The sequence below is a fragment of the Luteibacter sp. HA06 genome (assembly GCF_054061215.1).
The window spans coordinates 56,790-287,475 of record NZ_JBSSDZ010000001.1; the positions used below are offsets into that span (position 1 = coordinate 56,790).

At 64.0% G+C, this 230,686-nt stretch carries 191 protein-coding genes and 1 pseudogene (2 of these 192 only partly in view); 123 read left to right on the plus strand and 69 right to left on the minus strand.

Features of this window, described 5'->3' with window-relative positions:
* From ACVWWJ_RS00255 to ACVWWJ_RS00285, 7 genes are all read left to right on the plus strand, one after another.
* Nucleotides 1-981 carry the final stretch of a TonB-dependent receptor gene (locus ACVWWJ_RS00255; protein WP_456966338.1) on the plus strand. The gene continues 2,067 nt to the left of window position 1, outside the view, so only the last 981 of its 3,048 coding nucleotides appear in the window; its start codon lies beyond the left edge, outside the window; it ends in the stop codon at nucleotides 979-981.
* A gap of 105 nt (nucleotides 982-1,086) precedes the next feature.
* The gene (locus tag ACVWWJ_RS00260) at nucleotides 1,087-2,616 is read left to right on the plus strand and encodes a tryptophan halogenase family protein (protein ID WP_456966339.1); all 1,530 of its coding nucleotides are present in this window, start codon (nucleotides 1,087-1,089) and stop codon (nucleotides 2,614-2,616) included.
* A 161-nt stretch (nucleotides 2,617-2,777) separates the two neighbouring features.
* The gene (locus ACVWWJ_RS00265) at nucleotides 2,778-4,259 is read left to right on the plus strand and encodes a glucoamylase family protein (protein WP_159890209.1); all 1,482 of its coding nucleotides are present in this window, start codon (nucleotides 2,778-2,780) and stop codon (nucleotides 4,257-4,259) included.
* Nucleotides 4,256-5,545, plus strand: a complete 1,290-nt coding sequence (locus tag ACVWWJ_RS00270; RefSeq protein WP_456966340.1) for a sugar ABC transporter substrate-binding protein — start codon at nucleotides 4,256-4,258, stop codon at nucleotides 5,543-5,545. The genes ACVWWJ_RS00265 and ACVWWJ_RS00270 overlap by 4 nt, the downstream gene beginning before the upstream one ends.
* Entirely contained in the window at nucleotides 5,542-6,420 is an 879-nt protein-coding gene (locus ACVWWJ_RS00275; RefSeq protein WP_159890205.1) for a carbohydrate ABC transporter permease, read from the plus strand. Before ACVWWJ_RS00270 ends, ACVWWJ_RS00275 begins: the two co-directional genes overlap by 4 nt.
* Nucleotides 6,417-7,238, plus strand: a complete 822-nt coding sequence (locus ACVWWJ_RS00280) for a carbohydrate ABC transporter permease (protein WP_159890203.1) — start codon at nucleotides 6,417-6,419, stop codon at nucleotides 7,236-7,238. Before ACVWWJ_RS00275 ends, ACVWWJ_RS00280 begins: the two co-directional genes overlap by 4 nt.
* Nucleotides 7,239-7,244: 6 nt before the next feature.
* Nucleotides 7,245-9,986, plus strand: a complete 2,742-nt coding sequence (locus tag ACVWWJ_RS00285; RefSeq protein WP_456966341.1) for a discoidin domain-containing protein — start codon at nucleotides 7,245-7,247, stop codon at nucleotides 9,984-9,986.
* Between the two features lie 138 nt (nucleotides 9,987-10,124).
* On the opposite strand, the gene ACVWWJ_RS00290 is transcribed toward ACVWWJ_RS00285, so the two are convergent.
* The 8 genes from ACVWWJ_RS00290 to ACVWWJ_RS00325 form a co-directional block, all read right to left on the minus strand.
* Nucleotides 10,125-10,484, minus strand: a complete 360-nt coding sequence (locus ACVWWJ_RS00290; RefSeq protein WP_159890201.1) for a hypothetical protein — start codon at nucleotides 10,482-10,484, stop codon at nucleotides 10,125-10,127.
* Between the two features lie 236 nt (nucleotides 10,485-10,720).
* Nucleotides 10,721-11,551, minus strand: a complete 831-nt coding sequence (locus tag ACVWWJ_RS00295; RefSeq protein WP_456966342.1) for a pirin family protein — start codon at nucleotides 11,549-11,551, stop codon at nucleotides 10,721-10,723.
* A gap of 221 nt (nucleotides 11,552-11,772) precedes the next feature.
* Nucleotides 11,773-12,444, minus strand: coding sequence for a YecA/YgfB family protein (locus tag ACVWWJ_RS00300; protein WP_159890197.1), 672 nt, complete (start codon nucleotides 12,442-12,444; stop codon nucleotides 11,773-11,775).
* On the minus strand, nucleotides 12,441-13,208 hold the full coding sequence (gene xth / locus ACVWWJ_RS00305; protein ID WP_159890195.1) for an exodeoxyribonuclease III: 768 nt from the start codon (nucleotides 13,206-13,208) through the stop codon (nucleotides 12,441-12,443). Before xth ends, ACVWWJ_RS00300 begins: the two co-directional genes overlap by 4 nt.
* Nucleotides 13,209-13,257: 49 nt before the next feature.
* Nucleotides 13,258-15,306, minus strand: a complete 2,049-nt coding sequence (locus tag ACVWWJ_RS00310) for a M3 family metallopeptidase (protein WP_456966343.1) — start codon at nucleotides 15,304-15,306, stop codon at nucleotides 13,258-13,260.
* Between the two features lie 48 nt (nucleotides 15,307-15,354).
* Complete coding sequence (locus ACVWWJ_RS00315) at nucleotides 15,355-15,888, minus strand: gamma carbonic anhydrase family protein (RefSeq protein ID WP_159890191.1); 534 nt, start codon at nucleotides 15,886-15,888, stop codon at nucleotides 15,355-15,357.
* 40 nt (nucleotides 15,889-15,928) lie between these two features.
* Entirely contained in the window at nucleotides 15,929-16,237 is a 309-nt protein-coding gene (locus ACVWWJ_RS00320; RefSeq protein ID WP_456966344.1) for a hypothetical protein, read from the minus strand.
* 104 nt (nucleotides 16,238-16,341) lie between these two features.
* On the minus strand, nucleotides 16,342-16,875 hold the full coding sequence (locus ACVWWJ_RS00325; RefSeq protein WP_456966346.1) for an energy transducer TonB: 534 nt from the start codon (nucleotides 16,873-16,875) through the stop codon (nucleotides 16,342-16,344).
* A 187-nt stretch (nucleotides 16,876-17,062) separates the two neighbouring features.
* Here ACVWWJ_RS00325 and ACVWWJ_RS00330 point away from each other — a divergent pair, with 187 nt between their 5' ends.
* The gene (locus ACVWWJ_RS00330) at nucleotides 17,063-17,521 is read left to right on the plus strand and encodes a DUF4126 family protein (RefSeq protein WP_456966348.1); all 459 of its coding nucleotides are present in this window, start codon (nucleotides 17,063-17,065) and stop codon (nucleotides 17,519-17,521) included.
* A 20-nt stretch (nucleotides 17,522-17,541) separates the two neighbouring features.
* Here the strand turns inward: ACVWWJ_RS00330 and ACVWWJ_RS00335 are convergent, their stop codons facing one another.
* Nucleotides 17,542-19,839 carry a TonB-dependent receptor gene (locus ACVWWJ_RS00335; protein WP_456966349.1) on the minus strand — a complete coding sequence of 766 codons (2,298 nt, stop codon included), beginning with the start codon at nucleotides 19,837-19,839 and terminating at the stop codon, nucleotides 17,542-17,544.
* Nucleotides 19,840-20,080: 241 nt separating this feature from the next.
* Between ACVWWJ_RS00335 and ACVWWJ_RS00340 the strand changes: the two genes are divergently transcribed.
* Nucleotides 20,081-20,398 carry a hypothetical protein gene (locus tag ACVWWJ_RS00340; protein WP_456966350.1) on the plus strand — a complete coding sequence of 106 codons (318 nt, stop codon included), beginning with the start codon at nucleotides 20,081-20,083 and terminating at the stop codon, nucleotides 20,396-20,398.
* Between the two features lie 24 nt (nucleotides 20,399-20,422).
* Here ACVWWJ_RS00340 and ACVWWJ_RS00345 read toward each other — a convergent pair whose 3' ends face one another.
* Genes ACVWWJ_RS00345 through ACVWWJ_RS00355 form a run of 3 tightly spaced genes read right to left on the minus strand, consistent with a single transcriptional unit; the run spans nucleotide 20,423 to nucleotide 22,141 of the window.
* Nucleotides 20,423-20,686, minus strand: coding sequence for a YkgJ family cysteine cluster protein (locus ACVWWJ_RS00345; protein ID WP_456966351.1), 264 nt, complete (start codon nucleotides 20,684-20,686; stop codon nucleotides 20,423-20,425).
* Between the two features lie 18 nt (nucleotides 20,687-20,704).
* On the minus strand, nucleotides 20,705-21,535 hold the full coding sequence (gene aroE, locus ACVWWJ_RS00350) for a shikimate dehydrogenase (protein ID WP_159890181.1): 831 nt from the start codon (nucleotides 21,533-21,535) through the stop codon (nucleotides 20,705-20,707).
* 57 nt (nucleotides 21,536-21,592) lie between these two features.
* Nucleotides 21,593-22,141 (minus strand): lipocalin family protein, encoded by a 549-nt coding sequence (locus ACVWWJ_RS00355; RefSeq protein WP_456966352.1) that lies wholly within the window; start codon nucleotides 22,139-22,141, stop codon nucleotides 21,593-21,595.
* A 110-nt stretch (nucleotides 22,142-22,251) separates the two neighbouring features.
* On the opposite strand from ACVWWJ_RS00355, the gene ACVWWJ_RS00360 reads away from it, so the two are divergent.
* On the plus strand, nucleotides 22,252-22,470 hold the full coding sequence (locus ACVWWJ_RS00360; RefSeq protein WP_159890177.1) for a hypothetical protein: 219 nt from the start codon (nucleotides 22,252-22,254) through the stop codon (nucleotides 22,468-22,470).
* Nucleotides 22,471-22,519: 49 nt separating this feature from the next.
* Here the strand turns inward: ACVWWJ_RS00360 and ACVWWJ_RS00365 are convergent, their stop codons facing one another.
* Nucleotides 22,520-24,004: a RimK family protein gene (locus tag ACVWWJ_RS00365; RefSeq protein WP_159890175.1), complete on the minus strand. Its 1,485-nt coding sequence runs from the start codon at nucleotides 24,002-24,004 to the stop codon at nucleotides 22,520-22,522.
* 242 nt (nucleotides 24,005-24,246) lie between these two features.
* On the opposite strand from ACVWWJ_RS00365, the gene ACVWWJ_RS00370 reads away from it, so the two are divergent.
* The 14 genes from ACVWWJ_RS00370 (at nucleotide 24,247) to rbsB (ending at nucleotide 35,319) form a co-directional block, all read left to right on the plus strand.
* On the plus strand, nucleotides 24,247-24,717 hold the full coding sequence (locus ACVWWJ_RS00370) for a GNAT family N-acetyltransferase (RefSeq protein WP_159890173.1): 471 nt from the start codon (nucleotides 24,247-24,249) through the stop codon (nucleotides 24,715-24,717).
* A gap of 43 nt (nucleotides 24,718-24,760) precedes the next feature.
* Entirely contained in the window at nucleotides 24,761-24,967 is a 207-nt protein-coding gene (gene lptM / locus ACVWWJ_RS00375; RefSeq protein WP_456966353.1) for an LPS translocon maturation chaperone LptM, read from the plus strand.
* Between the two features lie 5 nt (nucleotides 24,968-24,972).
* Complete coding sequence (gene dapF, locus ACVWWJ_RS00380) at nucleotides 24,973-25,803, plus strand: diaminopimelate epimerase (RefSeq protein ID WP_456966354.1); 831 nt, start codon at nucleotides 24,973-24,975, stop codon at nucleotides 25,801-25,803.
* 49 nt (nucleotides 25,804-25,852) lie between these two features.
* Entirely contained in the window at nucleotides 25,853-26,539 is a 687-nt protein-coding gene (locus ACVWWJ_RS00385; RefSeq protein WP_159890167.1) for a DUF484 family protein, read from the plus strand.
* Nucleotides 26,536-27,414, plus strand: a complete 879-nt coding sequence (locus ACVWWJ_RS00390; RefSeq protein ID WP_456966355.1) for a tyrosine recombinase XerC — start codon at nucleotides 26,536-26,538, stop codon at nucleotides 27,412-27,414. Before ACVWWJ_RS00385 ends, ACVWWJ_RS00390 begins: the two co-directional genes overlap by 4 nt.
* A 108-nt stretch (nucleotides 27,415-27,522) precedes the next feature.
* The gene (hslV, locus tag ACVWWJ_RS00395) at nucleotides 27,523-28,056 is read left to right on the plus strand and encodes an ATP-dependent protease subunit HslV (RefSeq protein ID WP_456966356.1); all 534 of its coding nucleotides are present in this window, start codon (nucleotides 27,523-27,525) and stop codon (nucleotides 28,054-28,056) included.
* 4 nt (nucleotides 28,057-28,060) lie between these two features.
* Entirely contained in the window at nucleotides 28,061-29,401 is a 1,341-nt protein-coding gene (hslU, locus tag ACVWWJ_RS00400) for an ATP-dependent protease ATPase subunit HslU (RefSeq protein WP_456966357.1), read from the plus strand.
* 39 nt (nucleotides 29,402-29,440) lie between these two features.
* A complete protein-coding gene (locus tag ACVWWJ_RS00405) occupies nucleotides 29,441-30,061 on the plus strand; it encodes a hypothetical protein (RefSeq protein WP_159890159.1) in 621 nt (206 codons plus the stop codon).
* A 109-nt stretch (nucleotides 30,062-30,170) separates the two neighbouring features.
* The gene (locus ACVWWJ_RS00410; RefSeq protein ID WP_159896373.1) at nucleotides 30,171-30,524 is read left to right on the plus strand and encodes a gamma-butyrobetaine hydroxylase-like domain-containing protein; all 354 of its coding nucleotides are present in this window, start codon (nucleotides 30,171-30,173) and stop codon (nucleotides 30,522-30,524) included.
* A gap of 115 nt (nucleotides 30,525-30,639) precedes the next feature.
* Nucleotides 30,640-31,536, plus strand: a complete 897-nt coding sequence (rbsK, locus tag ACVWWJ_RS00415; protein WP_456966358.1) for a ribokinase — start codon at nucleotides 30,640-30,642, stop codon at nucleotides 31,534-31,536.
* Complete coding sequence (gene rbsD / locus ACVWWJ_RS00420; protein WP_159896369.1) at nucleotides 31,533-31,931, plus strand: D-ribose pyranase; 399 nt, start codon at nucleotides 31,533-31,535, stop codon at nucleotides 31,929-31,931. The genes rbsK and rbsD overlap by 4 nt, the downstream gene beginning before the upstream one ends.
* Nucleotides 31,931-33,412 (plus strand): sugar ABC transporter ATP-binding protein, encoded by a 1,482-nt coding sequence (locus tag ACVWWJ_RS00425; RefSeq protein ID WP_159896367.1) that lies wholly within the window; start codon nucleotides 31,931-31,933, stop codon nucleotides 33,410-33,412. The genes rbsD and ACVWWJ_RS00425 overlap by 1 nt, the downstream gene beginning before the upstream one ends.
* A 1-nt stretch (nucleotide 33,413) precedes the next feature.
* Nucleotides 33,414-34,358 carry an ABC transporter permease subunit gene (locus tag ACVWWJ_RS00430; RefSeq protein ID WP_159896365.1) on the plus strand — a complete coding sequence of 315 codons (945 nt, stop codon included), beginning with the start codon at nucleotides 33,414-33,416 and terminating at the stop codon, nucleotides 34,356-34,358.
* 25 nt (nucleotides 34,359-34,383) lie between these two features.
* On the plus strand, nucleotides 34,384-35,319 hold the full coding sequence (gene rbsB, locus ACVWWJ_RS00435) for a ribose ABC transporter substrate-binding protein RbsB (RefSeq protein ID WP_456966359.1): 936 nt from the start codon (nucleotides 34,384-34,386) through the stop codon (nucleotides 35,317-35,319).
* Nucleotides 35,320-35,417: 98 nt separating this feature from the next.
* Here rbsB and ACVWWJ_RS00440 read toward each other — a convergent pair whose 3' ends face one another.
* Entirely contained in the window at nucleotides 35,418-38,018 is a 2,601-nt protein-coding gene (locus ACVWWJ_RS00440) for a DNA translocase FtsK 4TM domain-containing protein (protein WP_456966360.1), read from the minus strand.
* A 149-nt stretch (nucleotides 38,019-38,167) separates the two neighbouring features.
* On the minus strand, nucleotides 38,168-38,962 hold the full coding sequence (locus ACVWWJ_RS00445) for an SDR family NAD(P)-dependent oxidoreductase (protein WP_159896359.1): 795 nt from the start codon (nucleotides 38,960-38,962) through the stop codon (nucleotides 38,168-38,170).
* Between the two features lie 79 nt (nucleotides 38,963-39,041).
* Between ACVWWJ_RS00445 and ACVWWJ_RS00450 the strand changes: the two genes are divergently transcribed.
* The gene (locus ACVWWJ_RS00450; protein WP_159896357.1) at nucleotides 39,042-39,482 is read left to right on the plus strand and encodes a winged helix-turn-helix transcriptional regulator; all 441 of its coding nucleotides are present in this window, start codon (nucleotides 39,042-39,044) and stop codon (nucleotides 39,480-39,482) included.
* A 13-nt stretch (nucleotides 39,483-39,495) separates the two neighbouring features.
* Here ACVWWJ_RS00450 and rtcA read toward each other — a convergent pair whose 3' ends face one another.
* From rtcA to ACVWWJ_RS00465, 3 genes are all read right to left on the minus strand, one after another.
* Nucleotides 39,496-40,509: an RNA 3'-terminal phosphate cyclase gene (gene rtcA / locus ACVWWJ_RS00455; RefSeq protein WP_456966361.1), complete on the minus strand. Its 1,014-nt coding sequence runs from the start codon at nucleotides 40,507-40,509 to the stop codon at nucleotides 39,496-39,498.
* A gap of 46 nt (nucleotides 40,510-40,555) precedes the next feature.
* Entirely contained in the window at nucleotides 40,556-41,776 is a 1,221-nt protein-coding gene (locus tag ACVWWJ_RS00460) for an RtcB family protein (protein ID WP_456966362.1), read from the minus strand.
* 285 nt (nucleotides 41,777-42,061) lie between these two features.
* A complete protein-coding gene (locus tag ACVWWJ_RS00465; protein ID WP_456966363.1) occupies nucleotides 42,062-43,618 on the minus strand; it encodes an RNA-binding protein in 1,557 nt (518 codons plus the stop codon).
* A 173-nt stretch (nucleotides 43,619-43,791) separates the two neighbouring features.
* Here ACVWWJ_RS00465 and rtcR point away from each other — a divergent pair, with 173 nt between their 5' ends.
* On the plus strand, nucleotides 43,792-45,381 hold the full coding sequence (gene rtcR / locus ACVWWJ_RS00470; protein WP_456966364.1) for an RNA repair transcriptional activator RtcR: 1,590 nt from the start codon (nucleotides 43,792-43,794) through the stop codon (nucleotides 45,379-45,381).
* A gap of 9 nt (nucleotides 45,382-45,390) precedes the next feature.
* On the opposite strand, the gene ACVWWJ_RS00475 is transcribed toward rtcR, so the two are convergent.
* The 3 genes from ACVWWJ_RS00475 to ACVWWJ_RS00485 form a co-directional block, all read right to left on the minus strand.
* Nucleotides 45,391-46,110 (minus strand): DUF6624 domain-containing protein, encoded by a 720-nt coding sequence (locus ACVWWJ_RS00475; RefSeq protein WP_456966365.1) that lies wholly within the window; start codon nucleotides 46,108-46,110, stop codon nucleotides 45,391-45,393.
* Nucleotides 46,111-46,132: 22 nt separating this feature from the next.
* Complete coding sequence (locus tag ACVWWJ_RS00480) at nucleotides 46,133-47,314, minus strand: MBL fold metallo-hydrolase (protein WP_456966366.1); 1,182 nt, start codon at nucleotides 47,312-47,314, stop codon at nucleotides 46,133-46,135.
* 145 nt (nucleotides 47,315-47,459) lie between these two features.
* On the minus strand, nucleotides 47,460-48,509 hold the full coding sequence (locus tag ACVWWJ_RS00485; RefSeq protein ID WP_456966367.1) for an NAD(P)-dependent alcohol dehydrogenase: 1,050 nt from the start codon (nucleotides 48,507-48,509) through the stop codon (nucleotides 47,460-47,462).
* A gap of 113 nt (nucleotides 48,510-48,622) precedes the next feature.
* Here ACVWWJ_RS00485 and ACVWWJ_RS00490 point away from each other — a divergent pair, with 113 nt between their 5' ends.
* The 4 genes from ACVWWJ_RS00490 (at nucleotide 48,623) to ACVWWJ_RS00505 (ending at nucleotide 52,385) form a co-directional block, all read left to right on the plus strand.
* Entirely contained in the window at nucleotides 48,623-49,519 is an 897-nt protein-coding gene (locus ACVWWJ_RS00490) for a LysR substrate-binding domain-containing protein (RefSeq protein ID WP_456966368.1), read from the plus strand.
* A gap of 98 nt (nucleotides 49,520-49,617) precedes the next feature.
* Entirely contained in the window at nucleotides 49,618-50,844 is a 1,227-nt protein-coding gene (locus tag ACVWWJ_RS00495) for an MFS transporter (protein WP_456966370.1), read from the plus strand.
* A 31-nt stretch (nucleotides 50,845-50,875) separates the two neighbouring features.
* A complete protein-coding gene (locus ACVWWJ_RS00500; RefSeq protein ID WP_456966371.1) occupies nucleotides 50,876-51,415 on the plus strand; it encodes a GNAT family N-acetyltransferase in 540 nt (179 codons plus the stop codon).
* Nucleotides 51,416-51,476: 61 nt separating this feature from the next.
* Complete coding sequence (locus ACVWWJ_RS00505; RefSeq protein WP_456966372.1) at nucleotides 51,477-52,385, plus strand: LysR family transcriptional regulator; 909 nt, start codon at nucleotides 51,477-51,479, stop codon at nucleotides 52,383-52,385.
* 18 nt (nucleotides 52,386-52,403) lie between these two features.
* Here the strand turns inward: ACVWWJ_RS00505 and ACVWWJ_RS00510 are convergent, their stop codons facing one another.
* On the minus strand, nucleotides 52,404-53,162 hold the full coding sequence (locus ACVWWJ_RS00510) for an SDR family oxidoreductase (protein WP_456966373.1): 759 nt from the start codon (nucleotides 53,160-53,162) through the stop codon (nucleotides 52,404-52,406).
* Nucleotides 53,163-53,509: 347 nt separating this feature from the next.
* On the opposite strand from ACVWWJ_RS00510, the gene ACVWWJ_RS00515 reads away from it, so the two are divergent.
* Both ACVWWJ_RS00515 and ACVWWJ_RS00520 read left to right on the plus strand, forming a co-directional pair.
* Nucleotides 53,510-53,758 carry a FitA-like ribbon-helix-helix domain-containing protein gene (locus ACVWWJ_RS00515; protein ID WP_159888863.1) on the plus strand — a complete coding sequence of 83 codons (249 nt, stop codon included), beginning with the start codon at nucleotides 53,510-53,512 and terminating at the stop codon, nucleotides 53,756-53,758.
* Nucleotides 53,755-54,165 (plus strand): PIN domain-containing protein, encoded by a 411-nt coding sequence (locus ACVWWJ_RS00520; protein ID WP_456966374.1) that lies wholly within the window; start codon nucleotides 53,755-53,757, stop codon nucleotides 54,163-54,165. The genes ACVWWJ_RS00515 and ACVWWJ_RS00520 overlap by 4 nt, the downstream gene beginning before the upstream one ends.
* A 22-nt stretch (nucleotides 54,166-54,187) precedes the next feature.
* On the opposite strand, the gene mnmE is transcribed toward ACVWWJ_RS00520, so the two are convergent.
* The 4 genes from mnmE to rpmH form a co-directional block, all read right to left on the minus strand.
* The gene (gene mnmE / locus ACVWWJ_RS00525) at nucleotides 54,188-55,531 is read right to left on the minus strand and encodes a tRNA uridine-5-carboxymethylaminomethyl(34) synthesis GTPase MnmE (RefSeq protein WP_456966375.1); all 1,344 of its coding nucleotides are present in this window, start codon (nucleotides 55,529-55,531) and stop codon (nucleotides 54,188-54,190) included.
* 52 nt (nucleotides 55,532-55,583) lie between these two features.
* Entirely contained in the window at nucleotides 55,584-57,278 is a 1,695-nt protein-coding gene (gene yidC / locus ACVWWJ_RS00530) for a membrane protein insertase YidC (RefSeq protein ID WP_456966376.1), read from the minus strand.
* Between the two features lie 73 nt (nucleotides 57,279-57,351).
* Nucleotides 57,352-57,717, minus strand: a complete 366-nt coding sequence (rnpA, locus tag ACVWWJ_RS00535; RefSeq protein WP_063571929.1) for a ribonuclease P protein component — start codon at nucleotides 57,715-57,717, stop codon at nucleotides 57,352-57,354.
* Nucleotides 57,718-57,746: 29 nt separating this feature from the next.
* On the minus strand, nucleotides 57,747-57,881 hold the full coding sequence (gene rpmH, locus ACVWWJ_RS00540; RefSeq protein ID WP_007082494.1) for a 50S ribosomal protein L34: 135 nt from the start codon (nucleotides 57,879-57,881) through the stop codon (nucleotides 57,747-57,749).
* Nucleotides 57,882-58,070: 189 nt separating this feature from the next.
* On the opposite strand from rpmH, the gene dnaA reads away from it, so the two are divergent.
* The 9 genes from dnaA (at nucleotide 58,071) to ACVWWJ_RS00585 (ending at nucleotide 68,561) form a co-directional block, all read left to right on the plus strand.
* The gene (gene dnaA / locus ACVWWJ_RS00545; protein ID WP_159888871.1) at nucleotides 58,071-59,420 is read left to right on the plus strand and encodes a chromosomal replication initiator protein DnaA; all 1,350 of its coding nucleotides are present in this window, start codon (nucleotides 58,071-58,073) and stop codon (nucleotides 59,418-59,420) included.
* A gap of 210 nt (nucleotides 59,421-59,630) precedes the next feature.
* Nucleotides 59,631-60,731: a DNA polymerase III subunit beta gene (gene dnaN, locus ACVWWJ_RS00550; RefSeq protein ID WP_159888873.1), complete on the plus strand. Its 1,101-nt coding sequence runs from the start codon at nucleotides 59,631-59,633 to the stop codon at nucleotides 60,729-60,731.
* An 88-nt stretch (nucleotides 60,732-60,819) separates the two neighbouring features.
* Nucleotides 60,820-61,902 carry a DNA replication/repair protein RecF gene (gene recF, locus ACVWWJ_RS00555; RefSeq protein ID WP_456966377.1) on the plus strand — a complete coding sequence of 361 codons (1,083 nt, stop codon included), beginning with the start codon at nucleotides 60,820-60,822 and terminating at the stop codon, nucleotides 61,900-61,902.
* Between the two features lie 66 nt (nucleotides 61,903-61,968).
* Nucleotides 61,969-64,410, plus strand: coding sequence for a DNA topoisomerase (ATP-hydrolyzing) subunit B (gene gyrB / locus ACVWWJ_RS00560; protein WP_159888877.1), 2,442 nt, complete (start codon nucleotides 61,969-61,971; stop codon nucleotides 64,408-64,410).
* A 323-nt stretch (nucleotides 64,411-64,733) separates the two neighbouring features.
* On the plus strand, nucleotides 64,734-66,047 hold the full coding sequence (locus tag ACVWWJ_RS00565; RefSeq protein WP_200851439.1) for a tetratricopeptide repeat protein: 1,314 nt from the start codon (nucleotides 64,734-64,736) through the stop codon (nucleotides 66,045-66,047).
* 248 nt (nucleotides 66,048-66,295) lie between these two features.
* Nucleotides 66,296-66,898, plus strand: a complete 603-nt coding sequence (locus ACVWWJ_RS00570; RefSeq protein WP_456966378.1) for an energy transducer TonB — start codon at nucleotides 66,296-66,298, stop codon at nucleotides 66,896-66,898.
* A gap of 54 nt (nucleotides 66,899-66,952) precedes the next feature.
* Nucleotides 66,953-67,723 carry a MotA/TolQ/ExbB proton channel family protein gene (locus ACVWWJ_RS00575; protein ID WP_063571453.1) on the plus strand — a complete coding sequence of 257 codons (771 nt, stop codon included), beginning with the start codon at nucleotides 66,953-66,955 and terminating at the stop codon, nucleotides 67,721-67,723.
* Nucleotides 67,724-67,734: 11 nt separating this feature from the next.
* Nucleotides 67,735-68,148, plus strand: coding sequence for an ExbD/TolR family protein (locus ACVWWJ_RS00580; protein ID WP_159888881.1), 414 nt, complete (start codon nucleotides 67,735-67,737; stop codon nucleotides 68,146-68,148).
* 5 nt (nucleotides 68,149-68,153) lie between these two features.
* The gene (locus tag ACVWWJ_RS00585) at nucleotides 68,154-68,561 is read left to right on the plus strand and encodes an ExbD/TolR family protein (RefSeq protein WP_046969084.1); all 408 of its coding nucleotides are present in this window, start codon (nucleotides 68,154-68,156) and stop codon (nucleotides 68,559-68,561) included.
* A gap of 179 nt (nucleotides 68,562-68,740) precedes the next feature.
* Here ACVWWJ_RS00585 and ACVWWJ_RS00590 read toward each other — a convergent pair whose 3' ends face one another.
* Nucleotides 68,741-69,484 carry a pyridoxine 5'-phosphate synthase gene (locus ACVWWJ_RS00590; RefSeq protein ID WP_456966379.1) on the minus strand — a complete coding sequence of 248 codons (744 nt, stop codon included), beginning with the start codon at nucleotides 69,482-69,484 and terminating at the stop codon, nucleotides 68,741-68,743.
* 145 nt (nucleotides 69,485-69,629) lie between these two features.
* The gene (locus ACVWWJ_RS00595; RefSeq protein WP_456966380.1) at nucleotides 69,630-70,259 is read right to left on the minus strand and encodes a 4'-phosphopantetheinyl transferase family protein; all 630 of its coding nucleotides are present in this window, start codon (nucleotides 70,257-70,259) and stop codon (nucleotides 69,630-69,632) included.
* 102 nt (nucleotides 70,260-70,361) lie between these two features.
* Between ACVWWJ_RS00595 and ACVWWJ_RS00600 the strand changes: the two genes are divergently transcribed.
* The gene (locus ACVWWJ_RS00600; RefSeq protein WP_456966381.1) at nucleotides 70,362-73,847 is read left to right on the plus strand and encodes a hybrid sensor histidine kinase/response regulator; all 3,486 of its coding nucleotides are present in this window, start codon (nucleotides 70,362-70,364) and stop codon (nucleotides 73,845-73,847) included.
* Between the two features lie 17 nt (nucleotides 73,848-73,864).
* On the opposite strand, the gene ACVWWJ_RS00605 is transcribed toward ACVWWJ_RS00600, so the two are convergent.
* Both ACVWWJ_RS00605 and acs read right to left on the minus strand, forming a co-directional pair.
* Entirely contained in the window at nucleotides 73,865-74,533 is a 669-nt protein-coding gene (locus tag ACVWWJ_RS00605) for a response regulator transcription factor (protein ID WP_456966382.1), read from the minus strand.
* Between the two features lie 6 nt (nucleotides 74,534-74,539).
* A complete protein-coding gene (gene acs, locus ACVWWJ_RS00610) occupies nucleotides 74,540-76,480 on the minus strand; it encodes an acetate--CoA ligase (protein ID WP_159888890.1) in 1,941 nt (646 codons plus the stop codon).
* A gap of 164 nt (nucleotides 76,481-76,644) precedes the next feature.
* On the opposite strand from acs, the gene ACVWWJ_RS00615 reads away from it, so the two are divergent.
* Both ACVWWJ_RS00615 and ACVWWJ_RS00620 read left to right on the plus strand, forming a co-directional pair.
* On the plus strand, nucleotides 76,645-78,138 hold the full coding sequence (locus ACVWWJ_RS00615; protein WP_456966383.1) for a hypothetical protein: 1,494 nt from the start codon (nucleotides 76,645-76,647) through the stop codon (nucleotides 78,136-78,138).
* 12 nt (nucleotides 78,139-78,150) lie between these two features.
* Nucleotides 78,151-79,815, plus strand: a complete 1,665-nt coding sequence (locus ACVWWJ_RS00620; RefSeq protein ID WP_456966384.1) for an MFS transporter — start codon at nucleotides 78,151-78,153, stop codon at nucleotides 79,813-79,815.
* Nucleotides 79,816-79,861: 46 nt separating this feature from the next.
* Here the strand turns inward: ACVWWJ_RS00620 and mug are convergent, their stop codons facing one another.
* Both mug and ACVWWJ_RS00630 read right to left on the minus strand, forming a co-directional pair.
* Complete coding sequence (mug, locus tag ACVWWJ_RS00625) at nucleotides 79,862-80,377, minus strand: G/U mismatch-specific DNA glycosylase (protein WP_159888896.1); 516 nt, start codon at nucleotides 80,375-80,377, stop codon at nucleotides 79,862-79,864.
* Complete coding sequence (locus tag ACVWWJ_RS00630; protein WP_456966385.1) at nucleotides 80,374-80,985, minus strand: TetR/AcrR family transcriptional regulator; 612 nt, start codon at nucleotides 80,983-80,985, stop codon at nucleotides 80,374-80,376. Before ACVWWJ_RS00630 ends, mug begins: the two co-directional genes overlap by 4 nt.
* A 105-nt stretch (nucleotides 80,986-81,090) precedes the next feature.
* Here ACVWWJ_RS00630 and ACVWWJ_RS00635 point away from each other — a divergent pair, with 105 nt between their 5' ends.
* The 8 genes from ACVWWJ_RS00635 to ACVWWJ_RS00670 all read left to right on the plus strand — a co-directional run bounded on the left by ACVWWJ_RS00635 (nucleotide 81,091) and on the right by ACVWWJ_RS00670 (nucleotide 89,024).
* The gene (locus tag ACVWWJ_RS00635) at nucleotides 81,091-82,110 is read left to right on the plus strand and encodes an HlyD family secretion protein (RefSeq protein ID WP_456966386.1); all 1,020 of its coding nucleotides are present in this window, start codon (nucleotides 81,091-81,093) and stop codon (nucleotides 82,108-82,110) included.
* The gene (locus tag ACVWWJ_RS00640; protein WP_456966387.1) at nucleotides 82,107-83,603 is read left to right on the plus strand and encodes a DHA2 family efflux MFS transporter permease subunit; all 1,497 of its coding nucleotides are present in this window, start codon (nucleotides 82,107-82,109) and stop codon (nucleotides 83,601-83,603) included. Before ACVWWJ_RS00635 ends, ACVWWJ_RS00640 begins: the two co-directional genes overlap by 4 nt.
* Before the next feature lie 15 nt (nucleotides 83,604-83,618).
* On the plus strand, nucleotides 83,619-85,085 hold the full coding sequence (locus ACVWWJ_RS00645) for an efflux transporter outer membrane subunit (protein WP_456966388.1): 1,467 nt from the start codon (nucleotides 83,619-83,621) through the stop codon (nucleotides 85,083-85,085).
* On the plus strand, nucleotides 85,082-86,029 hold the full coding sequence (locus ACVWWJ_RS00650; protein ID WP_456966389.1) for an aldo/keto reductase: 948 nt from the start codon (nucleotides 85,082-85,084) through the stop codon (nucleotides 86,027-86,029). Before ACVWWJ_RS00645 ends, ACVWWJ_RS00650 begins: the two co-directional genes overlap by 4 nt.
* A gap of 238 nt (nucleotides 86,030-86,267) precedes the next feature.
* On the plus strand, nucleotides 86,268-86,465 hold the full coding sequence (locus ACVWWJ_RS00655; RefSeq protein WP_456966390.1) for a hypothetical protein: 198 nt from the start codon (nucleotides 86,268-86,270) through the stop codon (nucleotides 86,463-86,465).
* Nucleotides 86,462-87,997: a PepSY-associated TM helix domain-containing protein gene (locus tag ACVWWJ_RS00660; protein WP_456966391.1), complete on the plus strand. Its 1,536-nt coding sequence runs from the start codon at nucleotides 86,462-86,464 to the stop codon at nucleotides 87,995-87,997. Before ACVWWJ_RS00655 ends, ACVWWJ_RS00660 begins: the two co-directional genes overlap by 4 nt.
* Nucleotides 87,994-88,266, plus strand: a complete 273-nt coding sequence (locus tag ACVWWJ_RS00665) for a DUF3325 family protein (protein WP_456966392.1) — start codon at nucleotides 87,994-87,996, stop codon at nucleotides 88,264-88,266. Before ACVWWJ_RS00660 ends, ACVWWJ_RS00665 begins: the two co-directional genes overlap by 4 nt.
* A gap of 56 nt (nucleotides 88,267-88,322) precedes the next feature.
* A complete protein-coding gene (locus ACVWWJ_RS00670; protein WP_456966393.1) occupies nucleotides 88,323-89,024 on the plus strand; it encodes an MgtC/SapB family protein in 702 nt (233 codons plus the stop codon).
* A 12-nt stretch (nucleotides 89,025-89,036) separates the two neighbouring features.
* Here the strand turns inward: ACVWWJ_RS00670 and ACVWWJ_RS00675 are convergent, their stop codons facing one another.
* Nucleotides 89,037-89,273 carry a hypothetical protein gene (locus tag ACVWWJ_RS00675; protein WP_456966394.1) on the minus strand — a complete coding sequence of 79 codons (237 nt, stop codon included), beginning with the start codon at nucleotides 89,271-89,273 and terminating at the stop codon, nucleotides 89,037-89,039.
* A gap of 239 nt (nucleotides 89,274-89,512) precedes the next feature.
* Here ACVWWJ_RS00675 and pilV point away from each other — a divergent pair, with 239 nt between their 5' ends.
* From pilV to ACVWWJ_RS00715, 8 genes are all read left to right on the plus strand, one after another.
* Nucleotides 89,513-90,031: a type IV pilus modification protein PilV gene (gene pilV / locus ACVWWJ_RS00680; RefSeq protein ID WP_456966395.1), complete on the plus strand. Its 519-nt coding sequence runs from the start codon at nucleotides 89,513-89,515 to the stop codon at nucleotides 90,029-90,031.
* Nucleotides 90,028-91,323 carry a PilW family protein gene (locus tag ACVWWJ_RS00685; protein WP_456966396.1) on the plus strand — a complete coding sequence of 432 codons (1,296 nt, stop codon included), beginning with the start codon at nucleotides 90,028-90,030 and terminating at the stop codon, nucleotides 91,321-91,323. Before pilV ends, ACVWWJ_RS00685 begins: the two co-directional genes overlap by 4 nt.
* Nucleotides 91,320-91,907: a pilus assembly PilX family protein gene (locus ACVWWJ_RS00690; RefSeq protein ID WP_456966397.1), complete on the plus strand. Its 588-nt coding sequence runs from the start codon at nucleotides 91,320-91,322 to the stop codon at nucleotides 91,905-91,907. The genes ACVWWJ_RS00685 and ACVWWJ_RS00690 overlap by 4 nt, the downstream gene beginning before the upstream one ends.
* Before the next feature lie 11 nt (nucleotides 91,908-91,918).
* Nucleotides 91,919-95,854 carry a pilus assembly protein gene (locus tag ACVWWJ_RS00695; protein ID WP_456966398.1) on the plus strand — a complete coding sequence of 1,312 codons (3,936 nt, stop codon included), beginning with the start codon at nucleotides 91,919-91,921 and terminating at the stop codon, nucleotides 95,852-95,854.
* Nucleotide 95,855: 1 nt separating this feature from the next.
* Nucleotides 95,856-96,293, plus strand: coding sequence for a type IV pilin protein (locus ACVWWJ_RS00700; protein ID WP_456966399.1), 438 nt, complete (start codon nucleotides 95,856-95,858; stop codon nucleotides 96,291-96,293).
* The gene (locus ACVWWJ_RS00705; RefSeq protein ID WP_456966400.1) at nucleotides 96,284-96,910 is read left to right on the plus strand and encodes a GspH/FimT family pseudopilin; all 627 of its coding nucleotides are present in this window, start codon (nucleotides 96,284-96,286) and stop codon (nucleotides 96,908-96,910) included. The genes ACVWWJ_RS00700 and ACVWWJ_RS00705 overlap by 10 nt, the downstream gene beginning before the upstream one ends.
* Nucleotides 96,911-96,974: 64 nt before the next feature.
* Nucleotides 96,975-98,057 carry a PA0069 family radical SAM protein gene (locus tag ACVWWJ_RS00710; RefSeq protein ID WP_456966401.1) on the plus strand — a complete coding sequence of 361 codons (1,083 nt, stop codon included), beginning with the start codon at nucleotides 96,975-96,977 and terminating at the stop codon, nucleotides 98,055-98,057.
* Between the two features lie 255 nt (nucleotides 98,058-98,312).
* Nucleotides 98,313-98,984: a hypothetical protein gene (locus ACVWWJ_RS00715; RefSeq protein WP_456966402.1), complete on the plus strand. Its 672-nt coding sequence runs from the start codon at nucleotides 98,313-98,315 to the stop codon at nucleotides 98,982-98,984.
* A 99-nt stretch (nucleotides 98,985-99,083) separates the two neighbouring features.
* On the opposite strand, the gene ACVWWJ_RS00720 is transcribed toward ACVWWJ_RS00715, so the two are convergent.
* Nucleotides 99,084-100,232 (minus strand): acyltransferase family protein, encoded by a 1,149-nt coding sequence (locus tag ACVWWJ_RS00720; protein ID WP_456966403.1) that lies wholly within the window; start codon nucleotides 100,230-100,232, stop codon nucleotides 99,084-99,086.
* 393 nt (nucleotides 100,233-100,625) lie between these two features.
* Between ACVWWJ_RS00720 and ACVWWJ_RS00725 the strand changes: the two genes are divergently transcribed.
* From ACVWWJ_RS00725 to ACVWWJ_RS00765, 9 genes are all read left to right on the plus strand, one after another.
* A complete protein-coding gene (locus tag ACVWWJ_RS00725) occupies nucleotides 100,626-100,946 on the plus strand; it encodes a metalloregulator ArsR/SmtB family transcription factor (RefSeq protein ID WP_216164394.1) in 321 nt (106 codons plus the stop codon).
* A 28-nt stretch (nucleotides 100,947-100,974) separates the two neighbouring features.
* Nucleotides 100,975-102,393 (plus strand): DUF2867 domain-containing protein, encoded by a 1,419-nt coding sequence (locus ACVWWJ_RS00730; protein ID WP_456966404.1) that lies wholly within the window; start codon nucleotides 100,975-100,977, stop codon nucleotides 102,391-102,393.
* Between the two features lie 484 nt (nucleotides 102,394-102,877).
* Nucleotides 102,878-105,940 carry a TonB-dependent receptor gene (locus tag ACVWWJ_RS00735; protein WP_456966405.1) on the plus strand — a complete coding sequence of 1,021 codons (3,063 nt, stop codon included), beginning with the start codon at nucleotides 102,878-102,880 and terminating at the stop codon, nucleotides 105,938-105,940.
* Between the two features lie 240 nt (nucleotides 105,941-106,180).
* Entirely contained in the window at nucleotides 106,181-107,179 is a 999-nt protein-coding gene (locus tag ACVWWJ_RS00740) for a YVTN family beta-propeller repeat protein (protein ID WP_456966406.1), read from the plus strand.
* Between the two features lie 132 nt (nucleotides 107,180-107,311).
* Nucleotides 107,312-107,956 carry an aldehyde dehydrogenase iron-sulfur subunit PaoA gene (gene paoA / locus ACVWWJ_RS00745; RefSeq protein ID WP_456966407.1) on the plus strand — a complete coding sequence of 215 codons (645 nt, stop codon included), beginning with the start codon at nucleotides 107,312-107,314 and terminating at the stop codon, nucleotides 107,954-107,956.
* Nucleotides 107,953-108,912, plus strand: coding sequence for an FAD binding domain-containing protein (locus tag ACVWWJ_RS00750; protein WP_456966408.1), 960 nt, complete (start codon nucleotides 107,953-107,955; stop codon nucleotides 108,910-108,912). Before paoA ends, ACVWWJ_RS00750 begins: the two co-directional genes overlap by 4 nt.
* On the plus strand, nucleotides 108,909-111,107 hold the full coding sequence (gene paoC, locus ACVWWJ_RS00755) for an aldehyde oxidoreductase molybdenum-binding subunit PaoC (protein WP_456966409.1): 2,199 nt from the start codon (nucleotides 108,909-108,911) through the stop codon (nucleotides 111,105-111,107). The genes ACVWWJ_RS00750 and paoC overlap by 4 nt, the downstream gene beginning before the upstream one ends.
* Before the next feature lie 114 nt (nucleotides 111,108-111,221).
* Nucleotides 111,222-111,956 carry an SDR family oxidoreductase gene (locus tag ACVWWJ_RS00760; RefSeq protein ID WP_456966410.1) on the plus strand — a complete coding sequence of 245 codons (735 nt, stop codon included), beginning with the start codon at nucleotides 111,222-111,224 and terminating at the stop codon, nucleotides 111,954-111,956.
* 32 nt (nucleotides 111,957-111,988) lie between these two features.
* On the plus strand, nucleotides 111,989-112,276 hold the full coding sequence (locus ACVWWJ_RS00765) for a DUF1330 domain-containing protein (protein ID WP_159888949.1): 288 nt from the start codon (nucleotides 111,989-111,991) through the stop codon (nucleotides 112,274-112,276).
* A gap of 61 nt (nucleotides 112,277-112,337) precedes the next feature.
* Here the strand turns inward: ACVWWJ_RS00765 and cynS are convergent, their stop codons facing one another.
* Nucleotides 112,338-112,808: a cyanase gene (cynS, locus tag ACVWWJ_RS00770; protein WP_456966411.1), complete on the minus strand. Its 471-nt coding sequence runs from the start codon at nucleotides 112,806-112,808 to the stop codon at nucleotides 112,338-112,340.
* 33 nt (nucleotides 112,809-112,841) lie between these two features.
* Nucleotides 112,842-113,486, minus strand: coding sequence for a carbonic anhydrase (locus ACVWWJ_RS00775; RefSeq protein ID WP_456966412.1), 645 nt, complete (start codon nucleotides 113,484-113,486; stop codon nucleotides 112,842-112,844).
* A 106-nt stretch (nucleotides 113,487-113,592) separates the two neighbouring features.
* On the opposite strand from ACVWWJ_RS00775, the gene cynR reads away from it, so the two are divergent.
* The gene (gene cynR / locus ACVWWJ_RS00780; RefSeq protein ID WP_456966413.1) at nucleotides 113,593-114,495 is read left to right on the plus strand and encodes a transcriptional regulator CynR; all 903 of its coding nucleotides are present in this window, start codon (nucleotides 113,593-113,595) and stop codon (nucleotides 114,493-114,495) included.
* A 3-nt stretch (nucleotides 114,496-114,498) separates the two neighbouring features.
* Here cynR and ACVWWJ_RS00785 read toward each other — a convergent pair whose 3' ends face one another.
* Complete coding sequence (locus ACVWWJ_RS00785; protein WP_456966414.1) at nucleotides 114,499-115,092, minus strand: ATP-dependent Clp protease proteolytic subunit; 594 nt, start codon at nucleotides 115,090-115,092, stop codon at nucleotides 114,499-114,501.
* Between the two features lie 56 nt (nucleotides 115,093-115,148).
* Between ACVWWJ_RS00785 and ACVWWJ_RS00790 the strand changes: the two genes are divergently transcribed.
* Nucleotides 115,149-115,940: an RNA polymerase sigma factor gene (locus tag ACVWWJ_RS00790; RefSeq protein ID WP_456966415.1), complete on the plus strand. Its 792-nt coding sequence runs from the start codon at nucleotides 115,149-115,151 to the stop codon at nucleotides 115,938-115,940.
* Between the two features lie 13 nt (nucleotides 115,941-115,953).
* On the opposite strand, the gene ACVWWJ_RS00795 is transcribed toward ACVWWJ_RS00790, so the two are convergent.
* On the minus strand, nucleotides 115,954-116,973 hold the full coding sequence (locus tag ACVWWJ_RS00795; RefSeq protein WP_456966416.1) for a LacI family DNA-binding transcriptional regulator: 1,020 nt from the start codon (nucleotides 116,971-116,973) through the stop codon (nucleotides 115,954-115,956).
* A 149-nt stretch (nucleotides 116,974-117,122) separates the two neighbouring features.
* Here ACVWWJ_RS00795 and ACVWWJ_RS00800 point away from each other — a divergent pair, with 149 nt between their 5' ends.
* A complete protein-coding gene (locus ACVWWJ_RS00800; protein ID WP_456966417.1) occupies nucleotides 117,123-119,555 on the plus strand; it encodes a membrane-bound PQQ-dependent dehydrogenase, glucose/quinate/shikimate family in 2,433 nt (810 codons plus the stop codon).
* Nucleotides 119,556-119,644: 89 nt separating this feature from the next.
* On the opposite strand, the gene ACVWWJ_RS00805 is transcribed toward ACVWWJ_RS00800, so the two are convergent.
* On the minus strand, nucleotides 119,645-120,277 hold the full coding sequence (locus ACVWWJ_RS00805) for a hypothetical protein (protein ID WP_456966418.1): 633 nt from the start codon (nucleotides 120,275-120,277) through the stop codon (nucleotides 119,645-119,647).
* 348 nt (nucleotides 120,278-120,625) lie between these two features.
* On the opposite strand from ACVWWJ_RS00805, the gene ACVWWJ_RS00810 reads away from it, so the two are divergent.
* The gene (locus ACVWWJ_RS00810; RefSeq protein ID WP_456966419.1) at nucleotides 120,626-121,123 is read left to right on the plus strand and encodes a hypothetical protein; all 498 of its coding nucleotides are present in this window, start codon (nucleotides 120,626-120,628) and stop codon (nucleotides 121,121-121,123) included.
* A gap of 289 nt (nucleotides 121,124-121,412) precedes the next feature.
* Nucleotides 121,413-122,765, plus strand: coding sequence for a TolC family outer membrane protein (locus ACVWWJ_RS00815; RefSeq protein WP_456966420.1), 1,353 nt, complete (start codon nucleotides 121,413-121,415; stop codon nucleotides 122,763-122,765).
* 105 nt (nucleotides 122,766-122,870) lie between these two features.
* Here ACVWWJ_RS00815 and ACVWWJ_RS00820 read toward each other — a convergent pair whose 3' ends face one another.
* A complete protein-coding gene (locus tag ACVWWJ_RS00820; RefSeq protein ID WP_456966421.1) occupies nucleotides 122,871-123,611 on the minus strand; it encodes an SDR family NAD(P)-dependent oxidoreductase in 741 nt (246 codons plus the stop codon).
* Nucleotides 123,612-123,732: 121 nt separating this feature from the next.
* Here ACVWWJ_RS00820 and ACVWWJ_RS00825 point away from each other — a divergent pair, with 121 nt between their 5' ends.
* Together ACVWWJ_RS00825 and ACVWWJ_RS00830 are read left to right on the plus strand one after the other, a co-directional pair.
* On the plus strand, nucleotides 123,733-124,623 hold the full coding sequence (locus ACVWWJ_RS00825) for a LysR family transcriptional regulator (RefSeq protein WP_456966422.1): 891 nt from the start codon (nucleotides 123,733-123,735) through the stop codon (nucleotides 124,621-124,623).
* A 462-nt stretch (nucleotides 124,624-125,085) separates the two neighbouring features.
* On the plus strand, nucleotides 125,086-134,340 hold the full coding sequence (locus ACVWWJ_RS00830) for an autotransporter-associated beta strand repeat-containing protein (RefSeq protein WP_456966423.1): 9,255 nt from the start codon (nucleotides 125,086-125,088) through the stop codon (nucleotides 134,338-134,340).
* Nucleotides 134,341-134,428: 88 nt separating this feature from the next.
* On the opposite strand, the gene ACVWWJ_RS00835 is transcribed toward ACVWWJ_RS00830, so the two are convergent.
* Entirely contained in the window at nucleotides 134,429-135,745 is a 1,317-nt protein-coding gene (locus ACVWWJ_RS00835; protein ID WP_456966424.1) for an epoxide hydrolase family protein, read from the minus strand.
* A gap of 273 nt (nucleotides 135,746-136,018) precedes the next feature.
* Between ACVWWJ_RS00835 and ACVWWJ_RS00840 the strand changes: the two genes are divergently transcribed.
* Nucleotides 136,019-139,018 (plus strand): two-component regulator propeller domain-containing protein, encoded by a 3,000-nt coding sequence (locus ACVWWJ_RS00840; protein ID WP_456966425.1) that lies wholly within the window; start codon nucleotides 136,019-136,021, stop codon nucleotides 139,016-139,018.
* A 9-nt stretch (nucleotides 139,019-139,027) separates the two neighbouring features.
* On the opposite strand, the gene ACVWWJ_RS00845 is transcribed toward ACVWWJ_RS00840, so the two are convergent.
* A complete protein-coding gene (locus tag ACVWWJ_RS00845) occupies nucleotides 139,028-139,669 on the minus strand; it encodes a response regulator transcription factor (RefSeq protein ID WP_200851443.1) in 642 nt (213 codons plus the stop codon).
* 239 nt (nucleotides 139,670-139,908) lie between these two features.
* Here ACVWWJ_RS00845 and ACVWWJ_RS00850 point away from each other — a divergent pair, with 239 nt between their 5' ends.
* Nucleotides 139,909-140,406 (plus strand): helix-turn-helix transcriptional regulator, encoded by a 498-nt coding sequence (locus tag ACVWWJ_RS00850; RefSeq protein ID WP_456966426.1) that lies wholly within the window; start codon nucleotides 139,909-139,911, stop codon nucleotides 140,404-140,406.
* Here the strand turns inward: ACVWWJ_RS00850 and ACVWWJ_RS00855 are convergent.
* The 4 genes from ACVWWJ_RS00855 to ACVWWJ_RS00870 all read right to left on the minus strand — a co-directional run bounded on the left by ACVWWJ_RS00855 (nucleotide 140,403) and on the right by ACVWWJ_RS00870 (nucleotide 147,236).
* The gene (locus ACVWWJ_RS00855) at nucleotides 140,403-142,649 is read right to left on the minus strand and encodes an alpha-galactosidase (RefSeq protein ID WP_456966427.1); all 2,247 of its coding nucleotides are present in this window, start codon (nucleotides 142,647-142,649) and stop codon (nucleotides 140,403-140,405) included. The genes ACVWWJ_RS00850 and ACVWWJ_RS00855 overlap by 4 nt on opposite strands.
* A gap of 30 nt (nucleotides 142,650-142,679) precedes the next feature.
* Nucleotides 142,680-143,540, minus strand: a complete 861-nt coding sequence (locus ACVWWJ_RS00860; protein ID WP_456966428.1) for an aldose 1-epimerase — start codon at nucleotides 143,538-143,540, stop codon at nucleotides 142,680-142,682.
* A 26-nt stretch (nucleotides 143,541-143,566) separates the two neighbouring features.
* Nucleotides 143,567-146,362, minus strand: coding sequence for a TonB-dependent receptor (locus ACVWWJ_RS00865; RefSeq protein WP_456966429.1), 2,796 nt, complete (start codon nucleotides 146,360-146,362; stop codon nucleotides 143,567-143,569).
* Between the two features lie 163 nt (nucleotides 146,363-146,525).
* Complete coding sequence (locus ACVWWJ_RS00870; RefSeq protein ID WP_159888983.1) at nucleotides 146,526-147,236, minus strand: FadR/GntR family transcriptional regulator; 711 nt, start codon at nucleotides 147,234-147,236, stop codon at nucleotides 146,526-146,528.
* 216 nt (nucleotides 147,237-147,452) lie between these two features.
* Between ACVWWJ_RS00870 and ACVWWJ_RS00875 the strand changes: the two are divergent.
* The 9 genes and pseudogenes from ACVWWJ_RS00875 (at nucleotide 147,453) to ACVWWJ_RS00915 (ending at nucleotide 159,312) form a co-directional block, all read left to right on the plus strand.
* A pseudogene (locus ACVWWJ_RS00875) lies at nucleotides 147,453-148,443 on the plus strand (NAD(P)H-dependent flavin oxidoreductase).
* Between the two features lie 267 nt (nucleotides 148,444-148,710).
* Complete coding sequence (locus ACVWWJ_RS00880; protein ID WP_456966430.1) at nucleotides 148,711-149,724, plus strand: HlyD family secretion protein; 1,014 nt, start codon at nucleotides 148,711-148,713, stop codon at nucleotides 149,722-149,724.
* Complete coding sequence (locus ACVWWJ_RS00885; RefSeq protein WP_456966431.1) at nucleotides 149,721-151,256, plus strand: DHA2 family efflux MFS transporter permease subunit; 1,536 nt, start codon at nucleotides 149,721-149,723, stop codon at nucleotides 151,254-151,256. Before ACVWWJ_RS00880 ends, ACVWWJ_RS00885 begins: the two co-directional genes overlap by 4 nt.
* Nucleotides 151,246-152,703, plus strand: coding sequence for an efflux transporter outer membrane subunit (locus ACVWWJ_RS00890; protein WP_456966432.1), 1,458 nt, complete (start codon nucleotides 151,246-151,248; stop codon nucleotides 152,701-152,703). Before ACVWWJ_RS00885 ends, ACVWWJ_RS00890 begins: the two co-directional genes overlap by 11 nt.
* A 3-nt stretch (nucleotides 152,704-152,706) precedes the next feature.
* The gene (locus ACVWWJ_RS00895) at nucleotides 152,707-153,288 is read left to right on the plus strand and encodes a TetR/AcrR family transcriptional regulator (RefSeq protein ID WP_456966433.1); all 582 of its coding nucleotides are present in this window, start codon (nucleotides 152,707-152,709) and stop codon (nucleotides 153,286-153,288) included.
* Between the two features lie 30 nt (nucleotides 153,289-153,318).
* On the plus strand, nucleotides 153,319-153,978 hold the full coding sequence (locus ACVWWJ_RS00900; protein WP_456966434.1) for a M24 family metallopeptidase: 660 nt from the start codon (nucleotides 153,319-153,321) through the stop codon (nucleotides 153,976-153,978).
* Between the two features lie 153 nt (nucleotides 153,979-154,131).
* Nucleotides 154,132-155,019, plus strand: coding sequence for an alpha/beta hydrolase (locus ACVWWJ_RS00905; RefSeq protein ID WP_456966435.1), 888 nt, complete (start codon nucleotides 154,132-154,134; stop codon nucleotides 155,017-155,019).
* Nucleotides 155,020-156,185: 1,166 nt separating this feature from the next.
* Nucleotides 156,186-158,276, plus strand: a complete 2,091-nt coding sequence (locus ACVWWJ_RS00910) for a TonB-dependent siderophore receptor (protein WP_456966436.1) — start codon at nucleotides 156,186-156,188, stop codon at nucleotides 158,274-158,276.
* A 46-nt stretch (nucleotides 158,277-158,322) separates the two neighbouring features.
* On the plus strand, nucleotides 158,323-159,312 hold the full coding sequence (locus ACVWWJ_RS00915) for a glycoside hydrolase family 43 protein (protein ID WP_456966437.1): 990 nt from the start codon (nucleotides 158,323-158,325) through the stop codon (nucleotides 159,310-159,312).
* A gap of 4 nt (nucleotides 159,313-159,316) precedes the next feature.
* Here ACVWWJ_RS00915 and ACVWWJ_RS00920 read toward each other — a convergent pair whose 3' ends face one another.
* The gene (locus tag ACVWWJ_RS00920; RefSeq protein WP_456966438.1) at nucleotides 159,317-160,321 is read right to left on the minus strand and encodes a zinc-dependent alcohol dehydrogenase family protein; all 1,005 of its coding nucleotides are present in this window, start codon (nucleotides 160,319-160,321) and stop codon (nucleotides 159,317-159,319) included.
* A 98-nt stretch (nucleotides 160,322-160,419) separates the two neighbouring features.
* On the opposite strand from ACVWWJ_RS00920, the gene ACVWWJ_RS00925 reads away from it, so the two are divergent.
* Nucleotides 160,420-161,268: a LysR family transcriptional regulator gene (locus tag ACVWWJ_RS00925; RefSeq protein ID WP_456966439.1), complete on the plus strand. Its 849-nt coding sequence runs from the start codon at nucleotides 160,420-160,422 to the stop codon at nucleotides 161,266-161,268.
* 146 nt (nucleotides 161,269-161,414) lie between these two features.
* Here the strand turns inward: ACVWWJ_RS00925 and ACVWWJ_RS00930 are convergent, their stop codons facing one another.
* On the minus strand, nucleotides 161,415-162,839 hold the full coding sequence (locus ACVWWJ_RS00930; protein ID WP_456966440.1) for a glycoside hydrolase family 19 protein: 1,425 nt from the start codon (nucleotides 162,837-162,839) through the stop codon (nucleotides 161,415-161,417).
* A 280-nt stretch (nucleotides 162,840-163,119) separates the two neighbouring features.
* Between ACVWWJ_RS00930 and ACVWWJ_RS00935 the strand changes: the two genes are divergently transcribed.
* From ACVWWJ_RS00935 to ACVWWJ_RS00950, 4 genes are all read left to right on the plus strand, one after another.
* Complete coding sequence (locus tag ACVWWJ_RS00935; RefSeq protein ID WP_159889006.1) at nucleotides 163,120-163,704, plus strand: TetR/AcrR family transcriptional regulator; 585 nt, start codon at nucleotides 163,120-163,122, stop codon at nucleotides 163,702-163,704.
* Nucleotides 163,705-163,907: 203 nt separating this feature from the next.
* Nucleotides 163,908-164,402 carry a (2Fe-2S)-binding protein gene (locus ACVWWJ_RS00940; protein WP_456966441.1) on the plus strand — a complete coding sequence of 165 codons (495 nt, stop codon included), beginning with the start codon at nucleotides 163,908-163,910 and terminating at the stop codon, nucleotides 164,400-164,402.
* Nucleotides 164,399-166,672 carry a molybdopterin cofactor-binding domain-containing protein gene (locus ACVWWJ_RS00945; protein ID WP_456966442.1) on the plus strand — a complete coding sequence of 758 codons (2,274 nt, stop codon included), beginning with the start codon at nucleotides 164,399-164,401 and terminating at the stop codon, nucleotides 166,670-166,672. The genes ACVWWJ_RS00940 and ACVWWJ_RS00945 overlap by 4 nt, the downstream gene beginning before the upstream one ends.
* Nucleotides 166,669-167,973 (plus strand): c-type cytochrome, encoded by a 1,305-nt coding sequence (locus tag ACVWWJ_RS00950; RefSeq protein ID WP_456966443.1) that lies wholly within the window; start codon nucleotides 166,669-166,671, stop codon nucleotides 167,971-167,973. The genes ACVWWJ_RS00945 and ACVWWJ_RS00950 overlap by 4 nt, the downstream gene beginning before the upstream one ends.
* 30 nt (nucleotides 167,974-168,003) lie before the next feature.
* On the opposite strand, the gene ACVWWJ_RS00955 is transcribed toward ACVWWJ_RS00950, so the two are convergent.
* Together ACVWWJ_RS00955 and ACVWWJ_RS00960 are read right to left on the minus strand one after the other, a co-directional pair.
* Nucleotides 168,004-168,927 (minus strand): patatin-like phospholipase family protein, encoded by a 924-nt coding sequence (locus tag ACVWWJ_RS00955; RefSeq protein ID WP_456966444.1) that lies wholly within the window; start codon nucleotides 168,925-168,927, stop codon nucleotides 168,004-168,006.
* A gap of 107 nt (nucleotides 168,928-169,034) precedes the next feature.
* Nucleotides 169,035-170,060, minus strand: a complete 1,026-nt coding sequence (locus tag ACVWWJ_RS00960; protein ID WP_200851449.1) for a class 1 fructose-bisphosphatase — start codon at nucleotides 170,058-170,060, stop codon at nucleotides 169,035-169,037.
* Between the two features lie 135 nt (nucleotides 170,061-170,195).
* Between ACVWWJ_RS00960 and ACVWWJ_RS00965 the strand changes: the two genes are divergently transcribed.
* The 7 genes from ACVWWJ_RS00965 (at nucleotide 170,196) to ACVWWJ_RS00995 (ending at nucleotide 175,517) form a co-directional block, all read left to right on the plus strand.
* The gene (locus ACVWWJ_RS00965) at nucleotides 170,196-170,381 is read left to right on the plus strand and encodes a hypothetical protein (protein WP_159889018.1); all 186 of its coding nucleotides are present in this window, start codon (nucleotides 170,196-170,198) and stop codon (nucleotides 170,379-170,381) included.
* A complete protein-coding gene (locus ACVWWJ_RS00970; RefSeq protein WP_159889020.1) occupies nucleotides 170,378-171,016 on the plus strand; it encodes a glutathione S-transferase family protein in 639 nt (212 codons plus the stop codon). Before ACVWWJ_RS00965 ends, ACVWWJ_RS00970 begins: the two co-directional genes overlap by 4 nt.
* Nucleotides 171,017-171,085: 69 nt before the next feature.
* Nucleotides 171,086-171,790 carry a helix-turn-helix transcriptional regulator gene (locus ACVWWJ_RS00975; RefSeq protein ID WP_159889022.1) on the plus strand — a complete coding sequence of 235 codons (705 nt, stop codon included), beginning with the start codon at nucleotides 171,086-171,088 and terminating at the stop codon, nucleotides 171,788-171,790.
* A 45-nt stretch (nucleotides 171,791-171,835) separates the two neighbouring features.
* Nucleotides 171,836-173,572 carry a DUF885 domain-containing protein gene (locus ACVWWJ_RS00980; protein ID WP_456966445.1) on the plus strand — a complete coding sequence of 579 codons (1,737 nt, stop codon included), beginning with the start codon at nucleotides 171,836-171,838 and terminating at the stop codon, nucleotides 173,570-173,572.
* 74 nt (nucleotides 173,573-173,646) lie between these two features.
* Nucleotides 173,647-174,048: an MbcA/ParS/Xre antitoxin family protein gene (locus ACVWWJ_RS00985; protein WP_159889026.1), complete on the plus strand. Its 402-nt coding sequence runs from the start codon at nucleotides 173,647-173,649 to the stop codon at nucleotides 174,046-174,048.
* On the plus strand, nucleotides 174,045-174,791 hold the full coding sequence (locus ACVWWJ_RS00990) for an RES family NAD+ phosphorylase (RefSeq protein WP_456966446.1): 747 nt from the start codon (nucleotides 174,045-174,047) through the stop codon (nucleotides 174,789-174,791). Before ACVWWJ_RS00985 ends, ACVWWJ_RS00990 begins: the two co-directional genes overlap by 4 nt.
* Before the next feature lie 18 nt (nucleotides 174,792-174,809).
* Nucleotides 174,810-175,517: an SGNH/GDSL hydrolase family protein gene (locus ACVWWJ_RS00995; protein WP_456966447.1), complete on the plus strand. Its 708-nt coding sequence runs from the start codon at nucleotides 174,810-174,812 to the stop codon at nucleotides 175,515-175,517.
* A gap of 329 nt (nucleotides 175,518-175,846) precedes the next feature.
* Here the strand turns inward: ACVWWJ_RS00995 and ACVWWJ_RS01000 are convergent, their stop codons facing one another.
* Together ACVWWJ_RS01000 and phhA are read right to left on the minus strand one after the other, a co-directional pair.
* Nucleotides 175,847-176,104, minus strand: a complete 258-nt coding sequence (locus tag ACVWWJ_RS01000) for a hypothetical protein (protein ID WP_456966448.1) — start codon at nucleotides 176,102-176,104, stop codon at nucleotides 175,847-175,849.
* Nucleotides 176,105-176,165: 61 nt separating this feature from the next.
* Nucleotides 176,166-177,053 carry a phenylalanine 4-monooxygenase gene (phhA, locus tag ACVWWJ_RS01005; protein ID WP_456966449.1) on the minus strand — a complete coding sequence of 296 codons (888 nt, stop codon included), beginning with the start codon at nucleotides 177,051-177,053 and terminating at the stop codon, nucleotides 176,166-176,168.
* Nucleotides 177,054-177,192: 139 nt separating this feature from the next.
* Here phhA and ACVWWJ_RS01010 point away from each other — a divergent pair, with 139 nt between their 5' ends.
* The 9 genes from ACVWWJ_RS01010 (at nucleotide 177,193) to ACVWWJ_RS01050 (ending at nucleotide 183,105) form a co-directional block, all read left to right on the plus strand.
* Nucleotides 177,193-177,672 carry an Lrp/AsnC family transcriptional regulator gene (locus ACVWWJ_RS01010; RefSeq protein ID WP_456966450.1) on the plus strand — a complete coding sequence of 160 codons (480 nt, stop codon included), beginning with the start codon at nucleotides 177,193-177,195 and terminating at the stop codon, nucleotides 177,670-177,672.
* Nucleotides 177,673-177,755: 83 nt separating this feature from the next.
* On the plus strand, nucleotides 177,756-178,556 hold the full coding sequence (locus ACVWWJ_RS01015; protein ID WP_159889038.1) for a lysophospholipid acyltransferase family protein: 801 nt from the start codon (nucleotides 177,756-177,758) through the stop codon (nucleotides 178,554-178,556).
* Complete coding sequence (locus tag ACVWWJ_RS01020; RefSeq protein WP_159889040.1) at nucleotides 178,553-179,554, plus strand: alpha/beta fold hydrolase; 1,002 nt, start codon at nucleotides 178,553-178,555, stop codon at nucleotides 179,552-179,554. The genes ACVWWJ_RS01015 and ACVWWJ_RS01020 overlap by 4 nt, the downstream gene beginning before the upstream one ends.
* Nucleotides 179,555-179,606: 52 nt before the next feature.
* Entirely contained in the window at nucleotides 179,607-180,230 is a 624-nt protein-coding gene (locus ACVWWJ_RS01025) for a YbhB/YbcL family Raf kinase inhibitor-like protein (protein ID WP_456966451.1), read from the plus strand.
* Between the two features lie 119 nt (nucleotides 180,231-180,349).
* Nucleotides 180,350-180,508 carry a DUF1328 domain-containing protein gene (locus ACVWWJ_RS01030; RefSeq protein WP_046965775.1) on the plus strand — a complete coding sequence of 53 codons (159 nt, stop codon included), beginning with the start codon at nucleotides 180,350-180,352 and terminating at the stop codon, nucleotides 180,506-180,508.
* 199 nt (nucleotides 180,509-180,707) lie between these two features.
* Nucleotides 180,708-181,097, plus strand: coding sequence for a hypothetical protein (locus ACVWWJ_RS01035; protein ID WP_200851450.1), 390 nt, complete (start codon nucleotides 180,708-180,710; stop codon nucleotides 181,095-181,097).
* A 26-nt stretch (nucleotides 181,098-181,123) separates the two neighbouring features.
* The gene (locus ACVWWJ_RS01040; protein ID WP_159889044.1) at nucleotides 181,124-181,609 is read left to right on the plus strand and encodes an ABC transporter ATP-binding protein; all 486 of its coding nucleotides are present in this window, start codon (nucleotides 181,124-181,126) and stop codon (nucleotides 181,607-181,609) included.
* A gap of 3 nt (nucleotides 181,610-181,612) precedes the next feature.
* The gene (locus tag ACVWWJ_RS01045; RefSeq protein WP_159889046.1) at nucleotides 181,613-181,942 is read left to right on the plus strand and encodes a hypothetical protein; all 330 of its coding nucleotides are present in this window, start codon (nucleotides 181,613-181,615) and stop codon (nucleotides 181,940-181,942) included.
* Nucleotides 181,939-183,105 carry an AI-2E family transporter gene (locus tag ACVWWJ_RS01050; protein WP_456966452.1) on the plus strand — a complete coding sequence of 389 codons (1,167 nt, stop codon included), beginning with the start codon at nucleotides 181,939-181,941 and terminating at the stop codon, nucleotides 183,103-183,105. The genes ACVWWJ_RS01045 and ACVWWJ_RS01050 overlap by 4 nt, the downstream gene beginning before the upstream one ends.
* A 132-nt stretch (nucleotides 183,106-183,237) precedes the next feature.
* Here the strand turns inward: ACVWWJ_RS01050 and ACVWWJ_RS01055 are convergent, their stop codons facing one another.
* Genes ACVWWJ_RS01055 through ACVWWJ_RS01070 form a run of 4 tightly spaced genes read right to left on the minus strand, consistent with a single transcriptional unit; the run spans nucleotide 183,238 to nucleotide 189,849 of the window.
* Nucleotides 183,238-184,011: an SDR family NAD(P)-dependent oxidoreductase gene (locus ACVWWJ_RS01055; RefSeq protein WP_159889048.1), complete on the minus strand. Its 774-nt coding sequence runs from the start codon at nucleotides 184,009-184,011 to the stop codon at nucleotides 183,238-183,240.
* Nucleotides 184,008-185,441, minus strand: coding sequence for an efflux transporter outer membrane subunit (locus ACVWWJ_RS01060; RefSeq protein WP_456966453.1), 1,434 nt, complete (start codon nucleotides 185,439-185,441; stop codon nucleotides 184,008-184,010). The genes ACVWWJ_RS01055 and ACVWWJ_RS01060 overlap by 4 nt, the downstream gene beginning before the upstream one ends.
* 2 nt (nucleotides 185,442-185,443) lie before the next feature.
* Nucleotides 185,444-188,635, minus strand: a complete 3,192-nt coding sequence (locus ACVWWJ_RS01065) for an efflux RND transporter permease subunit (protein ID WP_456966454.1) — start codon at nucleotides 188,633-188,635, stop codon at nucleotides 185,444-185,446.
* A gap of 5 nt (nucleotides 188,636-188,640) precedes the next feature.
* On the minus strand, nucleotides 188,641-189,849 hold the full coding sequence (locus ACVWWJ_RS01070) for an efflux RND transporter periplasmic adaptor subunit (protein ID WP_456966455.1): 1,209 nt from the start codon (nucleotides 189,847-189,849) through the stop codon (nucleotides 188,641-188,643).
* A gap of 193 nt (nucleotides 189,850-190,042) precedes the next feature.
* Here ACVWWJ_RS01070 and ACVWWJ_RS01075 point away from each other — a divergent pair, with 193 nt between their 5' ends.
* Together ACVWWJ_RS01075 and ACVWWJ_RS01080 are read left to right on the plus strand one after the other, a co-directional pair.
* Nucleotides 190,043-191,026 (plus strand): LysR family transcriptional regulator, encoded by a 984-nt coding sequence (locus ACVWWJ_RS01075; protein ID WP_159889056.1) that lies wholly within the window; start codon nucleotides 190,043-190,045, stop codon nucleotides 191,024-191,026.
* An 86-nt stretch (nucleotides 191,027-191,112) separates the two neighbouring features.
* A complete protein-coding gene (locus ACVWWJ_RS01080) occupies nucleotides 191,113-192,219 on the plus strand; it encodes a serine hydrolase domain-containing protein (RefSeq protein WP_456966456.1) in 1,107 nt (368 codons plus the stop codon).
* Here the strand turns inward: ACVWWJ_RS01080 and ACVWWJ_RS01085 are convergent.
* Together ACVWWJ_RS01085 and ACVWWJ_RS01090 are read right to left on the minus strand one after the other, a co-directional pair.
* Nucleotides 192,192-193,784 carry a winged helix-turn-helix domain-containing protein gene (locus ACVWWJ_RS01085; protein ID WP_456966457.1) on the minus strand — a complete coding sequence of 531 codons (1,593 nt, stop codon included), beginning with the start codon at nucleotides 193,782-193,784 and terminating at the stop codon, nucleotides 192,192-192,194. The two genes, ACVWWJ_RS01080 and ACVWWJ_RS01085, sit on opposite strands and share 28 nt — an antisense overlap.
* Nucleotides 193,785-193,794: 10 nt before the next feature.
* A complete protein-coding gene (locus ACVWWJ_RS01090; protein ID WP_456966458.1) occupies nucleotides 193,795-194,589 on the minus strand; it encodes an undecaprenyl-diphosphate phosphatase in 795 nt (264 codons plus the stop codon).
* A gap of 122 nt (nucleotides 194,590-194,711) precedes the next feature.
* On the opposite strand from ACVWWJ_RS01090, the gene ACVWWJ_RS01095 reads away from it, so the two are divergent.
* The 3 genes from ACVWWJ_RS01095 to ACVWWJ_RS01105 are packed head-to-tail and all read left to right on the plus strand — an operon-like array spanning nucleotide 194,712 to nucleotide 199,222.
* A complete protein-coding gene (locus tag ACVWWJ_RS01095) occupies nucleotides 194,712-196,229 on the plus strand; it encodes an efflux transporter outer membrane subunit (RefSeq protein WP_456966459.1) in 1,518 nt (505 codons plus the stop codon).
* Complete coding sequence (locus ACVWWJ_RS01100) at nucleotides 196,226-197,668, plus strand: HlyD family secretion protein (protein WP_456966460.1); 1,443 nt, start codon at nucleotides 196,226-196,228, stop codon at nucleotides 197,666-197,668. The genes ACVWWJ_RS01095 and ACVWWJ_RS01100 overlap by 4 nt, the downstream gene beginning before the upstream one ends.
* A gap of 3 nt (nucleotides 197,669-197,671) precedes the next feature.
* Nucleotides 197,672-199,222, plus strand: a complete 1,551-nt coding sequence (locus tag ACVWWJ_RS01105; protein WP_456966461.1) for a DHA2 family efflux MFS transporter permease subunit — start codon at nucleotides 197,672-197,674, stop codon at nucleotides 199,220-199,222.
* 109 nt (nucleotides 199,223-199,331) lie between these two features.
* Here ACVWWJ_RS01105 and acpA read toward each other — a convergent pair whose 3' ends face one another.
* Nucleotides 199,332-201,014, minus strand: a complete 1,683-nt coding sequence (gene acpA, locus ACVWWJ_RS01110) for an acid phosphatase (RefSeq protein WP_456966462.1) — start codon at nucleotides 201,012-201,014, stop codon at nucleotides 199,332-199,334.
* Nucleotides 201,015-201,128: 114 nt separating this feature from the next.
* On the minus strand, nucleotides 201,129-202,700 hold the full coding sequence (locus tag ACVWWJ_RS01115) for a hypothetical protein (RefSeq protein WP_456966463.1): 1,572 nt from the start codon (nucleotides 202,698-202,700) through the stop codon (nucleotides 201,129-201,131).
* 99 nt (nucleotides 202,701-202,799) lie between these two features.
* Here ACVWWJ_RS01115 and ACVWWJ_RS01120 point away from each other — a divergent pair, with 99 nt between their 5' ends.
* The 3 genes from ACVWWJ_RS01120 to ACVWWJ_RS01130 all read left to right on the plus strand — a co-directional run bounded on the left by ACVWWJ_RS01120 (nucleotide 202,800) and on the right by ACVWWJ_RS01130 (nucleotide 207,043).
* Nucleotides 202,800-203,609, plus strand: a complete 810-nt coding sequence (locus ACVWWJ_RS01120) for a hypothetical protein (protein ID WP_456966464.1) — start codon at nucleotides 202,800-202,802, stop codon at nucleotides 203,607-203,609.
* A 176-nt stretch (nucleotides 203,610-203,785) separates the two neighbouring features.
* The gene (gene glnA, locus ACVWWJ_RS01125) at nucleotides 203,786-205,198 is read left to right on the plus strand and encodes a type I glutamate--ammonia ligase (protein ID WP_046965754.1); all 1,413 of its coding nucleotides are present in this window, start codon (nucleotides 203,786-203,788) and stop codon (nucleotides 205,196-205,198) included.
* Nucleotides 205,199-205,855: 657 nt separating this feature from the next.
* Nucleotides 205,856-207,043: an OprO/OprP family phosphate-selective porin gene (locus tag ACVWWJ_RS01130; protein WP_456966465.1), complete on the plus strand. Its 1,188-nt coding sequence runs from the start codon at nucleotides 205,856-205,858 to the stop codon at nucleotides 207,041-207,043.
* Nucleotides 207,044-207,060: 17 nt separating this feature from the next.
* Here ACVWWJ_RS01130 and ACVWWJ_RS01135 read toward each other — a convergent pair whose 3' ends face one another.
* The 6 genes from ACVWWJ_RS01135 to bglX all read right to left on the minus strand — a co-directional run bounded on the left by ACVWWJ_RS01135 (nucleotide 207,061) and on the right by bglX (nucleotide 216,983).
* Complete coding sequence (locus ACVWWJ_RS01135) at nucleotides 207,061-208,716, minus strand: alpha/beta fold hydrolase (RefSeq protein ID WP_456966466.1); 1,656 nt, start codon at nucleotides 208,714-208,716, stop codon at nucleotides 207,061-207,063.
* A gap of 39 nt (nucleotides 208,717-208,755) precedes the next feature.
* Nucleotides 208,756-210,333, minus strand: a complete 1,578-nt coding sequence (locus ACVWWJ_RS01140) for an alpha/beta fold hydrolase (protein WP_456966467.1) — start codon at nucleotides 210,331-210,333, stop codon at nucleotides 208,756-208,758.
* Entirely contained in the window at nucleotides 210,333-212,033 is a 1,701-nt protein-coding gene (locus tag ACVWWJ_RS01145) for an alpha/beta fold hydrolase (RefSeq protein WP_456966468.1), read from the minus strand. The genes ACVWWJ_RS01140 and ACVWWJ_RS01145 overlap by 1 nt, the downstream gene beginning before the upstream one ends.
* Nucleotides 212,034-212,140: 107 nt before the next feature.
* Nucleotides 212,141-213,826: an alpha/beta fold hydrolase gene (locus ACVWWJ_RS01150; RefSeq protein ID WP_456966469.1), complete on the minus strand. Its 1,686-nt coding sequence runs from the start codon at nucleotides 213,824-213,826 to the stop codon at nucleotides 212,141-212,143.
* A gap of 141 nt (nucleotides 213,827-213,967) precedes the next feature.
* Nucleotides 213,968-214,744 (minus strand): 3-hydroxybutyrate dehydrogenase, encoded by a 777-nt coding sequence (locus tag ACVWWJ_RS01155; protein WP_456966470.1) that lies wholly within the window; start codon nucleotides 214,742-214,744, stop codon nucleotides 213,968-213,970.
* A 64-nt stretch (nucleotides 214,745-214,808) separates the two neighbouring features.
* A complete protein-coding gene (bglX, locus tag ACVWWJ_RS01160) occupies nucleotides 214,809-216,983 on the minus strand; it encodes a beta-glucosidase BglX (protein ID WP_456969640.1) in 2,175 nt (724 codons plus the stop codon).
* A 334-nt stretch (nucleotides 216,984-217,317) separates the two neighbouring features.
* Between bglX and ACVWWJ_RS01165 the strand changes: the two genes are divergently transcribed.
* From ACVWWJ_RS01165 to ACVWWJ_RS01195, 7 genes are all read left to right on the plus strand, one after another.
* Complete coding sequence (locus ACVWWJ_RS01165) at nucleotides 217,318-218,049, plus strand: ABC transporter ATP-binding protein (RefSeq protein WP_456969641.1); 732 nt, start codon at nucleotides 217,318-217,320, stop codon at nucleotides 218,047-218,049.
* Nucleotides 218,050-218,114: 65 nt separating this feature from the next.
* Nucleotides 218,115-220,487 (plus strand): ABC transporter permease, encoded by a 2,373-nt coding sequence (locus ACVWWJ_RS01170; RefSeq protein ID WP_456966471.1) that lies wholly within the window; start codon nucleotides 218,115-218,117, stop codon nucleotides 220,485-220,487.
* Nucleotides 220,481-221,857: a sigma-54-dependent transcriptional regulator gene (locus ACVWWJ_RS01175; protein WP_456966472.1), complete on the plus strand. Its 1,377-nt coding sequence runs from the start codon at nucleotides 220,481-220,483 to the stop codon at nucleotides 221,855-221,857. The genes ACVWWJ_RS01170 and ACVWWJ_RS01175 overlap by 7 nt, the downstream gene beginning before the upstream one ends.
* A 10-nt stretch (nucleotides 221,858-221,867) precedes the next feature.
* Nucleotides 221,868-223,286 (plus strand): sensor histidine kinase, encoded by a 1,419-nt coding sequence (locus ACVWWJ_RS01180; protein WP_456966473.1) that lies wholly within the window; start codon nucleotides 221,868-221,870, stop codon nucleotides 223,284-223,286.
* A 139-nt stretch (nucleotides 223,287-223,425) separates the two neighbouring features.
* Entirely contained in the window at nucleotides 223,426-223,557 is a 132-nt protein-coding gene (locus ACVWWJ_RS01185) for a hypothetical protein (protein ID WP_456966474.1), read from the plus strand.
* A gap of 85 nt (nucleotides 223,558-223,642) precedes the next feature.
* Nucleotides 223,643-224,305: a class III lanthionine synthetase LanKC N-terminal domain-containing protein gene (locus ACVWWJ_RS01190; RefSeq protein WP_456966475.1), complete on the plus strand. Its 663-nt coding sequence runs from the start codon at nucleotides 223,643-223,645 to the stop codon at nucleotides 224,303-224,305.
* A 31-nt stretch (nucleotides 224,306-224,336) separates the two neighbouring features.
* Nucleotides 224,337-226,334, plus strand: a complete 1,998-nt coding sequence (locus ACVWWJ_RS01195; protein WP_456966476.1) for a lanthionine synthetase LanC family protein — start codon at nucleotides 224,337-224,339, stop codon at nucleotides 226,332-226,334.
* Here the strand turns inward: ACVWWJ_RS01195 and ACVWWJ_RS01200 are convergent.
* From ACVWWJ_RS01200 to ACVWWJ_RS01210, 3 genes are all read right to left on the minus strand, one after another.
* Entirely contained in the window at nucleotides 226,304-228,601 is a 2,298-nt protein-coding gene (locus tag ACVWWJ_RS01200) for a TonB-dependent receptor (protein ID WP_456966477.1), read from the minus strand. The two genes, ACVWWJ_RS01195 and ACVWWJ_RS01200, sit on opposite strands and share 31 nt — an antisense overlap.
* Before the next feature lie 46 nt (nucleotides 228,602-228,647).
* On the minus strand, nucleotides 228,648-229,031 hold the full coding sequence (locus ACVWWJ_RS01205) for a DUF2946 domain-containing protein (protein ID WP_456966478.1): 384 nt from the start codon (nucleotides 229,029-229,031) through the stop codon (nucleotides 228,648-228,650).
* An 82-nt stretch (nucleotides 229,032-229,113) separates the two neighbouring features.
* Nucleotides 229,114-230,686 carry the 3' portion of an MFS transporter gene (locus ACVWWJ_RS01210; protein ID WP_456966479.1) on the minus strand. It continues 32 nt past the right edge of the window, so 1,573 of the gene's 1,605 nt are visible here — the last part of the coding sequence; the start codon falls outside the window, past its right edge; it ends in the stop codon at nucleotides 229,114-229,116.

Here is a 230,686-nt window from a genome sequence, read left to right on the forward strand (position 1 = left end):
CGCCCGTGCACGGCTGGTCCGAACACGAACTGCGTGGAATGGAATCCGGCCTACCTCAACGGCTTGCAGAATCTGCAGGCACTCGTCGCTGGCTCGAACAAGGGCCAGGAAGTCGACATGTTGAACAACAACCTGAAGGCGCCGTACTCCGACCAGTTCAGCATCGGCATGTCCAACAAGCTCGGCGACTGGCAGACCGACCTGACCGTCGCCCGCGTGCTGTCGTATGACGGCTTCGCGTTCACCCTTGGCAACCGCTTCCCGAATGGCGCTTTCTTCCAGAACGGTAGCCAGCCCTGGAACAACGGTATCCCGGGCTTCGGCAGCATGATCATTGGCAACAACGGCATCCGTACGCGCACGACCCAGGTACTAGTGTCGGTCGACAAGCCGTACACGCGTGAATCCGGGTGGAGTGCCAATTTCTCGTATACGTACAGCCACGCCAAGCAGAACCGCGACATCAACGAGCACTACTCGTTCGACGAAGAGTCGATCAACAACTACCCGTTCCTTCTCTCCAACTCCGTGGCCAAACATCGCTTTGTCGGCACGGGCTCGATCGACGGTCCGTGGGGCATCACGATGTCGGCCAAGCTGACCATCGCAACACCGCTGCCGTACAACGGCGTGCAGGGTGTGGGTAACGGCGTCGTCTACAGCTACGGCGAGGGCTCGCGCCCGGTGGACGGTGTACCCGGCGGCTCGAAATTCCTCGTCGGCGGCAAGATCTGGGGCTATCGCGACATCGATTTCCAGGCCACGAAAGACTTCGTGATCAGTGAGAACGACCAGACCAAGTTCTACATCCGTTTCGACATCCTCAACGTGTTCAACTGGAAGAACTACGCCGACTACACTCCGAACTTCGGTTCGAGCGGTGTCGATAACACGACGTCGAACCCGGTTGCCTTCAACAAGACCGGTAACATCATGTTCGTTCCGCGCACCGCCCGCTTCACCGCAGGCTTCAAGTTCTAAACCGCTCCACAGGCGCATCCGGATGGCTTTGCCGGATGCGTCTTTCTTTGGCGCCCGTGTGTCTCCCCGCGGGCGCGTTTCTTTTCGTGGCATGCGTGGATAGCGATGGCCAACGGCATCACCAATATCGTCATCGTCGGTGGCGGCACGGCTGGCTGGATGGCTGCGGCTGCCTTGATCCGCGTACTGAACAAGCAGGTCACCGTGCGGCTGGTGGAATCCGAGGAGATCGGAACCGTCGGCGTCGGCGAGGCCACTGTTCCACACATCAAGCTGTTCAATAACCTGCTGGGCCTCAACGAAGCCGACTTCGTCGCGCGCACGCAGGGCACGTTCAAGCTGGGCATCCAGTTCCGGGACTGGGGCAAGCTGGGCGATTCCTATATTCACGGGTTCGGCGTGATGGGCCATGACATCGGCCTGACGCCGTTCCATCAGTACTGGCTGAAGGGCAAGCTCTCGGGCGTGCTTCCGCCGCATGACGACCTCCACGACTATTCGGTCAACACCGTCGCCGCGACGCGTGGCAGGTTCATGCCTGCACCTACGGACGTGCCGGCGAACTCTCCCCTCGGTGGGATCGGCTACGCCTACCATTTCGACGCCTCGCTCTACGCGCGTTACCTGCGCCAATACAGCGAGGCCCGGGGCGTGCGCCGCACTGAAGGAAAGGTCCGCAACGTCGACCTGAACCCTCAGAATGGGCATGTTGCCGCCATCGTCATGGAGAGCGGTGAGCGCATCGAAGGCGATCTCTTCATCGACTGCTCCGGCTTCCGTGGACTGCTCATCGAAGGTGCGCTGCAATCCGGTTATGAGGACTGGAGCCACTGGCTACCGTGCGACCGCGCACTTGCCGTGCCCTGCGAGCGCGTCGAGGCACCCACGCCATACACGCGTTCCACCGCACGCGAAGCCGGCTGGCAATGGCGTATCCCGCTGCAGCACCGCACCGGCAACGGCTATGTTTACTCGAGCCAGTTCATCAGCGAGGACGAAGCTGCGGCGAAGCTGATGGCCAACCTCGACGGTAAGGCGCTTGGTCAGCCGCGCCCGCTGCGCTTCGTCACCGGCATGCGCAAGAAGACCTGGAACAGGAATGTCGTGGCCCTGGGCCTGGCGAGTGGCTTCATGGAGCCGCTGGAGTCGACCAGCATCCACATGGTCCAGGCCGGTATCTCCAAACTTCTGGAACTGTTTCCCAGCGACGGCGTCATGGATCCGCTGCTCATCGACCGTTTCAACGACCGCACACGATTCGAGTCCGAGCGCATCCGCGATTTCCTCGTCCTGCATTACAACGCCACGACGCGCGACGACACGCCGTTCTGGAACTACTGCCGGACGATGTCGATCCCCGATTCGCTCAAGACCAACATTGACCTGTTCCGCCACAGCGGACGTTTCTTCCGCAATGCCGACGAGATGTTCGCTGCCGTCAGCTGGGTCCAGGTGATGATCGGCCAGGGCATCATGCCCACCGGTTACAACCCGCTGGTGGACCAGATGCCTGATGCCGACCTGCCCAAGTTCCTGGCCAGCATCCGCGACGTGATTTCGAAGAATGTCGATCTCATGCCGACCCATCAGCAGTTCATCGAGCGCGAGTGCCGTGCACCGTCTGGGGTGATCTGATGAGACCAATGATTGCCAGAGGGAGGCTCGGAACGTATGGTTCCAGACTCAACCAAGGCCCTTCGGGGCCTTTCTCCGACCTCTCGACGTAAACGTTTACGCGCCAGCCATGTCCCCACGTCGCTGGCGCCAGTCCCGAATAGTCCGAAGGAATGCGCGCCATGAAGTCCAGTACGATTAAACGCCTCTCACTAGCACTCGGTATCATGCTCGCCAGTACTGCCCCCCTCGCTCTCGCGCAGAAAGAACCCGCGAAGGCGAAGCACACCTCAGCCATTACGCTCAAAGACCTCCACGCCGTCCCACCGATGGTCGTCGACCTGGAAAAACGCACCTTCCAGTGGTTCTGGGACAGCGGCAACCCGACCAATGGCCTCATTCCGGATCACTACCCGAGTCCCTCCTTCGCTTCGATCGCCTCGGTCGGCTTCGGCCTGACGGCGTACGGCGTGGGCGTGGAGCGCGGTTACATCACGCGTGACCAGGCTGCCGAGCGCACGCTGGCCACCCTGCGTTTCTTCCACGATGCCCCGCAGAACGATTCCGAAGACGGCGCCACCGGGTACAAGGGCTTCTTCTATCACTTCCTGAACATGCAGACCGGTCAGCGTGAAGCACGCTGGACGGAAGTCTCTACCGTGGACACCACGCTCCTGCTTGGCGGCATCCTGTTCGCGCAGAGCTACTTCGACCATGACAACCCACAGGAAGCCCAGATTCGACAGCTCGCCGACGACATTTACCGTCGGGTCGAGTGGACCTGGGCGCAGAACCACGGTGCGTTGATCAGCATGGGCTGGACGCCGGGCGGCAAGATGATTCCGCACGACTGGGCCGGCTATAACGAAGGCATGCTGGTCTACATCCTGGCGCTCGGCTCACCGACGCATCCGGTGGGCGACGATGCCTGGCAGGCCTGGACCGCAACGTACGACAAGACCTGGGGCGAGTTCCACGGCCAGACCTTCCTCAACTTCGCCCCGCTGTTCGGCCACCAGTACAGCCACACCTGGGTGGATTTCCGCGGCATCCGCGACGCCTGGGGCCGCGACCACGGCATGGACTACTTCGAGAACAGCCGCCGTGCGGCGTACTCGCAGCAGGCCTATGCCGTGGCCAACCCCGGTGGCTGGAAGGGCTACGGCAAGAACATCTGGGGCCTCACCGCGAGCAATGGCCCCGGCGGCCTGATCGTCAAGCAGGGTGACAAGGAACGCACCTTCGCCGGGTACACGGCGCGTGGTGCGGGCCTGGATTACATTTCGGACGACGGCACCATCGTGCCGACCGCGGCGGGCGGCTCGATCGCCTTCGCGCCGGAGATCGCGATCCCCGCGCTCGAAGAGATGAAGAAGAAGTACGGCCAGAACATCTACACGAAGTATGGTTTCGTCGATGCGTTCAACCTGACCTTCGACACCCAGACCGAACTGCGTACGGGCAAGCTGGTGCCGGGCTTTGGCTGGGCTGACACCGTGCACCTGGGTATCGACCAAGGCCCGATCGTGTTGATGATCGAGAACTACCGCAGCGATTTCGTCTGGTCGGTGATGAAGAAGAATCCGTATATCCGCAAGGGTCTGCAGCGCGCCGGCTTTACCGGCGGCTGGCTCGATGCCGACACGGCCGCCAACCTGTGGTGAGTCGCTTCACCCGTGCGTTCCGGATCACTGTGGCGTTGGCGCTAGCCGGCGCCACGGTAGCCGGCTGTGCGAAACAGGAAGAGGGCACCCGGACCCTGCAGTTCTGGACCATCGGTCGCGAAGGCGAGGCGGTGGAGAAGTTATTGCCGGAATTCGAGCGCGAGCATCCGGGGCTGCATGTCTCCGTGCAGCAGCTGCCGCTCACCGCCGCGCACCAGAAGCTGCTCACCGCGTACGCCGGTGACTCCACGCCCGATATCACCCAGCTGGGTAACACCTGGGTGCCTGAGCTCGTGGCACTGGATGCGATCGAGCCGCTCGATGCGCTCGTGGCATCGTCGAAGGTGGTCGACCGCAACGATTACTTCCCGGCCATCTGGTCCACCAACGTCATCGACGGCAAGCTCTACGGCGTGCCCTGGTACGTCGATACGCGTCTGCTGTTTTATCGCAAGGATCTCCTCGCGAAGGTGGGCTACGACCATCCGCCGCGTGACTGGCCCGAGTGGCAGGAAATGATGGCGAAGTTGTCACAGCCGCCCGGCAAGACCTATGGCGTGCTGCTGCCGACGAATGAGTTCGAACAGTTGCTCGCGCTTTCGCTGCAGCAGGACGAACCCCTGCTCCGCGACGACGGGCGCTACGGCAACTTCCGTAGCGCGGGCTTCAAGAAAGCGCTGACCTTCTACGTTTCGCTGTTCAAGAACCAGCAGGCGCCGATGATGACCAACGTCGGTGTCGGTAACCCGTGGGCCGCCTTCGGCCAGGGGTTTTATACGTTCTACCTGTCCGGTCCGTGGAACATCGGCGAGTTCCGCAAACGCCTGCCCCCCGAGCAGCAGGGTGATTGGGCAACCACGCCGTTGCCCGGCCCGAATGGCCCCGGGGCATCGAATGCCGGCGGCTCCAGCCTGGTGATCTTCCGCGCGTCCAAGCACAAGGACGACGCCTGGGCGCTCATCGAGTTCCTCTCGCGCCCGGCTATCCAGGAACGCTTCTACCAGATCCTCGGCGACATGCCGCCGCGCCGCTCGTCGTGGGAGGCCCCGGCGTTGCGCGATGACGACAAGGCGACCGCATTCCGTGAGCAGCTCGAGCGCGTCAAGCCGACGCCGCCGGTCGCGGAGTGGGAACGTATCGTCACGGAGATGCAGCTGGTCGCCGCACAGGCGGCGCATGGCGACATCTCCATCGACGACGCAGCAGCCGAGATAGATCGCCGCGCCGATCGCCTGCTCGAAAAACGTCGCTGGATGCTCGACCACGGCCGTAAGGCATCGCCATGAATACGTCTCGCGCCGCCTGGCTGTTTATTACGCCCGCGCTGATCATCCTCGGCCTGTTCTTCCTGCTGCCCGTGATCGCCGCCCTGATCCTCTCGGTCACGGACTACGATCTGTATGCCCTGGCGGATATCCGCAACCTGCGCTTCGTCGCCCTGCAGAATTACTGGCAGTTGCTGCAGCGTCCGTTGTTCTGGTCGGCGCTCGGGCACACGGTGTATTTCGTCGTGGTCGGCGTGCCCCTGTCGCTGATTGCATCGCTCGGTGCGGCGATGCTGCTCAATTCGCCCCTCGCACGGTTCAAACCGTTCTTCCGGACGGCGCTGTTCGCGCCCGTGGTGACGACCGTGGTCGCGGTGGCCGTGATCTGGCGCTACCTCTTCAACACCAAGTACGGCCTGATCAACTATGCACTTGATTCGATCGGCATGCCGACCGTGGACTGGCTGGGCGATCCGCACTGGGCAATGCCGACGATCATCCTGTTCGCGGTGTGGAAGAACTTCGGCTACAACATGATCATCTTCATGGCGGGCCTGCAGGCGATCCCCGGCGACCTCTACGAGGCGGCGCGCATCGATGGTGCCTCGGCCTTCGCGCAGTTCCGCCATATCACCCTGCCGATGCTCAGGCCGACCCTGCTTATGGTGAGCATCCTCACCGTTTCCGGTTACTTTCAGCTGTTCGCCGAGCCGTACGTCATGACCGAAGGCGGCCCGCTGCAGAGCACGACCTCCGTGCTTTACCTGATGTACGAAGAAGGCTTCAAGTGGTGGAACCTGGGCTCGGCCTCCGCCGTGGCCTTCATCCTGTTCGTCATCATGTTCGCGGTCACCGCGACGATGCTGCGCCTGTCGCGGCAGGGAGAAAAGGCATGAGCCCACGCCTGGCCAAGGCCCTGATCAACGGCCTGCTGATCGGTGCCGCCGCGATCGCCATCGCGCCACTGCTGTACATGGTGTCGGTGTCGTTCATGCCACAGGGTGAGGCAAGCGGGCTGCCGCCACCGATCCTGCCGACACATCCGACCCTCGCCAACTATCGCCAGCTGTTCCTCAACGCTGGCATGGGCCGCTATCTGGTGAACAGCCTGCTGGTTTCTACGGCGATCACCGTGGTCTCGCTCGCGTTCAATCTCATGGCCGGTTATGCCTTTGCCAAACTGGAGTTCAAGGGGCGCCAGCGGATCTTCCAGATGTTGCTCGGCGCGCTGGTGATCCCGGCGCAGGTCGCGATGTTGCCGCTGTTCCTGTTACTGAAGTACATGGGCCTGGTGAATACCTATGGCGCGGTGATCGTGCCAGCGCTGGCGACCATCTTCGGCATCTTCCTTGTGCGCCAGTATGCCAGCGGCATCCCGGACGACCTGATGGAAGCCGCGCGCATCGACGGTGCCGGCGAGTTCCGTATCTTCGCCACGATCGTCATGCCGCTGCTGAAGCCGATCATGGTCACGCTGGCGATCTTCACCTTTCTCGCCGCGTGGAACGATTTCATGTGGCCGCTGATCGCGCTGACCGGCCAGGAACACTACACGCTGCCCATTGCGCTGGCTTCGCTATCGCGCGAACACGTGCAGGACAGCGAGCTGATGATGGCCGGTTCGGTGGTGACGATCCTGCCCGTGCTCGTGCTTTTCCTCGCCCTGCAGCGTTACTACCTCGAAGGCCTGCTGATGGGCAGCGTCAAGGGATAAACCCGTATGTCGCGTTTCGCATCGTTCGCGCTTGCCGTCGTGGCTTGCCTGGTTGCCGTGCCCACGTTCGCCGCGGACAAGGCACGCGTGCTAGATAGCTTTGACACGTCGACGGGGTGGTTGGCGACGCACACCGACGATGTATCGGCCACGCTACGCACGGTGCCCGGCCGCACCGGGCAGGCGCTTTGCCTCGCCTACGATTTCAATGGCGTCTCGGGCGCGGCCTCGATCCGCAAGACGCTTCCTGTCGATTTCCCGGAAGGCTTTGCGCTGAGCTTCGATGTGCGCGGCAGCATGCCGCCGAACACGCTGCAGCTGAAGCTGATCGACGACAGCGGCGACAACGTCTGGTGGTTCCAGCAGGCGCACTTCGTGCCCGGCACTACGTGGAAGACCATCGAAGCGACGAGCCGCCAGGTCGAGTTCGCCTGGGGACCCGTGAAGGACCGCACACTTCGACATACGCGTGAGCTCGAGTTCGTGGTCTACGCGGAGGCGCAGCCTTCTGGCGCGGCGAACCGTGGTGAGGTGTGCTTCGACAATCTCCGCCTCACGGCACGAGAGCCGGAAGCCGTGGCTGTGCCACCGCCCACGGTGAACGCCGTATTCGAGTCGCGTGCGAAACAGGTACGTCGCGGACTCTACCCGCGGGGATTCTCGGGTGAGCAGTCGTACTGGACGATCGTCGGTGTCGACGGCGGAGGTCGCGATTCGGCGCTCATCTCGGAAGACGGTGCGGTGGAGATCGTGCGCGGCGGATTTTCCATCGAGCCCTTCCTGATCGATCGCGGCAAGCTGATTACCTGGGCCGATGTCACGACGATACAGTCGCTGCGCGACCGTTACCTGCCAATGCCTTCGGTGCGATGGGTTGCCAATGGGCTTTCCCTCGAGACCACTGCGTTTGCCCAAGGGCCTGCGGGCGCCTCGCAACTGGTGATGAGCTACCGCGTTTCTAACGATAGTGATGCAGCCCGGGACGTCACGCTGGCTCTTGCAGCACGTCCGTTCCAGGTCAATCCACCCACGCAGTTCCTCAACGCGCCCGGCGGCACGAGCCCCATCAACGATCTCGCCTGGGATGGTCACGCGCTGACCGTGAACGGCACACACAAGGTCGTACCGTTGCAGCCGACGACGACCTTCGTCGCCAGCAATAATCAACCGAAAACCCTCAGCGAGCGGCTGGACGGCGGCGAGCGTCCATCCGTTAAAACCCTGCACGACGATGCCGGCTTCGCACAGGGCGCCTTGATGTACGACCTGCGTGTGCCCGCACACGGTCATGTCGATCTTGGCCTTGTCGTTCCGGTGAAGCAGGACGACGTGGTTGCGTTGCCGCCGGATGCGGGAACCTGGCTCGAGGCACACGCACAAGCCGTAGCCTCCGAGTGGCGCGACAAGCTCGATCGCGTCGACATCACGGTGCCAGCCTCAGCGCAGCCGATCATCGACACGATGAAGAGTGGCGTCGGGCAGATCCTCATGTCCCGCGATGGTCCTGCACTGCAGCCTGGCACGCGGTCGTACTCACGCACCTGGGTGCGCGATGGCGCGATGATGCTCGAGGGATTGCTACGGACGGGCCACGAAGACGTAGCCTCGTCCTTTATCCGCTGGTATGCGCCGCATCAGTTCTCCAACGGCAAGGTGCCTTGTTGCGTCGACGCGCGCGGTTCCGATCCGGTGCCCGAGAATGACAGCCAGGGCGAACTGATCTTCAGCGTGGCCGAGCTTTGGCGCTATACGCATGACCGCGCGACGGTCGAGACGCTGTGGCCGCATGTCGTGAAGGCCGTGACGTACATGGACGCGCTACGCGCCAGCGAGCGCCAGCCAACGCGTCTGCAGGGCGCGGGTCGCGCGCTTTACGGATTGATGCCGGCGTCGATCAGCCACGAAGGCTATTCGACCAAGCCGATGCATTCGTACTGGGACGACTTCTGGGCGCTCAAGGGCTACGACGACGCCGTCGAACTCGCTTCGGTGCTCGGGCGCGCAGACGACGTCATTGCATACACGGCCTCACGCGACCAGTTCCGCGGCGACCTGCATGCATCGATCGACGCCGCCGTGAAAGCGCGTGGCATCGACTTCATCCCGGGCTCGGCCGAGCTAGGCGATTTCGACGCGACCTCGACGACCATCGCACTGTCTCCCGGCGGCGAACAGGCACGCCTGCCGAAGGCGCTCGTCGAACGGACCTTCGAGAAGTACTGGCAGGGTTTCGTTGCGCGCCGCGATGGCAGCGTCGCGTGGGAGGATTACACCCCTTACGAAGTCCGTACGATTGCCACGTTCGTCCGGCTCGGCTGGCGGGATCGCGTCGGCGACCTGATCGCCTTCTTTTTCGCCGACCGCCGACCGGCGGCGTGGAACCAGTGGGCTGAAGTAGTCGGTCACGATGCGCGCAAGCCACGCTTCGTCGGCGACATGCCGCACGCATGGATCGCGTCGGACTTCGTGCGTTCGGCACTCGACCTGTTCGCCTACGACCGTGAAGCGGACAAGAGCATGGTGCTGGCTGCCGGCGTGCAGGCGAGCTGGCTCGAAGGCGAGGGCATCGCGATCCGTGATCTGCGCACGCCTTTCGGGCGCCTCGGATATACGCTCAAGGCCAAGGGCAAGCAGGTCACGCTTACCATCACTCAGCCGATCCAGCCGCCGGGCGGCCTGATTCTCTCGCTGCCTTCGGGCGAGCTTAAAGTCCCGGCGGACGTCAGGGTTTTCAACGCGGGCCTATAGGCGCTGCCGAGGGGCGGTGCCCTCTTGGGACGGCTCTTGTGGGAGCCGATTCATCGGCGAAAAGCCAACGGAGCGATGACGCTGCAATACCTCATCGCCGATGAATCGGCTCCCACAAAGACGCGCGCGTCGGACGTCCTAGTGCGTCGCGACCCGCGTGCGCAGCAACGCATCCACCGCCTGCTGCCACTCCGCCGAACCCGGCTTCGCCTGCGGCGCTTCCTCGCCCAGCTTCGTATTCACGGCCTGATCCCAGGCCGGCGTATCGGGCCTTGGGCCGTGGCCGTCGTCGCTGATGGCGAGGGTCTTGTCGACCCAGGCCATCCATTCGGGTGAGCCCAGCGCGGGGTTGGCAGGTGCCGTCTTGCCGGGAGCAGGCGCGGACGCCGTCGAGGCTTCGCTGACCGGCGCAGCCGTTGGTGCCGGCGGCTGGGACGGCGAGCAGGCGGCGAAGATGAGAACCGCAGATATGGGGATGACCGTGAGCAGGAAGCGCATGGGCAACGAATTCCTCGCGAATGCCGATGCGCCGATGCTAAGGGTCGGTGCCCGTCCGGGACTTAAATGCGGTGGGGAACTTCTGCGGGCCGTTCAGGTAGCTGGCCCGCTGCCGCGGGATCGCCGATGAATCGGCTCCCACAAAAAGCGCTGGCGCCGCGTCATCGTGGGAGCCGCGTCATTGTGGGAGCCGCTTCAGCGGCGAAGGGTGCTCGCCGCGCGCCGGCCACATCTTCTTAAAACTTACCTGCCCGGAAATCGGCAATCGCTTCATGAATCTGCGCTGGCGTGTTCATGACAAACGGGCCATAGCGCGCGACCGGCTCCTTCAACGGGCGGCCTGCAACAAGAAGCACGCGCGCAGGTTCATCGGCAGCGAAGCTCACCTTGTCGCCTTGGGACAGCACGGCAAGCTCACTGCGTGCCAGCGATTCACCCGCCACCGTCGCGTTCTTCCCATCGAAAACATACGCGAACGCGCTGTGCCCCTCAGGCAAAGCGAGCTCGAAGCGCGCGCCAGCATCCAGCGAGATATCGAGATAAACCGGCTCAGTCGCCACCGCCGACACCGGACCCTTCTCGCCGGCGAGTTCGCCCGCGACCACACGCACGGTCACGCCATCGGCCGGGCGCACGACGGGGATGTCCCCCGGTGGGATGTCCTGGTAACGCGGCTCGACCATCTTGTCCGTCGCCGGCAGGTTCACCCAGAGCTGGAAGCCCCACATCAGGCCTTCTTCCTGCTGCGGCATCTCCGAATGCAGGATGCCGCGCCCGGCGGTCATCCACTGCACGCTGCCCGGGCCGAGGTCGCCGCGGTTGCCGTGGTTGTCGCCGTGCTGCATCCGACCGGCGAGCATGTACGTCACGGTTTCGAAGCCGCGATGGGGATGCTCGGGGAAGCCTTCGATGTAGTCGCCGGGCTGGTCGGAACGGAATTCGTCGAGCAGCAGGAAGGGATCCAGCATGTCGAGGGCAGGCTGGCCGATCACGCGCTTGAGCTTCACGCCGGCGCCGTCGGCGGTATCCATGCCGCTGACGCGGCGGACGATGCTTCGTTGGGTCATGACGGGTCTCCGGTAGCTGATGCGACCAAGATGACGCCAAACCGCGGGCGGGCCAAGACGCATGGGGTGAACAATGCGTTCTGTGGGAGCCGATTCATCGGCGAATAGGGAAATGTGGGAGCCGATTCATCGGCGAAAAGCCAACGGAGCGGTGTCGCCGTAGCCCCCCTATCGCCGCTGAAGCGGCTCCCACAGGGAGCACAGGTCCACCAGCGCTGCTCTTAGTGAACCCAATGCCCGGAGCGCTGCCTCGGCGGGCCTTCTTCACCGTCGACGCGGGGGCGCGTCATCGCGGCCAGCTCCTCTTCGGTCGGCGCGTTTTCACGCCAGTACTCGCCGACGGCGTTGAGCACGTCGGGCAGTTGGCCCAGGCACTCGTCGTATTCCTCGTCGGTGAGCTTTTCGAACTCGGCATCGGCCTGAAGCACGCCTTCATCGACGGCCAGGGCCATGATCGGACCGAGCAGCTGCATCAGGTTCGGATCTTCCGCCAGACGCGTTTCCCAGAGGGTGGCGCGCATGTCGATGCCCCGGCTGAAACCCTCGCACCAGCCGGCGGCGGAAAGCATGGGACCTTCTTCGGTGTCGATCTCGCCGAGGATCGGCTCGTAGGCGTCCACATCCAGCTCGGCGCTGATGGAATCGTTGAGCTTGGCCAATAGCGCGAGCAGCCGGTTGCCCTCGTCCTCATCCTCGAAGGCATCGTGCAGCACCTCGTGCAGCCACTCTTCCGGCTTCACTTCGAGCGGACCGATCGCGATCGCCGACAGCAGGCCATGGAGGCCATCGAGCATCAGGTCGCCGTCGCCACCGTGCACGCGCAGGTACGTATCGAGGACTTCGAGCTCGGCGTCGTCCAGCGAGCTGGGCCATTCGGACTTGGGTGTGTTCAAAGGTTCAACTCCAGCGCGACGGGCGCGTGGTCGGACGGTTGCTCCCACTTGCGCGGGGCCTTGTCGATGATCGACGAGGTTACCGACGATTTGAGCGCATCACTGATCAAGATGAGGTCGATCCGCAGGCCCATGTTGCGACGGAACCCCGCCTGGCGGTAGTCCCACCAACTGAAGAGACCAGCCTCTTCGTTGAACATGCGGAAGCTGTCATGAAGGCCGACATCCAACAGGGCCTGGAGCGCGGCGCGCTCCGGCGGCGAACAGAAGATGTCCTCGCCCCAGGCCACCGGGTCGTATACGTCGCGATCGTCACGGCAGATGTTGAAGTCGCCGAGAACGACGAGCTTCGGATACTTCGCGATCTGCTGCTCGAGGAAGTCGCGGACCTTCGCCAGCCAGTGCAGCTTGTAGGTGTACTTCTCGTCACCCAGCGCCTTGCCGTTAACCACATACAGGTTCACGACACGGATGTCGCCGACGGTCGCAGCAAGGATGCGGCGCTGCGGATCGTCGAGCCCGTCGATATCGGTGACGACATCCGTCAACTCGTCGCGCGCGAGGATGGCGACGCCGTTATAGGTCTTCTGGCCGGAAAAGACCGACCGGTATCCCATGGCGGTGATTTCGTCCGCGGGAAACTTGTCGTCGGTGAGCTTGGTTTCCTGCAGCGCGATGATGTCCGGCCGCACCTCGCCCATCCATTGCTGGAGGTGGGGCAGGCGGACCTTAAGGGAATTGACGTTCCACGACGCGATCTTCATGGCGATATTGTAAAGGAACGGCCGCGCGACGACCCGCGCGGCCGTTCCCTCAGGCCACCAGTCCGTAGCTCTTCAGCAGTGCATCCGGCCTCGGCTCGCGGCCGCGGAAGGCCTTGAACGACTCCAGCGCCGGGCGGGTCGCACCCACGGCCAGAACCTGCTCGCGGAAGCGCTGCCCCGTCGCACGGTCCAGCACGCCCGCTTCTTCGAACGGCTCGAAGGCGTCCGCCGAGAGCACCTCGGCCCACAGATAGCTGTAGTAACCGGCCGAATAACCGCCGGCGAAGACGTGGGTAAAGGCGTGCGGGAAGCGCTGCCATGCCGGCGGGTGCATGACTGCGACTTCGTGGCGTACCTGCTCCAGCACGTCGAGAGGACGGGCACCCTTCGCCGGGTCGTATTCGAGGTGCAGGCGGAAATCGAACAGGGCGAATTCCAGCTGGCGAACGAGGAACAGGCCGGCGTGGAAGTGGCGCGCGTCGAGCATGCGCTGGTAGAGGTCGTCGGGCAGAGGCTCGCCGGTCTCGTAGTGCTTCGCGAACAGGCGCAACGCCTCGCGATCCCAGGCGAAGTTCTCCATGAACTGGCTCGGCAGTTCCACCGCGTCCCACTCCACGCCGTCGATGCCACCGACGGACGGAATGTCGACCTCGGTCAGCATGTGGTGCAGCCCGTGGCCGAATTCGTGGAAGAGGGTGAGCACGTCGTCGTGCGTCAGCAGGGCCGGCGCGCCATCGGTCGGCGGCGGGAAGTTGCAGGTCAGGAAGGCGATCGGAAGCTGCAGGTGGTCGCCATCGCGGAAGCGCGACTCGCACACGTCCATCCAGGCACCGCCGCGCTTGCCCGAACGGGCATACATGTCCAGGTAGGCCCCGGCGAAGATGCTGCCGTCCGCATTCATCACGTCGTAGTAGCGGACATCCTTGTGCCAGGTGTCGACGTCGTCACGTGCGGCGAAGCGGACCCCGTAGAGGCGCTCGACGACGGCGAACAGGCCGTCGATGGCACCGGATGCCGGGAAGTAGGGCTTGATCTGTTCCTCGTCCAGCGCATAACGCTGCTGGCGGAGTCGCTCGGATGCGAAACCGACGTCCCAGGGCTCGAGGTTGTCCAGCTTCAGCTCGTCCGCGGCGAAGCGGCGGAGCTCGTCCAGTTCCTTCTTGGCCACGGGTTTGGCGCGGGCAGCCAGGTCGCGAAGGAAGGCGAGAACAGCGTCGGGCGAGGTGGCCATCTTCGTCGCCAGCGATTCCTCGGCGGCGTTGGCGAAGCCGAGCAGCTGGGCGGCCTCGTGGCGCAGGGCCACGATCTTTTCGATGCGCTCGGAATTGTCGAACTTGCCCTTGTCCGGACCCTGGTCGGAAGCGCGGGTCTGGTAAGCGTAGTAAACGGCTTCGCGCAGGTCGCGATTCTCCGCATAGGTCAGCACGGCCTGCACGCTGGGTTGCTTGAGGGTAACCAGGAAGCCGTCCAGCGATTCCTCGCGGGCATACTCACGTAGCACGGCGCGCCCGGAAGCCGGGATGCCGGCCAGGTCGCGCTCGTCCGTTATGTGCTTGCGCCAGGCTTCGCTGGCGTCCAGCACCGCGTTCGAGAACTCCGTGGTCAGCCTGGACAGCTCGACCCCGATCTCGCGGAAGCGGCTGCGGGCCGGCTCTTCCAGGGCCACCCCGGAGAGACGGAAGTCGCGCAGGGCGTGTTCCACGGCGGCGCGGGAGGCCACGGGCAGGCCGGCAAAGTCGCCGCGGTCGGCAACGGCCTGGACGGCCGCGTACAGATCGCGGTTCTGGCCAACCTCAATTCCATGATCGGTAAGCTTTTCTTCCGCCGAGCCGTGCGCCTTGCGCAGGGCTTCGGAGTCGGCCACCGAGTGCAGGTGGCTGACCGGCGACCATGCCCGGGAGAGCACCTGGTCCAGGCGCTCCTGCGCGAGCATCACGTGGTTGAAGTCCCGCGCGGCACCGTCGGCGGCGATCTGGTCGATCGCCGCGCGCTGCTGGGCGATCAGGCTGTCGATGGCCGGCTCGATGTGTTCCGGACGGATCGCCGAGAAGGCCGGCAGGCCATTCGGGTCCAGAAGGGGGTTCGTTGTACTGTCCATCGAAGATCTCCTGTCAGGCGTCCAGCGTGGTGCTGCGGCCCGGCCAAATCAAGCCAGATAGTCGTCTTTCAGGCGCACGTAGTTAGCCGCCGAGTAGTACAGCTGGGCCACCTGGGCGTCACTGAGCACCCGGACCATCTTCGCGGGGTTACCCAGCCACAGCTCACGCTCGCCAACGATCTTCCCCGGCGGGACCACCGCGCCGGCGCCGACGAAGCCGTTCTTTCGGATCACGGCGCCGTCGAGCACCGTGGCGTGCATGCCGATGAGGCAGCCGTCCTCGATGGTGCAGGCGTGGATCACCGCGCCGTGGCCGATGGTCACGTCGTCGCCGATGATCGTCGGGAAGCCGCCCGGCGTGTACGGGCCATCGTGGGTCACGTGGATGATCGCGCCATCCTGAAGGTTGCTGCGGGCGCCGATACGAATGTGATGGACATCGCCGCGGGCGACGGCGCCGGGCCAGATGGAGGCGTCGTCGCCGAGTTCGACGTCACCGATGACGGTGGCGGCGGGATCGACGTAAACGCGCTCGCCGAGGCGGGGAAGGATGCCCTTGAAGGGTCGGATCGAGGTAGACATGGCCCGATTCTAATGGCTCGGGCCATGCCTGCCGTGGGCATTACATGAACGAGCCGCCCACGATATGGCCCGTGGCGTCCATCTTCGGGAAGTAGCGGCTGTTGTTCTGGCGCATCTCCCGGGTGGTCATCATGTCCGGGGTGACCAGCATGACGTCCGGATAGGCGGCGTGGAACTGCTCGGGCGTCGGCTTCGTGGCGATGAAGGCGTCGAAGGTCTTCATGTCCGTGACGAAGCCGGCTACCGGTTTCGGCGCAGCGGCCGGCGCCGCCTGCGGTGCGGTCTGGCAGGCCACGAGGGCGGCGCCGCCGAGCACGGCGGTGAAAAAGAGGATGGCGAGACGATGCATGGGAGGCTCCTTGCCCTTGGGATGCCCCGATTATGGCGCGGCAGATGCCGCCCGACCATGAGCACGGTCTCGGAGCGGGCGGCTGTCGCCTGGGCCGCCTTGCTCTAGCCGTTTCGCCTACGAATCGACTCAGCCTTCGCCTCATCTTCGGCCGTCACGACCTGCTGCTGCGCATCGAGCTTCGCGCCAAGAATGATGAGCGTGTAGTTGGTCGGATCGTAGTCGCGCAGCAGCGAGATCTCGCGCCGTGCCTCCTCGAGCTCGCGGCGGTTGATCTGGCGTTCGATTTCCTGCGACGCGAACGGCAGCGTTTCGCGCAAGGCATCCTGTGCCGTCGCGTTTTTCGGATCGAGTTGGCTGACGCTGAGGTAGTACTCGTACGCATTGTTGCCCTGGGGAGCTACCAGGCGACCTTCCTTCGTGGCGTCGCGGGCAAGGCCGAGAAGAATGTCGATTTCCGGCGACGAGCCGGACGACGAGCTCGTCTCCGCGACTGTCGTACCGGAAGCATCGGTGGACGTGCTGGCCTGATGGCCGCGAAAAACAACGAGACCGACGACGACCGCAAGCGCGGCCACACCGACGGCAATGGCGATAACCGTGCGTCGGGGAAACGCGGCGGTAAGTGTCTGGGACATGGGGGTGGTTCCGTGGCGCACCCGCAACCAGGCCGTCCCCCTGTTGGACGACCCCAGCGGGCTTGTCATCTTGGCGACCCATTGTTGCAGCCATGTTGCGATGCACACCCGCCACGCTCAATTCAGGCAAGCCACGCCCCGCCGGCCACGCTTGAATGACCGCACCGCCCAGGAAAGGTAATCCGTCATGATCTTCGTCCTCGCTCTGCTCATCGGCGTCGTCGCCGGCCTCCGCGCGATGATGGCGCCCGCCGCCGTCTCGTTCGCCGCCCGGTTCGGCGGTCTCGCGTTGACGGGTACTCCGCTGGCGTTCATGGGCTACGCATGGACGCCCTGGATTCTGGGCATCGCTGCATTGGGCGAACTGGTCACCGACCAGCTGCCCTCCACCCCGAGCCGCAAGATTCCCGTGCAATTCGGCACCCGTATCGTCACGGGCGCCCTCTCCGGGGCCTGCATCGGCGCCGCACACGACAGCCTGCTGGTGGGACTGGTCGCTGGCGCCATCGGTGCCGTCCTTGGCACCCTGGGCGGCTCCGCTGCCCGCACGAAGATGGCCGCCGCCTTCCACAGCGACCGACCTGCCGCCATCATCGAAGACGTCGTTGCGATTGCCCTCGCGTTCCTTGTTGTCTTCTTTGCCTGAGTCCTGCCCGGACGCCGCGATCAGAACTTCGCGTTGACGTTTACGAAGTACTGGCGCGGTGCACCGGCCATCAGGGTCTGGTTGTAGCCGTCCGGATCCGATGCGACATAGCCGTTCGTACCGGTCGAGGCGAAGTAGCGCTTGTCGAACAGGTTGGTCACGTTGAAGCCGATGCTCAGCTCCTTCAGCACCGAAAGGTTGCCGATGTCGTAGGCGAGGCCCGCGTCGACCACCCAGTACGACGGTACGGAGGAGTCATCGGTATAGGTGATGTAGCGACGCCCCGTGTACTTGCCCTCGACGTTCGCGCGCCAGCCGTCGATCTCGTAGCTCACCGAGCTGGAGAACATCGTCTTCGGCACGCCGACGACGTACTTGCCCGCGGTGTGCACGGTGCCCGAGTTCTGGTAATCGTCCTGGTACTTCGAGTTGTTGTACGAGAACGAGTTAAGCCAGCTCAGGCCCTGCACCGGCTTCCAGAGGAAGGCGACGTCGGCGCCACGGCTCTTCACGTCGCCGACGTTGTTCAACGAGGCCGCGCAGGTGACGACCGCGGGACACGGCGTCGTCGCCAGCAGGCGGTTCTCGAAGCGCGTGTAGAACAGGCCCAACGAGGCCTCGAAGGTTTCTCCGTGAGCGCGATAACCGGTCTGCCAGGTTTGTGATTCTTCCGGTTTCAGATGCTCCTTCGCTGCGTCGAACGCCGCCTGCGACGTGCTGAAAGGCGTGATGCCGAACGCAGCGATGTTCTTCGCATAGGAGGCGTAGATGTCCTGGTTGGCGTCGAGCTTGTAGTCGACACCGGCCTGCGGCAGGAACCCCTTCTTCGCGCGCATCTGTCCCTGCGCGAACGCCGTGGTCGGCACCAGTGACGTGGCATCCGTGGTTACGCGCAACGACTTCGCACCGAAGTTGATCGTCAGCTGGTCGTCGAGGAGGTGGATGGTGTCCTCGGCGTAGCCCATGCGGGTCTTGGTTTCGTAATGCTGCAGGAAGGCGCGCAGGAACGGATCCTGGTCGTTGTAGACCGTATACAGCGACGTGTACTGGCCACTGAGCGTGAAGTAATTTCGCTCCTGGTTGGTATGGGAGTCCTCGCCCCAGATGCCAAGCTCGATATCGTTGTTACCCACGGTGAACTTGAGCGCCGAGGTGATGCCGTAACGATCAAGGCCGTAATCCGTGGTGCGCATCGAAATTGGCACGGTCGGGGAGGAGGCCTGGTACGGCGTGGCCCACTGACCCTCGCCGCGATCGGCATGGTAGTAACCCGTGGTGTCGAGCGTCGCGCCGCCAAGATTGAACGAGCCCGACAGGCCGGTCAGCGTGTCACGACGAATGCCACCACCGGCGTAGTAGGTCGCGTCGCCCTTGTCGTAATCGGCAGGCAAGCCGTTGAGCGACGCCGGGTACTGCCCCTTGCCGTTCAACGCGTTGGCAATCTGTACGGCGGAGTTCCAGTCCGGCTGCAGGTAGTCCCAGTTCCAGCCCAGCGCACGCTGGCTGGTAAGGGACAGGTCCATGTAGTCGTATTCCTTGCGCTTGCTGCTGTCGACAAACAGGCTGATGCGGTTGCCATCGCCCCACTGGTACAGGGCCTTCAGGTTCGCCTGGTTCGACTTCTGGTCGCCGAAGCCTTTCCACTTGTCCGTGTCCGCGTTGGCGAACGACACGTACATGGAAAAGCCGTGGTAATCGCCTGAATCGACGCGGGCGAACGTGCGGTGGGTCGAATCCGAACCCAGCACCTGGTTCAGGCGCACGCCCGGTTTCATATCCGGATCGGCGGAGTAGAACTGCACCGTGCCGCCGAGGTTCGTGTTCGACGCGGTACCCAGCGCGCCGGCGCCCTGAGCGAGTTCGACCGTTGCGAGGTTTTCGGTGGTGATGGCACGCGTCACCTGCAGGCCGTCGGTGACGCCATAGCCCATGGTGCCCAGCGGGATGCCGTCGAGCGTGAAGCCAAGGCGCGACTGGTCAAACCCGTGGAGCGTGATCTGCGTCGACCACTCGTACGCACCCCAGGGGTCGGCGGACTGGAACTGCACGCCCGGCAGTTTATCGAGCGCTTTCAAAGCGCTGGTACCCGGCGTCTGTTGTTTCGTGATCTCGTCGACACCGATGCTCTGGATCTGCCGCGTTTCACCCGGTGCGATGACCGAGACAGCCTCGAGTTGCTTTGCGTCCCTGGTCGTCGCCGCGGCATCTGCGGCAGGCGCGGCCTTGTCGTCGGCGGCGTGGACGAAACCGGCATGCAGTGTGAGTGCAAGCGCAGTGGCGAGGGCGGTGCGACGGAGCGAAGCACGTGCGAACGTCATCGGGTCGATCCCCTGGAGGTGTAAAACCGGGAAGACTCGGGGTTGCGCATGTACCGCGCTTTACTTGCAGATGACGGCTGGTTGACGATTCAGACATCCGGACGTCCGTAACCACTGACGGTATTCTTCTGTGGGAGCCGATTCATCGGCGATGCCTCTCCCCCCAAAACGCGCTAAAGTCGAACTTCACCCACCGACTTCACTCATCAAACCTAGGCTGAGGCAAGAGCAGGAGTTTGTTATGGACGTCGCTTATCGTCTCGTGTGGTCCACCATCGCGCTGATGGCGCTGGCAGGATGTGCCACCGCGCCCAGCGCACCGACAAATGTCGCGATCACGCCGGCCGCGCCGATCGCCGTGTCCTGCCAGACCGATGCGATCACCGACCAACCCTGCATCGCCATGGCACGCAAACGTTGCGGCTCGCCCAATGTCGATACCATCCGCCTGGTGCTTGCGAAGCAGGTGCCCGCGGATGCGCAGAACACCCCGAAAACCGTCTACGAATACCAGGCGACTTACACCTGCCCGGGGCAGCGTGTCGCCGACGCGCCGTGAGCGCTGCCACCCGGTAGCTGAGGGTCAGTGTGCAGCGGTGGCCCGCTCCAGCGCCTCGATCCACGACATGGCGTGATCGCGATCAGCGCCACACATCTCCGCTTCCGGCCTGAGCCCACCGCAAACCTTCGGCCGCTCCGGCAGCCCGAAGATCGCGCACCGGTTGTCGTCGGTCAGCTGCACGCAGCGCACGCCGGCGGGCTTGCCATGAGGCATGCCGGGGATAGGCGAGCTGATGGAGGGCGCGATGCAGCAGGCACCGCAGCCCATGCGGCAGGACAGGGACATCGAGGCGTCCGGGAGACGTCAGTAACGCTGGCGCAGGAGGTTGTAGACAGGATCCGTATCCGGCCGCTGGCCATGCCAGCGCTCGAACGCGTCGGCAGCCTGCTCGACCAGCATGCCCAGACCGTCACGGAAGTAACGCGTGCCGGCTGCGGTGGCCCAGCCCTTGAAGTCAGCCGCGGCGGCGCCGTAGCAGAGGTCGTAGCAGGTGCTGTGGTCCTGCAGGATCGACATCGGCAGATCGAACGTGCCACCGATGACGCCGATCGAGGTGGCGTTAACGACGAGGTCGAAGCACTTGCCTTCCATGTCGTTCCAGTAGCGGGTGTGGCAGCGCGCCGGTTCGCCGATGGCGTCAGCCAGCTCGTCGGCGCGCTCGGGGCTGCGATTGACGATGGTCAGCGTCTGCACGCCAGCGTCCATCAGCGCCCAGGCAACGGCACGTGCCGCGCCGCCGGCACCGAGGAGGAGGGCATCGTGGCCGCGCAGGTCGAGGGAGTGGCGTTCCGTGATGTCGCGTACGAAGCCGCTGCCGTCGGTGTTATGTGCCTGTAGCTTGCCGCCGACGAGGGGCGTGAGGGTGTTGGCCGCTCCGGCGCGAAGGGCGGATTCCGAGCGTTCCTGCGCGATTTCCAGCGCGGCGAGCTTGTGCGGCATGGTCACGTTGGCACCAAGACCGCCTTCGGCGAAAAAGCGATGCACGGCCGGCTCGAACGCGTCCGGCGCGGCGTCGATGGTCTCGTAGCTCAGGCGGATGCCGAGTTGTTCGGCAAAGGCCTGGTGGATCTGCGGGGACAGCGAATGCGCGATCGGGTGACCGAACACGGCAAAACGGTGCGCTTCAGCGCTCATGGACACTCCTGGATCGACGCCGGACCGAACCTGCCCGGTAGGGCAATTCTAACGCCGCTACTGGTAGCCGAGCTTGCCCACGTCCTCAGGCGACTGCGGAACACGACGCATCTGTTCGACCGGGAAGCCTTGCTGGCGGGCGACATCGAGAAGGCGCTGGTAGACCGCATCGTCCATGGTCCGGTCCTTTGACATGATCCACAGCAGCTTGCGCGAAGGCAGGCCGACCATGCTGACGCGGTAGTCGTCGGACAGCGCGAGGATCATGTAGTCGGAGCGGAAGGGCCAGAGCAGTTGTACCTTCCAGCGGCTGGCGTCCTTCGGGTCGGGCAACCAGGCCTTGCCGTGCCATGTCTTCGCTGGCTGATCGAAGCCCTTGCGGTAATGGTAGATGTTGTCGATCTGGCCGTCGGGCCGCAGCGAGTACTCGTCCGCCGTGGCCACCTTCCCGCGTTCGGCGAAGTTGGGAATGTTGCCCATGACGTACCAGGTGCCCATGTAGCGGGGCAGCTGCACCTGGCCGACCGTCTTGAGCGGAGCATCGGCGGCGCAGCCGGCGGTAGCCATGCTGGCGGCGAGGAGGAAACCCAGGGGAAGTCGGCTCATGAGGTCAGGGTGGCCGGCCGGGCGTCACGGTGGGGTCAACGGGTCGCGATCCCTGAGACGGGGGATGCCTAGCCTTCAATTCCACGACATCGAGCTACCGGAGTTTGGCCATGAACGACACGCTCTCGCCCCGCCGCGTCCGCGCGCTGATTGCCCTGGCCTGGCTGGCCGTGGGCACGCTGCTGCTCCTGGTCACCCCGCTTTCCGGTCACAGCGACGCACTGGGCTGGACCCCGGTGTTCTGGCTGATGCTGGCCCCGGCCAGCGTGCTGGTGGCGATGAAGCCGGCGCTGCCGCTGTCGCTGTTGGCGTCCCTCTTCCGCCGCTGAAGCGGCTCCCACAAGGGCCTGGCTCCTACAGGGGGGCGGCGGCGTTGCTTCAGGTCTTGATGCCGAGGCGTTTGAGTTCCAGGCGACGGAGGAACTCCTGCATGATGCGCAGGTAGAGGTCTTCGCCCAGGTAACCATCTTCGACGCCCGCGTCGATCGATGGGTTGTCGTTGACTTCGATCACCACGGGCTTGTCGCCGACCTGCTTGAGGTCGACACCGTACAGGCCATCGCCGATCGTCTGCGTGGCCTTCAGCGCCAGCTTCACGACCTCGCTCGGCGCCTCGCGCACGGGCACCGTGCGGAAGCCACCCGATTTGGCCGTTCCTTTCGCGCCATGGTTGTAGATCTGCCAGTGCCCGCGCGACATGTAGTACTGGCAGGCGTAAAGCGGCTCGTGGTTGAGTACACCGATACGCCAGTCGAACTCGGTATAGAGGTATTCCTGCGCGATCAGCAACGCACTATGCGAGAACAGCTCGGCCGCTGCTTTCTCCAGTGCCTCTCGCGTTTCCACTTTCACCACGCCGCGTGAGAACGAGCCATCCGGAATCTTCAGCACGATGGGCAGGCCAAGACGATCGGGCAGGTCGCGTACGCGACGCGGGTCGTCGCGGTAGATGATCTCCGTGATCGGCGTGGCCAGCTTGCGCGCGACCATCAGGTCGTTAAGGAAGATCTTGTTCGTGCAGCGCAGGATCGAGGTGGGATCGTCCATGACCACCATGCCTTCCTTCTCCGCGCGATGCGCGAAGCGGTAGGTGTGGTTGTCGCTGGCCGTGGTTTCGCGAATGAACAGGCCGTCGTATTCGGCCAGGCGCTGGTAGTCGTTCTTGCCGATCGGGTCGACTTCGATGCCGAGATGCTTGCCCGCCTCGATGAATTGCTTCAGCGCCTTCTTGTTCGAGGGCGGCATGCTCTCGTTCGGATCGACCAGCATGGCGATATCGTAACGGAAGCGACGCCGCGCCTTGGGCTTGCGCCAGAGTTTCTTCGAGAACTTGTCCAGCGCCTGGGCGAAGGCGTCTTCCTGGGCGTCGTCCAGGGTGTGCAGGCCCACCGGCTTGATCGACGATACCTGCCAGACGCGATCGCGCTCGAACTCGATGCGCATCAGCGGGCAGGGGAACATCTCGAAGATCTGCCTCGCAAGATCCTGCAGGTCGTCGTAGGCGGTCTCGCCGAAGTAGACGAGGACACCGAAGTCGGTGGTGTCGCGGCCACCCGCCGGCAGGAAATTGGCCAGCTTCTGGTTGAGGTCGTCGATGTCCAGGCCGTAGAGCGAACGGCGGCGCAGGTCGTTCACCGTGCGCACCGACGGAATGACCTTGTGTCCGCGCGCTTCCGCCAGCAACGACACGTAGTAACCGGTGCCCAGGTATTTGTAGCTGCGGCACAGGTTGATGACGTGCGTGCGCTCGTCGTCCGTACCGACGGGCTCACGGAGGTAGTCCATGGCGCTGACGACATCGGCGGATGGGTAGTACGAGCCCCAATCGGAGGCTTTTTCCACGACGATGACGAGCCGGCTCATGAGACCTCGACAGACGACGAATACCTGCAATGCGACCCCACCGGGGATCGTTGGTTTCGTCGGTGGCGCAGTGTGGTCCTCCGGTGGCGCGCCGCACAAGCGCCAGCGCTGAAGCCTGTTTAAACGAATTCATGAAAAAGTCATTGATCGACCCGGGCACGAGGTCTACAGTGCCGCGCTTGCCGATTCTCCCCGTCCGGCTCCGCAGCCGTCACCCCCTCGCGCCGGAGTTCCCAAAGCGCATGCGTCCACCCCCGGTTACCGCTGCCGTTCGCGTTCGTCGCGCCGAAGTCAGCGATCTCGACGATCTGGTCGCCCTCGAGGAATCGAGCTTCGCGCAGGACCGCCTGAGCCGTGCCCAGTACCGCAAACATCTCGATAGCGAAAGCGCCCTGGTGCTCGTCGCCAGCGCGAACCATCGCCGCTTCCTCGGCACCGCCGTGGTCTTCTTCCGCAAGGGGAGCACGGTAGCCCGCCTGTATTCCATCGCCACCACGCCGCAAGCCCAGGGCAAGGGCGTGGGCTCCGCGCTGGTCGAGGCCTCCGAAGACACGGCACGCTCGCGCGGTTGCCGGGCACTCCGACTCGAAGTCCGCAAGGACAACGCCGTGGCCATCCGGCTGTACGAGCGCCTCGGTTACCACCGCATCGGTGAGTACACCCGGTACTACGCCGACGGCGCCGACGCCCTGCGCTTCGAGAAGCCGCTCTGAGCGTCGCGGGGCTATACTGGCCGCCGTTTACGGGGAATCGCCCATGCGCCGACTGATCCTGCCGTTCGCCATCGCTGTTACCGCGCTTTCCGGCTGCGGGCAAAAGGGTGACCTGTTCATGCCGCCCCCGCCGGGCGCCGGTACGACAGCTACCCCGCATGGCGCGCATCCGGCCAGCGCCTCGACGGTTGAGGGTCCTGCGAGGGCCAGCACCACCATCACCCCGTTCAACTCCGTCATTCACCAGTAACGACGATGCCGAACCGCTTCACCAAGATGCATGGGATCGGCAACGACTTCGTCATCGTGGACTGGCGCGAGGACGCGGGGCGGATACCGAACGCCGCCAGGATCGCCTCGCTCGCCGACCGTCACACCGGTGTCGGCTTCGACCAGCTGATCAGCATCGAGCCGGCGCGCGATCCCACCTGCGAGTTCTACTACGGCATCTGGAATGCGGACGGCTCGCCGTCGGGGCAGTGCGGTAATGGCGTTCGTTGCGTCGCCGCCTGGCTCTACCGCGACGGCGTGATCGAGCGCGACACCGACGTCCGACTGGAAAGCCCCTCGGGGCCGGTCACCGTGCGCGTGTTGGACGAGCATCGCGTCGTCGTCGACATGGGCGAGCCGGACTTCGCACCGGCCTCCCTTCCTTTCGATGCGACCTCGCCGGCCGCCACCTATACGCTGGAAGTCGCCGGCGAGCGGATCACGTTCGGCGCGGTGTCGATGGGCAACCCGCACGCCGTTATTTTCGACGACGACCTCGCGGATCCGCGCATCGACCTGCTCGGCCCGGCGCTCACGGCGCATCCGGCCTTCCCGCAGGGCGTCAATGTCGGTTTTGCGCAGCGTCTGGGCCCCGATCGCATCCGCCTGCGCGTGCACGAACGTGGCAGCGGCTGGACCCGCGCCTGCGGTACCGGTGCCTGCGCGGCGGCCGCGGTAGCCCAGTCCCTGGGCATGGCCGCGCCCATAGTGAACATCGAACTGCCCGGTGGCACGCTGACCATCGAATGGCACGGCCCTGGCCACACGCTATGGATGACCGGCCCGGCCGCCTTTGTTTTCGAAGGCGAAGTGTGACGTTCACGCACGAACGGGGCACACTGGCCATCAATGAGGAATACACCCGATGACTGACACCGCGATCGACGGCGACATCAAGCCAGCCACCGTGGCGTCCTACCTGCGGCGACACCCTGATTTCCTCGCCGACTACCCCGAAATCGCCAACGCGCTCACGCTGCCCAGCAGCAACGGTCCGGCCGCCTCGCTTGCCGTGCATCAGCTTCGCGCCCTGCGTGACAAGAATGCCGAGCTTGAAACGCGCCTGAAGGACCTGTCGTCGATCGCTGGCGACAATGAGAAGCTGATGCGCCGCGTGCATGGCCTGATGCTGGCCCTGCTCAGCGCCAAGGACATCGAGGAAACGGTACGCAGCGTGGTCCGCCGCCTGACCGAAGACTTCCAGTCCGAGCGGATCCGCCTGGTCTTCTTTGGCGACCTGGCTGGTCTTCCCGACGAGCCCTGGCTGCTGCGCGAGCCCCGCGGAACGTCCGGCCTGCCGGAGTTCGCCTCGTTCCTGGAGCACGCGGACCCCGTCGCCGGCCGCCTCGCGCCGGACAAGCTGCACCGCCTGTTCGGCGACGAAGCTCCGGATGTCCGGTCGGCCGCGCTTATGCGCGTGGGGCCGGATGCCCTGCTGGCCATTGGCAGCGCCGATGCGGATCGCTTCCACCCCGGCATGGGCACGCTGTTCCTGGACATGATTTCAACCACCGTCGGCTCGGCGATCGAACGGGCGCGGAAGGCCGCGTGAGCCCGCGCGAGGCCGTCGAGGCCTTCCTGCGGCACTTCGCGGCCGAGCGTGCGCCATCCGTCCACACCCTTTCGGCCTACCGGCGTGATCTGGAGAAACTGCTCGGCTTCATGGAAGCCGAGGGGATGGCGAGCTTCGACGTGCTCAGCCCCGATCGCCTGCGCGGCATGATTGCCCGCGAACACCGCGGTGGCCTCCAGCCCAACAGCATCCAACGCCTCCTTTCCGCCTGTCGCACGTTGTTTCGCTACCTCACGCGCGAGGGGCAGCTCGCCCACGACCCGGCGGCCGCTGTTCGCGGCCCCAAGGTGCGCCGCAAACTGCCCCAGGTTCTGGATGCCGACGAGGCCAAGGAGCTCGTCGAGACCAACCTTGGCGGCACGCTGGCACCGCGGGACTCGGCGATGATGGAGCTGTTCTACTCCAGCGGCCTGCGTCTTTCCGAGCTGACCCAACTGCGTTGGGGCGACCTCGACCTCGAAGACGGCCAGGTACGTGTGCTCGGCAAGGGCAGCAAGACGCGCATCCTTCCGGTCGGCCGCTTTGCCATCACGGCATTGAGAGGGCTGGCCACGCTGGGCGGAGCCGGCCCGGAACAGCCTGTCTTCAAGGGCCGTGGTGGGGCGCCGATCAGCGCCCGCGCCGTGCAGATGCGGCTGGCCAAGCTCTCCAGCGGGCAAACCAAGCGGGTTCATCCGCACATGCTCCGGCATACCTTCGCCAGCCACATGCTGGAATCCTCAGGCGACCTGCGTTCGGTGCAGGAGCTGCTCGGACACGCCGACATCGCCACGACGCAGATCTACACGCACCTCGACTTCCAGCACCTGGCCAAGGTCTACGACGCCGCGCATCCAAGAGCAAAGCGAAAATAGATAAATGTGGGAGCGGCGGACCCTGATAGGGGTCTCCGGCACAGCACCGAGCCTTGCTACCCCTGCCTTCGGCCCCCACGTCTAGCCGACTCCCCGAAGGAACCCGCTATGGAACCGATGCACGCTACGACCATCGTCTGCGTCCGCCGGGACGACAAGGTCGTCATCGGCAGCGACGGTCAGGTCACCCTTGGCAATACCGTCATGAAAGCCAACGCCCGCAAGGTGCGCCGCCTCGGCAAGAGCGATGTCCTGGCCGGGTTCGCTGGCGCCACCGCGGACGCTTTCACCCTGTTCGAGCTGTTCGAAGAGAAGCTGGTCAAGCACGGCGGCAACCTCACCCGCGCCGCTGTGGAAATGGCCAAGGAATGGCGGACCGACCGCCGCCTGGGTCGCCTCGAGGCCATGCTGGCCGTCGCCGACAAGGAGGCCTCGCTGCTCATTTCCGGTAATGGCGACGTCCTCGAACCCGAGCACGGCCTGATCGCGATCGGCTCCGGCGGTCCCTACGCCCAGTCCGCAGCTCTCGCGCTGATGGAGAATACCGAGCTCGATGCGCGCACGATCGTAGAGAAAGCGCTCAAGATCGCCGGTGATATCTGCATCTACACCAACCACAACGTCTCCATTGAGGAGCTCTGAGCCGATGTCCGAACTCACTCCCCGCGAGATCGTCAACGAACTCGACCGCTACATCATCGGCCAACAGGACGCCAAGCGCGCTGTGGCCATCGCGCTGCGTAACCGCTGGCGCCGCATGCAGCTGGAACCGGGCATGCGTGAGGAAGTCACCCCGAAGAACATCCTGATGATCGGCCCGACGGGCGTCGGCAAGACGGAAATCGCCCGTCGCCTGGCCACCCTGGCCAACGCGCCGTTCGTGAAGGTCGAAGCGACCAAGTTCACCGAAGTGGGCTACGTCGGCAAGGATGTGGAGTCGATCATCCGCGATCTCGCCGATGTGTCGTACAAGCTCGTGCGCGACCAGGCGAAGGGCCGCGTGCGCAGCCAGGCCGAAGATGCCGCCGAGGATCGCCTGCTGGACGCACTCCTTCCTCGGCGCCAGCAGGCGACCGGATGGGACGACACCGGCTCATCGGCGCCCGCGATCGACAGTGATACGCGGCAGAAGCTGCGCAAGCAGCTGCGCGAGGGCGCCCTGGACGATCGCGAGATCGAACTGGACTTCGCGACCAACGTCGGCGTCGAGATCATGACCCCGCCGGGTATGGAAGAGATGAGCCAGCAGCTGGGCAAGATGTTCCAGAACCTGGGTGGCTCGAAGTCGCAGAAGCGCAAGATGACGATCCGCCAAGCGCGCCCGCTGCTCATCGAAGAAGAAGCCGGCAAGTTGCTCAACGACGACGACCTGCGCAGCCGCGCCGTGGACATCGCCGAGCAGAACGGCATCGTCTTCATCGACGAGATCGACAAGGTGGCCCAGCGTTCCGAGTGGGGCGGGGCCGGCGTGAGCCGCGAAGGCGTGCAGCGCGATCTGCTGCCGCTGGTGGAAGGCTCCACGGTGTCGACCAAGTACGGCGCCATCAAGACCGACCACATCCTGTTCATTGCTTCAGGCGCGTTCTCGCTCGCCAAGCCGTCGGACCTGATTCCCGAACTGCAGGGTCGCCTTCCTATCCGCGTGGAGCTGAGCGCGCTTTCCGTCGACGACTTCAAGCGCATCCTGCGCGAGCCGCACAACGCGCTGACCAAGCAATATGTTGCACTGCTCAATACGGAGGGCGTGGAACTGGAGTTCACCGAGTCCGGGATCGACCGCCTGGCCGAGGTCGCGTTTCAGGTCAACGAGCGCACCGAGAACATCGGCGCGCGCCGCCTGCACACGGTGATGGAGCGCCTGCTGGAGCGCATTTCCTTCGAAGCAGCGGACAAGTCCGGCGAAAAGCATGCGATCGACGCCGAATATGTCGACAAAACCCTGTCTTCGCTCGTCAAGGACGAGGATCTGAGCCGTTACATCCTCTGAACAATGAGGGGTCCCCCCTCTGGTAAACTATTGACGTATATGGGCAAGGTTATTCAACTCAAAACCAACGGCCAGCGTGCGAGCCTGCGTGAAGCGCAGGATAGCCAGCAGCTGGTACGTCTGTGGCGCGACGAACTCGAACACGGCAGCTTCTGCGGCTACGTGGGCGGAGTTGGCCGTGAATTTTTCCTGCTGTGGGTCATCGGCGACGGCGTCAGCTATGACGGCATGTACATCATGCGGCATCGCGACATCTCCGAATTCGAAGCACCCGACAAACACAGCACCTTCCTCGAGAAGGCACTCGCGCTGAAGGGCATCCGCCCGACGCCGCCGGCCGACTTCCCGCTGGACGATATCCAGCAGGTGGTGAAAGCAGCCGCCGCGCATGCGCCGGTCATCGGTGTGCATGTGGACAGCGAAGACGAAGCCGAGGTCTGCTACATCGGCCGACTCGTCAGCGTGGAAGAAGAAGGCTTCAACATGCAGGAAATCACCCCCGACGCGGAATGGCTGAGCGAGCCGTCGTTCTTCTCGTGGGACGAGATCTCCACCATCAGCATGGAAGATGCCTACGCCACGTCGCTGCTAGCCGTGGCCGGCGTACCGCCGCCGCTCGAGAAGGGCGACACCGGCGGCGGCTTCGGCAGCGCGCACTAAGCAAGAGCGCTAGCCGTTTCGTGTGGGAGCCGCTTCAGCGGCTCCCACAGAGAGCGATAGCCCGCAGTGTCCGCTTTCATTTGTTCTGAACCACCAAGGCCACCGGCCCATGTCCCGCCCGCGCCCCCTCGATATCGTCCTGCATTCGGCCTCGCGCATCCTCGAGGTCAGTTTCGACAACGACGAACGCTTCCGACTTCCCTGTGAATACCTCCGGGTGAACTCACCCAGCGCCGAAGTGCAGGGCCATGGCCCCGGGCAGAAAGTGCTCGTTGCCGGCAAGCGCAACGTGGGCATCACCGCACTTGAACCCACCGGCCATTACGGCGTGCTGATCCGCTTCGACGACGGCCACGCGAGCGGCATCTTCGGTTGGGACACGCTGTACGACCTTGGCCGCGCCTACGACTCGGCATGGCCTGCTTACCTCGCGGAACTCGAGGCCAAGGGACTCTCCCGGTAATGGAAAGCACGCGCAGCAAAGCATCCTGCGCGTGCAAGGCGTATATTTGCGCGCCATCCCCATCACACCGGCGAACAACGGACGTTCCGAAGTCTTTACCGCGGAGCTACATGGCATGACGCGAATCGTCGTTGTCGGCAGCATCAATATGGATCTGGTCACGCTCGCGCCGCGCTTTGCCGGCCCCGGCGAAACGTTGACCGGTGATCGTTTCCTCACCATTCCCGGCGGCAAGGGCGCGAACCAGGCAGTCGCTGCCGCGCGGCTCGGCGCCTCCGTGTCCATGGTCGGCTGCGTCGGCGACGATGCCTTCGGCAAGCAGCTCTACGACGGCCTCGTGGCCGAAGGTGTCGACGTGACCCACGTGACACGGGTTGACGGCATCGGCAGCGGCACGGCCTCGATCACGGTCGCCGGTGGTGAAAACAGCATCGTCGTAGTGCCCGCCGCCAACGGCCGCGTGACGCCCGCCCAGGTCGAAGCCGCCCGCGAACTCATTCGCGGCGCCGACGTCGTGCTGGTCCAGCTGGAGATTCCCCTCGACGCCGTCGACGCCACGTTGCGCATCGCGCAGGAGGAAGGCGCTCCGGTGATTCTCAATCCCGCCCCTGCACAGTTGCTGCCGGTCGAGTGGCTGTCTCGCGTGCGCTTCCTCACGCCGAACCAGCACGAACTCGCCACGGTCCTGGGTGCGGATGGCGAAACCGATTTCCGCGAGCTCATGCGTCGCGCTCCCTGCCCGGTCGTACTGACCCGTGGCGAGGACGGTGCCTGGTTCCGCGACAAGGACGACGAGCCGCGGCACCAGAGCGGCTTCAAGGTCGACGCGGTGGACAGCACCGGCGCCGGTGACACTTTCAATGCCGCGCTCGCGGTGTTCCTCGCCGAAGGCCTCGACGTGGCGGTGCGCAAAGCGTGCGCGACCGCGGCGATCGCCGTCTCGCGCCTGGGCGCCCAGGGCGGCATGCCGCGTGCCGATGAGGTCACGGCGTTCCTGGAGACACATCGATGAAACGTAGCGGGCTGCTCCATGCGGAACTCAACCGCGTGATCGCCGCCATGGGCCATACCGACACGCTGGTCATCGGCGATGTCGGTCTGCCGGTGCCACCCGGCGTTCCCTGTATCGACCTGGCGGTACTGCCCGGCACGCCGGATTTCGCGACGGTGTTCGAAGCCGTGTACGCGGAACTCGCCGTTGAAAGCGTGACGGTTGCCAGCGAAATCCACGCACGCAATCCCGCTCTGGTATCACTCGCCGCGCGGTTGGGCAAGGACGGCCTGGCCGTTACCGAGGTTTCGCATGAAGACCTGAAGCGGCTCAGCGCGCGTGCCGTCGCCGTAGTGCGTACCGGCGAGACCTCGCCTTACGCGAACGTGATCCTGCACGCGGGCGTGACCTTCTGATGGCCACGACCCTCGTCACCATGAAGGACATTCACAAAGCCTTCGGCCCGGTAAAGGTGCTCGAAGGTGTGGACTTCGAACTGGTCGCCGGCGAAGTGCACGCGCTGATGGGTGAGAACGGCGCTGGCAAGTCCACCCTCATGAAGATCCTCACGGGGATCTACGCGCCGGATTCGGGCACGATCGAAGTCGATGGCAAGGCCGTTTCGATCACCACGCCGGCCGATGCCGAGAAATACGGCATCGCGATCATCCATCAGGAACTGAACCTGATCCCGGCGCTCAGCATCGCGGACAACCTGTTCCTTGGCCGCGAGATCCAGCGCTTCGGCCTGCTCGATCGCAAGGCGATGACGAAGAAGGCGATGGAGTGGCTCGCCCAGGTCGGCATGGAGCGGCTCGATCCGGATACGCGCGTCGAGCGCCTTTCCGTCGGCACGCAGCAGATGGTCGAGATCGCCCGTGCGCTCGGCCAGAACGCGCGCGTGCTGATCATGGACGAGCCCACCGCGGCGTTGACCGAACACGAGACAACGACGCTGTTCAAGCTGATCCGCGCGCTTCGCGAGAAGGGCACCGGCATCGTGTACGTGTCGCATCGCATGGAAGAGATCTTCGCGATCTGCGACCGCATCTCGATCCTGCGCGACGGCAAGTTCGTCGGCACGCGTCCCGTCCCGGGGCTGGCCTTCGACGAAGTGGTCAAGATGATGGTCGGCCGCACGCTGGAAGCACGCTTCCCGGTGCGCACCTCCACGCCGGGCAAGGTACGCCTGCAGGTGGAACATATCTCCGGCGGCATGGTGAAAGACGTGAGCTTCGACCTGCGTTCGGGTGAAGTGCTTGGCGTCGCCGGCCTGCTGGGCGCGGGTCGCACCGAACTGGCACGCCTGCTCTTTGGCCTCGATAAGCCTTCGGAAGGCCGCGTGCTGCTGGATGGCGAAGTGGTCACCGCGACCAATCCCAACCAGGCGATCAACGCCGGTTTCGGTTTCCTTACCGAAGACCGCAAGGCGCAGGGCCTCGTACTCGACCTGAGCCTGCGCGAGAACATCAGCCTGCCACGCGTTCCCGCGCACATCGGCCTGGTCGATCGCGGCGGCGAGAAAACCCAGACACGCGGGCTGATCGAAGCGCTGAAGATCCGCACGCGCGACATGGAGCTCAGCGTGAGCGCGTTGTCGGGCGGCAACCAACAGAAAGTCGTGCTGGCCAAATGGCTGGCACTGAAACCGCGCGTCCTCATCCTCGACGAACCCACGCGCGGCGTCGACGTCGGCGGCAAGGCCGAGATCTATCACATCATCAATCAACTCGCGGAGCAGGGCGTGGCCATTCTCATGATTTCCTCGGAACTGCCGGAGGTGCTCGCCATGAGCGATCGCATCCTGGTGATGCACGAGGGGCATGCAACGGCCCTGCTCGAAGCCCACGGTGCCACCCAGGAAACCGTGATGACTGCCGCGACCGGAGGCCACTGACATGACGCTTCAACTCAACTGGAGCCAGGCCAAGACGCTGTTCCAGCGCCTCGGCTCGGTGATCGGACTCCTGCTTCTCTTCATCGTCCTGTCGGTGCTGAGCCCGGACTTCCTGACCACGGGCAACCTGCTCACGGTGCTGCGCCAGGTGTCGATCAATGCCTTGATCGCCTTCGGCATGACCTTCGTGATCCTGTCCGGCGGCATCGACCTTTCCGTCGGCGCGATCCTCGCCTTCACCGGTGCGATCACCGCGGGCCTCATGGCCGCGGGCCATGGCATGGTGCTCTCGGTCGGTGCGGGCCTCGCGCTGGGTCTCGTGCTCGGCATGATCAACGGCGTACTGGTCTCGTGGGGCAAGGTGGCACCGTTCATTGCCACGCTGGGCACGGTCACGCTGCTGCGCGGCCTCACGCTGTCGTATACGCAAGGCAGCCCGATTCCCGTGACGAACCCCGGCTTCGCCATGCTTGGCGGCGGCTATATCGCCAACCTGATCCCGCTGCCGGTGATCTGGATGGCGGTGGCCTTCATCCTCTGCGGCTTCCTTCTGCGCGGTACGGTTTTCGGCCGTCACGTGGTGGCGATCGGCGGCAACGAAGAAGCGGCCCGCCTTTCCGGTGTGCGCGTCTCGCCGATGAAGCTGGGTATCTACGGTCTTTCCGGCCTTCTCTCCGCATTCGCGGGTGTCGTGCTTACCTCACGCCTGTATTCCGCGCAGGCCACCGCCGGTGCAGGCTACGAGCTGGACGCGATCGCCGCGGTCGTGCTCGGCGGCACCAGCCTGGCCGGCGGCCGCGGCTGGCTCTTCGGCACGCTGATCGGCGCGTTGCTGATCGGCTTCCTGAATAATGGTCTCAATCTGCTCGGCGTAAGCTCTTTCTACCAGCAGGTGGTGAAGGGCATCGTCATCCTGATCGCCGTCCTGCTCGACAGGCGGCAGTAAAAAAACAAAACGAGGGAAATACACCATGCGTAAAGTCACATTCCTCGCCGCTGCGGCGGCAACGCTGCTCGCGGCCTGCTCGCAGCAGGGCCCGGGCGAATCCACGCCGGCCGCCGCTTCCACCGCTGGCGGCGCGGCCGCTTCCGGCACGCCGGTGATCGGCCTCGCCCTGTCGACGCAGAACAACCCGTTCTTCGTCGAGCTCAAGGACGGTGCCCAGAAGGCCGCCAAGGACGCCGGCTTGCAGCTGGTCGTCGTCGATGCGCAGGACGATCCGGCTCGCCAGATCTCCAGCGTCGAAGACCTGATCCAGAAGCGCGTCTCGGTCATCCTGCTCAACCCGACCGACTCCTCGGCCCTGGCCGGCGCCGTGCAGTCCGCGCAGCGCGCGAACATCCCGGTGATCACGCTCGATCGCGGCGTCGACGGTGCCGAAGTCGCTTCGCACATCGCCTCCGACAACATCGCCGGCGGCAAGATGGCGGCGGACTTCCTTGCCAAGCAGCTCAACGGCAAGGGCAACATCATCGAACTGCAGGGCGTCGCCGGTACCTCGGCGGCACGTGAGCGCGGCAAGGGCTTCGACGATCAGATCGCCACGACCGGCATGAAGGTCGTCGCGCAGCAGCCGGCGAACTTCGATCGTGCACAGGGCCTCTCGGTAAGCGAGAACCTGCTTCAGGGCAATAACGACGTGCAGGCCATCTTCGCCCAGAACGACGAAATGGCACTCGGCGCGGTGCAGGCCCTGGCCGGTAAGAACAAGAAGATCCTGGTCGTCGGCTTCGACGGCACGCCCGACGGCAAGACGGCCGTGCAGAGCGGCGCCATGGCCGCCACGGTCGCCCAGCAGCCGGAAGAAATTGGCAAGCTCGGCGTCGAGACCGCGAAGAAGCTGATCGACAAGCAGCCGGTGGACAAGTCCATCGCCGTGCCGCTGAAGCTCCTGACCAAGGAATAAGCGTCGCTCGATGCGTCTGTTGTGAAAAGCCGGGCCGTCTCACGACGGCCCGGCTTTTTTGTACCTGCTTCCTGTGGGAGCCGTTCTCACCAAAGGGCTTAGTCCGACGGCCCCGGCGCGATCACTTCGCGTTGCCCGTTGATGCCCATCGACGACACCAGCCCCGCCGCTTCCATCGCTTCGACCAGGCGCGCCGCGCGGTTGTAGCCAATCCGGAACTGCCTCTGCACGAATGAGATCGACGCGCGACGCGAACGCAGCACGAACGCAGCTGCTTCGTCGTACAGCGGATCGAGTTCGGCATCGATACCGTCTTCGCCCGGCTCGCCGTCGACAGTGTCACTCGGCGGTCCGGCAAGAATCTCGTCCTTGTAATCGGGCTCGCCGAACTGCTTCAGCCACGCAACGATGCGATGCACTTCCTCGTCGGCAACGAACGCACCGTGGATGCGCTGCGGATAACCCGTACCCGGCGGAAGAAACAGCATGTCGCCCTGACCGAGCAGGCTCTCCGCACCCATCTGATCGAGGATGGTCCGTGAGTCGATCTTCGACGACACCTGGAAGGCGACGCGCGTCGGGATGTTCGCCTTGATCAGGCCGGTGATGACGTCGACCGAAGGACGCTGCGTCGCAAGAATCAGATGGATACCCGCGGCACGCGCCTTCTGCGCGAGCCGCGCGATCAGCTCCTCGATCTTCTTCCCGGCGACCATCATCAGGTCGGCCAGCTCGTCGATGATGACGACGATCATCGGCAAGGTGTCGAGATGTTCGGGCACTTCGGGATGCGCCGGGAACGGATTGAACAGCGGCTTGCCCGCCGCACGCGCCTCGCGCACCTTCTGGTTGAAACCAGCAAGATTGCGCACGCGCAGATCGGACATCACGCGGTAGCGGTTTTCCATCTCCGCAACACACCAGTTCAAGGCGTTGGCGGCCAGCTTCATGTCGGTGACTACCGGCGCCAGCAGGTGCGGAATGCCCTCGTAGACGGAGAGCTCCAGCATCTTCGGGTCGATCATGATCATGCGGACGTCTTCAGGCGTCGCCTTGTAGAGCATCGACAGGATCATCGCGTTCACCGCCACCGACTTGCCCGAGCCGGTCGTGCCAGCGACGAGCATGTGCGGCGCCTTGGCGAGGTCGGCAACCACCGGCTCGCCGGTGATGCCTTTCCCCATCGCGAGAGTTAGCAGTGAATCGGACTCGCGGTACTCGGCGGAGTCGAGGATCTCGGACAGCGCGATCATCTGACGTTGTTCGTTCGGCAGCTCGAGACCCATGCAGGTCTTTCCCGGAATGGTCTCGACTACGCGGATGGTGGTGCGCCCGAGTCCGCGCGCCAGGTCTTTCATAAGCGCGACGATCTGGTTGCCACGCACGCCCACGGCGGGCTCGACTTCGTATCGCGTAATTACCGGGCCCGCCGACGCACCGACAACCTGCACCGGCACCTTGAACTCGCGCAGGCGTTGCTCGATCAGTTCGCCGGTGTCGCGAAGATCCTGTTCGGAGATGGCGAGTGCGGCGTTCGAGCTCGGCGATGCAGGAGCGAGCAAGGTCAAAGGCGGGAGGCCGATGGCGCTGACGCCACCACCATTGCGAAGCGGCCGCACAGGCGTAAGTGTCATCGTGCGAATCGGTTCAACAGGCACTTCATCGTTAGCGGCAACCGCGAAACGGGAGACCGGCGCGATGGGTGGCGAGACGACGACGGGAAGCGGTGCGGGTTCTTCAGGGATTGCTGTCGTCGGCAGTTCGATGGGTACTCGCTCTTCTTCGGCACGACGCAGGGCACTGTAAGAATGTTCCTCGGCGCGGGCGGGGCCGGAGGTCACGGCCGCAGGACGGTCGTACGTTCGGTAAGAGGTGGTGACCGACGATGTCTCGCTGATGTGTTCGACCTCGGGCCGCTCGGCTTCGACTTCCCGCGATGACGATGACGATGACGATGGCCATGGCGACGGCGACGGCGACGGCGACGGCGGCGACGCGAGCCCACGCGGCGCCAACCAGGGTTCGCGGATCACGGTATCGGGCTTCGCACGGTGGCGCGGTGGCACGGGCGTCGAAACCGACGGCCGTACGGCATCGGCAAGCGCTGCGTCGTTGCGCAGGGCGTCGCGTCGGGCGGTTGCGCTGGAAACGGGCTGAGCGGTCAGCGAGGGCTTGGAGGAAACCGCCGGCGAGGCCTTCGCGCGACGGCGCGCGGCAGGCGCACGGTCGGCGCGGCGCACGGCGGAAGCAGGGCGACGGCCCGTCGCGCGGGACGAGGTACGCGTCACGAGGCGGCGCGTGCCTTCGATGGCCAGGGCACCCATCGGTTCGAGAATGCGGTTCAGGCCAACGATGGCCGACGACCACGAAACGCCGAGATACCAGGGAAGAGCGACCAGGATGATCCCGACGGCGACCAGCGACGTGATGGCGGCACCGGGAAAGTCGCCGAATGCCGAGCCGAGCCAGCGACAAACCACACCGCCTACCGCAGGGTCATCCGTGTAGTGCGAAATAACGATGCCCTCGAGCGTTGTGCTCGCGAGCACGACCAGGGCAAACCCTGACCAGAATCGGATCGCGCCCGGGCCGACCGTGGGCGGAGAACGCCGACGGACCAGCGCGGCGCCGATGCGCCAGAGGAGGGGAAGTAGCCAGAGCGTGGACAGCCCGAAGGCGCCGAAAACGAATGAGGGCATGCCGAACCGCAAGAGAATCGAGCGAGCCCCGTAGTTTAGCGCGCATTCGTGCGGGTCGATGTGTAAAGGTGGGATAAGCCGCTGTTCACACACGGAAGCATTGCCAACCGCGCCGCAAGGGCGACGCGGTTGACGGGGAATGCCAGCGGTTACGCGCGGTAGCGCGGAGCCACTTCCTTGCGCGACAGGTTGGGGGCCATCGCCAGGCGGGCAGCGTCATAGGCCAGGTACTGACCTTCGTCTGCGAGCGGCGGGATGGTGACCACTTCGCCACGGTCGAAGCCGAGCAGGCCGGCGTCAACGAGGTCGGCGGTTTCCATGACCATGCCCGGCAGCAGGACGTCGACGTCCTTGCCCGACTTCTCCCAGATCTCGGAGCGGGTGGCGCCCGGCAGCACGGCCTGCGCACGCACGTTCGTGCCCTTCAGCTGGGATGCAAGGCCGAGGGTGATGTTGACGACGTGGGCCTTGGAGCCGCTGTAGATGCCATCGAACATGTCCGGGGCAAAGGCCAGCACGGAAGCGATATTGATGATGCCGCCCTTGTCGCGCGCCTTGAACACCTTGGCCGCGGCAGCCGAGAGGACGGTCGGCGCGGTGATGTTGATCGCGATCAGCTGCTCGATGGCGGCCGTGTCGTTCTCGAGGATGCTGCCCTCGAGCGAGATGCCGGCGTTATTGACCAGCAGGGTGATCGAGGCGTCTTCCTTCAGGCGCTTCTCGACCAGGGCGACGTCCGCCTTCTGGGTCAGGTCGGCCTTGAGGGCTTCGACCTTGCGGCCGGTCTTTTCACCGATCTTCTTGACCAGGGCTTCCAGGCGATCGAGACGACGGGCGACCAGGATCAAATCGTAGCCGCGGGCGGCCAGGCGCTCCGCGTAGACCTCGCCGATGCCCGAGGAAGCGCCTGTAACGATGGCCGTACCTTTGTTTTCGGTGCTCATGGTGTCTCTCCGCATAGGTTAGTTGCAAAAGGATAGTAACTAGGTTGCCATACGATAGTGACATCGCTATCATAATGCAATGGACATCGACAAACTTTCTTCGGGTACCTGCGCGATCTCCCGTGGCCTCGCCCTCGTGGGCGACACCTGGAGCGTGCTTATCCTTCGGGATGCCAGCCGGGGCATGTCCCAGTTCGACCAGTTCAGGACCAGCCTCGGTATTGCGCCGAACATCCTGTCCCGTCGATTGAAGACGCTGACTGAGGCCGGCGTCCTGGAAAAGCGTCGCTACAGCGAACGGCCGCCGCGCGACGAATACGTCCTCACCCAGGCGGGGCGGGATTTCATTCCGATCATGGCGGCGATGGGCGAATGGGGCCGCACCTATAACGGTGGCGGCCCGCCCACCAGCCATCTGGCCAGCAACGAGACGGGGCAGCCCATCAAGGCGGTCGTGATCGACCAGTGCACCGGCAAGCCGTTGAGCGAGACGCCGATGCATCTGGTCATGCCTGGTTGAATCAAGCGGGACGCTAGCGCGACACCTCGACGAGCCAGCGGCCACCGCCTTCGTCGTGGAACGCGAATTCGACCGGCAGGAATTTCTCGATCAAAGCCGCGTTGCTGCGCGTGTGATCTGAAGGCAGCGTCGTACTGAAACTTCCCTCTCCCGCGAGTGCCATCGGCAAAAGCAGTTGATCCGCGAGATGCTCGTCGACTGCGACGCCGGTGGCCAGCCATGCCAGCGCCGCCTTGCTGGCACCTTCGGCCACGTGTTCCGCCGTCACGCGCTTGATGCCGAAACCGGTGAACACGGCCGTGCTGTGTTCCGCGCGCAGACGGATGCTCAGCGCGTTACCAGGACCCGTCGACGGTTTGACCTGGCGCACGGAGACTTCGTCGTCGCGCAGTCTAAGACGACGGCGGGTGACGTCGAGCTCACGCTGGCCTATGCCATGCGGTATAGCGGAAAGAATCGCGCGCGCGTGGCGCTCGACAATGTCGCCGCGGTGAGGCAGGTGCAGGGCCGACGGTTTCGCACTGGCGCGCAGGTCGAAGGCAATGCTGCCGCCACCGGCCGGATAGAAGCCATGCCCACCCATGCTGAAGTCACCGTCGAGACCCATCCGTGCCATCAGCGGCAGGAAGGCTTCGTCGATGAAATCGGCAGTCGGCGCCTGCGGGTTGTGTGTACCGCCTTCGATCGTCAGCCTGGCCGCCACGCCGTGCATCCACAAGGCGGGCAACACGGTCTGAAGCACCAGTGTGGTCGATCCCGCGGTTCCGATCGTCCAGCGGTGATCGCCGGCACGGATGCCGACGGGACTGAAGCGCAATTCAGTGGAGCCGGTCGTGGCGCCTTCGACCGCGGCGTCGCCCACGGAACGTGCGGCCTCGACCGCCGTCAGATGCTGACGCAGCAGGCCCGGGCGCTCACGTTGCGCACGAATGCCCGTCATGGCGAACGCCTCGCCGGTGCATAAGCTGAGTGCCAGCGCCGTGCGGAGCAATTGTCCGCCGCCGGCCTGACCGTCTAGTTCGATCATGTCCTTTTCCTGTCCGTTGCCCCGCCCTAAGGCGGGGCTTACTCCTTCAACCCTTCACGCAGACGACCTGGCGCAAGGTATGGACAATCTCGACGAGGTCCTCCTGCGCCGCCATCACCGCCTCGATGGACTTGTATGCCGCCGGGGACTCATCGATGACATCCGCATCCTTGCGGCACTCTACGTGCGCCGTTGCCTTGCGGTGCTCCTCGAGCGTGATCTGCTTCTTCGCCTGTGTACGGCTCATGACACGACCTGCACCGTGACTGCAGCTGTGGAAGCTTTCGTCGTTGCCGAGGCCACGCACGATGAAGCTCTTCGCGCCCATGCTGCCTGGAATGATGCCCAGTTCACCCTTCTTCGCGCTCACCGCACCCTTGCGGGTAACGAGGACATCCTTGCCCAGGTGGCGCTCGCGGCTGACGTAGTTGTGATGACAGTTCACCGCCTCCGACCATGCGTCAAACGGCTTCGTGATGATCTTGCGCGCCGCCTCGATCACATGACGCATCATGATGGCGCGGTTGATCCTGGCGAAGCGCTGTGCCCAGTCGACTGCGAAGACGTAGTCGCCGAAGTGCTCGCTGCCTTCCGGAAGGTACGCGAGATCCTGGTCCGGCAGGTTGATCATCCAGCGACGCATGTCCTGCTTTGCCAGCTCGATGAAGTGATTGCCGATGGCATTGCCAACGCCACGAGATCCGGAGTGCAGCATGAACCACACGCGCTGCTCCTCATCCAGACAGATCTCGACGAAGTGGTTGCCCGTGCCGAGCGTACCGAGGTGATGCAGGTTGTTGGTACGCCCCAGCTTCGAATACTTCGCCGTTATCACCGCGAAGTCCTGCACGAGTTCGCTCCAGCCATCCTCGGTCGCCTTCGGCGGCGTGGCCCAGGCACCCTTGTCGCGCTTGCCGAGCGTACGGCCGTGCGGCACCGCTGCCTCGATCGCATGACGCAGGTCGCGCAGGTCGTCCGGAAGGTCGGACGCGGTCAGCGTCGTACGCGTGGCGATCATGCCGCAGCCGATGTCGACGCCGACGGCCGCGGGGACGATCGCACCGATCGTCGGCACGACGGAACCGACTGTTGCGCCCTTGCCCAGGTGAACGTCGGGCATGACGGCGAGCCATCCATGAATGAAGGGCAGCTTCGCGATGTTGATCAGCTGCTGGCGTGCCTCGGCTTCCAGCGGCACCCCGCGTGTCCACAGCTTGATCGGCGCGGCGCCAGGCTCGTTGATGACTTCGTAGGCGGTGGTACTCATGACTTGCTTCCTTGTGAATTCGTATCGTGCATCAAGCGGCAATAAAGATGAAACGGCTGCTCTACCACTGAGCTACGGCCGGGTGGCCGGCGGGAATCGAACCCGCGACATGTAGTTCCATATGCATCCGCTGGTTATGAAAAGGTGCGGCGACAAAGGTGGTGAAGCGCTTGAGGGACTCGAACCCTCTCGCCCGAAGGCTTTGTCAGTCAGTAGCTCCGCCGGCATTCGCCGCAGGTTGAAACCTGGCCCCGACGGGCCCATTCCCGCCGGGGATTACCTTGCTCAGAGCGGTGTGGTTTCGATCCGCTCGATCCATTGACCGGCTGTATCGCCGCGCGCCGCGCCGGCCAGCACCTCGAAGACCGCATCGCTGAAACCGCCGACGTGCGTGACACCTGCCTTGCCTTCGACGGTCTGGCTCGTGGCATACGGCTGCAGGTCGATGCAGACCAGGCGCGCGCCCGGGTTTGCGGCGCGTACGGCTTGCCACTGACGCATGGTTTCCGTGCCACCGCGTCCGGCGCGCATGTCGACCCAACTCTGGTTGTCCGAGACGATCACCACCAGATCGACCTTCGCTTTCTCCTTCACCAGCTTCGCGATCGGCGCACTGACCGCGGTGCCGCCACCGATCATGCCCGCCAGCGTTTTCGCCTGTGTCATGACACTGTCCCGCCGGTTGAGCTTCACCTCACGCACCTCGGTATCGAACGGCATCACACGGATCGCGGGGTTCGACCGACGCAGTGAGGCGACGATCAGTGCCGCGACATCAACGCACCGGACCACGGTGGTGGCGCCCTTCTGGTAACCCGTCACAGGCGATGCCATCGAACCGGACACGTCGACCGCCACGACCACGTTGCCTTGCAGCTTCGGTACCGAACGGGTCGCGATCTCCATCGCATCCTGCAAGGCATCCGCGATCCGCTCCGGCATGTCTGCCGAGGCGTTCATGTACGCGACCATCAGCTGGTAAGGCAGGACGCGTGCATTCGCGATCGCCTCCGGATCGCGCAAGCGCTTCGCCACTACGCCCACGACTTCCTTGTCGGAAAACAGTCCATGCCGCGCAAATGTGTTGAGGCTCATTCTTGTTGCCTGCCAGGAGCCGCGCAGGGCGATCGTCTTCCATTGCGGCTTCGTCAATGGCAACGACGTGAGGTACTGGAACGGTACGTCCGGCAGATCGCCCCGCGGATCGCTCTTGAACACTTCGTAGGCGCGCACGCTCTCCGGCAACGCTGCCGGCGCATACGGACGGCCTATGAGCCAGCCGTACAAAGCCTCCCGCGTCGCATCGCCGGGACGCGGGTGAACCATGCGCACGATGTCCGCGAGCGACGGGTTGCCACCGATTGCCGCACCGAGCACACGGTCGGTCGAGGCCGACGTAAGCCACTCACGGACCAGACGCTTCGGACGCGAGCCCAGTGACTTGCGGCCGGTGACGCCGCTGCGGACGATCTGCACGAAGTTGCGCAACATGCGGCCGTTGTCCACGACCCGACCGAACGCCTTTTCGAGCACATCGCCGTCGCGGTTGGCGAGGTGGGCGAGAAGAAGCGCCGGCATGTCCTTCATATGCGACTGCTGACGAGCGTAGATCGCCACCTGGGCGACGAACTCCGCCGTGACCGACTCGCACAAGGCGAGCGTCTGGGCAAGTTGCGTCGTCGCCTCGGCGTAGAACGTACCGTTGAGGCAACCCGTCACCGCATATAAGGCGAGCGCTGCGCGCGGGTCGCGGACGTAAGCGTTGCCGCCGGCCTCGTTCACCGTGTTTGCCGCCGGCGCTTGGGCGCCGCGGGAGCTCATGAAAAGTTGAAGGTTAGCCATCGTGGCGATCTCCTGGGAATGATCGAGGCAGAGCAGGAGACGTGCCAATGTGGCCTGTTTTCTTTTAAGTTCTTGATATAGCTTCGCTTAATTATTCATGGCCGTATCGCGGACACACTTCGTTTTGATCGATTACGATATAGATGTATCGTTTTTTATCATCAGGGATAGCCATGAAGACCAAGGTCGTGATCGGATTCGTCGGCACGCAGTTGGATGCCGGCGACGGCCCGGGCCGCTGGGAGCGCTGGCGTCCCACCGTCTCGCTGAGTCTGCACGAGGACTTCCTGATCGGACGGATGGAATTGCTTGTGGACGAGCGCCGCAACGCGAAGACCAGCCGCCTGCTCTGCGAAGACCTCGCCCAGGTGTCGCCGGAAACCGAGGTCCGTATCCACGACACCTACATTGCGAACCCCTGGGACTTCGAATCGGTCTACGAGACGCTATACGCGTTCGCGCGGCGCTACCCATTCGACCCGGACAACGAGGACTACTACGTCCACATCACCACCGGCACCCACGTAGCCCAGATCTGCCTGTTCCTTCTCACCGAGAGCCGGCACCTGCCGGGCCGGCTGCTTCAGGCTTCACCACCTCGGAAGCAGGGCGTGCCGGCCAGCGTAGGTGAGTTGAGCGTCATCGACCTGGACCTGTCACGTTACGACCGGCTGGCACAGCGCTTTGAGGGCGAACAGCAGGAAGACCGCAGCCACTTGAAGAGTGGTATCGCGACACGCAACGCCGCGTTCAATCGGATGATCGAGCAGATCGAGACGGTGGGTAGCCGCTCGGTCGCCCCGATCCTCCTGATGGGGCCAACCGGCGCGGGCAAGAGCCAGCTGGCCCGACGCCTGTTCGAACTGAAACAGGGACGCCGTGAGGTCACGGGCCGCTTCGTTGAAGTGAACTGCGCCACGTTGCGCGGCGATGGCGCGATGAGCGCCCTGTTCGGCCACGTCAAAGGCGCCTACACCGGCGCGGTCGGCGAGCGTGCCGGCCTGCTGCGTAGCGCTGACAAGGGACTACTGTTCCTCGACGAAATCGGCGAACTCGGTCCCGACGAGCAGGCAATGCTGTTGCGTGCGCTCGAGGACAAACGCTTCCTGCCCGTTGGCAGTGATCGCGAGGTGGCCAGCGACTTCCAGCTTATCGCCGGCACCAATCGGGATCTCGGCAAACGCGTGGCCGAAGGGCGATTCCGCGACGACCTCTATGCGCGACTCAATATCTGGTCGTTCCACCTGCCCGGCCTTGCGGAGCGCATGGAAGACATCGAGCCTAATCTCGACTACGAGTTGGAACGCTACGCGCGCGACGAGAATCGTCGCGTCACCTTCAACAAGGAGGCCCGCGAGGCGTACGTTGCCTTCGCGACCTCGACCGATGCGACATGGACCGGCAACTTCCGCGACCTGGGTGCCTCGGTCACGCGTATGGCCACGCTGGCGCCTGCGGGACGTATCAACCGCGAGTGCGTGGACGAAGAGATGGGCCGCCTTCGACGACTGTGGCGACAGGAAGGCGAGGGCGATGTGCTTCGCGAGCTTCTCGGCGAAGCCCTCGATGACCTGGATCTTTTTGATCGCCTTCAGCTTCGCGAGGTTATTGCCGTATGCCGTCGCTGCCGGAGCCTCTCGGATGCGGGTCGACAACTTTTCGCCGCGTCACGGAGTAAGCGGGCCAGCACTAACGACGCCGATCGCCTGCGCAAATATCTGGCTCGCTACGAACTCAGCTGGGACGTCATCGCGCGGCGATGAAAGGTGGCGTCAGGGCGTTGCCTTCGCTGGCGTGTAGACCACCTTCATGACGCATGTCCAGTCCTCGCTGGGCATCAGGTCCATCGAGGCGCGACGTTTGTCCAGGTTCGGCATGTCGTTCGTCGGCTCCAGGCGAAGGTCTGGGTTATCGATGGTGCTCAGGTACTGAGTGCCGTAAATCTGCGGCTTGCCTTCGTACCGGAGGATGCGGTCGGTCAGCATGGCGACATCGGCCTTCGGCACAAGATTCTGTTTAGCGAGGTCCGTCAGCGCGGGCAGCATCGCCTTCTGAAACGCGCTGTCCTCCGGGTTGTGCTGGACGAGATAGAAGGCCTCGTCCACGCCGCGCTCGCCGACCTCGGCGACGGTTGGAAACCCTTGCCTGGTGAAGATCGGCTTGAACCATGCCTGGTTATCCGTGTCCACTTTGCGCATGGGGGCCGACGCTTCCGGCGTCAGTCCCTTGGCCGTCCACGCATCGCGCGCCGCCTGATCGGCAAGGAAACGCCGATGCATTTCGTCGCGATATGCGGGGGCGGTGAAGGTTCGAACCTCATCGCGATGCTCGCGTGCCTCGGCAGTCCGATCGGGATGAGCCCTTTGCATACGAAGCTTCCATGCCGCTGCATTCGGGCATGTCGCGGCGATGGCGTCTTCCTGTGTGTCCGCCATCGTTGCGGTCGAAGCCAGCACAAGCACGACGGCGGCGAGTCCAGAAAATCGAAACATGCATTCTCCCCTGAGTCTTTAATTACGGGCAGGTTGGAATCTCAAACTTCTGCGCGGGATCGCCGTGCGTCGAGGCGACAATCGGCTTTTCCTGCGCCGTGGCCGTGCGTTGCTCCGGCCACCAGCGAGCGACCACCGGGTGGAGCGAAGGTTCCACCGCCTGCCCCGGCTCCGGCACGAGCACATCGGCGTGGCTGCATTTCGCCGCGGCCAGGATACGCTCCGGCGGTTCGGTCCACGCATGATGCGCAAGCTTGATCAGCCCCCAGTGCACCGGGATGAGCACCCTGCCGCGAACCTCCTCGTGCACCTTCATCGCCTGCTCGGGACCGAGATGCCAGTCGGGCCATTGCGCGTCGTACTGTCCCGACTCGATGAGGCTCACATCGAACGGGCCGTACTTCGTGCCGACATCAGCGAAGGTGTCGTTGAAACCGGTATCACCGGAATAGAACACGCGGTGTTGCTTGCCGATCAATGCATAGCCGGTCCAGAGCGTTACATCGCTGCGTGCGGAAAGACGGCCAGACGCGTGTCGTGAGGGTGTCGACACAATGGTCAGGTTGCCTACCTTCGCGTCCTGCCACCAGTCGAGTTCGGTAATGCGATCGGGCGGCACGCCCCAACCGCGAAGGTGGGAGCCCACGCCTAGCGGCACGATAAAGCGGACGCCGAGAGCATTGAATGCCTGGATGGAAGCGCGGTCGAGGTGATCGTAGTGGTCATGCGACACGATGACCGCATCCACATGTGGCAGGTGATCGATGGGCACCGGTGGTTCGTACCAGCGCTTCGGGCCCAGCCACGAGAACGGCGACGCGCGCTCGCTCCACAGCGGGTCGACGACGATGTTGGTGCCGTCGATTTCGAGAAGCATCGAAGAGTGGCCGAACCAGGTAACGCGCAGGCCGGAAGCCGGCGGCGTCTTGTACAACGCAGACGAGTCCATCGTCGGCACGGGCGCGTCGGGCTCTTCGCCTGGCGCCGACTTCAGCATCTGCAGTACGCCGCCTTTGACGTTGGTGTACATCGGCAGCGGGTTTTCGAATTTGCCGTCGCGCCATTCTGGCGACTTTGCGTCCTTCGCAGTTTGCGCGGCGTCGGGGAGCGTGCCGATGTTCGACCAGGCGCTGATGGCGACGAACACCAGGAAGGCGGCGAGGAGGGCGACGAGGATGAGGGTGTAGCGGAGGAAGCGCTTCAAGCCGTGTCCTTTTGAGAGCGTTGCCGATCAATCGGCGCGCACCGGGCAAGAGCATCGCCGGCATAGCCGGCTCCCACAGGGTTACGGCGACCTTGTGGGAGCCGGCTCTGTGTGGGAGCCGGCTATGCCGGCGATGGGTGTTACATCACGCCGGCATCGTCGCCATGTCGATCACGAAACGATAGCGCACGTCGTTCTTCGCAAGGCGCACATACGTCTCATTGATCGACGCCATGTCGACCACTTCGATATCCGACACGATGTTGTGCTCGGCGCAGAAGTCCATCATTTCCTGGGTCTCGGCCATGCCGCCGATAGCCGAGCCGGCGATCGTGCGACGCGGGAGCATCAGGCTGCCGCCGACCACACCGTCGAGCGGGGTGAGCGCGCCGACCAGCACCATGGTGCCGTCGAGCTTGAGCAGGTTGGTGTACGGGTTGATGTCGTGCGACACCGGCACCGTGTTGAGCAGGAAGTTGAAGCTGGCGGCGGCCGCCTTCATGGCTTCGGCATCGGTGGAGAGCAGCACGGCATCCGCACCGAGACGCTTGGCGTCTTCGCCCTTCGAGGCGGAGGTGGTGATCATGGTGACGTGGGCACCCATGGCCTTGGCGAACTTCACGCCCATGTGGCCAAGACCGCCGAGACCGATCACGCCGACCTTCTGGCCCTTGCCGACTTTCCAGTGGCGCAGCGGCGAGTAGGTGGTGATGCCGGCGCACAGCAGCGGAGCGGTGGCCTTGAGGTCGAGCTTCTCGGAGATCTTCACCACGAAGCGCTCGGCGGCGACGATCTCGGTGGAGTAGCCGCCCTGGGTCGGCGTGGTCTTGTCCTGCTCGGTGCCGTTATAGGTGAAGCTGGTGTGGGTCAGGCAGTACTGCTCGAGATCCTGCTTGCAGGATTCGCAGGTACGGCAGGAGTCGACCATGCAGCCCACGCCGGCAAAATCGCCGACCTTGAACTTCTTCACGGCCGAACCGACGGCAACGACGCGACCGACGATCTCGTGGCCCGGCACCATCGGAAAGGTGGAGTTACCCCAGTCGCCCTTGGCCTGGTGCAGGTCGGAATGGCAGACGCCGCTGTAAAGGATCTCGATACGGACGTCGTGCTCGCCCGGCTCGCGCCGCTGGAACTTGAACGGGGCGAGCGGCGTGGTGGCGCTGGTGGCGGCAAATCCGCGGACATCGATCATGGGAGTCGTCCTTATCGTTGTGGGTTTAATCTGTAGTCCACAACAATACGAGCCCGTGAATGGCGCCGCCAGCGGGGATTCCGGGATGAACCGTTGAGGTATCCTGCACAATCATGCGTCCCGACAACCTTTCCCATCTCGCCGCCTTCGCCTCCGTGGCGCGCCATGCCAGCTTCCGCAAAGCGGGAGCGGAGCTGACGTTGTCGACCTCGGCCGTCAGCTACGCCATTCGTGGCCTCGAAGAGCGCCTCGGCGTGATGCTCTTTCACCGGACCACGCGGAGCGTGTCGTTGACCGAAGCGGGCCAGCGATTGCTCGAGAGGCTGGAACCCGCCCTGCGCGATGTCGGCGACGCGCTGGAGGAGATGAATGACTTCCGCGCCGCGCCCTCGGGCACGCTGAGGATCAACATGCCCAGGATCACCGCCCAGCTGATCCTGCCGCCGCTGCTGCCCCGTTTCCTGGCCGCCTACCCGGATGTGCGCTTCGAGGCCGTGGATAACGACGGCCTGATCGATATCGTGGCGTCGGGCTTCGACGCGGGAATCCGCTTCCTCGAGCAGGTGCCCGAGGACATGATCGCCGTGCCGATCGGCGGTCCCCACCGGAGTGTCTGCGTCGCGACCCCCGGCTATCTCGCCGCGCACGGGATGCCGCTTCATCCCAACGACCTGCTGCGCCACGAGTGCATTCGCTTCCGGTTTCCCAGCGGGCGTATCTATAAGTGGGAGTTCGAGCAGAACGGCCGCAAGCTGGATGTGGATGTTCCCGGCCGGCTGACCTTCGCCGACTTCCGGCTTTCGCTGGACCTGGCGCTGACGGGCGTGGGCCTGACCTTCGTGCTCGAAGAGCAGGTTACCGACATGATCGCGGAGGGCAGGTTGGTGCGTGTCCTGGAGGACTGGTGCCCGTCGTATCCCGGCTTCATGCTTTATTACCCGCGACAGCGTCGGGTGACCTCGGCGTTGCGGGCCTTTATCGACCTCATCCGGGATGACGGCACCACCTGAAACACCTGGGGCGCGCTTGGTGCAAGCGCATGCAGGGCGTATCCTAGACGCATGCTGCGTCGCACCACGCGCTGTGGCCCCACCTCCCCGAGTCCCCCATGTCCGCTTCCGCACCCGCTCTCGATCCGGGTAACCCGCCCGTCCGCGCGCCGCACGTCGGCCTGGTGATCCTCGCGCTCGCCGTCGGCGGCTTCGCCATCGGTACAACCGAATTCGCCTCGATGAGCATGCTGCCCCTGTTCGCGCAGGGCCTGGGCATCGACGCACCGACCGCGGGCCATACGATCAGCGCCTATGCGCTGGGCGTGGTCGTCGGCGCGCCGGTAATGACGGTACTTGGCGCGCGCGTGCCGCGCCGCCGGCTGCTGCTCATCCTCATGGCCATGTTCACGGTGTTCAACGGCCTGACCGGTCTGTCGCCGAACTATCACTGGATGCTGGTATTCCGCTTCCTCGCCGGGCTGCCCCATGGCGCGTACTTCGGCGTCGCGGCACTGGTCGCCTCTTCGCTGGTACCGGCGAACCGCCGCACGCGCGCTGTGGGACAGATGTTCCTCGGCCTCACCGTGGCGACAATCGTCGGCGTACCACTGGCAAGCTGGCTGGGCCAGGCCGTGGGCTGGCGTTGGGCGTTCGCCCTGGTCGCCGTGCTCGGCATGCTTACGATCACGGCCGTCGCCATCTTCGCGCCGGACACGCCGGCCGATGCCAAGGCCAGCCCGTTGCGCGAGCTCAGCGCGCTGAAGCGGTCGCAGGTCTGGTACACCCTGGCCATCGGCGCGATCGGTTTCGGTGGCATGTTCGCTGTTTACACCTACCTTGCGGACATCCTTATAAGCGTCACGAAGATGCCGCTCTCGTCCGTGCCCTGGGTAATGGGCGTGTTCGGCGTCGGCATGACGATCGGCAACATGGTGGTGCCGGTGTTCGCCGATCGCGCGCTGATGCGTACCGCCGGCGTACTGCTGGTGTGGAGCATGGTGATCCTGGCGATCTTCCCGTTCACCGCCGGCAACATCTGGCTGCTGAGCCTGGATGTGTTCTGCATCGGTATCGGCGGTGCGCTGGGCACCGTATTGCAGACGCGACTCATGGATGTCGCGGGCGATGCGCAGGGCCTTGCGGCATCGCTGAATCATTCGGCATTCAATACCGCGAACGCACTCGGTCCCTTCCTGGGCGGACTGGCTATCGCCGGCGGTTACGGCTGGACCTCGCCCGGTTGGGTCGGCAGCCTGCTGGCCGTCGCCGGCCTCGGCATCTGGGCGGCCTCGGTTGCCGCGGAAAAGCGGACTCTGTCTGGTGCCGCGGCGGAAGCCTGCTGACTGACCTGGCGTGCCGTTGTAAATTGCCTTCATGACAACGCGCGATCTGATGCCGCCTACCTTCGAACTTCACAGCGCCACCGCCGCACATGCGGCGGCGCTCGCCGATGTGATGGAGCGAACGTTTCGCGCCACCTTCGACGGGTCGACCACTCGGGAGCAGATGGCCGAGCATTGCCGGACCAACTACGGCGAATCCATACAGCGCGCCGAGATCGCCGATCCGGACATCACGACCCTGCTCTGCACCGATGGCGCATCGCTTGCCGGCTTCACGCAGGTCCGCTCGGGCGAGCATTCGAGTTGTGTTTCCGCTTCGGAGCCGATCGAAATTCATCGCATCTATGTCGATGCGCCATGGCACGGCCGAGGCGTCGCCGCTTCTCTCATGCAGGCGGCCCTGGACGAAGCGGCGAACCGAGGCGCCGATGGCGTGTGGCTCGGCGTCTGGGAGGGAAATGCGAGGGCCTTACGCTTCTATGCGAAGTTCGGCTTTGTCGAAGTAGGTGAACATGTCTTTCATGTCGGCAGCGACGCGCAGCGCGACCTGCTCTTGTTCCGGACGCTGTAGCCACCGGATTCCGCTATCTTCCATGTGGTCGATACATCAATCCGCAGGTTCCGGATCCCGCATGAAAGACATCTTTGCGCTCAAGCTTTATACGCGTGTCGCGCGACTCGGCAGCTTCTCCGCCGCCGCGCGTGAGTGCGGACTGTCGCAATCGCAGGCGTCGCGGATCATCGCTGACCTCGAATCCGATCTCGGCGTACGTCTGCTTTCAAGAACCACGCGGGCCGTGGTGCCGACCGAAACCGGCTCGGAGTTCCTGGCGCGCATGGAGCCGATCCTTCTCGCACTGGACGACGCGGAACATAGCGTGCGCGACGGCGGCGAGCTTCGCGGCTTGTTGCGCATGAGCATGCCGACAAGCTTCGGCATGCGTGAAATCATTCCACGCCTTGCATCGTTCGCGGCGAAGCATCCGCGAGTCGAGTTGCAGTTATTGCTGGAGGATCGTCGCCAGGATTTGGTCCGTGACGCTGTCGATGTCGCCATCCGTGCTGGCTCCCAGCCGGATCCGAGTGGCACGGCGAAAACGCTCGTCGTGATTGACCGGATGATAGTCGCCTCGCCCGCGTACCTGGCTGAAGCGGGCACGCCCACATCTCCGGAGGAACTGGTCGGCCACCGTATCGTCTCGGGTCCGGCGTCCGTCGTGTCGAGTGGGTGGCAGTTCGAGCGCGGCGGCGAGTGGACAACGATCGAGGTGGAATCACACTTCAGCACGAACGAGAACGAGGGCGCCATGGCTGCTGTCGTAGCTGGCATGGGCATCACGTCCACCACCAGTTGGGCCTGCCGGCGAGAACTGGCAGACGGTTCGCTCGTTCGCCTGCTGGCCGACTGGAACACCGTGGATATCCCGGTTTACGCCTACTTCCCCTTGGGACGCGCAACGCGCGCCGCAGCGCGCGCCGTCGTCGAGCATCTCGTGACCGAGTTGGCCATCGATGCCGGACTGGGTCGCCTGCCTTACTGACAGGCGACCGCGTCGCAATCAGCCACCGCCGAAGATGGCGGAGACCTGGGTGTTGAAACCGTTAACGAACGCGTGCTCGGCAGGACCGGCGTTGTCGCGCATCGGGCGCGCAGCGTCGACCAGGATTTCGTCCGCTTCCGTCTCCAGTACCGCCATCGTCTCGGCGATGAACTGGTCGAGCGGCATGGCGAGCTCGGCCTCCTGGCTGTTCATCAGTTCGGTACGAACCCACGGCGGTGCGATCTCGAGCACCTTGACGCCGTCTTCCTTGAGCAGGAAGCGCTGCGACAGTACGTACGAGTGCAAGGCAGCCTTCGTCGCGGAATAGACGGCCGTAAAGGCGAGCGGCACGAAAGCAAGCACCGAACTGTTGTAGACGACGGTGGGATCCGGCTGTGTCTTGATGTGATCGATCAGCGCAGAGGTAAGGCGCAGCGGGCCGATCAGGTTGGTGGTGATCGTCGAGACCAACTGCTTGTCGTCGAGGCGACCCACGGCATGATCGAGCTCCATGATGCCGGCGTTGTTGATCAGGACATTCAGCGTCGGGAAGTCCTTGATGAGCTCAGCAGCTGCTCGCTCGACGTCCGCGACATCCGAGACGTCGATCTGCACCGCGCTCATGCCGGGGTTCGCGGCGACAACCGCATCCAGGTGGGTGCGACGACGACCACCGATGATGACCTTGTTGCCCTTGGCGTGAAGTGCCTCGGCCAGACCGCGACCGATGCCCGAGCCGCCGCCCGTGATGAAGATGGTATTGCCGCTGATTTTCATGATGTGTCCTCGGTGAGTTAGCCACCGCCTCGATGGAGGCCAGCAGCGCGTTTCGTTGAGGACAAGGTACCGATGACCACGGAACCGCAGTAGCCATCCATTTCCGCTTTGACTTATGTACGACCCACATCAATGCCCGGCACCCGGTGCTGTGTCCTCGCTCTTGTGGGAGCCGATTCATCGGCGAAGCTCTCACATCAGCGCAGAACCCGTTCCCACGGCGCCGATTCTTGAGGAATTTCTTTCTAACTAAATCCGTATTGAGGTATCCCTGACTCTTCGAAGGCATTTTCTTGCCGCGATTCCAGTCGATGACTAATATGAAGCCGTCGATGGAGGGACATACCATGTCGATCATGATGATTCGCAATATTGACCCATGGCTCGAGGCCCAACTCCGCAAGCAGGCCGCCATCCACGGCCGCTCCATGGAGGACGAAGTGCGAGAGATTCTTCGCGCTGCACTCCCGGTGGAAATCTGTGACTCGGTGGAGATGATCAGGTCCATTCGCCGCCGCGTGGATGCGCTCGGTGGCGTCGACATCGAACTCCCGCCGCGCGAGCCGATGCGCGACCCGCCCGGCTTTGATATGTGATCGTGCTAGACACCAATGTTCTGTCCGAGATGCTGCGGCCTCAGCCCGATCCGGGCGTCATGGATTGGATTGACAGCATCACTCACTCGATGATTGTTACCACATCGGTTACTCGTGCCGAGCTCATGTACGGCATTGAGATCATGCCTTCCGGAAAGCGGCGCGATCTGCTTCGGTGCCTTGCCCATGACGTTTTCGAGATCGATCTACGGGGACGGCTGTTAGGCTTTGACCGTGACGCGGCAGACGCGTACGCCGTCATCGGATCAATTCGACGCTCGATGGGACAACCCGTGGGACATGCGGACACGATGATCGCTTCCATCGTGCATTCGCGCGGAGCAGTCCTGGCGACGAGGAATATTCGTGACTTTGTAGGTTGCGGAGTTTCGGTCGTCAAACCTTAGGGACACTGACGGTTGGCGTGCCCTACTTACCGATGCAGAACGAACTGAAAATGGCACCTAGCAGATCGTCGGACGAGTAGGTGCCGGTGATCTCGCCCAGCGCTTGCTGGGCCTGACGAAGTTCTTCCGCAGCCAGCTCGCCGGCATGCGATCCATGCAGCGCATCGGCTGTGCCGGAAAGATGCTCGCGGACCACCTCCAGCGCCACGACGTGTCGACGTCGTGCACTGAATGCGCCGTCGCCCGCGCCGGCCGTCGCCAGGTCTTTCAACATGGCGCGAAGTGCGTCGAGTCCGTCGCCTGTCAACGCAGACAACCAGAGTGTCTCGTGGCCTTCGTGGGATTCTCGGTGTGCCGGCGCTTGCGCCAGGTCGATCTTGTTGACGATAACAACGCGTGACGCGTGCGTCGGCGTGCCTTCGAAGAATGCGAGATCCGAAGCGGCGTGGTCAGCGTCAGTGACGAGCAGAGCAACATCGCATCGCTCCAACTGCGCGCGCGCGCGGCGAATCCCTTCCCGTTCGACGATATCCACCGAGTCGCGCAAGCCAGCGGTGTCGGCCAGCTCGAGCGTCACGCCATCGATACTGATCGACTCACGCAACACGTCGCGCGTCGTACCAGCGATGTCCGTGACGATGGCCCGCTCCTGTCCCGCAAGCGCATTCATCAGACTCGACTTGCCCGCGTTCGGACGACCGACGATGGCTACCGTGATCCCGTCATTGAGTCGAACACCACGGCGGGTCTCCGCGAGCAGCGTATCGAGATTCGCGCGCAACGACGTCAACTGCTCGCCAATGACGGGATCGGCGAGGAAGTCGATCTCCTCTTCGGGAAAATCGATGGCGGCTTCGATATGGACGCGAAGCGCAATCATCTCTGCAAGTAAGGCGTCGACACGCGCCGAGAACACGCCTTCCATCGAACGAAGCGCCGCACGTGCACCCGCTTCCGACGTCGCGGCAACGACATCGGCAACGGCTTCCGCCTGGGCCAGGTCGAGCTTCCCGTTAAGGAACGCACGTTCGGTGAATTCACCCGGTCGCGCCAGACGCGCGCCGAGTTCGACGCAACGACGAAGCAGGGCATCGAGGAGCACGGCGCTGCCATGCCCCTGCAGCTCGAGGACGTGTTCGCCGGTGTAAGACGCCGGCCCGGGGAAGTGCAGAAGGATGCCGCGATCGATCAGTTCACGGTTGCCGTCGCGGAAGGCCGCGAAGTGCGCATGCCTCGGCTCCGGTTCGCGGCCGAGAAATGCCCTGGCGATCACCGGAGCCAACGGCCCGGAAACACGAACGGCGCCGACCCCAGCCGCGCCGGCGCCAGTAGCGATGGCCGCGATGGTGTCGTCGCCGTGATTCATTTCCTTACCTTCGATAGCGAAGCGGCGCGTCTTTCGACGCGCCGCTCGTGGGTTATGCGGTCTTGGCCTTGAGGTCGGCCTGATCGATGCTGCGGTTGATCCACCACTGCTGGAGCAGGCTGGTCGCACCGTTGATCGTCCAGTAGAGCACCAGGCCCGAGGGGAAGAAGGCGAAGAAGACACCGAAGATCAGCGGCATCACCTTCATCATCTTGGCCTGTGTCGGATCCATGCCTGCCGTCGGCATCATGCGCTGCGTGAGCAGGGTCACGATGAAGTACAGCACCGGCAACACGTAGAAGGGATCCGGCGCGGACAGATCGTGGATCCAGCCGAAGAACGGCGCGTGACGCAGCTCGATGGATTCCGACAACACGCGGAGCAGGCCGATGAAGATCGGGAAGGTGATCAGGATGGGCAGGCAGCCGGCCATCGGGTTGACCTTCTCCTTCTTGTACAGCTCCATCATCGCCTGCTGCATCTTGACGCGATCGTCGCCGTAACGCTCCTTGAGCGCGGCGACACGCGGCTGCAGCTTGCGCATGCGCGCACCCGAACGGAACTGCGCGTCGGTGAGCTTGAACAGCGCGGCCTTGATCAGCAGCACGAGCAGGATGATCGCGACGCCCCAGTTACCGCTGATCGCGTGCAACTGCGAGAGCAGCCAGTGCAGTGGCTGGGCAATGATGGTGAACCAGCCGTAGTTGCTGGTCAGCTCGAGGCCCGGCGCGATGACGTCCAGCGTGCCCTGCAGCTTCGGACCGATATACAGACGCGCGACGCTGTCGGCGGCCTGACCCGGAGCAACCTGGATCGCCGGGCCGAAGGCGCGGACGAGGTAGCGCGGCGTGGCGGTATTCGGGTTGACAATATTGCTGCTATAGGTCACCGCTTCGTTGGCCGGCGGAATCCAGGCCACGAAGAAGTAATGCTGGAGCATGCTTACCCAACCACCGGTAATCTGGCGGTTGAGCGGCTTCTTGGTGAAGTCGACGAAGGGCAGTGACTCGAACTTGCTTTCCGGGCTGTACCAGGCCGCGCCGAAGAAGCTGTGCTGCGCCGGATCGGTGTAGGCCTTGAACCAGTTGACCTTCTCGGCCGGGATCCGCTGCAGCTGGTGATAGGCATTGCCGTTCCACACCGCGGACGAACCGTTCTCGATGCGCTGGTCGAGGTCGACCACGTAGTCGGTACGCTTCAGGGTGTAACGCTTGATGACCTTCACGCCGGACGGATCCGTCCAGGTCAGGTCGATGCTGACCGCCTTCTGGCCATCGGCGAGGATGCTTTCGGTCTTCTCGGCATGGAACAGCGCGCGATGGTCCGGCGCGGCGCCGGTGTTGCTGACCAGGCCATCCTGGGCGGCGAAGAAATGCGCGCCTTCGTCGTCGAGCAGGCGAACCGGCGGGGAGGTCGGATTCTTCTTCGTCTCCGGCTCGGTCGGGTAGGCGAGCAGTTCGGAACGAACGATGCTGCCGCCGCGGGTATCGATGGTCAGGCGCAGCAGGTCATTGGAAAGCGTGACCAGCTCGGCCTTGCCTTCCGCCGGAGCGCCGGATTCGTTCGGGACGCCAGCCGGGCTGGTCGCGCCAGGAACAGCAGCGTCAGCGCCTGCTTGTCCAGCCGTGGTCTGGCCGGTGGGCGCAGGGGGAGCCGGCGGAGTGACGTAGTCCTTCTCCCACTCGGTCCACAAGAGATACGCCACGAACATGAGCGCGAAGAAGAGGAGCGTGCGCGTTTGATTCATTGCAGGGCCAGATCCGGATGACGCCTTGGCCTGGTGGTGTCCAGGAAAGGCGGGGACGACGGTGAGAAGAAGGTCAACGCGCGATTGTGCCGTCGGCGCCTTCGCGCTTCAACGGCCGGACCTTGCGCAGGAGCATGTCGAGCTCGGCCAGCAGGGCTTCGCCGGTCTCTTTGACCGCGCTGTCGCGCGCCATGACCAGGATGTCGACGTGGGGTAGGGCAATGCGCGCGCGGCGAAACGCCTCACGCGCCAGGCGCTTGATCCGGTTACGGTCGACCGCGCGCTTGGAACAGCGCTTGGAGATGGCCAGGCCAAGCCGGGCCGTGTCGACATCGTTGTTTCCGAAGCGCAAAAGAAAACAGCGGCCGCCGAGGCGTCCGCTGACTGTTCGCAAGGCTGCGAAGTCGGCGGCGCGGCGGAGCCGCGCTTCGCGCGGCATGGCTGCGGCACGCACGACAGGCGAACCGATTACGGGATCAGGCGCTTGCGACCCTTCGCGCGGCGGGCATTGATGATCTTGCGACCATCGGCCGTCGCCATGCGGGCGCGGAAGCCGTGGGTGCGGGCGCGCTTGAGCTTGCTGGGCTGGAAAGTCCGCTTCATGACTCTTAATCCGGGTGAAGAATGAATATGGCCGGAAAGTATGGCCGACAATCCGTTGAAGTGTCAACCGCTTGGCCACGCAAGAACAGCGGAGTGCCCGTTAGGCGAACCCCGAGGTACGGGCGGAACGCTGGTAGACTTCGGTGTCCACCCCGCGCGCAAGCGCCCTTTCTGTGGCAAGAATACCCGATGAGTGATCTTTGGAGGCGCTGTCTCGAGCGTCTTGAAGGCGAATTGAGCGCCGAGGACGTCCAGACCTGGTTAATGCCGTTGCAGGCCAGGGAAGACGCCAGCGGGCTGCATCTGTTCGCCCCGAATCCGTACTCGCTGGACACCGTCCGCGACGAATACCTGAAACAGATCCAGACGATCTCCGAACACCTGCTCGGGCATCCGGTGCCGGTGAGCCTGGAAGTGGGCTCGTCTGCCTTGAAGCCGACGCCCCAGCGTCCCGTGGCATCGTCCCCGGCGGCGGCGCCTCCGCGCCCCGCCCGGGAAGCGGCGCCCGAAGCGCCCCACGTGCACAACCTCGACCCCCATTACACGTTCGATACCTTCGTTGAAGGCAAGTCGAACCAGTTGGGCAAGGCCGCGGCCATGCAGGTAGCGATGAATCCCGGCCGAGCCTATAACCCGTTGTTGCTTTACGGCGGCACGGGCCTGGGTAAGACCCATCTCATGCATGCCGCCGGGAACCTGCTGATGCAGAACAATCCCGATGCAAAGGTGCTCTACCTACGCTCGGAGCAGTTCGTCAGCGGCATGGTGAAAGCCCTGCAGCAGAAGAACATGGACGAGTTCAAGCGCCGCTTCCGTACGGTGGACGCGCTGCTGATCGACGATATCCAGTTCTTCGCCGGCAAGGACACGACGCAGGAAGAGTTCTTCCACACCTTCAACGCGTTGTTCGAGGCGAAGCAGCAGATCATCCTCACGTGCGACCGCTATCCGAAGGAGCTCGACAAGCTCGAGCCGCGGTTGAAGTCTCGCCTGGGCTGGGGTTTGTCGGTCGCGATCGAGCCACCGGACTTCGAGACGCGTGCGGCGATCCTGCTTTCCAAGGCCGCCGACAAGGGCATGGAAGTGTCCGAGGACGTCGCGATGCTGCTGGCCAAGCGCATCCGCTCCAACGTGCGCGACCTCGAGGGCGCGCTCAACACGCTAGCGGCTCGTGCCAACTTCTACCGTAAGCCGATCACGACGGACTTCGCGGAGGAGACCCTGCGCGACCTGCTGAACACGCATGCGCAGGCGGTCACGGTTCCCAATATTCAGAAGATGGTCGCTGACTACTACCAGGTACGCCTGTCCGACCTGCTGTCCAAACGCCGTGTGCGCTCCCTGGCACGTCCCCGGCAGGTGGCCATGGCGCTATCCAAGGAATTGACCGACCACAGCCTCCCGGAGATCGGGGAAGCCTTTGGTGGCCGTGACCACACGACGGTGCTCCATGCCTGCCGCACCATCCGAGGTTTCTGCGAAAAGGACGTGCGTATGCGACAGGACTGGGAACAACTCATCCGCATATTGACGGGCTGAGAACCTGTGGATAATAGGTGGATGGACGGAGGATGAATTTGACCCTCGAAGTTATCCACAAGCTGCACACATGGCACCGCCTCTTGGGCACAGTCGATATCAAAAAGTAAGTTACTGAAATATATTAGGAATTCAGGCTTCTCCAGATATCCACCGGCCCTACTACAACCACTATAAAATCTTAAAACTTAAAAGCAGGAGAAGGGGCGCATGCAATTCAGCATCCAGAGGGAGGTTCTGCTCAAACCTCTGCAGCAAGTGGTAGGTGTCGTAGAACGTCGTCAGACCCTGCCCGTACTGGCCAACCTTCTGGTTCGCGCCTCCGGTAGCGAAGTCTCGTTCACCGGCACGGACCTCGAAGTCGAAATGGTCGCCACCACCGCCGCTGACGCGGTCCAGGATGGCGAGATCACGATTCCGGCCCGCAAGCTGTTCGATATCGTTCGTGCGCTTCCCGATGGCGCCAAAATCGATATCAAGCTCAACGGCGAACGCATCGCGCTCAACGCAGGCCGTAGCCGCTTTACGCTCGCTACGCTTCCGGCGACCGAGTTCCCGGTTGTCGACGAGATCGAACTGGTCGAGCGCGTCTCGCTTCCCGAAGAAGTCCTGCGCGACCTGATGGACCGCACGGCCTTCGCCATGGCGAACCAGGACGTCCGCTACTACCTCAACGGCATGCTGCTGGATCTCCAGGAGCACACGCTGCGGTGCGTCGCTACCGACGGCCACCGTCTGGCACTGAAAGAAACCAAGCTGGAAAGCTCGGTGACCGCACGTCGCCAGATCATCATTCCCCGCAAGGGCGTCAATGAGCTGATTGGACTACTCGAATCGGGCGAAGGCACGGTAGAACTGGAGTTTGGCCGTAACCACCTGCGCGTTCGTCGCGGTGGCGTGGTCTTTACCTCCAAGCTCATCGACGGGCGCTTCCCGGACTACGAGGCGGTCATTCCGCTCGGCGCTGACAAGTCGGCCACGATCGAGCGCGATGTGCTCAAGAGTGCCCTGCAGCGCGCAGCCATCCTTTCGAACGAGAAGTACCGCGGTGTAAAGCTCGAGCTGACGCCAGGTCGTATCAAGATCGTTGCGCATAATCCCGAGCAGGAAGAGGCCCAGGAAGAAGTCGAAGCGGAGACCGTTGTCGACGATCTCGCGGTTGGTTTCAACGTCGGCTACCTGCTGGACGCACTCAGTGCGCTGCGCGGTGACAAGGTTCGCATCAATCTCCGCGATGCCCAGTCGAGCTGCCTCCTGCAGGAGGAGGGCAACGACGAAGCGCGCCACGTGGTGATGCCGCTTCGCCTCTGACGGTCAGGCAGGCTAGAGTTCGGCCCACGACGCCGGGGATGTCTTCGACACCCCGGCGTCGTTCGTTTTGGATGGGGACTGGTTTGGCATGAAGTTCGAGTCGCTGAGAATCGCTGGCCTGCGTTGCCTGGAAGGAGTGACCCTGTCGCCAGCTGCGGGGATCAACGTATTCGTCGGAGCCAACGGCGCTGGCAAGACCAGCGTCCTCGAGGCGGCCTATCTGCTTTCGCACGGCCGCTCATTCCGGGCGGGGTCTCGCGATGTGCTCCTCAAGCGTGGAGCGGCTGCTTTGTCCGTCTTTGCCGAAGTTCATTCGGATGACGGCAGGATCAGGCGTCTGGGCCTCGGCCGGGAAGGGGGGCGATGGATTGCCCGCGTGGATGGCGACGCCGCGGCTTCGTTAGGCTCGCTGGTGCAGGAGTGCGCCGTGGTCTGCTTTGAACCCGGGTCACATGACCTGATCGCAGGCGCCTCCGATGAGCGCCGCCGTTTCCTGGATTGGGGTCTGTTCCACGTGGAACATTCCTTCGTTGGGCAATGGCGGCGTTACCAACGTGCCCTAAAGCAGCGGAACGCCTTGCTTCGAAACGGTGGCATGATCGAGTCCAGTCTCATTGAACCCTGGGAATCGGAACTCGCCGGGGCAGGAGAGGCCATCACTAGCTTCAGGCGCGATTACATCGCACGCCTGCTGCCGCATATCCAGGGTTTCACGACCAACGTCTTGCCCGAGCTCGGCGAGTTCACCCTGCGCTACAAGCCCGGGTGGGATGAGGGCTCGGATCTCCTTTCGACGCTGGCCGAGCGGCGGCAACGTGACCTGGGGCGCGGACACACCACCGTCGGACCTCACCGCGCTGACTTTACCGTCATCTTCGAGCACGCGCCGCTGCGCGAGCATCTGTCTCGCGGTCAGGAAAAGTTGTGTGCCCTGGCGTGCCTTCTTGGCCAGGCATCCCTGCACGCCGAAATCCGTGGAGAATGGCCTGTCGTCTGCCTTGACGACCTTGCATCCGAGCTTGATCGTACCCATCAAGAGTGGGTAGTTGCGCAGCTTCTTGGCCGCGACGTCCAGGTATTCGTGACGGGAACCGAGATCCCGTCCGCCCTCATCGATCAGCCGGTCACTGTGTTCCACGTGGAACAGGGTCTCGTCTCGGCTTTGCTATAATCGACCGACTGTCCCGAGCTCTCCGCGCCGTTCGGGGCCGAAACCTGCGCCATCACCAGGCATCGCATGAACGAACCTCTCGATCCGACCAATTCGAACGCCTACGACTCCGGCAGCATCAAGGTCCTCAAGGGACTGGATGCCGTCCGTAAGCGCCCCGGCATGTACATCGGCGATACCGACGATGGCACCGGTCTGCATCACATGGTCTTCGAAGTCGTCGATAACGCCATCGACGAGGCGCTGGCCGGTTACTGCGACTACGTCACGGTCATCATCCACCAGGACGGTTCGGTCAGCGTGGCCGACAACGGCCGTGGTATCCCCGTGGAGACACATCCGGAAGAGGGCAGGTCGACGGCCGAAGTCGTCATGACGGTCCTGCATGCCGGCGGTAAGTTCGACGCGAACTCGTACAAAGTCTCCGGCGGCCTCCACGGCGTCGGCGTCTCCGTGGTCAACGCCCTGAGCGAGAAGCTCTGGCTGACGATCTGGCGTGATGGCAAGGAAAACCGTCAGGAATACGCCCACGGCGACCCGGTGGCCCCGATTTCCGTGTTCGGCGATACCAATCGCCGAGGCACGATGGTTCGCTTCCTGCCGAGCCCCGCCACGTTTACCAACAACATCGAATTCCACTACGACATCCTGGCGAAGCGCCTGCGCGAGCTCGCGTTCCTCAACTCCGGCGTCACGATCGAGCTGGTGGATGAGCGTAACGAGCGCAAGGACATCTTCGCCTACGAGGGCGGCATCAAGTCTTTCGTGCAGCATCTATCCCTGCTGAAGAACCCGTTGCACCCGAACGTGATCAGCTTCAGCTCCGAAAGCGAAGGCATCACGGTCGAAGTGGCCATGCAGTGGACGGACGCGTACCAGGAAACGATGTTCTGCTTCACCAACAACATCCCGCAGCGCGATGGTGGTACCCATCTCACCGGCTTCCGCGCTGCCCTGACGCGTACGCTGCAGAACTACATCGAGAAGGAAGGCCTGGCCAAGAACGCCAAGGTCGCCCTGTCCGGCGACGACATGCGCGAAGGCATGATCGCCGTGCTGTCCGTGAAGGTGCCTGACCCGAAGTTCTCCTCGCAGACGAAAGACAAGCTCGTCTCCAGCGAAGTGAAAACCGCGGTCGAGCAGGTCATCAACGACAAGTTTGCGACGTTCCTCCTCGAGCACCCGGGCGAGAGCAAAGCTATTGCCGGCAAGGCCGTGGACGCCGCCCGCGCTCGCGATGCCGCTCGCAAGGCTCGCGAGATGACCCGCCGCAAGGGTGCGCTGGATATCGCCGGCCTGCCGGGCAAGCTCGCTGATTGCCAGGAAAAGGATCCGGCGCTGTCCGAACTGTTCCTGGTCGAGGGTGACTCCGCAGGCGGCTCGGCCAAGCAGGGCCGCAATCGTCGTACCCAGGCCGTGCTTCCGTTGAAGGGCAAGATCCTCAACGTGGAGAAGGCTCGCTTCGACAAGATGATTTCGTCCGCCGAAGTCGGCACGCTGATCACGGCGCTTGGCACGGGCATCGGCAAGGACGAGTACAACCCGGACAAGCTGCGCTACCACCGCATCATCATCATGACCGATGCGGACGTGGACGGATCTCACATCCGTACGCTCCTGCTGACCTTCTTCTACCGCCAGATGCCCGAGCTGATCCAGCGCGGCCATGTCTACATCGGCCTGCCGCCGCTGTACAAGGTGAAGCAGGGCAAGCAGGAGATGTACATCAAGGACGACGCCGTCCTCAACGATTACCTGATCTCCAGCGCCGTCGACAACGCGTCGCTGTTCCCGGAAGAGGCCGCGCCGGCTATCGGCGGCGAGGCACTCGAGAAGCTACTGCACGACTACCAGACCGCGCTCGACCAGATCGCGCGCCTGAGCCACCGCTTCGACGTTGCCTCGCTCACGGCCATGCTCGAGCACGCCCCGATGGCCGAGGCAGTCTGGACGGATCCGGCGCTCATGCAGACCTGGCTGGACGGCCTGGCCAAGCGCCTCAGCGCCAGCGGCCTGGGCAAGCCGACCTACACGCTGCGTTTCCGCCCGGCACTGAACGAGCAGGGCGCGGCGATCGAAGTCGAGCGCATGCAGCACGGCCTCAGCCATATCTGGATCATGCCGCAGTCGTTCTTCGGCGGCGTCGAGTTCCGGGCCATCCTGTCGATCGCGCAGCAGCTGGCGGAGCTGAAGCTTCAGCCGGGTGCCGTGGTTCGCCGCGGCAACGCGTCGCGCGGCGTATTGAGCTTCGCCGACATCCGTACCTGGCTGCTTGACGAAGCGAAGAAGGGTCGCACCATCCAGCGCTTCAAGGGCCTGGGCGAAATGAATCCGGAGCAGTTGTGGGAGACCACGGTGAATCCGGAAACGCGTCGCATGCTCCAGGTCGGTGTCGAAGACGCCGTGGCCGCCGATCAGATGTTCTCGATGCTGATGGGCGAGGCGGTGGAACCGCGCCGCGAGTTCATTGAATCGAACGCGCTGAAGGTTGCTAACCTCGACGTGTAAAGTCGCGGTCGCCACATCGTTCGTTCGCGCAAGAAAAAACGTCCGGTCGCAGAGATGCCCGGGCGTTTTTTTGCTCCATACGCCCGCGAATTGTAAGTTTAATTCGCCAGACCCAACCTCCTATCAGGTGGGCTGAAAATGGCGTTTTCAAGGGCCGAAAGTTGGTCTAATTTCGTAAGCGCCAACATTCATATAACAAGTCATTGTTTTGACTCCACATTTTTGTGGCACTGCGACTTGTTCTTAGGAATAGAATCAGGTTAACCTCTGTAGTCCCCCGGCGCACATAACTGTGCGGCGACTCCTTCAACCGAGGTCAGTCAATGAAACAGGGTTCCTTGATCAAGATGGTGCTCGCTAGTGCGATCGCCCTTTCTCTTGCCAGTGGTGCCGTCGTCGCGAAAGACGCCGCTCCCAAGGATAAGAAAGAAGCGCTGTACCCGAACGCCACCCGGACGGAACCCAAGCTCGACCTGAAGAGCGACAAGGATCAGAAGGCGCTGAACGAAGGCCTCGACGCCGCCAACAACGGCGACAAGGAAAAGGCGCAGCAGATCCTGCAGCCGCTCGCCGATGGCTCGGCCACCAGCAGCAAGTACGCCCAGGCGCTCGCCCTCCAGGGCCTCGCCAACATGAAATACAACGACGGCGACATCAAGGGCGCGATCACCACGCTCAAGCAGGCGCTGGATATCGGCGTCATGCCGAACGACACGTACTTCCAGCTCAAGTACATGTACACCCAGTTCCTCGTTGCCGATGAGCAGTACGCTCCGGCCCTGCAGTCGCTGCACGAATGGCGCGACCAGGGTAAGAAGGAAACCGCCGACTCGTACGGTCTTGAAGGCAATATCGACTACCGCCTCGAGAAGTACCCGGAAGCCATCGCCGCGATCACCAAGGCGCAGTCCATGCCGGACGCGAAGCCGCAGGCGTCCTGGAGCCAGATCCTGGCTGCCAGCTATGCCGAAACCGGCCAGGGCGACAAGGCGGCTGATCTCGCGGCTGCCGAACTGGCAAAGAACCCGAACGATCCGACCGTGATGCAGAACGCTGCTTCCTCGCTGATCCAGGCGCAGAAGTATCCGGAAGCCATTGCGTTGCTCGAGAAGGGCCGCGCCAGTGGCGCGTTCCACGCCGACGAGAATGGCGGCAAGCTCTACGTGAACCTTGCCAAGGTCTACCTGATCGACGGCCAGGAACACAGCGAGCGCCAGGAAGCCAACGCGAAGAAGGCCGAGGCCGTGCTCGCCGACGGTATTGCCAAGGGCGCCGTCAAGCCCTCCGCCGAGGTCTACAAGCTCCAGGGCGATGCCGCCATCACCGGTGGCGACGAGAGCGGTGCTCTCGCTGCTTACCAGAAGGCAGCTCCGCTCGCGACGGATGGTTCCGTTGCGCTGAGCGTTGCTCGCCTCCAGCTCCAGAAGAATCAATACGCCGCCGCCGAGAAGTCGGTGACGGATGCCATCAGCAAGGGCGTTCAACATAAAGGCCAGGCCTATATGGTGCGCGCGGAAGCCAAGCGTGGTCAGAAGAACAAGCAGGGTGCTATCGCGGACATGAAGCTCGCGGCGCAGGATCCTGAAACGTCTGCCAAGGCAAACGCCTGGTTGAAAAATGCAGAGAACACCAAGTAAGTGTTTGTAAAGTGCCCGAAGGGACGGTCATGAAACGGCCCTTCAGGCGCTATACAAACGCCATATGCTGGTGTAACTTGCATATCTTTCCGCTTGCAGAATCCAGCGTTTTCGGCAATGAAAAATCGCCGAACGCCGGGACAGCAGTGCGGGCTCACTTCCGCTTGATTAGCTCTTGATAGTGACTGATGGCCTCAAGTAACGAATCAACCGGCCAAGCGCCGTTTAGTTGGGGGCGCACCAGCGCGTTGGCAGTTGCCATCGCTCTGCACTCGTTCGCCTTCCTGCTGCTGGTAGCGCCTATGGCGCCGCCTAAGTCGCAGGAAAAGCAGAAAGAGAAGGTAGTTCAGGTCGATTTCATCGAACCGCCGCCGCCGCCCCCGCCCCCCCCGCCGCCGCCTCCGGAGCCCCCGAAGCAGCCGCCGCCGAAAATTATTCAGCAGGTGAAACCGCCACCGACACCGCCGCCGCCGGCTCCGCCGCCGCCGGCAGTAGACGAGGCGTCTTCGAATCCTGTTCCGGCACCGCCGCCGGCGCCTCCCGCGCCGCCAGCACCGCCGGCGGATATCGCGCCTAGCGAAAATCTGTCGTACCGTCAGCGTAATCCGCCAAAGTATCCGCCGCAGGCGGTTCGTCAGCGGCATGAAGGTACGGTGGTACTTCTGGTCCTCGTAGGTGTCGACGGTTCGCCGAAGGACATCAAGGTTGACCAGTCGAGCGGTTTCCGCGAATTGGACAAGGCAGCAGAAGACGCGGCCAGGAATTGGAAATTCAACCCGGGCAAGCGAGGCGGTGCTGCCGTCGAAGGCTATGCACGTGTCCCCGTTACGTTCAACCTAAACCAGCTGTAAGCCCCCACCGCTTACATCTATTAAGTTCACGCTTGACTTCCCAAGGGTAGCGTTATGTTGCAAGACACCTCCGCTCAGCCTGCTAATCCAGGTCAAAACTCCAACGCCGACGCCCTCAAGCAGATGGGCTTCGACCACCTGATCCACAACTTCGACTTCCTCGGTTGGATTGTGTTCGTGGTGCTGGTCGCGATGTCCGTGCTCTCGTGGTACTTCATCGTCGCCAACTTCATCCGTAACAGCATGGTGCGTTCGCGCGCTGACAAGGTCATCCAGGGTTTCTGGAATACCGCGTCGACGCAGGAAGCCATTCGCGTGCTCGAAGAGCAGCCGAAGGGCGAACCGTTCTCGAAGATCGCACTCGACGCCGCTTCGGCCGTTGCGCATCACCAGGCAGCTGCCGGTGGTCGTCTCGCCGAGACCCTGTCGCGTTCGGAATTCATCGATCGCGCCCTGCGCCAGGCCGTTGCTCGCGAGAGCCTGCGTCTGGAAGGCGGCCTGACCCTGCTCGCCACGGTCGGTTCGTCGGCACCGTTCATCGGTCTTCTCGGTACGGTGTGGGGTATTTACCACGCTCTTATCGGTATCGCCGCCTCCGGCTCCGCATCCATGGATAAGGTCGCTGGCCCCGTCGGTGAAGCTCTGATCATGACCGCGTTCGGTCTGTTCACCGCTATCCCGGCCGTGCTTGCGTACAACTTCTTCATGCGCTCGAACCGCCTGACCTACGCCCAGTTCGACGAATTCGCGCACGACCTGCACGACTTCTTCGCCACGGGTGCCCGCGTCGAAGGCTCGGGTCCGGTCGTCTCCGTCAAGAAGTGAGGAATTGACCCATGGCTATGAGTAGCGGGGGCAACAGCGGCGGTCCGATGTCGGAAATCAACGTCACGCCGCTCGTCGACGTGATGCTGGTTCTGCTGATCATCTTCATGATCACGGCTCCCCTGATGTCCCATAAGGTCCAGATCGATCTGCCGAAGGCTAATCCGAACGTTAAGGATGACGCCCCGGTCGATCCGATGGATCTCGCAATCAAGCCGGACGGTACGTACTTCCTCAATGACGGCGAAGTCAGCGAGGCTGAGCTGAAGGCACAGTTCGCGGTTGCGGCGGCGAAGTCGCCGCAGCCGGAGCTCCAGATCCGTGCAGACCGCACCACGGAATACAAAGTGGTGAAGAAGGTCCTTGGCGACGCCAAGGATGCCGGCATGGTCCACGTCGGCTTCATGTCGACCGGTAAGGAGTAAACGAGATGGCTTTTAGCTCAGGTAACTCTGGTGGTCCCATGGCGGACATCAACGTCACGCCGCTCGTCGACGTGATGCTGGTGCTCCTGATCATCTTCATGATCACGGCTCCGATGCTGTCGCATAAGATCAAGATCGATCTGCCGCAGCCGAATCCGAATGTCGTCAACCCAGAGAATCCGCCGGATCCCGTCCGTTTGCAGATTCGCCAGGATGGCTCGCTCTATTGGAACGATACGCCGGTTGACGAGTTGGGCCTCAAGGCTCAGATCGCGGTTATCGCCCAGCAGTCGAACCAGCCGGAACTGCAGATCGACGCCGATGACGCGGCTCAGTACGAGGTCGTGGCTCGCGTGCTTTCCGACGCAAAGGGCCAGGGCCTGACCAAGATCGGTTTCGTTAACTCGAACTGATCGCGGTCGTCCGGTAAGACTGAAAAACCCCGCCTCGGCGGGGTTTTTTTTCGTGTGGGAGCCGATTCATCGGCGAATGGGTGCTTGCCTTACGCCTGGCCCGCTGCCGCGGGATCGCCGCTGAAGCGGCTCCCACAAAAGTGGCTCCCACAAAACTGGCTCCCACAACAGTGGTTTCTTTACGACAGGATGGAGAGGTAGTTCTTCACCGTCCGCGCCAAACCTTCGTACAGCGCCTCGCCGATCAGCGCATGGCCGATCGAGACTTCCGCGAGGCCGGGAATCGCCGACTTGAACGTGCCCAGGTTTGCCTGGCTCAGGTCGTGCCCGGCATTCACGGCGAGCCCGGCTTTCTGCGCGCGTTGCGCGGTGTCGGCAAACCACGCGAGCTCCTTCCGCGCATCGCCTTCGGCGAACGCTTCCGCGTAGGGCCCGGTGTAAAGCTCGATACGCTGCACGCCGATGGCAGCGGCCTCGGCGAAGCCCTCGCCTCCTGCATCGACGAAAACGCTCACGCGGCAGCCCAGCTCGCGGAACGCCGCGACGACCGGCTTGAGCGTCTCGATGTCCTTGGTGAGATCGAAGCCGTGATCCGAGGTGATCTGACCATCGCCGTCCGGAACGAGGGTGACCTGGGTCGGTCGCACCTCGCGAGCCAGTTCAATGAGGCCCGGATACGCGCCGCGCGCGCCGGCGAAGGGATTGCCTTCGATGTTGTATTCAACGCGACCGCGCAGCAGGCCAGCCAGGGTGCGTACGTCCCCAGGTGTGACATGACGCATATCGGGACGCGGATGCACGGTGAGCCCGCCGCAACCTGCATCGATGCACGTGTTCGCTGCGGTGGCGATATCCGGTTCGTTGCCGCCGCGCGAGTTGCGCAGAACGGCGATCTTGTTCAGGTTTACGCTGAGTAGGGTCATCGTTTATCCATAAAAAAACGCACGTCGCCATTGCGACGTGCGTAATGACTGTCGTCCCAGCATAACGCGCCAACTCCCTATGGCGCACGGCTCACACTCACACGCGCACTCACAGAACATCAGACACATCTCGTTGAGAAAAGGTTCAAATCGGATATGTGAAGACGCGCACCGTGCGTTCGCTGCCCCGCCAGGCGAGGGCAGCGATGGCCGCTTCGCCCACGTCCAATGCCTCGACGCGCCAGGTTGATGCGGGAGCGATCTCACCATCGAAAGCGACCGGAGTCGCCCTGGAGCCTTCGAGAAGAAACGACACACGCTCCAACCCGTACGAAAGGCCTCCCCCGTTCGCCTTGAGCACCGCCTCCTTGGCAGTCCATAGCCTCAGGAAGCCGTCGAGCAGTTCGCCTTCCGGCAAGGCGGCCAACATGGTCGCCTCCTCGGGTGCGAAGAAGCGCCTGGCCAGCTCCAGTGCGCGCGGCCGCGGCCGTATCCGCTCGATATCAACACCTACCTCGAAGCCGCTTCCACCACGGCCGATGGCGAACAGTGCCCGGTCGCCGCTGTGCGACCAGTTGAATCCGAGCGTATCGAACGGCGCCGGAAAATGCGGCTTGCCATGCTCGCCGCGCACGAACGCAGGCGCGCCATGACCGGCATACGCCGCCAATAGCGACACGAAGGACAACTCCCCCTCGCCAGGCGTCCAGCGGGTTTGCCAGACGTGGATATCGTCGTCAGCGAGCGTGGGAATGGCAGGAACGGTCGAAGTCATCCTCTTATGCTGCGTCGCCGTGCAGATTCAGGCAAGCGTGGCCCAGCAACTATTTGCGCTAGGCCCTAGAATCGGAAGCGTGCAGAACGGGGAGCACTGAATGTGATTGCAGGCTGGCTTCTGCTCTTGGTAGCACTTGCTTACGTCGGCATGTTGTTCGCCATTGCCTACGTGGGCGACCGTCGTCCGCTTTACCCCCGCCAACCCCGGTTGCGACCGTTGGTCTACAGCCTGGCGCTGGCCGTCTACTGTTCGTCGTGGACCTTCTACGGCGCCGTCGGCACAGCGGCACGGTCGGGCCTTGCGTACCTGCCGATCTATCTCGGCCCCCTGCTGCTGTTCGTCTTCGGCTTCGGTCTGCTCGAGCGCCTGGTGCTGGTGGCACGCCAACGCAACATCACCTCGATCGCCGATTTCATCGCCGCGCGTTTTGGCAAGTCGCATGGGCTGGCGGCCCTGGTCGCGATCATTGCGGTGGTCGCCATCATTCCGTACATCGCCCTGCAGTTCAAAGCTGTCGCGATGTCGTTCGCCGTGCTCGGCGCGGGCAACTCGGCGTGGTGGTTTGGAGACACCGCGCTGTGGTGCGCGGCCTTGCTGGCTGTGTTTGCGATCCTGTTCGGTACGCGCAACATCGACGCGACAGAACATCACCACGGCCTGATGCTGGCCGTGGCTGTCGAGTCCCTGGTGAAGCTGCTCGCCTTCGTCGCCATCGGCGTGTACGCCTACCTGCATGGTCCCGGGCTTGCTCAGACCCTGCACGCGCCGGTGCTGCAGATCGAAAAAGGCAGCATGCCGCCGGGCTTCGTCGCGCAGACCCTGCTCGCCTTCTGCGCGATGTTCTGCCTCCCCAGGCAATTCCAGATCGGCGTGGTGGAGTGCGAAGATCCGCGCGACCTGCGCAAGGCACGCTGGTTGTTCCCGCTGTACATGGTGTTGATCTCCGCCGCGGTGTTGCCGATTGTCAGCGCGGGACTCGGCTTGCCGCAGGTGACCAATGGCCACGTCGACGCATGGGTACTGAACCTCCCGATCGCGCTGGGCGATAGCGGAATCGCCCTCCTCGCCTTCGTCGGCGGGTTCTCCGCAGCCACCGGCATGGTCATCGTCGCCGCTGTCGCCCTGGCGACGATGATCAGCAACGACCTGGTCATGCCCGCGCTGTTGCGTATTCGTCGACTCGATCTCGAACGACGTGGCGATCTTTCCGGCATCGTGTTGCTCGTACGCCGCATATCCATCGTCGTCCTCGCTGCGCTCGCCTACGTCTACTACCGCATCATCGCGAACGCCGAGAACCTCGCTGCCACGGGGCTCTTGTCTTTCGCGGCGGTGGCGCAGTTTGCACCGGCTATCGTCTCCGCCCTCTACTGGCGGGGTGCGAGTCGCGTCGGCGTGTATGTCGGACTCCTCGCCGGGTTTGCCGTCTGGGCTTACACCCTCCTCCTTCCTGCCATGACACGCGCCGGCTGGATGAGTAGTGGCTGGGTCGACAACGGACCCTTCGGCATGGGCTGGCTGAAACCGAACGAGCTGTTCCATCTCAATGGCTGGGAACCCGTAACGCACGGTACGTTCTGGTCACTGCTGTTCAACGTGGCCTGCCTGATCTTCATCTCGCTGCGTTTCCGTCCCAGTGTCGCCGAACGTCTCCACGCCGCCTTGTTCGTCGACCCCTATGTACGCAGTGCAACGGGCGCCGGCGACTGGAAAGGACGCGTGACCGTGCGAGACCTCGGCACGATCGCCGGCCGCATCGTCGGCGAACGCGTCACCGCACGTGCCTTTAACGAGTACGGTGAGCGTCATGGCGTGACGCTTACCCAGACGGACTCCGCCGACCGCCCGCTGATCCAGTTCACCGAGCGCCTGCTCGCCAGTGCTGTCGGTGCCGCAAGCGCGCGGCGCATTCTCATGGGTGCGCTCTCGGGTACCGGCCTCGACATCGCCGAAGCGATGGCACTGATGGACGAAGCATCCCAGGAGCTCCGCTTCAACCGCGAGCTGCTGTCGACCACGCTCGAGAACGTGTCGCAGGGTATCAGCGTCGTCGACGGCGAGATGCGACTCGTCGCCTGGAATCGCCGCTATGTCGAACTGTTCGATTACCCCGAAGGCATGGTTTACGTCGGCCTTCCCGTTGCCGACCTGATTCGCTGGAACGCCGAACATGGCGAGTGCGGCCCGGGTGAAGTCGATGAGCACGTCGGCAAACGTATTCGCTACATGCGTGCGGGCTCGCCGCACGTCTTCCAACGCATCCGTCCGGATGGCACCGTTATCGAAATGCGTGGGCGCGCGCTTCCTGGTGGTGGCTTCGTCACGACGTTCACCGACGTCACCGCATACAAATCCGTCGAGCAGGCACTCATCGATGCGAATGAAACACTCGAGCAGCGCGTCGAGGTACGTACGGCAGAGCTGTCCGAAGCACTCACGGCAACCGCCATCGCCCGACGCGAAGCCGAAGCCGCGAACGCATCGAAGACACGCTTCCTCGCGGCAGCCAGTCATGACCTCCTGCAGCCACTGAATGCCGCGCGCCTTTTCACCTCGGCGCTGCGTCAGCACCCGGGACTGGATACCGAAGCTGCCCAGCTCGCCGAGCGTATCGATGCGTCGTTCCGTGCGGCGGAAGATCTTCTGGATGCGCTGCTCGATGTGTCACGGCTGGATGCCGGCAGCTACCGGCCGGAAGTGGCACCGTTCGCGCTAGCCGACCTGTTCGACTCCTTACGTCAGCAATTCGCCGTGGTAGCTGAGCAACGAGGTCTGTCGCTACATGTCGTACCGACGACACTCTCCGTTCGTTCCGATGCACAATTGCTCCGCCGCATCGTCGCCAATTTCCTGTCGAACGCACTGCGCTACACCCGCTCTGGTGGCGTGCTTCTTGGCGCACGCCGACACGGCGACGAGATACGTCTCGAAGTGTGGGACACCGGGCCAGGTATCGCGGACGAACAGCAGGCACGCGTCTTCGGCGAGTTCCAACGACTGGACCGTCCCTCGCCATGGGGCGAAAAAGGACTGGGTCTCGGCCTTTCCATCTGCGATCGCCTTGCGGGCATTCTTCATCATCGACTGGCACTGCGGTCGCGCGTCGGACGGGGAAGTTGCTTCAGCATTTCAGTTCCGCGCACAGCGGCGGTTTCGCGTAAACGGGCGCCGGCGATGGCACGTCCCGGCGGCGGCGAACAGCTTCCGCTGACTGTGCTCTGCATCGATAACGACGAAACGATCCTCGATGGCATGAAGGCGTTGCTCGGACGCTGGGGCGTGGACTGCCGCGTCGCGGTCGACGTGGGCGACGCGCTCCACACGCTATCGACGACGCACGTGGATCTGATCCTCGCGGACTACCACCTGAGCGACGACATGGATGGTCTGGAAGCACTGCGCTTCCTCGGCGAAACCCTCGGCACGATCCCGCCTGCGGCGATGGTGACGGCCGATGGAAGCACGGAGTTGAAGCAACGGGCGCGTGCGTTGGGCTATCCCCTGCTGCACAAGCCGGTACGTCCCGCCGCGCTGCGCGCGTTGTTGGTAGCCCTGGCCAAACGCGCTGGCACCCACGCCGCGTAACAGCAAAGATCGCGTCCTCAGCTGTCTTGCGAGCTGGTTGGGAAGGCTTCGCGATCTACGTCGAGGTGGCTTGCCGCCAGCGCGACCTGTGTGCGATTGGACACACCGAGTTTGCGCATGATGGCGGTCATATGCGCCTTGACGGTCGCTTCCGACACCGTGAGTTCGTAGGCGATCTGCTTGTTCAGAAGACCTTCGGCAATCATGTTGAGCACGCGGAACTGCTGCGGTGTCAGCGACGCCACGCGCGCCGCGACATCGGCTTCGTCGGGCTTCAACTCGACATTGCCACCGACGAGCTTATGGGGAAGCCATACGTCGCCATCGAGCACCGCACGGACCGCTTCGACGATATCGTCCACCGCCGCCGATTTCGGAATGTACGCGGACGCGCCATGCGCGAGTGCGCGCCTGGCCACCTGCGCTTCCTCGTGGCCGGAGACCACGATGGTGGGCAACCCTGGATACTGCCCGCGAATATGCGCAAGGGCCGAGTAGCCGCGCGCACCCGGCATGTGCAGGTCCATCAACAGCAGGTCGGCATCCGGTAGCGACTCGATCAGCGCGAACAGCGCAGGCACGCTGTCCGCCGTGTGCACGGTAGCGTCGGGCAAGGCCGCGAGTACCGCGCGCTGCAAAGCGTCGCGGAACAGCGGATGGTCATCGGCGATCAGGACATCGGACATGGCGTACTACTTGATCAGTCGTTCTTCCACCAGGCTCTTCACCACCGAAGGATCGGCAAGCGTCGAGATATCGCCCAGCTGGTCTGGCTGGTTCTCGGCAATCTTCCGCAGGATGCGACGCATGATCTTGCCCGAACGTGTCTTCGGCAATCCGGGCGCCCACTGCAGGAAATCCGGCGCGGCGATCGGCCCGATTTCCTTGCGGACGCCGGCGATCAGTTCCTTGCGAAGTTCGTCGCTGCCGTTCTCGCCAGCGACCAGCGTCACGTAGGCATAGATGCCCTGGCCCTTGATGTCGTGATGGCAGCCCACCACCGCGGCTTCGGCCACCTTGTGATTGGCCACCAGCGCACTCTCCACTTCCGCCGTGCCGATGCGATGACCGGATACGTTGATCACATCGTCCACGCGGCCGGTGATCCAGTAGTAGCCGTCTTCGTCGCGACGCGCACCGTCACCGGTGAAGTAGTTGCCCGGGTAGGTCTTGAAGTAGGTGTCGACGAAACGCTGGTGGTCGCCGTACACCGTGCGCATTTGGCCGGGCCACGAATCGGTGATGACCAGATTGCCGCTGCAGGCGCCCTCTTGCGGCTTGCCGTCCGTGTCGACAATGGCCGGCTTGATGCCGAAGAACGGCAGCGTCGCGGAGCCCGGCTTGAGGTCGGTCGCGCCGGGCAAGGGCGTGATGAGGATGCCGCCGGTCTCCGTCTGCCACCAGGTATCGACGATCGGGCAACGACCATCGCCGACCACGTTGAAGTACCAGTTCCAGGCCTCCGGGTTGATCGGCTCTCCGACCGTGCCGAGCAGGCGCAAGGACTTGCGGGAGGCCTTCTTCACCGGCGCCTCGCCCTCGCGCATCAGCGCGCGGATGGCGGTGGGCGCCGTATAGAACAGCGTGACCTTGTGCTTGTCGACTACCTGCCAGAAGCGGCTGAAGTCCGGGTAGTTAGGCACGCCGTCGAACATCACCACGGTGGCACCATTGGCGAGGGGGCCATACACCACATAGCTATGGCCGGTGATCCAACCGACGTCCGCGGTGCACCAGTAAACGTCGTCTTCGCGCACGTCGAAGATCAGCTCGTGGGTCATGCTGGCGTAGACCAGGTAACCGCCGCTGGTGTGCAGCACGCCCTTGGGCAGCCCCGTGGAACCCGAGGTGTAGAGGGTGAACAACGGGTCTTCCGCGTTCATCGCCTCGGGCAGGCAATCGCTGGACTGCCCTTCCATCAGGCTGTGGTACCAGCGATCGCGCGGTGACTGCATGTTGATCGCGCCGCCGGTGCGACGGACCACGATCACCGTCTCCACGCTGTTGGTCTGCGGGCGAGTAAGTGATTCGTCCACGTTGGCTTTCAGCGGAACCTTCTTGCCGCCGCGGCAGCCTTCGTCCGCGGTGATGACCAGCTTGGCGCCGGAATCGGCAATGCGTCCGGCCAGGGAATCCGGCGAGAAACCGCCGAAGACCACGGAATGGACGGCACCGATGCGCGCGCAGGCCAGCATCGCCACGGCAGCCTCGGGGATCATCGGCAGGTAAACGATGACGCGGTCGCCCTTGGCCACGCCGAGGTTCTTCAGCGTGTTCGCGAACTTGCACACCTCGGCGTGGAGCTCGCGATAGGTCAGGCTGCGCGATTCGTTCGGGTCGTCGCCTTCGAAGATGATGGCGGTCTTGTCGCCGCGCTTCTCCAGGTGACGGTCCAGGCAGTTGGCGGCAACGTTGAGCGTGCCGTCCTCGTACCACTTGATGTACAGGTTCTTCGGGTCGTACGAGACGTTCTTGATCGTTGTCGGCGGCGTGACCCAGTCGATACGACCGCTCATGTCCTTCCAGAAGCCCTCGGGATCCTCGACGGACCGGGCATACATGCGCTGGTAGTCGTCCTTGCGGATATGCGCCCTGGCGGCAAAGGCGGGATCGACCGGGTGGATATCGGACATGCGTTCTTCCTGCGGATTGGCTTGTGGCTATGCCACGAAGTGTAACGTCGCGGCGCAACATAAGGCTGGGAGCCTGCTACGACTTTGGTCGAGGTTCGACCTTTGGCGAATGGATGCCCGGGCCGGGGTGTCACATGCTCGGCTCGCCAATGGTTGGGGAGACCATGATGAAGACGAACCGTTCCGGTGGCCGCAAGGCCATCGCCCTGAGTGTCGCCTGTGCCTTGATGCTGCCGATGGCCGCATTGCCGGATCTGGCTCACGCCCAGTCGAAGTCGAAGAAAACCACGAGCCACGAAGCCGAACTCGAAGCGCGTGTGAACTCGCTCGAGCAGCAGCTCGCCGAGCTCAAGGCCATGATTCAGGAACAGAAGGCCGAGACCACGCAGGCCACCACCACGGCCCAGGCAGCGCAAACACAGGCGCAGGCTACCGACGAAAAGGTGACCAAGGTCGAGAAGACCGTGGCCACCGTCCCGGCCAAACCCGCCTTCGCCACCGGCACAGCGCCCGGTGTCTCGCTCGCGCTGCATGGTTTCATCGACGTCAGCGCCTTCAGCCAGAACCGGGCTTACACGTACGGTAACGGCCAGAACGCCGAGTACCCGATCCCGTCCGACGGTGCGGGGCACGCCAACGGCCGCGTCAGCGGCGTCGACGTACGCAATACACGCTTCTGGCTCGACTTCGCCGGCGCCAAGTTCAACGAGAACTGGAACGGCAGCGGCCGCATCGAGATGGACTTCTTCGGCGGATTCAACGGAACAGGTGCGTATGCCGGCTCACAGCCCGAGCAGCGGCTGCGCCAGGCCTATTTCGATATCAGCAATCCGAACTCGGGTACGACGATCCGCGTCGGCCAGATGTGGGACCTCATGTTCCCGCTGGATTACATCCCGCAGTCGCTCTCGCATATCGCCTTTCCGCTCGGTTACGGCAGCGGCGTGATCGGCTGGCGCTTCCCGGGTGCGATCTTCATGCAGGACCTCAACCACGGCGCCGAAGGCACCAAGTGGCGCCTCGATGTCGCCGCGCTGCAGGGCAGCTGGAATGGCCGTGCCGGCGGCACCGATACGAACAACTTCCTTACCCAGGGTAACGCCGGCTTCAGGCCGCAGTTCGAAGCGCGCCTGACGGCGAAGGGCGGCAACTGGGCGGCGTTCCTTGCCGGTCACTACAGCAAGATCGATCTGAGCGGTGTCGAGGGCAACAACCCGACCCCGATCAAGAAGAACCTCTCGAGCACGGCCGTCGAGCTCGGTGGCATGTGGACACCCGGTCAGTTCATCCTCAAGTCCGCGGTGTATTCCGGCAACGCTATCGGCGAGATTTTCGGCAACCTCTCGCAGTTCGGTGACATCAAGGAAAAGGGCGGCTACCTGCAGGCGGGCTACAAGTTCGACTCGCACTGGACCCTTTATGGCTTCGCTTCCGTCAGCAAGCCCGACACCGACGACGTGCTTCGGTGGCGTGCCGCCAATACCGTCGGCCTGCTGAAGAACCGCCAGACGGCGGGCAGCCTGCAGTACACCACCGGTCCCTTCGACTTCAGCCTCGAATTGATCCACTCCAACCTCGACTCGACCACCGTCAACGGCCTCGGCCGCGAAAAGACCTCGGGTAACGAACTCACCCTCAACGGTATGTACCGGTTCTGATTGGAGAGCACCATGGCGACTACGGCTAGCGGCCTTCGCGCCGACGGCACCATCGGAACCAGCCACCGACGCGTGATTCTCGCGTCGAGCCTGGGCACGGTTTTCGAATGGTATGACTTCTACCTTTACGGCTCGCTTGCCGCGATCATCGGCAAGCAGTTCTTCACCGGCCTGAACGAGACCAGCCAGTTCATTTTCGCGCTGCTCGCCTTCGCCGCCGGTTTCGCGGTCCGTCCGTTCGGTGCCATCGTGTTCGGACGCGTAGGCGATCTGATCGGCCGCAAGTACACGTTCCTGATCACCATCGTCATCATGGGTACCTCGACCTTCCTGGTCGGTGTGTTGCCCGGTTACACAACGATGGGTGTACTCGCGCCGGTGCTGTTGATCCTGCTTCGACTGCTGCAGGGCCTTGCGCTCGGCGGTGAATACGGTGGCGCAGCGACGTACGTCGCGGAGCACGCACCGCCGGGCAAGCGTGGCCTGTATACGAGTTTCATCCAGATCACGGCGACCTTCGGCCTGTTCCTCTCGCTGCTGGTCATCCTGGGCACGCGTCTGGGCCTGGGCACCGAGAGCTTCGAAGCCTGGGGCTGGCGTATTCCGTTCCTGCTCTCCTCCATCCTGGTGGGCGTGTCGGTCTACATTCGCATGCAGCTGCATGAGTCGCCGGTGTTCCAGCAGATGAAGGCCGAGGGCAAGCAGTCCAAGGCGCCGCTGACCGAAGCCTTCGGCCAGTGGAAGAACCTTCGCCTGGTGATCCTCGCGCTGCTCGGTGCCACGGCCGGCCAGGCGGTGGTCTGGTACACGGGGCAGTTCTACTCGCTGTACTTCCTGACCCAGAGCCTGAAGATCGATGGCACGACAGCGAACCTGCTGATCGCCGCCGCCCTGCTCATCGGCACGCCGTTCTTCGTCTTCTTCGGCTGGTTGTCGGACAAGGTGGGACGCAAGCCTGTCGTGCTCACCGGCTGCCTGCTGGCGGCGCTGACGATGTTCCCGATCTTCAAGGGCCTCACGCACTTCGGCAACCCGGCGATCGAGACCGCGGCGGCAACGGCACCGGTGGTGGTTACCGCGGATCCGAACGCCTGCTCGTTCCAGTTCGATCCGGTCGGCAAGAAGACCTTCACCAGCTCGTGCGATGTCGCCAAGAGCGTGCTGGCGAAGAAGGGCATTCCGTATACCAACGCGGCGGCGCCAACCGGCACGCTGGCCACGGTGAAGATCGGCGACGAGGTGATCGAGTCGTTCGAAGGCGCGGGACTGGAAAAGGCGGACTTCACGGCGAAGAGCAAGGATTTCACCGGCAAGGTCGGCGCGCAGGTGAAGACCGCCGGTTACCCGGAGAAAGCGGACCCGTCGCAGTCGAACTACCCCATGCTCATCGTGCTGCTGGCGATCCTGGTGCTCTACGTCACGATGGTCTACGGGCCCATTGCCGCATGGCTCGTGGAGATGTTCCCGACGCGCATTCGCTACACGTCCATGAGCCTGCCATATCACATCGGTAACGGTTGGTTCGGCGGCTTCGTCCCGACCATCGGCTTCATGCTGGTCGCGTGGAAGGGCGACATCTACTACGGACTCTGGTATCCGGTCGTGGTGGCCCTGATGACGGTCGTGATCGGTCTGTTCTTCGTACGCGAAACCAAGGACGTCCCGCTCGACCATTGAGGGCGGCTTTCCAGCGGTGGTGGGTGTGTCATCTGTGGGAGCCGCTTCAGCGGCTCCCACATACGGCGACATGCAACTCGCGATAAGCCTCGACGAGTTGCTCCAGCGTAAACGCGCGATTCCTTCCGCTGGGGTTTGGTAGTACCCACACCGTGGCACCCTGCAACGCGACCGGCTGTCGTCCCCAGGCAAGATCACGGGTACTCGTAAGCGCCGCGTATGCCGCCTTGCCGAGAAACGCGACGACTCGCGGTGCATACGTCGCGATCTTCTGCTCGAATCCCACAGCGGCATCCACGAAGTCTCGTCTCGACAACTCATCGGCACCAGCCGTGGGCTGCCCGACCACGGTCGTCAGGCCGTATCCGTAGTCGAGCATGCGACGGCCCTCTCCAGGTGAGAGCTGTTCAGGCGTGAAGCCGGCCAGATACATAACTCGCCAGAACCGGTTCGATCGCCCTTCGAAATGGTGTCCCGTCGCAGCTGCCGCCAAACCAGGGTTGATGCCGCAGAAGAGCACGGACAACCGCGCGGCAATGACGTCGGGCAGCCCGGCGTTCATCCGGTAATGACACCAACCGCCTTCAACGCGAGTTTGCGGAGCTCGTCGCGCGAACTGCCGGCGCGTGCGCGAATGGCGATGGTATGCATCGTCGCGGAGACAAGCATCGCAAGCGCCTCCACGTCCGCGCCCGTCTTCAGTTCACCGGCGTCACGCGCCTCGCGGAGCCGCGTTTCGAAATCCGCATCGAGCTTGCGGAAGCCTCCGGTGACGACGTCCTGGATCTCCGCATCGCCGAGCGCCTCGGTGATGGCCGTGCCGACGACGAAACAGCCACGGACGTGCTCGTCACCGGAGAAGTAGATGTCCAGTGCAGCGTCGTAAACACGCATGAGCACATCGGGCAGGGTGCCGGGGCCGGCCAGCGCGACCTTCATGACGGCGAACTTGATGCCCCAGTAGTCGGCCAGGGCGCGCATGTAGATCGCGTGCTTGTCGCCGAAGGCGGCGCGAAGGCTGGGCCGGTTCATCCCGGTGGCGGCTGAGAGGTCGTCGAGGGACGTCCCGGAATAGCCGGCTTTCCAGAACGCATCCGCGGCCTTGCGCATGGCCACGTCGGGTTCGTAAGCGCGAGGCCGCCCACGCGGCCGTTTCTCGGTCTTTTCCATTTTTGTACCACCGTGCATAAAAACCCTTGAAGTCGGGTCCTGCGGAACATATTATACGAACCTGCACAAAATTCAATTCCCTTCGTATTCACGGGTTTCGCCTCTATGAACAGCCAAAAGCTCCGCTGGCCCCTGATGGCCGCGCTCCCCCTCCTGATGATCGGGCTGGGCGGCGCCCGGTACCTGAGCAGCCGGGGTGCGGTCGAGACGGACGACGCGTTCGTCCGCGCGGCGAGGGACTCGATCAATGCACGGGTCTCGGGCCAGGTGGTGGACATCGCCGTCAAGGACAACCAGCGCGTCCACAAGGGCCAGCTCCTGTTCCGCGTTGACCCCCAGCCCTACCTGATCGCCGTCGAGCAGGCGGAAGCCCGGCTGGGAACCGCGAGACTCCAGGTCGAGGCATTGAAGGCGACGTACCGCCAGCAGCTGGCGGAACTGCAGTCGGCGAAAGAGTCCGCGGAGTTCGACAGCAAGGAATACGACCGCAAGAAAGCGCTTCTCGCCTCCGACTTCGCTTCGCGCTCGTCCTATGAGCGCGCCGATACCGATGTGAAGGTGGCCCGCCAGCACATCGCCGCCGCGCAGCAGGCGGTTTCGAACAGCATCGCCGGCCTCAACGGGGATCCGGATATCGACGTGAACCAACACCCCACCGTCCTTGAAGCGAAGGCGCAGCTCGACCGTGCCCGCCTCGACCTTTCGTACGCGGATGTCGTCGCGCCGGACGACGGCATCGTCGCCCGCGTGGACGATCTTCAGGTGGGTGACTTCGTCAACGGCGGTACGACCGTGTTCTCGATGATGTCGAGCCGTGATGTCTGGATCGAAGCCAACTTCCGCGAAACCGGACTGACCCACATGCGCACCGGCCAGACCGCGACCATCGAGGTCGACGCGTACCCGGGCCATCCCTTCAAGGCCCACGTCGTGAGCATGAGCCCGGGCACGGGCTCCGAGTTCGCCGTCCTGCCGCCCGAGAATGCGACGGGTAACTGGGTCAAGGTAGTGCAGCGCCTGCCTGTACGCCTCGAACTCGAAGCGATCGATCCGAAGTGGCCGCTGTACTCAGGTATCAGCGTGACCGCCCAGGTCGATACGCACAGCGAGCCGGCCAGCCCATGAACACGGTGCCCGCTCCGCACAGCACGCCGGGCGTGCACCGCGTCCTGATCGCCGCGGGAATCATCGCCACCTTCCTTTCGGCCGTGAACATCTCCATCCCCAATGCCGCGTTGCTGCATATCCAGGGCGGGCTGTCGATGTCGGACGACGAGGTGGGCTGGATCTTCTCCTCGTATATCGCGGCCAGTGCGATCGTCATGCCGATGACGCACTGGCTGGCTGGCCGGTTCGGCCGGAAGGCGATCTTCCAGGTGTCGATCGCGGTGTTCGCGCTTGCCCTCGTGCTCGTCACCCTCGCCACCACCCCGCTGCAGTTCGTCGCGGCGCGTGTTCTCCAGGGTGCGGCGAGCGCCACGCTCGCGCCGCTGTCGATGGCGATCCTTCTCGACGAGCTGCCGCCGCTGCGTCATGGGCACATCGGCATCGTCTGGGCGGTCACCGCCCTGGTCGGCATCCTCAGCGGACCGGCTATCGGCGGCTACCTGAGCGAGTTCCACGGCTGGCAGAGCATCTTCTACGTGAGCCTGCCGGTGACCGTGCTGGTCTTCGTGGCGATGGCGCTGTTCCTGCGCGAGAAGAAGGCCGAAAAGAGTCCGCCCTTCGACTTCTTCGGCTTTGCCACGTTCACCCTCGGCATCGCGGGACTGCAGATGTTCCTCGACCGCGGCGAACGCCTGGAGTGGTTCGCGTCGACGGAGATCTGGATTGAAGCGATCGTCGCGATGCTGGGCTTCTATCTCTACATCGTGCACGTGATGACGAAGGATGTTCACTTCCTCAACCGCGCCATGTTCAAGGATCGCAACTTCACGGTGTCTGCGGCGATGTACTTCGTGTTCGGCTTCGTTCTCCTGCCGACGCTGGCGCTGACCTCGCCCATGCTCGAGGAACTGCTCGGCTACCCTGCCGACACCGCGGGTTATCTCGCGCTACCCCGTGGGGCGGCGCTCGTCGCAGGGTTGCTTCTTACCTGGCGCGTGCCGAAGTGGGTCGACAACCGGCTCTTCATCGTCGCCGGCATGGCCCTGGTGGTCTACGGCAACTGGCGGATGCTCGGCTACTCGGCGTTGATGGACCGCTGGCCCGTGGTGATCGCTGGCGTGGTGCAGGGCGCCGGACTGGGCGTGCTCATGCCTGCGCTCACGCGTGCGGCTTTCAGCACGATCAGCCCGGCACTTCGTGCGCAGGCCACGGCCTTCTACAACCTGTCGCGTCTGTATGGCAGCACCATCGGCATCTCGATCGTGCAGGTGTACTTCTACAACAACACGCAGGCCGTCCACCTGGCGCTGGCGAAGAACGTGCGCGCCTACGGAGCGGTCGCCGACGCTACCGGCGCGCTGTCCGGCGCCCACCTCGCACAGCTCAACGAGCTGGTCACGGGGCAGGCGGCACTCATCGCACTCATCGGCCAGTTCAAGCTGCTGATGATCGCAATGATCGTCATCAGTCCACTGGTCCTCCTCCTCCACAAACCGCGTTCGGCCCACTGACTCCCGGAGTCAATCATGAAACTCATCAAGACGGTTCTTGCTGCGTCCACCTTTGCCCTGTTAGCGGGTTGCATGGTCGGGCCGGATTTTCAGAAGCCGGGTGCTCCTGCCTCGAAGCACTACGACATGCAGGCGGAGAAGGCGCTGGCCAGCGGCGCGCAGCGCATCGATTTCGATAACAGGATCGACGGCGAATGGTGGGCCCCGTTCGGCTCTCACAAGCTGGACGACGTGATGCGCAAGGCTATCGATGGCAATCTCGGCCTGGAAGCCGCGGATGCCACGATTGCGCAGGCAAACGAAGCCGTGACATCCGTGGCTGGCGCGTTGAGCCCGCAAGTGGACATCGGCGCCCAGGGCGGACGGCAGCGCGCCACCGGCGCCACGGGCTTCGGTACGTCCAACTTCTACGCCGTCGGACCGCGGGTGAGCTTCGACCTCGACCTGTTCGGCGGAACGAAGCGTCGCGTCGAAGAACAGACCGCGCTGGCGGACATCCAGCGCCACCGCTTCGACGCGGCTTACCTGACCGTCACCGGCGACGTCGCCACCCAGGCACTGTCGCTCGCGTCCGCGCGTGCGCAGCTGGCGGCCGTGGAAAGCCTTCTGGCCAACGACCGCAAGAACCTGGATCTGGTGCGGACCGCGCACCGTTATGGCAGCGCGACCCAGGTCGATGTGGCGACGGCGATGACCCAGCTGGCACAGGACGAAACCCTGCTCCCGCCGCTCGCCCAACAACGCGACAGCGCGGCGCACGCCCTCTCCGTGCTGGCTGGCAAAGGCCCGGCTGATTGGACACCACCCGACTTCGATCTCGCCGACTTCGCCCTTCCGAGCCGCCTGCCCGTGACACTTCCCTCGGACCTCGCACGCGAGCGCCCCGACATCCTCGAGGCGGAATCGCAGTTGCATGCCGCAAGCGCGGCCATCGGTGTGGCGACATCCGACCTGTATCCGCACGTGAGTCTCTCGGGAGCGCTCACGCGTGTCGGGCCGGCGCCCGGTATCGGTACGCTGTGGGGCCTGGCCGCTGGCCTTACAGCGCCGATCTTCAACGGCGGCACGCTCAAGGCGAACCAGCGTGGCGCCGTCGACGGTTACAAGGCCGCGCTGGCAACCTACAAGCAAACGGTGGTCACCTCACTCGGCCAGGTGGCGGACGTACTCCAGGCGATCAACCACGACAGCGAGGAGTCAGCGGCGCAGGACCGCGCGCTCGCGGCCGCCAGCCAGAGCCTCGACCTCAACCGCGCCGGCTACAAGGCGGGCGAGACCGGCGTGCTGCAGGTGATCGATGCCGAACGAAGTTACCAGCGGGCCCTGATCGGCCAGATCCAGGCGAAGACCGCGCAATACCAGGACACCGTGCAGCTATCCATCGCACTTGGCGGCAATTCCGACGAAGCTTTCCAGCGGCGGGCGGCGTACCGTGACGAGCGATCTGTGGCTGGTGACCCTATTAACGGAGGAAAACCATGAGCGCCCTTGATACGTTTCGTCATACCACCATCCCGCTTGCCCACGGCACGGGATCCATTCCGGCTGTCGGCTTCGGCACACTGATTCCCGATCGCGAGAAAGGTCGCGCCGCCGTCAGGACGGCACTGGAGGTTGGGTTCCGCCACCTCGACGCCGCCGAGGCCTATCGCAACGAGGACGTCGTTGGCGATGTGATCAAGGAGGCGCTGGACAAAGGCGTCCTGAGTCGCGAACAGCTCTTCGTGACGACCAAGCTGTGGAACAACAACCACCGCCCCGAGCGGGTGAAGCCCGCGCTCGAAGCAAGCCTGCGCCGCCTGCAGGTCGATTACGCGGATGCCTACCTGATCCACACGCCGTTCGCGTTCGCGCCCGGTGACGATCAGTACCCGAAGGAAGCCGACGGCAAGCCGGCGTACGACAAGGGCATCACCTTGCTCGATACGTGGCGAGCGCTGGAGGAGCTGGTCGACGCTGGCCTGGCCAGGGCGATCGGGCTCTCCGACGTCAAGCTGGACACCCTGAAGGAGATCGTCGCGAATGCGCGCATCAAACCGGCCATCGTGCAGGTCGAATCGCACCCGTATCTTCCCGAGTGGGAGTTGCTGGACTTCTGCAAGGCCAACGGCATCGTGTTGCTTGCCTTCGCTCCGCTGGGTCATGGCATGGAGCCGAGCATCCACGATGATCCGGTGCTGAAGGCCATTGCGAAACGCATCGGCGAAACGCCGGCGCATGTTGCACTGGCGTGGGCCGTTCAGCGCGGCACCGCGTTCCTCACGACCTCGACGAACCCCGACCACATCCGCGAGAACTACGAGATCTCGCCGATACCCGACGATGCATTGCGGGAGATCCGCGAAGGTATCACGACGAATATTCGCCTGAACGATGTCGTGCATACGGGGCTGCCCGGGTTTATTCCGCGAGAGAATCGCAAGTAAAAGGCATCGCCGCTGAAGCGGCTCCCACATTTGTACGGGCTCCCACATTTGTAGGGGCTTCCGCATTCCGCCCTTTGTGGGAGCCGATTCATCGGCGATGCTCGTGATCCTTGACCCAAATCCGTCAGCCTTCTAGGATGCGAACCATTCGCATTCAAGGGAGGTCGCCTCCATCAGGCGTTCTACCTCCACCACGATCGCACGCGTCGCACTGGCCGTCCTCGGCGGTTACGTCACGGTGTCGCTCTGGACCTTCCTCTTCGGCCGCCTCATACCGGGCGATCGCCCCGGTGCCGGTTTCGCCGCGACGATGCTCTCATTCCTGCTCTACGCCGGCTGCTTCGTCTGGGCTTTCGGCGCGCCGCGGCTCGGCCGCACGGCGCTGACCATGGCCGCGCTCGCTGCCGTCGCGACGATTGGCATCGCGCTGACATGAGTGCCCCCGGCTTTCGACAGACGCAGGCCAGCCTGCACACATGGTCCGGCCTCATCGTCGGCTGGGTGCTGTATGCGATGTTCCTCGCTGGCACGGTGAGCTTCTGGCGCGAGGAAATCACGCGCTGGGCGCAACCAGAGATCGGCGCGCGTCAACCGGCCGCCACCGATGTAGCGAACGCGCAGCGCTACCTGCAGACTCACGCGGCACACGCCGTGCAGTGGAACATCACCCTGCCGGATGAGCGTGGCGCAGGCGTGTCAGTCACCTTCCGCGACAAGGCGACGCCTCGCAACGCCGTGATGGAACCCATCGTGCTCGATGCACGCGGCGAACCCGTGCACGTACGCGCGACTGAAGGCGGCGACTTCTTCTATCGCCTGCACTTCGACATGCACTACATGCCGATCATCTGGGGCCGATGGCTTTCCGGCATCTGCGCCATGGCGATGCTCATTGCGATCATCAGTGGTGTCATCACACACAAGAAGATCTTCGCGGACTTCTTCACGTTCCGCCCGCGCAAGGGACAACGCAGCTGGCTGGACGGACACAATGCGCTTGCCGTGCTGGCACTGCCATTCCACCTGATGATCACCTACACCGGTCTCGTCACCCTCATGACGATCTACATGCCGTGGGGCGCCGATGGGTCGAATGGCAGCCGCAATGCCTTGTTCGCCGAAATCATCCCGAGCTATATGACGCCTGCCGCTACGGGCGAAGGGAAGCCATTGATCGACCTGCGGATGGCCCTCGACGCGGCTAGTCATACCTGGAACGGCGGTCACGTCGCGACGTTGAAGATCACGCAACCCGGTGACGCATCGGCACGCATCGTCGCCGAGCGCGCGGGTTCAGACCGGATCAGTTCGAACCAGGTCACCGTGCAGATGGATGGCACGACGGGTGCCGTCCTCGCTGCTTCGAAGCCGGAAAGTGCCGGGGTACTTACACGTGGTGGGATGATCGGAGTGCACGCTGGCCGCTTTGCGTCGTTGGAAATGCGCTGGCTTTATTTCCTTCTCGGTGTTGCTGGCACCGCCATGGTCGCGACGGGGCTCGTGCTGTGGACTGTCAAGCGGCGCGCCCAACTACCTGATCCGTCCCGACCGCATTTTGGTTTTCGCCTCGTCGAGCGTTTGAACGTCGCTTTCGTCGCAGGCATGCCGCTCGGGATGTCTGCCTTCCTGTGGGCAAACCGACTCCTGCCAGTGTCGATGAACGACCGCGCGGCATGGGAGATCCATACGATGTTCATCGTCTGGGCCGCCGCACTGCTTCATGCTTGCCTTGGCACACCGCGCAAAGGTTGGGTCGCCCAGTTCGGCCTGGCCGGCATTTCGCTGGTCGTTCTCGCTTTCGGCGACACCGTCTTCGTACGGCCCGACTTGATGTACATCGACGCCGTGATTGCTGCGCTAGGTGCGACGTGCCTCGGTATCGCCTGGGGAGTCGGCAAGCGCGTGTCCGGTCCGCCGAAGCGTCGCAAGGCGACGGAATCGCTCGGTACCGCGAAGACGCGCGCGTGAGTCTCCTCCTTGCCATTGCCGCGTTTGCCTGTCTCGCTGCAGCGATGAACCGTCATCACGCCGAGGTGATCGGAGGCAAGCCCTCGCATTCGCGGGCACGGTTGCTTCGCGTTGCTGGTTCGGTTGCGCTACTGGCTCTGCTCATTTCCGAGATGACCGACGAAGGTGCGCCTTTCGGTGCTCTCCTTGCCTTCGGCTACGCGAGCGCGGGCGCGGCAGTCGTACTGCTCACGCTCAGCTTGCTGATGCAGCTTCGACCCAGACGCTGAGACCGGCCCCGTCACGGTCACAACATCTTTATTGCCCGCCGACTAGAGTCGGTTCAATGATCGGACCTGTCGACCTGCTCCTTCGCCTCCTCACCGCCGCCGTCCTCAGCGGCGTGATCGGCATCAACCGTGGTCGCCTGGAATGGACCGCCGGCCTGCGCACGCACATGCTGGTGGCCGTAGGCGCCGCACTCGCCATCATCGTTTCGGCATTCGGCTTCGCCGATGTACTGAACAATCCGCACGTGGTGCTCGACCCGTCGCGCATCGCCGCACAGGTCGTTACCGGGGTCGGCTTCCTCGGTGCGGGCACCATTCTTTTCGTGGAGCGTGACCAGATCGTTCGCGGCCTCACGACCGCAGCGAGCCTCTGGGCGGTCGCATCGGTTGGCCTGGCGGCGGGCAGCGGTATGTATGCCGGCGCGGTCATGGCCACCGCGATCATCTGGGTGATCCTCGCGTTGCTCAAACCACTGGAGCGCCGACTTACGGGCAAGCCAAAACGTCGCCCGCGTCTCACCGCACGCCTCACGGGTTCGAGCGCGCTGAGCGTGTTCGAGGCGGCGCTGAGCGAGCACCATCTTCCGTTCGCGAAGACGATTCTTCGTCGCGAACCGGACGGCGACGACGTGGTCACGGTGCTGTTCACGCGACCGGTCCGCAAGGATCAACTCGCCGTACTCGCCGATTCCCTGCGCGATCTGGAAGGCTTTAAGAGCGTCAGCTACGACGCGCCGGATGACAAAAGCACGCCGTAGCTGAGTCGGCAGTTATTCGCCCCTGGCGGCGGCTTCGATCAACTTCGCGACGTCGGTCGGATGCGACACCATCACCACGTGCGTCCAGGCCGGTGTGGTTTCCGCCTCGTTCGAGGCGACATCGGTGATCGGACGCTGGCCGGCAGCCATCAGTGCGGCGTCTTTCGCCGGCACGTCGGCCGCGAACTGGGCCGACGAGCACGACCGGCGTCCTGATGCCTGCGACCAGGCTGGCGACCTCGGCGGCATCGGCCTTCACGCTGCGCAACTCATTCGGCGCAGCGACCACGGTGTAGCCGTCCACTAGCGCACGTTAAAATATCGCGCGATTGAATAGTGAAAGATAAAAATTGTGTGAAATCAATGAGAAAGAACGGCGACGGGTGCGCGAAAGCTGCCGCAAACGCTTAGGAACTACCGAAAACAGGCAAGCCCCCGGAGGCGCGTGGCCTATACCTGTGGTGCGTTCATGCACTTGAAGGGTCCTTATGGCTTCGGCGAGACATGTCAGAGGCGTGTCTTTGATCGAGGTCCTGATGGCGGTGCTCGTCTTCAGCGTCGGTCTTGTCGGGCTGTCCGGCCTGCTCATTGCCACGCTTCGTTCGAACCAGGCCGGCTACCAGCGTACCCAGGCCGAATTCATCGCGATGAGCATGGCTGACCGCATGCGGGCGAATCCGCTCGGCGTCTGGTCGGGTGGTTACAACTCGACGAACTATCCCCTCACGGGTACCCAGGTATGCACGACGGCCAGCGCATGCACGCCGGCGAAGCTCGCGCTGCGTGACCAGTACATCTGGAGTGGCCAACTCAACACGTTCCTGCCCAACGCCACCGCATCCATCGCCTGCACCAACGGCGCCACTCCCGACGCCATCCAGTTACTAGTGCGACCGCCGTATGCCGGCAACTGTGTCATGCGCATCAACTGGAGCGAGCGCGCTGCCGGCGACAGCGGCCACCAGGACGTGGCGACGCGAACCTATGTGTGGAACTTCCAGCCATGAAGGCGCGCGGTTTCTCACTCGTCGAACTGATGGTGGCCATGACGCTGGGACTGCTGGTCTCCGCCGGCATCATCAGCGTCTTCATCGCCACCTCGTCCAGCAGCTTGGTCCAGACCCAACTGGCCAAGTTGCAGGAAGAAGGCCGCTTCGCCATGACGGCCCTGACGACCGACCTGCGCATGACCAACGCGCAGTACTGCTCGAACATGGGCGGGCAGTCCTCCAATCTCTCCAACGGCGCCATTGCGCTGGATCGGTACCTGCGCGCACCACAGGTCCTTGTCTCCGGCGCGGTGTTTCAGGGAACTTTCGCGGACAACACGACGAAATGGGGCGCCACGAGCGGCGGAAACACGTACCCGGTGTCGCCCGTCGCGGCCTTCACCATGCCGTCGTTCATCTCGCTGCGCGGCTACGACTGCACAACCTCTGCGTGCACGCCGGTAGACCCTGTCGACCCATCAGGTACCGGTATCCCTCAACAGGGAACGACCGTTGGCAACCGCGTGCCGGGTACGGACGTGCTGACGTTGCGCTACCTCGACGGCGCGCGCGGTTGGGTACTGGATGGCGTCAACAGCACGATGGCATTGAGTGGAAACAATGTCACCAGCCTCACCATCGTGCCGCAGGCCGGCGAGCCGCTGTTGTCGACCTTCACCAAGAATGACCTGCTCATGCTGGCGGACTGCAACTCGTCGCAGGTGTTCTCGGCTACGGCGTCGGGCCCCACCTTTACCCCCGCGTCGAACTACAGCGCGGTCGCTCGGCCCTCCGGTGTGACACCCAAGCTCTTCGACTTCAACCGTGATTTCCAGACCGTGTCGTATTACCTGCAGATGGTGGACGACAACAACGGCCACAAGACAGGCGCGCTCATGCGGCGCGTCAACGGTGTCAGTGGTGAGGTCATACGAGGCATCGAGCGACTGGACTTTCTTTATGGGGTGATGGATGCGGCAGGGAACACCAGTTATCGCACGGCCGCCGAGATCGACAGCGCCACCGTCTGCCCATCGTCCACGGTCACGGTGAGCGGCGGCGATCCTGGTTGCCTTTGGCGATCGGTGCAGAACATCGAAGTGCATATCCTGATGGACGGGCAGATACCGCTGTACACGCTGACGACCCCTGAACTGCAATACCAGTACTACGGGGATAGCGGTGTTTCCGGGATGTCTTCACCGGGCGATACGAAGCGGACGGTCATGCCCAGCCAGCAGGGTATCGACGACCACATGCTCCGGCGTGAGTTTACGGCGGTCGTTGCTATCCGGAACTACAACCCATGAACAGCCAACGTGGTGCCGTCCTCGTGCTGGCCCTGATCTTCCTCCTCCTGTTGACGTTGATCGCCCTCACCACGTCAAGCCGGTCGCTGCTGCAGGAGCGCATGGCGGGAGCGATGCGTAATGCGCAACAAGCCGAATGGTCGGCAGAGAACGCCTTGCGGGGCGTGGAGTGGAACATCTTCAGCGGCAACGCCAGCGTCGGCTGCTACAACTCCAGCAACCCTTCGACGGTCAGCGCGAAGGTAATGACGTTCCGACAGTCGTCGGTGTGGCTGACCGACGGCGCTACCGAATACAAGGGCGCCGGCGTCGCGATCGACTACAGCGCCGCCTCGGCAGACGCGGCGCTTTCCACGGCGGTCATGGCGCACAACCCCTGGTACATCGTCGAGTTGCTTGGGCAGGACCTTCCGCCGGGCGGAGGCACGAGCCCGGCGCGTGAAGCCGGGTCGAGCGGTACGGGAACCAACAAGTTCTATCTCTACCGGATTACCGCGCGCGCCACCGGCGGTAGCCCGAACACCATTCGTGTCGCGGAAACCACCTTCGTCACGCCGAACCAGCTCACATGCACGCTGACCTGAAGCAGACACCTATGCAGAAACGTCCCGCTTCATGGATAGCCCTCTTTCTCGTGGCGCTCGCCTGGCTGTTGCTTGCTTCGACGGTCAGCGCCGGCACCGTCACCGTGAGCAAGACACCGCCGGGAGTCACCTCGAAGGTAGCGCCCAACATCGTCGTCACCTTCGACGACTCCGGTTCGATGAATGCAACAGCGATTCCGGACTCGATGGATGCCAACTACAAGAACAAGTATTACTACTCCGCCCTCAGCAACCCCATCTATTTCGATCCGACGGTGACGTACGCCGTCCCACCGGACGCCAGCGGCGTGCCGCTGGGCACGCCGACGTTCAAGGCGGCGTGGCGCGATGGCTACTGCGCCAATACGCTGACGAAGAAATGCTGGTCACCTAACAATTCGAAGTACCTCGACCCTGTCGTGGTCGACCTGAGTACGTCGTTCTATGCGGGATTCCTCGCCAATATTTCCGCAGGCAACTCGCCGTGCTCGCGCAATGCGAACGAGCTGACGACGTGGTACGTGTCGAACCAGTCGTGCCCGCAGATGGATATTCCGGCGGCGGTGCGGGGTACCACGAGCACGAGTAGCAGCTCTTCAACGACCACGACATGCTTCGTGCTTTCGTGCGGTTCGTTCAACGGAACAATCGGGACAAAGACGATCACCAATGCCGATGGCAGCGTCAGCGTCGGAACGTGCGGCTTGCTTGGATGCACCATCGTCACCACCGTAACCACGACGACAACGAGTACGGACACGGGCGGCTTCTATTACGTCTGCACCACGGCCTTCAACGACGCCGCCTGTACGTATCACCTCGTCGCCAACGAATCGGCGGTCGTCCAGAGAAACTTCGCGATCTGGTACAGCTATTACCGATCGCGAAATCTCAACGCCCGCGCGGCGGTAGGACGCGTCTTTTCCGGTCTTGGCGACGGATCGGTGCGAGTCGCCTGGCAGACCCTGCAGACACAGACGGCATCAGGTAGCTACAACACCTCCGCCGGAAGCTATGCGGGCCAGACCTACGGTCCGTTGCGGGGGGACAGCAAGATCCTCGAATTGGCGAATGCGACGAGTTGCGTGCCCTCGAGTACGGCGGACAACTGCTGGCGTAGCCAGTTCATGAACTGGGTATACGGTGCGCCTGCCAGCGGTGGCACCCCGACACGCGTGGCTACGCAGACCGCGGGCGACTTCTACAAGCGTACCCTGGCAGGCTCCGCAAACGCGCTGGATCCATACTGGAATGGCAGCACCAGCACTCCTGGCGAGCTCACCTGCCGGAAAAACTTCAACATGCTGGTCACCGATGGCTACTGGAACGGTGACAAGCCGCCCCAGGTAACGTCGAACGACTCGGTGGCCCTGACGCTTCCCGATGGCACCTCGTATGCCACCAGCGGGAGCGGCGGTGCGACCTCGAAGATATTCTGGAATGAGACGGGCACTACCGACCCGTCACTGGCGGATATCGCTTTTTCGTACTGGGCAAACGACCTGCGCCCTGATCTCGCCAATAATGTGCCGGCCTACTATCCGGACCTCACCACGGGTATCACAGCCACCGCGTCCACCGTCAGCACGACGAAGCCCGGCGCCAACAGCGAGGTCTATTTCAACCCTGCAAACGACCCCGCCACCTGGCAACACATGTCCCAGTACATGGTGACGATGGGCATCTCCGGCAGCCTGGCCTTCCCCACCGATTACACCGCGTTGCGCAAAGGCACGAAGGCATGGCCCATTCCTGACACCGGAGGTGGGGCCACTAACATCGACGATACCTGGCACGCCGCGTTGAACAGCCGCGGCGGGTACTTCAGCGCCGCCGACCCGACATCGCTGGTTAATAGCCTGAGTACCATCCTGTCCTCCGTCATCGCGAGCAGCTCGACGTCGTTGACGCTCAGTCTCAGCACCAACGTGCTCACAGCCAATGCGATTGCCTACTACGCGGGTTACAACACGACCGACTGGAGCGGCTCGTTGATCGCCCGGGCCATCGCCTCGAACGGGACCGTGGGCGACGCCGTGTGGACATCGGACGCCGGTGCCTTGCTCACCAGCCGAACCGGCGATCCGCGGTTCATCGCCACGAGTACCGGACCGGGTGCCGGCACGGCCATCACCTTTGCGTACACCACCCTCAGCACGACGCAGAAGGCGGCGCTGGATTCAACGGACGGCTCCGGCTCGACCGCCACGACCGACAACCTGGGTGCGAAACGGGTCGACTGGCTCAGCGGTGTGCGGACACTGGAGGGCACAACGTTCCGCACGCGGACCTCGTTGCTTGGCGCGATCTTCGGGTCGCAGCCTGCCTATGTCGGTGCCCCAAATAGTGGTTATGGCGATTCGTTCTCGGCGGGTTCTCCCGAAGCAAAGGCTGTCGCTACCGACCCCACCATGAGTTACTCGTCGTTCCTGGCGAAGTGGGCGACGCGTGCCGCGACGGTCTACGTGGGTGCCAACGACGGCATGCTGCATGCTTTCGACGCGCGGCTCAAAAGCGTTTCGGGTGCAAGCCCCGGCCGCGAGCTCTGGGCGTACGTGCCGGCAAGCGTGTACCCGAATCTCCCGGCGCAGACACGACTGACCAACTTCAGTTTCACCCCCACGGTGGATGGCAGCCCGGTCACGGGTGACGTGTTTTTCAACAGTGCGAGTTCGTTGAACAACTCGACCAAGGGCTGGCACACGCTACTCGTCGGCTCGCTCCGACTGGGCGGTCGTGGCGTCTTCGGCGTGGATATCACCGATCCGTCGGCGGCCACGCTTAACACCAGCACGGCCGTGGCCTCGAAGATCCTCTGGGAGTTCAACAGCGACACCGTGTCCAGCGTCGGTACGCCTGCGAACCTTGGCTACACCTTTGGCACGCCGGTGATCACGCGTGTCGCCTATAACAACGCGGACGCGGGAAGTACCGTCGGACGTTGGGTGGTACTCGTGCCCGGCGGCTACTTCCCCGATGGCAGCACGGTAGCGGCAGCGAGCAATACCTACAGTTCGCTCTTCGTCCTGGACGCGCAAACGGGCACGCTGTTGAAGGAGATCCGCACGCCGACCGGTGCGGGCGCCGCGGCCAGTCATGGCCTCACTACGCCAGCGGTGGGCGACTATGACGGTGACCAGGTGGCAGATGTCGCGTTCGCCGGCGACCTCGACGGCAATGTATGGCGCATCGACCTGTCGGCTGCGACGCTTGCGTCAACGGCGCAGTCCCTGGGCGTGAGCCTGCTGTTCAAGCCAGCCGCCGCCAATGCACAGTCCATCACCACGTCGCCACGGTTGCTTGCCGATCCGACATCGACCAACTTCCTCGTGATCTTCGGCACCGGTCGCTACCTGAGCACCGCCGACACGTCGGACACGACTACACAGGCGCTCTACGGATTGCGCGACCCAGGCAACACGGTCAGCTCGCCGATCACTGTCGCCGGCGGCAACCTCACGAAGCAGACCATGGTGCTGGACACGGCATCCGGCGCGATCGGCGTCACCACTAACGTGGTGCCTGCGTCACGATCCGGGTGGTACCTGCTCCTGGATACGGCCGCTGGGGAGCGTGTCGTCGTTACGCCCGCGCTGGATTCGAGCAACAACACCGTCACCTTCAGCACGTTGATCCCCACGGCGAGCGACCCCTGCACCACGGCTAGCTCGGGGTCGATCATCGCGCTGGACGGTACGACCGGCGGCGCGGCCTTCGGTGTATCCATCGGCTCCGCCGTCAGCTTCGGAAACGGGTATACGCTGGCCGGTGCCCATGTCCTCGGCGCAGCGAGTTCCGGCTCGCTTTACACGGCGGCGAGCCTCAGCGGCGGTACTTCGTACCTGCCTGGCCAGGTGGCTACATCGGGCGCAGGTGGTGTTCCGGTGGGTGAAGCCATTCCCACGGCGCGCCGCCGGTCGTGGCGCATCCTCAACAGCGAGAACTGACATGCCTGCCCTCGACCGTCGCCGCGGTGGCTTTACTCTTCTCGAGTTGATGATCGTCCTCATGGTGATGGGCGTTCTCGCGGCCATCGCGATCACCTCCTACGGCCGCTACGGCATCCGCGCGCGCCGTGCAGACGGGCAGAAACTGCTGATGGGGATCGCCAATGCCGAGGAAGGGTACTTCGCGCTGCACAACGCGTACGCGGACCTTGCGACGATCGGCTATTCAACAACGAGTACGGCGACCTCAGAGGGCGGCTACTACACGGCGTCCGTGACCGTCAGCACGGTCAACACCGTGGCGGCCCAGGCTTATCTGGCCACCGCGACTCCGGTACCGGGAAACTCACAGGCGCGCGATGCCTGTGCCGCGCTCACGCTGACCAGCGTCGGCGTCACGGGCGCCTCGGGTGGCACCACCAATGGCACATGCTGGTGAGGCCCCACACGACTGCACGGCGCACGGGGCTGGGATTCAGCCTTGTCGAACTCATGGTGGCCATTCTCGTAGCCGCCATCCTCGCCGCCGTTGCCCTGCCATCGTTCCGCACGACGTTGCAGAAGCATCGGCTTCGTGTTTCCGTTGATAATCTGCAATCCGCGGTGCAGTACGCGCGTACGGAAGCGGTCCTGCGCGCGACGTACGTTTCTCTCTGTGCCAGCGCGGACGGTGCAACCTGCTCGACGGCTGCCACCTACGAAACCGGATGGCTTGTCTACGTCCACCCGGTGGCGACCACGAAGGCGAGCGACGTTTATACGACGACGGCGTCGGCGGGCATGCAGATTCTTCGTGCTACGCCCGCACTGAACGCCGTCACCGCGCGCGCGGTGGATGGGGCCGTCGTCACGTTCGGCCAGCAGGGCCAGCTCGAGCCCGTCGCCTCGCGCACGAACGCCAGCCAGCCCATGGCTTTTGTCCTCTGCGCGCAGAATGCGAGCAGCGGCGCATTGGGCGCGAACACGACGCAGGTGCCGGGCTCGCGCATCGGTATCAGCCCGTATGGGGGCATCGCTTCCACCAAGCTGTCGGGTACGGACAAGTGCACGCCCTGATTCCCGTAAGCGAGCCCTGAAGCGGATCGCGGATCGTGAGATCGGGTCGTTGTACATTTGTACAATGTCCTTTCCCCTCCCCACGACTCATGCCCACAAGGGCCGCGGCGCCGCCTCCAACCCCGAAGGCCGGTTCGAGAAGACCCGTGCCGTCGCAGAGGACGACGGCTGGTACCGGGATGACGAGACGCCCCGGCCCGCGACGGAAACCAGGGAGGAACTGGCCCGATCCGTCATCAGCCGAAACGACTCACCGGACGTCGGCTTCGACCAGGCCCTCAATCCGTTTCGGGGTTGCGAGCACGGGTGCATCTACTGCTACGCACGCCCCTCCCACGGCTACCTCAACCTCTCTGCCGGCCTCGACTTCGAGACCAAGCTCTTCGCCAAGACCAACCTGGAAGAAGTACTGCGCGGTGAGTTATCGAAACGCAGCTATGTCTGCAAGCCGATCAACATCGGCAGCAACACCGATCCCTATCAGCCGATCGAGAAAAAATGGCGCCTGACACGCGCGGCGCTCGCACTGCTCAACGAGTGCAACCACCCATGCACCATCGTGACCAAGAACGCGATGATCGAACGCGACCTCGACATTCTCGTGCCGATGGCCGAGCGCAACCTTGTGCACGTGTTTATTTCGATCAACTCGCTGGATAACAAGCTGGCGTCGAAGCTGGAGCCGCGGGCGAGTGCGCCGCATCGGCGGATGAAGGCGGTGGAGACGCTGAGTAAGGCCGGAGTACCGGTCGGTGTGCTTGTTGCGCCGATCATCCCGGCGCTCAACGAGAAGGACGTCGAGGCGATCATCGAGCAGGCGGGTGTGGCTGGCGCGCGTTCCATCGGTTACACGTGCGTGCGGCTTCCTCATGAACTCAAGCAGCTGTTTCGCGAGTGGCTGGAGCTGCACTATCCCGACCGCGCGTCGCACATCATCAGCCTGATTCAGCAGATGAATGGCGGGAAGGATTACGACTCGAACTTCGCGACGCGCATGCGGGGGCAGGGGGTGTTTGCGGACATCATTCGGAAGCGGGTGCAGATCGCGACGCGGAAGGCGGGGTTGGATCGGGCTTGGGACACGGCGTTGAATACGTCGGCGTTCGTGCCGCCGAGGGTGCATTCGCCTCAGGGCGAACTGTTCTGAGTGAAGGTTGAGGGACGCTCTCGGAATCATCGCCGCCGGCCGAGGATTAGCCGGAGAGTATTCCTCTCGCGAGGCCGCTCCGACGACCAGGCGGCTTGGGACGATGCTTGGGTGGGTGCGGTAGGGATGGTGGTTCGTCTTCAGACCTGACCTAACGCTTCGACGTGTACCGCTTCAAGACTCAAGATGCCGCGCTAGCCTGGCGACGGCGTACGATGCGGGCGTAGTTGTCACGAACGCACCTAGAGGTATGAGATGCCCAAATTGACGGCAATCACCATCAAGAGGATTGCGGCGCCTTTGCTTCTTCTTGCGCTTCTGGTTGGAGCGGGTCGGTGCGAAGCGCGCAGTGGTTTCTGGTCCGCGAAAGGCGAAAGTCCCCGCATGACGGGCGAGCAAGCTAAGTGGTGGGCCCCGGGAGGGTTCGCGCACGTCGATTACTTGCCTTACAAAGTGTATCTAACGATGGGACGATCGGTGATCGATCTCGGAAACATCTTCCTTAGCCCCGATCTCGCGGAAGTTGCTTGGTCTGTCGAGGCGAAGGGGACCTTTATGAATGCCACCGATGGTGGCTGGACGGGCTCGTGGCAAACACGCGCATTTGTAGCATCGGAGGGCGGCGCTCGCGAGATCCCGGTTCTAGATCTTGTGGCCAAGGCGAACGCGCTGCAGTCCAGCTGCGAAAAATTGAATGTTATGTCAGTTGGGTGGATCGAATCCGGCAAGGCGCTCCTGGTGATCGAGCAGGTGCCGAATTCGTCGGGATGCTCAGATATGAATAAAGCAGTCCTCTTCGTGATCGATGTTCAACAGGATCGGATACGTGAAACCCTCACGCCTTCCCAGGCCAGGAAAGCGTATTCGAACTCATTCGGCAGTGGCACCAAAGCGATCTTGAGTCAGTCCCCGAACCGCTCACCATGAACTTTGGGCGACGATACCCCGTCCGCGCGTCGCACATCATCAGCCTGATTCAGCTCGGTTCGTGGCGCCGAGGATTTGTTCGCCGCAAGGAGAGCTCTTCTAGTTTGAATGATCAGTGCGATGCCTAGGCCTGCCCAATGGGGTAGCTGCGCCGCCTCCCCGGTGTCGTACTAAGCGACCCAGATAGCCCCGGAGCGGGATGTCATAGCACCGCATCACGACGTAGGCGAAGACGACGGTAGTAACCACGCCGCCGACGATAACGAGAAACAGCTGGGCCATGCCCGGATGCCTCGCGTCGACGTAATTGCCGAACGCATAGATGACCGCATAGTGCGTTGTGTACAGCGGATACGAGATGTCGCCGGCGAGCTTGCAGAAGCGCTTCGAACGTTCGTTGAGTGTCACGCCCGCCCCGAGCATCACCAGGACCGGAAAGACGAGCATGATCACCGCGGCTTCGCGAATCCACCCACCGGTGGCATAAGGCGTCATCAGTGCGAGGGCAAGCAGCCCGGCCGGCACGGTGAATCCTAGCCGCGTCTTGATCAGGAACCCGGAACGGTAAACCAGTAACCCGGCGAGGAACGAGAAGTTCACCCGCGCCGCGCCGACCCAGAACGTTTCGCCGTTAAAGCCCGCCCACAGGTTGCCCTGCGTGTAACCGACGGCGCAGAGGATGGCGGCCGCGACCACCGTGGCCACGACCAGCGCAGGTCGTCCCAGTCGGCAAAGGAACAGGGCGTAAACGATATTTGCGATGTATTCCCAGAACAGTGACCACGCCGGTGAGTTCAGGCTGAAGAGGCAGAAGCTTCGCTCCTGCATGGCCGGGTAGGGAATCAGGAAGATCGATGCCAGGAAGAGCAGGCTGACCTCGCCGGGACTGAGGTTGACCGGTGTGGCCCGGAAGGGATCCGCGTACAGCGCGATAAGCCCAAGCACTGAACCAAACACCACCATCGGATGCAGGCGGATGAGCCGCACCCTCGCGAACTTCAGCAGCCCCATCGAACCGATGCGATCGTCGTAGGCGTACCCGATGACGAAGCCGGAAAGGCAAAAGAAGAAATCCACCGCCAGCCAGCCGTGGCCGATGAATAACTGGCTGTAATTGCCGATGACCATTTCCATGAAATGGAACACCACGACGGCGAGCGCCGCGACGCCGCGTAACCCGTCCAGGGCGGGGAAGTGCTCGCGGGCAGGATGAGGTGCCGGGACGTCCGGGAAAACCGAGTGGGTCATGCCTTGCCGTGTGTTCTGTTGCGGTACGAACCGCCCACTCTAGAGCAAGCGGTGGCCGGTGTCGTAGCCCAATGTATTCGTTTCGATCAACTCGCTGGACGGCAAGCTCGAAGCTGGTGCCAAGAGCGAGTGCACCGCATCGGACGATGAAGGCGGTCGAGACGTCCAGCAAGGAGGGTGCGTACCACCACGCATTTCGCGCCGAATGACCTCAAAGTGAGGCACTTGTGAAGCGGCGACAATCCACTGGATTGCTGCCGGACGCCTTCGGTGAAACTCAGGCGGCGCCGACTTTCACGTCGCAACGCGTTACAGGCGAGCCTCCAGACGTCTTGACTCGGCGGAAACGATGCGCTTAACTAATTAGCAACTTTGCTAATTAACGAATTATCCATGGCCATCGACAAGGTCTTCGAAGCCCTCGCCTCCCGGCCCCGTCGGGAGATTCTTGCTTATCTCTCTGCCACCGAGCTGACCGCCGGCGAGATCGCGAGTCGCTTCGACATGAGCGCGCCGTCCATCTCGCGACACCTTTCCGTGCTGGAAGGCGCGGGCCTGGTGTCCAGCGAGAAGCGCGGCCAGTTCGTCGTCTACCAGCTCAACCGGGACAGCCTGGTCAACACGCTTACCGGCTTCGCCTTCGAGATCTGTCCGGTCGGTAAGCCGCTCAAACGCGAGTCGAAGAAGCTTTCCACGAAGAAACAGCCGGGCTGACGCCCGCCCCACCGGTACAGGGATCGCCATGTCATCGCACGCCGAGACCGTCGCATCGTTCCCCAACATCAGCATCCCTTCCGTTGCCGGCGGTCAACCGGTCGAGGTGTCGCTCATCGCCCAGCTAGGGCATGGCGCTGGTAGCCAGCTGGTGGCGGCCTCGTCATTGCGCCAGCGGGCGCACGCGGCGTTCGTGGATGAGCTTGATGAGCCATCGGCGAAACTGGCCGGCACGCACTTCGAACATGACGACCCCAGCTCGCTGTACACCTTCGCGGTCGGTGCCAAAGGGCATCCATTCCACCGCCATGCGGGCCATCGCATCTTCACCGCCGTGTCGGGAAGCAGCGGCGCGTTGCTGCGTTTCTGTACCGCGACGCCGGCGCAACTCGCCGAGGATTCCGCGAATTTCCTCCGCGCCCTGCGTCACGTGGAGATCCCGCCGGACTCGCTGTTCACCGTGCGCTTCGGCGGTGGTACCTGGCACCAGTTCCAGCCGCTGCGCGCTGGCTCCGGTCATCCTGCGTTCTTCGCCCTCTCGTGCCATACGAACGAGCTGGGTGGCGAGCTCTCCGAAGAAGCACGCCGGGTGATTCTCGACGATGGTGCGAGCATCCCTTCGCTGACCGAGCTGCTGCCAGACACCGTGCAGACCCTGCTCGATGGCATGGCAACCGACCACGTGCACGTGCCGACGGCATCGCTGTCGCTGGCGGCCGCGCCCGGCTCCTTGCAGGTCACGCTGTGCGGCTTCGCCCGGCGCACGCTGGGCAAGGTTCGCGCACTGATCGCCGGCTGGGGGCGCGCCGGTGGTTTTCTCTCGCGCACCGAAGGCTGGCAGACGGTCGTGGAGCTCGATGCGCCTGAAAACGATTCCCTGCTGCGCGAACAGTTCGCCGGCGGCTTCGACCATGAAGACAGCTTCCGGCTCGTGCTTACGGAACGCCAGCCGCGCCATGCGCGCGCATCGGTGCTGCTTGCCGACCTGCTCGATGCCTTCGTGCAGCGTCCGCCAGGCAGCGTGTCGCGCCTGATGGCCTTTCGCAACCTGCTGGTCATGCCGTTGGGACTGCGCCGGTCACCGCTCGCCTGCCCGGTATCGTCGCTGCTGGCGCCGCTCGACAAACACGTGTTCGCGGGACGTTTCCCCGTGCTCGGCCAGCGCATCGACGATGCCGACAGCTTCGCGCAGGTGATGCTCGGCGCGGACGACAAACATCTGTCGTTTCGCTCGTGCGTCGCGCTGCGTGTCGTCGACGGTCGTGTCGATATCACGCTCGGAACGCGCGTGCACTGCCGCAACGCCTTCGGGCGCGTGTACCTGGGCCTGATCGACCGCGTGCATCGGCGTTACATCAGCCCCATGGTGCTGCGTGTCGCCGTGACGCACGCTTTCGCTATTCACAACACCGCACAACGCCCCAGCGCGGCACCGCTGACCACGTGAAAACCGCCACTCGCAAATGCCCATTTCCGGCACGCGGCACTAACGGAGTGCGGCGCAACGCCGGCGCATCCGTTCACCCTGCGCGAGCTATTTCTCACGGCAATGCAGAACTATCAGAACAGTTTCACGAATAAATCCTTCGCAATTAAGGCGGCAACGATCTCGTGTTGCGTTGCGATCGAAAGTTCTTGCGTGAAACGCATTAAATAGCGCATTTCAGAAACACAACAACGTGTTGACAGGTGGCTAAAGAGGCGCCTATGTTCGAGTTGCGCGCTGCCGAACTAACTGTTTTTTTACGTCGGCAGTTTCGGATGAGTACTGGTTGCGGGTCGACGAGTACGTAGTGGGGTCAGTGAGCGGCTTGGGAGAGTCGAACGCTGCGCGAAGGGCGTCAAAGGGTAAACGTTGAGTCAACTTGTCCTGGCCACTGGCCGGACTTTCGTTTTCTTTGCCCTTACAGGGGCACATGGGGAGATTTGCAATGAATCTTGGCGCTATCGGGCAGGCATCGGTCCTGCGTCGTTCGTCTCTGGCGCTCGCGCTCGCGATGGGCATGGGTCTCACAGGGAACGCTTTCGCACAGGCCACCACAGGTAGCCTGTTCGGTTCAGCCGAAGCCGGCGACACCGTTCAGATCACCAGCGGATCGGGCGTGACTCGTACCACTACGGTCAACGCAGCCGGTCGCTACAGCTTCGCAAACCTGCCGCTTGGCACCTACAAAGTCAGCCTGGTCAAAGGCGGCACCACGGTCGATTCGCGTGACAACGTCGAGCTGCGCGTTAACGCCGGTACCGACGTGTCATTTGCTGCCGCCGTCGCTGCAAGCTCGCAGAATGCCGCGAACCTCGAGGGCGTGACTGTCGTCGGTAACGCGCTGCCGCCAATCGACGTTTCCTCGGTCGATTCGCGCACCGTTATCACTCAGTCCCAGCTCAAGCAGTTGCCGCTGGGGCGTTCGGCCGAAGCGATCGCCCTGTTGGCACCGGGCGTGTCGCAGGGCGCCACCGGCACCGGCTTCCAGAGCCCGACCGGCAAGGCGCTGGTCTCGTTCGGCGGCTCCTCGGTGACCGAGAACGCGTATTACATCAACGGCATGAACACCACCGATCCCATCGCGGGTTACGGCGGCATGACCCTCCCGTACGGTGCCATCGACCAGCAGGAAATCCTGACGGGCGGTTACGGCGCACAGTACGGTCGTTCGGACGGCGGCGTGATCAGTATCGTCGGCCGCCGCGGCACCAACGAATTCCATTTTGGCGGTCAGATCCTCTGGACCCCGAACTTCGCCGCCGCAGCACCGATCAACGCCAATTACCCGGGTAGCTCGTCTCTTGACGGACAGAACTACCGCTATCGCAATCTGAACAAGAGTTGGGATGCGATCTATTCGGCCTACGCAGGTGGCCCCCTGATCAAGGACACCTTGTTCGCCTTCATCGCGGTGGAAGGCGAGAAGACCAAGGGCGATAACGTCCAGATTGCTTCGTCGAACAAGAACTATGTGCAGACGTACAAAGATCCGAAGATCTACGCCAAGTTCGATTGGAATATCAACGACAACAATCTGCTCGAGTTGACCGGCGCCAGCGAGAAGCACGACTACACCGGCCAGGTGTATACGTTCGACAACGACGCTCGCCAGGACGGGGCGTACATTGCGCCCGACACCGCGGCCCGCACCAAGCAGACGATGTGGATCGCGAAGTACACGAGCTACATCACCGACAGCCTGACCTTGACCGCCCAGTACGGTAAGCAGGATACGAAGCTCTTCACGCAGACCGGTACCACCGATCCGAACCTGATTCCGATCCTTGGCGCCCGGAACCAGGATCCGGCGCTCACGCCCGGCTTCCCGCAAGGCATCACCAACGCGCAGAACCTGGGCGTCATCACCGATCCGGAACACGAAAGCAAGGTGTCGAACTATCGCGTCGACCTCTCCTACGTGCTCGGCGACCACACGATCTCGGTCGGTATCGACAACCAGAACAGCCGCGATCTTCACGACGGCGAGAAGGTCTATAACAACGCCGGCTACGAGTGGAGCTACGACACTGTCGCTACGGGCGGGTCTATTGCCGGTGGCGCCGTCGACGCGCCGGTCGGCACGCCGTACTACGTTTCACAGTACCGTCAGGCGACCGACGCCTCCGTGCGCGTGCGTCAGCGTGCGCAGTACGTCCAGGACCAGTGGCAGGTGACCGATACCGTCAAGCTGTCACTGGGTATCCGTAACGACCAGTTCACCAACTACAACGGCGACGGCGTGGCCTACGTCACGCAGACCAAGCCGCAGTGGGCTCCGCGCCTGGGTGGCACCTGGGATGTGTTTGGCGACAGCACGTTCAAGGTGTATGGCAATGCAGGGCGTTACTATCTCGCGCTGCCGCTGGCTCCCGCGCTTCGCGGCGCGTCGTCTTCCACACAGACCAATACGTACTTCTCGTATACGGGTATCGATCCGGCCAACGGCTACCCGCTCGGCCTGACACCGCTTAATACGGTCAACGGCCCGGGTCAGCCGTACTCGCCCAACAACGAATACGGCCAACCGAAGGACCCGACCGTTGTCAGCGCGAAGGGCCTGAAGTCCGAGTACCAGGACGAGTTCATCGCAGGCTTCGACAAGACCTGGGGTGAGAACTGGGTCTACGGCGCCAAGGCGACCTATCGCAAGCTCGGCAATGCGATCGATGACTATTGCGATACGGGCGACGACCCGGCGGGACGGCTGCAGCAGCTGTTCACCGCCAGCGGTTCTGCGGTTGATCTGAGCCAGGCCGGTGTCAGTTGCTATCTGTTCAACCCGGGTCGTGCAAACACGTTCCTGGCGCCGAACGCGGCCGGTGGTTATGACAGTGTCCGTGCCACTAACGACGACCTCGGTTTCCCGCAGCTGAAGCGTCACTACTACGCGCTCGAGCTGCACCTGCAGCGTGACAAGGGCGACGGCAAGTGGTGGGGTAACGTCAGCTATGTCTACTCGAAGCTTTATGGCAACAGCGAGGGGCAGACCGATTCCGACGCCGGTACGCGTAGCGACCCGTCTGTCACCCAGGCGTGGGACAACGCCCCGTTGATGGTGTATTCGAACGGCAAGCTCGCGAACGATCACACGCATGCACTGAAGGCTTACGGTGCTTACGAGATCACCCCGGAATGGCAGGTCTCGGGCAACATCGCCATCGTGTCCGGTGCACCGCGTAACTGCTACGGCGGCTTCGGTCCCGACCAGATCGACGCTGGCTATGGTGTTGAGTCCTACCACTGGTGCGGTGGTGAGCCGTCGCCGCCGGGTGCCGTGGGCCGTAACCCGATCACGCATCTGGTCTCGGCTTCGGTCGCCTACCACCCGGCCTTTGCGCAGGGCAAGCTCGGCCTCTCGATCGACGTCTTCAATGTGTTCAACGAGCAGAAGAAGACCCAGTCCGATCCGTACCTCGGCACGTCCAGTGCGCCGGAGCCGACCTACAACGTGCCTATCGCATTCGAGCAGCCCCGCTACTTCCGCTTCGGCGTCACGTACGACTACTGATCGATCGGACACGTTTATCCACAACAAGAGTCCCGGGCGCACCTAACGCCCGAAAGGCGACGCATAGAGCTCTACCCAGATCGCCCCCGGAAACGGGGGTTTTTTTTGTTCTTCGAAAGACATTCATCTATTCGGGGGAACGTACGTATTCGGCAACTGTGCGGATAGTGGTTGACTTCGTTCGATCACCCTCGCAATAGTTTACGAACGTCGCTACGTAGCGGCGCACAGGGGAAATCCATGACGAATGAACAACCGATGTTCAAGGTGCGTACGGCTGCGCGCGGATGGCTCGCGCGCGTTACTCGGTGCGCGCTTCCTTTGCTGATGGCGTGGGTGACACTGCCTGCGACGGCTCATAACAACAACGTTTACGTTGCCAACGCCTCCGATAGCACGGTGACGGTGATCGATACGACCAGCAATACGGTTGAGGCCACGGTTCCAACGGGAGCGTATCCTCTGGGTATATGCGTAAGTCCCGATGGCGCTAGCGTGTACGTTGCCAACCTCAGCGATGGGACCGTCACCGTGATCGACACGGCCACAAACATGGTGTCCGCGACCATACCCGTCGAACGGGGGCCTGCCGCCGTCGTGGTCAGCCCGAACGGCGCAAATGTCTATGTAGCCAACGCCAACGCCAGCACGGTTTCCGTGCTCGACGCCGCGTCCAATGCCACCATCGCGGTCGTACCCGTGGGGAGCGTTCCAGCGAGCATCGTGGTGACGCCGGATGGCTCGCGCGTGTACACGGGAAACCTCGGGGACAACACCGTTTCCGTGATCGACACGGCCACTAATGCGCTGGTCGCGACCCTACCTGTCGATGGGCTGCCCGCAGGCCTGGTTGTCGGGCCGTTGGGGGCTCGTGTTTACGTCGCCGCGGAAACGAGCCAGGTCGCGGTGATCGATACGTCGACAAATACCGTGACATCCACCCTGCCGGCCGGCAACGGCGCCATAGCGGCAGCAATCAGTCCCATCGGCGTCCCTCTATACGTTACGAACTACTGGGACAACACGATCTCCGTGATCAATCCGTTCAACAAGCGCGTGATCGCCACGGTTGCAAATGAGGGCGGCCCAAGTGCTATCGCTATCGGCCGCCATGGCACGCGCGCATACATCGCGAATGTGGATGCCGGTTCCGTGTCGGTGATGAACCTCTTAACTAACAAGATCATTGCAACGATAGCCGCGGGTGGCGGTGCTACGGCCATCGGGACGCAGCCGTAACTGCCGCGCTGTGGCCTACGTCACCGTCGACGGTCGCGACGCGTTGAACCAGTTGAGGATTTCACGCAACCGAGTCTCTCCGTGGGTATGATTTGAGGTCGTGGCCCGGCCCCCTCGTCAGGAGAAACGCGCATGAATGACTTCAGCAACTGGAAGTTCACGCGACGGGAGGTGCTGAAGCTGGGCGCCGCTTCCGCCGGCGCACTCGCCGCGAGCAGTCTGCCTGCCTCCGCCACGGCCGCTACCGATGGCGGACGCAAGCCGGTCGTCGCATCGGTCGCCATGGAAGTAAACGGCGCGCCGCAAAACTTCGCGCTGGATACCCGCACCACGCTGCTCGATGCCTTGCGCGAGCACATGCACCTGACGGGCACCAAGAAGGGCTGCGATCACGGCCAGTGTGGCGCCTGCACAGTGATCGTGGATGGGCGGCGCATCAACTCATGCCTCACGCTGGCGGTGATACACCAGGGCGCGAAGGTCACGACGATTGAAGGACTGGGCACCCCGGCCAACCTGCATCCCATGCAAGCCTCGTTCGTGAAGCATGACGGCTACCAGTGCGGATATTGCACCCCGGGACAGATCTGCTCGGCTGTCGCTGTGCTAGACGAGATCCGCAACGATATTCCGAGCCACGTCTCCGCCGATCTGACCGCGAAGGCGCAGTTCACGACGACGGAACTACGCGAGCGCATGAGCGGCAACATCTGTCGCTGTGGTGCCTACTCCAACATCGTCGAAGCGATCACCGAAGTCGCCGGAGGCCGGGTATGAAGCCGTTCTCGTACGAGCGCGCCACCTCACCGGCGGGAGCCGCCGCTGCCGCAGCGAAAATCGACGGTGCGAAGTTCATTGCTGGGGGCACCAATCTTCTCGACCTGATGAAGATCGGCATCGAGGAACCCATGCACCTGATCGACGTCAACGGTCTTGCGCTGGACGCGATCGAGGCGACGCCTGAGGGTGGCCTTCGCATCGGCGCCCTCGTCCGGAATACCGACCTCGCCGCCGACCAGCGTATTCGCCGTGACTACGGCCTGCTTTCGCGCGCCCTGCTTGCCGGCGCCTCGGGTCAGCTGCGCAACAAGGCAACGACCGCAGGCAACCTTCTCCAGCGTACGCGATGCCCGTATTTCTACGACACGAACCAACCATGCAACAAACGTCTGCCGGGTAGCGGTTGCGCGGCCATCGGTGGTTCAAGTCGCTCGCTCGCCGTCATCGGTGGCAGTGCATCGTGCATCGCCGTGCAGCCCAGCGATATGGCGGTGGCCATGCGCGCGCTGGACGCCGTCGTGGAGACCGTCCGCCCCGACGGGCAGAGCCGCCGTATTCCCATCGCGGAGTTCCATCGGCTTCCGGGCGCACGCCCTCAGGTGGAAACCGCGCTCGAGCGTGGCGAGCTCATTACCGCCGTGACACTACCCAAGCCCGTGGGTGGCGTGCATATCTATCACAAGGTCCGGGACAGGGCGTCCTATGCGTTCGCCCTGGTGTCGGTGGCGGCCATCGTCCAGAAGGACGGCTCCGGGCGCGTGGCACTGGGCGGCGTGGCGCCGAAACCGTGGCGTGACGAAGCGGCGGAGAAGTACCTGCCGGAGGGAGCGAAGCCCTTTACTGCGCATCTCCTCGCTGGTGCCACCCCCACGGCAGAGAATGCCTTCAAGGTCGTCCTCGCGGAACGCACGCTCCACGCCGTGCTTGCCGAAGCCAAGGGGAGCGCGTCATGAAGTTCGACACGCCGGCAACCACGAATCCGATCGACCGGCTGAAGGTTGTCGGACAACCCCTCGACCGTATCGACGGTCCCCGCAAGACCACAGGCACGGCCCACTACGCGTACGAGCAGCACGAGGCCGCGCCGAACCACGCGTATGGCTATATCGTGGCGTCGTCCATTCCCAAGGGAAGGATCACCGGCATCGATCTGACGCGCGCGCGACGTGCTCCGGGTGTGTTGGCCATCGTTACCGCGCAGAGCGCCGGCAAGCTGGGTAAGGGAAAATACAATACGGCCGCACTGCTCGGTGGACCGATGATCGAGCACTACCATCAGGCCGTTGCGCTGGTAGTGGCAGAAACATTCGAGCAGGCGCGTGCGGCGGCGATGCTTGTGAAGGTCGACTATGCCCGCACCGCTGGCGCCTTTGACCTGAGCCTTGCAGTACCGACTGCCACGAAGCCCGAGGATGAGAAAGCGGATACGGCCGTCGGTGACTTCGCCGGTGCCTACGCTGGCGCCGAGGTGACGTTCGACGGCCACTACACGACGCCAGACCATTCGCACGCCATGATGGAGCCGCACGCATCCATCGCATCGTGGACCGGCGACAAGCTCACATTGTGGACGTCCAACCAGATGATCGCGTGGGGCGCCGGCGATGTAGCGACGATGCTTGGCGTGCCGAAAGAGAACGTGCGTCTGATCGCGCCTTACATCGGTGGTGGATTTGGCGGCAAGCTGTTCGTACGTAGCGACGCCTTGCTGGCGGCACTCGGCGCGCGGGCGGCCAACCGCGCGGTGGCCGTGACCCTGCCGCGACCAATGATTTTCAATAACACCACGCATCGACCGGCGACCATCCAGCGCATTCGTATCGGTGCAACGAAGGACGGCACGATCACCGCTATCGGCCACGAAAGCTGGTCGGGCGACCTGCCTGGCGGCAAGCCCGAGACAGCAGTCGCGCAAACACGACTTCTTTATGCCGGCGCGAACCGGATGACGGCCATGCGCCTCGCCGTACTCGACCTGCCCGAAGGCAATGCCATGCGGGCGCCGGGCGAAGCGTCGGGCCTGATGGCGCTCGAGATCGCCATGGACGAGATGGCTGTGAAGCTCGGGATGGACCCTGTTGAATTCCGTATCCGTAACGACACCCAGGTCGATCCGGAAAAGCCCGAGCGTCTTTTTTCGCAACGCCAGCTTGTCCAGTGCCTCCGTACAGGTGCGACCCGATTTGGCTGGGACAAGCGTGTCGCCACGCCAGCGTCCACACGCGACGGCCGATGGCTCGTCGGCACCGGCGTCGCCGCGGCATTCCGCAACAACCTGACCGAGAAGTCCGGTGCGCGCGTGAGGTTGGACCGTGGCGGCAGGGTGACTGTCGAAACGGACATGACTGATATCGGGACAGGGAGCTACACCGTCATTGCTCAGACTGCGGCGGAGATGCTGGGCCTGCCCATCGATCGCATCGACGTGCATCTGGGCGACTCCAGCTTTCCGGTCTCGTCGGGATCCGGTGGCCAGTGGGGCGGTAACAGTTCGACCGCCGGCGTTTATGCCGCGTGCGTGAAACTGCGCGAAGCGATCGCGCAAAAATTGGGGATAAACCCCGATGATGCTGTCTTTGACGGTGGCAACGTCCGGTCCGGGCAACGTACGGTGTCACTTACCAGCGCGGCAGCAGGTGGCGATATCGTCGCTGAAGACAGTATGGAATACGGCGACCTGGGCAAGCGCTACCAGCAGTCGACGTTCGGCGCGCACTTCGTGGAAGTCGGGGTGGACGTCGCCACCGCCGAGATCCGCATTCGCCGTATGCTGGCGGTGTGCGCCGCCGGCCGCATCCTTAATCCCAAGACCGCGCGCAGCCAGGTGATCGGTGCGATGACCATGGGCGCCGGTGCAGCGCTGATGGAGGAGCTGGTCGTGGACAAACGCCTCGGCTTCTTCGTCAATCACGACCTTGCTGGTTACGAGGTACCCGTACACGCGGATATCCCGCACCAGGAAGTGGTCTTCCTCGACGAAACCGATGCGATGTCCTCGCCGATGAAGGCGAAGGGCGTGGGTGAGCTTGGCTTGTGTGGCGTCGCGGCAGCGATCGCGAATGCCGTACATCACGCGACAGGGATTCGCGTACGTGACTACCCGGTGACACTGGAAAAGCTCCTGGGAGCCATGCCCTCACTCGGCTGAAAGGCAAATGGGTCGGCTGAGCCACTTTACTTTCCAGATCCCACCCCGATGTCGAACAGGAGCAACCGCCCACCCGGCGGTTTCCTGTACCTAACACCGGATCAAGGACACGAAATGAACGCTACCCAGAAAGTCGCGCTGGTCACGGGCGCCACCCGAGGCATCGGTACCGAAACGGTTCGGCAGCTTGCCGAACAGGGAGTTCTTACGCTTCTCGCCGGCCGTGACGCCGGCCGCGCCGAAGCCGCTGCCAGGAAACTGAAGGACGAGGGCCTGCCGGTCGAGTCCATCGTGCTGGATGTGACCAGCGCCGAGAGCATCAAGAAAGCGGTCGCCGACGTGACCTCGCGCTTCGGGCGGCTCGACATCCTGGTGAATAACGCAGGCATCATCCTCGACACCATGGGCAAGGCGCCATCCGAACAGAGCATCCAGGTGTGGCGTGACACCTTCGACACGAACGTCTTCGCCGTCGTCGAAGTCACCCAGGCCTTCCTGCCGCTGCTCAAGGCCTCGCCGGCCGGGCGCATCGTGAATGTGTCCAGCCTGCTGGGTTCGGTCACCAATCATGCCGACCCGAAGTCGCCGGTCTATGACTTCAAGGTGCCGGCATACAACGTGTCGAAAAGTGCGGTGAATGCCTGGACCGTGCAGCTGGCTTACGAACTGCGCGACACCAACGTCAAGGTCAACGCCGTGCATCCAGGTTACGTCAAGACCGACATGAACCGCGGCGAGGGCGAGATCGATGTACCGACCGGTGCCAAGAGCAGCGTTGGCATGGCCTTGATCGGAGCGGATGGTCCCTCGGGAAGCTTCACGTATCTTGGCGATACCATTCCCTGGTAAGCCTCCTTTCGCCCCCTGCCAGGAATCGAATCATGACGACCTATGTCGTGTTCACCCGCGAGCGCACCACCGATCCCAAGGAAATGGCGATCTACGCCGAGAAAGCCGGTCCTGCCGGCGCAGGGCATCCGATTACGCGGCTGGCCTTCTATGGCGACATCCAGACATTGGAAGGCAGCCCCGTTGAGGGTTCGGTGATCCTCAGCTTTCCAAGCAAGGAAGAAGCACTCGCCTGGTACAACAGCCCGGCTTACACCGAAGCGAAGGAGCATCGGTTGAAAGGGTCGGAGTACCGGATATTCATGATCGAAGGTGTCTGACGACCGGCGTGCAGCATGAGCCGATGTCCGGAGACTCTTCGACGTCTCCGGACATTTTCACTCAGTACGGCTTCGTCGGCAGGTACTTGCCATTGAGCGTAATCACTGCGCGATGGCCGCCATCCGGATCGTCGACCTTTTCCACGCCGAGACGGAAGTTGATCGCGCTGATGATTCCGTCGCCGAACTCTTCGTGGATCAGCGCCTTCAGCGTCGTCCCGTAGACCTGGATCATCTCGTAGAAGCGATAGATCGTCGGATCACTGGGCACGCCGCCGGGAATGCTTCCGCGCATCGGTACCGACTGCAGCAGGGCGGTGTCGTCATCATTCAGGCCGAGCTTGCCGGCAACGTTCTTTGCGACATCGACCGGTAACGGATGCTGGCCGAGCAGAGCAGCGGTGACGAAACCTACCGTGAGCCCCGTACCGTCTGCGATCTGCTTCCACGACAAATCGCGTTTGGCTTTCTCGATGACAACGCGTTCGGCGAGTTGAAGACGTGCGTCCTGATTGAACTGTGATTGCAACATAAGTTTTCCTGGCGGGTGGGGGAATAAGCGGGATCAATGCGCCGGGTAAGCGGCGACGCGCGATTCGGCTTCGAGCGCGACGAAGCGGCCGGACGCGCCGTCGAGGGTCTCGATGTCGCCGGTCTCAATGTCGAAAACCCAGCCGTGAAGGCGGAGCTTGCCTCGCGCAAGCGCCTGCGCCACGGATGAGTGGGTACGCAGGTTCAGCAGCTGCGCCGATACGTTCTCGTGGATCAGGCCGTGCAACCTCTCTGCATTGCAGGTGTGCCCGCGTGTTGCGTTCACCGCCTGCGCCGCGCTGGCGTGGCCGAGCCATGCCTGCACCGCCGGGAGACCGCTGAGGTCGTGCTCGTGCGCGATGGCCGTCATGGCACCGCAGTCCGAATGACCACAGATGACGATGTCGCTGACGCCCAGCACGGAGACCGCGTATTCGATCGTGGCCGACACGCCACCCGGCTCGGGACCGGACGGTGGCACGATATTGCCGGCGTTGCGGATCACGAACATCGCACCCGGCTCGCTCTGGGTCACCAGCTCGGGGACCACGCGACTGTCCGAGCAAGCGATGAACAACACCTTCGGCGACTGGGTGTGGGCCAACTGGTGGAACAGCTCGGTCCTCTCCGGGTAAGCCGTTTCACGGAACCTGATAAAGCCCTGTACCAACTCTTCCACGGTCGTGCTCCTCATGCGATGCGACGGAGACGACTATGGGCTGGGGCGTCATAACTATCCAATATCAGTTGGTTACAATCGGCATAAGCTTAGATTATGGTGAGCCATGCTTGACCGACATGTCCGATACCTACTCGCCGTCGCCGAGCACGGGAGCTTCACCCGTGCGGCGCAGGCACTGCATGTTTCGCAGCCCGCTCTTTCCCAGCAGATCCGCCTGCTCGAAGAACGCCTGGGCAGGCAGCTCCTCGACCGCAGCGGTAAGTCCATTCGGCCGACTGACGTTGGGTACGCTTATATCCGCCACGCGCAGCGCGCGCTGGGGGAACTGGAGGCCGGCGAGCGCGCGGTATCCGATGTGCAGGACCTGTCCAGCGGCAACCTCCGGATCGGCTACGCGCCGAGCTTCGAAGCGTATTTGATCGGGCCGCTCATACAGCGCTTCCATGAGGCGTACCCCGGGATTCACATCGAGTTGAAGCAGCTGTCGCAGAAGCGGATCGAGCGGGATCTGAGCGAGGCCGCGCTCGACATCGGCATCGGTTTCGAAACCGCCCACACGGACGAGGTCGAGGCCTTCGAACTCCACGAAGAGAACATGTCGTTGATCGTGGGTCCGACACTCGACAGCGCGTTCAGCCCAACGGCCCAGGTATCGGCGGCGGAACTCGCCACCATTCCCCTGATGCTGTTGGACCGATCCTTCGTGACGCGAACGGCGATCGACAACTTTCTCCGGTCGCAAAAGATCGAACCGAAGGTCGTCATCGAGGCAGGGTCGATTGGTCCGATCCTCGACATGCTGCGTCTGTCACCTCTGGCGACGATCCTCCCCAGGCAGGTCAGCCTGAATCAGCCGGGCCTGCGCGTGCTACCCGTGATTCCCTTGATGCCGTCGCGCCGTGTGGTGCTGCTCAGGAGTCTTCGGGGCTACCGCAGCCGTGCCGAGGAGGCCTTCGTCGCCGTGGCTTCGGAAGTCGCAGCCCGCATCGCGGCGACGACCCTCTAGGCATCAACGCCCGCCCAGTTCCTCACGCCGAATAATGATTCGCGACACCAGTCCATAAGCGACGGCTTCCTCGGCGGACATCCACTTGTCGCGCTCGATATCCTCGCGCACCCGCTCGATAGGCTGACCACTCTCTCGCGCAATGACGCTGGCGATACGTTCGCGAGCCTTGAGGATCTCCTGCGCCTGGATGGCGACATCGCTCGCCTGGCCACCTGCGCCACCGCTGGGCTGATGGATAAGGAAGCGCGTTTGCGGCAGGCAGAACCGGCGTTCCTTCGGCGCGCCGAGATAGAGATGGTTGGCGGCGCTGCCGACCCAGCCCGTGCCGATCATGTTCACCGGCGAGGAAATGAAGCGCACCGCGTCGTGGATCACATCGCCCGACTCCAGGTGGCCGCCGGGGGATGAGACGATCATGTCGATGGGCGCATGCGACTCGGCGTCGAGCGCGAGCAGGCGGCGTACCGTCTCCGAGGCCAGTGCATCGGTGATCGTGCCAAAGACCATCACGGTCCGGGCGCGGAAGGTTTTCTCTTCCAGGAAAGCGCTGTTCTGCGGCGGCTGCGGGGCCTTTTCGGTCTCGTCGGCAAACATGGGGAAGTACTCCATTGTGGTAGGTTCACCTCATAAACGAACGAGCGGCCACTAACGTGACATCCCCTGTCCTCGATCACCCGCTCGCCACCGACGCCGCGTTTCGCCGCCGCCTGTTGGGACTGGCCACACGCTGGCTGGGCGACACCGGCGCCGCCGAAGACTTGCTGCACGACGCTTACCTCCGCACGGCGGGAACGACCTCTTCCGTTCCTGCCTTGGCCGGAAGCCGCGAAGCGTGGCTGGTGACGGTGCTTCGCAACCTTTGTATCGATCAGCTTCGCAGGCAGGGCCGCTACCAGTCCATCCTCGGTCAGCTCGCGGACGAGTGGGTATCGGGCTTTGATCGCGAGCAGCCGGAGCATCTGGCTGCCCAGTCCCAACGCGTCGATCAGGCGTTGCTAAGCCTCGTGCATAACCTGCCACCCGAAGACGTGGCGGCGTTCCTGCTCTATGACGTTTTCGACTTCAGCCACGCCGAGCTCGGTGCGCTTTCCGGTCGCAGCGAAGCGGCATCGCGTCAGCGAGTCCATCGCATGATGGGGCGGTTGGATCGTGAGACGCCGTTCGGACCGCCCGACGACGAAGACAAAGCCGCCCTGTTCGCGCTTTGCCAGCAGGCGCTGGCGCAGTGCGAGACGGCTGCGCTGGTCACGCTGGTGCGGACTGCCACGCCGCAATCCATGGCGGCGCTCGCGAGGACCGCGGACCACGATGCCCCGATGTCGGCGCAGGCGCCCAGAGCGCGGATGATCCAGGCGGACAACCAGATGGCACTGTTGATCCAGGTCGGCGATGGGCCTGTTACCTGGCTGCCGCTGGGTGAGACGTTGTTCGAAGCCGCCTGAGCGAGCGCGGCCGCTACCTCGGTACGTGACGCGTCGTCCCCCGCAGCACCAACCGCGGCGGAATGACGATCGACTGTGTCTCGGGCTCTGCTGCAAGCAACGCCACGCTTCCCCGGGCAAGTGCTTCCATGTCCTGATGAAACGTCGTCAGGTTCGGCCCGCGCCACCCGGCCATCGGAATGTCATCGAAGCCAACGACCTGGATGTCCTCTGGAACGGATAGCCCGAACTCGATACGAATCGCGTCCAGTGCACCAATGGCGACGAGATCGTTGACGCAGAACATGCCATCAGGACGGCTACCCGACGACAGTAACTCCACGGCCGCGGCATACCCTTCCTCATAGCTGAAACCCGCCACGATGTGTCCGGGCTCAGGCACCTGCCTCTCCTTGACCCGCTTGAGGAAGCCACGCTGGCGCTCGCTCTGGGCCGTGCTTTCGCGCCCGGCAAGATACGCCAGCTTGCGGCAGCCACCGTCGATGAGGAGGTCCGCGGCCACCGCACCCGCGGAGCGATTGTCCGTGGAGACGGTGCGCAGGTTGCCGAACCTCTTTGAGTTCACGGCGACGATGGGAATGCCGGCACCTTCGAGCTTGCGGGCGACTCGCGTCGAACGAATGGCCAGCGCGCTGATCACCCCGTCGATGCGGTAGCGGGACAGTTCGCCGACGATGTCGTCGAGGTTGTCATCGCTACCGGTGTCCACCAGCATGGTCTCGAGACGACGCTCGCGCAGCAGTGACGTCACGCACCGAAGGAACTCGGTGAAGAACGGATTATAGAAACCACCCACCACCACGGCGATGATTCCCGAGCGACCCGTCTGCAGGATCGCCGGCAAGGCATTCGGTTTGTAATTCAGCTCCGCCGCCGCCTTGAGCACGCGTTCGCGAACCTCCGCGGACACGGCAGCGCCGGCACTGAACACGCGGGAGACGGTGGACTGGGAGACCCCGGCAAGGCGTGCGACAGCAGTGGAAGAAGCATGGACGCGCGAAGCGCCAGGTGGAGGCGGCGGGGACCGTGACATCCGCGCAGATTAGCATTTCCTTGCACGCCGCCATCACGAGGCGTACGCTTGAATAGCTATGCAGCGCGGCGTTTCATCACAGCTGCGCCCCGTGCATTCTGCGCCCGGATGGAAGGGCTCCCCGTATTTCTCGTCCCGATAGGATCGAAATGAACACATCTGAGAGTGCCCTCGCACGATGGGGCAGGCGCCTGCTTGCGCTCGTGCTGGGCTTGTTTGGTCTTTGCATGGTGGCCGGTGGCGCCTGGCTGATCGCCCTGGGTGGCAACTGGTACTACGCCATCGCCGGTCTGCTCAGCGTTGCCAGCGCCGTGGGCCTCGCGCGTCGACGTCCCAGTGCCACGCTGTGGTTCGGCATCCTGTTTGCGCTGACGCTGCTCTGGACCATCTGGGAGTCGGGCACCGACTACTGGCGCTGGGTTCCGCGCTTCGCGCTGATGCTGATCTTCGGCATCGCCTTCTCGCTGCTCCTTCCGACCCTGCATGCGCGCCTCTCGCGTGGCGCGGCACGCACGGTGTCGCTGATCCTGGTCGCGGCCTTCGTCATTGCCGGCTGCCTCGCCTTTGTGCCGCACCATGTCACCGTCGCCAGCAACGTGCCGGCTGCGACCGACAACACATATGCAGCCGACACCGGCCCGGCCGTCGAGAGCGGCATACCGTCGACCGACTGGCCGGCCTATGGTGGTAACCAGGCTGCGCAGCGGTACACCTCGGCGACGCAGATCACGCCTGCCAACGTGAAAGACCTGCAGGTTGCATGGACAGCGACGGTCGGCGACATTCCCGGCGATACGCGCTGGGGTGTGCAGAACACGCCACTGAAGATCGGCAACATGGTCTACGTGTGTGGCTACCTCAACAAGGTCTCCGCGTTGGACGCTTCAACGGGTGAACACAAGTGGGACTTCGATCCGGGCATCACGCCGGCCTCGGTGCCCTACACCCCGTCCTGCCGTTCCATGTCGTATTACGAAGACCCCGCCAGCGCGAGTGCGCCGGTCCCCACCACCGGCGCCATCTGCGCCCGTCGCATCATCCTCGGCACGCTCGACGCACGCGTGATCGAACTCGATGCGCAGACGGGCCAGCGTTGCACGGACTTCGGCAAGAACGGCGAAGTCAGCCTCACCGAAGACATGGGCAAGATCTACCACGGCTATGTGTCGATCACTTCACCGCCCATCGTGATCCGCGACACCATCGTCGTCGGCCACACCACCGTCGATGGCCAGCGCGCCTTCGGTCCCGCAGGCGTGACCAAGGCTTACAACGTCAAGACGGGTGAGCTGAAATGGGCATGGGATGCCGCCGCTCCGAACGATCCCGCACCGCGCAAGGGTGACGATCTCTACAAGCGCGGCTCGCCCGACGTGTGGACCTCGTTCACCGGCGACAACAAGCTCGGGCTCGTTTTCCTTCCCGTGGCCAACGCTTCGGGCGACTACTACTCGACTTCCCGCTCTGCCGACGAGCTCAAGTACTCGCCCTCGCTGACGGCAATCGATGTCGAAACCGGCATGCCGCGCTGGACGTTCCAGAACACGCATAACGACGTGTGGGATTACGATCCGGGGTCACCGCCCACCTTGCTCGATTATCCGCAGGCAGACGGCACGAAGGTCCCGGCCATCATCTTCCCCACGAAGAATGGCGAGTTCTACGTGCTCAACCGCGAAACGGGCAAGTCGCTGTTCGGTGTGGAAGAGCGCCCCGTGCCCCAGGGTGGTTACGAGCCGGCCGCACGCAGCAAGACGCAGCCGTTCTCGAAGTTCGCTTCCGTGGCACAGCCGGATCTCACGCCTGAGAGCATGTGGGGTATCACGCCGCTCGACCAGCTGGTCTGCCGCATCCAGTTCGCGCAGGCCGACTACCGCGGCAAGTTCACCCCGCCGGATGTGACCAGGCCGAGCATCGACTATCCGGGCTACAACGGCGGAGTCGACTGGGGTGGCGTGGCGTTCGATCCGGCACGTGGCCTGATCATCGCCAACTACAACGACATGCCGAACTACACGCGCCTCGTTCCCCGCAAGGAAGCCGACAAGCTGGGCTGGAAGGCGAAGGAAGTACTCAACGACCCGGTCGCCGACGCCAAGGCGGAAGGTGCTGGCGATCCGCAGGAAGGCGTTCCGGTCGCTGTCGACGTCAACGCAGGCTGGCAGCTGAAGGCCACCGGCATGCTCTGCAAGGAGCCCCCGTACGGCGGCATCCGCGCGATCGATATCCGCGACGGTCGTACCGTGTGGGATCGCCCGCTCGGTACCGCGCGTGAGAACGGTCCTTTCGGCTTGCCGACCGGCCTGCCGATCAACATCGGTACGCCGAACAACGGCGGCTCGGTGGTGACAAAGTCTGGCCTGATCTTCATCGCTGCCGCGACCGACAACCTGATCCGCGCCATCGACATCACCACGGGCAAGACGATCTGGTCGGCAACGTTGCCGGCTGGCGCCCAGGCGATGCCGATGGTGTATGAGCAGGATGGCCGCGAGTACGTCGTCATCACCGCGACGGGTCACCACTTCATGCATACGCCGAAGGGTAACTACGTGGTGGCTTACGCGTTGCCTAAGCGCTGAGTTAGAAAACGAACCGGGGTGATCCTGCCTCGCGAGAAGCCTCCGGCTGTTGGACGCCTGTCCAGCTGTCGGGGGTTTTTCTTTGTGTGTCAGAAGCTCAGGCCGAGAGGTTTGTTGCAGGCGTACTTATCGCTCTCTTTCTGCACGTCGGCAGGTGAAAGGTGCCGCGCTGCTAGTTCGGCTGGGGTGAGGCTCTGCCATACCTCGACATCGATGCAGTGGTGGTTGGTCACGCCGAACAGGCGTTGCGTGTTTCGAAGTATTGCGCCAACTCCCTGATCCATCGGATCGGTGAGCTGGACGCCAGGGGCGATCCTATTATCGGAGCCGGGAATACCCGGAATGGCTCGACCGTGCTGGGCGTCGAGCAGGCGTTGTTGAAAGCCTCCATCGCCACCTGAGGCGCGGACTGTCGCTTCCTGACGGATGGTCGCGGGGACGGATTCCGGCGTTGTGGCGATGGTTGTGGGGGGCTCGTGTCCTGAAGCGGTTCCGGTATGGACAGGCGCGCGCGGCACGACGCGAAGCGGAAGAAGCGTCGGTGCCTTGGTCGTCACGGTTCTATGAGCGAGCGCTACAGGTGCGGGGCCGACAGGCGAGATAATGCGCAGCTCGAGGCTCGTCGTTTCTCTGTTGGTTGCAGGCCGGTCGTCTGTCCAGTGCGACGCAGGAGCCAGAACCATCATGAGCAGTCCGAGGTGGAAGCTAATGGCGACGGCCATGGCTGCGACTCGTGGAATCGATCCCGGTCGGCCCGCGAATCTGCCCCAAGTCATCTTCATGGCCATTGTTCCTTGGCTGAGCGAGCGGCGTGCCCCCGGGTTCGCCTCCGGTCCGGCGCGAGGTACGCCGACTAAGTTGTCTGAGGCCTCAAGACCGATGAAGTTCCGACGAGGCCTGGACCAGATCGCTCCATTCGCCTTCCCCCATTCTCGTCAGGCTGACGCGATCAAAGCTCAAAGCCTCACGTAACCCTTAAAAAATCGCGTCAGATTGACGCGATTCACATACAATCGCGTCATTGTGCTGCGATTTGACCGAAATCGCGTCAAACTGACGCGATCCGCGGAATGAAGACCTGCTGGAACCGGCGCCGAATAAGGGAGTGGCTTCGTGATATCCCGACGAGACATGTCTCCGCCAACATTCCGCTGACGCTGTATAACTGCGCGCCTCTGGTCTTCATGGATGTCGACCGCAGTGACTATGCGTTAGCCATGATGGGCATCTACGAGTTCAACGATCTGAATGCCGCAATCGACTTGTTCGCGTGGACATATGAAAGATCGATCGCACGGTACAAGGCAGTCATCCAGTCGACCGGTGCGCCGAACCCCTTGGCCATACGTTTCCGAGAGGCATTCACCTCGGCCATAAGTCGCGTCGTCGCTGACGGTCAGTCATTTGACGCTGCCGTAAAGGCGCAGGGATTGAATGCCGAGGACGAGATACATGTCATCACGATGCTTGATGAAAGACTGAATTCGCTCCAGCCATACAACAGTGCGCGATACCGTTTGTCGGAAGACGTGACAGCTCGATGGATCGCCGCCGGACGCACTCGCTGACACGGTTGAAGAACCGCGGCGTAAGTCGGTCCTCTGAGGTGTGCAGTGCACCGCGCAGGCGAACGTACGCATGTGCGGGGAGGAGGTCAGCAAGGCAGGCCGGACTGACCGTTAGTGTCCGCCGGGCAGCGTCCGCGGACACCGCCTGCTGTCGCCTGCGTCATCTCGATGTCGGCCCCGAGCCAGTGTCCAAGCCGCTGCAAGCGGCCTCCTGACGCCCCGACAGGCCCCGGCACGGTACTTGCACCGCCGTCGCCAGGCTCAATCGGTGCTCAAGGGAAACACAACCATGCAAACTCGGATCCTGCCGGCTGTCATAGCCGGTCTGCTGGCGATGGCCGGCCTTCCCACCGTCGCCGGCGCGGAAGACCTGATGGACATCTATCGCGAAGCCGTCGCCAACGACCCGGTGCTGGCCAGCGCGGATGCGCGCCGCCTCGTGGTCGCGGAAGGCGTTCCGCAGGCACGCGCCGCCCTGCTTCCCCAGTTGTCGGCGGGACTCAGCCTCCAGCAGTTCCACCCGAGTTTCTCGAACGGGACGAACGCCGATGGCACGCCGAACACGGGCGGAGACGGCCACAGCCGCGAGCGCGATCTGACGTTGTCGCTCAACCAGTCCGTGCTCGATCTCTCCAGGTTCGCGCGCGAGCGGCAGGCGAAGCAGACCGAAGAGGCGCAGGAGGCGACGTACGAAGGCGAGCTGCAGGATCTCTACGTTCGCTCGACCAGCGCCTACTTCAACGTGCTCGTGGCGGCGGATCAGGTCGAAGTGTTTCGCTCCTATGAGGATGCATACAAACAGTCCTTCGACCAGGCGACCATCAAGTTCGACCAGGGTCTGGCACCGGAGGCGGACCTCACGCAGTCGAAAGCCTATTACCTGCTGATCAAGTCGGAGCGCGTCGACGCTGAAAACGCATTGAAGGATGCGCGCCGTGCTTTGCAGCAACTGACCGGCAAGGAGCCGGGGACGCTGAAGACGCTACGAGACGACATCCCCATGGAAACGCCGACGCCGGACAACTCCGCCGCCTGGGTCGACCAGGCCATGCGCCAGAATCCCTCCGTGATTGCCGCGAATCACCTGGTGCGCGCGGACGAACACTCGATCAATGCGGCGCGCAGCGGCCACCTTCCCACGCTCAACGCAGCGGTCGGTTACGACAAGGTCGGCGCATGGTCCAACGCCGCGCGTGGCACGGCTGCCTACGGACCGGGTAGCACGACGATCGGCCTTGTACTCACCGTGCCGATCTTCAGCGGCGGCCTCACCCAGTCACAGGTGCGTCAGGCGATTCACCAGCGCGACGAAGACCAGAGCGATCTCGAGTCGGTGCGCCGGCAGACGGCGCGCGACACGAACAACTATTTCAACCTTGTGGTTGCCGGCATCGGGCAGGTGAATGACGCGCGTGATGCGGTGGACGCGGCGAAGAAGTCGCTTGCTTCGCTGCGCGCCGGTTACGACATCGGGACGCAGAGCCTGACGAACGTCGTGGTGGCGATTGAAATCCTCGCGCAGATTCGTACGCAGTACACCGCGCTCCGGCACAACTTCATTCTTAATAAGTTGTTGCTGAAGCGTAGTGTGGGTGCTGCCGAGTTGAAGGATGTCGAGGAGATCAATCGCCTGCTGCAGTGAATGCGGTCGCGCTCTTGTAGGAGCCGAGTCATCGGCGATCCGGGGTTGCGGTAACCTGGTTTTCGCCGCTGAAGCGGCTCCCACAGGGGGGATTCGGTTGCCTGGTCAGACCTGGCCTATGCCGCCGTCGGCCATAAGGTCGGAACCTGTGACGTACGAGCTTTGGTCGGAGGCGAGGAAGAGCGCTGCGCTGGCGATTTCGTCGGCTTGGGCCATGCGGCCGAGCGGAACCATGTCTTCGTAAAACTTAATCAGATCCTCCCGCGAACTGGCCTGGGCATCGAGGATCGGCGTGTCGGTCACACCGGGGCTCAGCGTGTTTACCCGGATACCGCGATTCTTGAACTCGGCTGCCCAAGTACGCGCATACGAACGCAATGCCGCCTTTGTCGCTGCATACGCGGTATGGCCCGCAATACCCATGCCGTGCATGGCGGACGACACCAGGACGATCGATCCGCCGCCGGCCATCATCGGCAGCATCTTCTGCACGAGGAAAACCGGGCCGCGAGCCATCAGGTTGAACGCTTTGTCGAAGTGTTCCGGCGTGATCGTGTCGACCGGTGCCTGCTCGGTGAAGCCGGCATTCGACACCACGATGTCGACGACGCCTTTTTCTTTCCGTACCGCAGCGGAAACCCGATCGAGATCGTCGAGGTTGGCCGCATCCGCCTGGATCGCCGTGACATTGCTACCGATGGCTTTTACCGCGTCGTCGAGCTGCGCCTGACGGCGACCGAATATCACCACGTGGGCACCTTCGGCGACGAAGCGCTGGGCGATGGCCAGACCGATGCCGGTCGTTCCGCCGCTGATGACGGCGGTCTTGCCTGTGAGAGATGACATGGAGGGGACCTTCAGAGGGTTCATGGATGATGCGCAAAAGGCTAGTCCCCGCCGTAGACGGTGATAATCCGTGTCTTTCGCCTATGATTGATTCCTGAATCGAATCGATGGGAGGCGCGCGATGGATCGGTTCCACGAACTGAAGGCCTTCGTCGCCGTGGTCGAAGCGGGCGGCTTTTCGGCGGCGGCACGCCGCCTGGGCGAGTCGCAGTCCGCGGTCAGCAAGGCAATCGGCTCGCTGGAGAAGCGACTCGGTGTCGCCTTATTCATCCGCAGCACGCGCGCCGTGAACCTCACCGACCAGGGGCAGCGTTACTACGACCGGACCCGGCCGATTCTTGCCGAGTTGGACGAGGCCGATGGCGAAACCACAAGCAGCACGCTGGAGGTGTCCGGCCTCGTGCGGATCGCCGCCGCGGCAACCTTCGGTCGCCTGCATGTGCTTCCCCTGATCCCCGGCCTGCTGGAACGACATCCGGGCCTGGAGGTCGACATCATTCTTTCGGACTTCGCGCGCGACATGGTGGACGATCGCATCGATCTGGCGATACGCGTCGGCGCCGTCAACGAGCCGGACGCCGTAGTCAGGCGCGTAGCGGGCACGCCGCTGGTGTGCGTCGGCTCTCGTCAGTACTTCGAAAAGTACGGCATGCCGACGACACCGACGGACCTAGCCCATCACAATTGCCTTCTCTATGGCGGCCTCGCGGAGTCGGCGAACTGGCCCTTCGTCGGGCCCGAGGGGCGCTTCAGCGTCACGGTTCGTGGAAACCTTTCCTCGAATAGCGTCGACGCGATTCGCGCAGGCGTTCTCGGCGGCGTGGGGATCGGCATGTTTGCCGGCCTCTCACTCGTGGATGAACTCAAACACCCGGACATTGTGACGATCCTCGAGGACTTTATCGTCGATGTAAGAGACGTCAGCCTCGTGTGGCCGAAGCGGCGTTTCATCGCGGCGCGCGTTCGTCAGGTCACCGATTACTTCGCGCAAGCACTGCCACCACGCATTTAGTGCAAAGAGCGACACGTTGGCCGCGTTTATCGACAGGAATATTCGGCAAGAATCGACGGCGCGCCACCGCGTCAAGCGCCCGCCGCGGCGTTCGCAAGCGGCGTCAAGGATGTGCGAAGCGACGCCGACAACGCCGCCCCGACTGGCTTACGAAACAATCGGCGTGCCGTTAGAGGGCGCCAACAAATAGTCGCCGCTGCCGTATTTGTAGAGATATGCAGAAAACGCGCTATCGCCGAAGAAATCGCAAGAAAGCTGGCTGAAACCCATCGCCGGATTTGTGCATGCGTCGCTCCGAGCGCTCGCATAGGCTGACCGCGCACGTCGGCCTCATACACAGGGGGCCAGTCCGGCGTCTCTTAAAGACGTCCTTATTTAGCGACCCAGGTAACTGGCGTCGTGGCTGAAGTGCGGCCGAAATTCCTGGGATCGGGAGTTTAGTCGTGCTTACCCGGGGGTGGTATGAACAAGCGTCAGGTGGCAAGCGTCCGTCGTAATCCGCTACGTAAGGGGATCTATCTGGCCATCGCGTCGGTATTGGCCATGCCTTTACTGAGTGCACCTGCCTACGCCGACTGTACCCAGGCCGGGGTGATCGTCACTTGTAGTGGCGCGACTTCCTTCGTCAATTATGCGTACGCGACAAACGGCGTGACGATCAACGTGCAGCCGACAGGGAACCTGGCGGTGCCGCTTCTGCTTGGGGGCGCAGCACTGACGGCATCCGGTAACGGCATTACGCTGAACAACGCGGGCAAAATCGATCCGTCACTCACGGGTGGGCTGAGTCTCGGTGCAGCGGGCGCTGTGCTCGGTAACGCGACCGTGGGTGGCAACACCATCAACGTCAACAACACCGGCACGATGAACGGCCTGTTCGACGCTACCTCCCTGCTGGGTATCGGCGGCCAGGCGCTCGTGGTGCAGAACGCGACCGGCGGTGTAGCCAACATCACGAACGACGGCACGTTCGGTGTAACGCTGCTTGGGCTCGGCACGATCACGACGGTGGCGGACGCGCCGGCGATCCTGTCCTACGGTGGCGGCCAGACGAACTTCATCAACTCCGCGAACCACACGATCACCGGCCGGATCGGTTTTGCCGCGTCGGGCACGCCCGGCGCCGGCAACACCTTCGTCAACGCCGGCACGATCAACGGCAGCCTCTACATGGGCGACACGGCGACGGGAAACACTTTTACCGCCGTCAACGGTTCGAGCGTCCTGAATAATGGTCTGGGCGTGAACCTCGGCATTATCGGGATCAACGTCAGCCTCGCGGGCGCAGGCCAGGTCGATGGCGGCTTGGGCGCGAACAATCGTCTGTTGCTACAGAACTCTCCGAGCGGAACAGGTTCAGGCACAACGGGTGCAGTCGGGACCATCAACGCCGCGAGCTACCTTCACTTCCAACATCTGGTCGTCAACAGCGGCACATGGAACCTTGTCGGTGCCGCCGTCAGCGGTGACGCCGCGATCAACGACGGCCTCGTCAATTTCGACAATGCCGGTGTGTTCGGTTCCGGCCAGATGACGGTTACAGGTGGCGCTATCGCTTCGTCCACTGCGGGACTGTCGTTGACGAATGCGGTCAACCTTGTCTCGGGACGCCTCGAGTTGGCTGGCACGAACGCGTTCGGTCTCGCCGGCGTGCTCTCCGGCGCAGGCGGGCTCACGGTCACCAACACCGGGGTCGTGACACTGGGCGGTGCGAACCTCTTCACCGGCGGCGTAAACCTCAACGCCGGCGGCCTGCTGCTCGGCAATGCGGGTGGCCTTGGTACGGGCGTATTGACCGTTGGTGGAAACGCAACGTTGAGTACCACGGGTGCCTTCAACGTGGCCAACGCGATTGCCATCAATGGCGGTAGCACGCTGACGCTTCCCGGAACGCAGGCCGTCACGTTGAACGGTGCGCTATCGGGTGCGGGTAACGTGGTCAAGTCCGGCGCGAGCACGCTCACGCTCGGTGGCGTCAACAGCATGACGGGCGGCTTCTCGCTCACCGGCGGCTCGCTGGCCGTCGGGGCCGGCGGCGTACTTTCATCCTCGCAGGCGATGACGCTTGCGACAGGCACCACGCTGGACATCTCCGGCGCTGCTGCCAACCAAAGCATCGGTTCCTTGGCTGGCGCCGCCGGTACGGTCAATCTGGGAGCGAAGACCCTCACCCTCGGCGGCCTCGGCAACACAAGCTACACCGGCATCATCGTCGGCACCGGTGGGCTGATAAAGCAGGGTGCGGGCACGCAGACGCTCAACGGCAGCAACACGTTCACCGGTGGCGTCGCGCTGAATGCGGGCGGCCTCATGCTGGGTAACGCGAACGCACTCGGCACGGGCATGTTTACGGTGGGCGGCACGGCGACGCTCGACAGCGCCTCCGCGATGACTCTCGGCAACAACGTCACCCTCGGCGCGGGCGGCTCGCTGAACCTGCTCGGTGGACAGCCGCTGGTATTCACCGGTGGCATTTCCGGCGCCGGCAATATCATCAAGAATGGTGCGTCGTCGCTCACGCTGAATGGTGCGAGCAGCTTCAGCGGTGGCCTCACCGCGAATGGCGGCAGCCTGGTACTGGGCAGCAACACGGCGCTCGGTACCGGCGCGCTGACCGTCAACGGCGCGGTGACACTGAGCACGCCGACGGGGCTCAGCCTCACGAATGACATGAACCTGGGCGCCGGCGCGTCGTTGAATGTACTCGGCGGCCAGCCGCTGTCGTTCGGCGGCGCGCTTGCGGGTGCTGGCGGGTTGATCAAGAGTGGCGTCTCGACGCTGACCCTGACCGGTGCCAACACCTTTACCGGCGGGGTGAATATCGCTGCCGGTACGTTGGCGTTGGGCGCGGGCGGTTCGCTCGCGGCGACGGGTGCCGTGACCCTGGGCACGGCAGGTGCGCAGTTCGATATTTCCGCGGCGGGTAACCAGACCATCGGTGCCTTGTCCGGCGTAGCCGGCACGGGCATCACGCTCGGAGGTAATGGGCTGACCTTTGGCGATGCGACAAACCAGAACTTCGCCGGCGTCATCTCCGGTACCGGTTCCATCACGAAGACGGGCGCTGGTACCCAGACACTGAGTGGGGCCAACACCTTCAGTGGTGGCGTGAACCTCAACCAGGGTGGTTTGTTGCTCGCGAATGCCGGCGCACTCGGTACGGGCGCGCTGACAGTTAACGGCGCGACATCGCTCGACAGCACCACGACCCTCAATCTTACGAACGCGGTCACCCTGGCCAGCGGCCCGCTGCAGCTCCTGGGCAGTCAGAATGTGACCCTTGGCGGTGTGGTGTCCGGCGCGGGCGGCCTTATCAAGGACGGCGCCTCGGTACTCACCCTGGCCAGCGCCAACACCTATAGCGGAGGCACGCTCGTCAACGCGGGCGGGCTCGTGCTGGGCAACTCGAATGCGCTGGGCACGGGTGCGTTGAGCATCGGCGGCGCGGTGACACTGGACGGAACGGCGGCGCTCAGCCTAGCTAACGCCGTGAACCTCAACGGCGCGAGTGCGCTGACCTTACCAGGCACCCAGAACCTGACACTCGACGGCATCGTCTCGGGCACGGGCAGCCTGACCAAGAACGGCGCGTCGCTGCTGACATTGAACGGGCCCAACACCTTTTCCGGTGGCCTGACCGCCAACGGCGGCGGCCTGTTGCTCGGCAACAGCAACGCGCTGGGAACGGGTGCGCTCAACGTTGGCGGTGCCATCACGCTCGATGGCAGCGTTGCGCTGAACCTCGCGAATAACGTGAACCTGGTGGGAGGCTCGCTGACGCTGCCGGGCATTAACGATATCGCGCTTGGCGGCATCGTTTCGGGCACGGGCAGCCTCACGAAGAACGGCGCCTCGACGCTTTCGCTGAACAACGCAAACACCTTCAGCGGTGGTGTCAACCTCAACAACGGTGGCTTGTCGCTCGGCAACGCCAACGCCCTCGGCACGGGCGCCCTGAATGTCGGTGGCACGGCGTCGCTGGATGCCAGCACCGCGCTTGCCGTGACCAACAATGTTTCCCTTGCCGCCGGTGCGAACCTCACCGAGCTCGGCAGTCATGCGCTCACCCTGACCGGTGCACTCTCCGGTGCGGGCAGCCTGACCAAGAACGGTCTCGAGACGCTGACCCTGACGGGTGCAAACACCTTCACTGGCGGAACGACCATCAATGCCGGTTCGCTGGCGATCGGTGCGGGCGGCAGTCTGGCTGCGACCGGCGCCGTAAGCCTCGCCGGGGCAGGTGCCGGTCTCGACCTCAGCGCGGCGGGTGCGCAGAACATCGGCGCGCTCTCGGGCGTGGCCGGCAGCACCATCGCCCTTGGCGGAAATGCGCTTACCTTCGGCGGTGCGGCGAATCAGACCTTCGATGGTTCGATCAGCGGTAACGGCGGCCTGGTCAAAGTCGGCGCGGGGGTGCAGACGTTCGGCGGCGCAAGCAGCTACAGCGGTGGGCTCGCGCTGAACGCCGGTGGTGTGGTGGTCGGCAACGACACCGCGCTCGGCAGCGGCATCGTGACGGTTGGCGGTGCAGCGACACTGGATTCGAGTGGCCCGGTGACGCTCGTCAACGCGATCGCACTCAATGCCGGCCTCACGGTGTTGGGCAGCAACGCACTCACCCTCGACGGCGGCATCGTCGGCACCGGTAGCCTGACCAAGGAAGGTGCGGCGACGCTGACCTTGAACGGCACGAACACCTATACCGGTGGCACGAACATCAACGCCGGCACGCTGGCGCTCGGCGCGGGCGGATCGCTGACCGGTAGCGGCATCGTGAACCTGGCGGCCAACGCGGTGTTCGACCTCTCGGCCGGTAACGGCACGCAGACGTTCGGCACGCTCACCGGCGCTGGCACCGTCAACCTCGGCGCGAACTCGATCACCATCGGCGATGCGACCAACGGTGTCTTCAGCGGATCGATCGCGGGCACGGGCGGGCTGATCAAGGAAGGCACCGGCACCGAGACACTCACGGGAACCAACACCTTCACCGGTGGCACGTTGATCAACGCCGGCACGCTGGCGATCGGTCTGGGCGGTAGCCTCGCCGCAACGGGCGCGGTGAACCTCACGGCACCGGGCACCGGGTTCGACATCTCGGCCGGCGGCAACCAGGCGATCGGCCTACTGAACGGCGTGGTTGGAAGCACGGTTACGCTCGGTGCCAACACGCTCACGCTCGGCGGTGTTGGCAACAGCGCGTATGACGGCCTCATCGCCGGCACGGGCAGTGTCATCAAGAACGGCCCGGGCGTGCAGGAACTCGGCGGTGCGAACACGTTCAGCGGTGGTGTGACGTTGAATGCCGGCGGCCTGCTGCTCGGTAACAACGGTGCATTGGGCACGGGCGCGCTGACCGTGGGTGGCGACGCGACGCTCGATAGCAGCGCGGCGCTCAATATCGCCAACAACATCGGCCTGACCGGTGGTGCCACTCTCGACCTACTCGGTAGCAACGCGCTGACCCTCGGCGGCACGATCTCCGGCGCAGGCGGGCTGACCAAGAACGGTGCGGCCACCGTCACGCTGACCGGCCCGAATACGTATACCGGTGGCACGACGATCAATGACGGCACCCTGGCTATCGGAGCCGGTGGCAGCCTTGCCTCGACCGGCGCGGTGAACTTCACGGGCACCGGCACGCTGGATATCTCGGCCGGCGGCAACCAGACGATCGGCTCACTGGGTGGCGTCGCTGGCAGCACGATCGCGCTGGGCGGCAGCAACCTCACGCTTGGCGGTGCGACGGATGCGACCTTCAACGGCACGATCGGCGGCAGTGGCGGACTGATCAAGAATGGCGCCGGCGTGCAGACGCTCGGCGGCGCGAACACCTTCTCCGGCGGCGTCACCCTCAACGCTGGCGGCCTGAATGTCGGCAACGATGCGGCGCTTGGCACGGGCGACCTGACGGTCGGCGGTGCATCGACGCTGGATTCCGCCAGCGCCGTCACGCTCGCTAACAATGTGGTGCTCAACGCGGGCCTGACCGTGCTGGGCAGCAACGACCTCGTTCTCAACGGTGACCTCACCGGCACCGGGAGCCTGACCAAGGATGGTGCCGCGACGCTGACCCTGAATGGGGCGAACACCTATACCGGTGGCACCTTCATCAATGCCGGCACGCTGGCGCTCGGTGCGGGTGCGAGCCTCTACGCCAATGGCGTCGTCAACCTGGCATCGAACGCGACCTTCGATCTGTCGGCAGGCAACGGCACGCAGGCCTTCGGTACGCTGATCGGCAGCGGCATCGTGAACCTCGGCGGCAACAACCTGATCGTGGGCGGTCCGACCGATGGCACGTTCAGCGGATCGATCGCCGGCACCGGTGCACTGATCAAGGAAGGCACCGGCACGGAGACGCTCACCGGCACGAACACGTACACCGGCGGCACCATCATCAACGTCGGCACGCTGGCCATCGGCCTGGGTGGCAGCCTCGCCGCAACAGGCGCAGTCACCCTCACGGGCGCAGGCACCGGCTTCGACATCACGGATGGTGGCAACCAGTCCGTCGGTAGTCTGAATGGCGTTGCCGGTAGCACCGTGACCCTGGGCGGCAACGCGCTGACCCTTGGCGGCGTCGGCAATGGGAACTTCGACGGCGCGATCGTCGGTGCCGGCGGTTCGCTGGTAAAGAACGGCGCGGGTGTGCAGGAGCTTGGCGGTGCCAACACCTTCACCGGCGGTGTCACGCTCAATGCCGGCGGACTGGTGGTCGGCAACAACGCGGCAATCGGCACGGGTGCACTCACGGTCGGTGGTGCATCGACGCTGGATGCCTCCAGCGCCGTCACGCTGGCGAACGACGTCGCGCTCAATGCGGGGCTCACGGTACTGGGCAGCAATGACCTGACGCTCGGCGGCGCGATCACCGGCACCGGCGGGCTGACCAAGAATGGCGCCGCGACGCTGACCCTTACTGCTGCCGACACATACACGGGCGGCACCACGATCAACGACGGCACGCTGGCGATCGGCGCGGGCGGCAGCCTGGCGGCCACCGGCGCGGTGAACCTGACGGGCACCGGTGCGTTCGATATCTCCGCGGGCGGCAATCAGGCCATCGGCACCCTCGCGGGCGTGGCTGGCAGCACGGTCGCGCTTGGCGGCAACACGCTCACGTTGGACGCGACCGGCGACACCACGTTCGACGGCGCTATCGCCGGTACCGGCGGCCTCGTCAAGAATGGCGCGGGCACGCTGGCGCTGGGTGGTGCGAGCACGTTCTCTGGAGGCGTGACCCTGAACGCCGGCGGTCTCAGCGTCGGTAACGACGCGGCGCTGGGCACGGGTACGCTGACGGTGGCCGGCGCAGCGTCGCTCGACGTCACGGCCGCGACAACGTTGGCAAACGACATCGCGCTCAATGCGAGCCTCACCTTGCCGGGAAGCAACGACCTCACGCTCGACGGCGATATCGCCGGCACCGGCGGTCTCATCAAGAACGGTGCCGTCACGCTGGCGCTCAACGGCAACAACACCTACAGCGGCGGCACCACGGTCGGTGGCGGAACACTGGTGGTCGGCAGCGACACGGCGCTGGGCACGGGTGGCCTCTCGATCGACGGCGCCACGATCGAAGCCGGCGCCGCGGTAACGCTCGGTAACGCGGTCACCGTTGGCGGCAACGGCGTGACCGTGCAAGGGCCGGACGATCTTTCCTTGAACGGCAGCCTGAGCGGCACCGGCGGTCTCGACAAGGAAGGCACGGGCACCCTGAACCTGGGTGGCTCGCTCGCCGGTTTCAGCGGCGACCTGACCGTCAACGGTGGCATCCTCAACGCAAGCAACCCCTACACCGGCGGCATCTCGGTAGGCGCAAGCGGCACCCTCAACCTCGGCGGTAGCGGTAATGCGGTAACGGTCAACGGCCCGATCGGCGGCACCGTGAACCTCGGCGGCGGCAGCGACATCGACATCGGCTACGGCGATGTGCCCGGTGTCACCGGTACCGTCAACGGCACCGCCCCGGGCTCCACGTTGAACATCACGGGTAGCGGCGAAGCCAGCCTGCCCGGTGGCACGTTCAACGACATCACCAACCTCAATGTCGGCGCAGGTACGTTGTCGATCGACAGCGGCACCTCGGTCACCTTCCCCGGCGGCAGCACGATCGGCGGCACGCTTGTCGTGAACGGCAACCTTGGCGGGCCGGCCACGATCAACACCGGTGGCGGCCTGGTTGGCGGTGGCACGATCGCCGGCCCGGTCACGGTCGACGGCACGGTGGCACCGAGTGGCATTCCCGGTGCCACCGGTGCAGCCGGCGGTACGGGCACGCCCGGATCGGTGCTGACGGTCGGCGGCCTCAACCTCGGTGGCGGCTCGACCACGCATATCCGCACCGGTGCCAACGGCGTTGGCGACAGCATCAATGTCAACGGCGCGGCGACGGTTGGTGGCCAGCTGGTCACGACACCGTCGGCAGGCACATACGCACCACAGACGAGGTACACGATCATCAAAACGACGGGTGGCCTCACGGGTACCTACGCCGGGGTCACGCAGAACACGTTGCCGTTCCTCGATGCGAGCGTGACGGAAGAGGGCAACGACCTGATCCTCACGCTGAGCCAGGCGGGCAGCGGCGTCGGCACCGGCGGCACGCCGTTCGACCAGTTCCCCGGACTCAACGGCAACCAGCAGAACATGGCCGCAGCGCTGCAACACATCGCCACCTCGGGCGGTAACCAGCTGCCGACGTTGCTCAGCTATGTGCGTGGCCTGCGCGGCGACCAGGTGGTCAAGGCGTTCGATTCGCTCACCGGCGAAACCTACGCGTCCGCCACGAACGCCGAACTGAGTGGCCAGAGCCAGTACCAGGACACCCTGTTCTACCGGCTGAAGCTGCAGCGCGATACGGGCGAGCAAGGCTCGGCTGTCTGGGCTGAACCGTATACGTCGAGCAGCACGTTCGACGGTAGTGTCGATGTCGCACATACCGACTACCGCATCCACGGCGTGGTCATCGGTGCCGATGCGCCCGTGACGCCGGACCTGCGTATCGGTGTGCACGCCAACGTCGCCAACTCGCGCACCGAGGTGGATCGTCGTGGGGATTACACCGACCTGGACCAGGCGTCGGTCGGTGTGCACGCGCTCTACTTCAACCAGCAGCAGTGGTGGTTCGAAGGTCTGGCGTCGTACGGCTGGCAGAATGCCGACAGCAACCGCCGCATCGTTGTAGGCGACTACACGCCTCAGGCGACAGGCCACTACAACGGCAAGACGACGAATGCCGCCCTGGAAGGTGGCTACCGCTTCGACCTCGGGCACGCGATGCACCTCGAGCCCTTCGTCGGTGCGTACTACACGAAGGTGAAGTACGACAGCTTCACCGAGAAGAACGCGGGCGATGCGGACCTGAGAGTGGGCCGTAGCGATGCAAGCAGCATGCAGTACGGCGTGGGTGCACGACTGATCGGCGACGTCGACCTGGGTGTGGAAGGCACCCGCCTGCACCCGATCGTGCTGGTTCGTTACCTGCACAACACGAAGGACGATACGGTCACGGTCAACAACGCCTTCGCTGGCGCGCCTTCGGACAGCTTCGTCGTCGAGGGCTCGCGACCGGTCAGCAACCACTGGCAGGCCGGCGTGGGTGTGAGCTTCGACATCACCCCGAAGGCCAGCACCTTCGTCTACTACAACGCGGATATCGCCTCGCACACCACCAGCAACGCAGTGAACCTCGGCGTCCGCTGGAACTTCTGAGCCAACACTATTGTGGGAGCCGCTTCAGCGGCGATTGGAGGTTACGATAACCTGGCAATCGCCGCTGAAGCGGCTCCCACATTTCCTTTTACCGGACCGACTTGAACGCGGCGCGCAGTTCCTCGGCGAAAAGCTGCGGCTGTTCCCAGGCGGCGAAGTGCCCGCCCTTGTTCACCTGGTGGTAGTAGGAAAGGCTCGGGTACGCCGCCTTGCTCCAGCTTTCCGGTGCCTTGTAGATCTCACCGGGGAATACGGTGATCGCGACGGGCACCTTGATCTCCGTGGTGCGCTGGGTCACCGAGCTGAAGTTGTTGTTATTGTTTTCCCAGTAGAACCGTGATGAAGACGCACCGGTATTGGTCAGCCAGTAAAGCGTGATGTCATTGAGCATCTCGTCGCGGCTGAGCACACGCTCGGGCACGCCGTTGCTGTCGCTCCACTGACCGAACTTCTCGTACATCCATGCGGCAAGCCCCGAAGGCGAATCCGAGAGGGAATAGCCGATCGTCTGCGGACGCGTGACCATCATGGCGCCATAGGCGGCGTTGCGACCGAAGAAGGTGCTCAGCTGCTCGTAGGCCGCTTTCTCGTCGGGCTTGAGTTCCGCTGGCGCCGGGTCACCGGCATTGATGCCCTTGACCAGGTTGCCGGGAATCGTCGCCGGCATGTTGAGGTGGATAGCGAGCAGACCCTTCGGCGCCTGGCGAGCGAGCGCATCGGAGATCACCGACCCGTGGTCGCCACCTTGCGACACGTAATGCTTGTACCCGAGGCGCTTCATCAGCACGTCCCAGGCACGCGCGGTGCGCTCGGGGTTCCAGCCCAGTTCGGTCGGCTTGCCGGAGAAGCCGTAGCCGGGAATGGACGGAATGACCACGTCGAAGGCATCTTCCGCCCGGCCGCCATAGGCAACCGGATCGGTCAGTGGCCCGATGGTCTTGAGGAATTCGAAGGTCGAGCCGGGCCAACCGTGCGTCAGGATGACGGGCAGGGCGTGCGGGTTCTTCGAGCGCACGTGGATGAACTGGATATCGACACCATCGATGTTGGTCACGAATTCCGGCAGCGCATTGAGCTGCGCTTCGGCCTTGCGCCAGTCGTAGTCGTTGCCCCAGTACTTGACCAGTTCCTGCACGCGAGCGAGCTGGATACCCTGCGATTCGTCCTTCACGACCTCCTTGTCGGGCCAGCGCGTTTCGGCAATGCGGCGGCGCAGGTCGTCGAGCTGCTCCTGGGGCACGTGGACATGGAACGGGCGAATGCTTTCATCGACCCGGGTCGTTGCCGTGGACGTGCTCGGCGTCGCGTCGAAGGCGTGCGCAGGCTGGGCGTAAACCGAAGGTGCGAGCATCGCGAAGCCGACGGCGACGGCGAGGATGCGTTTGGCGAAGTGGGTCGATGACATCGTCGTTCTCTCCTGAGTGGGGGTACGAGTTCACTCTAGGCGCCGCACTTACCCCGCTCGTGTCCGCAGACCGGCGCTTTTGCATCAGCACGTATCCAGATCCGGTCGGGATACAAACCGCTACAAACGACCCGGCAGGCCTCGCCCCCTGTGGGAGCCGGTTCATCGGCTATGCTCTCTTGTGCAAAGGCCGCTTAAGCAGCAATCTGGCCCGAGGGCGCCCATGCACGGAACCTGGGTAGGTCAAACGGTCCAGGGGGTGGGGTGGATGCCATGAATGCGTCACTGCGTGCGTCACGGTGGCTGGGCGTCCTCGCCGCGCTGTTGCTCGCCGGTTCCGCCGTGGCTGCCCCGCCACTTTCGCTCGGCAGCTATCAGCACACGGCCTTCCAGAAGCAGGACGGCGCCCCGGGCGACCTCGCCAGCATCGTACAGACGGCAGACGGCTTCCTCTGGATGACCGGCACCAAGGGCGTCACCCGCTTCGACGGCGTCACCTTCCAGCCATTTCGACCGCTTCCCGGCGAGGCCTTCCGGGCGGCGCAGCTCAACAGCATCTTTCCCGCGGAGGGCGGCGGTCTCTGGATCGCCAACTCGGACGCGGGCCCGACACTGCTGAAGGATGGCCATCTCAGGCACTTTGACGATGCCAGGGGCATCGCGGTCGGCATCAACGGCTTCCTCGCCGATTCCCAAGGAGGTGTCTGGGCCACCTCCCCGCAGGGACTTATCCGCTTCCGCGCCGGTGCCTGGGAAATGGTCGAGCCCAATACGGCCGATCGCCTGATACGTCGCGCTGCCTTCGACAGCCATGGCGCCCTCTGGGTATCGGGGGGCGGAAAGCTCATGGTCCGCCTGCCCGGCGCTGAGGGCTTCGTCGAGGTGACGGGCGGCCCGGACAAGCCCCGCGCGCTGTATATCGAACGCTCCGGTCGCATTTACATACCGACGAGCACGGCCCTGCACGTTTACCGCGCGGCAGGTGCATCGCTCACCGAGACGATGGCTCCCCTTGCCGTGCCGGCGACCACCGTGAGGGAAGACGGCGAAGGCGCCGTGTGGATAACCAGTACGACGCGCGCCGTGACCTTCGTCTCACCCGAGTCGATGCGACAGGCGGAAGCCGCGCATACGGAGCCGGTGGCAGAGTTGATGGGTCACGCCGAGGGCCTGACCGGCAGCTATGCCTGGCCGCTGATCCAGGACCGCGAGGGCAACATCTGGGTAGGCACGCAGAACGGTGTGGACCGTTTCCGGCGCTCGGCCTTTACGACGATGAAGCTTCCCGACGGTATCCACGAGGTGTCTGCCGCGGTCGACGACGAAGGAACGGTCTGGGTCGGAAGCGAAACACATTCCCTGCTGCGCCTTGCGTCCCCCGCGTCATGGGTGGAGACCGGGATTCCCCGTCTTACGCTGGCGACGTACTTCGACGCCAGCCAGGACACGGTCTGGGCAGCCACGCCGGACTCGCTATGGTCCATCGCGAAAGGGTTGCCCGTCCGGGTGACGGCCCTGCGTGAGAACGCGACACGCGCGGCCACTAATTGCATTGCCAGCGACAGCAAGGGTCGTGTCTATGTCTGCACCGGGCACACGGACCACAACCTCCTGCTATGGGACGGTAGCGCCTGGACCGACGTCACGACGTTGAGTCTTCGCCCCAAAGTCATTGCCGTCGCTGGTGACGACAGCCTCTGGGTTGGCGCGGCGGGCGAGCCTCGCCTCGCACGCATCGCGCAAGGCGTGGCGACGACCTTCGGTGAGCAGCAGGGGTTGCAGAAAGGCGTGATCAGGGTGGTCGATGCCGAACCAGGCGGCGTCTGGATCGGTGGCGACGAAGGCATCCAGCACTTCGATGGCAAGCGTTTCACGTCCGTTGGTGCGCTGGACGACGATGCGTTCCAGACCGCGACAGGCCTCGCAAGGGATGCGGATGGCAATCTCTGGATCCAGACACTCGATGGCGTGCGTGAAGTGGAAAGCGGCGACCTGGCCAGGGCGATCGCGGCGCCGGCGACGTTCGTGCCTTACCGTTCGTTCGACGCAACCGATGGCCTGCCGGGCGCCCCGGATCCGGACCGCACGCTGCCAACCCTGCGCCGAAGCGTCGACGGCACGCTCTGGGCGCAAACAGCATCGGGTCTGGCATGGTTGAATCCCCGGCAGATCCCCTCCAACCGCATCTCTCCGGCGCTCTATATCGAGGACGTTACCAGCGGTGACGCGACGTTTGCGGTCGCGCAGTCGACGGTGACACTGCCAGCCAACATGCGCAGCTTCCGCGTGGCCTATACCTCGCCCATGCTCAGTCGCCCGGACCGTGTCCGCTTCCGTTATCGCCTTGTTGGCTACAACAACGCCTGGCAGGATGCGGGCTCGCGAAGGGAGGCGGTCTTCACCAACGTCCCGCCGGGTACCTATCGTTTCGAGGTCAGTGCGAGCAATGAGAACGGCGTGGTCAGTGCGACGACGGCGAGCACAACGATCGTCAGGCGAGCCGCGTACTACGAAACGTGGTGGTTCCGCGCGCTGGGCATCCTGCCCGTGCTGTTACTCCTCTGGCTCGTCTACGAGCTTCGTACGCGGGCCCTCACACGCAGGCTGCGCATCCGTGCAGAGGAACGCGAGGCTGTTGCGCGCGATATCCACGACACCCTGCTGCAGCGATTCCAGGGAACGATGCTGACGCTGCAGGCATGGGCCATGGATCAAAGCATTCCGGGCGACCGTCGTGCCGAAATGCAGGAGATGTCAGAGCAGACGCGCGATGCGCTCATCGAAGGTCGCGAACGCATCCTGCTGCTTCGCCGTAACGAAGATCATGGGCTGGCGCTCTACGACCAGATAGCGACGGAAGGTCGTCGCCTTCAGGCTTCGAACGGCATGGGTTTCAAACTCGAGGCAACCGGTACGCCGCGGGAACTCGCTGAAGAATGCCGCAACGAACTGCACGACATCGCCTTCGAAGCGCTACGTAATGCGTTTACCCACTCCCACGGCAACAACGTCACGCTGATCCTGACTTACGAAGAAGACGCGCTGTGGATGGTCGTCACCGACGACGGTGCGGGTTTCGATGAGTCGCAGGTTTCGCGGGCCCGTGAGCAGGGCCACTTCGGCTTACTTGGTCTGCGCGAGCGCGTCGCGCGCCTTGCAGGAACGCTAAGCGTAGAATCCGGGCCGGGTGAGGGCACCGAGCTGCACATCAAGCTCCCGGCGCGTACGGCGTATGCCGCGTTTCGTCGGCGGTGGTGGTCGCGCCTTCGTTAAGACGCGTCGCTACGATTCAAGGAATCCGCGCTGGACGGCGATCATGACGGCGTGTGTCCGGTCGAGCGCACCCAGCTTGGCCATGATGCTGCGCATGCGGGACTTCACGGTGTCCTCGGAGACGAAGAGTGCTTCGGCAATCGCTTTGTTGCTCTGACCGGCGGCGGCCAGCCGAAGCACGCTGGTTTCCCGCGACGTGAGGTTTTCGGAGCCGGCGTGCCTGGCTATTTCATGGGCCACTTCAGAGGCCACCACGTGGCGCCCGGACACCGACGCACGGATCGCCTTGATGATTTCCTCCAGCGTGGCGGACTTCAAAAGGTACGAGGTGGCACCGAGCGTCAGCGCATGCATCACGCGCGCATCCCCCGGATAACTGGTCAGGACAATGAGCACCGCGGTGGGAAATTCCGCCCGGATGGCGGCGATGGCCTGCAGGCCGTCCACGTGGGGCATCTGTAAATCGAGCAAAGCCACCGTGGGTCGCAGGGCGCGATACAGGGCGATAGCCTCCGCACCGTCGGCTCCCTCACCGACCAGTTCCATGTCGGCTTCCTGGGTAATCGCCGCACGAAGGCCGCGCCGCATGATCGGATGATCGTCGGTGATCACTACCCGGATCTTCTGAGGCGGATCGATCGGCTCGGTCACGTAGATCTCCCTGTTCACATCCCATCTTGTGAACAACGGCGCCTGCGTTCAATACCCAAACGGATGATTCTTGCTAACGGGGTAGCCGGGCATGACACGAAAGTGTGAGTGCCAAATCCACGATCGGGTGGGTAGCCAGGCCCGAATGAGGATGCCCCCGGCCGGTTTTGCAGCCTAGTCTGTAGATGTCGGCGGGATACAGGGGACGCCAGACGCAAACGACCATAAGGGCGCGGTCCATGATCTCCACACTCGTATCGATCGAGAAAGCTCTCTCGTCGTTGCTGCTGGCCGACGACGCGGTGTTCGAACAGGTGACGATGGCACTGCACGCGTTCGGGCGAACCTCGTCGAAACCGGTTGCCCTCGCCGGGGCGCGCATCATCCGGGGTGGGCTTGCTGCCTGGCAGGTGCGCCTTGCCTGCGACATCCTGAAAGACCAGGCCGATCTGGGTGCTGCCATTCATGACGCAGCCGCTGCCTGCAAGCTCTCGCGCAGCCACTTCTCCCGCGCCTTCAAGACCAGCACGGGCCTCTCGCCGACACACTGGCGCCTCGAGCAGCGCGTGCGCCAGGCACAGGCCCTGCTCGAATATCCCGAACTGACCCTGGTCGACATCGCCGCCGAATGCGGTTTCGCCGACCAGAGTCATTTCACCAACGTGTTCTCGCGATTCCGCCGGCAGAGTCCGGGCGCCTGGCGCCGCGACGCGGCGCGGCGTTCGGCCCGGGGTTAACGCTTGCCGTCGCGCTCGAATACGAGCCCTGCGGCCTGGAGGTCGCCCCTCATCACGATATCGATGCCGTGCTCCATCCAGTACGTGCCGCTTGCCGTGTCAGGCGTGCCCGGGGCCGCCGTGCCGTGGATGCTGCGGTACCGGTAACGCGACGTCGGATCTAGCCCGCGCAGATGCAAGGTCGGGAACGGACGTGCTTCCTCTCCCTGACGCTGGAAGGCGAATAGCACGACCTGCGCGCAGTCGTCGGACACGGACTCGGTCGCGGACCAGGGCGCACGGTTCTGCGGCGACAGCAATCGATAGAGATTGCCCTTCTGCACCGTGCCACGAATCGCCTTGTACTCGGTGATGTAATGACGTGCCGTCGCCTCATCCGCGGCTGTCCATTCGAGCAGGTTGGCGCCGATACCGAGGCCACCCTGCATCGACGACAGGAAGCGGAAGTCGAGCGAGCTCGTACGGTTGTTCACCCAGTTCGGCGAACCCGTGACCCAGGCCATCATCGTGGCCGGTGCATAGGCCTGGCTGAAGCCGTCCTGGATGGACAGGCGGTCGGAGGGATCGGTGTTGTCCGACGGCCATACTTCATCCGTCAGCGCCATGATGCCGAGATCCACCCGTGCACCGCCACCCGAGCAGGATTCGATCTCGACCTTCGGATGCCGTTTGCGAAGTTCGCGAATGATGTCGTACAGGTTGGTGACGTAAGCGACGTAGACCTTCTGCTGCTCGTCAGGCGACATCTGCGTCCAGCCCGGCTCGGACCAGTTGCGGTTGTAGTCCCACTTCAGGAACTGGATGTCGTTGTCCTTGAGCACGCCGTCGAGAACCTCGAGCACGTGTGCCTTGACATCCTCGCGCGCGAGGTTGAGCACCATCTGGTGGCGACCCTCACTCCGGTCGCGCCCGGGAAAGTTCAGCACCCAATCCGGGTGGGCGCGGTAGAGATCGCTGTCCGCATTGATCATCTCCGGTTCGACCCACAGGCCGAAGCTCATGCCAAGGCCGTGCACCTTGTCGATGAGCGGCTTCAGGCCGTTGGGGAACTTGTTGCGATTGACGACCCAGTCGCCCAGCCCGGCGCGATCGCTGTTACGCGCGCCGAACCAGCCATCGTCCATCACGAAGCGCTCGACGCCCAGCGCAGCGGCCTTCTCGGCGAGGCGCGCCTGGCCCGGCTCGTCGACTTTGAACTCGGTGGCTTCCCAGGAGTTGTAGAGGACGGGCCGCAACGGCGTGCCGGCACCTTCCGGGAGAATGCGATCACGCTCGAAGCGATGCAGCAGGCGTGATGCTTCGCCCATGCCGTCACGCGTGTAGCCCGCATAGAACACCGGCGTGTCGAGCGCCTGGCCAGGCTGCAGTTTGTAGCCGAAGTCGAACGGGTTATAGCCACCGACCACGCGCACCTGGCCGAGGATGTCCTCGTCCACGCGGATGCTCCAGGAGCCGCTCCACGCGAGGGCGCCGAACCAGACATCGCCGTGGGTCTCGCTCCACTCCGACCCGCGACCGATGGCGAACCAGGGGTTGTTCTCGTCGCCCGTGCTGCCGCGCCGGCTTTCGAGGACCGTCGCGCCCGGGGTGATGGCGCGAGTCTGCAGGTGCCATTCGCCCGCCCAGGTGCCGGTGAGGTAACGCAGCGAATAGTCGCTGCCCCGGGGCAGGTTCCACGCCGCGGAGGCGGCGCTATCGACGACGAGCGGCTGTTGCCCGGCGTTCTCGATATGCGCAGACCGGCCGATGATGCCCGTGGCCGTATCCGCGGTGTAGCGCAAGGTGACGTTGACGCCTGCCTGCGTGTCGCGCAGCACGATAGCCAGGCCGCCGTTCTCGACCTTGTAGCTGTCGTAACGCAGCACGAGGTCGCGATTGCCGTCCGCAAGGCGAATCTTCAGCGCGGGCGTGGCGGTCATGGCGCCGCCCCAGCCAGCGTATTCCTGCGGCGACAGGGCGCCGGCAGGGTCGAACGACGACCGTTCGGGTGCCGGCGCGGCGGGACCAAGCGGATCGTTCGGGGCCAGCCTGACTCCCCAATACAGCGTCTGCAGCTTGCCCTCGGGATCCACGCCCATGGCGTAGGTGACGCCACCGGCATCGATGCGGAACACCTTATGGGCTGCATCGAAGGACGGCGAGGCATTCGATCCCGATGCCGCCTTGGCGGCAGCGACCGCAGGCATGACAAGGAGGCTGCCCGCGACGAGCATGGTTAACCGGACGATCCTGGCGTGACGCATCAAGTGTTCAACCTCTCTCATGGGGCGCTTTCAGCGCTCGAGTGCTTCGGCACGAAACGCGAAGCGACGTTCAATAGATTCACCGGGCGCCAACAGGGTCATGCCGTTCGCAACCGGCCCCCCGGGAAGATGCACGGCATTGATCGGATGGTCTACAGGTTCGAAGCAGAAGAAGTCCGCATCCACAGGTGTGTACAACACATAGGCGTCCACGTCCGCTTCGACATGCAGCCGGAGCGCACGTGCCGGCCATTCGATGGTCGCCGTGCCGGACCAGCCGGTGAAAGCATGGTTGATTCCCGGCGCAGGCTCACGGCTCGCGGAGAGATCCCAGGCCGGCGGTACCGGCCCGTGGTGGGTAGGTAGCGGATCGCGGCCATCGTTGAGCCAGACGCCCGTGGCCGGGGCCACGAGACGGGCGCCACCGTGGAGGGGGAAGAAAGGATGGACTCCCAGGCCGAAAGGCATCGGGGCATCGCCGGTGTTGGTCACCGCGAGGCGAAGCGTCAGCGTGCTTCCTTCCAGCTGATAGTGGAGCGTGGCGTGATAGCTGTACGCCTCGGGGTCTACCTCGGTCAGCTCGAGGTACGCCTCGTCGGCATCGTGCCGGCGGACGGCCCAGCGCCGTTGCCAGCCGCTGCCGTGGATCGGCCAGGCGTCATCGTCACGGTTGAGCAGTAGCGCAATGCGCCGTTCCCCGACAAAAAAGCCGCCGTGGGCAATGCGATTGCTCCACGGCAGGAGGGGGTAACAGGCAAGGCGGTTGGGTTCGTAGTGACCAGGCGATCGCTCGGGCTCGCCGAGGCAGGGCCGCATGAGCGGCACCTCCTCGTCGCCGCCGAGCCAGTCGAAGCGTGCGATGCCACCGCCTACCGACGGCAACAGGCACATGCTCAACCGGTCATTGCAGAGTTGGATCACAGCGAGGCGCGCACACCAAGGAAGAAGGTGCGGCCATTGGCTTCGGCATAGCTCTGGCGATCGTCATACACCTGGTACTGGTAGATGTTCTCGTTGGTCAGGTTGGTCGCGTCCATGAACAGCGATACGTGCTCGTTGAGCTTGTAGCTCGCGCTGAGGTCCAGCTGGCCATAATCCTTCACCGAGGTCGGCTGGCTCTGGTTGCCGGCGATCGATGCGAGGTATTTGGCGCGCCAGTTATACGCGACACGCGCCTCGATCGGACCCTTCTGGTAATAGAGGCTTGCGTTGTAGGAGTTACCGATGCCGGGCACCGCGAACTTTCCGGCGTTGGCCAGTACATCCTCGTTGATGGTGGCGTTGCTGGTGACGTAGGTGTAGTTGGTCGCCACGCCCAGGCCGTCGAAGGGCGCGGGCAACTTGGTGAACTGGTAGTTGAAGGTGAACTCGGCGCCCTTGATCGTCGCCTCGTTGAGGTTCACCGGCTCGGTCAGCTGGAAGGGGAAGCCCAACAGTGTGGTCTGGGTGGTGATCAGGGTGCTGAAATTACTGACCTGCTTGCGGAACAGGTTCAACGCCGTGTAGCTGGTGTCGTTGAAATACCACTCGATACCCGCGTCGTAGTTCTTGGAAAGATACGGCTTCAGCTTCGCGTTACCGCTCGTCACGGTCTGGTCCTGCGGGCGGAAGCTGTACGAGGTGGACGCAGCCAGGTTGCTCAGGTCGGGCCGGGTCAGCGTCTTGTAGGCCGCCGCACGGAAGATCACGTTGTCGAGCAGGTTGAGCTTGAAGTTCGCCGACGGCAGCCACTCATGGTAGTTGCCGTTCGCTGAGATCGGGCTGAGGCTGCCGTATGTCGGGATTGCATTGGTCGGGTCGTTCGGGTTCACGGCAATGCCGACAATCGGCACCGAGTACGCGTACGAGGTCGTGTTCGTCTTCGTATAACGCATGCCGATGTTCAGGCTCCAGGGCATGCCGCCGTCGCCTTCCAGCGTGGCCATGCCGTAAGCGGAACTGATTCGCTCCTTGATCTGGCTGTACGTGTTCGGATCCGGCACCGAGGTGAAGCCGCCCCCGTTGGCATCGAGCTGCGCCTTGAACGCAGCGGCGTTGGGCAACTGGTTGTATGCGGCGGGCGTCGCCAGGTACGCGAAGAGCTTCTTCACGTCGTAAGTGACCCAGTCACGCGGGAAGCCCGGCGAGGCGCCATCGACGAGATTGCCGGCGTGGAAGGTCCTCGCGTCGATCGCATCCGGCGGGATGTCCACCACGTAACCGCAGTACTCGGCGCAGCCGAAGCTGTTCGGCGTGTTGTACGTCACCTCGGTCTTGGTGCGGTTGGAGTTCGACAGGCCGAAATCGATACGCGACAACGTGCCGTCGAGGAAGCTCTTGCCGAGGTGCAGCTGGTTCTCGAAGATCTTGTCGCTGACGTTCGGGCTCTGCGTGCCCTGGTTGGTCACATGGGCATGCAGGTCCGAGGTGTCGGTGGTCGGCAGCAGCCCGGTGTAGCTTCCGAGATGATTGTCGCCGTTGTTGGTCCAGGTGGGGTCGACGCCGACATTGCGCGTGCCGACCACCACGAAGTAACCGTCCTGCGATTGCTTGTTCCACGCGCCCGACGCCGCGCTGTCCAGGTCCAGCTCCATCGATGGATCGATCTGCCAGATGATATGGCTACCGAACTGCGTGTTGAAGGCATCACGCGGATTGCCTTCCTGGGCGTAGTCGTTCGACATGCCACCCGACTTGTCCATCACGAAGTTCTGCGCGGTGCCGTTCGCGCCGGGTGTTATGGACTGGATGACGCCGGTATTGGTGTATGAACCGAACGCGTTATACGTCGAGTCCACCTTGTACTCGGAGAACAGGCCATCGAGCTTCACGGTCACGTCGTCCATCGGCTTCCAGTCGATGGCGCCAGTGAACGAGGTGCGCGTGCGCGTCTCGTTGATCACCTGGCCCTGCAACGTCTGCGGCAGGGAAACGTTGGTGTAAGCCGGATTGATCCGCGAGAAGTCCTGGTTCTGCAGCCAGCCCAGGGTGTCGATCGACTGCTCGACGTGATCGCGCTTGTAATAGACGGCGGAAGCCAGCCAGCCGAACGTGTGGTCGGCGTTCGTGTTGCCGATGATGCCGGACACCTTCGGTGTCGTCTTGTCGGCGAGGCCATTCTTGATGCTGTCGTTCACGCCGGCGGCACTGCCCGAGGCATGCCAGCCATTGAAGTCGAACGGGCGCGCCGTGATGATGTTCACGGTACCGCCGATACCGCCTTCTTCCAGGTCCGGCGTGCTGGTCTTCTGCACCACGGCCTGCTGGATCACTTCGGAAGGCAACACGTCGAAATCGAACGCGCGATCGCTGGCGGCGGTTGGCATGGTGCGGCCGTTGAGCAGCACGTTGACGAAATTCGGGCCGAAGCCGCGCACGGTGATCTGGTTGGATTCACCGCCACTGCGGTTAACCGACACGCCGGGCACGCGCTGGAGCGCGTCGGCCACGTTCTGGTCGGGGAACTTGCCGGCCTCTTCGGCGGACACGGAGTCCACTGTGTTCACGGCGTCGCGCTTGGTGGACTGCGACAGGAAAAGTGACTGCAACTGACCGGTGACGGCGACGCCGTTGAGGTCGGTGACGACCTTTCCATCCGGGGTTCGCTGGGAGTCCTGCGTGGTGGTCGTCGGCGCATCCTGCGCATGGAGCGGCAAGGCGCCGCCGATGAAACAGATGCCGAGCATGCCCACCAGTGCATGGCGCACTGACAGGGCGAGTACCTTCCGCTGCATTCCTTACTCCCCACGTTTTGGATGGATGCCCGGCGCACGGTTCCCCGGAGAGCAAGTCGCCTTGCCCTCTCATGCCATGTCAGTCGCCGGTCAAAATGTCCCGAGGGGCAATTGTAGTATTTTATTATTATATGTCCGCAAGCTGCGGCGCAGCATTCGGGCCTCAGCCCTTGCGGTGGCCTGCGCCGTGCAGGTTCGCGCGTGAGGCGGCCACCATGTCCATCATGGCCTTGCGGGCCACCTCGGGCTGCCCACGCCGCACGGCGTCATAGACTTTTTTATGCTGTGGCAACGCGGACTTGAAGTTGCCTGCGTTGCGCGCCGACAGCAGGAAGAAGGTTCCCAGGGCCGTCTCGATCACCGAGAACAGCGACACCATCAGCGAGTTGTTGGTGCACTTGAGCAGGATCTCGTGAAAGGCGAGGTCCGCTTCCGCCCAGCCGTCCAGGTCTTCGGATGCCGCCATGGCGTCGTAGGCGGCTTTTAGCTCGACGATCTGTGCGTCGGTTCGCCGTCTGGCGGCGGCGGCAGCCGCGCCGGGCTCGATCAGTTCACGCATTTCCACCAACTGTTCGACGAAGCTCTCCGTCGGCATCGAGGCGCAGCGCCAGGCGAGCACCTCGGCATCGAGCTGCTTCCAGTGGATCGCCTCGCGCACACGGGCGCCCGTTCGCTGGCGCGACTCGATCAGGCCCTTGGCCACGAGTACCTTCATGGCTTCGCGCAGCGCGGTGCGGCTGACCTGCAGTTGTTCGGCAAGAAGATCCTCGCGCGGCAGGCCTTCGCCAGGCGCGAGCTTCCCGCTGACGATGAGTTGCCCCAGCTCGTCGACAACCTGGTTGTGGAGGCTACGTGCGCCCACGGGCTTCACCATGCATTGCTCCTTTGACGATTGGCCCGGGCATACATCGTACGGGGTGGAAGTGGAGAAAGAGAAGCGGCGCGGCGATCTGCGGTATCCTGACCACCTTGCGTTGGCGTGCCTTTACGTGTGCGTCGATGCCCGTTCGCAGGAATGGCCATGACTGCCTGGACCGATCGCCGCGCCCTCGATCTCTTCGCTATCGAGCACCCCCTTTTACTTGCGCCGATGGCGGGATCCGGCAGTTCGACACTCGCCATGGCCGTCGCCCGCGCGGGCGGACTGGGATCCATTCCCTGCGCATCGATCTCACTCGAGACGATCACCTCGGAAGCGCGGACATTTCGTGCGGCCCTGCCGGGCGCACGCGTCAACCTCAACTTCTTTGCGCATACGCCGGTGACGCCGACCGACGAGATGACACAGCGCTGGCTCGACCGTCTTGCGCCTTACTTCGTCGAATACGGCGTCGATGTCTCAACGCTTCCGAGGGCCGGTGGACGCGCACCGTTCGACACGGGCATGTGTTCTCTCGTTGAGGACCTTCGCCCCGAGGTCGTGAGCTTCCACTTCGGATTGCCGGGCGATGCACTTCTCGATCGCGTGAAGGCGACGGGTGCCATCGTCATCGCGTCGGCAACGACGGTTGCCGAGGGACGCTGGTTGCAGGAGCGTGGTTGTGACGCGGTCATCGCCCAGGGTTACGAGGCCGGTGGACACCGCGGCAACTTCCTGACCGATGACATGGCGACGCAACCGGGCATCTTCTCGCTAGTGCCGCAGATGGTGGATGCGCTGACGGTGCCCGTCATCGCCGCCGGCGGCATCGTCGACGGCCGGGGAATGGCCGCCGCACTCTGCCTGGGTGCGTCCGCAGTCCAGCTTGGTACGGCTTTCCTCCTTTCGGAGGAGGCGACGAGCGTCCCTGCGCACCGCGCGCGATGACAACACGGCAGTCACCAATGTCCTGACCGGGCGGCCCGCGCGCGGCGTCGTCAACAGGATCATGAGCGAGCTGGGACCCTTGTCGCCGGATGCCTTGCCGTTTCCACTGGCCGGCGGTCCGTTGACTCCGCTCCGGGCTGCCACCGAACCGGATGGCCTGGGCGACTTCCAGCCGCTGTGGTCAGGGCAGTCGGGTGGCCTCGCCCGGGAAGGATCGGCCGGCGACATCATCGCCGACATCGTTTCGAAGGCGGCTGGGCTGTTGCGCCTTTAAGACCCATGTGGGAGCTCCCGTGTGAAGGGGGCCCTTGTGGGAGCCGGCCATGCCGGCGATGGGGTGCGAGGCGACCCGGCTATCGCCGCTGAAGCCGCTCCCACACACAGCGCTCACTGAAATCCCCAAAAAAGTCCTGCCTGCCCCTTGAGATTACGCGTATCATCTTCATTAAAAGTACGTTCGTAATTCAACTTTCCAGCAGGTACCGCCGTGGCCGCCGTCGTCGATTCTCCCGTTCCCCGATCAGCGGGACGAAAAAAGAGCTTGAAAATCATCGGCCTGGTGGGCCTCATCGTGGTCGTCGCCCTTTACGGCGCCCACTGGTGGACGTCCGGCCGCTTCATCGAGGACACCGACGATGCCTACGTCGGCGGCGATATCACGGTGATCGGATCCAAGGTTCCGGGCTACATCCAGGCGATTGCGGTGACCGACAACCAGGCGGTCCACAAGGGTGACCTGCTGGTGAAAATCGATGACCGCGACTACAAGGCAGCACTCGAAAAGGCCGAGGCGGCCGTAGCCGCGCAGGAAGCCTCGCTACGTAACCTCGACGCGGTCGAGGCGTTGCAGCACAGCGTGATCGCCCAGGCCCAGGCCGGGCTCTCGGCTGCGCAAGCCGAGGCGAACCGCTCGAAACTGGACGACCAGCGCTACCGGGAACTTGCCGGTCGCGCCGCGGTGTCCGTCGAGAGTGCCCAGCGTGCGCAGGCCGATTTCCAGACGGCACACGCCGCCACTGACCGCGCCTCGGCCGTCGTGCAGGGCGCCCAGCGGCAGCTGGACGTCATCGATACGCAAAAGCACCAGGTGGAAGCGGCACTGAGCCAGGCGCGTGCCGAAGCCGACATCGCGCGGCTCAACCTCTCGTACACCGAGTTGCGCGCACCAGTGGATGGTGTGATCGGTAACCGTCGCGCACGTGTGGGTACCTATGCCGCAGCGGGCATCCAGATGCTGGTCGTCGTGCCCGCGCACGGCCTTTGGGTGGATGCGAACTTCAAGGAAGACCAACTGGCCCGCATGAACGTGGGGCAGGTGGTCGATGTGCGCGCCGATGTGCTCCCCGGCAAGACCTTCAAGGGTCACGTGACCAGCCTCGCCCCGGCGACCGGTGCACAATTCAGCGTCTTGCCGCCGGAGAACGCGACCGGCAACTTCACCAAGGTCGTACAGCGCGTTCCCGTCCGGGTCACGCTCGACGGCAATGACGGCGACCTTGGCATCCTGCGTCCCGGGCTCTCCGTGACGGCTACGATCGATACCAAAGCGCCATGAGCCCGATCGCACATCTCACTCAGGGCCAGAAGGTCTTCGCCTTCGCGAGCATGTGCCTTGGCATGTTCATCGCCTTGCTGGATATCCAGATCGTGTCCGCGTCCCTGCGCGATATCGGCGGCGGCCTCTCGGCCGGCGCGGACGACACCGCCTGGGTGCAGACGAGCTACCTCATCGCGGAAATCGTGGTGATTCCGCTTTCCGGTTGGTTGAGCCGGGTGTTCTCCACGCGCTGGCTATTTGCGGTGTCGGCCGCGGGCTTCACGCTGACCAGCCTGCTGTGCGGTCTCGCCTGGGACATCCAGAGCATGATCGTCTTCCGCGCGCTGCAGGGTTTCCTGGGCGGCTCGATGATCCCGATGGTCTTCACCACCGCGTTCGTCTTCTTCGAAGGCAAAAAGCGCGTGGTAGCCGCGGCCACCATCGGCGCGCTCGCATCGCTGGCGCCGACCTTGGGTCCTACACTCGGCGGCTGGATCACCGACCACTATTCCTGGCACTGGCTGTTCTTCATCAACCTGGTCCCGGGCGCTTTCGTGACCATCGCCGTGCCGATCCTGGTGAAGATCGACGAAGCCGATTTCTCCCTGCTCAAGGTCGGTGACTGGCTGGGCATTGCGCTCATCGCCGCGTTCCTTGGCTGCCTCGAGTACACCCTCGAAGAGGGGCCGCGCTGGAACTGGATGCAGGACTCCACCATCCGCACGACCGCCTGGGTGGCCGGCATCTCCGGTGTGCTCTTCGTCTGGCGCGGGCTCACGGCAGAACATCCCGTCGTGGACCTGCGCGCGCTCAAGGACCGGAACTTCGCCCTCGGCTGTTTCTTCTCGTTCGTCACCGGTATCGGCCTGTTCGGGACCATCTACCTGACACCGCTTTTCCTCGGCCGCGTCGAAGGCTATAGCGCGCTGCAGATCGGCAAGGCGGTGTTCTCCACCGGCGTCTTCCAGATCCTGACCATCCCGATCTACTCGATGCTGGCGAACCGCGTCGACCTGCGTTGGCTGCTGATGATCGGCCTGGCGCTGTTCACCGTCTCGATGTTCGAGTTCACGCCGATCACGCACGACTGGAGCGGCACCGAGCTTCTCTTCCCCCAGGCGCTCCGCGGCATGGGACAGCAGCTGGCGATTCCGCCGACGGTGACGCTCACGCTGGGCGGGTTGCTTCCGTCCAAGCTCAGGCAAGCGTCTGGCCTGTTCAATCTTATGCGCAATCTCGGTGGCGCCATGGGTATCGCCGGGTGCGCAACGATCCTTACCGACCGCACCAACCTGCATTTCTATCGCCTGGCCGAGCACCTGAACCCGACCAACGAAGCGATGAACAACCTGCTGCCTGATCCGGCCGATACCGAGAACTATTCCGCCGCGCTGCATTCGCTCTGGCAACTCACGTTCCGCGAGGCGCAAACGCTGACCTACAGCGACGCCTTCGTCTCCATCATGGTGTGCTTTGCCATCGCGACGGTCATGGTGCCGTTGATGCGCAAGGTGCAGCCGCCGAAAGGACCTTCCGCCGATGCGCACTAACTTCCTCTTCGCCCTGCTGGCCGTGGGCCTGGCAGGTTGTACGGTCGGCCCTGACTACGTCCGGCCGAACGTCGCCACCAACGCAACCTGGCACGAAGCCGATGCCCTGGCTGCACGTCAGGTCGCCGCACCCGCGCCTTCGCTGGATGCGTGGTGGAAGGGCTTCGACGATCCCGAACTGGTGACGATCGTCGATCGCGTCATGGCGCAGAATCTCGACCTCGCCGCCTCCACGGCACGCGTGGAGCAGGCACGCGCGGCCGCCGCGCACGCCCAGGCTGACCGCATGCCGAGCGGAAACTTCGATGGCAGCGTCGTGCGCCAGCGTCAGTCGACGAGCAGTCCGCTGGGCAAGATCGCCAGCGCCTTCCCGGGCTACGAGCGCGCACAGACCATCCAGGACATCGGCGCCGGAGCTAGCTGGGAGCTGGATCTCGCCGGAGGCCTGCGTCGCGGCGCCGAAGCCGCCGACGCCGAATACCAGGCCGCCGAGGCAACGCACGTGGGTGTGCGCATCTCGCTGGCCGCCGAAGCCGCGGACGCGTACTTCCGTGTACGTGGTGCGCAGGATCGCATCGCGATTGCGGAAGAACAGATCAAGAACGAGTCGGGACTCGTTGACCTGGTTCGCCTGCGTGCGGAACACGGGGTCGGCACGGCACGCGAAACGGCCCAGTCCGAGGCCTTGCTGTTGCAGGCACGGGCGACGATTCCCCCGCTGAAGATCGAGCTGGAGACGCAGTTGAACCGCCTCGACGTGCTGATGGGCGCGGCGCCGGGCACCTATTCCGTGGAAATTGGCGGTGCCTCCAGGTCGTACGTCGTTCCCGGTGTGGACGCCGCGGGTGGCCCGGCGACGCTGCTTCGTCGTCGTCCCGACGTGATCGCTGCCGAGCGTGAGCTCGCCGCCAGCAACGCGCGGATCGGCGTGGCTGTCTCCGAGTATTACCCCTCCATGTCGTTGTCCGCGCTAGTTGGTTTCAGCACGCTCGGCACCGGTCACCTGCTCACGGGCGCGGCCTTCCAGCCCCAGGGCGCGCTCGGCCTGCACTGGCGTCTCTTCGACTTCGGTCGCGTCGACGCCGAAGTTCAGCAGGCGAAGGCTGCCAACGCCGAAGCGCTGGCGAAGTACCGCGCATCGATGCTGCGCGCGACGGAAGACGTGGAGAACGCGATCGTTTCGCTGAGCCAGCTCGAAGCCCAACACGCGCTGCTGACCGATGAGGTCGATGCCCACACACGTGCACGCGATGCCGCGCAGGATGCGTACACGGGCGGCGCGGTGAGCCTTATCGAAGTGCTGGATGAAGATCGCCAACTGCTCGCCTCGCGGGACTTGCTGGCCCAGGTCCACGCCAACGACGCGCGTTCCGCCGTCGCTGCCTTCCGCGCCCTCGGCGGTGGTTGGGACTCCCCGCGCGACGATGTCGCCACCACGGAGCACTGAGCCATGCGTTACGACAAGGAACACAAGGACCACACTCGGCAACGCATCGTCGAAACCGCGGCGATCCGCTTTCGCGAACACGGCATCGAAGGCGAGGGCGTGAAGTCTTTGATGGCGGCAGCGGGCCTCACCAACGGTGCGTTCTACAACCACTTCGAATCCAAGGAGGACCTGACCCGCGAGGCGGTCACCGCCGCGCTGAAGGAGCGGGTGGCGCGACTCCAGCATTGGATCGATAGCGGCCAGGGGCTCGGGGGGCTTATTCGCAGCTACTTCTCGGTTCGCCATCGCGACAATCCGGGGTTCGGCTGTCCGTCGTCCGCGGTGGCCGCCGAGGTAGCCCGTCACTCGGAACCGGTGCGGGAGGCATTCACGGCCGGCGTGAACGAATTCCTCGAGCTGGCTGCCACGCAGTGGCCGGCGCTAGCGCCTCCGGATGCCCGATCTCGCGCTATCGCCCTATACGGCCTGATGGCCGGCACCATGCAGGTGGCCCGGGCGACAAATGATCCGGCCATGTCCGAAGAGGTACTGGAAGCCGGCCGCCGCGCGGCTCTCGAACTGGCAGGCCTCGAAAGGGGATAATCAGGACCCTACCCCCAGCAGGAGCGTGCCATGGCCGTCGCCACCGCCGAGAACGTCGGCAAGCGCTTCTCGCTCGAACACATGCTCGGCGCGCGGGAAAACTCATGGGGCGCGCTGCGCACCATCGCGTCGCGTATCGAGCCCGGCATGACCGAGCCGGAAGCCATCGAGCTTGCCGGCGAGTGCCTCACGGCCGCCGGCATGCAGCGCATCTGGCACCCGAGCATCATCCGCTTCGGTGCCAACACGCTGAAGACGTTCCGGCAGCGCTCGGCGCCGGAGACCGTACTCGCCGATAACGACATTTTCTTCATCGATCTCGGCCCCGTCTTCGATGGACACGAGGGCGATGTCGGCGACACGTTCGTGGTGGGCGATAACCCGACGATGCATGCCTGCGCCGAGGCTTCCCGCGAGCTGTTCGCCCGAACAGCGGCGCAATGGCGAGAAGGCGTCACAGGCGTCGCGCTGTACCACTACGCCACGGCGGAAGCCGAAGCCATGGGCTGGCGCCTCAACCACGCCACCAAAGGCCATCGGGTCGGCGACTATCCCCACGCGGTTCATAAGGCCGGCGCGCTCGGCGGCTTCGATGCGGTCCCGGTCCCGGGGTTGTGGATCCTCGAAATTCAGATCGCGCATCCGACGCTACCGATCGGCGCCTTCTACGAAGATCTGCTGATGGCCTGACTGGCGATTTTTTCAAAGTCATGCGTCAATCGGTGCTTGCTCCGATGCGAGGCACCAGGGATGGACCGAGGTAAGAAGTCGCTTCTCGCGACATGTGGCGTGTTCTTGAGCCTGCTTGGGATGGCATGTTCCGATGCGTCGGCAGGAAGCCCCGTGTCGGCGACGGCGCAGCGGTCGCCCAGGCCGGCCGGCACAAAGCCGTCAGCCTACGTCCTCGAAGATACCGAAGTGCGCACGCTCCACGCGGAAGGGACGAATCGCGACTATCAGGTCCTGATCAGCCTTCCGCCGTCGTATACCAGGGATTCCAACCGGCGGTACCCGGTGATTTTCGTCACAGACGCCAACTACGCGTTCCCGCTCATCCGCAGCATCGGCCGCCGCGTCGGTGATCACGGCGATGGAACCGAGGACTTCATCCTCGTCGGCCTGGCCTATGCCACCGGCGATACGCCAGAGTACAGCCGGCGGCGCGACTACACGCCGACCCCGCATGGCAATGCGGACGCGGTATCCGACATGCCGGGACGCCCGGTGGTCTACGGCGAAAGCGACATGTACCGTCGTTTCATCAAGGACCAGGTCTTCCCCTTGATCGCCGCGAATTACCGTGCGGACATGACGCGGAAGATTTACGCCGGTCACTCGTACGGCGGGCTTCTCGGTCTCGAAATGCTTATCGCCGACCCGGACATGTTCCAGTACTACATCTTAGGCAGCCCGTCGTTGCAGTTCGATCATCAGGTGGAATTCGCGCGCATGCGCAAGGCCACGTTGACGACGAAGGACATGCCGGCCCACGTGCTCATGGTGCTCGGCGCGTACGAAACCATCGAACCTAAATCGCACGACCCGCGTTACAACAGCAGTGTCGACATGGTGCGCAACGCAAGGCGGTTCATGGACGAACTCAAGGCGAGGCACTATCCCGGTCTGCACATCCAGATGACGACGATTCCGGACGAGGATCACCTGACGGTGTTTCCTTCGGTTTTCACGAGGGGACTGCTCTGGGCCTTGCCGGGTAAGAAGGCGCTTTAGCAAAGTAACGCCTACGCGGATATCAGAAAGATCTGCGTTGCAGTGACCTTCCGTTGCAAGTATCTTTCTTCGGGAACGCACTGCCCGCTCTGGCGTTCATCCGCCCTTCGGGGTCCTCACCTGGTGTGGGATATCCAAGAGATTTGGGCTACGGGGCCCCGCATTCGTGCGGGGCCTTCGCTTTTTCAGGGACGTACTGAACCCCAGCACGCGTCGCAGCAAGACTGGAAATCGAATCGGGCTTTCCTTTCCACGCGCCGTGGGTCGCGCTGGGTATGCGCTCTGTACGATGAGGCGGACACAGGGTCGTGGCGACGCGGGAGCGCGCTTCGATCGCTGCAAGACGAAGAAAATACGGTATTCGCAAGCACCGTTACTTTCAGAAATGCAGACTACGCTGAGGTAGTTCTGATTTCGCGCGTGATAGCACTTTCCTGAGGACAGGTTTCGCACAATGTCAGGAAGGCGGTGCGACAGTACATAACGCTCTTCGTCGAAAATTCGGCACTCACGTGGGTCCGAATAGACTTCTTCTGACGAGTCATCAGCACGTCGACCCCGCGAAAACGTATGCATCGAAAAGCCAATCTCGAGATCGACAGGTAGCCCGTCTGACCCTGGCGGTGTGATCAGAATGAGAGTGAATCTAAAAGGATGTAAGTGATTCAACGGATACGCCTTGCCGGACACCGCGACATAAGGCATCCACCTCATAAGGCCTGCGGCCCAGTTCACGCTCACTGAAAATTCCTACTTGCTAAACAAGTAGTGGGGCGTATTTGTGCTGTTGTTCGTTATCGGTGCCGGAGGAAGATGGCGTCGGCGTCTCGCTCGTTGCACTGACGTTTCGTCAGCGAGCCCGCTACTCGAGTCTTGAGAACTTGGCGTTCATACGCCCCTAGGGGTCCTCACCAAGAGTGGGATATCCAAGAGATGTCGGTGTACAGGGCCCTGCATTCGTGCAGGGCTTCCACTTATCGAGATGACAAGCTCTAGCGCGCACGCCGCCAGGCGTAAGTATTCGGCTTGTGGCAGCGACGATGAAATGACGACTCTTCGCAATATTGCGCGAATTCGTAGTTTGTTACATCATACAAATGATAGTCATTCGCATATGAGCCGAGTGGAGGGAGAAGGGCCCTCGCTCCGCTGAAAGGACCAACCCCATGATTCTCCGCAGGAATACGCTGCCGCTTCTTATTGCCGGGGCGTTGCTCCCGCTTGCCTCACATGCGCAGGACGGCGCTCGCGCGACGGCGGTCCAGCTTGCCCCCGTGGCCGTTCAGGGGGTGAGGGCCGACGAGGGTTACACCCGTTCGGATGCTTCGGGTGCCACCAAGACCGACACCCCGATCATCGAGACGCCGCAGGCCATTTCGGTCATCTCGAACACGCAGATGACCGACCAGGGCGTGCTGACCGTGCAAGATGCGCTGCGCTATTCGGCGGGCGTCCGCGCTGACGCCTATGGCGTGGATAGCCGCGGCGACGACGCCTTTCTGCGCGGAACCTCGTTCACGCAATACCTCGATGGCCTGCGCCAGTTCTTCGGCAATGCCTACGCCCGCACGGAGCCGTACTTCCTCGACCGCCTCGAAATCGTGCGTGGTCCGTCGTCCGTGCTCTACGGCCAGGGCACCACGGGTGGCCTGATCGCGTTGACCTCGAAACGGCCGCAGTTAACGCCGAGCCACGAAGTCGACGTGCAGTTCGGCAACAACGCACGCAAGCAGCTGGCGTTCGATTTCACCGGGCCGCTCGATGCCGCGGGTCACTGGGCCTATCGACTTGTCGGCGTCGTCCGCGATGCGGATGCCCAGGTGGCGCATGTGCCCGACGATCGAAAGGCCATCGCGCCGTCGATCACCTGGCGCCCCGATGCCGACACCAGCTGGACCCTGCTCGCCAATCTCCAGTTCGATCACAGCGGCTCGACGCTCAACTTCCTGCCGCATGCCGGTACCCTGCTGCCGAACCCGAATGGCCGCATCCGCACCGATCGTTTCGTCAGCGAGCCGGGCTTCGATCGCTACGACACCGAGCAGCGTTCCATCACGTCGTTGTTCGAACACCGTTTCAACGACACCTGGAAGTTCGTGCAGAACGCGCGCTACTCGCATGACAACGTCGACTACCGTTCGCTCTATCCGGACGTCTATTCCAATCCGTCGTACCCCTTCCTGGACGACGCGCAGCGCACCGTAGCGCGCTACAGCTACGTGTCGATCGACAGGCACAAACGCCTGACGACCGACTCGCACGCGGAAGCCGACGTGGACTTCGGTGGCATGCATCACCGGGTGCTCATCGGCGTCGACCTCGCTCACTCGCACACCGATTCGAGGCAAGGCAACGGCTTCGACGGCGTCCCCTTCGATCTCTACGCCCCGGTCTACGGCAACGGCTTCGTCGCGCCGGATATCTTCCCGGTGGCATCGAGCCGCACCCGACAGACGGGCGTCTACCTGCAGGACCAGATCAACTGGGGCGAACACTGGATCGGTACCGTGGGCGTTCGTCACGACCGCGCCACCCTGACCACAGGCGATAGCCGCTCGGTCGACAACGCGACCACGACCCGCTACGGCGTGATGTACCGCTTCGACAACGGTCTGGTGCCGTACGTCAGCTATACGGAGTCGTTCCAGCCGCTGGACAGCCTGGATTTCTACAACCGCCCTTACGAGCCGTTGCGTGGCAAGCAGTACGAAGCCGGAGTGAAGTATCAGCCGGTCGGTAGCGCCGGCCTGATCACCGCCACCTATTACGAGTTGCACGAAGATAATCGCCTGGCGCCGGATCCGACCAACCCACTCAACCAGATTCAGGCGGGCAGCGCGAAGACTCGCGGCGTGGAGCTGGAAGGCTCGATGCGGGTCGCCAGTCACCTCGATCTCATCGGTACCTACACCTGGACCAAGGCACACCCCGACGACGGCACGATCGTCGCCGGCCTGCCGAAGAACCAGGGCTCGGTGTGGGGCGTGTATCACGTCAACGATGCCGAGGGTGACGGCCTGAGCTTCGGCCTCGGTGCCCGCTACATCGGTGTGAACTACGATGAGACGGGCACGCTCCGGGTACCCGACAAGACGCTGCTCGATGCGATGATCGCGTACACGCAGGGTCCGTGGCGTTTCTCGGTCAATGCCGCCAACGTCACCGACCAGGCATACAGCGCAAGCTGTCTTGCCCGCGGCGACTGCTTCTATGGCCCGCGTCGCAGTATCGTCGGTTCGGCTCGCTACCGATTCTGATAGCCGTTAGGATCGACGGTTCGATAACGTCGAACCGGAGATCGTGATGGGGCTACGCAAGATCCTTGGGGGCGCGGCGCTGGCCGCCCTGCTGTCCACGACCGCACTGGCTGCGCCGCCGCCGGGCTACTCGGGTAATCCCGTGTTTCCCGGTTGGTACGCCGATCCGGAAGCCGCCATCTTCGGCAACCAGTACTGGATCTACCCGACGACCTCGCTGGCCTACAGCGAGCAGACGCACTTCGACGCCTTCTCGTCACCCGACCTCGTGCACTGGACGAAGCATGCCGACGTCCTTCAGATGAAGGCCATCCCCTGGGCGAAGAAGGCGCTCTGGGCGCCCGCCATGGTCGAGAATGACGGCAAGTACTACTTCTTCTTCGCCGCCAACGATATCCAGAACGACAAGGAACTGGGTGGCATTGGTGTCGCGGTGGCCGACAAACCCGAAGGCCCCTTCAAGGACCTGATCGGCAAGCCGTTGATAGGCGCCTTCCATAACGGCGCGCAGCCGATCGACCAGTTCGTGTTCCGTGACGACGACGGCACGTACTACATGATCTATGGCGGGTGGAAGCACGCCAACATCGTCAAGCTGAAGCCGGACTTCACCGGCGTCGAGCCGATGGCCGATGGCACGGTGTTCAAGGAAATCACGCCTGGGCCCGAGTATGTCGAAGGTCCACTGATGTTCAAACGCAACGGGCACTACTACTTCATGTGGTCCGAAGGTGGTTGGACCGGGCCGAACTATTCCGTGGCCTATGCCATCGGTGATTCCCCGATGGGTCCGTTCAAGCCGATGGGCACGATCCTGAAGCAGGATCCGAAGATCGCGACAGGTGCGGGCCACAACTCGGTCTTTCATGTTGCGAAAGACGACAGCTGGTACATCGTTTATCACCGCCACCCGCTGGACGACACCAAAGGTAACGATCGCGTCACGTCGATCGAGGTGATGTCTTTCGACAAGGATGGAAAAATTCTCCCGGTGAAGATCACCAACGAAGGCGTCAAGGCCAATCTCTTGCGCTGAGCGATCAGGAAAGGGTCACGATGACCTTGCCGGCGGAGCGACCGCTCTCGACCAGATCGAGGGCGGTGTTCCCTTCGACAAGCGCAAAGCGCTGCGTCGACAGCACCGGCCGTAACTTGCCTGCGTCCGCCAGGCGAGTCGCCTCGGCCATGATGCGTCCGTGTTGCTCGCGGCCGTTTCCGGTCAGTAGCGGCATCAACGTGAACACACCGGAGTAGGTCGCTGCGCGGAACGACAGCGGGGCAAGGGAATGCGTGCCCCAGCCGAGGCTGCTGACGACGTGGCCGCCATAGCGGCGCACGGCGATGAACGAGGCATCGAGTGTCGCGCCGCCGAGCGTGTCGTAGACGATGTCGAAGCCGTCGCCGTTCGTGTACTCATCGACGATCGCCTGCATGTCCTTTTCATGCCTGTCGACAGCGATGGCACCCATGTCGGCGATCACCGCCAGTTGCGCCGCACTGCCGGTGGCGACAACGCGGGCGCCACGTGCGACGGCAAGCTGCACGGCCATGCTGCCGACGCCGCCTGCACCGCCGTGGACGAACACCGTTTGGCCCGGCTGCACGTTGGCGCGGTCGACCAGACCTTCCCATGCGGTGATGAAACCAAGCGGCAGGGCTGCAGCATCTGCGAGAGGGATGCGCGACGGTGCGATCGCAAGCAGTCGTGCGTCGACACTGACGAACTCCGCCAGGGAGCCCTGCACGCCGCCGACACCGCCGGTCATGCCGTAGACGGCGTCGCCGGGGGCGAAGCCCTCAATGCCATCACCCACGGCTTCCACCGTGCCCGACATATCGATGCCGAGAACGGCCGGAGCGGGTTGGCGGGCATGCCCAGCCTGGCCGGCCCGAATCTTGGTATCCAGCGGATTGAGGCCGGCGGCGGCGATGCGGACCAGTACCTCGCCGGGCGCGGCAACCGGGCGCGGCAGCTGGACGAGTGTCAGCGGTGCTCCTGGGCCATCGAGGCGCAGGGCGGACATCGTGTGGGAAGAGGCGGTCATGGCAGGGTCTCATGGGCGACGGTGTCGTCCTTGGAACGTAAGGTAGTCCTCCGATATCGCATAGAGAATGGCCAGATTTGCACGCAGGCTATGCATAAATGCATGATGGCGGCATGGAGTGGAGCGACCTGCGCATTTTCCTGGCCGTGGCTCGAGGCGGGACCCTCGGCGCTGCCGGGCGCGAACTCGGGCAGACGCAGCCGACCATGGGTCGGCGCATTCGTGCGCTCGAGGCGGCCCTTGGCCAGACCCTGTTCCAGCGAACCAGCGAGGGCTTTGTCCTGACCGACGAAGGCGCGGGCGTGCTCGCGCATGCCGAACGCATGGAGGCCGAGGCGCTGGGCATCGCCCGCGCGGTGGGCGGCCAGCGGGGCGAACTCGACGGGACCCTGCGCGTGTCCTCATCCGACTGGTTCGGCGCGCACGTGCTCACGCACGCGATCGCAGCCATGCATCGAAGCCATCCCGCAGTAATGATCGAGCTGGTGACGGATGCGCGCCTGCTTAGCCTCGCCCGACGCGAGGCGGACCTGGTGTTTCGTATCGCGCCGTTCGACGAACCGGATATCGTCCAACGCAAACTGCTGCACATGCCCTACGCCGCCTACGCGTCCACGACATGCGAGGACACCACGGGACTCCAGCGCATCACGATGGATACCGCTTTCGGCGACATGCCTGACGTGGCCTGGTTGCATGCGCGCTTACCGGAGACACGGGTAGCGTTCCGCAGCAACAGCCGCGAAGCGCAGGCGCGGGCCTGCGCGCTTGGAGTTGGCATCGCGGTGTTGCCCTGTCCGCTGGGTGACGCCATGCCGGAACTTCGCCGTGTCGATCTCGGTGAGTCCCCGCCAGGCCGTGACGTCTGGCTCGGCTATCACCGAGACCTCCGCAACCTCCCGCGCTTACGTGCTTTCATCGACGAGGTGCTACGCGAGCAAATGTAGGATGCGCGAGGAAATGTGGGAGCCGATTCATCGGCGAAAAGCCAACGGAGCGGTTTATCGGCAAGGCCCATTCGCCGATGAATCGGCTCCCACAAGAGCAAGAGCAACAGCAACAGCAAGAGCCATAGCGACCGAGACCGCGTAGGTTAGCCCTGCGTATCGTCGACGATCTCCACCTTCGGGAACGCCTTGCGCACGCAGCTCACATAGTCGCCATGCTTGAGCCCCGAAAATGGCGTCTGGTAGCCCACCAGCTTGCAACCGGCCTGCTCGGTCCAGTTGTTCTCCCAGTAAATGGGTAGCGCCCCGGCACCTCCCTCGGCAAACTGCTTCATGCCTTTGCAACCGAGCACTTCATCGGCCGCCACGGGGACGCCAAGCGTGGCCGCGAAGGCGCGGTAATACGTGATGCGATTGGCCGACTGCGCGTGCTCCGCGCTGCCACCGCATTCGACGCCGCCGTTGATGATCTGCGTAGTCACGCCGAAACCCGGCACGAGGCCAGCGGCGCGGTCCGCGTCGTTGGGCTGCCAGGTGCCGTCGATCACGTGCAGCATCGACGGCTTGGGCGGTTGCGGATAAGTAAAGAAGAACGTCGCGCTGGCGAGATTGAGCCACGTGTCGGCCACACGCTCCGGCGCATCCAGCAGAACGCCGACATCGCCGTACATGGCCTCGGAGAACGGTCCGTAGTTGAAGTTGTACGACAGCTGCTTCGCGCCACGGCCGAAATAACTCTTGTATGCGCCATCGGGATACGTACCGCACGGCCAGGTCTCCGCAATCCACCCATCGACCTTGCATTCGCCGTTGTAGCCATCGCGCGCGCCCTCGCTCCAGCCCGTCTCACGCACGTAGGCCAGTGCCTGGCGATACTCCTCGATCGGACGCCACGATTCGTGCGCGCCGGTTTCCTGGGCGAAGTGGGCAAACATCGTCGCGAGGGTCTTGCGGCAGATGGCGTCGGCATCGCGGCCATCGGCATACGCGTCGCAAACGGCCGGAAACTTGGCGATAGCCTGGAGGAACCCGCGGTACGTGTACTCCGGCTGCCGCAGCGGAAACAGGTACTCGAAGCGAGATTCGTCCACGATCGCCTCGACCAGGCGAACGTTTGCGGGATTACCTGCGCGCCTTGGCAAGACAGCCTCCACGCTGGCGTTGTCGAGCGTACGAATGGACGCACGTACCGCGGCCATCAGCGGGTCGGAAGTCAGTCGCGCCTCGTCGGCGAGCAACGTACTCAGCAGCACCTTGCCCGGTTCGCCGGGATCCGGATGACCGGGGCCACCCGGATCTCCCGCGTCGCCCCCCGGGCAGCCGGTGGCCGATCCGGGTGCGGCGCGTTCCCAGGGTGTGTCCCAGGGATTTGCAGCGCTGCCCGCGTTAGCGGGCGTATGGCCGGTCTCGACCCACCACTTCGCCCGGAACACGTCGTTCTCATAAGCGACGACGCAGTTTTCCGTGTATGTGCGCGAGGGATCGTAGTCGAGGGCGGACGAGATGCCAGGTGCGGCGAGGGCGAAAAGCGCCAGGGCCGGGCGTGCTGCGCGATGATGCAGGATATTCATGTTGGCCTCCATGCGGCGTTGTCATCTGGGAGCGCTGCGACAGGGCAGCGCAGCATCACGGTAGTCGTCACCGCATGGCGGGGAATATCGGATACGTCCGAAATGTCACCCCGGCTTTCGCGCAGACGTAAGGAGGCACTCAGTTTCGTCAAAGCTGTGAAATTCACCGGGTGGCTGATGTCGCCGCGGCGCACCATGACAACCGACATTTCAACCCGCAAGGATTCGATACAATCGGCGCACGGGCAGGGGGCGTCGTCCCCGAAGGGAGTAAGTGCGCATGCGTTACGAGAAGGGTCATAAGGAGCAGACGCGACAGAAAATCGTCGAGGCTGCCTCCGAACGTTTTCGCGCCGACGGTATCGATGCCGTCGGCGTGGTCAGCCTGATGAACGACGTCGGCCTCACCCAGGGTGGTTTCTACAACCACTTCGGGTCGAAGGAAGACCTCGTCCGTGAGAGTGTCGCCAACGGCGCGAGCAGCGCCGCCGAGCGGATGGCGGCGCGTATCGCCGGGTCGCGCGGTGAAGGTTATCGGGCCATGGTCAACGGCTATCTTTCGGCCGAGCACCGCGACCATCCGGAAACCGGGTGCGTCGCCGCGGCTTTGTCGGCCGAAATGGGCCGCCGGCCGGTCGAGACGCGGGCCGCCTTCACCGAGGGCTTCAGTGAGATGGTCGAGGTTATCGCCGGCACGTTGCCGGACGCCGTGCGCGGCAAGCGTCGCCGCACGCTGTCGATGGCGGTGTTCGCCTCGATGGTCGGGTCGCTGTCCCTGTCGCGTGCCGTGGCCGAGCCTGCGCTCTCGGACGAAATCCTGGCCCTGGGACGCCAGTCCGCGCTGGAGCTGATCGAAGCCGGCTGATCAGGAAATCGGTTGACCAACGGGTACCGGGACGGCTCGCGTGCCACGACAGGCGCCGATCCCGGTAACCCCCTCGCAGCGGTTTTCTGCAAAAGCGCCGATTTAAACGGAAGGCACGATGGCTCATTCGGCGTACGCTGGCAGTCTGCTTTTGAGATAGCCAATGGGGCCCCGCAGGGGTCCCACCAGCCGAGGGGAATGCCATGGTGACACTGCGCGTGAATGGTGAGGATCGTCAGGCCGACGTGCCGTCGGATATGCCGTTGCTCTGGGTCCTGCGTGACGTCATCGGGCTGACCGGTACGAAGTTCGGCTGCGGTATCGCCCAGTGTGGTGCCTGCACGGTGCACATCGATGGCCAACCGGTGCGTTCGTGCCAGCTGCCCGTCTCGGCCGTCGGCGATCGCGCCGTGACGACTATCGAGGGCATCGGCACTACGCCGGAAGGCGCGAAGGTGCAGCAGGCGTGGCTCGCCGTGGACGTCGTCCAGTGCGGCTACTGCCAGTCGGGACAGATCATGTCGGCCGCCGCGCTGTTGGCCCGCACCCCTGATCCGACCGACCGCGACATCGACACTGCGATGTCCGGCAATATCTGCCGCTGCGGAACGTATGTCCGCATTCGCGAGGCCATCAAGCAGGCCGCCACCGGAAAGCCACACGGCCTCCAGGTGATCGTCGACGGGAGCCCGGCATGAACGCCCGGGTGAGCGACGACGATGTTGTCGACGAACGGCGTCGCGCTGCCCTGAAGCTGGCTGGCGGCGGACTGGCCGTCGCTTTTCTCTGGACCGCGGGCATGGGCCCCGCATTCGCGCAGATGAACCCGCGTCGGCAGCCAACGGACGAAGCTGCGGCGGTCGCCGATGGAAACCCGGCGTTCGCACCCAATGCTTTCATCCGCATCGATGCCGATGGCAGCGTGCGCCTGGTCATGCCCAGCGCGGAAATGGGCCAGGCCATCTACACCGGCATCTCGATGATGCTCGCCGAGGAACTGGGGGTCGGCCTCGACCAGATCAAAGTGGAGCACTCGGTGGCCAGTGATGCCCTCTACGGCATCGCGCTGCTCGGTGGCGGCCAGATCACCGGCGGTTCGACGAGCACGCGCGGCCAGTGGCAATCGCTGCGCGAAGCCGGTGCGGTCGCCCGCGAGATGCTTGTCGCCGCGGCGGCCGCCCAGTGGCACGTAGATCCCGCCGCCTGTTCGGTATCCCGCGCGACGATCACGCACGCTCCCTCGGGGCGCACGCTTGGCTTCGGTGCCGTCGCCGAGGCGGCGGGCAAGCTGCCCCAGCCAGCGAGCGTCACGCTCAAGGACCGAAAAGACTTCTCGGTGATCGGCAAGCCGTTGCGCCGTGTCGACTCGCCGGACAAGGTCAACGGCGGCACACAGTTCGGTATCGACGTGAAGATACCGGGCATGAAATACGCGGCGGTGCGTACGAGTCCCGAACTCGCCGGCACACTCGGCAACGTCGACGAAACGAAGGCGCGTGCGTATCCCGGCGTCGTGGATGTGATCAAGCTCGATAACGCCGTTGCCGTGGTCGGTGAGCACTACTGGGCGGCGCACCGGGGTCTGGAGCTGCTCGAGATCGAGTGGCGCCACGGCGTCAATGAGCATCTGGATACCGCAACGCTGGTGGCTGCGTTGCAGGAGAGCTCGCGATCCGGGCCGGCACTGGTCGGCCGCAAGCCGAAGGGCGAAGTCGCTGCCGGTGGCAAGGCCGTCGAGATGTCATTCGTCTCGCCCATGCTGGCGCACGCGCCGATGGAGCCGCTGAACGCGACCGTCCACGTGACGCCGGGAAAATGCGAAATCTGGACCGGTACACAGGTGCCGACGCGGGCCCAGAAAGAAGGCGCACGTATCTGTGGCATCCCGCTCGAGGCCTTCACTGTCAACAACCAGTACCTCGGCGGCGGTTTCGGCCGGCGCCTCGAGACCGATCAGGTCGAGCAGGCAGTTGCCTTCGCGAAACAGGTCGCCTACCCGCTCAAGGTGATCTGGAGCCGCGAGGAGGACATCCGCCACGACCGCGTGCGTCCGCTCTACTTCGATCGCATTTCGGCCACCCTGGGCGACGACGGCAAGCCGACCTCGTGGAAGCACCGCATCACCAGTGGCACCGTGCTTGGGCGATGGCTACCCGCCGCCATGGGTAAGGACGGCATGGACAGCGACGCCATCGAATCGGCGGCGGACCTGCCCTACGAGATGGATAACGTCCTCGTGGAGTGGGTTCGCCACGAAATGCCGCCCGGCCTGGTCGTCGGCTGGTGGCGCGGCGTCGGACCGACGCACAACCTGTTCATCGTCGAGAGCTTCATCGACCACCTCGCCCAGACCGCGGGCAAGGATCCTCTCGCATACCGCCGCTCGCTGATGAAGCCCGGTTCGCGTCCCCTCGGCGTGCTGAACCTCGCGGCCGAAAAGATCGGCTGGGGAAGCCAGCCGTTACCGCCTCGCGTCGGTCGCGGCATCGCGGTGGCCTCTCCCTTCGGTAGTCACGTCTGCGCCATCGTCGAGGTCGAGGTCACGCCCCAGGGCGTCGTGCGTATGCGACGTGCCGTGGTCGCCGTGGACGTGGGCATCGCGATCAACCCGAGTTCCGTCGAGGCGCAGGTGCAGGGTGGACTGCTGTTCGGGCTGAGCGCGGCCATGTTCAACGGCATCACGCTGAAGGACGGCATGATCGAACAGAGCAACTTCCACGACTACCGCTCGCTTCGTATCAATGAAGCGCCAGCGATCGAGGTGTACACCCTCGACAGCGGCGAATCGCCCGGCGGGCTCGGTGAAGTGGGAACCGCCATCGCCGCGCCCGCGCTGGCGAACGCCATTTTCGCGGCAACCAACGTGCGCCTTACCGAACTCCCGGTAACCCGTATGTCGCTGGTGGAATCCGCGGAGGCGCTCAAGCATGTGGCTGGCGTGGTCGTCGGGAAGGGAGACGTCGCATGAAACGCTTTCTGATCCTGGTGGTGCTCCTCCTTGTCGTCGGTACGGTGGCGTACTTCGCACTCAATCGCACGGATCCCGCGGCAGGAACGTCGCCGTTGATCGTGGGCGCGCCAGCGAATGCCGATCCTGTCGCGCGTGGCGAGTACCTCGCCCGCGCCGCCGATTGCATCGCCTGCCATACCGTGCCGGAAACCGGGAAACCCTTCGCCGGCGGCCTGCCGTTCAAGTTGCCCTTCGGCACCATCTACTCATCCAACATCACGGCCGATGTCGACACCGGCATTGGCAGCTGGAGTGACGACGACTTTGTGCGCGCGGTGCGCGAAGGCGTCCGCAAGGATGGCAAGCACCTTTATCCCGCGTTCCCGTACACCGCGTATACGCAGCTCAGCCGGGCCGACGTGCTGGCGATCAAGGCCTACCTGTTCACCCTGCCGAAGGTGCGCCAGCCGGAGCGTCCGAACGACCTGGGTTTCCCCTTCAACCAGCGCTGGGCCATGGGTTTCTGGAACGCCGCATTCTTCCGTAGCCAGCGCTTCGAGAACGACCCCTCGCGCTCGCCGCAGTGGAATGCAGGCGCGTATCTTGCGGGCCCGCTGGGCCACTGCGCCGAGTGCCATACACCACGAAATCTCGGCTTCGGCCTGAAGCACGGGGAAGCGCTGGCCGGCGCGGAGTTACAAGGCTGGCGCGCCTGGAACATCACCTCCAACGAAACCCATGGCATCGGCAAGTGGAGTGACGAAGCTCTCACCCAGTACCTGCGAACCGGCCATGCCGACGGGCATGCATCCGCGATGGGGCCAATGGGCGAAGCGGTCGCCCACAGCCTGCAGTTCCTGAAACCCGAAGACACGGCCGCGCTCGTGGCCTGGTTACGCACCGTACCGGCTCGCGAAGGGAAGGATCCGATCGTGGTCGATCCGTCACCGAAGGCCGTGGCCGCGTCCAACGCCGCCGCGCCTCCACCGGACGTGGCGAACGCGGACTCTGAAGGCCAGCGCCTGTTCGAGGGCGCCTGCGCCAGCTGCCACCAGTGGAATGGCGCCGGTCAGCAGACACCGTATGCGGGGCTGGCTGGCACGCGCGGCGTGAACGATCCCAAGGGTGCCAACGTCACCCAGGCAATCCTGCATGGCGTGACGATGCGCGTCGGCGATACGGACGTCTACATGCCGTCGTTCGGCCAGGGGTACAGCGATCCTGAAATCGCCGCGCTGGCGAACTTCGTAATCGGACACTTCGGCGGCAAGCAGGGAGAGGTCACGGCGGAAGAGGTGGCCAAGCGCAGGGCTTTGTAGAGGTTCTGTGCGAGGCAACGCCCCAGTTGATCAGTGCGCCGGAACCGGCGGCTTGCCCATGGCCGCGGTCTTCTCGGCGATCTTCGCCTTGATCGCCGGAATCGCGGCGAGCGCGGCGCGCTCGCCTTCGAGGATAGCCACGTTCTTCTGGTCGAAGTCCGTTGGCCCAATCTGGCCGACCTTCGGCCGGATGACGATATCCGCGCGGCCAAGCTCCTGTTCGGCGAGCTTGCGGCCCATGATGGTGATCGACTGGCCGACGATGCCGACCATGCCGGCGGGGTTAGTCCCGTCCGGCCGTGCCGAGATGTCCACCGCGATCACGATGTCCGCGCCGAGCTGGCGCGCGGCATCGACCGGAACCGGACTGACGACGCCGCCGTCGACGAAATGCTTGCCGTTGATCTCGACCGGCTCGAACACGCCCGGGATGCTGCTCGAGGCACGTACCGCCTGGCCGGCATTTCCACGAACGAAGATCGCGCGCTCGCCCGTCTCCAGCTCGGTAGCCACGGCCGCGAAGGGCGTATGCAGTTTTTCGATCGGGGTGTTCTTCAGCAGGTCGTTGACGTAGTCCTGCAGTTTCTGGCCCTGCACCATGCCGCCGGAGAAGAAGCGAACGTCGCGGATCTTGCCTTCGTCCAGCGAGAACGCCGTTTCCTGCAATTGGAAGGCGTCCATGCCGCTGGCATAGAGCACGCCGACGACGCTGCCGGCGCTCGTGCCTGAGACCGCATCGACATGGATGCCGCTAGCCTCGAGCATCTTGATGACACCGATATGGGCGAAGCCCTTGGCCGCACCACCGCCAAGCGCCAAACCGATACGTGGCTTGGCCGCGAGCACCGGCACGGCGTTGTCCAGGCGGGCGTCCGGCTTCGTTCCGCCGCCGAAGCAGCCGGAAAGCAGGGCAGTGAGAACCAGCGGAAGCCAGATGCGGGCGCGAAGCGTCATGGGGAGCGGACCGAGAGGGGGCTGGCGGATCATCGGGCACCGGCGCGGCGCACGAATGACAGGTAAGTGGCGGAAGCCGGGCGACGAAGGGCCGCCCGGCGGGTGGTTCAGTCGCGGGTGTCGTCGGCTTCGACGTGGTAGCGCGTGGCTATCTCGATCTCGTGCTTCGACCCCAGGAACACCGGCACACGCTGGTGCAGGGCGGTCGGCTGCAGCGTCATGATCGGCTCGCGGCCCGTGGTCGCGGCGCCGCCCGCCTGCTCGACGATGAAGGCCATCGGATTGGCTTCGTACATCAGGCGCAGCTTGCCGGTGGCACCCTTGCTGGTGATCTTCGCGTCCAGCGGATAGATGAAGACACCGCCGCGGGTGATGATGCGATGGACGTCGGCGACCATCGAGGCGACCCAGCGCATGTTGAAGTCGCGACCGCGCGGCCCGGTCGAACCGGCGAGCAACTCGCCGATGTAGCGCTGCATGGGCGCTTCCCAATGGCGCTGGTTCGACATGTTGATGGCGAACTCGGCTGTTTCCTCGGGAATGGTGATGCCGCGGCGGGTCAGCACGAAGCTGCCGTGTTCGCGATCGAGGGTGAACTCGTGCACGCCATGGCCGAAGGTCAGCACCAGCACGGTGCTCGGGCCGTAGACCACGTAGCCGGCGGCCGCCTGGTCGGTTCCGGGCTGGAGGAAGTCCTGCGCTTTCGGCTCGGTCACGCCATCCGGGCAACGCAGCACCGAGAAGATCGTACCGACCGAGACGTTCACGTCGATGTTCGACGAGCCGTCGAGCGGATCGAACAGGAGCAGGTAATTACCCTTGGGGTAGGCGTCCGGAATGGGCTGCGGATCTTCCATTTCTTCGGAGGCGCAGGCAGCGAGGTGACCACCCCAGGCATTCGCCTCCAGAAGGATCTCGTTGGAGATGACGTCCAGCTTCTTCTGGGCCTCGCCCTGCACGTTGTCCGAGCCGGCGTTGCCGAGCACGCCGCCGAGGGCACCCTTGCCGGTGGCGACGGAAATGCGCTTGCAGGCGCGGGCCACCACCTCGATGAGCAGACTGAGCTGGGCATTGATATGCCCCTCGCGCTTCTCTTCGATCAGGAACTGGATCAATGAAATCGGTTTCGTCATCGGGACGGACTCTGGCGCTAAACCACGCATTGTCCGGGTGCCGGGTGAACGGCGCCAGAGGGCTGCTGACAGAACGCTGTCAGTAGCCCCCGCGCAGACTGTCCCTCTAACCGAAGCAACGGAGAGGGAAGTCGCATGAATCGCTTTCTCGATCGTCTCGCCGTGCTCTACGCGCCCCTCGGGCGCCGCGGGCTGCTGATGGACGGGCAGTACCGGTTCGCCCCCGACGAGGGGCGACCGCCGGTGCCGCAAACCGGGGCCAGGCCAGCCAGGGCGGCCTCGAAGACTTCGACCAGAACCACAAGGGAACTGCACGCATGAATGCCAGTCGGATCAAGTTCCACCACGCGCCGAACAGCCGCTCGGGCAGCACGCTGATGCTGCTCGAAGAACTCGGGGCGCAGTACGACATCCATGTGATGAACCTGGTCGAGGGCGAGCAGCGCCAGCCGGCGTACCTGAAGGTCAATCCGATGGGCAAGGTGCCGGCCATCGAGCATCTTGGCGGCCTCGTTACGGAACGGCCGGCGATCTTCACCTACCTGGCGGACCTGTTCCCGGAAGCCGGTCTCGCCCCCGGTCTTGGCGATCCGCTACGTGGCCCCTATCTGCGCTGGCTTTCCTTCTACGGCTCCTGTTTCGAGCCAGCGGTGATGGATCGCTTCATGAAGCACGAGCCGGCACCGACCTCGACCTGCCCCTACGGCGACTTCGACACCGTCATGGACATGCTCGAGGCCCAGCTGGCGACAGGCCCCTGGATGTTCGGCGACCGCTTCACCGCGGCCGACATCCTCTGGGCCAGTGCGCTGGACTGGACGATGCGCTTCGGTATCGTGCCCCGTCGCGATGTGTTCGAGGGCTACGTCGCCCGCCTCATGGCCCGGCCGGCCATCTGCCGCGCCACCGGCCAGGACGCGGCGCTGGCCCGCGCACAGACGCTGGCCGTCGCCTGAGCGCCCGGATATGCCTTTCCATGACGTTCGCCGCTTCCCGCGCCCCGCGCGGGAAGCGATGATTCGGGCATGCGCCGCGCCGACCGCCTGTTCCTCATCATCAACGCCCTCCGCGGGCGACGTACCGCGCTGCCTGCACGGCAACTGGCGGCGACACTCGAGGTCTCGCTTCGCACCGTCTATCGCGACGTTGCCGACCTGCAGCTCTCCGGTGTGCCTATCGAAGGCGAGGCCGGCGTCGGCTATGTCCTGCGCAAAGGCTCGGACATCCCACCGCTGATGTTCTCCGCTGGCGAACTCGAAGCACTCGTGGCCGGTACGCGGTTCGTCCGCGCGTTTGCCGGTGAGCGGCTGGCGCGTGAGGCACAGGCGGCCCTGATCAAGATCGAGGCCGTGCTGCCTCCCGATCTGCGCGAGCGCTCGGCCCAGTCGAAGATCTTCGCGCCCATCTGGCGCGACCCCTTCCAGAACCAGGTCGCAGCCATGCTCGACCGCCTGCATGCGGCCATCGTCGACCACTGCGTGCTCTGCCTCGACTACCGCGATGCCGAAGGACGCACGTCCACGCGCGAAGTGGAGCCGCTCTGCCTCTCCTTCTGGGGCGGCGCGTGGACGCTCGGTACCTGGTGCCGGCATCGCCAGGCGTTCCGTAATTTCCGGCCGGACCGCATCGAGGGCTGCCGCAACGAAGGCGAAACCTTCAGCGATGCGCCCGGGCGCGACCTGCAGGCCTATCTGGATACGATGCGGGGCCATTACGCGGGACTCGAATAAGCCGGGGATGCGATGATCGGGGTTTCCCCGCCAACGGTCTCCTGCATGTCCCCCTGGATCCGCGCTATCGCCTTCGCCGGTATGTTCGCCGCCACTGCCCACGCCGCTACGGCGCCCGCGTCGCAGGACGAGGCCTTCAAGGGTATTTATACGAAGGAATGGACCTGGCGTAACGGACAGGCGGGCATCCTCACCTCGGGCGAAGCGCAACCGGGCGACGGCCGTCTGGATACCGTCGATGCCGCCAGTCAGGCCAAGCGGCTGGCCTACTGGAACGACGTGCTGGCGCAACTGGACCGGATCGATCCGCACTCGCTGAGCGGCACGGTACGTGTCGATTACGCGGTGTACCGCGAGCAGATCTTCAATCTCGCGGCTGCCCAGCGCTTTGCGCAATGGCAGATGCCGTTCAACAGCGACTCGGCGTTCTGGTCCGACGTGGGTTACGTCCTCCACGGCGATGACCTGCGCACTCGCGAGGACTACCAGCACTACATCGAGCGCGTACGCCAGATTCCGGCCTACATGGACCAGGAAATCGCCAACATGCGCCTCGGGCTGGCGCGTGGCTTCACCGTGCCGCGCGAGGTACTCAACGGGCGCGACGTGTCCATCGCCGCTGTGGCCGAACTGAAGAACCCGGAAGACAGCGCGCTCTACAAGCCGTTCAAGTCCTTGCCGAAATCCATGCCCGCCAGGGACGCCGAGGCGCTGCGCAGCGACGCGCGCAAGGCGATCGCGGACGGCGTGATCCCTGCGTACGGCAAGCTGCTTACGTTCTTCCGCACCGAGTACGTGCCCAAGGCGCGACCGACGCTTGCCGCGGAATCGCTGCCGGATGGCAAGGCTTATTACAGCCAGCAGATTCGCGAATACACCACGCTGGATCTCACGCCGGACCAGATCCACGCGATCGGCCTGCGCGAGGTCGCGAAGATCCACGAGGCGATGCTGGAAACCATGAAGGACACCGGCTTCAAGGGTGACTTCCCGGCCTTCCTGCAGTTCCTGCGTACCGATCCCCAGTTCTATGCCAAGACGCCCGACGAATTGCTCATGCGCACGGCCTGGGTGGCCAAGCAGGTGGACGGCAAGCTGGGCAAGTATTTCGGCCTGCTGCCGCGCCAGCGCTTTGCCATCGAGCCGGTTCCGGCGGATATCGCGCCGTATTACACCTCGGGCCGCGGCGGTGCGGACGTCTATCTGGTCAACACCTACGACCTGCCGTCGCGTCCGCTGTTCAACATGCCTGCGCTGACCCTGCACGAGTCCATGCCCGGCCATGCACTGCAGCTGGGCCTTTCCGCCGAGCAGGACGGCCTGCCGCCGTTCCGTCGTGACGGCTATATTTCCGCTTACGGCGAGGGCTGGGCACTCTACTCGGAGTACCTGGGCGAAGAGATGGGCATCTACCACACGCCCTACGAGCACTTCGGTTACCTGACCTACCAGATGTGGCGCGCCTGCCGTCTCGTCGTCGACACGGGCATCCACCATCTCGGCTGGACCCGCCAGCAGTCGATCGATTACCTCACGCAGAACACGGCCCTGAGCCAGCGCGAGATTGCGAATGAAGTGGACCGCTACATCAGCTGGCCCGGCCAGGCGCTTTCGTACGAGCTGGGTTACCTGAAGATTCGTGAGCTGCGCGAGCGCGCCGAAGCCCAGCTCGGCGAGAAGTTCGACCTCCGCGCCTTCCACGACACCGTGCTCGCCCTCGGCTCGGTTCCGCTGCCGGTGCTGGAACAACACGTCGACGCCTGGATCGCCTCGAAGAAATAGTTCTTGGCCGCGGTTCCGTGACTTAGCTCTACCTATGGCGTATATTGCCAAATAACTCCACAGGTAGAGCAACGATGCACTCAGTCATCCACGCCGAACCCCTTCCCGCCGGCGATTTGGGCGGCCCGGCCCTTCGTGCCTTCTTCGCCCTGGCCGAGCGCTGGAAACTTCGCGTCACCGAACAGCGCACGCTGCTCGGCGATCCGCCGGAGTCCACTTACTTCAAGTGGAAGAAACAGCAGGACGGCGCTCCCTCGCGCGATGTGATCGAGCGAATCAGTTACCTGCTGGGCATCTGGAAAGACCTGCAGATACTCTTTCCAGACCCGGCCCAGGCAGACGCATGGTTGCGCAAGCCGAATAACGCCTCCCTGTTCGGAGGGCAGCCCGCGCTGGAACGGATGCTGTCAGGAAACGTGTCCGACCTCTATGTCGTCCGCCAGTACCTCGACGCCCAGCGCGGCTGGAACGGATGAATACAACGCCCCCCGATGGGAGCCGCTTCATCGGCGAAGGTACCTCGCCAGTGCCCCCACTTCGCCGCATCCGCTGGACCCACGCCTACCGCATTGTCCCCAGCCGGTTTCCGCCTGTCGGCCTCTTCGACCGCATCGCCGAGCCGAAGGACATCGATGCCGTCATGGCGATCGAATCGCTGACCAATCCGAGACTGCGCGAGGAGATCGGCGCACTAAGCCTCGTGCCGCCCGCGCGTCGCGTCTCCGGGCCAGGCACCACACCGATCATGGCGGCGTTCGCACATATCCCACCCGAGGGCAGCCGGTTCTCGGACGGCCACTGGGGCGTGTTCTACGCCGCGCACAGCGTTGCCACCGCGATCGAGGAAACCGTGTTCCACCGCGAGGCCTTTCTCGCCGCGACCCACGAGCCACCCACGGACGTCCAGGTGCGCTGCTACAAGACGGCTATTGCCGGCAAACTGCATGACATCCGCGGCGGATGGGTCGCCGAACACGATCCCGATTCCTACGCGGCGAGCGTGAAGCTCGCGCGCGCCCTTCGCGACGCCGGTTCCAACGGCATCGTCTACGACAGCGCGCGCCACGAAGGTGGCGAGTGTGTCGCGGTGTTCTATCCCGATCTGGTGGCGCCCTGCATCCAGGCCGAGCACCTCATCTACCGTTGGAACGGCGTGCGTGTCGAAGCGGTGCTCAAGGTGACGCCGGTGGAACGTCAGGGCTTACCACGCAGACCGTAAGCGGTTACCGTCTTCGTCATGTACCGACTTACGATCCTCCTCACCCTTCTCGTATTTTCCTTCGGCGCTGTGGCGAAGGACTCAGATCATGGCAAGTGGTATGCCGACATCCAGGCCTTTGAAGCCGCGGACAAGGCCAACCCGCCACCTGCCAACGCCGTCCTCTTCATCGGCAGCTCGTCCATTCGGTTCTGGAAGACGCTGAGCACCGACTTTCCGGCTTACCGCGTGATCAATCGCGGCTTCGGCGGTTCCGACCTGGATGACGCCACCGCGTTTGCCGACCAGATCGTGACGCCCTATCACCCGGCAGCCCTTGTCATCTACGCAGGCGACAACGACATCGAGGGCGGCGATGCGCCAGAGCAGGTTCGTGATGACTTCGCCGACTTCGTCGTCAAGGTACGTCGCGCCCAGCCGGATTTGCCCATTGCGTTCATCGCCATCAAGCCGAGCGTTGCCCGGGTTGCCCTGCTACCGCAGATACTGCAGGCGAACGCCCTGATTCGTGACTGGGCCGCGACGCAGAAGAACGTGACATTCCTCGATATCGTGCCGGCGATGCTCGATACTCAACGTAAGCCCAGGCCGGATCTTTTCCTTCCGGACGGGCTGCATATGAACGCAAAGGGCTATGCACTGTGGGTCGCGCAGGTCGCGCCATGGCTCACCGGACACGCGGCCGCAGCCGAAGATAAACAGATGCCAAACGCGCCCACCCCCTAATGCGGGAACTTCACGCGATTGCCCTTATCTAAGTCTGTGATCGCCGAGAGGCGACCTGTTGTCAGACGACCGGTTTCTATTGGTCCCTCTGTCCCGGGTCCCGCTATTTCCCCTGATAGCCTGGACCCGACACCGACCCCGGCAGCTCCTCCCCTGGCTGCCGGGGTTTTATTTTGTCCAGAATATGGAATATGGAATGTGGGAGCCGCTTCAGCGGCGATAGCCAGCTTGCCGCGACCAGTCACCGGCATAGCCGGCTCCCGCACAAAGAAAAGGGCGGGCGAGTCAGCGACCCACACCGCCCATCAGGGCAACGCAATTAGTTCAGCTCAAACCGTTCGGCTACGACTCGCATACGGCCGGATCGATGTATCAAAGGCGCGCCAGCGGCCGTCGTTCCCTTCGATATTCAGAACGATGTCCGAGATCGCATTGACCCGCTCGATGCGACGAGCTTCGCTTAAGGCGCACTCCAGGGCGTCATCCCGCGAGCAAAACTCGCCATATTCGGCTTCGTTCTTCTGCAGCACCCAGAGACCCGGACCTACGGACTCGAACGGAATATCGAAGACGACCACGATGGACACACCCTGTTCAGCGGAAAGTAAGTCCATCGTAGAGGCCCGTTCGTTAGGCCGCCGTTGAGATTCAGTTGTCTGCCCCTGAAGCAAAGCCCTCGCGGGTGCCCCGGTGGAACACCTTGTCCGTCGAAAGCACGTCGCTGGCGGCCACCGCTGTGCTCTCACCGAGCTTGGCGTAGATAGGGGTGAAGTCCGGGCGGGTGGCGTCGAACAGCTGCGCGAAGTCATCGATGACGAAGTACGTCTGCTGGAAGGTATCGATCCTGTAGCGGGTGTTCATCACGCGCTCGAGGTCGAAGCCGACGCGATTTGGCGCCGCCGAGTCGATCGAGTAGATGGACTCGCCCTTCGAGCTGACGATGCCGGCACCGTAGATACGCAAGCCCTTATCAGTGCGGATCAGGCCGAACTCCACCGTGTACCAGTAGAGCCGTGTCAGGTTCATCAGGGCCTCGGGGCCGATCGCATGGGCCTTCATGCCGCCCTTGCCGTACGCCTGCATGTAGTCGGCGAAGATGGGGTTGAGCAACAGCGGAACGTGGCCGAACAGGTCATGGAACAGGTCGGGCTCGGACAGGTAGTCCAGTTGGTCCGGCTTGCGGATCCACCAGCTGACCGGAAAACGGCGATTGGCCAGGTGATCGAAAAAGACCTCGTCGGGCAGCAGGCCTTCGACCGCGACGACTTCCCAGCCCGTCGCCTCGCCCAGCACCTTGTTCAGGTCGGAGAACCGCGGAATGCCACCGTCGCCCAGGCCGAAGCGTTCGACACCGTCGAGGAATTCCTGGCAGGCGTAGGCGGGCAGGAGTTCGCGCTGGCGCTTGTACAGCGTGTCCCAGACCTCGTGATCGGTCTTCGAATAGCTCTCCCACGGTTGCTCCACGGTGCCGGTCGCGTAAACGGGCACGTATCCGCGATCGGTCTGTTGGTGTTCGACGCGACGGGGTGTGTCCATGGCGGGCCTCCTTGGGGCTGCAGCGGGATATCGAGACAACAGGTTAGCGGGGAAAGACCGCAATAGGCTTGTGTTGTTGCGCACGAACACCCAATGTTTGCAACAATCTGCCGTTGAAAGGCGATCTGGAGACACGATCATGCAAGTGACGCTCGACCGCACCGATCTGCGCATTCTCTCCGCCCTGCAGACCAATGGCCGGGTCTCCAACGCCGATCTGGCCTCGGAGGTGAACCTCTCACCCTCGGCCTGCCTGCGCCGCGTGCAGAGACTCGAGTCCGACGGTGTCATCGCCGGATATGGTGCCCGCCTGGAGCCGCGGTCGCTCGGCCTCGGCCTGCAGGCCTTCGTTCGCGTCCAGCTTTCGCGGCACGAGGCCGAGGCCATCGACCGCTTCACCGAACGCGTGGCCGAATGGGAGGAGGTGGTCTCCTGCTTCGCCTTGACCGGCGACATGGACTACCTGCTCCAGGTTTACGTCGCCGATCTCGACGGATTCTCCCGCTTCCTGCTTGACCGGCTGCTCAACGCCTCGGGCGTGGCTGACGTAAATACCAGCTTCGTCCTACGCACCGTCAAGGCTTCGACCGCCCTGCCGCTGGGTAATGTGGTCGGGTAGCAGGACGCAAGCCCGCGTGTCTTAAGAACAAACCCAACTTCCTCTAGCGGCACAGCCCGGCCATCGTTAATCTTGTGTGCTTGATGGAAGCCACCACCGCCAACCTGAGTTCCCGCGACCGCATGCGACCGCTTCGCTATCTCTGGCGGGTTCCGCTGGTGTTGCTGCACATCGTGTTCGCGATCCTGATCTGCACCTTCATCCTCACCTGGTCCAGCGCGGTGATGAAGGACGGTCGCGAGCCCTTCGCCCACCGCGCGATCCGGCTGTGGTCGGTCCTGCTGCTGCGGATATTCGGCTTCCGAAGCCGCCGCTTCGGTACCCCATTGGCGGACCCCGTCCTGTTCGTCGCCAACCACACCTCGTGGCTCGATATCACGGTCGTGCACTCACAGCGCGCCGCCTGCTTCGTCGCCAAGGCCGAGATCGCGGGTTGGCCGCTGGTCGGCTGGATGGCCGCCCGTGGCGGCACCATTTTCCACCGCCGGGGCAGCAACCATTCGCTGGCCTCGGTCATGGCAGTCATGGTCGAGCGCCTTCACGGGGGCCGTTCGGTTGCCGTATTTCCGGAGGGGGGCACCGGCCACAACGGCGTACTGCGTGTTTTCCATGCGCGCATCTTCCAGGCGGCGCTCGATGCCCAGGTGCCGGTGCAGCCGGTGGCACTGCGTTTCGCGCGCCAGGGGCGCCGCGTGATCGACGCGGGATTCCGCGACAACGAGACCTTCATGGGTAACGTCATCCGGCTTCTGGGCGAGGCGCCGCTGGATGTCGAAGTCCACTTCCTCGAGCCGGTGGCGGTCTCCGCCGATGGCCGTCGGCGCATGGCCGAGGCATCGCGCGAGCGCATCGCGCTGGCCCTGGATACCGACACGCCCGCATGAGTCTGCCCAAAGGCTCAGACTTCCTGCCGCCGTGGCCGCTGCGAAGTGGGCACCTCCAGACCATGCTGTCGTCCAGCGGCGTCCGCCGCCGCCTGCTGCCCAAGCGAGCCCATCAGGTGCAGGTGGACGCCCGCGAAGTGCTCGTCGACGTGGGGCAGGGCGACCGTCTCAGCGGCCGCTACACGGCGCAGACCACCGGGCATGAGTCGCGCGGCCTCGCCATCCTGTTTCACGGCTGGGAAGGCAGCGTCGACTCGACCTATGTGCTGCAGACGGGAAGCCGCCTGCTCGAAGATGGCTGGGACGTATTCCGCCTGAACTTCCGCGACCATGGCGACAGCCACGGGCTGAACGAGGCGCTCTTCCATTCCTGCCGCATCGACGAGGTCGTGACCGCCCTGGGCGAGATCGCCAGGATGTTCCCTGCGAAAACCATCGGGGTGGCGGGTTTCTCGCTGGGCGGTAACTTCGCGTTGCGGGCGGCCATGCTGGCGCCGTCCCAGGGCGTGCGGCTGGACTACGTCCTTGCGGTCTGCCCCATCGTCGATCCCGCCGAAGGCCTGTTTTCGCTCGAGAAGGAAGCGCCGTGGATCTACCACGCCTACTTCATGCAGAAGTGGCGCCGGTCGCTCCGCTTGAAGCAGGAGGCGTTTCCGCAGCAGACCTACTTCGAGCTCAACGAGCTGAAGCAGAACATGCGCGAGCTGACGGCCTCGCTGGTTCTTCGGCACACGGATTTCGGCTCGCTCGAGGCTTACCTCGACGGCTACTCGATCGCCGGCGACCGGCTGATGAACATGCACGTGCCCGCCACGATCCTGACCTCGAGCGACGACCCGGTCATTCCGATCGGTGCGTTCCGCGCCCTGCGCCTGCCGCCGAACATTGAACTGGACATCGCCAGCTATGGCGGACATTGCGGCTTCATCCGCGATTTCGGCATGACCAGTTTCACCGACGATTACATCGCGGCCCGTTTCAACGCCATCGCCCGCTGACCTGGTCTTCGCGGCCGTCGGGCCAGACTGGGTGACCACCCTGGAGACCCCCATGCGCCTGAAGAGCGATAGCATCGAGAACGGCAAACCCATTCCTGCCACCTACGCGTTCATGGAGATCGGCGAGCCGATCAAGCCGGCGGGCAATGTCACTCCGCACCTGGCCTGGATCGAAGTGCCGGCGACCGCGAAGTCGTTCGCCATCGCCGTGATCGACACCGACGTGCCGTCAAAGCCCGACGACGTCAACGTGGAGGGTCGCGAGGTTCCCCGCCACCTTCCGCGCGTGGAATTCGTGCACTGGCTGATGGCCAATATCCCGCTGGAATGTCGCGAGCTGGGTGAGGGCGCCTGCGGTGAAGGCGTGGTGGCGCGCGGCAAGAAGGACCCGGTCGGCCCCCCCGGCTCGGTCCAGGGCCTCAACGACTACACGGGCTGGTTCAAGGGCGATCGTGACATGGAAGGCCACTATCACGGCTATGACGGTCCCTGCCCGCCATGGAACGACTCGATTCCCCACCACTACCACTTCCACGTCTATGCACTGGACGTCGAGACGGTGCCGCTCGAGAACGGGTTCTCGCTTGCCGAACTGCGTGACGTCATCAAGGGGCATGTGGTGGACGAAGCCGTGATCACCGGCACGTACTCGCTCAACCCGAAAGTGAAAGGGTGACGACGACGTGAAGCACAAGGCTGAATGAGTATTGAGTGGGTCGGCGTGGCTTCACGCGGCATGCGCGGTGGCCGGGACTAAATGGGTCCCGCGCCATCCCCTCACTGGAGTACCCGACCATGCTGCACTACGCCCTCGTCTTCCTTGTCATCGCGATTATCGCCGCGGTATTCGGTTTTGGCGGCATAGCGGGTACGGCCGCCGGTATCGCGAAGATCCTCTTCGTCATCTTCCTGATCCTGGCCATCATTTCGTTCTTCCGCGGCCGAAGCGTCTAGAGCCATGGGCTGGCGCGGCGCTATCGTCGCGGCCCGCGGCTCCTTAGCACCGAAAGCGAAGGCCAGCGCTGCTTATTGCGCCTGGTCGATTGACTCGGTACCAGAGGAATCGCAGACCCTGCGTCACCGCGTCAACGATGACCTTTACCTCACTCTTCCTGTCTTACCGTGTCCCATCCCGCTTCCGGAGAACTTTGTCATGAACAAGCCCGCCGACCATGTCGCCAACGCCGCGACCGCTGCCGCGAACACCGTTTCGGCCGCCGAGCGCATCGACGCCAGCGCCGAGCGAGTGAAGCAGGCCACCTCCGACACGATCGACCGCACCAAGGACGCCGTCGACCGCGCTGCAGAGAAGGTCGAATCGTCGTTGCATAACGCCACCGATAAGGCGGCTTATGGCGCTACCCTGGCGGCTGAGAAGGCTGAAGAAGCCAAGCTTCGCGGTAAGGAAGCCTACGGCGAAGCGGTCGACACTGCTAACGACTGGCTCGACACCGCGCGCGACTATGTTCGTGAGAAGCCGGTACAGTCCATCGCGCTAGCCATCGCCGCTGGCTGGCTCGCCGGTCGCATCCTGCGTAGCTGATCCACTTTACCCCGGGGGCAAGACGCATGTTGGAAGACGGTCCCTCGGGGCAGAGTGCTGTGGATGAGCCGTTGCCGGGCGCGGAAGCGCCAAAGGCAGCGGGCGTAAAGATGCCCGCCTGGTTCGACGACGTGCGCAAGCTTGGCGTAGGCCTGAAAAGCCTGTTCGGTGCGCAGCTGAAGCTGATCGTCGCCGAGTTGGGCCTGGCCCGGGACGGCATCACCGTGATGCTGTTCATGGGCTTGGCGGCCATCGTCTTCGCCGTCGCTCTTGGCTTTACGCTTCTGGCGTTGGCCGGATGGGGACTCGCACAGTGGTTCGGGTCATGGGCGTGGGCACTGACCGCCTTGGCGGGCATCCAGCTCATCCTGTTGATCCTCGCCATCCTGGTGTTCCGTCGCGCCATGCACTGGCTTACCCTGCCGGCCTCGCGGAACGAACTTGCCAGCCTTGCCCGCGAAGCGGCACGACAGGGCAAGGCGGAAGGCGAGCTGAAAGTGGCGGAGGATTGAGCGATGGGCATCTTTAAAAGCATGGCCAGGGTGACCAAGGCGCGAGCCGAGGTGGCGATAGCGCGAGAGCAGACCGTACAGCCGGCAGCGGCGCTTATCGCCCGAGGCTACGAATATCCGCTCACCGTTCTGGGCATCGCTGCCGGGTCGGGCGTCCTCATGAGCAGCATCAAGGTGAATCCGCTCGCGGTACCCGGTGTCAGCGGTCTCGTTGCGGGCGGCACCGCAGACATCATCAGCAAAGTGATCTCCATGGCAGCAGGCAGTTTCCTCGGTGATTTCGCCGGCGATGCCGCCGATGCCACGGCCGATGCGGCCGACGAGGTCGCGTGAGCGACTTCCCCAGCCCCCTACCTGTTCCCGAGCCCTCGATAGCGCCTCCCGGCGTTGCGGTGTCGTCACTGGCGCTCGCGCGGTCGCGCCGCAAACCCGGCAGCAGCCGGAGCACCCGGCGCATATCGCGTCATCTCCGGGCAATCCGTATCTCGCTCACGGGCATGATTCTCCTCGCCACCGTTTACACGGTGGCGATCGGCAAATCGTTGCTGGTTCCGCTCGTCCTCGCCGCCTTCATCGGACTGGCGTTGAATCCGATCGTGGTGGCCGCCGCACGCGTTCGTCTCCCGCGCTGGTTTGCCGCCGTGACCGTGATGCTGCTTCTCGGACTCGGCCTGGTTTCGGCGGTGACGACGCTGGCTACGCCTGCCCTGAACTGGTTCCACGAAGCGCCGGCTGCGATGCGGACTTTCGCGCCGAAGATCAAACCGATGACGCAGCAGATCGAAGCGGCGAGTCGCGCGACGCAAACGCTGGTCGGTGGCGCGGTCGCGCGCAATGCGCCGCAGGCCACCAACGATTTCAATTTCACCGCCTGGGACATCGTCGCCGGCGCACCGAAGGTGCTCGCCAGCGTGCTGACCGTGGCGCTTCTGGTGTTCTTCTTCCTCGTCTATGGCGACGAGATCCTGCGACGAGCCGTCGAGATATCACCCACGTTCGCGTACAAGCGACACACGGTGAGTATCGTGCGCAGCATCCAGACGGGAGTGTCCAGCTACCTGCTGCTCACCGCCGCGATCAACGTGACGCTCGGCCTGGTCACGGCGGGAATGCTCTACCTCTATGGCGTGCCCGATCCCTTGCTCTGGGGCTCCGTCGCAGCCATCGCCAACTTTATTCCGTATGTCGGTGCGATCACGACGACGACGATTCTATCGGTAGTCGGCGTTCTCCACTTCCAGGAGCTCGGCCCCGCGCTGTTGCCTGCGGCGACGTTCGCTGGCATCACGGCAATCGAAGGCAACCTGCTCACGCCGATGCTGCAGGGACGCCGGTCCCGGCTCAGTCCTGTCGCGATCCTGTTGTGGCTGCTGGTCTGGGGTTGGATCTGGGGCATTCCCGGGGCGCTTCTGGCCGTACCGATGCTTACCTGCGTGAAGCTCATCACGGCCAAGCTGCGCGGGTGGGAATGGTTTGCGCACATGATCTCGCGCTGAGGCGACTTCCCTTGAAGCGGACGGCCGCCTACGCCGCTGCCGTCGTAAACTGCAAGCGACGAAAATACCTGAAATCCAGACTTTTCGACCATTTTGCGCACATATGCGCAAAATGGTCTCGCAAACAGTTTTCTACCAGCCGAGCTTCAACCGATCCCGGAAAAACCCGCCGTTAGCCGATTCGCGCTCGGAGAGCAGCGCGGCCCAGACAATGCCTTCCGCACTCTCGGCCACTGGCCTTCCGCCACTGCCCCCGAGAGCGGTGGCCGTCCAGCCCGGGCAGACGGCGTTAACCAGGATGCCGCTTCCTTCCAGTTCGCGCGCGGCGACCTGGGTGTAGGCATTCAGGGCCGCCTTGGAAATTCGATAGGCAGGGGCCGTCTCTCCACACATGTTGCTCACGGCGCACTCGCTGGAAACATTGACCACCCGGCCATAGCCATGGCGGTGCATCAGCGGCAGTGCCGCCGCAGTGAGGCACCACGCACCAAGCAGGTTGGTATCGAAGGCGCCGCGGATCGCATCGAGATCGGGTTTCGATATGCGCGCGTCGTGATCGAAATAACCGCCGGCGTTGTTGACCAGGATATCGAGCCGTCCGAAACGGCCGTCGATACTGGCAATGGCGCTTTCGATATCGGCGGTGCGAGTCACGTCGAGCTTGATGGAAAAAGCGTCGCCGCCCATGTCGCGCACGGCCTTCAGTGCCTTCTCGCCCTTCGCGGGCTGACGCATGCCCATGAATACGGTGACGCCCAGCGATGCCAACTGCTTTGACACCTCAAGTCCGATACCGCGATTGGCGCCGCTCACCAGCGCGATGCGCTGGGTGAGCGGCGGTTCCACGGCGGTCGGGTTCGATCGCTTCGTCTGCACGGGCAGGCGATGAACCTTTGCGGCGCTCATGGGGCTTTCGCAACCTCACTACACGCGCTGTTCCCGCAGGCCTGCCAACCACCACCCAATGCCTTGTACAGCGAAACCGCGCGCGTGTTGATGGCGGCTTCGGCTTCGGCGAGCTGGTCCTCGGCCGAGAGCTGCGTGCGCTCGGCGTCCAACAGCTCGAGGAAGTCGGTGCGACCGGCCTCGTAGCGCAGCTTGGCCAATTCGGCCGCGCGACGGCTTTCGGTGGCCTGGACGATGAGCTTCTCTACCCGGATACGCTGCTGGTTGAAGCCGACGAGGGAATTGTCGACGTCTTCCAGTGCGGTAAGCACCGTACGGTCGTAATTGGCCTGGGCCTCCTCGGCTCGTGCCCGCGCACCCTTCACGCCGGAGGCGACGCGCTCGACGTTGAGACCGGGCCAGGTGATGCTCGGCGCCAGCGACCATGCCCGGGAGTCAGCGCCACCAAAGTCGTTGCTGCGACCGGCGAGAAAGCCAACGAAACCGCCCAACGTGATATGCGGGAAGTAGTCGGCCTTGGCCACGCCGATACGTGCATTCGCTGCGGCGAGCTGGCGCTCGGCGATGCGGATGTCCGGACGGCGCTGAAGTACCTCATCGGCGCCGCCGATGGCGAGACTCACGTCGATCGGCTTGAACGTGGCCGGCGACAGATCGACGTCCAGCTCACCCGGGCGTGCGCCAAGCAGCACCGCAATGCGGAACTGGTCAGCCTGGGCCTGGGTTTCAAACACGGGTAGCTGCGCTTCCACCGCGGCGAGACGCGCCTTCGCCGAGGCAAGATCCTGCTCGGCACCGGTACCGACTTCGACGCGCGCAGCAATCACCTTCAGCGAGTCCTGCTGGTTGGTAATGTCGCGTTTGGCCACGTCGATGCGCAGCTGGGTGCCACGCAGGTCGAAGTAGTTGCGCGCCACTTCGGCAAACAGGGTGACCTGCGCGTCCTGCAGGGACGCCTCGCCAGCGCCGGCGTCGGCACGTGCAGCCTCGACCGAGCGACGGATGCCGCCGAACAGGTCGAGCTCCCACGACGCATCGAAGCCAGCCTGGTAGGCCGTGGTCGTCACGCGCTGGTCGGTGAATCCAGGCTGCTGTTCCCGGCTGCGCGTATAGGACACGCCCGTCTCGACATCCGGAATCTGCTGCGACTTCGCGGTGCCGAGGGCAGCGCGCGCCTGGTTAAGGCGAGCCACGGCGATCCTGAGGTCCGGGCTGCCCTTGGCAGCGCGGACGATGAGGCTATCCAGCGTTGGATCGCCGAACTGCTTCCACCACTGCGCCTGGAAATCCGCGCTGGTCTGCCGCGCCGGGTCGAGCCCCTGGAGGGTGACCGGCGCTTCCTTCGGCGCGTGGTAATCGGGCCCGACGCTCGCGCAACCGGCGAGGACGAGGGCGGCGAACAGCGCCGTACTACGAAGCATGGTTTTCATGATCACGACTCCCGGGCCGCGTGTTCGAGGAGACGGCGTTCACGGCGGGCCGCACGATTTGCGATGGTGCGCTCGTTCCAACCGCGGATCAGCACATAGAAGAGCGGGGTAAAGATCAGACCGAAGAAGGTGACGCCGAGCATGCCGGCGAATACCGCCACACCCATCGCGTGACGCATCTCCGCACCGGCGCCGTGCGAGGTGACCAGCGGGACCACGCCCATGATGAAGGCGAACGAGGTCATCAGGATCGGGCGCAGTCGCAGGCGGGCCGCTTCGAGCACGGCATCCACACGGCTCATGCCTTCGATCTCCGCTTCGCGAGCGAACTCGACGATCAGGATGGCGTTCTTGCAAGCCAGGCCCACCAGCACGATCAAACCGATCTGGGTGAAGATGTTGTTGTCGCCACCGGTGACGATCACGCCGGCAATCGCGGACAGCAGCACCATCGGCACGATCAGGATGACCGCGAGCGGCAGGCTGAGGCTTTCATACAGCGAGGCCAGCACCAGGAACACCAGCAGCACCGACAGCGGGAACACGAGAACCGCGGTGTTGCCTGCAAGGATCTGCTGATAGGTCAGTTCGGTCCACTCGTAGCTCATGCCGTTCGGCAGGCTCGTGTTGACCAGCTTCTCCATCGCTTCCTGTGCCTGGCCCGTGCTGTAGCCCGGCGCTGCACCACCGTTGATCTCGGCCGTCGGGTAACCGTTGTAATGCTGCACGCGGTCCGGGCCGTTGGTCTGGCGCATGGTCAGGAACGAGCCCAGCGGCACGAGGTCGCCGGCGGCGTTGCGGGTTTTCAGCCCGACCACGTCCGATGGCTCATGGCGGAACGACGGCTCCGCGGACACGTTCACCTGGTAGGTGCGGCCGAAGCGGTTGAAGTCGTTGACGTAGAGCGAGCCAAGGTAGGCCTGCATGGTCTGGAACACGTCGCCCAGGTCGATACCCTCGGACTTCGCCTTCTCACGATCGATATCGGCGTCGAACTGCGGGACATTCACCTGGAAGCTGCTGAACAGATGCGCGAGCTCCGGCGTCTTCTGGCTGGCCCCGATGATGCCCTGGGTCTGCTTGTAGAGTTCGTCGAAGCCGAGGTCTCCACGATCCTCCAGCTGGATGCGGAAACCACCGATCGTACCGAGGCCATTTACCGGCGGCGGCGGGAAGATCGCGATGTACGCGCCCTGGATAGACGCGAACTTGGCATTGAGGCGAGCAACGATCGCGTCGGCGGAGAGATCCTTGTCACGACGTTCCTCGAACGGCTTCAGTGTGACGAAGACGATGCCCGAGTTGGTGCTGTTCGTGAAGCCGTTGATCGACAGGCCCGGGAACTGCACCGCGTTGGCGGCGCCTGGATCCTTCAGGGCGATGTCGCCCATTTCGCGGATGACGGTTTCCGTGCGATCCAGCGAAGCGGCATCCGGTAACTGCGCGAAGGCGACGAGGTACTGCTTGTCCTGCGGCGGCACAAAGCCGGTCGGAGTCCTGGCAAAGCCAAGCACGCCCAGTCCGACGAGTCCGGCGTAGAGCACCAGCATCACCACGGCGAAACGCAGGATCTTCTTCACGCCACCGACGTAGGTGTTCGAGGCGCGTTCGAAGGTCCGGTTGAACGGACGGAAGATCCAGCCGAGGCTGCGGTCCATCAACACCGTGAGCTTGTCCTTCGGCTCATCACGGCCCTTCAGCAGCAGCGCGGCGAGCGCCGGGCTCAGGGTGAGCGAGTTAAAGGCGGAGATCACCGTGGAGATGGCGATGGTCAGGGCGAACTGGCGATAGAACTGACCGGTCAGGCCGCTGATGAAAGCCGCAGGCACGAACACCGCACACAGTACGAGCGCCGTGGCGACGATCGGGCCGGTCACTTCGGTCATGGCCTGGCGCGTGGCCATTTTCGGATCGAGCCCATGCTCGATGTGTCGCTCGACGTTTTCCACCACGACGATTGCATCGTCGACGACGATACCGATCGCCAGCACCAGGCCGAACAGCGACAGCGCGTTGAGCGAGAAGCCGACCAGGTACATCACGGCGAACGTGCCGATCAGCGATACCGGCACCGCGACAAGCGGAATGATCGATGCGCGCCAGGTCTGCAGGAACAGGATGACCACGAGCACGACGAGGATGATCGCTTCGAACAGCGTATGCACCACGGCCTCGATCGAGCCGCGAACGAATACGGTCGGATCGTAGACGATGGTGTAATCGACGCCTTGCGGGAAGTCCTTCTTCAGCGTGGCCATTTCGGCACGCACTTCATCGGAGATTGCGATGGCGTTCGAGCCCGGACGCTGGAAGATCGGAATCGCCACGGCCTCGCGGTTGTTCAGCAGGCTGCGCAGCGCATAGTTGTTCGAGCCCAGTTCCACGCGAGCGACATCGCGCAGGTGGGTGACCGAACCGGTGGCGTCGCTGCGTACGATGATGTTGAGGAAGTCGTCCTCGGTAACGAGGCGACCCTGCGTGTTGATGTTGACCTGGAAAGCATTCGAGTTCGGGCCCGGGGGTGCATTGAGCGCACCAGCGGCGACTTCGATGTTCTGCTCACGCACGGCCTTGATCACGTCACCCGTGGTCAGGTTGCGAATGGCCAGCTTTTCCGGATTCATCCACACACGCATGCTGTACTCGCCTGCGCCGAACAGCTGGACATCGCCCACGCCGTCGAGACGGGCAAGCTGGTCCTTGATGCGTGTACGGGCGTAGTTCGACAGGTAGAGCATGTCGTAACGGCTGTCCGGCGAGGTCAGATGCACGACCATGGTCAGGTCGGGCGAGCTCTTGGTCGTCGTCACACCGAGGCGCTGCACTTCCTCAGGCAAACGCGGCAAAGCCTGCGACACGCGGTTCTGCGTCTGCACCTGTGCGTTGTCGAGATCGGTACCCAGGGCGAAGGTGACCGTAAGGGTCATCTGTCCATCGCTGGTGGACTGCGAGGAGGTGTAGAGCATGCCTTCCACGCCGTTGATCTGCTCTTCGAGCGGCGTGGCGACGGTTTCAGCGATGACCTTCGGGTTGGCACCCGGGTAGCTCGCCTTGACCACGACGGTCGGCGGGACGACTTCCGGATATTCGCTGATCGGCAGCTTGAACACGGCGATACTGCCCGCGATCAGGAACAGCACCGATAGCACGCCCGCCAGGATGGGGCGTTCGACGAAATATTGCGCGATTTTCATGAGGATCAGTCCTGGGTCTTCGCCACGCTGTCGACGCCGGCAGGACGGGCGGCGGCGACGTTACGCGCGCTTTCCGGCACCAGCGAGGCCATCGCCACGCGCTTCGCATTCACTTCCACGCCCGGACGCACGCGCTGGAGGCCGTTCACGACGACGACGTCCTCGGCGTTGAGGCCCGAGTCGACCACGCGCAGGCCATCCACCAGTGCACCGGTGGAGACGCGGCGGTACTCGATCTTCTTGTCCTTGCCGACCACGTAGACGAACTTGTTGCCGAGGTCGGTACCGACCGCCTTGTCATCAATGAGCGCGCGAGGCTGGGTGTTGCCGCTGCGCAATTCGACACGAGCGAAGAGGCCAGCGGTGTACTCGCCATCCGTATTCGGGAAGACGGCGCGCAGGCGGATCGTGCCGGCGCCGGCGCGGATCTGGTTATCGACGAAGTCGATCTTGCCGATGTGCGGATAACCCTGCTCGTCGGCCAGGCCCATTTCCACGTCGGGCGCGTGACCGTTGGCGCGGCGCAGGCGATCGAGCTTCAGGAAAGTCTGCTCATCCACATCGAAGTAGACGTACATCGGGTCGACGGTGACGACGCTGGTCAGCGTGTCGGTCGGCGTCACCAGGTTACCCGCGGTGATCTGGGCATTGCTGACCTTGCCGTCGACCGGCGCGCGAACCTCGGTGAAGGAGAGATTCAGGCGCGCGTTATCGAGCGCGGCCTGGACCGAAGCGACCTGCGCCTTGGCGCTTGCGGCGGCGGTATCGAGGCGATCGGCTTCTTCCTGCGACACAGCGTGCTGCTGGACGAGCTTGCTGCCGCGCGCAGCGTTCGCATCGGCGTTCTTCGCTTCTGCCCTCGCCTGGGCGAGATTGGCGGCAAGGCGGTCGCTCTCGGCGCGGTACGGGCGCGGGTCGATGGTAAAGAGCAGGTCACCCTTCTTTACCGTGGCACCTTCACGGAAATGCACGGTGTCCACGTAGCCGCTGACGCGCGGCCTGATCTGGATCGTGTCGACGGCCTGGATCCGGCCGGTGAATGCGTTGGAATCCGAGACCGGGCGCAGCAGCACCTGGGCCACGGTCACTTCCGGCGCCGGCTTGGCGGCAGCGGGCTCGGCGGCGTGGGTCGGCGCGCTGCCGGTGCTGAGCCAGAGCGCCGAGGCGATCGCGACGGCGAGCGCGGACGAACCGAACAGGAGTTTCTTCTTCATGACGATGTCCTGAGAGCTTGATAAGTAGGCGAAAAGTCGTGCGGCGGTGCAGGATGCAACCTCAACCTTGGTTGAGATCAAGCCGGTCCGTCTCAGGGGGCGTAATCTAAGCCTTGCCTGTCAAGGCTTAAATGGGTCTACAATCATCGCGCCTGTGATTCACAGTCACGAATGAAGATCCCCGGAGTCGGCGATGGAAGACTTTTCCGCTATCAGCGTTTTTGTCCGCGTGGTTGAGGCCAAGAGCTTTTCTTCTGCGGCGCAGCATCTGGAGATGACGCCCTCGGGTGTCAGCCGGGCTATTTCACGCCTGGAGGAGAGTCTGGGCGCCCGGCTGTTTTTCCGTTCGACACGTTCGCTGCGGTTAACCGACGATGGCTCCGCGTTCTATGCGCGTTGCAAGGAGATCCTTGCGGATCTGACGGAGGCGACGGAGGCCCTCGGGTACGCGAAAACCAAGCCTGCAGGGAAGCTGAGGGTGGCGGCTTCTTCAGCTGTAGGCCGTGCGGCGCTCATCCCCAATCTCGCCGAATTCGAGTCCAAGTTCCCCGATATCCGGCTGGAACTGACCATGTGCGACTTCCCGTTCGACCTGAACGAGGAAGGGTTCGATTGCGCCATCCGCATGGGTGAATTGGCGGATTCCAGCCTGATCGCGCGCAAGATCGGTCACTTCAGCAACGTGCTCTGCGCCTCGCCGGGCTATCTGGCCCGACACGGTGTCCCGACCACCATCGAGGACCTCAAGACGCACCGCACGGTGAATTTCGTCCATCCCAGCACAGGCAAGCCGTCGCAGTGGCAGTTCGACTCGCCCAGCGGCCGCGTCTCCGTGGATGTCGATGCCCACATGATGATCAACGACGGCGAATCGGTGATCCAGGCGGCGATAGCCGGGCTGGGCGTGATCCAGGCGCCGCATTGCCTCGCCGCAAGCGCGCTGGACAAGGGCCTGCTCGAAATCATCATGACCGACACGATCTCCACAGGCTCCAACCTCTGGATCGTGTATCCGCAGAAGCGCCACCTGTCGGCCCGCGTCCAGGCCTTCATCGAGTGGACCAGCGAGCTGTTTCAGCGCACCAGCACGCCGCAGTGCCAGATCGTGCAGCAACAGATGGCCGAGCTGGATCGCATCCGCAAGGCCGGTCCGGCGCCGATTGCGGCGGTCGCGTAAGGCCGCTTCATAAAACTTCATACGGACTTCAGGCGCTTCACAGCGCCTGACGGTCCACTCGGGGCTCCTTCCGTGGAGCTCCTGTCATGCGCCGCACCTTCGTTTCTCTGATCCTCGCCGCCGCCCTCCCCGTGGCGGCGAGCCAATACCAGCCGCCCGCCGCCGCCGATGGCTGGCCTGTCGCTGACGCGGGCAAACTCGGCTGGGACGCCGGCACGCTTGCCAGCCTCGACGACAAGATGGCTGACGGCAGCTTCAAGATGATCACCAGTGTCCTGGTGGTCGACCACGGCCGGCTGGTCTACGAGCATTACTTCAACGACGGCTCAGCCGACCTGCTCAACGACGTCCGTTCGGCCAGCAAGAGCCTGACGGCCATGCTCGTCGGCGCCGCGATCCAGCAGGGTGCGATTCCAGACGTCAAGGCGCCCGTCTACGCCTACTTCCCGGAGATCGCCATCGATCACCCGGACCCGAGGCGCGCGACGATCACGCTTGAAGACCTCATCACGATGAGTTCGATCCTCGAATGTGATGACGAGAATCAATTCTCGGCGGGCAACGAGGAGCGCATGTACGTCTCCGAGCGCTGGCTCGACTTCGCGCTGAACATCCCGATTCGTGGGTATGCGCCGTGGGTGAGCCGGCCGAAGGACTCGCCTTACGGCCGCACTTTCTCGTACTGCACCGCCGGCGCGTTCCTCGCCGGCGCGGTGGTCGAGCGGGCGACGAAGATGCCCCTGGCCCGGTTCGCCCATGAGGCGCTGGAACAACCGCTGGGCATCACTCAGGTGAAGTGGAATACCTCGAGCGAAGGCGTCGGCATGGGCGGCGGGGGCACGCGATACCGCTCGCGTGACCTCGCGAAGATCGGCCTTCTCATTACCGAGGGCGGCCGGTGGCACGGCAGGCAGGTGCTACCCAAGGCATGGGTAGCGGCGATGCTCACACCGCACGCCCAGGCCCGCGACGACGCCGACTACGGCTATCTCTGGTGGCAGTTTCGCTTCCCTGTCCATGGCGTGGAGACGAAGGTGTGGGCGATGAGCGGTAACGGCGGCAACTACGTGTTCGTCCTGCCCGAGCGTGGTCTGGTCGCCGTGATCACGAGCCAGGCTTACAACAAGAGCTTCGCCCATCCCCAGTCGCAGGCGATTCTCCGCGACTACATCCTCAAGTCCCTGCCACGCTGACGTTCTTCCCAGGTGGCCTGCCGGATCTTCAGCTCGGCAGGACACCACGGGGCGGTGAGGACGCGCTCGCGTTCGGCCGCAACGCGGCGCCCGATCGCGGCAAGGACGGCATCGAAGGCGGGATCACTCGCGACCGACGAAAACAGAGGTGAGGCGCGGAGATAACCCGCGTCGAGCCAGCCTTTGTCGACCGCATCGGATAGGGCTGCGATGGCGCCGCGCGGATCTCCGGCAGCCTGGAGCAGGACCGCGAGCTCGATCCGGCTGGACGGCCAGGGATCGTCGGCCAGGTTGTGGCGTGTGTCCGCGATCCGCTGCTGGAGCCACGCTGCACTCACCGGGGTCGTTCCGTAGACCGCGGCGAGTGTTGTCTGCAGCCTCGAGTCCGGGCGAATCGCGTGTGCCTCGGCGAAGGCGTTCGCGGCGGCGACGCGATCGCTTCGACGCAGGGCAAGCTCGCCGTCGAGCTGGGCCATTTCCGCACGGGGCGTGCCGCGTGATCGCGCCTCGTTCACTGCGGCACGTGCTTCGTCGAAACGCCCGTGCGCGAACAGGAAGGCGGGCCACGCCATGTTGGAGAAGACGTTGTCGGGAGACAACTCGAAAACGTGGCGAAACCGCGTTTCAGCGGCGCCGTCGAAACCGAGCAGTTCGAACTCGCGCGCCACCTGCACGTCGCGGAAGCGCACGCGTGCCGGGTCGCCGTGCATGTCGAGATTCAGGTGCAGGGCATCGGCCAGGTGACCTTGCTCCTGATAGAGATAGGCGGCCGAGGAGCGACTTGCATCATCGGCGGGATCCAGTCGAACAGCGCGTTCGTAACCTGCAATCGCCCCGGAGATGTCGCCGAGGCAGTCGTGCGCGTAGCCCAGCGCGGACCAGGCCCTGGCAAGGTCCGGCCGCAGGGAGACGGCCCGGTTCGCGAGGCGCAACGCGTCGCGGGCATCTTCTTCACCGGTGTTGTAGAGGCAGGTGCGCGCCGACCGCGTACGGCTCGCGCCGGTCAGTGCATCGGCATCGTCGGGTGCTTCGTGCAAGGCGCGATCGTAGAGGGCCAGTGCGCGTTCGTTGTTATCGCGCTGACCCATGGCCGCGTACCAGTACGCGCGCTGGATGAGCTCCTGCTGCGCGGTCGGTACAGGCTTTTGCTCACGGGCGAGAAAGCCGGCACCCAGCGCGACGGCGGCCAGTACGCCCACGGCGGCGAAGGCTGGCCACAGGGAAGGTCGCCGGCGTTGGGATTCGTCACCGAGAGGTTCGGGCGGCGCACCCAGCTGGTAGCCGCGTCCGCGCACCGTACGGATATAACGCGGCTGGCGCGCGTCGTCGCCAAGCGCCTGACGCAGCAGGCGCACGCGTTGCGTTACCGTCTCTTCGTTCACGACGGCAGGTGCCCAGACGACGTCCATCAGCTCGTCGAAGCCGACGACACGATCACCGCGCGTGAGCAGGCAGGCCAGCAGCTGGAAACTGAGGCCGGTGACATCGAGCGCGGTGTCACCGCGCGCCACCCGCTGGCGTGCCAGGTCGATCGTGAGATCGAGCAGACGATAGCGGGAGGTCATGGCCGGCGACTCAGCCGCCCGCGGGCAGCAGGAGCAGCAGGGCGATGCCGAGGATGATGCGATACACCGCGAACGGGGTGAACTTGTGCGAGCGGATGTATCCGAGCAGCCACTTCACCGCGACGAACGCAACGATCGTAGAAACCACGAAAGCGACGCCGAGTCCTGTCCAGTCCTCGCCGGCGGCGCCGCCGTGTTTGAAGGTCTTCAGCAGCTCGTAGCCGGTGGCCGCGTACATGGTCGGGATGCCGACAAGAAAGGCGAACTCGGTGGCCGCTGCGCGGTTGCTGGTGCCGGCGAGCATGGCAACGAAGATCGTCGCCGCGGAACGCGAGGTGCCGGGGAAGATGCCCGCAATAATTTGCGCGAGGCCGACCAGGATCGCGACACGCCAGGTGATCGCCACCTGATCGGCTCGCTTCATCGCGACCTTCTCGGCGACGATCATCCAGATACCGCCAGCGATCAGCGCCCAGGCGATCGGGGTGATCGTCTCGGGCAGTTTGAAGCCGAGCTTGGTCACCACCAGACCCAGCGCCGCGGTGATGAGGAAGGCCACGGCCAGCTTCATGACGTAATCGCGCGTTTCCGGGCGGCGCCAGTTCTGCACCATGCTCCACAGTGTGCGCCAGTAAATGAAGGTCACCGCGAGGATCGCGCCGGCCTGGATCGCCACGTTGAACAGGTCCGAACGCGCGCCGAGCCAGCGCTCGGCGATAAGCAGGTGGCCAGTGCTGGAGACGGGAAGGAACTCGGTGATCCCCTCGACGATGCCGAGGAGGATGGCGCTGATCAGGTCGTTCACAGGCTAAGCATTCCGGGTGAGGGGACGGCGCATAGCTTAGCCGCTGGCGGCCACCGTCACGCGGCGCCCACGGGGTGCACTGATATTTTTTGCCGTCGCAAGCAGCCTTTACATGGAATGCCATGGCGTCCTCCTCCAGCTGGTTCCGTCGCCGATGCGGCGGTGCCCGTATCGCCGTTCTCGGTGTCGCCGTCCTCGCCGCCGCGTGCGCGCCTGCCGTGCGGCCGCCTTCGTTCGCCCCTCGCGAGGAGGTGCCGATTGCCGGACTGCCGACCACTCAGGCGGGATGGCCGCAGACGGAGTGGTGGAAGCGCTACGGCGACCCCCAGCTGGACCGCATCGTCGACATCGCCATGCGCGGCTCGCCCGACATGGAGCAGGCCGAGGCGCGCTATCGCGCCGCCATGCGCGCCGTGGATTCCGCGCAAGCCGATCTGAATCCCCAGGTGCGCGGTCTGCTTAACGGCAGTCATGGTTACAGCGACGTGGTAGTCAAAGGCGACGTCCCCGGCGCTGCCGGTAGTGCCCAGAGCTTCCAGCTCAACCCGGGAAAGAGCTGGAGCAACAGCGGTGCGGCCGGCGCGCTTGCCACCTGGGACCTCGACATCTGGGGCAAGCAGAAGGACGCGGTATCCGCCGCCGTTGGCCAGGTCCGCGCCGCCGAGGCGGAACGCGCGTCGGCCGCCACCTCGTTGCAGTACAACGTCGTCAATACGTACTACGACTGGCAGGCCCAGCAGGCACGGCTGCAGATCGCCCGGCACGTCGTCGAAAGCGCCGTGCAGTACCGCGAACTCGTCGAACTGCGTGTCCACGGTGGCCTCGACGACCCGACCAACCTCGACCAGGCCGACGGCCAACTCGCCCAGCAGCGCCGCGCCGTGGCACAACTGGAGGGGGCGGCCAGCCTCGACCTGGTCCAGCTGGCCGCGCTGGCCGGCGTCTCGCCTAAAGATCTTGGCGCCCTGACACCGTCACCGCTGCCGACGCCGGACACCACCCTGCCCGATGATGCGCGTCTCGGCCTGCTGGCACGTCGGCCGGACATCACCGCTGCACGGTGGCAGATCGAAGCCTCGTCGAAAAACATCGACCAGGCCCGCAAGGCGTACTACCCCGACGTCAGTCTCACGGGACTGGCCGCCTTCCTGCGGACCTATCCGGACCTGGGCTCGGGCACGCGCACGGATCTGAAGCTGGCGAACATCGGCCCATCGATCCAGCTGCCGATTTTCAGCGGCGGACGCCTCCGCGCGCAGTTCGAGAGCGCACAGGCCCAGCTCGATACCGCCGTGGCCCAGTACGACGGCGCCGTGGTGCAGGCGGCCGGGCAGGTTGCCCAGGGTGTCACCACCCTGCAGATGCTCGACGACCAGCGCGTACAGGTGGAACGCCAGTACGACGCCAGCGCCGCGCAGCGCGCCAAGGCCGCAGACCGGCGCTCGAAGGGGCTCATCGACGACCGCACCTGGCTCAATGCGGACATGCAGCTCGACCAGCAACGCGACGCGCGCCTGCAGCTGACCAGCCAGACGCTTTCGGCCAACCTTTCCCTCATTCACGCGCTCGGTGGCGGTTACCACGCCGACGACGCCCCTGCTCTTCCGGCTGGCGACACCGGCAAGGACTCCCCGCGATGACCCCTGAAAACGACGAGCCACGCGACGAAGGCGAAGACGGCACGGCGCCGCTGCCTTTCAAGTATCGCTACAAGTACCTGCACAAGTACGGCGACGAATCGCCGCGCGGTGAACGCGACGATGGGGACGACAAGGACGAAGGCAAGAAAGACGAGGACAAGGACGGCAAGGAGAACGAGAAAGACAAGGACGGCAAAGACGACAAGGAAAAGGATGGCAAGGACAAGGACGGCAAGGACAAGGACGGCAAGGACAAGGAGAAAGAAGACCCTAAGGCGAAGCGAAAGAAGGTCATCATCCTTTCCATCATCGCCGCCGTCTTCATTCTTGCCGGTCTGGCCTGGCTGTTGCTCTACATCTTCGTTTTTTCAAAACGCGAAACCACCGACGACGCCTATGTACAGGGCGACATGGTGACCATCTCCTCGCGCGTTGCCGGTACGGTGATCGAGGTGGACGCTGAGGAAACCGAGCGCGTTCACGCCGGGCAGGTGCTGATCAAGCTCGACCCCGTGGATGCCAACGTCGCCCTGATGAACGCGGAGGGCCAGCTCGCGCAGGCGGTACGCGAGGCCCAGGCAAAGATGCAGCAGGCCAACCAGGCTGACGCGGCGATTCCGCAGCGGCGTGCCCAGTACGAGCAGGCACGCGACGAATACAACCGTCGCCACCCGCTGCTCGAGCGTCGCGCCGTGTCCGCCGAGGAAGTGGACAGTGGCAAACGCCAGATGGAGCAGGCGAAGGCTGCACTCGACGCGGCGGAGCGCGAAGCCGCCGCAGCGCATGCGCAGGTCGACGGAACCACGGTCGAGAACTATCCGGCCGTGATCCAGGCTCGCTCGCAGTTCCGCAATGCGTGGGTGAACAACGGTCGCAATGCCATCGTCTCGCCGATCGAGGGCTACGCCGCGCGACGCCAGGTGCAGGTCGGCCAGCGCATCCAGGCAGGTCAGGACCTGCTCACCGTCGTGCCGCTTTCTGACTTGTGGGTGGACGCGAACTTCAAGGAAACGCAGCTGGAGCACATCCGTATCGGCCAGCCTGTGAAAATCACGACGGACATGTATTCCGACGTCGAGTACCACGGCAAGGTGATCGGTCTGAATGCGGGTACGGGCAGTGCGTTCTCGCTGTTGCCGGCGGAGAACGCCACCGGCAACTGGATCAAGGTGGTTCAGAGGCTGCCAGTGCGCGTGGCGATCGATGCCGAAGACCTGCGCAAGCATCCGCTTCGTATCGGTCTGTCCACCGACGTCAACGTCGACACGCACGACCGCGACGGTCGCGTGTTGTCCGATACAGCGCGCGCCAGGCCCCTGGCGAGCACGAACGTCTATGAGCAGGAGATGGGCGAAGCCGACCAGCACGCCGAGGAAATCATCCGCGCCAACACCGTGGATGGCACCCCGAAGCCGGTTCCGGCCAAGCGCGGCGGCTGATCGATGGCCGGAAAGAATGGCAACAGCGCGTCGAGGCCACCTCTGGCCGGTGGCGCGCTCGTGCTGCTCACCGCGGGCGTGGCGCTGGCCACGTTCATGGAAGTGCTCGACATCTCCATCGTGAACGTGTCAGTGCGCACCATCGCGGGCAACGTCGGGGTGAGCAGCAACGAAGGCACCATGGCGATCAGTGCCTACTCGATGGCCAGTGCCGTCATGCAGCCGCTAACCGGCTGGGTTGCGCGTCGCTTCGGTGAAGTGCGTACCTTCATGACCTCGGTCATGCTGTTCGTCGTCTTCTCGGCGCTGTGCGGTTTTTCTACCAGCATGCCGATGCTGATCGTCTTCCGCCTTCTGCAGGGCGCGGTTTCGGGTCCGATGGTGCCTCTGTCGCAGACCCTGCTACTCAACAACTATCCCGTGGCGAGGCGACCCATCGCGTTGGCGCTATGGGCCATGACGGTCGTTGTCGCTCCGGTGTTCGGCCCGATCCTCGGTGGCTGGATCACCGACAACTATCACTGGTCGTGGATCTTCTTCATCAATATCCCGGTCGGTATCTTCGCTGTCGTCGTCACTTACGCGCTACTGCGCGACCGCGAGTCGAAGGTGGTCAAGATGCCGATCGATGCGATCGGATTGTTCCTGCTGGCCGTCGGCGTTGGCTGCCTGCAGTTCATGCTCGATAACGGAAACGACGACGACTGGTTTACCTCGAAAACTATCACCGTGCTAGCGATCGTCTCGCTGATCTGCATTACCTTCCTGGTCGCCTGGGAGCTGATGCACAAGAATCCCGTGGTGGAGCTTCGATTACTGGGAAGACGAAACTTCTTCGTAGGTGTGCTCTGCCTTTCGCTGGGTATGTTCGCGTTCTTCGGCGGCACGGTGGTCATGCCGATGTGGGTGCAGGAGGTCCTGGGCTATACGGCGACCTGGGCCGGCTTTGTCGTGGCGCCCATCGGCATACTTGCCATCGTGCTGTCGCCTATCGTCGGCGTGTTCCAGAGCAAGTTCGACCTGCGGCTGCTGAATACCGTCGGTTTCGCGGTGTTCGCTGGCGCTTCGTTCTACATGTCCGCGCTGAGTACCAACGCCGCCTACAGCGACATGGCTGTGCCACGTTTATGCATGGGCGCGGGTATCGCCTTGTTCTTCGTTCCGGTGAACCAGATCATTTTGTCCGGCATGCCGGACAGCGAGGTGGCCAGCGCTTCGGGACTGTCGAATTTCTTCCGGACCCTGGCGGGCAGCGTGGCCACGGCCGTCAGCACGACGATGTATTCGCATCGCACGACGTACCACCATGCCGTACTGGCGGAGAACGTGAGCGCGGGCAGTCGTACCACGACCGAATATCTGGATCGGTTCCAGACCCTCGGTATCCAGGGGCCGACCGCGAACGCCGCGCTCAACCGGATCGTCGACATGCAGGCGGCGACGCTCGCGGTGAACGACGTGTTCTGGGGCTTTGCGATGATCTTCCTGGTAGCGATGGTCGCTATCTGGTTCGCCAAGCCGCCGTTTGCATCGGGCGGCACGCCCGGACACTGAGGCAATCGGGCCATCGCCGCTGAAGCGGCTCCCACATAGAGCGGGTTCCACACAGAGCGGCGCCGGCAGAAGCGCCGCTCTGTGTGGGAGCCGCTTCAGCGGCGATGCTCTAACCGACCGCCGAAAAACTCAACGTTTCCGTCAAATCACCCGCCGCCGGTCCACCCGCCGCCACCATAGCCTCCTCACGCATCTTCAACCCCGGCAGCTTCTCCAGCTTGAACCGCCGAGTGAGGAATCGCGCGATCGACCCCGTGTCATAGATCGTGTGCTCGACATGTCCCTTCTTCGCATAGGGCGAAATCACCAGCGCGGGAATACGCGTACCCGGACCCCAGCGATCGCCCTTCGGCGGTGCGACGTGGTCCCACCAGCCGCCGTTCTCGTCGAACGTGACGATGACCAGCATGTCCTTCCACTGCGGGCTGGTGCGCAACGCGTGCACCACCCCTGCAATGTGACGATCGCCAGCCTCCACGTCCGAGTAGCCGGCGTGCATGTTGAGGTCGCCCTGCGGCTTGTAGAACGACACTGGCGGAAGCTTACCGGCAGCGACATCGGCGAGGAACAGATTCGTCTTCGCCGTTTCACCAAGACCACCATCGCGCAGATGCCGCCTGCGCGCGTCGGTACCCGGGGCCAGCGTGACAAAATAATTGAGTGGCTGGTGGTGCGGCTGGAAGTTGGGCGTCTGCGGAAACGATTTATCGTCCCCGTCGCCCTTGCCATCCAGCGCCGCCTGGAATCCACCGCCGTACCACGCCCAGTCGACGCCCTTGTCCGAGAGCACGTCGCCGATGTGCTTGTGTTTCTGGGGGACGAGGGTATTGGCGCTGGTCGCATCCGCCATCAAAGGATTCTTCGGGTCGACATTGAAACCGGGCGAATAGGGCGGCCCAATGGTGTTGACGGCGAAGAAGTCCGGCGTGAGCTGGTTATGGTGGGCGAACTTCGGCTTCCCCTGCATGGCGCTGGCCGGCGATTCCTCCGCCATCTTCAGGCGATAGTCGAGCGGATCGCCGCTCTCGGTAACGGCGATACCAAACTGGGCCGGGCTCTTGTCGGCATCCGGATAGAACGGAGGCTGCGCGGCGACGAGGTACTGATGGTTGAGGAACGAACCTCCGAACGCACCCATGAAGAAATTGTCGCAGAGCGTGTACTGCTCGGCGAGTCGCCACAGCCGCAGGTGCACTGGAGACGAGGCGTAGTGGCCCATCGTCATCGCCCCGTTGTCGCCCCACGCAACGAAGCCGTCGTTCTTGCCGCCATTGATCTGCAGCTGGTTGTTGTAGAAAGCGTGGACAAGGTCGCGGGTGACCAGGCCGTGCGGCAAGGGCGTGCCGTCACCCGTGTGCAAAGCCCAGGGTGCATTGGGCAGACCGGTGATGTCTTGCTCGCCTACCTTGTATGGCTTGTGGTCGACCACCTGCTGGTGCGGTACCAGGCCGCCCCACACCGGCGGAAGCGTTGTCAGCGGCTTTCCATCGCGGTCGCGCTGTAGATAGCGCTCGGGCGGCACCGCGCTGAGTGGTTGCTGCAGTCCGGGGAATTCAGCGAACAGGTTATTGAAGCTGCGATTTTCCGCATAGATAACGACGACATGCCCGATGTGCTTTTCGAGCAGCGCGTCGAGCTCCTTACCACCTGGCGTGGCCGTAAGAGTTTTCGATTCGCCGGCGGCGACCTCGGCCACGCCACCCAGCGCAAGCACCGCGCCTGTCGTGGCAATGCCACCCAGCAGGCGGCGTCGGCCTGCATCCGGCGTGTCGTTCTCATTTTTATGGGTCATGGGGTCGTTCGCGATGGCTGGACGGCGATCGCCGAAGCCTGGGGAAGCGGTCGACGAGCAAGCGCAGGGTAAACGATGTCGGTCGCCGGGCAAACCGCCGACCGACGTGACATCTCAGCCCGCGACGGGTTCGGGATGCGCCGCGAGCCATGCGCGAATCTCGGAGGAGGGACCCTGTTGGTCGGGATCCGTGCCGAAGCGATCGAGGAAATCCCTGGCAGAGCGATAGCGGTTCGGACTGTTCGTGTCCTTGTCGACGCATGCGCGAATCACATAGCCGTTCGCGTTGCCTGGGTCGCGTCGGATCAATTCGTCGGCGATGGAACCCGCCTTCGTATAGTTCTTCCCTTCGTGGGAGTAGAAGTCGCCGAGGGTGGCGAGAACCCAGTCGTCCTTTTCGTGCTCGGTGGCGTAGACCATCAACGGTTCGGCGAGTAACGGCTCACCCAGGTAGCGCAGCCACACGCCCGCATTGCCCGCGACATCGACAGACTCGGGATGCTCGCGTGCCGCGCGTATCAGTTCCGCCTTGCCCCACTCGCGATAGGCTCCATGAAAAGCGGCCTGGCCGATCGTATCCAGGGCATCGCCATTCGCGTTGTCGAACCGCAGCGCCTCGACGGCAAGTATCCGTGCGTCGTCGTACTTGTGCGCGCGACGGGCCTGATCGGCGAGGTGGCCAAAGTCGGAGCCGGTGGCGACTTCATCCGCCACCGCAAGGAATCGTCCGTCGGCCGGCGGGCTGAGATGCCCCTCGGTGGCGGCCTCGATGTGCGCACGCCCCACCGCGACCCACAGCAGCGGCGTCTGGCCTGCCGCTGCGGCGGCATCGTCGGCTTGCTGTTTCACCCATGCTGTAATGCCGCCCCACTTGGTGCCCGTCATGGCTGCCTGTGTCAGACGCAGGGTCAGGTTGGACGGCTGCACCTCGAGCCCTCGACGAATGGCCGTCATGGCGTACGGATTGTCGCCCGCCAGCACGGCCATGCTAAGCATGTTCGAATAGATGGATGGGACCGCCGGCGTCATGGTGGCGGCCCTGTCCAGGTTATGCCGTGCGAGCGTCGCCAGCTCACGCGCGGCCCGCCACTGTTCAGCGCTCGTCTTCGAGGCACTGTGCGCACCGCGTGCGGCGAAGGCGGCCGAGTGGTACTGCATGCCGCTTGCGGCTACAGCGAAAGCGCTGTCGGGGCGCTGCCGCTTCCAGGCGTCGATGGCGTTTCGCGTTTCCTCGCTTGCGTCGTTGAAACCAGCGCGGAACATGGCCTGGTCGAGAAGCACGGCGTCCGCCGGGTCGTGCATCTGCTTCTGCAGATATCCGTCGAGAATGCCATCGACCTCCGCCCCCTTGCCTGCGGCGATCAGCGCCCGGAACCGAGCGGCATCCATGAGATCGGCATAGCGGTTGCGGCAGTATGCTTCAACTGCCTGCGCGTGCCAGTGCGAGTCCGGCGGATCGGGCATGCGCAGGCAGCGCGTGACCGGATCGGCGATTTTCGAGGCTGCTACGACCTGCGCCATGAACGCTTCCAGCGTCGGCGAGCGCGAGGCCGTAATGACGCGCTGTTCGATCGTTGCCTGGGCTTCGCGCCCGGGCCATAGCGTCACGGCCGCCAGCCCGGCCGTTGCCAGTAGCAGCGCGCCCAGTAACAGCGCGCGCCGGTTCCCCTGCTTGACCATATCCATCCCCTGTCATGGTGTCCTTGCCGCGCGATCATAGCTGTAGTCGACGCCGGGCAGATGCGACACAATCCGCCGAAACGGCAGAGGGCAGGAATGGACCCCATGACTCGATCGACCGGCAGCCGCCCACTGGCGTCCGTGGCGGGCCGCCTCGCGACTACGATGTCCCTTGCCATCGTCGCGTATGCCGCGATGGACATGTGCCATGAAGTCCTGGGGCACGGTGTCGCCACCTTGTTGGTGGACGATGTGACTCCGGTAACACTGTCCACGGTGGCGCTGAGTGCGCGGGGATCCAGCCGTCTGGTCGCGCTTGCAGGTCCACTGATGAACCTTGTGCTGGGCGCGCTCGCGATGGCCTGGTTTCGCCGTCGCGCCACGGTCGGGACGGGGTCGTTCTTCCTCTGGCTGTTCGCGACGGTAAACCTGCTCAATGGCACAGGTTACCTGGTGTATTCGGGCTTCCTCGACTTCGGTGACATGGCTGTCGTGATCGCTGGATGGCAGCCCTGTCTGGCCTGGCGGATCGGGCTGGCCGTGTCGGGCGCCGCCGGCTATTACCTGGCCCTCCGCATCGCTTCGGCTTCGTTGGCCCGCTGGCTCGATGTGGGCGGTGTGTGCCGTGAGGTCATTTCGCGCCTGATCTGGCCGGGCTACGTCGCAGGCGGCCTGCTGCTCGTCGCCGGTGCCGCGATGAACCCCATACCTGACCTCATTCTGTTGGTGGGAGTGAGCGGTGGCTTTGGCTGCATGCTCGGGATGGTGTTCGTACCGGCCTTCCTGGAGCCGGCTGCCAATGAAACGGCGGGCGACTTGCCTTGGGGACTGTCCTGGCCGTGGATCGGCGGTGCCGGCCTCGTCGCGGCAATTTTCGTCTTCGTGATCGGACCAGGCGTTGCGCTACATTCCTGAACTTTCGGGCGACACGGCGGTGCAAGGCGCCTCGGCTTGCACCAGCTTGGTGCATTTGCACGCCCGTCGTAAACCCGTTCTATGATGCGAAAGCTTGGTCCTGGCGGCCCCGTCGATGGCGGTCCCGCTGGCATGGCGATTGCTAAATGGACTCCGCCCACCTACCCGAGGTTTTTATGTCCGCCGCTTCGAAAGTGCTGAACCTGATCCAGGACGAGGAAATCGAGTTCGTTGATTTCCGCTTCGCCGACATCCTCGGCAAGCACCATCACACGACCTTTCCTGCTCACGCCATCGACGAGAGCACCTTTGAAGACGGCAAGATGTTCGACGGTTCGTCGATCGCCGGCTGGAAAGGCATCAACGAGTCCGACATGGTCCTCATGCCGGATCCGGAAACCGCCCACCTCGATCCGTTCAGCGCCCACAAGCAGCTGATCCTGCATTGCGACGTGCTCGAGCCGAGCACCATGCAGGCCTATGGCCGTGACCCGCGCTCGATCGCCAAGCGCGCCGAGGCCTACCTGAAGTCGACCGGCATCGCCGACACCGCCTTCTTCGGCCCCGAGCCCGAGTTCTTCATCTTCGACTCGGTCCGCTGGCAGAACGACATGGGCCGCGTCTTCTACGAGATTGGCTCCGAAGAAGCCGCCTGGTCGTCGCGCTACAAGTACGACGGCACCAACACCGGCCACCGTCCGGGCGTGAAGGGTGGTTACTTCCCCGTCGCGCCGGTCGACAGCCTGGGCGACCTGCGCGCCGACATGTGCAAGGTGCTGGAGTCGCTCGGCCAGGTGGTCGAAGTGCATCACCACGAAGTTGCCAATGCCGGCCAGTGCGAAATCGGTACGCGCTTCAACACCCTGGTGAAGAAGGCCGACGAACTGATGACGATGAAGTACGTCATCAAGAATGTCGCCCACCAGGCCGGTAAGACCGTGACCTTCATGCCGAAGCCGATCGTCGGCGACAATGGTTCGGGCATGCATGTCCACCAGTCGCTGTCGAAGAACGGCGAGAACCTCTTCGCGGGCGACCTCTACGGCGGCCTGTCGCAGACGGCGCTGTGGTACATCGGCGGCATCTTCAAGCATGCCCGTGCGATCAACGCCTTCGCCAACTCGACGACCAACAGCTACAAGCGTCTGGTCCCGGGCTTCGAAGCACCGGTGATGCTCGCCTACTCGGCGCGTAACCGTTCGGCCTCCTGCCGTATCCCGTACGTGTCCAGTCCGAAGGGTCGTCGTATCGAGATCCGCTTCCCGGATCCGATGCAGTCGGGCTACCTGACCTTCACCGTCCTGATGATGGCTGGCCTGGACGGCATCCTGAACAAGATCGACCCGGGCGCGCCGGCCGACAAGGATCTCTACGATCTCCCGCCGGAAGAAGAGAAGAACATCCCGCAGGTCTGCGCCAGCCTCGACGAAGCGCTGGTGGCGCTCGACAAGGATCGCGAGTTCCTGAAGGCCGGTGGCGTGTTCACCGACGACTTCATCGACGGCTACATCGCGCTGAAGATGCAGGAAGTCACCCGCTACCGCGCCAGCACGCACCCGCTCGAGTTCCAGATGTACTACGCGATCTGATCGCGATCACAACTCGGGGTGAGGGAAAAGGGGCGCTTCGGCGCCCTTTTTTTTGGTTCTTCACGGAATTCCGGGGACGCTGGGGACGGGCGGCGCAGAGCCTTCGGTGCCCACCCTCGCTGCTCAGACACCCCTTCGCGTTTCGTACCGGAAAGGCCGCTGCGCGGCCCATGTATCCATCTGGCCTACGGCCGCTCCACTTGTCGGGAACTCGCCTCGAGGGTGGGCACCGAAGACTCTTCCCATCCCTGAGGCTTGTGAGGGTCGAGCCGACGAAGCAACGCCGCTTCGGCTGTTGGCTCTCTTTCCAGCTAACCGTATCGTCGTGAGAGACCTTGGTGTCCACCCTCAAGGCGAGTTCCGGACAAGTGGAGCGGCCGTAGGCCAAATAAGTACATCAGCCGCGGTAGCGGCCTTCCGGTACGAAACGCGGAGGACTGTCTGAGCAGCGAGGGTGGGCGCCAAGGTCTCCTCGCGAGACGCCCAAGTGTGCGGCCAACGGGCCATCGCCGCTGAAGCGGCTCCCACATGGCCGACGGCGAGCGCCCAATCCCCGGTAATCCGTGAAGAACCTTTTTTTTGCCTCCGATTCGCAGGATTTAGCGAATTTGTGGCCCCGGGGTATAGTTCCTTTCGATCCCTGGGAGGGGTACCCGCATGAACAAGCTCGTCCTCAGTGCCCTGGCGCTGATCGTGCCCGTGTTCGCGTCCGCCGCTGACGCGCCGGTCAACAACTACGATTGGCGGACCAACTGGCCGACGCATTACGTATTCTCCGATGGGACCGACCTCGGCCTGTCGCTGAAATACCAGTACGACGTCGACCGGTTTTCGCACGACGACGGGCTCTACGAAAACGCGCAGACCAACCGGCGTAAGGAATTCGGCTTCTTCATTCGTAAGAAGGGCGTCTATGACGCTACCGCCGTGTTCGACTTCCAGGCCAGGACGTGGCTCGACGTTTTCTTTCGTTTACAGACAAAGGCTCTCTTCAACGACGACTACGGCGCGGTCCGCATCGGCTTCATGAAGACACCCGTCGGCTTTGAAGGCAACACGAGCACCGGTACGACTTCTTTTCTCGAGCAGTCGCTGCCCATGCAGGCGGTCTACGCCAACCGCCGCATCGGCGTCGACTGGGCACTGACGCGGAAGGCATACCTCGTACAGCTGGGCTACTACAACGGCGGTAACCTGCAGGGCGATCTCGACGGCCGCATGGTCGCCGGACGTGCGGCGTGGACACCGTTGAACGAGCCGGGCAACGTGCTGCATATCGGCGGCTCGCTGTCGCGCGAGACGCCGTATGGCACGACCGATGGCCGCGGCAAATACACGCCGCCGAACGTGCGTCTTCGCGCGTTGCCCGAGGCGGGCCTGATCACCCAGCGCCTGATCGACTCCGGCGTATTGAGCGTGGCGGACCATGTCGATCGCCGTGGCTTCGAGAGCCTGTGGATTCATGGCCCGTGGTCGGTACAGAGCGAGTACCTGGACGCGAAGGTGAAACTGGAGAACAAGCCGGCGTACAAGGCGCACGGCTGGTACGCTTTCGGTAGCTGGGTCGCTACGGGCGAGTCGCGCACCTACAGCGGTGGCAATGTCTCCGATGTGTTGCCGAAAGGCCCCTGGGGGGCCCTTGAGTTCCTCGTGCGTTACAGCACCCTCGATCTGGACGACGGCCCGACGTTGGGTGGCACTGAACACGACTGGACGTTCGGCACTAACTGGTACCTCACGAAGTACCTGAAGCTACAGGCCAACTACGTACGCGCGATCAGCGATCGGCGCGACGTCCGCGTCGATCCACGCGTCTTCGAAGTACGCGCGCAGATCATGTTCTGACCTGCGCGCGTCGACGGTCAGCTACGTTCCAGCAGCTCGGTCAGGCGTCGGGCGACCTCCTTTCGCGGCGCCGAAAGCGCGCGGCGCATGCGCGTGGGCGAGGCTTCGCAGTCCGTGAGCTTCTGCCCTGGCATGTCTCCGGTGAGCAGATAACTGCCGGCCGCCCGCAAGATGCACGACGAAGCCGTCGGCACCAGGACGCCGTGTCCCGCTGTTCCGCGAGAGATGACCATGTGCGGCGAGTTGTAACTGTCGAGTACGACCAACGCATCGGCCAGCGACGTTACCCTGTCGAACTCGGCGTGGATCATCAGGAAAGGTGCAGCCCGCCCCAGCTTCGCCAACTGGGGGCGCGTGGTCCCGGAGGCCGGCCACCCTGAGCAGATGAGCGCACCATGTGCCTCGCTCCCGCTTCCGCCGGGAAAGTGTTGTGCCGCATTCAACGCCACGGTCCGCCAGTAGAACGCTCCCTTTCTCCACGGCGTATCGTTGCAGATGACGGCCTGATTGACCGAGATGCCATCCGTACCCAGGATGTCCTCTACGCCGCTGGGATCTTCCTCCCCATACGAGGGCACAAGCGCGTTCGCGGCGACGCGTATACGCGCGTTCGCCTCTGCCTCGCGGCTGAAGGTATGCCCGGCGATACGAACGGTAAGGCCGTCGGCGTCGATGGCGGGCGCGGCCTTGATCCACTCGGCCATGGTCAGCGCAGCGGCAAGGGACGCGGGATCATCCAGCCGCGAGGTCCACGCGGTGCGCGCCCGCGCTGGCATCGTACGTACGCGCTGAAGCAACGCGTCCTCGTCCGTTCCCAGTGCATAGGCATCTGGAGCATCGACCGCCGGCCGCAGCGCTTGGGTCATGAAAAGGTCGTGCGCACCGCGTACCTGGGAAAATACCGCGAAGGCGAAATCCGTGGTGAAGTCCATGGTCGAGTCGAACAGCATGCGGCCGACCTTCTCCGGATACATCGCGCCGTACCAGGCACCGACCCAGGTGCCGTACGACGTACCATAGAAATTCAGCGGCGCGTCGCCGAACAGACGACGCGCGAACTCCATGTCGTGCACGTGCTGCTCGGTATTCACGAAACGGTGGAACGGATCTTCCGTGCAGTCGGCGATCATGGCCAGCGCATCGCGTTCGGCGGCGCGCCAGTTCGCATCACTGAGATCGGCCGAGAGATTGGTGAAGGGCACGCGCTTATGCGTCGCCGCGCAATCGTAGACCTGACCGCCTTCCAGCCCGCGCGGCACCACCGCCATGAGGTCGTACCTGTCGGCAACCCTGCGAAGATCGCCTGCATCGGGATCGGCCGCATCGATCGCGCTCCACCAGTCCGCTACCAACGGGACGAACTTGCGGGGGTTGCCACCGGGACCACCGACGTTGAAGAACAACGCGCCTTCGCGATGGGCCTCGTCGATCGCTCTCACGCGAACCAAGCCAATGTCGACCTCGGCAGATGAAGGGTGGTTGTGATCGAGCGGAACACGCATGGTTCCGCATTGAAGGCGTTCGCCGAGCGTCGGCAGGTCGACGCCGGTCTCATCGGCGAGGCAGGTGCGCCAGATGACGGCCTCGGCGTCAGGGGTGATGGCTGCAAGCGCCGCTGGCGACGAGCCAGCAAAAGCGATCAGCAGAGCGGTGGAACAGCTTAGTCGTCGCATCGGAATGTCCCTTTCAAAATGACGGATAAAGTCAGCGCATCACGGCGCCGACGTCGGCTCGGGAAGCGCGCAGTTGATCAGCTTGGCATCGGGCACGACGCCGTCGGCGAGGAAGCGGCCGGTGATCTCGGAGACACACGGTCGGTCGTGGCGCGTGGCGACGCCGTGTGCCCGCAAGCCGCGGGCGATCACCATGCGTGCCTTCGCATGACCATGAAGCCCCATGACCGCATTGCGCAGCGGAGCCTCCTCGTCGAATTCGGCATGCACCATGAGGAAAGAGGGCGCCGTGTTGAGCACCGGCACCCGGGCTTCCCCCGAGTTGCCTGGCCATTTGCTGCAGACCATGCCCTGGAATGTCTCGTTACCGACACTGGAGGGCCATGCCTCGTGCAACTCACGGGTACGCTGGCGCCAATACCGTTGCTGTCCACCCCATCGACCATCGTTACAGCGTGTGGCGAAGGCGGTCGCCAGCTGTGCAGGTGAACTGCTCGCGGCACGCGAGCCGAATCCGGATGCGTCGGTAAAGCGCCCGGCGTCGACTCCGTCGAGAAAGCGGTTAGCCGAAGCGAGGGCCGCCGCCTCGTCTTCATCGCCGGTGGACAGGCGTGTGGTTGCGAGCGCATCGCGAAGACCCTGGGTCGTCAGCGCCGGGTCGCGCTCGAGCAAGCGACCCATGCCAAGAAGCGCCAGCAGATCGGCCACATCGCGGACGTGCGTGGCCCATGCAGCGTGTGCCCAATCCGGCAGTTGTGCGATGCGTCGATGGATAGGGGCGGCCTCGGCGCCCCAGCCGTAACGGTGGGGCGTGCCGACGACCTGGGAGATAACGCGACGGAGCGTGCGACCACGTTCTTCGACACGCGCTTCCATCGCTTCGGCGACCGACCCGTCGATGTCCCAACTGCTGTCGAGCAGCATGCGCCCCACGTTCTGTGGATATCGCTCCGCGTATCGCGTGGCGATCCAGCCCCCGCGACCGACGCCAAGCAGATGCAGACGAGGTTGTCCCAGTGCTTCCCGCAGCCGATCTACGTCCTCGATGCGGCGCCGGACGCCAACGTGCGTGTGCATCGGATCGTTCTGGCAGGCCGTGGCGATAGCCAGGGCCAGCCCCTCTGCCATGACGAAGTTCGGTGTCGTTACCACGGTGCCCAGTGCGGCGGGCCGGGGCAGCGCCGATGTCGCTGAGAGACAATCATGTCCTTCGGCCTCATCCATGCGGCGTTGAGCCAGGCCAACCACGTCGAGCCGCCGACTGACATTCCGCCAGGCTTCATTGCCGTGAAGCCACATGGCTGCCGTGCCCTGAACCGCTCGGATGGCGCTGCTCGCGAATTCGTCCGGCTCCAGGAGCAGCACACCATCGTGACGAGCACCGCGCTCGCTGTTCGCGACGACCCGCACGACATCGAGAGCCAGCGTGCCAGCCGTGGGATTGCCGTAGTCGCGAGGCACGACCAATGTGCCGCATTCGGTGCGTGCGGCGACGGCGTTCGGAAGGTGTTCATCCGTTCCACAGGATGTCCAGGCGAGCGGAGATACGGTTTCAGCGAGTGATGAGGTGGGGGTGGCGGAAGCCGCGGCGAGGAGTAGGGGAAGCAGGGCTTTCATCACGGGAGAGTCCCTCCCAGCCGGGCAAAGGTGGATCGCATGCCGGAGAGTTCGGAACGCAATGCGGCAACATGACCGGGACGCGCAAAGCCAGGCGCCGGCCCGCCGTGTGCCCCCGGAATCGCGGCGCAGCGGATCTCGCGTCCGGCGGGCAGGATGCCGGTGAGCAGATAACGCCCAACGGTGTGCTCGACACACCCGGAATCCGTGAAACCAAAGACGCCGTGTTCATCAATGCCCTCGGCCACCAGAAGGCGTGCCGTCGGCGTGCGCTCGAGGGCGGCGGTCGCACTCTGGAGTGGCGTCATTGGATCGAGCGAAGCGTGCACCATGAGGATGTCGCCGGCGGCGCTCATCCGACTCAGGGGCGGGCGCATGGCCTGTGGTCCTCCCCAGAACGCGCAGTGGTATTCCAGGCCGAGGCCGTTCGCTGCGGGGGCGGCACGGGCTATCCTCGCGATTCGCGCCTGGTGATGGACCGCATTCCCGTTGTACGGCATGTCGTTGCACATGACGGCCGCATACACGGAGTCCATCGGGTCCATGCGAAAGGACTCGGGTTGGTGCGTCCCTGGAAATAGTCGCCAGGCATGGCTGAGAGTGTCGCGGCGCACTTCTGCGTCGATCGCATCGTTTCGGTGGAACCGGTGCAGGCGCATGCGTGCGGTGACCGCTTTGAAGCTCATGCTGGGGTCGAGCCGCAACCAGTCCGATACGGCGACGGCACCCAACAGGTTCTCAGGTGTTTTCCAGAACCCGCCCCATGCTTGTCGGACCGGATAGGTCAGCGCCTCGACATGGGCGACGACGGAGGCGACGTCCCCACCGAGCTGGTAGCGTCCGGGGCGCCTCGCGGCGGTCTCGCCGACGAGGCGATCGAACCTGGCTTGGGAGGCCAGCTTGCTACGGGTGATGTTGGTGTTCCAGTCCGCTGTCCAGTCCATGCTGGAATCGAGGACCATGCGACCGACGTGGTCAGGAAAAGTCGCTGCATACCAGCTGCCGAGCCATGCACCGTACGAATAGCCCAGGTAATGCAGACGAGGTTCGCCCAATGCTCGCCGGGCGACTTCGAGGTCATAGGTGGTTTGCTCGGTATTGATGAATCGATAGAGGACATTCTCATGGCAGGCAGAGGCCATGGCTCGCATGTAGCGTTCCATCACCTCGACGTTCGCCGACGAGGTATCCGCAACGATGTCTCTGGGTTGCGTCGCCTCGTCCTGCGAGGTACAAGCGAAGCGCGTGCCACCTTCCAGACCGCGCGGCACGACGCCGATCAGGTCGAACTGCTCGGCGAGATCCTTCTTCGTGCCGTGGACGGGATGATCCCGATAAGCATCGCCCCAATACTGGGCCAGTGCCGGGAGGTAGCGCATCGGAGTTTCACCCGGGCCGCCCGGATTGAAGAAAATCGCACCTTGCCGCTTTGCCGGATTGCTGGCAGTGACGCGGATCAGGGCGACATCGATGCTGCCTAGCTCGGGACGACGGTGATCGAGCGGCACCCCCATGGTGCCGCAGCGAAGTCGTTCACCAAGCCGAAAGGCGCCTTCCTGAACAAGCGATGGCGAACACGCGCTCCAGTCGATGGTTGCGGGTAACAACTCGGGGAGGTGCCAGTCCCTGGCATCCTGGGCGGGAGCTGCGCCGTGCCACAGCAGTGCGGTCAATGCGGCGAGCGTGCCTCGCTTCTTCATCGTGACTCTCCTGGAAAAGGGAGAGCCACGGTAGGTCGACTGCTACTCCGCCGGGAGCGGCGCACGGCGACCGCGTGCGTGGGCTTTCGCCTCCTCTCGCGCCGTTCTCAGAACTCGTCGTGACCCGCTGGCACGGAAGGTCGGTCGATGGGGGTGGGCTCGACCGTGGGCGAGGGGAGGCCGCCGGGCAGAGCGTTGACAGGGTTGATGAAGGCGTCGTCGCAAGAGAACGCTCGCGAGGCCAGCCCTGGCAGCGTCCCCGTGAGCAGATAACGGGCTGCCGTTCGCTCTATACAAGACGACGTGGTGAAATTGAACAGGCCGTGCACGCTGGAATCGCGGACAAGGAGCATCCGCGCGTTGTCGAACGCGTCGAGGATATGGCTTGCGCCTGCCAGTGGCGTAGACGTGTCCTTCTCGGCCTGTATCAAGAGAAACGGCTCTACCTGCCCGAGTCCTGCGAGGCTCGGCCGTCGAGCGCTCGGACCGCCCCAGGACGAGCAGGTGAGTTCCTCGAGCGTTTCGTCTCCATTGAAATCGAAGTACAAGGCGGTATAGCGGCGCGAGGATTCCCGAATCTCGGCTTCGCTCCGTGGCCACTCGACGTCGCTGCAACCCGTGGCCACGCGCGTGAAGTCCCCTTCCGCGTCCAACTCGGTGGTTGCGGGTGTGGCGGACACGGCATACAACGACGGCGCCAGGAAGTCGGCTTCCCTACGGATGCGTCGATCGAGGCCGTGGTCGCTACTGAACCTCGTGCGCTCGACGAGCCGCCTCATGGCCTCGACCGACGGCGGCCGCTCGCTGCCCAGCCATTCCACCAGGCGCAGCGCCGCAGCGAGGCGCTCTGGCGAATTCAGTTGCTTCGACCAGGCCTCGCGTGCCGGTGCGGGAAAATTGTCGATGGCGGTGGCGATGGCATTGCGGCTCTCGCCGAGTCCGTAGGACGCAGGATCGCGTAACAACGGTGCGACCACGTCTGCATTGAAAACGCGTTGCCTTGCCTTCAGGGCCAGCACGCCGGCCGCGCGATACCCGTGCATGATGTCCATGGTGGAATCGAGGAGAAGGCGCCCTGTATGTGTCGGATAGATCGACGCATACCAGGCTCCCACCATCCCCCCGTAGGAAATGCCGTAGAAATGCAGGCGTTCGTCGCCGAGGGCCCGGCGCACCATGTCCATGTCATGCACGTGCTGTTCGGTGTTGACGTAGCGTGCCTGCGCCGGCGCGTGGCAGGCCTCGGCCGTTGCTCTGGCACCATTGACCGCCAGTTGCCAGTTGGCGTCACCGGGATGCGTGGGAAGGAAGGCGTGTGTGGGAGCGGGTGGCAGGTCACTGGCACAGCGGAGGGCGCCGCTGCCGACAAGTCCGCGAGGGATGACGGCAACGAAGTCGTAGCGCTCCGAGAGGCTGCGCTTGTCTCGCTCGTTCGGGCGGTCCGCACTCATGCGTGACCAGGCCTCGCCGATGAGTCGAAGCAACTTCCCGGGGTGCAAGCCGGGGCCGCCCATGTGAAAGAAAAGGGCGCCTTCGCGCTGCGCCGGGACGGCGGCGCGTATGCGGACCACTCCCACATCGATCTCGCGTCCGTCTGGCGCGACATGATCGAGGGGCGCTTTCATGGTGGCGCATAGAAGGCGACCATCGAGCGTGCCGGTGGCTGACCCCACCCAGCTGCCAGGGCACGGCCCCCAAGCCACGACGACGGCGGGAGTCGAGATGGCCCTGTCGGGGAGCAGCAGGATGGCGAGCGCGGCGATCGCCACGAGCGAGCGTGGGAGCATGGGCATGCTGTAGGGATCTCGTGGGTAGACGGGCCCACGAAACTAAGCGATCGACACCGGTGATCGTATCGGCGGACGGCACGATCAAGCGCGCGCTTCAGCGGATTGCTTGTAGGTCCGGCCCGACCGAAAGCCCGTGCGCCAGCGCTACTGGATGTGCCATCCGTGCGTTACCAGGAGCGACTGCCCGGTGAGCGCATTGGATTCGAAGCCCGCCAGGAAGAGCGCGGTATCGGCGATATCCGACAACGTAGTGAACTCGCCATCTACGGTGTCGCGCAGCATGATGTTGCGGATGACGTCTTCCTCGCTGATGCCCAATTCCCGTGCCTGTTCGGGAATCTGTTTCTCGACCAGGGGCGTGCGGACGAAGCCGGGACAAATGACGTTCGACCGGATGTTGTCCTTCGCGCCTTCTTTTGCGATAACCCGCGCGAGACCCAGCAAGCCGTGCTTCGCCGCGACGTAAGGAGCCTTGAACTTCGAAGCGACGTGAGAATGCGCTGACCCCATGAGGATGACCGAACCACCGCGACCGGTGGCGATCATCTGACGCATGGCGGCGCGGCTGGTCAGGAAGGCGCCATCCATATGGATGGCAAGCATGCGCTTCCAGTCGGCGAACGAGAGGTCGACCAGCGGGGAGATGATCTGTATGCCAGCGTTGCTCACCAGGATATCTACCGCGCCCGCGTCACGCAGGACACGCGCGAACCCCTCGTCGACCTGTCGCTCATCGGTCACATCCATGGCCATCCCGATCGCGCCGCCGCCAATCTCGGTGGCCACGTCGTCGGCCTTGGCGCCGTCGATATCAGTGACTGCAACGATCGCACCCGCGTTCGCGTAGGCCGTGGCGATGGCGCGGCCGATACCGCTCGCTGCGCCCGTGACGAGGGCGACTTTCCCATTGAGTGCGTGCATGTGCGGGGTTCCGATGAAAGGCCCCGCAATTATGCGCGTCAGGGCAGGCCCGGCGGATGACCGATCAGGGAGCGAGCAGCACGAACGAGGCAGCGTCACCGCCGGCTGATGATCCTGCGATCCATACCTGGAACTCGCCCGGCTCGGCTTCGAACGTTTTCGCGTCGCGATGGGTGAATGCGAGATCCTTGCGGGTCAGTTCGAACGACACCTCTTCGGATGCGCCCGGGGCAAGAAGAATCTTGCGGAAGGCCTTGAGTTCCTTCACCGGCCTGACACGACTGGCAACGCGATCGTGGATATACAACTGCACCACTTCTTCGCCGGCTATGTCGCCCGTGTTGGTCACGGTGACACTGACCACGATGGTTTCGTCCCACCCGACCTGCCGCTGCACCATCGGCGCGGAGTAGCCGAACGTGGTGTAGCTGAGGCCGTGCCCGAAGGGATACAACGCCTCGAAGGTGATCTCGCGATAGCGTGCCTTGAACGCGGGCGGCTGGTCGGTGAGTTCAGGACGACCGGTGCGCAGGTGATTGTAATAGTACGGTTGCTGCCCGGAGTCCTGCGGAAAGCTGACAGGCAGGCGACCGGCCGGGTTGTAGTCGCCAAACACGACGTCGGCGATGGCGGGGCCGGTCTGGCTGCCGAGAAACCAGGTCACGAGGATGGCGCTGGCCTCGCGCACCGCGCCAGTAAGAGCCAGCGCACGACCGTTCTTGAGCAGCACCACGACAGGCTTTCCCGTCGCCGCCACGGCCTCGGCCAGGGCTTGCTGCGCCGGCGGTACGATGATTTGCGTGCGCGATTGGGCTTCGCCGGAGTACACCTGCGGCTCGCCGATGGCGAGCAGGACGACGTCCGCCCGTTTCGCTGCCGCGACGGCATCGTCGATGCCTCCTTCGAGCGCGTCTTCGATGCCGCTACCCGCAACGACCTCAAGCAGGGCACCGTCATCGAGTGCATCGCGCAGGCCGGTCTCGATGTTCACGTGGCGGGTCTTGTCGCCGAACAGGGTCCAGCAACCTTCAAGGTTGTCGACATCCGCGCCGAAGGGGCCGATCAACGCGATGCGCTGGCCATGCTTGCGAAGTGGCAGTACGCCGTCGTTCTTAAGCATCACGATGGAGCGACGCGAACCATCGCGAGCGAGCGCGGCATGTTCGGCGTTCTTCGACGTGTCGGCTTCCACGGCGGGATCGAGCGAGCGGTAGGGATTGTCCAGCAGGCCGATCGCATGCTTGACGTTCAGTACGCGACGCACGCCTTCGTCGAGTACTGCCATGGGCACGTCGCCTTTCTCGACCAGGTCGGGCAGGTGGGCTGCATAAAAGCCGCTTTGCATGCTCATGTCCACGCCGGCAAGGAAGGCGAGGCGCGAGGCGTCGCGCTCATCTTCCGCAAAGCCGTGGGCGGTCAGTTCCATGTCGGCCGTGTAGTCGGAAACAACGAAGCCTTCGAAACCCCATTCACCCCGGAGGATGTCGGTCATGAGTTCGCGATTGGCCGAGGCCGGCACGCCGTTGATGTCGTTGAACGCGCTCATGAACGTAAGCGACCCGGCATCGAGCGCGGCCTTGAACGGCGGAAGATGGACGTCGCGCAGGGTCTGCGGTGCGATGTCGACGGAGTTGTATTCCATCCCGCCGGCGACAGCGCCGTACGCGGCGAAGTGCTTCGGCGTCGCAAGCAGGGAGTCGTTCGCCGTGAGGTCCGTACCCTGGAAGCCGCGCACTCGCGCTGCGGCGAACGCCGACCCAAGGACGACGTCCTCGCCGGCGCCCTCGGCGACGCGACCCCAACGCTGGTCGCGTGCGATATCCACGGCGGGTGCGTAGGTCCAGTGGATGCCGGCGGCCGTGGCCTCGATGGCGGTGGCGCGTGCGGTGCGTTCTGCCAGGTCCGGTTCGAAGGTCGACGCTTCGCCAAGAGGAATCGGGAAGACGGTGCGCATGCCGTGAATGACGTCGGCGCCGAGCAACAGCGGAATGCCCAGCCGGCTTTCTTCCACCGCTACGCGCTGGGCCTCGCGGCCCTCCGCAGCGCCCACGCCATTGAACAGGGCGCCCACGCGGCCCGCGCGGATCTGCTCGAGCACCTCGGCCGCACCGAGCGCATTGGCCTCGGGGTTGATATCGGGGGCGAACGGGCGGACGGCATCGGCGAACACGCCCAACTGGCCGACCTTTTCTTCGACGGTCATGCGGGCCAGTAGGTCTTCGATGCGGGGGTTACGGATCATGGTGGTCTTGCCCTGGAAACGGTCGGCGCGCGTTCCGGCGCCGTAAGCGGGCAAGGATACCGGCATCGGTGCCCCAAGTGGGCATGTAAATGACGTTACATGTAAACGTTTACGGCGTTGGGACGCAAAGGATGCGCTATCCGGCGGCGAGCGCTGCGCAACGGTAAGCACTTACCCGCTTTTCAGCCGGCAAGCACCTATCACGAAGCGTTTCCGGCAAAAGATGAACGGCTCCTCCGCACGCGTCCGACGCCCGCGTCACAATCGTCGAACGGGGTTCAGTGAGCTGAGGTGTGACGTGCAACCTGCTCTCGCTCCGTCTGTCATCGAGATGACCGGCATCGGCAAGGTGTTCGACATTGGTGCGATGGAGGTTCATGTCCTGAGCGACATACACCTCGATGTTCGTCGCGGTGAGTTCGTCTCCATTGCTGGACCTTCCGGCTGCGGGAAGACCACCCTGCTTTCGCTGATGGGCGTGCTGGACGTGCCGACTTACGGGACGTTCCGTTTTCTCGGCCAGCCGATAGCCGGTCTGGGTCGGAGTGCGCTGGCGCGCCTGCGCAATCAACACATCGGCTTCGTATTCCAGGCATTTCACTTGATCGACGACATGACCGTCGCCGAGAACGTCGAGTTGCCCCTATCCTTTCGCGATGGCATGAGTCGCCGTGAGCGTGCGGACCGTGCGGCCAGTGCGCTGGCTGACGTCGGCATGGCCCATCGCATGCACCACTATCCCGATCAGCTTTCGGGCGGGCAGCAGCAACGTGTCGCCGTGGCCCGCGCCTTGGCGGGTGAGCCGGCTATCCTCCTCGCCGATGAGCCGACCGGAAACCTCGATTTCCGCAACGGCGAGACGGTGATGGCCTTGCTCAGCCGGCTGCACGCTTCGGGGCGGACGATCTGCATGGTCACCCACGATGAGCGTTTCAGCGGCGTCGCCGATCGCACCGTGCGCCTGCTCGACGGCTGTGTCATCGACGAGACGACGTTTCGCCAGCGTCAGCGCGAAGCCGAGGCGGGTCTCGACGAGCGCCGAAGCACGGAGTCGTTCCCGTGAGACGATCGCTTTCCGTCCTGGCGCGAACCTGGAGGAACCTCTGGCTTCCCCGAGGATTCCTGCCGTTGGCGTCGATAACACTTGCGATCGGCCTGGCTGCCTTCGCGGCCGCGCTCACGGTGGCCGAATGCCTGCTTGGATCGCCGCCGTTCCCGCACGATGCGAGCCTCGTCATGTACGGCGAACAGGACCGCGATCCTGTCAGCCGCGCAGCGTCACCGATGGCGTACGACATCCTCGGCCTTCCTCCGGGTGTCATCTCCCGAGGCGCGGCTCAATTCCCGGAATCGGTCAACGTGCGATCGGGGAATAACGAGAGCCTAGTGCGTGCCCAGCGGGTCGACGAGGGTTTCCTACCCACGATGGGCATCGGGTCGGTCCTGCCGGACGATCCATCGATCGCGTTCGCCCACAGCGTCATGCTCTCAAACACGTTCTGGCGGAGATCGATGGGGGGTGACCCGCAAGTGGTGGGTCGTTTCGTGACAGTCGATGGCGAGGCCATGAGGGTGCGCGGCGTGCTTCCACCGGAGTACCGGCTGTTTGCCGACACCGACATGCTCCTTCCCCGCCGATCAACGGGCCCTTCCCGGAACAGTGCGGCGAATATCGTTGCTTTTGCACGGCTCGCACCGGGCGTATCCGCCGAAAGCCTTGCGCCATGGATGCAGGAAAAGTTGTCGGCGAGCGCCTTGCCGGCACGCGCGGATTGTCACTGCGCCCCGGTTTACGAAGCCGTGCCGATCGCTCGCGTCCTGACCTACAAGGCGCGCCCTGTCGTGCTTCTTTTCATGGCGGGGGCACTGCTGGTGCTTGCGGTCGCCGGCGTTAATCTGTCCAATATCATGCTGTCGCGCGCACTGCGGCGCACCCATGAAACATGCCTCATGACGGCTTTCGGGGGGAAGGGTTGGCGCCCCATGCTGCCAATGATCGCCGACGTCGTGGCCATCGGCACGTGTGCACTGATACTCGCCCTGCCGATCGCCCACGCGCTGGTCATGGTGGTTCGCAACTACATCCCGGCAGCCTGGCTCATCTCGGCGTCGCCGATCGATCTGGACTGGCGTGTAAACCTTACGACGGGCGGCGCCTCCCTTGTCGTGGCCACGGCGTCGGCGACGCTCGGTCTCGTGCACGCAAGCCCGACCCGCCTCCTTCGCACCCTGTTCGCTTCCGGCGGTACGTCACCCGCGGGCCTGGGACGTCGAACGCGGCGCTACCTGGTGCTGGTGCAAACCGCGATCGCAACGCTACTGCTTGCCCTGGGCGTAGCGACGGCGTGCCGACTGTGGCGCGCGACGCAGATTCCCTTGGGGTTCCATGCTACGGGCGCGAGCTTCGTCGAGATCAACCCCGACCCAGACCAGTTTCCGACTCCGAACGACGTTCATCGAGCGACTGAGGCGATCCGCAGCGCCGCGATGCGGCAGCCGGGTATCGACGCCGCGGCCGTTGTAACCACGTTACCGGTCGGGCCAGGCTTCTTCATGCCGTTCCGCCGGCCCGACGGCGGTACGTCCTACCTGCGTTATGCACTGGTTTCCCCGGGTACCGTCGGCGCCATGGGGCTGTCGCTGATCGCCGGCCACGACATCCGTACGACGGACAGCGCAGCGACGCAGGGTGTGGCGGTCGTCAACCAGGCCTATCTGGATCGGATCGATCGCCGCGGGCTCGGCGCGCTGGTTATTCCCGCGTCACGCCTTGCCACGAACCGGCCGCTGCGCATCGTCGGCGTCGTCGCCGACACGCATGCCGCTGGCGCGGAGCGGCCCGCCGAGCCAACCGTCTTCGTCGCCCTCTCCCAGGTCGATGCCAGCACTTACACGTTCATGCGACGCCTCGTAGCAACCTATCTCGTCGTGCGTGGGAGTGGAAGCCTCGTGTCCGCACACGTCGCCATACAGGCGATGATCGGGGAGGCCGCGCCCGGTCTGGCGGCCGGGAGCCTCCATCCGCTCCGTGACGTCGCCCTCGACGCGACGGCCGAAGCCAGACGAAACGCCGTTCTGAGTGCGATCTTTTCCGTCATGGCGTTGTCGCTGGCGTGTGTCGGTCTTTACGCGGCACAAGCCCTGGAAATGAGCAGCCGCCGGCGAGACACCACGCTGCGCGAAGCGCTGGGCGGCACTCCGCTGGATCTGCTCGGACACAACCTGTCCCGCGGCATCAGCATGGCGACGCCCGGTATCGCGCTCGGCTTGCTCGCGGCAGGTGCACTGGGAGAGGAACTGGAGCGCTCGGCGCTTCGACTCGGCAGGATCGATACCGCAGTAGCTACCGCAGTAGCCCTCGTGATGACCGTGTCGGCCATCGGTGCGTTGGCCGTGCCAACCCTGCGCGCCGTCGCCGTGAGACCCGTCAACATCCTCGGTGGTGATCGTGCCACGTCGTCGCGACGTCACAGCCGCAACACGATGCCCCGATCATGGTGAACCGGCCAGACATCTCCCTCCCCGTGCTCATCGTCGATGATCAGGCGGACGTTCTTGTGTCGCTTCGTGTCCTGCTTCGTTCGGTGGGTATCGCTTCGGTGGGAGTTACGTCGCCCGCCGCCGCCCTGGAAGCCGCGTCACGCAGCGATTTTTCCTGTGCGTTGCTCGATCTCAACTACAGCGGTGATACAACCTCCGGGCACGAAGGTCTCGAACTTATCGCACGCCTCCGTGAGGATGCGCCCGACCTGCCGATTGTGGCGATGACGGCGTGGGGAAGCGTGGACCTCGCTGTCCATGTCATGCAGCGGGGGGCGGCGGACTTCGTCGAGAAACCATGGAGCAACGAACGTATCCTGCAAACCGTGCGCGGCCAGATCGCGCAGCGGGAGATGTCCCAGGAGAACCGGCGCCTGCGCGCGGAGGTGGCCCTCGGCCGCGAGGCCAGCGATGTACTACGCACATGGGAATCGTCGGCCATGCGAGAGGTGATGAAGCTCGCCGCCCGCATAGCCGCAGGCGAAGCCAACGTGCTCATTCTTGGTGAGAACGGTACGGGTAAATCACTGCTGGCCCGCCAGATACACGCCATGTCGTCCCGCGCGGAAGGTCCGGTGATCCGCGTGGACATGGGCAGCCTTCCCGAATCGCGCTTCGCCGACGAGATGTTCGGAGACGACGAGAATCGACCGCGGCCCGGGCGTTTCGAGCTTGCGCAGGGAGGCAGCCTGATCCTCGAGGAAATCGGCAATATCCCGATCACACGACAAGTGACCCTGCTTCGCGTGCTTGAGGAAGGCGAGCTGGAGCGATCCGGTTCGACACGAACGCACCGGGTAGACGTGCGTGTCATCTCGGTGACTAACATGGACATGGACGCGGCGATTCGCGGCGACCGCTTCCGGCGCGACCTTCTCTACCGTCTCAACGCGATGCAAATGCGCTTGCCGTCCCTGCGTGAAAGGGCGGACGACATCATCCCCCTATCGCGGCACTTCCTCCTGCGCGAATGCCACCGTCGCGGTAAAGCAGCCATGTTCCTCGCGCCATCCGCCGAACGTGCGCTGCGCGCCTACGCATGGCCAGGAAATATCCGCGAGCTCGAGCATGCGATCGAGCGGGCCGTGCTCCTGGCCGAGCGGGACGAGGTGGATGTCGCCGGCCTGAACCTCAGCCAGGCGGGCGATACACCGCAGTTGCTGGATCGGTTGACCCTGCCCGATGCCGAAGACCTGCTCATCCGGAATGCAATGGACCGTAACGATCACAACCTGCAGCGTTCGGCCGACGACCTCGGTATCTCACGTCAGTCGCTTTATCGCCGTTTGGAAAAGCAGCGCGTACGCAGCGGGTTCGAACCCGTCGATTGACGGAACTGCCATGGGGCTTTTCCTGCTCAACCGGCCAGGCGCGACGACCCGCGATCGCTCCCGCGCTTTTCGGAAAGAGGCGCTGCGTTGGGTGGCCATGCTTCTTGCGCCACTCGTCTTGAGCGCGGTGTCGCTGGTATTCGCCGGCGATCTCCCGGCGATGCTTCGTGCGATCGTCATCGGCAGCGGGCTGTCGCTGACGGTCCTCGTCGGTTGGATCGGGGGCAACCGCCTCGCGACGACGCTCGGCACGGTCTTCGACATGCTCCTGGCCGTGCGCGAAGGTGACTACACCCTGCGGGGTCGGCCGCGGCCAGGTTACGATCTGCTGCAGGGGTTGATCACCGACGTGAACCTTCTCACCGACGACCTGCGCAACGGACGCCGCAAGCGTACCGAGACGTCACGCTTTCTGGGCAAGACACTGATCGCCATGCCCAGCGCTGTGTTCGTCGTGGACGATGAACGCCGACTCACGTTTATCAATCCGGCGGCGCGCCGCATGATAGGCGCCGAACGCACGGCGATCATCGGGCACGACATCGCCACACTCGGGCTCGCTGCTCCGCTCGCCAACGCAGACGGAGCCATACTCACGCACCGTTTCGCCGCGGCGAGCGGCCGCTGGGCGGTACGCCGCGCCGTTCTGTACCGCGACGGCCGGGAGCACACCATGGTCATGCTTCACGACCTGAGTGCAACGCTGAGTGAGGAAGAACGCCGCGCGTGGCAACGGCTCATCCGCGTGCTCAGCCACGAGCTGAACAATTCACTCACGCCGATCGGCTCACTGGCCGGCAGCCTGTCCACCCTGCTCGATTCAGGCGATCGCGCGACGATCGACGAGGAGCTGCGTATCGGCCTGGAAGTGATCGGTCGACGCGCCCACTCGCTGACGCGTTTTCTCTCGGGCTACGGGCGCCTGGCGCGATTACCGCCTTTGCAGCCGCGGCCGTTCCGGCTCGATGCGGCCTTGCTACGCTGCGCGCGGCTGGATCAACGAAAGGCGATCGAGGTGCTGGGTCGCGCGGTAGTCACCGTCGACGGGGACGAAGATCAACTGGGGCAAGCCTTCATCAACCTCATGCGCAATGCGGTGGAAGCCACCCTGGAGACGGGGGGAGGCGTTCGCGTCGACTGGCGGGTCGAGGGCGGGTTCGTACGTGTGACGATCGAAGACGACGGCATCGGATTGCCTCCGAGCGACGGCGTCTTCGTGCCTTTTTTCACCACCAAACCCGAAGGCTCGGGAATCGGCCTTACGCTTACTCGCCTGATCCTCGAAGCCCATGCGGGAACGGTGGACCTGACCGCTCGCTCCGGCTCGCGCGGCGCGGTTGCCACCGTCCGTCTGCCGCTACGTCCGATTACGGACGATGCCGTCCGATTCCGGACAGGTCCGATGACCGAAACCGGCCACGTCGGATAGAAGGGCCGCGCCGGTGTCGGTCGGTCCGTCTGAGGTGCGCCGGAGACACTGTTTCCGCGCCCGGGGGCACTCTAGATTCGGCTTGCACACCGCCCTTACCGCGTGGTGCACATCTCGTCGCTGAACTAAAGGAGTGGTCATGCCAAACGTACTCGATCTGCAGAACCTCGCGTCCGATGTGATGTGGGATCGTAACGATGGTGGTGAAGGAGCAACGACCTGCAGCGTCAACAGCTGCTCGATCTATCACATGGATGGTTTCGCCGAGTAGTCGTCGACAGGTAAGCGAAGGCAAACGAGACGGCGTCCGGGTCGTCTCGTTTGTCGGGTCGCGTCCGCAGGGAGAGTGGCAGTACATGGAACGACGTGCACAGCTGTTGCAGTACACCGCGGTCGATCGCGAATTCTTCGAACCTTACGCCAGTCGCTCCGTGCAGGAGGGTGACTTCATCGACCCCCTGGGCAGGGTGCTCCCGGAAGCCTGGATCACCCACCGCGCGGGCATCTGGATGCACCGCCGTCCGCCCGGTTCCGCCCTGCCGGCGCAAGGCTGGAAGATCCACGTTTCCTCGATCGCCCCGACCGCGCATATCGTGCTTTCCATTACGGCGGCGACGCTCGCTGGATCGGGCACGCCTTTCAAGTTCCCTGCCGACCTCGGCATGCTCGCCGCCATCAATGGCAAGCGCTGGCCACGAAGCGGATCGGGCAAGTTCATCACGGTGTACCCGCGCGACGTAGACGACTTCCGGCAGGTCATTGCCAATCTCCATGCGGCGCTCTCAGGTTATGTAGGGCCATACGTGCTGACCGACCGGCGCTACGAAGATTCCCAGGTCATCTATTATCGCTACGGCGGAATCGTTCCGGCCTTCCGCGTGTCCGCGGGCGGCCGACGGGAATGGCTGCTACGGCGACCCGACGACACCGTCGAAATCGACGATCGCTCGCCCCGGTTCCGGCTTCCCGGATGGCTGCGCGACCCCCTTCGGAGTCCCGCCGCCGGCACAGGCGCCTGACGCGGTACTCCTCGGCGGCGGTCGCTACCGCGTGTATGAAGCACTGGCATTTTCCGCCGCGGGTGGCGTGTACCTCGCCGACGACCTTGACGAAGGACGTCGCGTGATCATCAAGGAGGCGCGCCCGTACATCGGTCACCTGGAGACGGCAAAGGCAAGTCTGCGAAAGGAGTTCCGGTTGCTGCGCCGACTTGCACCGCTGCGTGTTGCGCCCCAGCCGGTCGCTCACTTCGAAGAGTGGGAACACAGCTTCCTGGTCGAGGAGTACCTGCGCGGCGACACCTTGCGGCGTTGGCTGGGCCGTCGCTACCCCTGGTTGAAAACCAAGGCGACGCGGGAAGATACCGCCCAGTTTCTCACCGACCTCGTCGAGGTATTCAGTCGTCTTGCCGATGCGATCGAGCGCGTCCACGCCGTGGGCGTGTCGCTCGGCGACCTGTCGTTTCACAACATCATCGTGGATGCCGAAGGCGGCGTGCGCCTGATCGATCTGGAGGCGGCGGTCGAGGATGGCCTCGACTTTCCTGTACACCTGCGTACACCCGGCTTCGCCTCTGAACGCCCCGCACCCGGCGACCACGAGGAAGCGCAAAGCGAAGACGTGTACGCCTTTGGCGCCAACCTGCTCGCTGCGATGATTCCGGTCAACGCCATGCTGCCACTGGATCGCACAGCCGCGGCCCGCTTTGCGCACCGGATGAGTGAGGATATGGGCTACCCGGTCGCCGCGGCACGGGCCATAGACCAACTCCTGAATTCCGGCCAGCGGCACCGGCTTTCCCCCGCCGCGGTGATGGCGACCCTGCGTGAGCACGTGTCGGATATCGAGCCGGATACGACGCCCGTTCCACACCGCCTCGGTGTTGCACCGCTGCCCCCGGTTCACGCGGATGCGCTGTTTGCCTACGTCACGGCACAGGCGGCGCACGCCCGGCCCGACCGCTTCGTGCCTGCTGCGCCCGAGGTTTTCGAAAGCCATCCGTGGGGCGTGGCACACGGCGCTGCCGGCATCCTGCACGCGTATCTCCGCGGTGGGCGAGAGCCGCCGGCGGGGCTGCGCGACTATCTTTCGGCGGGTCTGGACGAGCCTCGCCATCGTGGTGCGAGCCTGATGTCCGGCGACGCGGGCATTGCCTGGGTTTTGTTCGATGCGGGAGAGACGGGCCGTGCCGTCGATCTCATGCGCGCCGCATCGCTGGAGGATGCCACCCGCACCTGTCCGGGACTGCACGAAGGCCTTGCAGGCTGGGGGCTGGCGCACATCAAGGCCTGGCACGAAACGGCCGATGCCGAATTCCTGACCGCCGCCGGACAGGCAGGAGAGCAGTTGTTGCTCGCTGCGGTCACCAGTGACGACGACTCCCTGCGCTGGCCCGATGGCGACCAGCAACCCGTCGGTCTTGCTCATGGTGCAGCCGGCATCGCGCTCTTCCTGCTACATCTGCACGTGGCCACCGGCGAGCCACGTTTCATGAGCGCGGCGACCGCAGGCCTTGCCTTCGACCTCGCGCAGCGACGTGACAACGCGGATGGCGCGGCGACATGGCCGATGTCGGTGGGCCCCTTTCCCTCCGTCCCTTACCTTCGCCACGGCACGGCGGGGATCGCCTCCGTACTGGCTCGTTTTCTTGCCTGCACGGGCGACGCCATCTATCGCGATGCACTGCTCGACTGTGAGGGCGACATTCTGCGGAGGCACGCGATCAGTCCCGGACTCTTCGATGGGCTTGCCGGCATCGGCGAGACGCTTCTCGATCTCGCACGGTACGTGCCGGAGCGCGCCGCGATCTATCGCGACGCCGCGCTTCGCGTTGCGCATGGTATCGAGCCCTTCCTCATCCAGCGCGACGATGGCCTCGCCGTGCCCGGCACCGAACTGCTGCGTATCAGCTGCGACCTGGCGACGGGGGGCGTCGGCGTTGCCTCCTTCTTCGACCGCTGGCAACGCGACACCCCTGCATCGTTCATGCTCGACGAACATCTGCCTACGTCGATTCGTCAAAGCCGGAACTTCGCCTCGACCAGGTAACTGCGCGAAGGGTAGGGGTAGTACACGTAGTAGCGGCGATTGGTCAGGTTGTCCACGCCTGCGCCGAGCTCTACATGCTCGCTCAGTTTCCAGGTCACCTTCGCGTCGAAGGTGAGGAACGCGCTGGCCCCGCCAAACGTGTCCGGGTGAATGTCGCTGTGATCGAGCGTGTTGTACTGACGACCTGAATAGCGCCCGGCCAGGGTCATGGCGATGCGCTCGCTGGCGTGATACGTGCCGATGACATTCGCCCGCCAACGAGGGATACGGTAGAACTGCTTGCCCTCGGAGGACGGGCTCCGCGCGTTGGTGACCGTGGTTGCCTGCGTGTAAGCGGCGTTGGCGGTGAGGTCGAAGGCGGACCACCACACGCCGGTACCGTCGTAGCTTGCCTCGGCGCCACGCGTGCGAACCAGCCCGACATTCTGCACGCTGGTCACGTTCGGGAACACCGTGGTGTCGGTCTGGCTGAACAGTGTGTTGCGCGTGTCGCTGCGGTAAATCGTGAAGCGTGCCACGCCGTTGGGGCGATACCACTCCGTGGACAATTCACGTGACAGGTCGTTCTCGGGTTTCAGGTTCGGATCGTTGTTGATCAGCGCGATGCCGTTGAAGCTTCCCTGGAAAAGTTCGCTGACGGTCGGGAACCGATAGGCGCGTGCACCGGAAAGTCGCAGCGTGACATTGTCGCTGGCATCGAACGCCAGCGAGGCCTTGGGTGAGGTATGCGTTTCCTTCCGCTCGGGATAACCGGTCGTGGCCGTCGCTGTCGCACGGGATCCGTCGAAGGCCCTCCATTGCTCGTAACGGCCGCCGACAGTCAGACGCCAGCGATCTGTCAGCTGCCAGACGTCCTGTAGATAGACGGCCTGCGTCTGCGTGCTTCCGCCATTCGATGCGGTCAGCGCTCCAGCATCGCCGCTACGCCAGTTCGCGAGATTGTAGGTAGCGTTGTCCAGCGCATAGCCGTCGAAGTGATAACCGAAGCTCACCGAATGCGTGTTCGGCGCAAGGGTATCGGGGGTACGGCTGGCGCGAAGATCGAACGTGCGCCAGCGACTGCCATCGCCCGCGGTGAGCAGCCCGCTGCCCGTATCCGTGACAGCGTTGGCGACACGGTCGCGGTTGCGGTCCATGTCGAAGTAGGAAGCCTGGCCTTCTATATTCCATCCACTGTCGCGATGGGTTCCCAGCGAAAGGCCGTAGAGATAATTCCGGCTTTGCCGGGTGCTCGGCGCGAAGAAGTTGGCCGGTATCGTGTATTGCTGGCCACCGATGGTGACCGGCCCCGACCACACGGGCTGTCCGTTGGCCTCGCGCAGGAAAGTCTGCGTCCGGTGGGTGAGATCCTGCTTCCAGTAGCCCGCCGTCACCGCGGCGGTGACCTCGGGGGTGACGTCGTAGGTCAGGCGTGCATGCGCCTCGTCCTGGCTGCTGGCCTCCTGGCCCTCGCTGTTCACGCCGAGTACCTCACGCGGCACACCGTTTGCACCCGTGTCGCCAATGGCGCCGGTTACCGGAGTTCGCGTGCCAGCGATGGTCGAGCGGTTCTGCGTGGCGTACACGAGGGGCTGGCCATTGGCCTGCAGGTGCGATACACCGATGAGGAAGGCGAACCGACCGTCGCGGTCGCCGAGTGTCGCCGTCTGCCGGCTGCCGCCGTAGTCGCGATCGACGCCGTAGGTGTGCACGTGCTGGGTGAACGCCTGTACGTCCCCCGTGACCTCGAGCTTCTCCGGCATGCGCGTGGTCATCAGTACCGTGGCGCCGATCGCATTACCCGGGTAAAGCGCCGAGTAGGCGCCGTAGATTACGTCGACGCGCGACAGGTTCTCGGGAAACGCCATGGACCAGCGCGGCGGATTGGCCCAGTTGTTGCCGAGCAGATTGGAAAGCAGCAGGCCGTCGAGATAGACCAACCCGCGGGCGCTCTGCTGGTTACTGGTGCCGCGCACGGAGAACGTCGCGTTCTCGTCGCCGGTGAAGCGCTTGCGGATACCGAAGGCCGGCAGGTACTTCAGTGCATCCTCGGCGTTGATGACGTTGAGGTTGTCGAGCTTCTCCGCAGTGATCGTCTCGACCGCCGCAGGCAGGTCGGGGTCCACGGGCGCGCCGTGGCTGGCCGCCGACACCCGCACTTCGCGCAGGGTGGTCGCATGTTGAGGATCGTCTGGGCTTCCGCTGGCATGCGCGGGCAGGCAAGCGGCGCCAAGGGCGCAGGCGACGGCACGCGCAAGGGCGCGTCCATCCTTGGGGAGCAGGGTCATGGCGATAGGTCCGGAGGTCGGTGGCGTACGGCGGGATCAGGAGCGATCAGGCGTGCGCGACGACCGGCGGACCTCGGGGTGGGGCGTGCAGGATGGCCACCGGCACATGGGCGCGCGCGACCGGGAGCCCGGCGGCGACGTAGCCGGGGACCGGCACGGCATGGCCGATAAAAAAGGCCGAACCCAACGCGGGCGTCTGGGCGAAGAGCGTGCAGTAGCCGCACGCGCTACCGTCATCGGGAACAGCCGCGTCGTGGCCGGATGCCATGCCGTGATGGTCGGTCGGGACGGCTTCGCACCATGCCCCGAGGTCCGGAAACGCGAAGGCGGCCGACACGGTCCGCGAGACCGACGGCGCCAGCACGGTGAGCCAGACGGCAACCAGCGCCATCCAGCCCAACCAGCGGTTTCGTGCCAGACCACGACGCACGTCGGCGTCCCCTATGTTTCAACCCTGGACGTGGGTCCAGACATGATGTCACGAAGCCGCGTTAAGGCGATGCGACACGGTGTCACGCTTTCTCCGGTGGCAGGGCCGGTACGGCAGCGGGATTGACCAGGACGGGCGGCTCCCTGAGGCAAAGCACCAGCACGACACCCAGGGTGCCGACCACGGACGCAAGCAGAAAACCGTCGAGAATCGACAGGGTGTAGGCCTGCCCGCGTACCACGCTCACCAACAACCCCGTTCCTCGCGCGGCCGGTGCGCCGGTGCCCTGGGTGGATGCGTTGAAGACCTGCGTGTAGGCGAGGAGACGATCGTCCGTCATGGGTTCGCCAGCGATGACATGCTGGCCGATCAGGTTGGAATGCCACTGCTCCGCCTTGCGCGTGAAACTGACCAGGACCGACGTGCCCAGCTCACCGCCGAAGAGCCGTGCGGTCTGGATGATCGCCCCGAAGGTGATGCCGTCCGCCGGGCCAACGTGGTGGCCGAAGAAATAGATCACCGCCGTCAGCTCCAGCGTCTCGCCGATGGCCTGGAGCAGGAGGGCAAGACTGAAATTGGACTCGGACCATTCGGAGGTGATGCCGGTGGCCAGCAGGAAGCCCGCAGCCGCGATGGCGAATCCGGTGCCGATCGCGAAGCGTGCATCCGCGCGATTGAGCAGCCACGCGACGATCGGCGCGATGATCAGCTGGGGAAGCGCCACCCACAACGCCGCGTTACCGACCTCTTCCGGGCGCAATCCGCGCACCTGGATCAGGTAGTTCGCGACCAGCGTGTTGCTCGATGTGACCATGAAGCGTGTCGCCGTCACCAGCAGGATCAGCAGGAACACGTTGCGGCGGATAAGCAGCCGGAAATCCACGCTCGGTGCGTCGAGCATCGACTCGTGGAGAAGAAAGAGGCCGGTGCAGATGACGCCGAGTGCGAACAAGGTGACGATCAGCGTGGAAGAGAACCAGTCCAGGCGGTCACCCTGGTCCAGCGCGATGAAAATGAAGGTGAATCCGGCGCCGCCGAACAGCATGCCGCGAAAATCGCCGTTGCGCAGGTAGTCGCGATCGATGGGCAGGCGCCGCAAGCCGAACCAGTAAAGTACGAACAGCGGCACCGCCACCACGGTGTTCTGCCAGAAGATCCAATCCGGGGTGATGTGGTTTACGTACCAGCCTTCCAGCGTCGACGCCAGGTTCAGGCCGAGCACGACGTTCATCGCGTACGCCGCCAGTCCCCATGGCCAGAGGCTTTTCGGTAACGCGGTGAGGATGAACGCGGCGGTCAACGGAATGAAGGTGCCGGAGCCCAGGCCGGCAAGGCACTGCAGCAGGATGAGCGAGCGCAGATCCGGGGCGAAAGGAATGAAGAATTCAGCGACGCCGTAGACGATGCAACCGACGAGGAGCACCCGGCGTGGCGTGAATGCACGCCCGAAAAACACCGACAGCGGTCCGATCAACATCTGCGACGCGGAAAACGCGGTCGGAATCCATGCACCTTCGTCGAACCCGGCGCTCACGGCGCCACGCACGTCGCCCAGTCCGATGGACGTGAGCCGCGATGTGAGCGTCGTCGCCAGGGCGCCGACCAGGACGGCAACGATGCCCAGCCAGGGCAGGTTTGCCGGCGGTGCCGCCGCC

Coding starts and splice junctions, on each gene's coding strand:
- ACVWWJ_RS00260 (WP_456966339.1), top strand. CDS start 1,087: ATGGCCAACGGCATCACCAATATCGTCATCGTCGGTGGCGGCACGGCT.
- ACVWWJ_RS00265 (WP_159890209.1), top strand. CDS start 2,778: ATGAAGTCCAGTACGATTAAACGCCTCTCACTAGCACTCGGTATCATG.
- ACVWWJ_RS00275 (WP_159890205.1), top strand. CDS start 5,542: ATGAATACGTCTCGCGCCGCCTGGCTGTTTATTACGCCCGCGCTGATC.
- ACVWWJ_RS00280 (WP_159890203.1), top strand. CDS start 6,417: ATGAGCCCACGCCTGGCCAAGGCCCTGATCAACGGCCTGCTGATCGGT.
- ACVWWJ_RS00285 (WP_456966341.1), top strand. CDS start 7,245: ATGTCGCGTTTCGCATCGTTCGCGCTTGCCGTCGTGGCTTGCCTGGTT.
- ACVWWJ_RS00290 (WP_159890201.1), bottom strand. CDS start 10,484: ATGCGCTTCCTGCTCACGGTCATCCCCATATCTGCGGTTCTCATCTTC.
- ACVWWJ_RS00295 (WP_456966342.1), bottom strand. CDS start 11,551: ATGACCCAACGAAGCATCGTCCGCCGCGTCAGCGGCATGGATACCGCC.
- xth (WP_159890195.1), bottom strand. CDS start 13,208: ATGAAGATCGCGTCGTGGAACGTCAATTCCCTTAAGGTCCGCCTGCCC.
- ACVWWJ_RS00310 (WP_456966343.1), bottom strand. CDS start 15,306: ATGGACAGTACAACGAACCCCCTTCTGGACCCGAATGGCCTGCCGGCC.
- ACVWWJ_RS00315 (WP_159890191.1), bottom strand. CDS start 15,888: ATGTCTACCTCGATCCGACCCTTCAAGGGCATCCTTCCCCGCCTCGGC.
- ACVWWJ_RS00320 (WP_456966344.1), bottom strand. CDS start 16,237: ATGCATCGTCTCGCCATCCTCTTTTTCACCGCCGTGCTCGGCGGCGCC.
- ACVWWJ_RS00325 (WP_456966346.1), bottom strand. CDS start 16,875: ATGTCCCAGACACTTACCGCCGCGTTTCCCCGACGCACGGTTATCGCC.
- ACVWWJ_RS00330 (WP_456966348.1), top strand. CDS start 17,063: ATGATCTTCGTCCTCGCTCTGCTCATCGGCGTCGTCGCCGGCCTCCGC.
- ACVWWJ_RS00335 (WP_456966349.1), bottom strand. CDS start 19,839: ATGACGTTCGCACGTGCTTCGCTCCGTCGCACCGCCCTCGCCACTGCG.
- ACVWWJ_RS00340 (WP_456966350.1), top strand. CDS start 20,081: ATGGACGTCGCTTATCGTCTCGTGTGGTCCACCATCGCGCTGATGGCG.
- ACVWWJ_RS00345 (WP_456966351.1), bottom strand. CDS start 20,686: ATGTCCCTGTCCTGCCGCATGGGCTGCGGTGCCTGCTGCATCGCGCCC.
- aroE (WP_159890181.1), bottom strand. CDS start 21,535: ATGAGCGCTGAAGCGCACCGTTTTGCCGTGTTCGGTCACCCGATCGCG.
- ACVWWJ_RS00355 (WP_456966352.1), bottom strand. CDS start 22,141: ATGAGCCGACTTCCCCTGGGTTTCCTCCTCGCCGCCAGCATGGCTACC.
- ACVWWJ_RS00360 (WP_159890177.1), top strand. CDS start 22,252: ATGAACGACACGCTCTCGCCCCGCCGCGTCCGCGCGCTGATTGCCCTG.
- ACVWWJ_RS00365 (WP_159890175.1), bottom strand. CDS start 24,004: ATGAGCCGGCTCGTCATCGTCGTGGAAAAAGCCTCCGATTGGGGCTCG.
- ACVWWJ_RS00370 (WP_159890173.1), top strand. CDS start 24,247: ATGCGTCCACCCCCGGTTACCGCTGCCGTTCGCGTTCGTCGCGCCGAA.
- lptM (WP_456966353.1), top strand. CDS start 24,761: ATGCGCCGACTGATCCTGCCGTTCGCCATCGCTGTTACCGCGCTTTCC.
- dapF (WP_456966354.1), top strand. CDS start 24,973: ATGCCGAACCGCTTCACCAAGATGCATGGGATCGGCAACGACTTCGTC.
- ACVWWJ_RS00385 (WP_159890167.1), top strand. CDS start 25,853: ATGACTGACACCGCGATCGACGGCGACATCAAGCCAGCCACCGTGGCG.
- hslV (WP_456966356.1), top strand. CDS start 27,523: ATGGAACCGATGCACGCTACGACCATCGTCTGCGTCCGCCGGGACGAC.
- hslU (WP_456966357.1), top strand. CDS start 28,061: ATGTCCGAACTCACTCCCCGCGAGATCGTCAACGAACTCGACCGCTAC.
- ACVWWJ_RS00405 (WP_159890159.1), top strand. CDS start 29,441: ATGGGCAAGGTTATTCAACTCAAAACCAACGGCCAGCGTGCGAGCCTG.
- ACVWWJ_RS00410 (WP_159896373.1), top strand. CDS start 30,171: ATGTCCCGCCCGCGCCCCCTCGATATCGTCCTGCATTCGGCCTCGCGC.
- rbsK (WP_456966358.1), top strand. CDS start 30,640: ATGACGCGAATCGTCGTTGTCGGCAGCATCAATATGGATCTGGTCACG.
- rbsD (WP_159896369.1), top strand. CDS start 31,533: ATGAAACGTAGCGGGCTGCTCCATGCGGAACTCAACCGCGTGATCGCC.
- ACVWWJ_RS00425 (WP_159896367.1), top strand. CDS start 31,931: ATGGCCACGACCCTCGTCACCATGAAGGACATTCACAAAGCCTTCGGC.
- ACVWWJ_RS00430 (WP_159896365.1), top strand. CDS start 33,414: ATGACGCTTCAACTCAACTGGAGCCAGGCCAAGACGCTGTTCCAGCGC.
- rbsB (WP_456966359.1), top strand. CDS start 34,384: ATGCGTAAAGTCACATTCCTCGCCGCTGCGGCGGCAACGCTGCTCGCG.
- ACVWWJ_RS00440 (WP_456966360.1), bottom strand. CDS start 38,018: ATGCCCTCATTCGTTTTCGGCGCCTTCGGGCTGTCCACGCTCTGGCTA.
- ACVWWJ_RS00445 (WP_159896359.1), bottom strand. CDS start 38,962: ATGAGCACCGAAAACAAAGGTACGGCCATCGTTACAGGCGCTTCCTCG.
- ACVWWJ_RS00450 (WP_159896357.1), top strand. CDS start 39,042: ATGGACATCGACAAACTTTCTTCGGGTACCTGCGCGATCTCCCGTGGC.
- rtcA (WP_456966361.1), bottom strand. CDS start 40,509: ATGATCGAACTAGACGGTCAGGCCGGCGGCGGACAATTGCTCCGCACG.
- ACVWWJ_RS00460 (WP_456966362.1), bottom strand. CDS start 41,776: ATGAGTACCACCGCCTACGAAGTCATCAACGAGCCTGGCGCCGCGCCG.
- ACVWWJ_RS00465 (WP_456966363.1), bottom strand. CDS start 43,618: ATGGCTAACCTTCAACTTTTCATGAGCTCCCGCGGCGCCCAAGCGCCG.
- rtcR (WP_456966364.1), top strand. CDS start 43,792: ATGAAGACCAAGGTCGTGATCGGATTCGTCGGCACGCAGTTGGATGCC.
- ACVWWJ_RS00475 (WP_456966365.1), bottom strand. CDS start 46,110: ATGTTTCGATTTTCTGGACTCGCCGCCGTCGTGCTTGTGCTGGCTTCG.
- ACVWWJ_RS00485 (WP_456966367.1), bottom strand. CDS start 48,509: ATGATCGATGTCCGCGGATTTGCCGCCACCAGCGCCACCACGCCGCTC.
- ACVWWJ_RS00490 (WP_456966368.1), top strand. CDS start 48,623: ATGCGTCCCGACAACCTTTCCCATCTCGCCGCCTTCGCCTCCGTGGCG.
- ACVWWJ_RS00495 (WP_456966370.1), top strand. CDS start 49,618: ATGTCCGCTTCCGCACCCGCTCTCGATCCGGGTAACCCGCCCGTCCGC.
- ACVWWJ_RS00500 (WP_456966371.1), top strand. CDS start 50,876: ATGACAACGCGCGATCTGATGCCGCCTACCTTCGAACTTCACAGCGCC.
- ACVWWJ_RS00505 (WP_456966372.1), top strand. CDS start 51,477: ATGAAAGACATCTTTGCGCTCAAGCTTTATACGCGTGTCGCGCGACTC.
- ACVWWJ_RS00510 (WP_456966373.1), bottom strand. CDS start 53,162: ATGAAAATCAGCGGCAATACCATCTTCATCACGGGCGGCGGCTCGGGC.
- ACVWWJ_RS00515 (WP_159888863.1), top strand. CDS start 53,510: ATGTCGATCATGATGATTCGCAATATTGACCCATGGCTCGAGGCCCAA.
- mnmE (WP_456966375.1), bottom strand. CDS start 55,531: ATGAATCACGGCGACGACACCATCGCGGCCATCGCTACTGGCGCCGGC.
- yidC (WP_456966376.1), bottom strand. CDS start 57,278: ATGAATCAAACGCGCACGCTCCTCTTCTTCGCGCTCATGTTCGTGGCG.
- rnpA (WP_063571929.1), bottom strand. CDS start 57,717: ATGCCGCGCGAAGCGCGGCTCCGCCGCGCCGCCGACTTCGCAGCCTTG.
- rpmH (WP_007082494.1), bottom strand. CDS start 57,881: ATGAAGCGGACTTTCCAGCCCAGCAAGCTCAAGCGCGCCCGCACCCAC.
- dnaA (WP_159888871.1), top strand. CDS start 58,071: ATGAGTGATCTTTGGAGGCGCTGTCTCGAGCGTCTTGAAGGCGAATTG.
- dnaN (WP_159888873.1), top strand. CDS start 59,631: ATGCAATTCAGCATCCAGAGGGAGGTTCTGCTCAAACCTCTGCAGCAA.
- recF (WP_456966377.1), top strand. CDS start 60,820: ATGAAGTTCGAGTCGCTGAGAATCGCTGGCCTGCGTTGCCTGGAAGGA.
- gyrB (WP_159888877.1), top strand. CDS start 61,969: ATGAACGAACCTCTCGATCCGACCAATTCGAACGCCTACGACTCCGGC.
- ACVWWJ_RS00565 (WP_200851439.1), top strand. CDS start 64,734: ATGAAACAGGGTTCCTTGATCAAGATGGTGCTCGCTAGTGCGATCGCC.
- ACVWWJ_RS00575 (WP_063571453.1), top strand. CDS start 66,953: ATGTTGCAAGACACCTCCGCTCAGCCTGCTAATCCAGGTCAAAACTCC.
- ACVWWJ_RS00580 (WP_159888881.1), top strand. CDS start 67,735: ATGGCTATGAGTAGCGGGGGCAACAGCGGCGGTCCGATGTCGGAAATC.
- ACVWWJ_RS00585 (WP_046969084.1), top strand. CDS start 68,154: ATGGCTTTTAGCTCAGGTAACTCTGGTGGTCCCATGGCGGACATCAAC.
- ACVWWJ_RS00590 (WP_456966379.1), bottom strand. CDS start 69,484: ATGACCCTACTCAGCGTAAACCTGAACAAGATCGCCGTTCTGCGCAAC.
- ACVWWJ_RS00595 (WP_456966380.1), bottom strand. CDS start 70,259: ATGACTTCGACCGTTCCTGCCATTCCCACGCTCGCTGACGACGATATC.
- ACVWWJ_RS00605 (WP_456966382.1), bottom strand. CDS start 74,533: ATGTCCGATGTCCTGATCGCCGATGACCATCCGCTGTTCCGCGACGCT.
- acs (WP_159888890.1), bottom strand. CDS start 76,480: ATGTCCGATATCCACCCGGTCGATCCCGCCTTTGCCGCCAGGGCGCAT.
- ACVWWJ_RS00615 (WP_456966383.1), top strand. CDS start 76,645: ATGATGAAGACGAACCGTTCCGGTGGCCGCAAGGCCATCGCCCTGAGT.
- ACVWWJ_RS00620 (WP_456966384.1), top strand. CDS start 78,151: ATGGCGACTACGGCTAGCGGCCTTCGCGCCGACGGCACCATCGGAACC.
- mug (WP_159888896.1), bottom strand. CDS start 80,377: ATGAACGCCGGGCTGCCCGACGTCATTGCCGCGCGGTTGTCCGTGCTC.
- ACVWWJ_RS00630 (WP_456966385.1), bottom strand. CDS start 80,985: ATGGAAAAGACCGAGAAACGGCCGCGTGGGCGGCCTCGCGCTTACGAA.
- ACVWWJ_RS00635 (WP_456966386.1), top strand. CDS start 81,091: ATGAACAGCCAAAAGCTCCGCTGGCCCCTGATGGCCGCGCTCCCCCTC.
- ACVWWJ_RS00640 (WP_456966387.1), top strand. CDS start 82,107: ATGAACACGGTGCCCGCTCCGCACAGCACGCCGGGCGTGCACCGCGTC.
- ACVWWJ_RS00645 (WP_456966388.1), top strand. CDS start 83,619: ATGAAACTCATCAAGACGGTTCTTGCTGCGTCCACCTTTGCCCTGTTA.
- ACVWWJ_RS00650 (WP_456966389.1), top strand. CDS start 85,082: ATGAGCGCCCTTGATACGTTTCGTCATACCACCATCCCGCTTGCCCAC.
- ACVWWJ_RS00660 (WP_456966391.1), top strand. CDS start 86,462: ATGAGTGCCCCCGGCTTTCGACAGACGCAGGCCAGCCTGCACACATGG.
- ACVWWJ_RS00670 (WP_456966393.1), top strand. CDS start 88,323: ATGATCGGACCTGTCGACCTGCTCCTTCGCCTCCTCACCGCCGCCGTC.
- ACVWWJ_RS00675 (WP_456966394.1), bottom strand. CDS start 89,273: ATGCCGCCGAGGTCGCCAGCCTGGTCGCAGGCATCAGGACGCCGGTCG.
- pilV (WP_456966395.1), top strand. CDS start 89,513: ATGGCTTCGGCGAGACATGTCAGAGGCGTGTCTTTGATCGAGGTCCTG.
- ACVWWJ_RS00685 (WP_456966396.1), top strand. CDS start 90,028: ATGAAGGCGCGCGGTTTCTCACTCGTCGAACTGATGGTGGCCATGACG.
- ACVWWJ_RS00690 (WP_456966397.1), top strand. CDS start 91,320: ATGAACAGCCAACGTGGTGCCGTCCTCGTGCTGGCCCTGATCTTCCTC.
- ACVWWJ_RS00695 (WP_456966398.1), top strand. CDS start 91,919: ATGCAGAAACGTCCCGCTTCATGGATAGCCCTCTTTCTCGTGGCGCTC.
- ACVWWJ_RS00700 (WP_456966399.1), top strand. CDS start 95,856: ATGCCTGCCCTCGACCGTCGCCGCGGTGGCTTTACTCTTCTCGAGTTG.
- ACVWWJ_RS00705 (WP_456966400.1), top strand. CDS start 96,284: ATGCTGGTGAGGCCCCACACGACTGCACGGCGCACGGGGCTGGGATTC.
- ACVWWJ_RS00710 (WP_456966401.1), top strand. CDS start 96,975: ATGTCCTTTCCCCTCCCCACGACTCATGCCCACAAGGGCCGCGGCGCC.
- ACVWWJ_RS00715 (WP_456966402.1), top strand. CDS start 98,313: ATGCCCAAATTGACGGCAATCACCATCAAGAGGATTGCGGCGCCTTTG.
- ACVWWJ_RS00720 (WP_456966403.1), bottom strand. CDS start 100,232: ATGACCCACTCGGTTTTCCCGGACGTCCCGGCACCTCATCCTGCCCGC.
- ACVWWJ_RS00725 (WP_216164394.1), top strand. CDS start 100,626: ATGGCCATCGACAAGGTCTTCGAAGCCCTCGCCTCCCGGCCCCGTCGG.
- ACVWWJ_RS00730 (WP_456966404.1), top strand. CDS start 100,975: ATGTCATCGCACGCCGAGACCGTCGCATCGTTCCCCAACATCAGCATC.
- ACVWWJ_RS00735 (WP_456966405.1), top strand. CDS start 102,878: ATGAATCTTGGCGCTATCGGGCAGGCATCGGTCCTGCGTCGTTCGTCT.
- ACVWWJ_RS00740 (WP_456966406.1), top strand. CDS start 106,181: ATGACGAATGAACAACCGATGTTCAAGGTGCGTACGGCTGCGCGCGGA.
- paoA (WP_456966407.1), top strand. CDS start 107,312: ATGAATGACTTCAGCAACTGGAAGTTCACGCGACGGGAGGTGCTGAAG.
- ACVWWJ_RS00750 (WP_456966408.1), top strand. CDS start 107,953: ATGAAGCCGTTCTCGTACGAGCGCGCCACCTCACCGGCGGGAGCCGCC.
- paoC (WP_456966409.1), top strand. CDS start 108,909: ATGAAGTTCGACACGCCGGCAACCACGAATCCGATCGACCGGCTGAAG.
- ACVWWJ_RS00760 (WP_456966410.1), top strand. CDS start 111,222: ATGAACGCTACCCAGAAAGTCGCGCTGGTCACGGGCGCCACCCGAGGC.
- ACVWWJ_RS00765 (WP_159888949.1), top strand. CDS start 111,989: ATGACGACCTATGTCGTGTTCACCCGCGAGCGCACCACCGATCCCAAG.
- cynS (WP_456966411.1), bottom strand. CDS start 112,808: ATGTTGCAATCACAGTTCAATCAGGACGCACGTCTTCAACTCGCCGAA.
- cynR (WP_456966413.1), top strand. CDS start 113,593: ATGCTTGACCGACATGTCCGATACCTACTCGCCGTCGCCGAGCACGGG.
- ACVWWJ_RS00785 (WP_456966414.1), bottom strand. CDS start 115,092: ATGTTTGCCGACGAGACCGAAAAGGCCCCGCAGCCGCCGCAGAACAGC.
- ACVWWJ_RS00795 (WP_456966416.1), bottom strand. CDS start 116,973: ATGTCACGGTCCCCGCCGCCTCCACCTGGCGCTTCGCGCGTCCATGCT.
- ACVWWJ_RS00800 (WP_456966417.1), top strand. CDS start 117,123: ATGAACACATCTGAGAGTGCCCTCGCACGATGGGGCAGGCGCCTGCTT.
- ACVWWJ_RS00805 (WP_456966418.1), bottom strand. CDS start 120,277: ATGGCCGTCGCCATTAGCTTCCACCTCGGACTGCTCATGATGGTTCTG.
- ACVWWJ_RS00810 (WP_456966419.1), top strand. CDS start 120,626: ATGAAGACCTGCTGGAACCGGCGCCGAATAAGGGAGTGGCTTCGTGAT.
- ACVWWJ_RS00815 (WP_456966420.1), top strand. CDS start 121,413: ATGCAAACTCGGATCCTGCCGGCTGTCATAGCCGGTCTGCTGGCGATG.
- ACVWWJ_RS00820 (WP_456966421.1), bottom strand. CDS start 123,611: ATGTCATCTCTCACAGGCAAGACCGCCGTCATCAGCGGCGGAACGACC.
- ACVWWJ_RS00825 (WP_456966422.1), top strand. CDS start 123,733: ATGGATCGGTTCCACGAACTGAAGGCCTTCGTCGCCGTGGTCGAAGCG.
- ACVWWJ_RS00830 (WP_456966423.1), top strand. CDS start 125,086: ATGAACAAGCGTCAGGTGGCAAGCGTCCGTCGTAATCCGCTACGTAAG.
- ACVWWJ_RS00835 (WP_456966424.1), bottom strand. CDS start 135,745: ATGTCATCGACCCACTTCGCCAAACGCATCCTCGCCGTCGCCGTCGGC.
- ACVWWJ_RS00840 (WP_456966425.1), top strand. CDS start 136,019: ATGAATGCGTCACTGCGTGCGTCACGGTGGCTGGGCGTCCTCGCCGCG.
- ACVWWJ_RS00850 (WP_456966426.1), top strand. CDS start 139,909: ATGATCTCCACACTCGTATCGATCGAGAAAGCTCTCTCGTCGTTGCTG.
- ACVWWJ_RS00855 (WP_456966427.1), bottom strand. CDS start 142,649: ATGCGTCACGCCAGGATCGTCCGGTTAACCATGCTCGTCGCGGGCAGC.
- ACVWWJ_RS00860 (WP_456966428.1), bottom strand. CDS start 143,540: ATGTGCCTGTTGCCGTCGGTAGGCGGTGGCATCGCACGCTTCGACTGG.
- ACVWWJ_RS00865 (WP_456966429.1), bottom strand. CDS start 146,362: ATGCAGCGGAAGGTACTCGCCCTGTCAGTGCGCCATGCACTGGTGGGC.
- ACVWWJ_RS00870 (WP_159888983.1), bottom strand. CDS start 147,236: ATGGTGAAGCCCGTGGGCGCACGTAGCCTCCACAACCAGGTTGTCGAC.
- ACVWWJ_RS00885 (WP_456966431.1), top strand. CDS start 149,721: ATGAGCCCGATCGCACATCTCACTCAGGGCCAGAAGGTCTTCGCCTTC.
- ACVWWJ_RS00890 (WP_456966432.1), top strand. CDS start 151,246: ATGCGCACTAACTTCCTCTTCGCCCTGCTGGCCGTGGGCCTGGCAGGT.
- ACVWWJ_RS00895 (WP_456966433.1), top strand. CDS start 152,707: ATGCGTTACGACAAGGAACACAAGGACCACACTCGGCAACGCATCGTC.
- ACVWWJ_RS00900 (WP_456966434.1), top strand. CDS start 153,319: ATGGCCGTCGCCACCGCCGAGAACGTCGGCAAGCGCTTCTCGCTCGAA.
- ACVWWJ_RS00910 (WP_456966436.1), top strand. CDS start 156,186: ATGATTCTCCGCAGGAATACGCTGCCGCTTCTTATTGCCGGGGCGTTG.
- ACVWWJ_RS00915 (WP_456966437.1), top strand. CDS start 158,323: ATGGGGCTACGCAAGATCCTTGGGGGCGCGGCGCTGGCCGCCCTGCTG.
- ACVWWJ_RS00920 (WP_456966438.1), bottom strand. CDS start 160,321: ATGACCGCCTCTTCCCACACGATGTCCGCCCTGCGCCTCGATGGCCCA.
- ACVWWJ_RS00925 (WP_456966439.1), top strand. CDS start 160,420: ATGCATGATGGCGGCATGGAGTGGAGCGACCTGCGCATTTTCCTGGCC.
- ACVWWJ_RS00930 (WP_456966440.1), bottom strand. CDS start 162,839: ATGAATATCCTGCATCATCGCGCAGCACGCCCGGCCCTGGCGCTTTTC.
- ACVWWJ_RS00935 (WP_159889006.1), top strand. CDS start 163,120: ATGCGTTACGAGAAGGGTCATAAGGAGCAGACGCGACAGAAAATCGTC.
- ACVWWJ_RS00940 (WP_456966441.1), top strand. CDS start 163,908: ATGGTGACACTGCGCGTGAATGGTGAGGATCGTCAGGCCGACGTGCCG.
- ACVWWJ_RS00945 (WP_456966442.1), top strand. CDS start 164,399: ATGAACGCCCGGGTGAGCGACGACGATGTTGTCGACGAACGGCGTCGC.
- ACVWWJ_RS00950 (WP_456966443.1), top strand. CDS start 166,669: ATGAAACGCTTTCTGATCCTGGTGGTGCTCCTCCTTGTCGTCGGTACG.
- ACVWWJ_RS00955 (WP_456966444.1), bottom strand. CDS start 168,927: ATGACGCTTCGCGCCCGCATCTGGCTTCCGCTGGTTCTCACTGCCCTG.
- ACVWWJ_RS00960 (WP_200851449.1), bottom strand. CDS start 170,060: ATGACGAAACCGATTTCATTGATCCAGTTCCTGATCGAAGAGAAGCGC.
- ACVWWJ_RS00965 (WP_159889018.1), top strand. CDS start 170,196: ATGAATCGCTTTCTCGATCGTCTCGCCGTGCTCTACGCGCCCCTCGGG.
- ACVWWJ_RS00970 (WP_159889020.1), top strand. CDS start 170,378: ATGAATGCCAGTCGGATCAAGTTCCACCACGCGCCGAACAGCCGCTCG.
- ACVWWJ_RS00975 (WP_159889022.1), top strand. CDS start 171,086: ATGCGCCGCGCCGACCGCCTGTTCCTCATCATCAACGCCCTCCGCGGG.
- ACVWWJ_RS00980 (WP_456966445.1), top strand. CDS start 171,836: ATGTCCCCCTGGATCCGCGCTATCGCCTTCGCCGGTATGTTCGCCGCC.
- ACVWWJ_RS00985 (WP_159889026.1), top strand. CDS start 173,647: ATGCACTCAGTCATCCACGCCGAACCCCTTCCCGCCGGCGATTTGGGC.
- ACVWWJ_RS00990 (WP_456966446.1), top strand. CDS start 174,045: ATGAATACAACGCCCCCCGATGGGAGCCGCTTCATCGGCGAAGGTACC.
- ACVWWJ_RS00995 (WP_456966447.1), top strand. CDS start 174,810: ATGTACCGACTTACGATCCTCCTCACCCTTCTCGTATTTTCCTTCGGC.
- phhA (WP_456966449.1), bottom strand. CDS start 177,053: ATGGACACACCCCGTCGCGTCGAACACCAACAGACCGATCGCGGATAC.
- ACVWWJ_RS01010 (WP_456966450.1), top strand. CDS start 177,193: ATGCAAGTGACGCTCGACCGCACCGATCTGCGCATTCTCTCCGCCCTG.
- ACVWWJ_RS01015 (WP_159889038.1), top strand. CDS start 177,756: ATGGAAGCCACCACCGCCAACCTGAGTTCCCGCGACCGCATGCGACCG.
- ACVWWJ_RS01020 (WP_159889040.1), top strand. CDS start 178,553: ATGAGTCTGCCCAAAGGCTCAGACTTCCTGCCGCCGTGGCCGCTGCGA.
- ACVWWJ_RS01025 (WP_456966451.1), top strand. CDS start 179,607: ATGCGCCTGAAGAGCGATAGCATCGAGAACGGCAAACCCATTCCTGCC.
- ACVWWJ_RS01030 (WP_046965775.1), top strand. CDS start 180,350: ATGCTGCACTACGCCCTCGTCTTCCTTGTCATCGCGATTATCGCCGCG.
- ACVWWJ_RS01035 (WP_200851450.1), top strand. CDS start 180,708: ATGAACAAGCCCGCCGACCATGTCGCCAACGCCGCGACCGCTGCCGCG.
- ACVWWJ_RS01040 (WP_159889044.1), top strand. CDS start 181,124: ATGTTGGAAGACGGTCCCTCGGGGCAGAGTGCTGTGGATGAGCCGTTG.
- ACVWWJ_RS01045 (WP_159889046.1), top strand. CDS start 181,613: ATGGGCATCTTTAAAAGCATGGCCAGGGTGACCAAGGCGCGAGCCGAG.
- ACVWWJ_RS01055 (WP_159889048.1), bottom strand. CDS start 184,011: ATGAGCGCCGCAAAGGTTCATCGCCTGCCCGTGCAGACGAAGCGATCG.
- ACVWWJ_RS01060 (WP_456966453.1), bottom strand. CDS start 185,441: ATGAAAACCATGCTTCGTAGTACGGCGCTGTTCGCCGCCCTCGTCCTC.
- ACVWWJ_RS01065 (WP_456966454.1), bottom strand. CDS start 188,635: ATGAAAATCGCGCAATATTTCGTCGAACGCCCCATCCTGGCGGGCGTG.
- ACVWWJ_RS01070 (WP_456966455.1), bottom strand. CDS start 189,849: ATGAAGAAGAAACTCCTGTTCGGTTCGTCCGCGCTCGCCGTCGCGATC.
- ACVWWJ_RS01075 (WP_159889056.1), top strand. CDS start 190,043: ATGGAAGACTTTTCCGCTATCAGCGTTTTTGTCCGCGTGGTTGAGGCC.
- ACVWWJ_RS01080 (WP_456966456.1), top strand. CDS start 191,113: ATGCGCCGCACCTTCGTTTCTCTGATCCTCGCCGCCGCCCTCCCCGTG.
- ACVWWJ_RS01085 (WP_456966457.1), bottom strand. CDS start 193,784: ATGACCTCCCGCTATCGTCTGCTCGATCTCACGATCGACCTGGCACGC.
- ACVWWJ_RS01095 (WP_456966459.1), top strand. CDS start 194,712: ATGGCGTCCTCCTCCAGCTGGTTCCGTCGCCGATGCGGCGGTGCCCGT.
- ACVWWJ_RS01100 (WP_456966460.1), top strand. CDS start 196,226: ATGACCCCTGAAAACGACGAGCCACGCGACGAAGGCGAAGACGGCACG.
- ACVWWJ_RS01105 (WP_456966461.1), top strand. CDS start 197,672: ATGGCCGGAAAGAATGGCAACAGCGCGTCGAGGCCACCTCTGGCCGGT.
- acpA (WP_456966462.1), bottom strand. CDS start 201,014: ATGACCCATAAAAATGAGAACGACACGCCGGATGCAGGCCGACGCCGC.
- ACVWWJ_RS01115 (WP_456966463.1), bottom strand. CDS start 202,700: ATGGATATGGTCAAGCAGGGGAACCGGCGCGCGCTGTTACTGGGCGCG.
- ACVWWJ_RS01120 (WP_456966464.1), top strand. CDS start 202,800: ATGACTCGATCGACCGGCAGCCGCCCACTGGCGTCCGTGGCGGGCCGC.
- glnA (WP_046965754.1), top strand. CDS start 203,786: ATGTCCGCCGCTTCGAAAGTGCTGAACCTGATCCAGGACGAGGAAATC.
- ACVWWJ_RS01130 (WP_456966465.1), top strand. CDS start 205,856: ATGAACAAGCTCGTCCTCAGTGCCCTGGCGCTGATCGTGCCCGTGTTC.
- ACVWWJ_RS01135 (WP_456966466.1), bottom strand. CDS start 208,716: ATGCGACGACTAAGCTGTTCCACCGCTCTGCTGATCGCTTTTGCTGGC.
- ACVWWJ_RS01140 (WP_456966467.1), bottom strand. CDS start 210,333: ATGAAAGCCCTGCTTCCCCTACTCCTCGCCGCGGCTTCCGCCACCCCC.
- ACVWWJ_RS01145 (WP_456966468.1), bottom strand. CDS start 212,033: ATGAAGAAGCGAGGCACGCTCGCCGCATTGACCGCACTGCTGTGGCAC.
- ACVWWJ_RS01150 (WP_456966469.1), bottom strand. CDS start 213,826: ATGCCCATGCTCCCACGCTCGCTCGTGGCGATCGCCGCGCTCGCCATC.
- ACVWWJ_RS01155 (WP_456966470.1), bottom strand. CDS start 214,744: ATGCACGCACTCAATGGGAAAGTCGCCCTCGTCACGGGCGCAGCGAGC.
- ACVWWJ_RS01165 (WP_456969641.1), top strand. CDS start 217,318: ATGACCGGCATCGGCAAGGTGTTCGACATTGGTGCGATGGAGGTTCAT.
- ACVWWJ_RS01175 (WP_456966472.1), top strand. CDS start 220,481: ATGGTGAACCGGCCAGACATCTCCCTCCCCGTGCTCATCGTCGATGAT.
- ACVWWJ_RS01180 (WP_456966473.1), top strand. CDS start 221,868: ATGGGGCTTTTCCTGCTCAACCGGCCAGGCGCGACGACCCGCGATCGC.
- ACVWWJ_RS01185 (WP_456966474.1), top strand. CDS start 223,426: ATGCCAAACGTACTCGATCTGCAGAACCTCGCGTCCGATGTGATGTGG.
- ACVWWJ_RS01190 (WP_456966475.1), top strand. CDS start 223,643: ATGGAACGACGTGCACAGCTGTTGCAGTACACCGCGGTCGATCGCGAA.
- ACVWWJ_RS01200 (WP_456966477.1), bottom strand. CDS start 228,601: ATGACCCTGCTCCCCAAGGATGGACGCGCCCTTGCGCGTGCCGTCGCC.